The sequence below is a fragment of the Butyrivibrio fibrisolvens genome, assembly GCF_023206215.1.
In the GTDB taxonomy this organism is placed as follows: Bacteria; Bacillota; Clostridia; order Lachnospirales; family Lachnospiraceae; genus Butyrivibrio; species Butyrivibrio fibrisolvens_C.
Genome location: NZ_CP065800.1, coordinates 1,153,429 through 1,384,114, shown reverse-complemented (window position 1 = coordinate 1,384,114; position 230,686 = coordinate 1,153,429). Strand labels below are relative to the sequence as shown.

The 230,686-nt window shown below is 37.8% G+C and carries 178 protein-coding genes and 2 pseudogenes (2 of these 180 running past the window's edge); 35 read left to right on the top strand and 145 right to left on the bottom strand.

Going from position 1 to position 230,686, the window contains the following annotated elements; genetic code table 11:
- Window positions 1-1,609, bottom strand: the 5' portion of a protein-coding gene (locus tag I7804_RS05610) for a hypothetical protein (protein ID WP_248405385.1). Its footprint begins 455 nt before the window's first position; 1,609 of the gene's 2,064 nt are visible here — the first part of the coding sequence; its start codon is at window positions 1,607-1,609; its stop codon lies beyond the left edge, outside the window.
- 492 nt (window positions 1,610-2,101) lie between these two features.
- Here I7804_RS05610 and I7804_RS05605 point away from each other — a divergent pair, with 492 nt between their 5' ends.
- The 5 genes from I7804_RS05605 (at window position 2,102) to I7804_RS05585 (ending at window position 8,314) form a co-directional block, all read left to right on the top strand.
- On the top strand, window positions 2,102-3,142 hold the full coding sequence (locus I7804_RS05605) for an MBOAT family O-acyltransferase (protein ID WP_248405383.1): 1,041 nt from the start codon (window positions 2,102-2,104) through the stop codon (window positions 3,140-3,142).
- Between the two features lie 36 nt (window positions 3,143-3,178).
- A complete protein-coding gene (locus I7804_RS05600; RefSeq protein WP_248405381.1) occupies window positions 3,179-3,544 on the top strand; it encodes a hypothetical protein in 366 nt (121 codons plus the stop codon).
- 134 nt (window positions 3,545-3,678) lie between these two features.
- Entirely contained in the window at window positions 3,679-4,857 is a 1,179-nt protein-coding gene (locus I7804_RS05595) for a hypothetical protein (RefSeq protein WP_248405380.1), read from the top strand.
- Between the two features lie 83 nt (window positions 4,858-4,940).
- A complete protein-coding gene (locus I7804_RS05590) occupies window positions 4,941-7,109 on the top strand; it encodes an ArnT family glycosyltransferase (protein WP_248405378.1) in 2,169 nt (722 codons plus the stop codon).
- 323 nt (window positions 7,110-7,432) lie between these two features.
- Window positions 7,433-8,314: a DUF3431 domain-containing protein gene (locus I7804_RS05585; protein ID WP_248405376.1), complete on the top strand. Its 882-nt coding sequence runs from the start codon at window positions 7,433-7,435 to the stop codon at window positions 8,312-8,314.
- Window positions 8,315-8,415: 101 nt separating this feature from the next.
- Here the strand turns inward: I7804_RS05585 and I7804_RS05580 are convergent, their stop codons facing one another.
- The 4 genes from I7804_RS05580 to I7804_RS05565 all read right to left on the bottom strand — a co-directional run bounded on the left by I7804_RS05580 (window position 8,416) and on the right by I7804_RS05565 (window position 12,455).
- Window positions 8,416-9,504, bottom strand: coding sequence for a glycosyltransferase family 4 protein (locus tag I7804_RS05580; RefSeq protein ID WP_248405374.1), 1,089 nt, complete (start codon window positions 9,502-9,504; stop codon window positions 8,416-8,418).
- A gap of 17 nt (window positions 9,505-9,521) precedes the next feature.
- The gene (locus I7804_RS05575) at window positions 9,522-10,529 is read right to left on the bottom strand and encodes an ATP-grasp domain-containing protein (protein ID WP_248405373.1); all 1,008 of its coding nucleotides are present in this window, start codon (window positions 10,527-10,529) and stop codon (window positions 9,522-9,524) included.
- Window positions 10,530-10,639: 110 nt separating this feature from the next.
- The gene (locus I7804_RS05570; RefSeq protein ID WP_282570491.1) at window positions 10,640-11,269 is read right to left on the bottom strand and encodes a sugar transferase; all 630 of its coding nucleotides are present in this window, start codon (window positions 11,267-11,269) and stop codon (window positions 10,640-10,642) included.
- Between the two features lie 169 nt (window positions 11,270-11,438).
- Entirely contained in the window at window positions 11,439-12,455 is a 1,017-nt protein-coding gene (locus I7804_RS05565) for a hypothetical protein (RefSeq protein WP_248405371.1), read from the bottom strand.
- Between the two features lie 167 nt (window positions 12,456-12,622).
- Between I7804_RS05565 and I7804_RS19375 the strand changes: the two genes are divergently transcribed.
- Complete coding sequence (locus I7804_RS19375; RefSeq protein WP_420314861.1) at window positions 12,623-12,763, top strand: InlB B-repeat-containing protein; 141 nt, start codon at window positions 12,623-12,625, stop codon at window positions 12,761-12,763.
- A 260-nt stretch (window positions 12,764-13,023) separates the two neighbouring features.
- Window positions 13,024-14,364: a zinc ribbon domain-containing protein gene (locus I7804_RS05560; RefSeq protein WP_248405369.1), complete on the top strand. Its 1,341-nt coding sequence runs from the start codon at window positions 13,024-13,026 to the stop codon at window positions 14,362-14,364.
- A gap of 110 nt (window positions 14,365-14,474) precedes the next feature.
- On the opposite strand, the gene I7804_RS05555 is transcribed toward I7804_RS05560, so the two are convergent.
- The 8 genes from I7804_RS05555 to I7804_RS05520 all read right to left on the bottom strand — a co-directional run bounded on the left by I7804_RS05555 (window position 14,475) and on the right by I7804_RS05520 (window position 24,928).
- Entirely contained in the window at window positions 14,475-16,058 is a 1,584-nt protein-coding gene (locus tag I7804_RS05555) for an AAA family ATPase (protein ID WP_248405368.1), read from the bottom strand.
- Window positions 16,059-16,292: 234 nt separating this feature from the next.
- A complete protein-coding gene (locus I7804_RS05550; RefSeq protein ID WP_248405367.1) occupies window positions 16,293-18,722 on the bottom strand; it encodes a YfhO family protein in 2,430 nt (809 codons plus the stop codon).
- A 118-nt stretch (window positions 18,723-18,840) separates the two neighbouring features.
- The gene (locus I7804_RS05545; RefSeq protein ID WP_248405366.1) at window positions 18,841-20,433 is read right to left on the bottom strand and encodes an AAA family ATPase; all 1,593 of its coding nucleotides are present in this window, start codon (window positions 20,431-20,433) and stop codon (window positions 18,841-18,843) included.
- 216 nt (window positions 20,434-20,649) lie between these two features.
- On the bottom strand, window positions 20,650-21,318 hold the full coding sequence (locus tag I7804_RS05540; RefSeq protein ID WP_248405941.1) for a flavin reductase: 669 nt from the start codon (window positions 21,316-21,318) through the stop codon (window positions 20,650-20,652).
- 228 nt (window positions 21,319-21,546) lie between these two features.
- The gene (locus I7804_RS05535; protein WP_248405365.1) at window positions 21,547-23,142 is read right to left on the bottom strand and encodes an AAA family ATPase; all 1,596 of its coding nucleotides are present in this window, start codon (window positions 23,140-23,142) and stop codon (window positions 21,547-21,549) included.
- Window positions 23,143-23,486: 344 nt separating this feature from the next.
- A complete protein-coding gene (locus I7804_RS05530; protein ID WP_248405364.1) occupies window positions 23,487-23,894 on the bottom strand; it encodes an ImmA/IrrE family metallo-endopeptidase in 408 nt (135 codons plus the stop codon).
- A gap of 85 nt (window positions 23,895-23,979) precedes the next feature.
- Entirely contained in the window at window positions 23,980-24,564 is a 585-nt protein-coding gene (locus tag I7804_RS05525; protein ID WP_248405363.1) for a HigA family addiction module antitoxin, read from the bottom strand.
- Window positions 24,557-24,928, bottom strand: coding sequence for a hypothetical protein (locus I7804_RS05520; RefSeq protein ID WP_248405362.1), 372 nt, complete (start codon window positions 24,926-24,928; stop codon window positions 24,557-24,559). Before I7804_RS05520 ends, I7804_RS05525 begins: the two co-directional genes overlap by 8 nt.
- 75 nt (window positions 24,929-25,003) lie before the next feature.
- Here I7804_RS05520 and I7804_RS05515 point away from each other — a divergent pair, with 75 nt between their 5' ends.
- Together I7804_RS05515 and I7804_RS19250 are read left to right on the top strand one after the other, a co-directional pair.
- On the top strand, window positions 25,004-25,240 hold the full coding sequence (locus tag I7804_RS05515) for a transposase (RefSeq protein ID WP_248405361.1): 237 nt from the start codon (window positions 25,004-25,006) through the stop codon (window positions 25,238-25,240).
- Window positions 25,241-25,315: 75 nt separating this feature from the next.
- Window positions 25,316-25,450, top strand: a complete 135-nt coding sequence (locus tag I7804_RS19250; protein WP_334303703.1) for a mobility-associated LCxxNW protein — start codon at window positions 25,316-25,318, stop codon at window positions 25,448-25,450.
- A gap of 397 nt (window positions 25,451-25,847) precedes the next feature.
- Here I7804_RS19250 and I7804_RS05505 read toward each other — a convergent pair whose 3' ends face one another.
- Window positions 25,848-27,677, bottom strand: coding sequence for an ATP-dependent nuclease (locus I7804_RS05505; RefSeq protein ID WP_248405360.1), 1,830 nt, complete (start codon window positions 27,675-27,677; stop codon window positions 25,848-25,850).
- 402 nt (window positions 27,678-28,079) lie between these two features.
- On the opposite strand from I7804_RS05505, the gene I7804_RS05500 reads away from it, so the two are divergent.
- Window positions 28,080-29,372 (top strand): IS110 family transposase, encoded by a 1,293-nt coding sequence (locus I7804_RS05500; RefSeq protein ID WP_248404858.1) that lies wholly within the window; start codon window positions 28,080-28,082, stop codon window positions 29,370-29,372.
- Between the two features lie 387 nt (window positions 29,373-29,759).
- Here I7804_RS05500 and I7804_RS05495 read toward each other — a convergent pair whose 3' ends face one another.
- From I7804_RS05495 to I7804_RS05420, 16 genes and pseudogenes are all read right to left on the bottom strand, one after another.
- Window positions 29,760-30,242: an RloB family protein gene (locus I7804_RS05495; RefSeq protein ID WP_248405359.1), complete on the bottom strand. Its 483-nt coding sequence runs from the start codon at window positions 30,240-30,242 to the stop codon at window positions 29,760-29,762.
- Complete coding sequence (locus I7804_RS05490; RefSeq protein WP_248405358.1) at window positions 30,242-31,480, bottom strand: ATP-binding protein; 1,239 nt, start codon at window positions 31,478-31,480, stop codon at window positions 30,242-30,244. The genes I7804_RS05495 and I7804_RS05490 overlap by 1 nt, the downstream gene beginning before the upstream one ends.
- Window positions 31,481-32,125: 645 nt before the next feature.
- Window positions 32,126-33,004, bottom strand: coding sequence for a glycosyltransferase family 2 protein (locus tag I7804_RS05485; RefSeq protein WP_248405357.1), 879 nt, complete (start codon window positions 33,002-33,004; stop codon window positions 32,126-32,128).
- A 1,052-nt stretch (window positions 33,005-34,056) separates the two neighbouring features.
- Window positions 34,057-34,752, bottom strand: coding sequence for a glycosyltransferase family 2 protein (locus tag I7804_RS05480; protein ID WP_248405355.1), 696 nt, complete (start codon window positions 34,750-34,752; stop codon window positions 34,057-34,059).
- 604 nt (window positions 34,753-35,356) lie between these two features.
- A complete protein-coding gene (locus I7804_RS05475) occupies window positions 35,357-36,304 on the bottom strand; it encodes a glycosyltransferase family 2 protein (RefSeq protein ID WP_248405353.1) in 948 nt (315 codons plus the stop codon).
- Window positions 36,304-38,238, bottom strand: coding sequence for a sugar phosphate nucleotidyltransferase (locus I7804_RS05470; protein ID WP_248405351.1), 1,935 nt, complete (start codon window positions 38,236-38,238; stop codon window positions 36,304-36,306). Before I7804_RS05470 ends, I7804_RS05475 begins: the two co-directional genes overlap by 1 nt.
- Before the next feature lie 135 nt (window positions 38,239-38,373).
- A pseudogene (locus tag I7804_RS05465) lies at window positions 38,374-39,288 on the bottom strand (UDP-glucuronic acid decarboxylase family protein); the annotation flags it as partial.
- A gap of 1,594 nt (window positions 39,289-40,882) precedes the next feature.
- Window positions 40,883-41,710 (bottom strand): glycosyltransferase family 8 protein, encoded by an 828-nt coding sequence (locus I7804_RS05460; RefSeq protein WP_248405350.1) that lies wholly within the window; start codon window positions 41,708-41,710, stop codon window positions 40,883-40,885.
- Window positions 41,711-41,769: 59 nt separating this feature from the next.
- Window positions 41,770-43,311: a lipopolysaccharide biosynthesis protein gene (locus I7804_RS05455; protein ID WP_248405349.1), complete on the bottom strand. Its 1,542-nt coding sequence runs from the start codon at window positions 43,309-43,311 to the stop codon at window positions 41,770-41,772.
- Between the two features lie 66 nt (window positions 43,312-43,377).
- Entirely contained in the window at window positions 43,378-44,163 is a 786-nt protein-coding gene (locus I7804_RS05450) for a hypothetical protein (RefSeq protein ID WP_248405348.1), read from the bottom strand.
- A gap of 20 nt (window positions 44,164-44,183) precedes the next feature.
- Window positions 44,184-45,242: a glycosyltransferase gene (locus tag I7804_RS05445; protein WP_248405347.1), complete on the bottom strand. Its 1,059-nt coding sequence runs from the start codon at window positions 45,240-45,242 to the stop codon at window positions 44,184-44,186.
- Window positions 45,235-45,426 (bottom strand): hypothetical protein, encoded by a 192-nt coding sequence (locus I7804_RS05440; RefSeq protein ID WP_248405346.1) that lies wholly within the window; start codon window positions 45,424-45,426, stop codon window positions 45,235-45,237. The genes I7804_RS05445 and I7804_RS05440 overlap by 8 nt, the downstream gene beginning before the upstream one ends.
- A gap of 52 nt (window positions 45,427-45,478) precedes the next feature.
- Window positions 45,479-45,916, bottom strand: a complete 438-nt coding sequence (locus I7804_RS05435) for a glycosyltransferase family 4 protein (protein ID WP_248405345.1) — start codon at window positions 45,914-45,916, stop codon at window positions 45,479-45,481.
- Between the two features lie 15 nt (window positions 45,917-45,931).
- A pseudogene (locus I7804_RS05430) lies at window positions 45,932-46,249 on the bottom strand (FkbM family methyltransferase); the annotation flags it as partial.
- Window positions 46,250-46,508: 259 nt separating this feature from the next.
- Entirely contained in the window at window positions 46,509-47,429 is a 921-nt protein-coding gene (locus I7804_RS05425) for an acyltransferase family protein (protein ID WP_248405343.1), read from the bottom strand.
- Window positions 47,430-47,441: 12 nt separating this feature from the next.
- Window positions 47,442-48,584 carry a glycosyltransferase family 4 protein gene (locus I7804_RS05420; protein ID WP_282570489.1) on the bottom strand — a complete coding sequence of 381 codons (1,143 nt, stop codon included), beginning with the start codon at window positions 48,582-48,584 and terminating at the stop codon, window positions 47,442-47,444.
- Between the two features lie 1,898 nt (window positions 48,585-50,482).
- Here I7804_RS05420 and I7804_RS18940 point away from each other — a divergent pair.
- The 4 genes from I7804_RS18940 (at window position 50,483) to I7804_RS05405 (ending at window position 52,114) form a co-directional block, all read left to right on the top strand.
- A complete protein-coding gene (locus I7804_RS18940) occupies window positions 50,483-50,617 on the top strand; it encodes a hypothetical protein (protein WP_282570488.1) in 135 nt (44 codons plus the stop codon).
- A gap of 30 nt (window positions 50,618-50,647) precedes the next feature.
- Window positions 50,648-50,971: a helix-turn-helix domain-containing protein gene (locus I7804_RS19370; protein WP_420314860.1), complete on the top strand. Its 324-nt coding sequence runs from the start codon at window positions 50,648-50,650 to the stop codon at window positions 50,969-50,971.
- Window positions 50,869-51,525 carry a DDE-type integrase/transposase/recombinase gene (locus I7804_RS05410; protein ID WP_331477883.1) on the top strand — a complete coding sequence of 219 codons (657 nt, stop codon included), beginning with the start codon at window positions 50,869-50,871 and terminating at the stop codon, window positions 51,523-51,525. The genes I7804_RS19370 and I7804_RS05410 overlap by 103 nt, the downstream gene beginning before the upstream one ends.
- A gap of 220 nt (window positions 51,526-51,745) precedes the next feature.
- Window positions 51,746-52,114, top strand: coding sequence for a hypothetical protein (locus tag I7804_RS05405; protein WP_248405339.1), 369 nt, complete (start codon window positions 51,746-51,748; stop codon window positions 52,112-52,114).
- Between the two features lie 291 nt (window positions 52,115-52,405).
- Here the strand turns inward: I7804_RS05405 and I7804_RS05400 are convergent, their stop codons facing one another.
- The 9 genes from I7804_RS05400 to I7804_RS05365 form a co-directional block, all read right to left on the bottom strand.
- Window positions 52,406-53,995, bottom strand: a complete 1,590-nt coding sequence (locus I7804_RS05400; RefSeq protein ID WP_248405337.1) for a hypothetical protein — start codon at window positions 53,993-53,995, stop codon at window positions 52,406-52,408.
- A 58-nt stretch (window positions 53,996-54,053) separates the two neighbouring features.
- Window positions 54,054-54,290 carry a hypothetical protein gene (locus I7804_RS05395; RefSeq protein WP_248405336.1) on the bottom strand — a complete coding sequence of 79 codons (237 nt, stop codon included), beginning with the start codon at window positions 54,288-54,290 and terminating at the stop codon, window positions 54,054-54,056.
- Window positions 54,291-54,323: 33 nt separating this feature from the next.
- Entirely contained in the window at window positions 54,324-54,608 is a 285-nt protein-coding gene (locus I7804_RS18935) for a glycosyltransferase (protein ID WP_282570487.1), read from the bottom strand.
- Window positions 54,595-55,092: a glycosyltransferase family 8 protein gene (locus I7804_RS18930; protein ID WP_282570486.1), complete on the bottom strand. Its 498-nt coding sequence runs from the start codon at window positions 55,090-55,092 to the stop codon at window positions 54,595-54,597. Before I7804_RS18930 ends, I7804_RS18935 begins: the two co-directional genes overlap by 14 nt.
- A gap of 60 nt (window positions 55,093-55,152) precedes the next feature.
- On the bottom strand, window positions 55,153-55,869 hold the full coding sequence (locus I7804_RS05385) for a hypothetical protein (RefSeq protein ID WP_248405334.1): 717 nt from the start codon (window positions 55,867-55,869) through the stop codon (window positions 55,153-55,155).
- Window positions 55,870-56,180: 311 nt separating this feature from the next.
- Window positions 56,181-57,116 (bottom strand): hypothetical protein, encoded by a 936-nt coding sequence (locus I7804_RS05380; protein ID WP_248405332.1) that lies wholly within the window; start codon window positions 57,114-57,116, stop codon window positions 56,181-56,183.
- Between the two features lie 33 nt (window positions 57,117-57,149).
- Window positions 57,150-57,785 (bottom strand): glucosyltransferase domain-containing protein, encoded by a 636-nt coding sequence (locus I7804_RS05375; protein WP_248405331.1) that lies wholly within the window; start codon window positions 57,783-57,785, stop codon window positions 57,150-57,152.
- A 290-nt stretch (window positions 57,786-58,075) separates the two neighbouring features.
- Window positions 58,076-58,468, bottom strand: a complete 393-nt coding sequence (locus I7804_RS05370; protein WP_248405329.1) for a hypothetical protein — start codon at window positions 58,466-58,468, stop codon at window positions 58,076-58,078.
- A gap of 15 nt (window positions 58,469-58,483) precedes the next feature.
- Window positions 58,484-59,635 (bottom strand): hypothetical protein, encoded by a 1,152-nt coding sequence (locus I7804_RS05365; protein ID WP_248405328.1) that lies wholly within the window; start codon window positions 59,633-59,635, stop codon window positions 58,484-58,486.
- 69 nt (window positions 59,636-59,704) lie between these two features.
- Between I7804_RS05365 and I7804_RS05360 the strand changes: the two genes are divergently transcribed.
- On the top strand, window positions 59,705-61,126 hold the full coding sequence (locus I7804_RS05360) for a transposase (protein WP_334303702.1): 1,422 nt from the start codon (window positions 59,705-59,707) through the stop codon (window positions 61,124-61,126).
- 544 nt (window positions 61,127-61,670) lie between these two features.
- Here I7804_RS05360 and I7804_RS05355 read toward each other — a convergent pair.
- The 8 genes from I7804_RS05355 to I7804_RS05320 form a co-directional block, all read right to left on the bottom strand.
- The gene (locus tag I7804_RS05355) at window positions 61,671-62,678 is read right to left on the bottom strand and encodes an MBOAT family O-acyltransferase (RefSeq protein ID WP_248405327.1); all 1,008 of its coding nucleotides are present in this window, start codon (window positions 62,676-62,678) and stop codon (window positions 61,671-61,673) included.
- A gap of 509 nt (window positions 62,679-63,187) precedes the next feature.
- Window positions 63,188-63,982 carry a glycosyltransferase family 2 protein gene (locus I7804_RS05350; RefSeq protein ID WP_248405326.1) on the bottom strand — a complete coding sequence of 265 codons (795 nt, stop codon included), beginning with the start codon at window positions 63,980-63,982 and terminating at the stop codon, window positions 63,188-63,190.
- Window positions 63,983-64,029: 47 nt separating this feature from the next.
- The gene (locus I7804_RS05345) at window positions 64,030-65,028 is read right to left on the bottom strand and encodes a hypothetical protein (protein ID WP_248405324.1); all 999 of its coding nucleotides are present in this window, start codon (window positions 65,026-65,028) and stop codon (window positions 64,030-64,032) included.
- A 29-nt stretch (window positions 65,029-65,057) separates the two neighbouring features.
- Window positions 65,058-66,287, bottom strand: coding sequence for a glycosyltransferase (locus I7804_RS05340; protein WP_248405323.1), 1,230 nt, complete (start codon window positions 66,285-66,287; stop codon window positions 65,058-65,060).
- Between the two features lies 1 nt (window position 66,288).
- Complete coding sequence (locus I7804_RS05335; protein ID WP_248405322.1) at window positions 66,289-68,001, bottom strand: glycosyltransferase family 39 protein; 1,713 nt, start codon at window positions 67,999-68,001, stop codon at window positions 66,289-66,291.
- A 6-nt stretch (window positions 68,002-68,007) separates the two neighbouring features.
- Complete coding sequence (locus tag I7804_RS05330; protein ID WP_248405321.1) at window positions 68,008-69,615, bottom strand: glucosyltransferase domain-containing protein; 1,608 nt, start codon at window positions 69,613-69,615, stop codon at window positions 68,008-68,010.
- Between the two features lie 52 nt (window positions 69,616-69,667).
- Window positions 69,668-71,461 carry a hypothetical protein gene (locus I7804_RS05325; RefSeq protein ID WP_248405320.1) on the bottom strand — a complete coding sequence of 598 codons (1,794 nt, stop codon included), beginning with the start codon at window positions 71,459-71,461 and terminating at the stop codon, window positions 69,668-69,670.
- A gap of 53 nt (window positions 71,462-71,514) precedes the next feature.
- Window positions 71,515-72,222: a glycosyltransferase family 2 protein gene (locus I7804_RS05320; RefSeq protein WP_248405319.1), complete on the bottom strand. Its 708-nt coding sequence runs from the start codon at window positions 72,220-72,222 to the stop codon at window positions 71,515-71,517.
- Window positions 72,223-72,297: 75 nt separating this feature from the next.
- Here I7804_RS05320 and I7804_RS05315 point away from each other — a divergent pair, with 75 nt between their 5' ends.
- From I7804_RS05315 to I7804_RS18925, 3 genes are read left to right on the top strand one after another with little or no spacing between them, the layout of a single operon-like run.
- Window positions 72,298-73,515, top strand: coding sequence for a glycosyltransferase (locus I7804_RS05315; protein WP_248405318.1), 1,218 nt, complete (start codon window positions 72,298-72,300; stop codon window positions 73,513-73,515).
- An 8-nt stretch (window positions 73,516-73,523) separates the two neighbouring features.
- Window positions 73,524-74,567: a glycosyltransferase family 2 protein gene (locus I7804_RS05310; RefSeq protein ID WP_248405317.1), complete on the top strand. Its 1,044-nt coding sequence runs from the start codon at window positions 73,524-73,526 to the stop codon at window positions 74,565-74,567.
- A gap of 21 nt (window positions 74,568-74,588) precedes the next feature.
- Window positions 74,589-75,116: a DapH/DapD/GlmU-related protein gene (locus I7804_RS18925; RefSeq protein WP_282570485.1), complete on the top strand. Its 528-nt coding sequence runs from the start codon at window positions 74,589-74,591 to the stop codon at window positions 75,114-75,116.
- Between the two features lie 61 nt (window positions 75,117-75,177).
- Here the strand turns inward: I7804_RS18925 and I7804_RS05300 are convergent, their stop codons facing one another.
- The 21 genes from I7804_RS05300 to I7804_RS05205 all read right to left on the bottom strand — a co-directional run bounded on the left by I7804_RS05300 (window position 75,178) and on the right by I7804_RS05205 (window position 100,616).
- The gene (locus I7804_RS05300) at window positions 75,178-76,446 is read right to left on the bottom strand and encodes an oligosaccharide flippase family protein (RefSeq protein ID WP_248405316.1); all 1,269 of its coding nucleotides are present in this window, start codon (window positions 76,444-76,446) and stop codon (window positions 75,178-75,180) included.
- Between the two features lie 17 nt (window positions 76,447-76,463).
- The gene (locus tag I7804_RS05295) at window positions 76,464-76,835 is read right to left on the bottom strand and encodes a DUF2304 domain-containing protein (RefSeq protein WP_248405315.1); all 372 of its coding nucleotides are present in this window, start codon (window positions 76,833-76,835) and stop codon (window positions 76,464-76,466) included.
- Between the two features lie 10 nt (window positions 76,836-76,845).
- Window positions 76,846-78,645, bottom strand: coding sequence for an ArnT family glycosyltransferase (locus I7804_RS05290; protein ID WP_248405314.1), 1,800 nt, complete (start codon window positions 78,643-78,645; stop codon window positions 76,846-76,848).
- 217 nt (window positions 78,646-78,862) lie between these two features.
- Entirely contained in the window at window positions 78,863-80,806 is a 1,944-nt protein-coding gene (locus I7804_RS05285) for a hypothetical protein (RefSeq protein WP_248405313.1), read from the bottom strand.
- A 22-nt stretch (window positions 80,807-80,828) separates the two neighbouring features.
- Entirely contained in the window at window positions 80,829-82,448 is a 1,620-nt protein-coding gene (locus I7804_RS05280; protein WP_248405311.1) for a hypothetical protein, read from the bottom strand.
- A 7-nt stretch (window positions 82,449-82,455) separates the two neighbouring features.
- Window positions 82,456-83,610 carry a DUF2142 domain-containing protein gene (locus tag I7804_RS05275; protein ID WP_248405310.1) on the bottom strand — a complete coding sequence of 385 codons (1,155 nt, stop codon included), beginning with the start codon at window positions 83,608-83,610 and terminating at the stop codon, window positions 82,456-82,458.
- The gene (locus I7804_RS05270; protein WP_248405308.1) at window positions 83,526-84,032 is read right to left on the bottom strand and encodes a hypothetical protein; all 507 of its coding nucleotides are present in this window, start codon (window positions 84,030-84,032) and stop codon (window positions 83,526-83,528) included. Before I7804_RS05270 ends, I7804_RS05275 begins: the two co-directional genes overlap by 85 nt.
- The gene (locus I7804_RS05265; protein WP_248405307.1) at window positions 84,005-85,537 is read right to left on the bottom strand and encodes a hypothetical protein; all 1,533 of its coding nucleotides are present in this window, start codon (window positions 85,535-85,537) and stop codon (window positions 84,005-84,007) included. Before I7804_RS05265 ends, I7804_RS05270 begins: the two co-directional genes overlap by 28 nt.
- Window positions 85,503-86,468 (bottom strand): glycosyltransferase, encoded by a 966-nt coding sequence (locus I7804_RS05260; RefSeq protein ID WP_248405305.1) that lies wholly within the window; start codon window positions 86,466-86,468, stop codon window positions 85,503-85,505. Before I7804_RS05260 ends, I7804_RS05265 begins: the two co-directional genes overlap by 35 nt.
- 24 nt (window positions 86,469-86,492) lie before the next feature.
- Entirely contained in the window at window positions 86,493-87,464 is a 972-nt protein-coding gene (locus I7804_RS05255) for a hypothetical protein (RefSeq protein ID WP_248405304.1), read from the bottom strand.
- On the bottom strand, window positions 87,464-88,420 hold the full coding sequence (locus I7804_RS05250) for a glycosyltransferase (RefSeq protein ID WP_248405302.1): 957 nt from the start codon (window positions 88,418-88,420) through the stop codon (window positions 87,464-87,466). Before I7804_RS05250 ends, I7804_RS05255 begins: the two co-directional genes overlap by 1 nt.
- A 25-nt stretch (window positions 88,421-88,445) precedes the next feature.
- The gene (locus I7804_RS05245; RefSeq protein WP_248405300.1) at window positions 88,446-90,197 is read right to left on the bottom strand and encodes an ABC transporter ATP-binding protein; all 1,752 of its coding nucleotides are present in this window, start codon (window positions 90,195-90,197) and stop codon (window positions 88,446-88,448) included.
- Window positions 90,198-90,220: 23 nt separating this feature from the next.
- Window positions 90,221-90,940: a glycosyltransferase family 32 protein gene (locus I7804_RS05240; protein WP_248405299.1), complete on the bottom strand. Its 720-nt coding sequence runs from the start codon at window positions 90,938-90,940 to the stop codon at window positions 90,221-90,223.
- A gap of 20 nt (window positions 90,941-90,960) precedes the next feature.
- On the bottom strand, window positions 90,961-92,079 hold the full coding sequence (locus I7804_RS05235) for a glycosyltransferase family 4 protein (RefSeq protein ID WP_248405297.1): 1,119 nt from the start codon (window positions 92,077-92,079) through the stop codon (window positions 90,961-90,963).
- A gap of 10 nt (window positions 92,080-92,089) precedes the next feature.
- On the bottom strand, window positions 92,090-93,565 hold the full coding sequence (locus tag I7804_RS05230; protein WP_248405296.1) for a hypothetical protein: 1,476 nt from the start codon (window positions 93,563-93,565) through the stop codon (window positions 92,090-92,092).
- A gap of 52 nt (window positions 93,566-93,617) precedes the next feature.
- Entirely contained in the window at window positions 93,618-93,878 is a 261-nt protein-coding gene (locus tag I7804_RS19365; protein WP_420314859.1) for an alpha-1,2-fucosyltransferase, read from the bottom strand.
- Window positions 93,788-94,678, bottom strand: coding sequence for a hypothetical protein (locus I7804_RS05225; protein WP_248405294.1), 891 nt, complete (start codon window positions 94,676-94,678; stop codon window positions 93,788-93,790). The genes I7804_RS19365 and I7804_RS05225 overlap by 91 nt, the downstream gene beginning before the upstream one ends.
- Before the next feature lie 23 nt (window positions 94,679-94,701).
- A complete protein-coding gene (locus tag I7804_RS05220; protein ID WP_248405293.1) occupies window positions 94,702-96,306 on the bottom strand; it encodes a hypothetical protein in 1,605 nt (534 codons plus the stop codon).
- Between the two features lie 3 nt (window positions 96,307-96,309).
- The gene (locus I7804_RS05215; RefSeq protein WP_248405938.1) at window positions 96,310-97,425 is read right to left on the bottom strand and encodes a glycosyltransferase family 4 protein; all 1,116 of its coding nucleotides are present in this window, start codon (window positions 97,423-97,425) and stop codon (window positions 96,310-96,312) included.
- A 191-nt stretch (window positions 97,426-97,616) separates the two neighbouring features.
- Window positions 97,617-98,867, bottom strand: coding sequence for a glycosyltransferase (locus tag I7804_RS05210; RefSeq protein WP_248405291.1), 1,251 nt, complete (start codon window positions 98,865-98,867; stop codon window positions 97,617-97,619).
- Between the two features lie 129 nt (window positions 98,868-98,996).
- Window positions 98,997-100,616 (bottom strand): WecB/TagA/CpsF family glycosyltransferase, encoded by a 1,620-nt coding sequence (locus tag I7804_RS05205; protein WP_248405289.1) that lies wholly within the window; start codon window positions 100,614-100,616, stop codon window positions 98,997-98,999.
- Between the two features lie 144 nt (window positions 100,617-100,760).
- Here I7804_RS05205 and I7804_RS05200 point away from each other — a divergent pair, with 144 nt between their 5' ends.
- The 6 genes from I7804_RS05200 to I7804_RS05175 all read left to right on the top strand — a co-directional run bounded on the left by I7804_RS05200 (window position 100,761) and on the right by I7804_RS05175 (window position 109,292).
- A complete protein-coding gene (locus I7804_RS05200) occupies window positions 100,761-102,143 on the top strand; it encodes a UDP-glucose dehydrogenase family protein (protein WP_248405288.1) in 1,383 nt (460 codons plus the stop codon).
- Between the two features lie 104 nt (window positions 102,144-102,247).
- Window positions 102,248-104,596 carry an alginate lyase family protein gene (locus I7804_RS05195; RefSeq protein ID WP_248405287.1) on the top strand — a complete coding sequence of 783 codons (2,349 nt, stop codon included), beginning with the start codon at window positions 102,248-102,250 and terminating at the stop codon, window positions 104,594-104,596.
- A 180-nt stretch (window positions 104,597-104,776) separates the two neighbouring features.
- On the top strand, window positions 104,777-105,622 hold the full coding sequence (locus tag I7804_RS05190) for a translation initiation factor 2 (RefSeq protein ID WP_331477856.1): 846 nt from the start codon (window positions 104,777-104,779) through the stop codon (window positions 105,620-105,622).
- Between the two features lie 33 nt (window positions 105,623-105,655).
- Window positions 105,656-106,096, top strand: coding sequence for a DUF4869 domain-containing protein (locus tag I7804_RS05185; protein ID WP_027206089.1), 441 nt, complete (start codon window positions 105,656-105,658; stop codon window positions 106,094-106,096).
- A gap of 23 nt (window positions 106,097-106,119) precedes the next feature.
- Complete coding sequence (asnB, locus tag I7804_RS05180) at window positions 106,120-108,096, top strand: asparagine synthase (glutamine-hydrolyzing) (RefSeq protein ID WP_248405285.1); 1,977 nt, start codon at window positions 106,120-106,122, stop codon at window positions 108,094-108,096.
- Entirely contained in the window at window positions 108,096-109,292 is a 1,197-nt protein-coding gene (locus I7804_RS05175) for a glycosyltransferase family 4 protein (RefSeq protein ID WP_248405284.1), read from the top strand. The genes asnB (I7804_RS05180) and I7804_RS05175 overlap by 1 nt, the downstream gene beginning before the upstream one ends.
- Before the next feature lie 97 nt (window positions 109,293-109,389).
- Here I7804_RS05175 and I7804_RS05170 read toward each other — a convergent pair whose 3' ends face one another.
- The 6 genes from I7804_RS05170 to I7804_RS05145 form a co-directional block, all read right to left on the bottom strand.
- Complete coding sequence (locus I7804_RS05170) at window positions 109,390-109,929, bottom strand: nucleotidyltransferase domain-containing protein (RefSeq protein WP_248405283.1); 540 nt, start codon at window positions 109,927-109,929, stop codon at window positions 109,390-109,392.
- A gap of 195 nt (window positions 109,930-110,124) precedes the next feature.
- Window positions 110,125-111,675, bottom strand: coding sequence for a lipopolysaccharide biosynthesis protein (locus I7804_RS05165; protein ID WP_248405282.1), 1,551 nt, complete (start codon window positions 111,673-111,675; stop codon window positions 110,125-110,127).
- A 125-nt stretch (window positions 111,676-111,800) separates the two neighbouring features.
- Window positions 111,801-113,339, bottom strand: coding sequence for a hypothetical protein (locus I7804_RS05160; protein ID WP_248405281.1), 1,539 nt, complete (start codon window positions 113,337-113,339; stop codon window positions 111,801-111,803).
- A 140-nt stretch (window positions 113,340-113,479) separates the two neighbouring features.
- Window positions 113,480-114,943 carry an MBOAT family O-acyltransferase gene (locus I7804_RS05155; RefSeq protein ID WP_248405280.1) on the bottom strand — a complete coding sequence of 488 codons (1,464 nt, stop codon included), beginning with the start codon at window positions 114,941-114,943 and terminating at the stop codon, window positions 113,480-113,482.
- 175 nt (window positions 114,944-115,118) lie between these two features.
- Window positions 115,119-116,033, bottom strand: a complete 915-nt coding sequence (locus tag I7804_RS05150) for an alpha-1,2-fucosyltransferase (protein ID WP_248405279.1) — start codon at window positions 116,031-116,033, stop codon at window positions 115,119-115,121.
- A 109-nt stretch (window positions 116,034-116,142) separates the two neighbouring features.
- Window positions 116,143-117,864 carry a hypothetical protein gene (locus tag I7804_RS05145; RefSeq protein ID WP_248405278.1) on the bottom strand — a complete coding sequence of 574 codons (1,722 nt, stop codon included), beginning with the start codon at window positions 117,862-117,864 and terminating at the stop codon, window positions 116,143-116,145.
- A gap of 265 nt (window positions 117,865-118,129) precedes the next feature.
- Here I7804_RS05145 and I7804_RS05140 point away from each other — a divergent pair, with 265 nt between their 5' ends.
- From I7804_RS05140 to I7804_RS05130, 3 genes are all read left to right on the top strand, one after another.
- The gene (locus tag I7804_RS05140) at window positions 118,130-119,188 is read left to right on the top strand and encodes a glycosyltransferase family 4 protein (protein WP_248405276.1); all 1,059 of its coding nucleotides are present in this window, start codon (window positions 118,130-118,132) and stop codon (window positions 119,186-119,188) included.
- A 91-nt stretch (window positions 119,189-119,279) separates the two neighbouring features.
- Complete coding sequence (locus tag I7804_RS05135) at window positions 119,280-120,308, top strand: glycosyltransferase (protein ID WP_248405274.1); 1,029 nt, start codon at window positions 119,280-119,282, stop codon at window positions 120,306-120,308.
- 172 nt (window positions 120,309-120,480) lie between these two features.
- Window positions 120,481-121,812, top strand: a complete 1,332-nt coding sequence (locus I7804_RS05130; protein ID WP_248405273.1) for a DUF6056 family protein — start codon at window positions 120,481-120,483, stop codon at window positions 121,810-121,812.
- Window positions 121,813-122,000: 188 nt separating this feature from the next.
- Here I7804_RS05130 and I7804_RS05125 read toward each other — a convergent pair whose 3' ends face one another.
- The 22 genes from I7804_RS05125 to I7804_RS05020 all read right to left on the bottom strand — a co-directional run bounded on the left by I7804_RS05125 (window position 122,001) and on the right by I7804_RS05020 (window position 150,112).
- Window positions 122,001-123,260, bottom strand: a complete 1,260-nt coding sequence (locus I7804_RS05125; protein ID WP_248405271.1) for a glycosyltransferase family 2 protein — start codon at window positions 123,258-123,260, stop codon at window positions 122,001-122,003.
- Between the two features lie 31 nt (window positions 123,261-123,291).
- Complete coding sequence (locus tag I7804_RS05120) at window positions 123,292-123,870, bottom strand: hypothetical protein (RefSeq protein WP_248405269.1); 579 nt, start codon at window positions 123,868-123,870, stop codon at window positions 123,292-123,294.
- A gap of 9 nt (window positions 123,871-123,879) precedes the next feature.
- The gene (locus I7804_RS05115) at window positions 123,880-125,289 is read right to left on the bottom strand and encodes a sugar transferase (protein ID WP_248405267.1); all 1,410 of its coding nucleotides are present in this window, start codon (window positions 125,287-125,289) and stop codon (window positions 123,880-123,882) included.
- Window positions 125,286-126,464 (bottom strand): hypothetical protein, encoded by a 1,179-nt coding sequence (locus I7804_RS05110; RefSeq protein WP_248405265.1) that lies wholly within the window; start codon window positions 126,462-126,464, stop codon window positions 125,286-125,288. The genes I7804_RS05115 and I7804_RS05110 overlap by 4 nt, the downstream gene beginning before the upstream one ends.
- Complete coding sequence (locus tag I7804_RS05105; protein WP_248405264.1) at window positions 126,464-127,924, bottom strand: DUF3329 domain-containing protein; 1,461 nt, start codon at window positions 127,922-127,924, stop codon at window positions 126,464-126,466. Before I7804_RS05105 ends, I7804_RS05110 begins: the two co-directional genes overlap by 1 nt.
- A 42-nt stretch (window positions 127,925-127,966) precedes the next feature.
- Window positions 127,967-128,761: a glycosyltransferase family 2 protein gene (locus I7804_RS05100; RefSeq protein WP_248405262.1), complete on the bottom strand. Its 795-nt coding sequence runs from the start codon at window positions 128,759-128,761 to the stop codon at window positions 127,967-127,969.
- 3 nt (window positions 128,762-128,764) lie between these two features.
- Window positions 128,765-129,526, bottom strand: coding sequence for a DUF5672 family protein (locus tag I7804_RS05095; RefSeq protein WP_248405260.1), 762 nt, complete (start codon window positions 129,524-129,526; stop codon window positions 128,765-128,767).
- A gap of 43 nt (window positions 129,527-129,569) precedes the next feature.
- Window positions 129,570-130,514, bottom strand: a complete 945-nt coding sequence (locus I7804_RS05090; protein ID WP_248405258.1) for a glycosyl transferase GT17 family protein — start codon at window positions 130,512-130,514, stop codon at window positions 129,570-129,572.
- 70 nt (window positions 130,515-130,584) lie between these two features.
- A complete protein-coding gene (locus tag I7804_RS05085) occupies window positions 130,585-131,613 on the bottom strand; it encodes a glycosyl transferase (protein WP_248405256.1) in 1,029 nt (342 codons plus the stop codon).
- Between the two features lies 1 nt (window position 131,614).
- Window positions 131,615-133,453 (bottom strand): ABC transporter ATP-binding protein, encoded by a 1,839-nt coding sequence (locus tag I7804_RS05080; RefSeq protein ID WP_248405255.1) that lies wholly within the window; start codon window positions 133,451-133,453, stop codon window positions 131,615-131,617.
- Between the two features lie 91 nt (window positions 133,454-133,544).
- Window positions 133,545-134,795, bottom strand: coding sequence for a glycosyltransferase (locus I7804_RS05075; RefSeq protein WP_248405254.1), 1,251 nt, complete (start codon window positions 134,793-134,795; stop codon window positions 133,545-133,547).
- Between the two features lie 108 nt (window positions 134,796-134,903).
- Complete coding sequence (locus I7804_RS05070; RefSeq protein ID WP_248405253.1) at window positions 134,904-135,833, bottom strand: alpha-1,2-fucosyltransferase; 930 nt, start codon at window positions 135,831-135,833, stop codon at window positions 134,904-134,906.
- A gap of 88 nt (window positions 135,834-135,921) precedes the next feature.
- Entirely contained in the window at window positions 135,922-137,013 is a 1,092-nt protein-coding gene (locus I7804_RS05065; RefSeq protein ID WP_248405252.1) for a hypothetical protein, read from the bottom strand.
- Between the two features lie 62 nt (window positions 137,014-137,075).
- Window positions 137,076-138,518: an MBOAT family O-acyltransferase gene (locus I7804_RS05060; protein WP_248405251.1), complete on the bottom strand. Its 1,443-nt coding sequence runs from the start codon at window positions 138,516-138,518 to the stop codon at window positions 137,076-137,078.
- On the bottom strand, window positions 138,515-140,566 hold the full coding sequence (locus I7804_RS05055; RefSeq protein ID WP_248405250.1) for an asparagine synthetase B family protein: 2,052 nt from the start codon (window positions 140,564-140,566) through the stop codon (window positions 138,515-138,517). The genes I7804_RS05060 and I7804_RS05055 overlap by 4 nt, the downstream gene beginning before the upstream one ends.
- Before the next feature lie 51 nt (window positions 140,567-140,617).
- A complete protein-coding gene (locus I7804_RS05050) occupies window positions 140,618-141,928 on the bottom strand; it encodes a glycosyltransferase (RefSeq protein WP_248405249.1) in 1,311 nt (436 codons plus the stop codon).
- An 86-nt stretch (window positions 141,929-142,014) separates the two neighbouring features.
- Window positions 142,015-143,985, bottom strand: a complete 1,971-nt coding sequence (gene asnB / locus I7804_RS05045; protein ID WP_248405248.1) for an asparagine synthase (glutamine-hydrolyzing) — start codon at window positions 143,983-143,985, stop codon at window positions 142,015-142,017.
- 3 nt (window positions 143,986-143,988) lie between these two features.
- A complete protein-coding gene (locus I7804_RS05040) occupies window positions 143,989-145,101 on the bottom strand; it encodes a glycosyltransferase (RefSeq protein ID WP_248405247.1) in 1,113 nt (370 codons plus the stop codon).
- 78 nt (window positions 145,102-145,179) lie between these two features.
- A complete protein-coding gene (locus I7804_RS05035; protein ID WP_248405246.1) occupies window positions 145,180-146,574 on the bottom strand; it encodes a glycosyltransferase in 1,395 nt (464 codons plus the stop codon).
- A gap of 30 nt (window positions 146,575-146,604) precedes the next feature.
- Complete coding sequence (locus I7804_RS05030) at window positions 146,605-148,050, bottom strand: glycosyltransferase family 1 protein (protein ID WP_248405245.1); 1,446 nt, start codon at window positions 148,048-148,050, stop codon at window positions 146,605-146,607.
- Window positions 148,051-148,225: 175 nt separating this feature from the next.
- Window positions 148,226-148,999: a DUF2334 domain-containing protein gene (locus I7804_RS05025; RefSeq protein ID WP_248405244.1), complete on the bottom strand. Its 774-nt coding sequence runs from the start codon at window positions 148,997-148,999 to the stop codon at window positions 148,226-148,228.
- 138 nt (window positions 149,000-149,137) lie between these two features.
- Complete coding sequence (locus I7804_RS05020) at window positions 149,138-150,112, bottom strand: SDR family oxidoreductase (protein WP_022752707.1); 975 nt, start codon at window positions 150,110-150,112, stop codon at window positions 149,138-149,140.
- Between the two features lie 174 nt (window positions 150,113-150,286).
- Between I7804_RS05020 and I7804_RS05015 the strand changes: the two genes are divergently transcribed.
- Window positions 150,287-151,015 carry a hypothetical protein gene (locus I7804_RS05015; RefSeq protein ID WP_248405243.1) on the top strand — a complete coding sequence of 243 codons (729 nt, stop codon included), beginning with the start codon at window positions 150,287-150,289 and terminating at the stop codon, window positions 151,013-151,015.
- Between the two features lie 17 nt (window positions 151,016-151,032).
- Here I7804_RS05015 and I7804_RS05010 read toward each other — a convergent pair whose 3' ends face one another.
- From I7804_RS05010 to I7804_RS04995, 4 genes are all read right to left on the bottom strand, one after another.
- Window positions 151,033-152,913: a DUF6020 family protein gene (locus I7804_RS05010; protein WP_248405242.1), complete on the bottom strand. Its 1,881-nt coding sequence runs from the start codon at window positions 152,911-152,913 to the stop codon at window positions 151,033-151,035.
- Window positions 152,914-153,137: 224 nt separating this feature from the next.
- The gene (locus I7804_RS05005) at window positions 153,138-154,109 is read right to left on the bottom strand and encodes a glycosyltransferase (protein WP_248405241.1); all 972 of its coding nucleotides are present in this window, start codon (window positions 154,107-154,109) and stop codon (window positions 153,138-153,140) included.
- Window positions 154,110-154,161: 52 nt separating this feature from the next.
- Window positions 154,162-155,631 (bottom strand): hypothetical protein, encoded by a 1,470-nt coding sequence (locus tag I7804_RS05000; RefSeq protein ID WP_248405240.1) that lies wholly within the window; start codon window positions 155,629-155,631, stop codon window positions 154,162-154,164.
- A gap of 89 nt (window positions 155,632-155,720) precedes the next feature.
- A complete protein-coding gene (locus I7804_RS04995; protein ID WP_248405239.1) occupies window positions 155,721-157,037 on the bottom strand; it encodes a nucleotide sugar dehydrogenase in 1,317 nt (438 codons plus the stop codon).
- 321 nt (window positions 157,038-157,358) lie between these two features.
- On the opposite strand from I7804_RS04995, the gene I7804_RS04990 reads away from it, so the two are divergent.
- Window positions 157,359-160,283, top strand: a complete 2,925-nt coding sequence (locus I7804_RS04990) for a YfhO family protein (RefSeq protein ID WP_248405238.1) — start codon at window positions 157,359-157,361, stop codon at window positions 160,281-160,283.
- A gap of 112 nt (window positions 160,284-160,395) precedes the next feature.
- On the opposite strand, the gene I7804_RS04985 is transcribed toward I7804_RS04990, so the two are convergent.
- The 37 genes from I7804_RS04985 to I7804_RS04805 form a co-directional block, all read right to left on the bottom strand.
- Window positions 160,396-161,571: a radical SAM protein gene (locus I7804_RS04985; protein ID WP_022756344.1), complete on the bottom strand. Its 1,176-nt coding sequence runs from the start codon at window positions 161,569-161,571 to the stop codon at window positions 160,396-160,398.
- Window positions 161,572-161,604: 33 nt separating this feature from the next.
- Window positions 161,605-162,891: a DegT/DnrJ/EryC1/StrS family aminotransferase gene (locus I7804_RS04980; RefSeq protein ID WP_248405237.1), complete on the bottom strand. Its 1,287-nt coding sequence runs from the start codon at window positions 162,889-162,891 to the stop codon at window positions 161,605-161,607.
- A 110-nt stretch (window positions 162,892-163,001) separates the two neighbouring features.
- On the bottom strand, window positions 163,002-164,951 hold the full coding sequence (locus I7804_RS04975; protein ID WP_248405236.1) for a polysaccharide biosynthesis protein: 1,950 nt from the start codon (window positions 164,949-164,951) through the stop codon (window positions 163,002-163,004).
- 71 nt (window positions 164,952-165,022) lie between these two features.
- Window positions 165,023-167,794 carry an O-antigen ligase family protein gene (locus I7804_RS04970; protein ID WP_248405234.1) on the bottom strand — a complete coding sequence of 924 codons (2,772 nt, stop codon included), beginning with the start codon at window positions 167,792-167,794 and terminating at the stop codon, window positions 165,023-165,025.
- Window positions 167,795-167,902: 108 nt separating this feature from the next.
- A complete protein-coding gene (locus I7804_RS04965; protein ID WP_248405233.1) occupies window positions 167,903-169,678 on the bottom strand; it encodes a DUF6020 family protein in 1,776 nt (591 codons plus the stop codon).
- Window positions 169,678-170,643: a glycosyltransferase family 2 protein gene (locus tag I7804_RS04960; RefSeq protein WP_248405231.1), complete on the bottom strand. Its 966-nt coding sequence runs from the start codon at window positions 170,641-170,643 to the stop codon at window positions 169,678-169,680. Before I7804_RS04960 ends, I7804_RS04965 begins: the two co-directional genes overlap by 1 nt.
- Before the next feature lie 70 nt (window positions 170,644-170,713).
- A complete protein-coding gene (locus I7804_RS04955) occupies window positions 170,714-172,453 on the bottom strand; it encodes a hypothetical protein (protein ID WP_248405229.1) in 1,740 nt (579 codons plus the stop codon).
- A 152-nt stretch (window positions 172,454-172,605) separates the two neighbouring features.
- Window positions 172,606-173,751 (bottom strand): dTDP-4-amino-4,6-dideoxygalactose transaminase, encoded by a 1,146-nt coding sequence (rffA, locus tag I7804_RS04950; RefSeq protein ID WP_248405228.1) that lies wholly within the window; start codon window positions 173,749-173,751, stop codon window positions 172,606-172,608.
- A gap of 176 nt (window positions 173,752-173,927) precedes the next feature.
- The gene (locus tag I7804_RS04945) at window positions 173,928-174,398 is read right to left on the bottom strand and encodes a GtrA family protein (protein ID WP_248405226.1); all 471 of its coding nucleotides are present in this window, start codon (window positions 174,396-174,398) and stop codon (window positions 173,928-173,930) included.
- A gap of 49 nt (window positions 174,399-174,447) precedes the next feature.
- Complete coding sequence (locus I7804_RS04940; protein ID WP_248405224.1) at window positions 174,448-176,307, bottom strand: hypothetical protein; 1,860 nt, start codon at window positions 176,305-176,307, stop codon at window positions 174,448-174,450.
- 23 nt (window positions 176,308-176,330) lie between these two features.
- Window positions 176,331-179,276, bottom strand: coding sequence for a YfhO family protein (locus tag I7804_RS04935; protein WP_282570518.1), 2,946 nt, complete (start codon window positions 179,274-179,276; stop codon window positions 176,331-176,333).
- A 180-nt stretch (window positions 179,277-179,456) separates the two neighbouring features.
- Complete coding sequence (locus tag I7804_RS04930; protein WP_248405222.1) at window positions 179,457-180,593, bottom strand: acyltransferase; 1,137 nt, start codon at window positions 180,591-180,593, stop codon at window positions 179,457-179,459.
- 29 nt (window positions 180,594-180,622) lie between these two features.
- Window positions 180,623-182,374, bottom strand: coding sequence for an ABC transporter ATP-binding protein (locus I7804_RS04925; protein ID WP_248405221.1), 1,752 nt, complete (start codon window positions 182,372-182,374; stop codon window positions 180,623-180,625).
- The gene (locus I7804_RS04920) at window positions 182,367-183,476 is read right to left on the bottom strand and encodes a glycosyltransferase family 2 protein (protein WP_248405220.1); all 1,110 of its coding nucleotides are present in this window, start codon (window positions 183,474-183,476) and stop codon (window positions 182,367-182,369) included. Before I7804_RS04920 ends, I7804_RS04925 begins: the two co-directional genes overlap by 8 nt.
- A gap of 44 nt (window positions 183,477-183,520) precedes the next feature.
- A complete protein-coding gene (locus tag I7804_RS04915; protein ID WP_248405219.1) occupies window positions 183,521-185,293 on the bottom strand; it encodes an MBOAT family O-acyltransferase in 1,773 nt (590 codons plus the stop codon).
- Window positions 185,293-186,231, bottom strand: coding sequence for a UDP-glucuronic acid decarboxylase family protein (locus I7804_RS04910; protein WP_022752683.1), 939 nt, complete (start codon window positions 186,229-186,231; stop codon window positions 185,293-185,295). Before I7804_RS04910 ends, I7804_RS04915 begins: the two co-directional genes overlap by 1 nt.
- Before the next feature lie 337 nt (window positions 186,232-186,568).
- Complete coding sequence (locus I7804_RS04905; RefSeq protein ID WP_248405218.1) at window positions 186,569-187,792, bottom strand: hypothetical protein; 1,224 nt, start codon at window positions 187,790-187,792, stop codon at window positions 186,569-186,571.
- A gap of 93 nt (window positions 187,793-187,885) precedes the next feature.
- Window positions 187,886-188,581 (bottom strand): glycosyltransferase family 2 protein, encoded by a 696-nt coding sequence (locus I7804_RS04900; RefSeq protein WP_034484053.1) that lies wholly within the window; start codon window positions 188,579-188,581, stop codon window positions 187,886-187,888.
- A gap of 64 nt (window positions 188,582-188,645) precedes the next feature.
- Complete coding sequence (locus tag I7804_RS04895; RefSeq protein WP_022752680.1) at window positions 188,646-189,767, bottom strand: glycosyltransferase family 52; 1,122 nt, start codon at window positions 189,765-189,767, stop codon at window positions 188,646-188,648.
- Between the two features lie 7 nt (window positions 189,768-189,774).
- Entirely contained in the window at window positions 189,775-191,145 is a 1,371-nt protein-coding gene (locus I7804_RS04890; protein ID WP_248405217.1) for a hypothetical protein, read from the bottom strand.
- A 44-nt stretch (window positions 191,146-191,189) separates the two neighbouring features.
- On the bottom strand, window positions 191,190-192,416 hold the full coding sequence (locus I7804_RS04885; RefSeq protein WP_248405216.1) for an ATP-grasp domain-containing protein: 1,227 nt from the start codon (window positions 192,414-192,416) through the stop codon (window positions 191,190-191,192).
- A gap of 11 nt (window positions 192,417-192,427) precedes the next feature.
- Window positions 192,428-193,480 carry a UDP-2,4-diacetamido-2,4,6-trideoxy-beta-L-altropyranose hydrolase gene (gene pseG, locus I7804_RS04880; RefSeq protein WP_248405215.1) on the bottom strand — a complete coding sequence of 351 codons (1,053 nt, stop codon included), beginning with the start codon at window positions 193,478-193,480 and terminating at the stop codon, window positions 192,428-192,430.
- A 78-nt stretch (window positions 193,481-193,558) separates the two neighbouring features.
- Window positions 193,559-194,596, bottom strand: coding sequence for a pseudaminic acid synthase (gene pseI / locus I7804_RS04875; protein ID WP_022752676.1), 1,038 nt, complete (start codon window positions 194,594-194,596; stop codon window positions 193,559-193,561).
- 48 nt (window positions 194,597-194,644) lie between these two features.
- Window positions 194,645-195,346, bottom strand: coding sequence for a pseudaminic acid cytidylyltransferase (pseF, locus tag I7804_RS04870; protein ID WP_248405214.1), 702 nt, complete (start codon window positions 195,344-195,346; stop codon window positions 194,645-194,647).
- Between the two features lie 120 nt (window positions 195,347-195,466).
- Window positions 195,467-197,152: a hypothetical protein gene (locus I7804_RS04865; protein WP_248405213.1), complete on the bottom strand. Its 1,686-nt coding sequence runs from the start codon at window positions 197,150-197,152 to the stop codon at window positions 195,467-195,469.
- 91 nt (window positions 197,153-197,243) lie between these two features.
- Window positions 197,244-198,446, bottom strand: a complete 1,203-nt coding sequence (locus I7804_RS04860; protein ID WP_248405212.1) for a glycosyltransferase family 2 protein — start codon at window positions 198,444-198,446, stop codon at window positions 197,244-197,246.
- A 34-nt stretch (window positions 198,447-198,480) separates the two neighbouring features.
- The gene (locus I7804_RS04855) at window positions 198,481-199,902 is read right to left on the bottom strand and encodes a hypothetical protein (RefSeq protein ID WP_248405211.1); all 1,422 of its coding nucleotides are present in this window, start codon (window positions 199,900-199,902) and stop codon (window positions 198,481-198,483) included.
- Window positions 199,903-199,910: 8 nt separating this feature from the next.
- Window positions 199,911-201,242, bottom strand: a complete 1,332-nt coding sequence (locus tag I7804_RS04850) for a glycosyltransferase family 4 protein (RefSeq protein WP_248405210.1) — start codon at window positions 201,240-201,242, stop codon at window positions 199,911-199,913.
- A gap of 29 nt (window positions 201,243-201,271) precedes the next feature.
- On the bottom strand, window positions 201,272-202,222 hold the full coding sequence (locus I7804_RS04845) for a glycosyltransferase (RefSeq protein ID WP_248405209.1): 951 nt from the start codon (window positions 202,220-202,222) through the stop codon (window positions 201,272-201,274).
- A gap of 11 nt (window positions 202,223-202,233) precedes the next feature.
- Window positions 202,234-203,379 (bottom strand): EpsG family protein, encoded by a 1,146-nt coding sequence (locus I7804_RS04840; RefSeq protein ID WP_248405208.1) that lies wholly within the window; start codon window positions 203,377-203,379, stop codon window positions 202,234-202,236.
- A 90-nt stretch (window positions 203,380-203,469) separates the two neighbouring features.
- On the bottom strand, window positions 203,470-204,267 hold the full coding sequence (locus I7804_RS04835; protein WP_027203292.1) for a glycosyltransferase family A protein: 798 nt from the start codon (window positions 204,265-204,267) through the stop codon (window positions 203,470-203,472).
- Window positions 204,268-204,275: 8 nt separating this feature from the next.
- Window positions 204,276-205,412 (bottom strand): hypothetical protein, encoded by a 1,137-nt coding sequence (locus I7804_RS04830; protein ID WP_027206149.1) that lies wholly within the window; start codon window positions 205,410-205,412, stop codon window positions 204,276-204,278.
- A complete protein-coding gene (locus tag I7804_RS04825) occupies window positions 205,412-206,851 on the bottom strand; it encodes a sugar transferase (protein ID WP_027203290.1) in 1,440 nt (479 codons plus the stop codon). The genes I7804_RS04830 and I7804_RS04825 overlap by 1 nt, the downstream gene beginning before the upstream one ends.
- Before the next feature lie 75 nt (window positions 206,852-206,926).
- On the bottom strand, window positions 206,927-207,859 hold the full coding sequence (locus I7804_RS04820; RefSeq protein WP_092043174.1) for a glycosyltransferase family 2 protein: 933 nt from the start codon (window positions 207,857-207,859) through the stop codon (window positions 206,927-206,929).
- A gap of 277 nt (window positions 207,860-208,136) precedes the next feature.
- Entirely contained in the window at window positions 208,137-208,445 is a 309-nt protein-coding gene (gene spoVG / locus I7804_RS04815) for a septation regulator SpoVG (RefSeq protein WP_022756378.1), read from the bottom strand.
- Window positions 208,446-208,516: 71 nt separating this feature from the next.
- Window positions 208,517-209,635 (bottom strand): glucose-1-phosphate adenylyltransferase subunit GlgD, encoded by a 1,119-nt coding sequence (gene glgD / locus I7804_RS04810; RefSeq protein ID WP_022756379.1) that lies wholly within the window; start codon window positions 209,633-209,635, stop codon window positions 208,517-208,519.
- Window positions 209,632-210,906: a glucose-1-phosphate adenylyltransferase gene (locus I7804_RS04805; protein WP_248405206.1), complete on the bottom strand. Its 1,275-nt coding sequence runs from the start codon at window positions 210,904-210,906 to the stop codon at window positions 209,632-209,634. Before I7804_RS04805 ends, glgD begins: the two co-directional genes overlap by 4 nt.
- A gap of 765 nt (window positions 210,907-211,671) precedes the next feature.
- Here I7804_RS04805 and I7804_RS04800 point away from each other — a divergent pair.
- The 3 genes from I7804_RS04800 to I7804_RS04790 are packed head-to-tail and all read left to right on the top strand — an operon-like array spanning window position 211,672 to window position 214,923.
- Window positions 211,672-212,682 carry a DnaD domain protein gene (locus I7804_RS04800; protein WP_248405205.1) on the top strand — a complete coding sequence of 337 codons (1,011 nt, stop codon included), beginning with the start codon at window positions 211,672-211,674 and terminating at the stop codon, window positions 212,680-212,682.
- 27 nt (window positions 212,683-212,709) lie between these two features.
- A complete protein-coding gene (locus tag I7804_RS04795) occupies window positions 212,710-213,669 on the top strand; it encodes an ATP-binding protein (RefSeq protein WP_248405204.1) in 960 nt (319 codons plus the stop codon).
- A 45-nt stretch (window positions 213,670-213,714) separates the two neighbouring features.
- The gene (locus I7804_RS04790; protein WP_022754823.1) at window positions 213,715-214,923 is read left to right on the top strand and encodes a ribose-phosphate pyrophosphokinase; all 1,209 of its coding nucleotides are present in this window, start codon (window positions 213,715-213,717) and stop codon (window positions 214,921-214,923) included.
- Between the two features lie 147 nt (window positions 214,924-215,070).
- Here the strand turns inward: I7804_RS04790 and I7804_RS04785 are convergent, their stop codons facing one another.
- Complete coding sequence (locus I7804_RS04785; RefSeq protein WP_248405203.1) at window positions 215,071-217,587, bottom strand: hypothetical protein; 2,517 nt, start codon at window positions 217,585-217,587, stop codon at window positions 215,071-215,073.
- A gap of 186 nt (window positions 217,588-217,773) precedes the next feature.
- Between I7804_RS04785 and I7804_RS04780 the strand changes: the two genes are divergently transcribed.
- Complete coding sequence (locus I7804_RS04780) at window positions 217,774-218,298, top strand: DUF402 domain-containing protein (RefSeq protein ID WP_248405202.1); 525 nt, start codon at window positions 217,774-217,776, stop codon at window positions 218,296-218,298.
- Window positions 218,299-218,541: 243 nt separating this feature from the next.
- On the opposite strand, the gene I7804_RS04775 is transcribed toward I7804_RS04780, so the two are convergent.
- The 5 genes from I7804_RS04775 to I7804_RS04755 all read right to left on the bottom strand — a co-directional run bounded on the left by I7804_RS04775 (window position 218,542) and on the right by I7804_RS04755 (window position 223,368).
- Window positions 218,542-219,024, bottom strand: coding sequence for a deoxycytidylate deaminase (locus tag I7804_RS04775; RefSeq protein WP_022754820.1), 483 nt, complete (start codon window positions 219,022-219,024; stop codon window positions 218,542-218,544).
- Window positions 219,025-219,065: 41 nt separating this feature from the next.
- Complete coding sequence (upp, locus tag I7804_RS04770) at window positions 219,066-219,695, bottom strand: uracil phosphoribosyltransferase (protein WP_022754819.1); 630 nt, start codon at window positions 219,693-219,695, stop codon at window positions 219,066-219,068.
- 189 nt (window positions 219,696-219,884) lie between these two features.
- Window positions 219,885-220,322, bottom strand: a complete 438-nt coding sequence (gene rpiB / locus I7804_RS04765) for a ribose 5-phosphate isomerase B (RefSeq protein WP_022754818.1) — start codon at window positions 220,320-220,322, stop codon at window positions 219,885-219,887.
- 226 nt (window positions 220,323-220,548) lie between these two features.
- Window positions 220,549-221,607 (bottom strand): L-threonylcarbamoyladenylate synthase, encoded by a 1,059-nt coding sequence (locus I7804_RS04760; protein ID WP_248405201.1) that lies wholly within the window; start codon window positions 221,605-221,607, stop codon window positions 220,549-220,551.
- A 12-nt stretch (window positions 221,608-221,619) separates the two neighbouring features.
- Window positions 221,620-223,368 carry a glycosyl hydrolase family 18 protein gene (locus tag I7804_RS04755; RefSeq protein WP_248405200.1) on the bottom strand — a complete coding sequence of 583 codons (1,749 nt, stop codon included), beginning with the start codon at window positions 223,366-223,368 and terminating at the stop codon, window positions 221,620-221,622.
- Between the two features lie 1,019 nt (window positions 223,369-224,387).
- Here I7804_RS04755 and I7804_RS04750 point away from each other — a divergent pair.
- Window positions 224,388-225,179 carry an adaptor protein MecA gene (locus I7804_RS04750; protein WP_022754814.1) on the top strand — a complete coding sequence of 264 codons (792 nt, stop codon included), beginning with the start codon at window positions 224,388-224,390 and terminating at the stop codon, window positions 225,177-225,179.
- Window positions 225,180-225,381: 202 nt separating this feature from the next.
- Here I7804_RS04750 and nifJ read toward each other — a convergent pair whose 3' ends face one another.
- Entirely contained in the window at window positions 225,382-228,918 is a 3,537-nt protein-coding gene (gene nifJ, locus I7804_RS04745; RefSeq protein ID WP_022754813.1) for a pyruvate:ferredoxin (flavodoxin) oxidoreductase, read from the bottom strand.
- A 440-nt stretch (window positions 228,919-229,358) separates the two neighbouring features.
- Between nifJ and I7804_RS04740 the strand changes: the two genes are divergently transcribed.
- Entirely contained in the window at window positions 229,359-229,529 is a 171-nt protein-coding gene (locus I7804_RS04740) for a DUF362 domain-containing protein (RefSeq protein WP_022759320.1), read from the top strand.
- A 304-nt stretch (window positions 229,530-229,833) separates the two neighbouring features.
- Here the strand turns inward: I7804_RS04740 and dnaB are convergent, their stop codons facing one another.
- Window positions 229,834-230,686, bottom strand: the 3' portion of a protein-coding gene (gene dnaB / locus I7804_RS04735; RefSeq protein ID WP_022754811.1) for a replicative DNA helicase. Its footprint extends 491 nt past the window's final position; the window shows 853 of its 1,344 coding nt (coding positions 492-1,344); its start codon lies beyond the right edge, outside the window; the stop codon is at window positions 229,834-229,836.

The following is a 230,686-nucleotide window of genomic DNA, read 5'->3' as shown; positions in this document are numbered from 1 at the left end:
ACTCTGTATAGATATCATCGCGAGTCAGCATATTGATCACGAACTGTGACATATCATTAATACCCACAGCCTGAAGATCTGAGTTTCTGCCTTCGTTATATCCTGCAAGTGTAGTGAATTTATTATCAAGATATCCCGGCGTGCCAACATACCAGATATTATGAGAAGCGTAGTCATAATCTTCTGTAAAATAGATTATATCTGAGTTACTATCCATATAATCAAGAAGGCCTGCTTTAGCCTCATCCGTAACTTCAGATTGCGGCATAGCAAAACTCTTGGTAATAGAAATATGAATACCAACACATACTATGCACAAACATGTGATCACAATCCCTGCCATGTTCATGACATTTAAAGTCTTAATGGCAGCTATATCATCTGTATGTTTACTGATTGTATTGGATCTATTAACCAGCTCAGATAGCATCATAAGTCCCATAACTACGCATGCTACTGTAACTCCTCCCGATACTCTCCATGCATATCTTCCGACATGAACGAAGTATAATCCGCTTACGATAAACACTACTATAGCTGATAACAAAGGAAGAATACTATTTCTAACAGAAGTCATAATACCTGCAAGGATGATCACCAAAACTCCAAATATAAGAGCTCCTTTATAGTTCATCATCTCAGACATATAACCGCCAAAAGTCTTGGTAGATGCTCCCTTAAACTGTACAGGAACAGACATTGTCTCTACGTTAAAATAATTGGTATCAGCAATATAATAGTTTGTGAGCATTGCATACCATGAACTTTTAAGGCCTGCTGCCTCATATACATCCTTGACTTCATCATATTCAGGATACATATCAAGATAGTCATATACTTCTCTTGTCAGGTCGAAAGTATCTTCAAAGAAGGCAATATTGGGATTCATCTGCCTGTAAACCTGATGAACTCCATAAGACAGAACCACTGTGCATAAGATGACAATTACAGGAGTTATTACTAAAGAAAACAAAGCTCTCACAAAATCGCTTCTCTTATCATTCTTGTCAGTCTTATCATCCACACCATAACCAGTTTTATTCATTAAAAGCAGCAATAATCTGATCGCAATTATAACAATAGCAAACGGAATACACATGATCATGGCATCAAAACGAAGTGATCCTGCAATCAGAATGTATATTAATCCAATAATTCCATATAGTATCCTGCCTCGCAGATTTCTCTTACGGCTTACCATAAGAGCAGCGCTTGTTCCCGTGATGCCTGATAGAATCGCAGTCTGCGTGAAGTTAATATCTATGCTATATGCCGCTTCCCACAGGAACAAAGCGAACACGACAGCTATAAGGCTTCCTTTGATCCCATCAAACAGTTCCTGTATGAACAGTGTCAGGAAAAAGAGACTGCTGAACATCATGAATATTGAGAACATAGTCCACCAGTTAACAGAAGGAAACAGCTTTACAAAGCTCTTGAGAAAAGCTCCTATCCCCCATGATACGGAATTAAAACCAGGTTCAGCATTCGAAGCTAGATATTTGGCTATACTTCCATCTCCGGCAAAAGAATATACAGGTCCTGTAAAGACAAACACTATCAAAAGTAATAATGTTATCATCCCTGATACAATAATTTTTTTCTTCATTGTGATCCCCTTTAACGTGCATTTATTTAATAATATATCTATGGAAAACATTATAAAAATCAGTACTATACTACGTTATAAAAACATATGGCACAATACTCTTAATATATTATATGAGGGAGACCTATGAATAGCAAAATATTAATTAACTATCGTTAAATTGACAATTATGACGCGTTTTGTTACAATTATTTCATAAATTGAACAACCTATAAAAGGGAGTAGCTACAGGGATTTATCTCTGTGTTCAGGTACGACTAAGGTAGAATTTGTACCCGGCCTGATCGAAGCCTAGGATGACAGCGAGACTTTTATAAAATCAGGTATCTGGTTTTATAAAAGTCTTTTTTAATAAAAGTCCGGCTAATGCTTTAAGTATAATAGGCAGTTCAAAAGCTAAAAGCTATCTTAATAACTGTATTAGTTAAATCTTTAGTAATAATCCAATAGTAGTTTCGACTTATAATTCATTACTTGTTATTGGGGGATAATATGCTATTTGAAATAACTACTATACTGTTTATCACAATAGTCCTTCTCATATATTATCTATGTCCTGCCAGACTCCGCAGGCTGGTTTTGATCCTATCAAGTATATATTATATAGGTTCATTAAGCATTTCTTCTCTGGTTCATATTCTTATCATAACCATGATCTGCTTTTTGGCCGGACAATTCATCGAGATCTTTTCAGATATTAAAGACCCTGATCCTAAAAAAGCTAAAATAGTCTTCATTACAAGCCTTTCTTTTCTGATCGCAAATCTCTTTGCATGGAAGTACATGCCTTGGATTCATACTTTTGGTATATGGGTTCCAAATATATATATAGAAAAGGTAATACCCGTAGGACTCTCATTCTATACATTCCAGGCTATAAGCTATCTTGCTGATGTCAAAACCAAAAAGATAAGAGCATGCAAGAATCTTATGACCTTCTTGACCTATATGATATGGTTCCCAAAACTCACAAGCGGACCTATAGAGCGCTATCCTGATTTTAAGAGAAGGCTCTATGACAGTAAGCTTATGGATCTTTTTAAAGTAGACTGCATCAGAAAAGGCTTTTCATTCATAATGCCCGGAATCTTCATGAAGCTGGTTATAGCTGACAGGCTAGGGCTTGTAGTTGATATGGTATATGAAACTCCTGCAAACTACGGACGTCTTGCCATCATACTAACAGTGATACTGTACAGTCTTCAGATCTACTGCGATTTTGCCGGGTATACTTATATCATATGCGGTATATCTGAGCTATTCGGTATAAGTCTTACTTCGAATTTCAAAACGCCATATCTTGCAACTAACATCAAGGAATTCTGGAGGTGCTGGCATATATCCCTTAGCTCTTTCTACAAAGACTATGTTTACATCCCGCTAGGCGGCAGCAAAAAAGGGAATTCCATCAGAATCCGAAATGTGATGATCGTTTTCATCCTGTGCGGAATGTGGCATGGGGCAGGACCCGCATTTTTAATATGGGGAGCTCTGCATGGCATCTATAACCTTCTAAATGATGTATTCAAATAGTATAGACTTGATATTCTTATCTCCGGACCTGTTGGCATGATCTTAACTTTTCTAGCAGTGACCTTCGCCTGGATATTTTTCAGGGCTGGAACCATGGGAAGTGCTATGAATATCATAAAAGGGATGATAAGTGGTTCCTGGACACTTGGATTTTCTATTGTAAATGACTCTTTTATGGGCAAGGCAATGTATGAATGGTGGATCATTATAGCTTCACTTATAGCCCTTACTATATTCGATGTCACTGCCAAGGTCTTAAAGAAAGAGCCCTGGGAACTATTGTATAACTTACATGAGATTCCAAGAGGAGTTGTATTCCTAGGCCTTGCGCTTGTGAGCGTAACCTACGGGATCTACGGACAGGGCAATGAGATCAGATCATTTATCTACATGAACTTTTAAATGATCTATCCTATGTACAATCAATGATCATCTATATATTTTTGAATCACAGATTCAAAAATATAGTAATAGAGCCAATTAACTTGTACTTACTTGTATGTAGTTCTTCACAATAACAAAAGGGGAGGCTATCAATGAGGGAGAATGTAGTTAGAAAACGTGCTTCAGGATATGATCATAATCTGTCAACTTCTAATGTACGCATCATCAAAGATTCAAGGAAGTATGCACCGCGCAGAACCAGACATCATCACAGAAGATCTATATTTATTGCAAATCCTATATTATCAGACAGCCGTATCAGGAATCTATTCATAAGACTAGGATTTATCTTGATCTTTGCACTAATACTTGGGAATCTTGATACTCTTTTGTCTATAAAAACGTATCACGGCATAATGCAGTCAAGGGCTATGTATGCCCAAACTGATGATACTGTTGATGTCGTATTCATGGTTAGCAGCCATATACACTGCGATGTCAATACAGCCCTATTGTGGGATGATTATGGAATTGCAGGATATGACTACAGTGCTGCAGAACAGCCTATATGGATAACCTACTACTATCTCAAAGAATTCTGTAAGTCTCAGGATCCCGAACTTGTAGTCATAGACCTATATAGCATCGCAAGATTTGGTGATGACTTTAATGAGTTCTGGATGCCTGATAATATCTATGGTATGGACTTTTCTCTTAATAAAGTCCAGCTTATGATGAGCTCTTGCAATAAAGAACAGCTCAATAAGTATTTCCCTTCATTTGCAGGATACCATAGCAGGTATTCTGAACTGGAAGAAAAGGATTATGAGCTACTGGATATCGCAGAAGATGATCTTGCGGAGTTTAAAGGATACAATCCATATTTTGACCTTCATACTGTCGCAGCTCCTGCAACAGATGTAACCGACAAGACTCCTATCCCTCCCAAGTCCAAAAAATATCTTCAAAAGATCATCGACTATACAAGTGACCATGATATAGAACTAATGCTGGTGGTCAATCCCTATCCTTCTACCACAGAAGACGAAAAGGTATACAATAGCTTAGAAGAAATGGCTATCTCTAATAACATAGCTTATGTTAATATGAATAAGTCTATAGACGCTATAGGACTAAAAGCAGACGAACACTATAATGATGACTCTCATCTCAATTATCAGGGAAGCTGCGTGTTCTCATCATATCTTGGAAGCTACATCAAGGACAATTATGTGATCGAAGATCACAGAGGCGATGCAGAATATGAAACCTGGGATGCTTTTTCCGACAGGGTTGAAAAAGCTAATGTCGATGTCCTAAGCGGAGAATAAACAGCAAAGGATCCTTCTATGAAAAAAATATAATATCCAAAATATTGTTACTGCCAATACTATCTGTAGTGGTACTGATCATCATGTCTGCAGTACTGCTATCAAAACCTCTTGTAACTTATGAAGGGGCTGCCGATAGCCTTACTTCAGAACTTGGAATACTGCTTCCGGAATTCCCCGACCACCCGCAAGAGGGAATATATGCCGATAACAGCCTTAGTGATAGCAGCATCGGTATAACGACAGATTCTCATACTCTACCTGCCGGTTCATACAATATAACAGTCTACTACATAGCTGAGAGTAACATGAATACCCTCACCCTGCGAACATCAGATACTTATCATCCTGTAGTATCAGGATATGACCATATATCTATACCGAAAAGTGACGGATCCGGATATTCTTTTGCCATTAATTCTCTCACAAGTCTTAAAGATCTTACTGTTACACTTGACTTTGAAGGAGATGGGTACATATATGTTACAGGATACAAGATCGAGGGGACCCGTCATCTAAGTAGTCACATAATAGAGGCTGCATTCCTTATACTAGTAATGATCAATATAGTGGTCATATTCCTCTGCAAGCATAGCAGCAAAGATCATATACCTCCAAAAGACATTTCTAAAGACAATTCAGTCTCATTTTTTAATAACACTAGATCATATGATATAGCAGCTCTTATCATCATAATAATAGGAGCGCTGGTCCGTATGATACAGCTTGGATATATCCCGGGATGGGGCGGCGTAGCTCAGGACGAAGCCTTCGCAGGATATGAAGCATATTCACTTCTTCATTATGGTATAGATTCACACGGATACCATATGCCGGTCTACCTGGAAGCCTGGGGAAGCGGGATGAACGCACTTGCAACATATCTTGAGATCCCATTTATAAAACTTCTGGGACTTAACAGCCTGTCCATACGAATTCCTCATATGATAATAGGGATCCTGATACTCCCTGCATTCTATGGATGCTGCAAGGCTGCGCGAAATGAAAGTTTTGGACTTATAGGACTATTCATACTGGCTATAAGTCCATGGAATATCATCGCATCAAGATGGGGGCTTGAAGCCAATCTCCTACCTGCATTCCTCGTATTTGGAATGTATTATATGCTCAAAGCTGCCAAGAACAGATATATGATATATCCCTCCATGATATGTTATGGTCTGTCTCTATACTGCTACGCAGCAGCATGGCCTGTCATACCTCTTATCATAGGATGCAGCCTTATATACCTTATCATCAAGAGATACATATATCCTGATAAGCATCTATTTATAGCTATATTGATCCTAGGAATAATAGCATCACCACTACTACTGTTCGTACTGATCAATACAGATCACCTTGTTGAAATCGTGACTCCTCTTATATCAATACCAAGACTTACGGTATTTAGAAGTAGTGAAGTTGCTCTGACACCTTCAGTTATGATGCAGCGATTATGTGAGATGTTCAATATGCTATTCATAACTCAGGATGACGGACTTGGAGTCAACGCTGTCCCGGGATATGGTCTGTACTACATTATAGGACCTATATTTATAGTCATTGGATTAATTGCATCAGTATACAAAATATTCAAGTCTACAGTCACCAAAAATGATATCGTATCTCTGAATACGCTCTTCATCATATGGTTTATATGGTGCCTGCTCCATGGATGCCTTGTTGAGTCTGACCTTACACGTATAAATGTAATATATGTACCGCTTACCTATCTCATAGCAGAAGGAATATATACTGTAATCGCATTGACAGGCACATTGATCAGACCCGGTACAAATATCAGGCTCCCTATGATAACTGCCTCGGCAATAATAACTGTGTTATTTGCTATATGTTTTGTTAAGTTCGAGATCACATATATGTCAGATGACTATAACACAGATAATGTAATGCGATATGATCATGGCCTTGCCAAGTGCCTTGAAGAGGCTCATGAACTAGGAAGTGAAGATATCAACATCAACATCCTGTATCCACTGATACTATTTGAAGATAAAATACCGGCTCCTTATTATATCGATTCCGTCATATACAAAGATGTACATGCTGCATTCCTCGAACCGGAAAGCTTTGGAGATTATAATGTAGGAAGCTTTACAGATACACCGCCACAAGTCGACTCAGTTTATATATGTAAAGCAAATGATACTGAATCTATCGCCTACTTCACAGACAATAATATGCAGCAGACACAGTACGGAACATATATTATAGCTTTGATAGAATAGAAAACTGAAAATAAATAATCTACTCTATATAGCATAAAAACATTAAATATATAAAAACATTAAATACATAAAAAATGTCAAAATGGCAATGCATTCAAGCTATGCATTGCCATTTTGACGTATATTAATTCATTTTCTCGTTATATTTTGTGCATTAATATCTGTTTTATTGTTTACTATTTTGATAAAATAAAGTGAATATTCTCACAGAAGAAAGTAAACTCTGTTTAGCTAGGCTTTTATATATAGTTGCATCATGAATCTTTTTAGGAAACTATTGCGATTCATTTTATTTCAAGTGACACTTGAAGAGGAGGTAGACCATGAACAAAACAGATACATTTTTTCTAATTCATAATTACAACTCAGATCCCAAAGAGCTTCTTGAATATTGCAAAGATTATCTTATCATAGACTGTTCTGACGATAGCAAGACACCTGATATCTTGAAGAGCTCAGGCTATAATTATATAACTCTTCCAAACACCGGTCAAAACATCACCAGCTATTTCCACTTTTTTATAGATAATTATGACAGCCTCCCTGATCATATCGCACTTTTAAAGGGGCATATCATCGGAAGACATGTTTCAAAAGACTATTTCGACAGAGTCTATGACAATAAATGGTTCACATATCTCTATCAGGAAAAAAACATGTGGAATAGGTATGGGAAAAGCGGTGATGAAAACTCGATAGCTTCACTCTTGTCCGAAGATGGATATCTGGAACTAAACAATTCCTGGTACATGAATCAGAGCCATGAATACAGATATTTCTATAACATGGATGATTTCTACAGATTCGTATACAAAGACCCTATAATCCCCAGATACTGTACTTTCAGCCCCGGTGGCTGCTATATAGTCTATAAAGAACAGATTCTCAAGAATTCCAAGACCTTCTATAAAAACTTAAATAAGCTGATGGAATACAGGAAAGAAATTAACTTCCCTGCAGAAGCCTTCCTTGTAGAAAGACTAATGCCCTGGATCTTTACTTCAAGACTTGAAGTAAACCCTTGGATGGACGATGAAGAAAAGTTCGACTATATGCTTACAAAATGCGAAGAAAGCGTCAACCTGTACAGAGAATGGAACAGCCTTCATCTTAAAAGATTCAGGATCATGCTAGGAGCCAAAGAACCGATATTCCTGCAACCGGATGATCAAACATCTAAAAATAGCTGCCACCTATGTAAATAATAGCTTATTAAAAGATGCTGAAGATAGCAGTTTGATAGATATCATCTTCAAACTCATATCTCCAGCATCTTTTATGTTATCAATCTTTTATGCTTATGCTATCAATCCTTAATCCGGTTCAATAGATCTTTGTACTTGCCTATGATAATATTCCTGTCAAAACTTCGTTCAATAAATCTCCTGCCTAAAGCTCCCATCTCTCTTCGAGAAGACTCATCAAGTGATAGTATCTTCTCCACAGAAGCTGTAAGCAATGATACATCTTCAGGTTCGAACAAGAACCCGCTCACGCCTTCGTCAACCGCTTCCTTACAACCATTTATGTTACTGCACAGGATCGGTCTTCCACAAGCTCCTGCTTCTAAGAGAACATTGGACATGCCTTCATGATAAGATGGATGTACTACAACATGAGATCTTGTCATGACCTCTTCAACATTATCTATATGACCGTAATACTTCAGAATTCCTCTTGCAACAAGGTCATTAATACGAGGTTCGTACAATGCTCTTTCATCCTCCTCGTATTCTCCAACAAGCTCAAAATGTGCTTCAGGATGCCTATTAGAGATATCCTCCGCCATATCAAGATATTCTCTTATGCCCTTGTCTTTCATGATACGTACCACTGCAAGGAATCTTATCCCATCAGTTTCCGGCGGATACTCTCTAAAGGGATGCTCAGTCAGATTGACTCCGGATCCAGGTAAGAGGTCAGAATTATTAAGGGCTATGCCCCTATCCTGCATGACCTTCCTGTTCTTTTCATTCTGGAAGAATACTCTTACTGCCTTCTTAGTAGATATCTTGTACAGCTTTATAAGAACTTTGCTAAGTAAGCCGCCACCCTCGATAGCTTTGCCAAGTCCGGTGATATTGCAGATATAAGGAATCTTCTTAAGCCTTGCTGCAAATCCTCCGTAAATGTTGGGCTTGATCGTATATGTTAGGACTACGTCAGGCTTTAGCTCTTTCATCATCTTAAGATATGATCTAAAAAGTGCCTGATCTTTAAGGGGATTGACTCCATGCCTGTCAAGATTCGTCTTTATAAGCTTAATTCCTAGTCTTTCAAGCTTTATACAATTGTCGTCAAAGGGAACAGATACATATACTTCATGTCCGTCCGCAATAAAGGACTCTACAAGTTCTTTTCTAAACAAATAGAGTCCGTTTGCATAGTTTGCCAAAATCAAAATCCGCATTATCAGATTTCCTTCATTCTACCGGTGAGATTGTTAAGGGTATCGATAACGACACTGTCATACATCATCATAACAACGTCTTCATCATACTGACCTATTACAGGTTCATTGGCTTTCCCATCTATAACATTCTTGTATATAAAGCTAGGGAAGTCTACACCTGCTCCATATGCATGGAGATACGCACCGCCAAACCTAGGATTGATCTCAGAGAGGTAATACTCGCCGTCCTGGAACCACAGATCCATATCAAGAGGTCCATTAAACTCAAATACTGTAAGAGCCTTTTTAACAAAATCAAAAAGAGCATCATCCTTGAAGCTGATAGTCTTGTTGGCACCGCCTATTGTAGTAGATATCTTCTTCTTGGAAAAAATAGCTACAGGCTCATGGCTTATGGTATCAACATATATATCAGCATCCATGTCCTTGCCAGTCATAAGTTCCTGAATTATAAGAGAAGGATCCCTGCTCATGAGCTCTTCCAGAAGTTCCATGCTGGCAACCTTTCTGGCACCAACACTACCGCTTCCGGTCCTTGGCTTAACAAAGACTGGGAATGCAATCTTGCCACTGTTATAATCCGGCATAAACTCTTCTAATGAGCCATAAGTCATTACCGTTCTAATGCCTTTTTCTTTGAGATATTTGAACATCTCGTATTTGTCAAAGCAAAGCTTTGCAGTCTCCTTATAGGGAGCTAGAACTTCAACGCCAAGAGTCTTAAACTCTTCTCTATGATCTGCGAGAATAGAGATCTCAGGATCTATAAGAGTTGTAACTGCATCAATCTTCTCTTTCCTGCATATATCAAGGATCATAGGGATATAGTTCTCATCTGTGATAAGCGGAACCTTATAACTGGAATCAGCAAAGGCAAGAGCCGGTGCATAAGGGCTATTGTCTGTTACTACTATACGAAGATCCTCTCCAAGTGTATTTCTAAAATCCTTAAGTAATTCGCAGCGTCTTCCTACACTGCAAAATAAAATGTTCATCTTTAACCTCATGTCGCGAGTGAAACGAGTGACTAATGGTTCAAATTGGTGGAGCTCGCGACACCAATTTGGGTTTGAAAGTGGAACACTTTCAAACTTAACCTCATGTCATTTCTTATTTATTACTCTTTTGACTTAGTGCCGGTAAATGCTTCCATAGTTGCATCAGTCTCACTACTTATACCGCTATGGTTAAATACTACGGCAACAGTCTTGAATACTATTTTCAGATCTAACAGGAAAGATATGTTGTCTACATAATAGACATCCTTAGCAAACTTATCTTCCCAGCTTAAGAGATTGCGCCCATTGACCTGAGCCCATCCGGTAAGACCTGGTCTGACTTCATGTCTTCTGTGCTGCTCTTCATTATAAAGAGGCAAGTACTTAACAAGAAGCGGCCTTGGGCCAACGAAGCTCATATCCCCCTTAAGTATTGTAAACATCTCAGGAAGTTCGTCAAGACTTGTCTTTCTTAAAAAGCTTCCGAAAGGAGTCATCCTCTCTGCATCCGGAAGAAGATTACCTTCAGCATCCCTACCATCAGTCATTGTGCGGAACTTGTACATATCAAATATCTTCTCATCCTTGCCGGGACGGGGCTGCTTGAATAGAACCGGGCTTCCCAGCTTAACTCTTACAAGTATTGCCACTATAAGATATAGCCAGCAAAAAAGGATGATGAACAATAGTGATAAAACTATGTCAAATAAGCGTTTGATGAATCTGTTATATATTCCGTTTTTTCTCATTACCTAAATTCTCTTTATCTTTTATTTCTTTACTCAAGCTTCCCACTTGAGAATCCTGGTCCGTCCAAGTGGAAAGTTTGAATTTTTTATCTAATAATTCTTTATCTAATTATTCTCTATCTATATTATCTTAAGCTTTTTTATATTATACTCTTCAAATCCTTTTATATTAGTACGCAATGTTCATAGCATGCCATGCAGCATCAGAGCCGTGTCCGCAGGTAACTGTAACTGTCTCTCCTACTATAAGCGGTTTATTTGAAAGTGTTGTCGATGTATCGAGCTTGATCTGCATAGTACCACCATCTGTTACAAGATAGAGTGTATTAAGAGTAGTACTTGATGAGACCTTACCTTTGAAGGTAGATGTTGTGCTATAGCTTCCTGCAGTATTATATCCTGCCATCTCATTATTAACAATCCTTGCAGCATGCATGTAGGCATCGCTTCCGCAATAACATGCCACTGTAATAGACTGACCGGGGATAAGTGTAAGACAACCCGAATAGTCTGTATTACCATCGTACTTGATCAGCATCGTACCACCTGATGTGGCGAAATATAGGAGTGATGCAGTAGTTCCCTCTGCAACAGTACCTGTCAGATTAGGCATCGTAACGCCGTTGATAGTAGCTGTATCTGAAGCCCCAGCAGCTGCATTACCATCTCTTATAGCCACTGCATGCATATAGGCATCGCTTCCTCTTGCAGTTGTGATATAAAGAGTCTGTCCCACTGTGATAACATGACAGCCTGTCATATCTGTAGTATTATCAACCTTGATCTGCATGGTGCCATTTGATGTAGACAGGAATATAACATCCTCCGTTGTCTTGGAAGTAACCGTCCCCTTAACTGTCGTAGAATTAGAAGAATCAACTACAGCTGCTGCCACATAGATCCTAGATGCATGAAGATATGAATCAGAGCCATGATGGCAGTCTACAGTAACCTCCTTGTCAGGAAGAAGCATCCTGCAGCTGCTAAGATCTGTATCAGCGTCAATTGCTATAGTCATCTGGCCTTGCGGCGTATTAAGGAACAGATAACTACTATTAGTCGCACTATCTACTGTGCCTGTTACAGTATAGGTATCTGCTGCGTCTGATCTGAAATACATCATTGAGAAAATAGTAAATACACATAATAGAAAAACTGATAATCTAGATCTAACCCTCTTGATCATAGGTCCCCCTTCCTGAATCCCATCGATGTTTCTAAGTCAACCTCGTAAATCACTTCATAGTTTGCTAATCATATATAATAATACATCAAAAAGGCAGGTTTAGTCGATATTTAGTATATGACCTATAACCTGCATCAGATCTTCCAGGAGATGAATATGGAGATGATATCCCTGCAACACTGTATTCCAATGCGTTCACTAATAAAGGATATACCTTTATAGGCTGGAGCCTTGTAGTAGAAAGAGAAGGATGTACCTTTGGCGGATGGTATACCGATAATGGAATCTTTAAGAAAATACAATGGTAAAAGAAATGTTCTGTTTTTATTATCGATATATAGTTTGTATATTGACAGCATACCAGCGAGGTGATAGCATAAATCACAGTCAATTACAAAAATAATCTATATTATGATTGTTTGTATGATAAAAAATGGATGCGGTATATACGCTTAGTATATAAGGCAGTAGCTTGAAAATGTTACATTTTCAAATCTGAATTGGTGCCGCGAGCTACGCCAGTTCAAACCATAAACCGCTCGTTTCACTCGCGACATGAGGGTATAATATGAAATGTCCTAATTGCGGAACAGAATTAAAAGATGGAAGCCTTTTTTGTCCTAATTGCGGAGCAAAACTTTCAAACATGGCGAATCCTGCTAATATAGGCACAGCTCCTTCCGGCGATCCGGCCAAGAAGAAGTCAGGCAGTAAGACTATCATTGGCTTTCTCAGTTTCGTAGCTATACTTGCAATAGCTGTAGCTGTTGTTGTTGTCTATATCAAGATGCGTCCGGTTACTATCGATCTTGGTCAGTATGTCAGTGTGGAGTACTCAGGATACGATTCTTATGGCAGCGCAGTCGTAAGTATTGACTTCAAGCAGCTCAAGAAAGATTATAAAGACGAGCTTAAATTCAAGGGGGATTCCAAGGACCTTAAGAAAGAATATGGTAAGCCCATAGATTATCTTCAGGCACAGCTTACCGGAGAGCTTGATACTGATGAGATGCTCTCTAATGGCGATACTGTTACATTCGTCTGGGATATTGATACTAAAGAAGTATCTGATAATCTAAATGTCAAACTGATCACTACTGATAAGACTTTTACAGTAGAAGACCTTGAAGAGGTTGAATCTTTTGATCCATTTGAGGGATTAGTGATCAATTACGAGGGTACTGCTCCCAATGGAACAGCTTCAATTGACAGAGGCAGTGTCTCCAACAAGTATTATACTGAAAGCGATTATTATTTTACCTTAAGTAAAACAAGTGACCTTAGTAATGGAGATGTTATAACTGTTACTATAACTTCAGACGATGAGGATGCTTATAAGCTTGAATTCATTGAGGCTTATGGTGTTATGCCTGAGTCTGTAAGTAAAGATTATACAGTAGAGGGTCTTGATAGCTGGATTACAAGTCTTGACCAGATTCCTGAGGAAGGACTTGCCAAGATGCAGCAGCAGGCCATCGATGTTTTTACCACTCAGGAAGCAGATTTTTCAGAAGAGTGGACTATGCAGGATCCTGAATATGTAGGTTCATATCTGCTTGTGACCAAGAATGAATATACATCATACAATCACAACTATCTGTATCTTATATACCATATAACTGTGGATTATGAAGCAGGTAGCAACACCGGATCTTATGACTATTATTATGGTTTTTCTTTTAGCGACTTAAAGCTCAATGGTGATGGATCATTTGATGTAGATGTAACACACTACCAGAAACTTCAAAGATCGATTTCAAAAGAGATGGTCAACGAGAATGGCTGGAATGGTAAAAAAACTTACTATTTCTACGGGTACGAAACAATGGATGATCTTGTAAAGGACTATGTTACCAAGAAGGCTGATACTTATACCAGCGAGACTGATATAGAACAGGCTGCGGAATAAGGCTTGGTATTCAGGTGATGAGATATTTTAAGACCACGGCGATGCCGTGGTCTTATTGTTTTTGGAAGTTATCCTGATAATGGATTTATGTATTTATAACTTTGTGATCATTAGATCCTTTGTATCCTGCACTGATGTTTTTTGCTTGTTTTGTCATAGTTTATCCCGACAAGGATTATCTCGCCTACAAAGTCTTTTAACGCACCTTCATATTCTTTTTCTTTTATTTGGTTAATAGCTGTATCTACAGTTTTATCCCATTTTAGTTCTACAATGATACCTGGTAAATGGCTTCTACTACTTTTCTTCGGAATAAATGCCAGATCAGCAAAACCTTTACCTGTAGGCAATTCTCTGATAATCGTATAATCCTGCCTTGCAGCATAATATGCTAATGCTATTGTATAGGATAAAGCATTTTCATCATTGTATTGCAAATGAGATGTTTCCAAATGAGCTTTTTCAATATAACTTGCAACTTTTTCTTCATCTCCATCAAGGGTTGCTGCCATAAGTTCTTTGGAATTCTTTACAGATCTGATCACCTCATCCCACGCATTAGGCCCTGCGGTGGTTGAAGTAACAAATTCCTGCATTATCTCTTTATTGGGGATAAAGACAGTCTTGCTCTGACTGTTATATCCAAGATATCCCAAATGTATCAACAGCGTAAGAACATCATCCGCGTTGGAAAATGTTGTCATATCATTTTGGAAGCTGCCAACATTAACCTGCCTCTCTTCATACGACATCATTGCAAGTATAGATTCTTTGACCCCATCATAATCCATATCAATATATTCTCTGAGCGCTTCATAATTCTCTGTCTGATTCCAATAATCATGGAATTCACCACTTCTGATCATTGATATTACAGACTTGGGATTATATATCGATCTGCACTTAGGGAAGCTATATCCGTCATACCACACTTTGCACTCTTCAAAATCAATCGAGTTATCGATACACAACTTTTGAACTTCATCCTCTGTAAAACCGACATATTCTGCCAAAACCCCCGGATTCTCCATAGAGAACTCGTCAAACATGTTCAGAGCAGATTGCGTTCCATATTTTTTGATTGGCAGAATTCCTGTCATATATGCTAATGCTACATATACTTTGTCCTTGAGCCACTCTCTTAAAAAATCCAAATACATCATCTGAGCATCCGGTTCATTTTTTCTCTCTCTAAAAACACAATCCCACTCATCTATAATGATCACAAACTTTCTTCCGGTCTGGGCATAGATATCCTGCATAACTCTTACAAGGCTTTCAGAGTTGTAAAAATCCACATCCTCATACACTCTTGTCAATTCCCAAGTTAACGCCTTGTTTAAATTAATGATCAACCTATCCACATTCTTAGCTTCAGATAAAAAATCCTGTATATTGATAAGAATTACATCATATTTATTGATATACTTCTCATTATCATATTTCGAATCAGAAGTATATATCTTGTATCTCTCAAATTCAGCTCTAGAATCTACTGTTCTGTCATAATATGCACATAGCATTGACGCGGTTATGGATTTACCAAACCTTCGCGGCCTTGATACGCATATATACTTTTGCTGTGTGCCTATAACTGAATTGGTATACTTTATAAGCTCTGTCTTATCAACATATATATCTGATGAAATAGCTTCTATAAAGCTGCCTTTACCAGGATTTATATAAATTCCCATAGTTATCTCCGTTTTGGTTACTGTCTGAAAATCCGTATTGTTTAACTATAGTAGTTTGCATTAACTTATTAGATTTGGATAATCCACTTATAATAGTATCACATACATTCTGTCATATGTCACAATATCCATCCTGTTGATTCTAAGTAGGTCTACATTATATCTGACATACATTACTTCGCAAGGTAAGATATGACAAAAATCTTTAATGCTAGTGTTATCATGTCTTTGGTGTCATCTGATCATCTCTGTTGCCACTACTATGTCAGCAGGCACAGGGCTTCCATCAGTTATGATCTGTAGGGATACTTCTTCGCCCTGCTCATAGTAGCCAAGGTCTATCACTTTCTGGCAGGAGGCGTTGCCATACATGGAGATGAACTCGCCGTTTACATATATCTGCAGAGATCTTTCTTCCATGTTGACACGGTTCATGTAGAAATAGAGTTCGCCACTTGCAGTGGCAGTGATCAGGTATTCTGCAGAATCCGAGGATGCGCTTAGGGGATTAACACCCGCGTAGGAGAATACTGTAGTGTAATCAGCATCATTTTGAGGATAGGGATTTTTTAAATCATTATCACCACATAGATAGTTTAGTAACTTCTCCTGAACTTCAAAGGGATTGTCATTATCATCTATTATTGCCAGAAGTGCTTCCACATCGCTTGACGTTATCATTTTATCTTGCAATACATATTCATTCTCTATGATATTGTCTGTAAAGGCTCTCTGGCCAGGTCCTGGCTTAAGGCTTCCATCTGTTATGATGTACTTGATGCCAAGAAGAGCATCGGCGCATCTGGTATTACCTGCTTCGTAGGGAGCATACAGACCGTTATCATTGAAGCCCATCCTGTATAGAAGGAGTCTGTTCTCTATCTGTAGCAGGCTGTTGTAGGATGTAACTCCCTTGTAATCAAAATGAAGGCTTTCATTTGGTGTCATGGGATCAAGCGATACTATGCGGTATGAATCATCGCCATTGTCTCGTATATATTTAAGGTCAGCTTCTATGACTGCTGCCTTAGAACTATATTCAGAGGCGCTTCTGGCCATCATGGATGAGGATGCATATACTTTGATGAAATTGAAGGATAAGTCGGCTATAAGTATAAGTCCCAGTAAGATCAAGGCGTATTTGCGGAGCTTTATATTCTTAGTTCTTCTAGTAATGAGCCACATTATAGCTGTTGCTGCAAGGACTATGGCTATGTTAATCACTACAATCTTGGATGTCATGAACCTGCTGCCGGATTTCCATGCGATCAGCAGCGATATCAAGGTAAGAAGTAATGACACAAGCAGGCTTACATTATGTTCCCGGAGATTCATCAGCTCTTCATAAGCTAAAATGATGCATGCAAATGAAAACAGGAATGAATATCTGTACAGATACCCATAAGGCTGCGTACCTCCATGAGCTAGGATGTTCAGATGCTTGTCGCAGAAAAAGAGGACAAGTGTAAATAAACTAACTCCTGCAATAATTCTCTTCTTGAGTGCTATCCTTGAATTAAAGAAAAACATGATCACGATGATGAGTAAGGCAGTGCCAAAATATATGTTGGGAAGCCCTTCCATGATCTCGATACTGTCATAGCTGCCGCTAAAAAGCTTAGAGATTAGCTTGATCGGAGATAACGATATCTCCTGCGCGCTGGACAGAGGGAGGAAGTGTGCGAATGCATCAGCGCTTTTACCGGAGTGATCCTTGTTGCTGCCGGCAAGGGACATGAAAGCAGGAATCAGGAACCACAGGTCACATACTATTCCTAGTACTACGCCTTCTAATAGGCGCAGAGCTTCTTTGATATGTATTTCTTTTGATACAAATAGTATACCTGTGAAGATTCCTGCGAATAGTAGGATCATTGCGGCGATGTAGTAGTTGGCGTAGAGAATGGCCATTACTGATAATAGCAAGTAGATTATAGGTCTTTGGTTATAAGCATTATCCTTTTCACCATAATACCTAAGGACTTTGACATAGGCTGCAGCAAATAAGGGCATGACGATAACAGCATCAAGCCACATGGAGTTGGTCATATTGGCAACTACCCAGCCGCTGAATGCGAAGGCTGTAGAACAGATGAGGACTATAATGTCTTGTGTGCTTAGGACTGCATTTTGATCACTATGGCAGCTGATAGCACTACCATTAATATCTTCTAAATGAATAGATCTTAGAAATACCCATGTTGTAAGTCCTATGGCTGCGATCTTCAGCATAGTCATAAATGTAACTGACGCTGGGAATAAACGTTCAGGGGCCAGAGCGAAAATGATAAGGAATGGGCTTGTCAGATAATAGGTCCAGGTTCCAAGCATGTTGGAGCCAAGGCCTGAATGAGCAGAGTATAAGAATCCGTCTTTTCCATGGAGTACTGCTTTATAGTAAGCATAAAAGTCCATGTACTGCTGCTTCATATCCTCGTATAGGAATGTTCTGTCGCCAAAAGGCGTGATACGACGTACTGCGCATAGCATGAGAAATAATACGGCAGGTATACAAAATGCAAGGGTTCCTGCGATTATCGTGTTATGATATGCAATCTGCGTATGCTTTGGAAACCGATCTTGAACAGATAACATATCCTGTTCATAAATCCTGTTAAGTTCGGAATCTTCAATTTGATTCAAAGTATTATACTGCGTTTTCATATTTTTTGCCTGAGAATAGTCTAGCCTTTATGATTATGACAACACATCTTATTGCTTTATCATAATACGACTTTCAGTTTTATTCTTTCTTACAAAAATCTAATATCTTCTCATAAGATTACTTCCGAGATAATCTCTCTATCACACAGCTATGCTCTTTGGTAATCTCATCATAATTCACTCCAACCAGCAAGATATCCCCATAATAATCCTTCAATATAGCTGGGTAATTCTTTTCTTTTATCTGCTGTAACGCTGCCGACTCAGTCTTGTTCCATTTAAGCTCAACGATCATCGCCGGCAGATTCGAATCGTTCTTAGGAAGATATACTACGTCGGCCACTCCTTTACCAGATGGTAATTCTTCGACCTTCTGATAGGAATCAATGCAACAAATATATGCAAACTTAATTACATACCTAAGTGCTTGCTCATTATTATAAAAAGTGGGAGCATATTCTGAGCATCTTATATTATCAATAACTTTTGCTACAGCATTACCATTTTCTTCAAGTGTTTCCTTGAAAAGATTTTCAGATTTTTTTACCAAATCAGCAAGTTTAGATCTGCTCTCATTTTTTAACAGAGACTCAAACTCTGTTCTAACCTCTTTATTTGGAATTCTGACCATCTGTGTGTTGTAATCATACGCAAGATATCCCAAATGGATAAGCAGTGTCAGGACATCATCTTTGCTGTTAAAATTCTCAACATCATTATTGAAACTGTTAATATCAACGTGAATATATTCCCCGGCAATCAGTCTGGCTATATCTTCCTGCAAGCCTTTAAAATCCATATTGATGTAAGTAAACAATGTCTCTGCAGCTGTAGTCTTACGCCAATACGATTCCAGTCTCCCCATTTCAATTGCCTGCATCACCGAATAGGGATTGTATATTGGATTTACTCCATCAAAAGAATAACCATCATACCATTCTCTCAGTTCGTCTTCCGATATATTTGTTTTTGATTTCTGACACACTTTCTCTATATCATCTTCGTTAAAACCTGTATACTCAGCGAAACGTCCCGGATTGATAATAGTAAACTCATCGAAATCTGAAACTGCAGATTCTGTTCCATCCTTTTTGATAGGGAGTATTCCTGTCATATATGCTGCAGCTACCGCTCTCGAGGTGAAGTTTCCATTTTTGAACAAACTCCTAAGCAGGTTTAAATATGCGGTCTGGATCTCACTATTATCTTTGGCTTCTCTAATAATAGCGTCCCACTCATCGATAATGAATATAAGTTTCTTGCCGGATTGTCCTACATATTTCAGAAGTATACCTGTAAATGAATCCTCATAATCTACATCTGTAACTGCAGCAATATCCTTTATCACAGCATCCTGTATATCATTGACTATAGAATTGATACTACTACTTTTACTATTGAGATTGGATATAAAGCTTGTGATATCGAGATAGATTACATTAAATGCATTGAGATACTCAGGCTTATCATCTAGTTGTGAGATCTGGTAATTCGAGAACAATTCTCTAGAGTCACAAGTGCAGTCGTAATATGCACACAGCATCTGAGCAGCATATGACTTTCCAAATCTTCTGGGTCGACTGACACACACAAGATTATTGGTTGTGCCAATTTTGGAATTGATGATATCTATCAATCCTGTTTTGTCTATGTAATTTGATCTTATTATTCTTTTAAAGTCTTCATTTCCAGGATTTAAATATATACCCATTTGTTTTACTCCATCTCCAGAAGTCCAAGCGCTGTCTCTTTACTCTTAACTCTCATTAAATTGTCTTGGGGATTTGCTCGGGATAATCGGTTTATACTTCCATACCATACAATCTCACTATCTATAATATATGACTTTAGAAACTGCCTTGTGCCAGTTATCTAATGCTAGCATATAGAGCATCTGATAACTGGCAAAGTGCATTTCTTTAGTCGTTTACTTTACTATCTTCTCAAAATCTGCCTTGCCGTGCTTACAAATAGGACAGATGAAATCATCCGGAAGTTCCTCACCGACATATTCATAACCGCAGATCCTGCATCTCCAGATAGTCTCGCCCTTTGGTGTGGTGCCTACTGCCTGGGGCTTTGGCTTAATGTCGCTCTGATAATATTCATATGTACATGAAGGTACATCAGACAGAACTGTCATAAATGTCGGCTCACAGATGAAAAGTGTATGTGAACCAAGGTCAACTTCCTGCTCTACCTTAAGGGAGAAGTATGCATTGGTACCGGAAGTGATATATGGGATGCCGTTATCAGCAATCTCATATACCTTAGATTGGGCGCCTTCGTTCAATGCTTTTGATAAGGCATCGATAGCATCCGGTGCGAACTTATCAACGTCTCTTCCGGATTGGAAACCGAAGTGTTTGAAAAGGTTGAAGCTTGCCTCTTTGCTGATGACAGATATGTTGCAGGCTCCTGACTCTTTGATCATGTCGTGAGTAAAGTTAGCCTTATTGATAGCAATAGATATTCTATTAGGTTCTGACGCAACCTGAACTGCAGTGTTGGTGATACATCCGTTCATCTTGTCGCCTCTGACTGCGGTGCAAACGAATAGACCGTAGGATAACTTGTACATTGCTTTGGTGTTCATTTCAGCCATAACCTTTCCTCCTTTTGAGACTGTGAGTGTTATACTATTACAGTTTACTATTTGGTTTCTATTGAATTTGCTTTATCATCACAACGCCATTTTTACCTTACACCTCTTTTTGTAACAAGCCACACCATATTTTATTAGTGTATCCATTCCATCATCTATCAGAGACCTTGAATAATTCTTTTCTTCAATTTGTCTCAAAGTCTAGTAATTCTTTACAACTCACTTCGAATCCAACGGAAAGATCATCTTTTCAATTTTACATTCATGCTTTTTTGTCTTCGAATCGTAATTAATGCCACATAGGATAACTTCACCACTAATGTTTTCAAAAATCTTAGGATAATTTCTTTCTGCAATCTGTTTAATCGCGCCGTCAGCACTACTATTCATCTTCAATTCAATAAGAAGTACCGGCAATCTCTCGCCAGGATTAGGAATATACACTACATCTGCATATCCGCGCCCTGAAGGAAGCTCTTCAACTTTAATATAGTTATTAGCACAGCTGATGTATGCAAACTTAACGACAGAACGTAGCGCCTGCTCATCGTTATAGAACAACGGAGATATTCCAAATGTTCCTGCGCTATGAGCTTCTTCCACCGCCTTTGCAACCGCCTCTTCATTTCCATCTATAGTGTCTGCTATAAGCTGATCAGAATTCCTGATGATTCTGGTCGTAGCATCATGACTTCCAATACGAACTGTACTGATGAACTCCCTTCTGATTTCTTCATTTGGAATTCTTGCTTTTCCTGTATTAGCATCATAAGCTAGATATCCCAAATGAATAAGGAGTGACAGCACATCATCTCTACTCTGAACAGATGTCATATCATTTTGGAATGTAGCGGTATCTACAGGCATCTCATTCCCACCAATCATCTGAATAATATCTGCCTGTAATCCATCCTTATCCAAATTGATATACTCAAGCAAAGCCTCATATGTCTCTGTCTTGGACCAATATGAATCATATACACCGGTTCTTACTGCCTGACACACAGAGTTTGGATTATAAACATCTCCAACTTGGGCAAAAGAATATCCGTCGTACCATTTCTTAAGCTTTGCTTTATTAACTGTATAGCTAGATGCAAGATTATCAATGTCATCTTTGGTAAAACCCACATATTCAGCAAATATTGAGGGCTGTATCATTGTATATTCTCTGAAATCAGAAATCGCAGATTGATGCCCATATTTCTTGATCGGAAGGATTCCGGTCATAAAAGCTCCTGCAATAGCTCTATCAGTCACATTGCCATTCTTAAATACTTCTCTGAGGAAATCTATATATTCTTCCTGAAGCTTAGTCTTCTCCTTATATTCTCTAAAAAGTGCATCCCACTCATCTATTACAAAAAAGAATTTATCAGAAGAATGTTCTGCCACATTAACAAGCAATTCGCCAAGAGAATTACCCTGCATATCAGGATACTCTTCTTTTATTTCATCTATTATTGATGCTCTGATTTTTTTAACGATACCATCTATGTTGTTAGAGCTAGAAATAAAGCCTGTAATATCAAGATAGATCACCTGATATTTATTTAAATGCTTTCTATATGAATCAAACTTTGAGATCACTTTATCATCAAAAAGAGATGATGAATCGCATGTTTTTCCATAATATGCGCACAACATCTTAGCCGTATATGATTTACCAAAACGGCGTGGTCTGCTGATACACGTGAGTTTGTCAGTGGTATTTATTGTCTTGTTAATAGACTCGATAATGCCGGTTTTATCAACATATATTCCATTTAATATGGATTTGAAATTCTCGTTTCCCGGATTAAGAAATAATCCCATAGGTCCTCCAACAGACTGTTTTGCTAGTCTTAATCTGAATCACCAGCTCCTACATACCATTATCTTTCTTTTCTATATTAAACATAAATCAGCCTTCTTTTCTGTGTATTAACTTAGCAAAATATCACCACTATTCCTATTATACACTGATTATAACAGCTTCGTGTGCTACTATTTTTATACGTTATTCTGCACTTATCTATAAATAAGAATAGTAAAAAGAAATAACAAACTAGCAGCGAACGTAAAAGTGAACGCTATTTTTTGCGTTCACTTTTACGTTCGCTTTTATGTTTTCAGTAATTTTATAAAAAATCTCCATTTCAACTATATGACACCAGCTCTTATACCTGTCCCACGACAACCTTATACCTACGTCTAAGCATATTTAATGTTCTATCTGTGTACCCAACTTTTTTGTCATTCTGAAGCCTTCCTAAAACAATACCTGGATCTCTACCTATTTTCTCTGCAAATCTTTTTATAGAGGAAGTATCGAATCTGTTCTCTCTCAAAAATTCTTTATAATCAGTTGGATTAATAAGCATGTTCTGAGCATATATATCAGCTCTTTCCTCTATTTCTCCTTTCTCCTTATCAAAGGATATTCCAAAATCCCCATTCATGATATGCCCTATTTCATGAAACAATGTGAACCAAAAGGTATCGGCATATAGTCTTCTGTCATTAACCATAAGCATAATATTATTACCAATCTTCTTTGTGGCACCATTGGTATTTGATCCTGTCATATTGGGCAATACCACAAATATAACTCCCGCATTATAGAAAGCTTTTTTATTCTTTTAAGAAATTCCTTGTGGTTAGTTGTCTGAGTCAACGCATAACGAACCGCTTCTTCAAATTTCTTTTATCAAACCTAGGGGCTTCTACTTCCAAAGCTTTATTTGTTGCTATCTGAACCATAGCATTTGCTTTAACAACACTGGACTCACTCATTTCGAGTTTACTTCTAAAGTTCGCAGCCATATCTTCTTTTTTTAGGACTGTTAATGATGAAACCTTAAGGAATCCTCTCGTCTCTGCAATTTGCGCTTCCTTTTTCCTAGGATGATCTTGAAGTCCATAATTAGTTCTGAAATACTTATAATCCAGGTATTCGAATACCTTCTTTTCATTTTCCAATTCTTTGTCTGATTCAAACTCTGCTACTAAAGTGTCATATCCTTTTTGAAGATTAAGCCAATATCCAATAGTCGTTCCCGTAAGTCTTGATAACTTCATTGCAATGTCATTTGATAATCTCTGTTCTCCGCGAATAAGAATACTCAAATTCTTTGGTGTAGTATCAAGCCTCTTCGCAAAGTCTTCCTGTGTAAGTCCACTTGTTTCAACCAATTCCTTTATGTAGTATCCTGGATGAAATGCGACTTTATCTTTATATTCAATATAATTACTCATAATGGTTACTCACTTCCTTAATCTCAACAATTTCAACAATTTCAGCAATTTCATCTATATTACAGGGATCAAATGGTTTTTTATTATCATCAAGCGGCCTTAGTATTATTCTCCAAGGTTCCTTCTTGGTTTTTACATCAATTGCGAAATACCCTTTATACTTATTCTTGCCCTTGTCATGCAATTCGTGAAATCTAAATTGTGGTTGTACAATAATATCTTTTATTATCTCTGCACTACTAAGTGCAGCAATCCTTGCGTGTAAACTTAGAGCCAAAGCCTTGTTACCGCCAAATAATTTCTGCGCATTCTTTATGCTCGTACATTGGTTTTCGACTTTTGAGTCGCTATATATTATTTCCACATAATGCCCTCCTTTTAGATTACCTATCGGGTAATTTTATTATACCACTTGTTTAGTTTTATTCAATATCATTCCATGAATAAAGGCAACAACCACGACAATATCGCGATTGTTGCCTATAGCAGCAGGCTTTCCAACGGTCCAATCGAATCAATAAACAGGAAGATAAAGGATCTGAAGCGCATGGGCAAAGGCTTCAAGACCTTTGAGCACTTCCGCAACCGTTTCTTGTATTCAACCAGATCTGTACCTGTACTTAACGGTATATCTGACTATAACCCTGTTGTTTATTTAGAAGATGATGATTTTTAGGAGGATTTGAAAATGCTTGATTATTGTGCTTTCAGTAAAGACCACAAATGTATCAAATGAATTGATTATCAAATATTGTTACAAGAAATAGAGGAAGCTGAAACTCTCTGTCAAGGTAACTGGATTGAGATAGAAAAACAGTACAACTATATCCTGGAACTACAGGCGATCCTTAATGAACACGGAATAGATTATCCTATCTTATTGTAACTATATCAGAGGGTCTGGCATAACAATTCCAGCCCCTCAAGTTTGCCCCTCACGAACAACCCTCACAATCACCCCTCACGAACAATATCAAAAAAAGAGTCACCCCTCATAAACTTTGACAAACCCTCACAAAGTTTGATTACCCCCTTTATGCCCACAAAAAAGTGCTGCATAAAGGCCATACAATCCTGCTCCTATTATTATTCTGTCAAATTTATTAATTTCATTCATATTTATCCATCAGACTAATATCAGATTTAAAACAATTAAAAAAGATACAAAATCTTGATTGATCACATATAATCTATATATATGCGAATCTCAAAATAGTCAATCAGATTATACTCTTGTTGACCTAAATATGCCTTAAAAATCTCATCCTTATTATCAATAACAACTATAGGTAACTTGTAATACTAAATTCCCCCCTCGAATCAGCAAACACTCTCTCCATCAATTCTACTGTCGGTCTAAGTCCCGCTAAATATTCAATCTGTTTTTCTTCTTTAGCAGCCTTTAGTAAATTATATATTTTATCCTTCTTATCCCTCATTGGCTCCAATAGAACTATTGTTTTCAGCAATTTTTCATCTTTTATTATATTTGTAATACAATCTAAAGCAGTTTTATCAATAGCATAATTATCACCTAACATATTCATTATTTCATATGCACTTCGTTTAGCAGTGAATCCCTTCTTGTCAATAATTTTCCAAAAGTCATAAGATAATAAATGTTCTATTTCATACGGTATATCTATTTTTCTTCTATATATACTTTTTATTTCATCTGAAGGCTCTACATATTTAACAGTTACCTGCGCACTAGATCTCTTATTTTTATAAATATCACTATTCGTCAACGTTGTTTTAGCATTAATACCTGCTTTGTCTTTATCAAATAAAACAAGAAGTTTACTCTTATTTCCACTATAGATCCAAGCATATGCTAAATCTACTAATTTCGAGCATCCTCCTTCTCCATCTTTTGTATACAATCTCAACTTTTTCTTCTTAATCATATCATGCAATACTGGTGAAAAATATTTAATCGCTAATTCAAGATATTGTTTATCCGTTTTTCCTTCAACAAATATTGTCGAAACATCAGTAAAACCATTTTGATCAGCTCTAATCTTCGCCTCTTCGATTTGCCGTTCTTTTTCAGCAATATATGGCGCTACTAAAGGCATTAACCCCATTTTTTCACCAATTAACGTCTTATTATCTCCAGGAATCAATCTTGTTCCAAAGTTTTGTTCCCCACAAGAAACAAAAATCACTTGTGACGATTCAGTATTATCAATAGTATAAAACGCTGGGGAATGCGTTGTAATAAACATTTGAATATCACTCGAATAATCCATAAAATCTTTTGTCATTAAAAATGCTCTTGATAATTCTACGCCATTTTCTGGTTCTTCAAATCCCCAAATTGTGGCAACTTTCATAGACCCCTGATTTCTCGTCTTCTGGTCTTCATCAGCAATATATTTCAAAATAATAGGAATGTGCCTTGCTTGTATACCATCACCACGCATGTCTAATGGAATAACATAATCGCTTTCCTCTCCTTTTGTTTGAAAAACAAGCGTTCTAAATAGTTCGCTCAAATTATCTGGTATTGATAGTTTACTATTGAGTCCAACTCTAAAATTCACCTCATTGCTTATTTGAACTGTATATGTTCGAAGAACATCTGAAAAGCTTTTAACTGAGCTTTCAAGTGGACTATCTAATACTGCCGAAACTGTATAATATAAATCAGACAATAGCGATTTATAATACTCTTTGCTTTTCACAGCAGGAACATATCTATATTTAATCCTCTTTAACGTACCTGGAACTCTTGACCGATCAGAAGGGTTTTCTCCTTCAGCATTTGTAATATTTTCAGATGTATAGTCGTTTGTTCTCCATACTTTACGCCAGGTAAATTCTCCTTTTTCCTTATATGAATCAGGTATAGTAAATTTTATTTCTATAACAATTTCTTTGGTTCCATGACTTTTTTGCGGAAAAAGGTATGAAAAATCTTTTTGAAAATTAAAAGGCTGCCCATAATCAGTTTGCCCATTAAAAAACAGATTAAGTGCTTTCAATACATTTGATTTTCCAACATCGTTTAGTCCAACAAAAACATTTAGATTTTTAGCTTCAATTAATTCATTTCTTATACTTCTGAAATTCTTTATCCTTATTGACTTTATCACTATTCTATTATTCATTGCTTATCCATCCTAATTAGTGTATGCTCAGTCCGCCAAATTGATAGAATCCGTTGGTCAAGTTCACTTTGAGTCACATCGTATTGCCAAGCTATAATATCACAACGCTCATCCTGTAATAATTCGAATAAGATTCGCCACATCTGTCCTTGGATTACAATCTTTTGATGGCCAATTTACTCCTTCGTACCTCTGTGTAAGCTTATTAACATTCTCCAATGCTACCGATAACTTATCTTTGCATAATTCATAACTATCGAAATTCTTTTCATAATTAGCTTCCTGTATAATTCAAAGTGTAGATGAAACAAGTAGTTCTGGATATTAAGAGATACCTCAGTTAAACTGTTTATTGCTGACCCGTCGAAGTTGGCAAAAACAGAAAAAGAGAGGTATCTACAAATGAATTCTACACAAAACAAAAAGATTAGACAAGTGACAGAAAAGACAATGATTGTCGGTATTGATGTTGGAAGCGTTAAGCACTATTTCAGGGCTTTTGATTGGAGAGGAATCGAACTCACCAGAAGACCTATCCCATTCACCAATTCAATGGAGGGATTCAACGCTTTCCATGATGTAGTAAATGACCTGATGGACAAGAACAACCTTGAGATTACCCTTGTAGGTCTGGAACCCACGGGGCACTACTGGTTTAACCTTGGGCAGTATATGAATGGCAAAAATATAAAGTTTGTCATGGTTAATCCTCATCATGTACATAAGTCCAAAGAGCTTGACGATAACAGTCCGTCAAAGAATGACTGTAAAGATCCTAAGGTCATTGCTAATCTCGTAAGAGATGGCCGCTACTTCTACACATATATGCCATCAGGAATATATGCGGAACTCAGAAATGCTTCAAACCGTAGATTTACATTGGTAGAGGAGCAGATACGTTGTAAGAACAGGATTCATAAATGGATCAGCGTATATTTCCCTGAATACAAAGGAATTTATACACATATAGATGCCAAGGGAGGCATACTCCTTTTAAAGAATGCACCTACTCCGGAAGATATAATAGAGATTGGTGTTGAAGGTATCATTAAGATATGGAAGGACGCAAAACTGCGTGGAAATGGTCATAAGAAGGCCATAACCATATTTAATAGGGCTTTGAACAGTATAGGCTTTAAGGAAGGTCTTACTGAGGCCAGAATCGAAATAAAGGATCTCATAGAGGATTATGAGACACAGACAAAACGGCTTGAACAGATCAATGATCTGATCAAGAACCTCACCCTTCAGATAAAGCATGTGGATAAGTTGCTTGAGATAAAGGGTGTAGGGATAATAACAGTAGCAGGTTTTATAGCGGAAGTTGGAGATATCACGCGCTTTGATAATTCCAAAGAACTTCAGAAACTTGCTGGATTGGAACTGGTAGAAGACAGTTCTGGAAAGCATAATGGCAAGACCAAGATAAGTAAAAGAGGGCGAAAGCGCTTGAGATATCTGCTCATTCAGGCAGCCATATCGGTTATCGGAAAGAATGCAGAATTCAAGCAGATCCATAATTATTACACTACCAGAAATGACAATCCGTTAAAGAAGATGCAGTCGGTAACAGCAGTAGCCTGTAAGCTGATAAGAGTATTCCATGTAGTCCTTGTAAAAGGAGTCAGCTACGATGCATCAAAGATGCTTGAGGACATCAAGTATCCGGGAGGAGCAAAGCTTATAGCTGCATAATCCCACAACTCACAGCTATTACAGGAAGCGTCCACCGCAAGGTGCTGTAATGCAAAGTGTTTTGGATCAGTAACAAACAAAGAGTGAGCTGGTAGCCAGCAGGAATTTTTTCCGGAGGGCTTTGACCCTGTTGATTAGCTGAGCTGGCACCCTGGTTATGGATAGGCAGAACGAAGGAAGTGAGGACTCCCCTTGCTGGGATGATCCTGTTGGACATGAGAGGTGAGCTGCCATATAGGGATGGGTATACATCGAGGCCATTTAAATCGTAATCATAAGACGTTTTATTTGGAGTACCCATTTATACCTATATATCTGTCATTTATAGACAAGGATTACTCCATAACCTAAGTTCTACTCATACTGAGGATAGAAAAAAACTTGAAATTACTGAAGAAAACACTTGATTATATGGAGAGGTATATATTTTTTTAAGTCTTTTATAACCGCATCACCATCTGCATAGAACTTTGTTGTAAACCTATAATGAAGAAGAAACCATATCTCAAATACTGGGTTGGATACAATGAATGAAATAGCTTCATTCTTGTTCTCTTTGATTAACGAAATGACCTTTTCAGCTTTGTTGGAATCATTATCTATATCAAGCACAACGAAACCCTTATCGCCACTTGCAGCAGACAATCCCAGCTCTTTCCATTTTGCAGTCAGCGTTTTATATAGAGATTCTGCATCTGTCTTATTACCTGCTTTTACAAAACGTATATAATAATCTTTTCCCTGCTCCTGAAAATGGGATAGATACATCGTTTCAGTCTTATTTCTTCCCTCGGCCACGATCAAGTATGTGACTCTTTCTTTTTTTGCCTTAGTTCCTCTCTTCTTAAGGGATATATCTCTTTTGGTCATTATAGTTCCTCCCCTCGAATATAAGGGATTGCACCATAACGCCCAAGAAGGTAACCCTTTTCGATGTTATCTGTCTTTCTAACAGGAAATTCATCTAAAGAATAGAGATCCGATACTCCGGTTTTATTATTCTTTTCTGTAAAATATACCTGATCTCTTCTAAATGTAGACAATGACATCAGTGAAGTATCATGCGTTGTAAAAATCAACTGTGCACCAGCTTTATTAATCTCCTTGTCTCTGAACATATTTATAATATGCCTTACAATAAATGTATGAAGGCTCTTATCAATCTCATCTATGACTACCGTCACACCCTTTTCAAAGGCATCTTTCAAAAAAGGTCCTAAAATAAAAAGCTGATTCGTACCTAATGACTCTTCTCCTATACCCAATGGGTAATTTTTTACATTGCCTTCTTCACCTATCAAATGTTCTGTTAATACATTTATACGTTCCAATTCCTGTGTCATCATTGTTTGTACAGGTTGCCCATTGATCATAGCCTGTGTTACTGGAACAGTTATTGGAGTATCTACCCTGGTTTTCTTAACTTCAATATTTATTTTTGAAATATTGATATCTGCAACCTGAAGTAAATGCTCTGTAAAATCAATATACTCGTCTTTATCAACACCTTTGTACAGATCCATAGAAATATTGGCTATGTTCTGCGCATCTGTAAAGGTTGTCATTTTCTCTGTAAGCCACTTATATGGAATCATTGTACACTCTGTATTCCAGTTAGTTGCTGTAGCAAGAAAAAGCTTATTTAGTGTATTGAACCTTACAAGTGGCTCTAGAACAGGCTTTTGCGATGTAAACTCGTAGTTTTCACCTTTACGCTCAAAAATCAATGTAGGTCTTTGGCTAGAATACTTATATAAGTACTCCTCATGAACTTGCATTGCATCAGCAACAAAACCATATACATATCTATTGCCATCTCCAGCGACGAAGATAAACTCAAACTCAGAGGGTTCCTTAACCGTCATCTCATCAAATTTGAAAGGGACTATTGCTGTCATTGGCTGATTAATCTGGATAAGATTTGAGCTCTTAATATAATTAAGCGCAACTGTCATCGCTTTAAATAGGCTTGTCTTTCCAGACGCATTGGCTCCATAAATTGCTGCAAGATTGGATGACTTATAGCCATTTATCTCATTTATATTTTCCGGATGCGCTGTATCTACTGATGGATTTAATGCAAGAACAGCCTTTTCCTTAAATGACATAAAATTTTTTACAGAAAACTGAATAAGCATATACTCAAACCATCCTTTCTAGTTTGAGTATATGCTTATAATTTGGAAAAGTCAATTTATAAAAACATTTTTTGTTGTTTTTTTGCAAATTTCACTTTTATATTCTAGATTTTAAGAAATAAGCTTTTAAGAAATAGCCTCTAATTTACAGCTATCAAAAGATCAGTTCTATTACTGGAAGCGTAAGCTTAGGGATAAGTTTGTTGAATCCCAGCTTCCAGATATTATCCCCATCTCTTCTCAAATTTCGGAACCGTGTTGCACAAGTTGTACAACTGATGCAACAGTTCCAACTCCTTCTTCGGTAATCATATCAATCAACGGCATTTCCATTGAGATCACCGAGAATACCTCTGAGCTTTTGCTTGCAAAGGTTATAAAGGTGGTGCGCAATGCTTGAAGATGCTGATTTTAATTACTTCCCCGCTGTCTATGTCGTTTGTGGCCGAACGGATATGCGCTATGGAATAGATTCTCTTGCTGCCCTTATTAAAAAAGATTCAAAGTGGATCTCTTTGTTCCGAACACACTGTTTCTTTTCTGCGGAACATCTGCTTCCAAGATTAAAGGACTTTTATAGGAAGGAGAAGGATGAGAAAAAAGCCATCCCTTCCACTACTTATCCAACTTCTTCTCCTTAGCAATATAAATCGGCCTATTCTTAACCTCCATATAAATCCTAGCCAGATACTCCCCAATAACCCCAAGAAGCAATATGATCACGCCGCCAAGAAATAGTAGCAGCAATATAATAGTAGTCGTATCCTGCCATGGACGGGCACCTGTAACAGACATTACATACAACCTGATTGCATATACAAATGATATACCTATTACCAGAAATCCCAAATATATAACTGCTCTTAGCGGCGTAGTTGCAAACGCAATGATACCTGTCTTAGCATAATTCCACAGGCCTCGATAATTCCACTTACTGTCTCCATCGGCACGCTCAACATTCTCATATTCTATCCACTTGGACTTAAATCCAATCCAGGAGTATATACCCTTGATGAAGCGTTCATGCTCTCTCATAGATACAATAGCATCAGCAACCTGCTTCTTCATAAGTCTATAATCTGTCATGCCCGGAGCCAGCTTCATACCGGTAGCCCAGTTGATAGTATGATAAAAAGCATTAGAGAAGAAATTCCTGATCTTGGACTCCTTCTCTCTATTCACTCTCCTAGCTGTTGCGCAGTCATAGCCTTCTACTTCTATCGCATGCAGCATCTCCACAAGAAGATGCGGCGGGTGCTGGAGATCGGCGTCCATAAGGGCCACATAATCACCATCTGCATTCTCAAGACCTGCATATATGGCAGATTCCTTACCAAAATTCCTGGCAAAAGAGATATATCGCACGTTACTGCCAGCCGTACCAGCAAGCTTCACTATGCGCTCTAAGGTATCGTCCTGACTTCCATCATCTATATACAATACACTCCACTCATAAGTCTTAAGCTCTGTACTGAACAGGTCTTTCTGAAGCATTATATATAAGCTCTACACATCTAGTTTCATTGAAACATGGTATTACAATATCAATCTTGTTCATGTCATTGTCCTTGAAATACTAATTAAATTATTGTAAGAAAAAAGATGTCTGGAGAATTCCAAACATCTTAATTATAGCATAAGATAAAGCTCAAAATCGGTATTCCTTTACATTCTTCATTCAATACACAAGAACTCTTCAAAGGTAGCGTTACTCAAAATACATCATTTATTTTGATGAACATCATGTATATGTATCTAAAGATAATGATGGAAGTATCATAGCAGCTTCAGAAAAATGTGCGTGGTAAGATAAATTTACCATTTCAATTTTGCAAATTATACATTGTAAAACTCACCCCTATCAAGCCAACGAGCATAGTGTTCACATTTTGTTAACAGAACACGGTATCAATGTTTATATCCTGGAAGTTTTGATGTGATTATTTGAAATTTTCTTTTAAACCTTTTCATTATATTGTGCTCCTCATTAAAAGACTAAACCAACAACAGACGTTATACATGACATCCTCATACGGTAATTTAAGCATCATTTCTTTACCCGGATGCTTAGGTAGATTAGGTATATTTAATGGGTTCCTCCTTCTTGTTACGCATTTGTTGTACTCATTGATAGACAGATAAGCCAGCTCCCATACATATCTGTCATTGTAGTAATAATCCATGTAATCATCCACATAGTAATTTACCTGATCAAAATTGATACACTCAGCTATTGCATATACTCAACTATACGTACCTGTTAATGCAACCATATCCTTGAGATAATTTCTCAAATATATATAGGGCGTTATTCCATTCTGCTACTCTTTCCAATGCTTCCAACCGGAATTTGTTAGTCTGCCAAACTGTGCTTCGTGATTAGTACTGTTTCACTTACAAAGTAAATATATATGTATCCAAATTCCTGCAAAAAACGAGTATTTTTGATATCAAGTACTCATAGATGAGGACTTTCGTCATTTCAACACCAATACAAACTATTGATATTAGTTATTATCAATTAACAAATTCCGATAAACTACACATCATCCTTTTCTGTATTTCCATATACAATAAATAGCCCTAAATCCATCCTTAATTCCTATCTTCTTCCCCTCTTCATTTGTTCTAGGATAATATGAAATAGGAACTTCTTTTATCTTAATACCCATATTAGAAACTTTTGCAGTAATCTCTGGTTCAAATCCAAAACGATTTTCTTTAATATCAACTTTTTGTATTATTTCCCTCTTAAAACACTTATAACACGTTTCCATATCTGTAAGTTTCTGGCTAGTAAATAAATTGGAAATTTTAGTAAGAACTTTGTTAGCTATCCGATTAGAAAAATAGCCCTTCGCTTGCTGACCTAAAAATCTTGAGCCATAACACACATCACATTCACCTTTAATTATAGGCTCTACTACCTTCTGGTATTCATTAGGGTCATATTCTAGATCAGCATCTTGTATTATTACAACATCCCCTGTAGCATGTGCAAATCCTGTACGCAGTGCACCTCCCTTACCTGAATTTTCTTCATGATATACAATTTTACTCACCAACGGCTTAATATCTCGTTCAAGAACCTCTCTAGTTCCATCATTGCTAAGATCATCAACGACTATAATCTCCTTATTATCGATAGGAGCCATCAATACCTTATCTATTATTTTTGTAATACTATCTTTTTCATTATAACAAGGTATAACTACTGAAAGCTTGTAATTCTTCATATCCATTTTAATGTCTCTCCATGTTTAACCTAATTATTTCGAATAAAAGCCTTTCCCTATATCATTTGAATCAAAAAGAAAGACATTTTCATCATACGTCATAGTACAAGGTAAAGGCGCATCACCCAATCTATAGTCTCCAGCCGGAACAAACACTCCGATCGGTTCATCTCCGTTAATATACTTTATTTCTACTGGATTAGATTTTATCGGAACCGTCTTTAGCGGGTTTTTAGATGTAATGATACATATTGTTATATGTATGATATATTACAATAACAAAAATAATCCAACCCTTCATACCATTTATAGTACCAATTCTATTATTTGTTTTCATCATTATGCAATCTTCCACCAATCAGTCTAACTAGTCTTATTGTTTGACACAAATTAAGGAATAATCTAACATTCAAACATTAATTCCATTATTATATACATATGAATTATTTAATACCAGCAGAGCCAACGTTAGTAACAAAGTTCTTTCAAATATCCAATACTATCTACTGTCAATTCCAGAATGTTTATGTAGCAGTTTCTTGAACTTCATTTTTTTGTGTTGAACATTCGCATAACAAAAACTTAAACGAGAAAATAATGTTAAACATGACTACTTATCCAACTTTTTCTCCTTAGCAATATAAATCGGTCTATTCTTGACCTCCATATAAATCCTAGCCAGATACTCCCCAATAACCCCAAGAAGCAAGATAATCACGCCTCCAAGAAATAGCAACAGTAATATAATAGTAGTCGTATCCTGCCATGGGCGAGTACCTGTAACAGACATGATATACAATCTAATTGCATATACAAATGATATACCTATTACAAGAAATCCCAAATATATAACAGCTCTTAGAGGTGTGGTTGCAAATGCAATAATACCGGTCTTAGCATAATTCCACAATCCTCTATAATTCCACTTACTATCGCCCTCTACGCGTTCTACGTTCTCGTACTCAATCCACTTAGATCTAAAGCCTATCCAAGAATAGATACCCTTGATAAAACGCTCGTGCTCTCTCATAGATACAATAGCTTCAGCGACCTGCTTTTTCATAAGTCTGTAATCAGTCATGCCAGGAGCCAGCTTCATGCCTGTAGCCCAATTAATCACTTTATAGAAAGCGTTAGACATAAAATTACGAACTTTAGATTCCTTCTCCCTCTTAACTCTCCTAGCTGTAGCACAGTCATAACCTTCATCTTCAATTGCATGTAGCATCTCCACCAGCAGATGCGGTGGATGCTGAAGATCGGCATCCATAAGAGCCACATAGTCACCATCTACATTCTCAAGACCTGCATATATAGCAGACTCCTTACCAAAATTTCTGGCAAAAGAGATATACCTTACATGACTATTATCGCTATTAGAAAGCCCTACTATATGCTCTAAAGTATCGTCCTGACTTCCATCATCTATATAAAGAATGCTCCAATCAAAACCACTTAGTTCGCTTTCAAAAAGCTTCTTTAGAGCCTTATATATAAGGTCAACACATTTTGATTCATTAAAACAAGGAATAACTATATCTATCTTCTTCCTGTCCATCATCTCTCTCCATACTCACTTACCGTCTTGACATAAGCCTGTGGAAGTCCCACATCATAAGATTTACCGTCTATTACAAGTCCCATCATACCACTTGATGATCTTGTCTGTTCAAGTGCTGTTGTAAGCTGTATCTCATTATTCTCTAATAAATTATTCTTTATATTCTTCTCAAGATTCTCAAAGACTTCCGGTGTAAGAATATACTGTCCGAAGACCGCATAATAGTTCTCTTCGGATTCTCTTGTTGCCACGTTAAGATATTCCCTAGCATAGTCAACAGTAGGCTTTTCCTTGATCTCATCAAGTTTCAGAAACCTTTGATCGCTATTTTCCCACTGGCCATGCATGATACCATAGTGAACTACTTCTTCAGGATCAACTGTATGCATGCTTATCATAGGCATTCCGCAGTTCTCATAAGCATCAATCATCTGCTGCATGCAGTTCTGTGAAGTATTAGATCTATAAATCATATCCCCAAGAAGAAGCAGAACCGGTTCTCCATTAGTAAACTCTCTGCACTGATATACTGCATGACCAAAACCTTTTCTCTCCTTTTGGTATACATAGGTTATTCTACGTGCAAGACTCATCAGTAGATTCTGATAATACTTCTTATCATCAGATAGCTTGTCATAATTTTCTGATGATAGTCTAGCAAAAAACATATCGTATAGCGGACGCTCTTCCTCACCTATTACTAAGCAAATATCCTCGATATCAGCTTCTACAAGCTGTTCAAGCAGTATCAATAGTACAGGTTTTAATATTCCATCTGTATCAAGAATTGGGAAGAAATCCTTCTTAATAGCTTTAGTAGCAGGGAATAATCTTGTGCCAAATCCTGCAACAGGTATAATAGCCTTTCTTACAGCCTTCTTAGGCTTTAATGTAAGAGGAAAGCCTTCCATATTCTTTTCATTCTTAAGATATTCTATTATCTTCTTCTGACTCTCTTCATCCTTTGCAAGGAACTGAACTGTTCCATCACCCTGCGAGCCAACACCTTTTGCACCATAAGATAAACTTCTAATTGCTTCATCTTCTAATATCTCATGAAGAACAGGTGCTGTAAGCTGTTCTGGACAAGCTGGTGCGACTTTCTTGTCAAAATTATGCTGGAAATCAATCATTACCTGACCAAGAGCTTTGACATCACCTTTTTCAATAGCCTGACAAGCCCTGTCTATAAAAACAACATTGTCTCTGCCTAGCGCTTCCTGAACACTATTCTCAGTGTCATTCTGAGCAAACGGGAAGCACTTATTAAGATCTGCAAGTATCTTAACAGTGTCTTTGCCTGCATTAAGATTAGCTACTACAAAATATAACGGTGACTTAACAGTAAGAGTCTTGACACTTACTTCTGTTCCGTCAAAAAACATCCTAACGGGATTAACACCATATGCACAGGCCTGATCTAATCTACCGCATCTCGAAGGGGTTCTCTGCTCTCCATTATAGGCAATTCGCATTTCTCCCATAGTATTAAGATGAAGATTGTACATCCTGTTAAACGCCCTGGCTACAAGAACACAAATAGCAGCGCTACTTGAAAGACCGCTCTTGATCGGAAGATCCATCTTGGTGATTGTGATCTTAAGCCCTTCTACGTGATAGTTCTCATTCACATAAGATGCTACTCCAGCAACATAGGAGAAGAAGCCACCATTATAGGCAACTTCCAGTAGTTTATCGGTATCCATATCACAAGATAGGGACTCCCCATGATACATAGGAAGAGGGCTTTCAACTATAAATTTATCTGACTTCTCTACAGTTGCATATATTCCCTGCTCAATACCTGTAACAATTGCCTGACCAGGTACTATATCAGCATTAGTCATTCTATGAATGCCTGCCCAGTCGCTATGTTCACCGATAATACATAAACGTCCAGGAACAAAAAGATTAATTTTATTTTTATTCATAATAATTCCTTTCGAAAAAAATAGATGTTCAGATATAATTACTGAACATCTAGATTATAGCATACATTTAGTATTCGTTGACGTAAGCTTCAAATCCTCAGAGTAGAAAAAAGGATTTCTTCTTTGTTAATGGGATCATTCGACTACACCTTTAAAGTACTCTATTGTTTTAATAAGACCTTCTCGAAGCGGGATCGTAGGCTCCCATGTAAGTTCCTTCTGCGCCAATGAAATATCAGGTTTTCTCTGAGTCGGATCATCCATAGGCAGATCCATATAAATTAGTTTAGACTTAGAACCGGTAAGATCTATAACCATCTCTGCAAGCTGCTTAATAGTAAATTCTCCCGGATTACCGATATTAACAGGACCTGTAAATCCTTCTCTACTATTCATCAATCTGACCATTCCTTCAATCAGATCATCTACATAGCAGAAACTTCTAGTCTGACTTCCATCACCATAGATAGTTATATCTTCTCCCTTAAGAGCCTGCACGATAAAGTTAGATACAACTCTACCATCGCCTATATCCATCCTAGGACCATATGTATTGAATATTCTCATAACTTTAATATCAACACCATGCTGTCTATGATAATCAAAGAATAAAGTTTCTGCTACTCTCTTTCCTTCATCATAACAAGAACGAGGTCCTATAGTATTAACGCATCCTCTGTAACTTTCGGGCTGTGGATTACACTCTGGATCTCCATACACTTCCGATGTAGAAGACTGAAGTATCCTTGCGCCTGTACGCTTAGCAAGACCTAATGCATTAAAAGCTCCATAAATTGATGTTTTTGTAGTATATATCGGGTCTCTCTGATACTGAATAGGACTTGCCGGACATGCAAGATTGTATATCTGGTCACATTCTACAAATACCGGCTGTATCACGTCATGTCGTATAAATTCAAAGTACGGATTATCCAGCAGATGTCTGATGTTATCTTTACTTCCGGTAAATAAGTTATCAACGCAGATAACGTCATTACCATCTTTTAATAATCTGTCACATAGGTGCGATCCTAGAAATCCTGCTCCACCTGTTACTAATACTCTTTTTTTCGCATATCAATCCTCTGTTTATAATTTATTCAAAACATATAATGAAACAAATAGCAAATAACTTGTATATTATAACACAACAATCATACAACTTCACCCATTTTCAATTATTGCTATTTTTCTCTATAGCTATATTAAGATTACGAGTAAAGTAACAATTATCATTCTACTAAAAATCAAGCAAAACCAATATAATATCAAGCTTTTTTCAATTTTTTCTCTCATTTTGACTGCCAAGAGTTGTAATTATCGCGGAAGTTCACATTATTCCAGTTCTAAGATAAGATACATTACAAACACTCATTTGACGAGTTGATAAAATCGTTAGATACCAAAGCTACAAAAGATTACATTGCTGCTGAAGCATACTCGATGATAACTAAGATAATGCATCTAGATAACGGCTTTGACGACCTGTCAAACACAGACTGTAAAAAGCATTGTCAGCTTGTTCTTAAGGACAAAATCGATGCCTATTTTTAGTGGGTAAAACTCAAGTACAGTCAAGTCACCCATAATAGCACCATCGATAAAGCTCTGGCTTACAGCATAAATCAGGAAAAATTTCATCGCAGGTTTTTGACTATAAATATCAAGCAAATTTTTATATCGTGGTAATGTCTTTTTACATTCTGGCCGATGGAAGAATCCCTATGGACAATAAACCAGCAAACAGGCTATACGCGCCTTCACCATCGTCAGAAAGAATTTCGTACTAATAAAGTCTGATAACGTAGCAAAAGCAAGTGCCATGATATTCAGCATTGCTGAACAACTAAAGCTAATGCCATAAACACCTACGAATACTTCAACCTCTTACTATCAGAGATTCCAAAACATTAGGATGATAAAGATACTAAGTACCTAGATGTCCTTCTTCCCTGGTCAAAAAATGTCCAAGACAAATGCCCAAGCAGATTTAAAAAGTCTTAAATTTTCAATGTGCATATATATGTATCCAAATTCCTGCAGCAATGCGGGGATTTTTGATATCAGGTACTCATGGATGAGGACTTACGGTATAATTACGCGCGAACGCAGAATGAAGCTAATAACGCTATTACTTAAAGGGCTATACTTAAGGCGTAACTCCATCTCTGTGATGATTATCTTATGTTATCTAACGTTAGTTCTCATCATGATACTAAACACTACATAGGAAAAAAGAATCTACACGTATTATCGACTTCAAAAAAGACTAAATATATCCGTCTTGGAGCATAGCAATTCACTGTAGCTTATGAAGAAAGTTCTTCAAACTCTAAAAATTCATAGCTTCATTTTTTATTACGTTAATATCTTTCTCTATAACAGTAATAATCACATGAACTTGTATTATTTATCATAATCTGCTCTTTTATGCAAAGCGAACATTGCCATTTAATAACGATAAGTTCCTACTTTTGTTTTAGCCAAATATATCGAACAACCTTTATAAATAATGTTCTTGGCAATAAGTTGAAAATACTCATAATTCTATATATTACGATAGTTTTAAAATTGACATGTGAATAAATTTCAATCCCCGTTTCTTTCCATTTACTCTTATCAATATAATATTTCCATTTTTCTTTTATCCATCCTCTGCTTTCGTACAGCCAGGGAGAAAGAATAAAAGTTCCTGAAATGAGATGAATAATTGTGGGATTGATCTAGCAACTTCATATATATTCCTATTATAATAATCCCCATCTTTCAAATCACGATAGTAACAGAACTCATTATAGCTAAATGGGAGTTGGTTCATAATAAAATTATATTTTAAATCGAGCTTTTTAATGTATTTTTTTTCATATAAAGCTTCGGCAAATACTAGTTGGTCTCCTGTATACCATTCCCTATCATCGATTCTGTTTACTGCTTCGCGAAATAGCCATTCAATGTTATATCGTTTATATTTTTCGAGGTCAAATAAAAGTACTCCCGTATTATACTCTACAACACCATCTGCATGATGATTTTTTTCTGTTGGAAATTCCTTCACTGCCCCCACAGGGCAGCCATCTAAATCAGTATAATATAATTCCTTTAGTGAATCTAAAACCAAAGTATCTGCATCTATAACCAAAATCCTATCTAAATATTCTCCATCAAGCAATTCATCTATTCCGAACAGTTTGTAATAGCACATGTATGACCCCTTAAACGTTTTCATGTGCCAATCTTTCAATTTGCTTTCTAATTCATCTGTGAATACGACATTTAGTTGCTTACTGTCCATACCATATTCCGATATGATAGTATAAAATCTATTAATCGTATCATCTGAAAAATCATTCGTTCTAATAAATATATGAATTTCTTTTAGTATATCCTGGTTAGAATCCAGTAATGATAAAAGCGAACAAACCAGTTTCGGTGAATATGCCTCATTAGAACAATACAATATATTATACTTCATTAGTTTCTTGTTTGATATTAATAAAAAATATCATACTTCCCTTTCATTTTTCTGTATTTTTATTTATTCTTTTTCATTTCTACTATTATTTTCTTCCATACATGAAATACTTCTGTCCTGGAAAAGAATAATAAATAACCAACTAGAGTGCAAGAAATACTAATTATCCCACTTAAAACAAACGATTCAACACTTGATCCTTCTACAACAAAACCCACAATCATCTTTGAGATAACTGCTAAAAACAAATTAATGCAACTGTACAAAATCATTTCCATTATATATTTCCATCCATTCAAATGAAAATAATTATGAAAAATAATATATGTCTCCCAAGGAATTTCTATTATAACTATAGTTATAATAGAAGCAAAAACAACACCGCTTATTCCAATTTTTGCAACAAGAGCAATATCTAATGCAAAATTTACAATCATAGCAATATATGGTTTGAGCTTATCATCTTCCCACATCCCCCCAGCATTCTTAAATAAAGTTGTTGTTTTTCTAAGCTGTGAAATATAAAAATAAATACATATAATTATATAAAGATTGCTAGAATCAATCAGTTGTGGCATCCATAGCCTCATGAATATCTGATATGTAGACAGCATGACTATGCTAATAATTCCACCAAGACAACTGCTCATCCAAAACATACATCTAAATCTACTATAATTATCACTACTTTTCTCTATAGCTATAGCATTACCGATACTAGCCTGAACTGCTTGATATATAACATCAGCAATCATCATAGCTGCCGCAAACACATAAAAATAGTTCCCATATATTGCCACTGCAGTTAGTCCACACTGTGCTGATATTACAATACTATCAACACCATTAATTAGCTGCACATCTATTGTATGACCAATCATAGCTTTTGTACGGTTATAAATATCTTTTTTTTCTTTCAAAGATAGATGTTTTGCTACTTTCTCAAGCTTCAGAGCCTTGTTTCCTATTCGGATTCTTAATATTCCGCACAAAAACGCCTGTAAAGCAACAGACAATACATAAATATAATAGCTTCTAAATAATAAAATTCCTATAATCTGTATAATATAAGTACAGCCCCATGATATAATAGTAATTGAATAATTCAAATCATTTCTCTGGTACGCTGTAAAATAAATCCCTATCTCCGGAAACATAAAGTAAGCAACAGCCGATCCCATAGTAAATAGTATAAATAATAAATGTATATTTACATCACTTGGCGCCTCTGTTCCGACTATTCTATTTAAAAAAGGAAGAACCAGCATTCCACATATAATTATACCCAACCCTATGCATTGATATATTCGCTTAAGAAATATCATATATGAAGCAACAAGTTCTTCATCTCCATAAGCTGCAGGCTTATACAAAAAAAAGACTATCACTGATCCAAATCCAAGTTCTGCTAGATTCAGAACCTGCATAATTGACATATATACACTATTTAAACCAAGATATTCTGCCCCTAATATATTTGCCATTATCGTTCTAACCACAAAAGGAATAATAGTGACAAGAATAGATTGGATGAAACCAATTATTGTATTTCTTGCTGCATTTAATGCTCTATTATCTTTTAAATCACTATTAATATGCATGAAAATGTAAATCTCCAATCCTAGCTATCTGTTAACACATATCTCTGAGATAGCAAATTAATTATATTATTTCCTTAACTGGATAAGAAAATTTTGCATTTTCTGAATAAAATCAGGATTAATACTTAATATACCGCCTTTAAAGTACATCCATGCCATTTCAAAATCCGTCATTACTGGACGTTTTTCTAAGTCTAAATGGATCCCTAATCGTCTACATAATTCATACCCCTGTTTCATCCATTTTCCTTTTCTTACTCCCTCAATATAAGGAAACGCATATTCTTTTGTTCCAAGTAATGGCTGTAAGTTATCTCTCACATCAACTGATCCCTTTCTTTCAAAATCCCATGGGGTCCATTCAGATTTAATATATTTTTTTAAAAAGCTAACATCCCAGATTCCTGCCTGTGTTGAAAAGGAATATGCTGACCCTGGTTTATAAAAATCGAAACTGTGATTCTTCGTAAATGTCTTAGGCTTTAACATTTCTGACCAATGAAATCTGATATTAGCAGCTTTATAAAGCTTAACAAACTTTATATACTTCTCCACATCTTCATTCCTAACATAATCACATAGCAAATAATCATCCATAAATAACATCACATACGGAGTATCTGCCTTTTGTACGCCTGCCATCAACATTTCATACCATGTTGAATCTAATACTACAACTTCGTCAAATAATGCCACTTCTGTATTAGATTCATACTTGTCAGTTAAAAGAATCAACTTATAATTACAATCATTCCAATACCTCTGAAATAATGCAGAGAATATATCCCACATATCACTATTTCTATAACATGAATAAATCAATATACTTAAATCTTTACTTTTTCCATTCACGAGTTTTTACCTTTGCGTTTTTATTTTTTTATCTTATCTTTGCTACCATATGCAACAAATGCAGGTGTAATATGACACAGTTTTAATATATAATTGTAAATAATCTCAATAGCACAATAAAAAGCTAAAACGCAATGCCAAAGATACGCACTATTTCTTCTAGAAATAGCATATGGAACACTATGAATAAAAGGAATTACAAAAGAAAGTGCATATGGAATAAATATATATTTTTTAAATTTACCCTGTTTTTGAAAATTCTGACGTCCGCTGAATACTTCCTTACCCTTCTCTGTATAATGAATATTATTACATATTCTCCATTTTAACTTATTAAAATATCTGCTTATTTTATCCGCAGAATAATGTGCCAAAGGAGTGTTCTTAACAAAAATAGTTTTATGTTCTCCTTTGCCACACATAATATAAAATGAATGATAGAGTATAGCTATATTATTTCTACAATCTGGAATCACGTTATCGAAATATTCCGATCTCATCATTATTCCACCACATCCACCCTCAATCAATGGAAAATGGTTATTGATATCGCAATCAAATACTAGGTATTTATCATTATCGCAAACAACACTATAGTATTTACGTATAATACTTTCATAAAATCTATAATCTTTAGGAAAGTTATATAAAAAGAATGAAAACGGATCACCACAATCAGAAATATATCCACTAATGGCTGGATAATCCTCCGGTCTTTTATACCCACTACAAACTGCAACTTTACAATCTGGCTGTTCTTCAAAAGCAATAACCGTATTCATTATTGCTTCAGGATTTTCAACAACCTCATCACTATCAACAAATAAAATAAAGTCTCCCTTGGCATGTTGCATTCCCAGTATCTTTGCATTTCCCTGTTCTATTTTTGGGTTGTCAATAATTATACAATCATATTTTTTTGCTATATCTCTGGTTGAATCATTGGACATTCCATCCATAATCAATATCTCAATTTTATCTTGAGGGTAAGTCTGCTTTCTTAATGCCTGTAAAGTCTTTCCCAAAACCTTCTCAGAGTTATATGTTGCAATAATAACTGAAACCTTTTTTTCAATCATCTTTTTTAACCTTCCTACAATTTAAACATTTCAATAGCCATTTTTCGTTTGAACCAAATTTGAATAATAATATTCCATCGCTCCAAAATGTACAATTTTTTTCAGAAAAAGTACCTGTCTGGTTATATGCATCACAAAATTCATCTTCACTTATATCATGACCATTATCTCTAAAATACCCCATAGTATTTGGGCGAATAGTAATAATTGAAAAGGATGCTACAAATATCTTATTCTCAGTCAGAACTCAATCTACATATCATTTGTACTATCTCATCTCGATTGTGATTCCAGCTAAATCTTTTTACATATGCTAATGCTTTATGCTGTATATCAGTATATCTATTTGCATTCTCAATAGTATCAAGCATAAGCTTAGCTAGATCAGAAGGGTTATTACTATCACACATATATCCCGCATTGCCAAAGTCCACCGCATCTCTAGCTCCGGGGCTGTTATATACAATACTCGGAGTCCCTCTGGCAGCTGCCTCTGACACTATGATTCCCCATCCTTCTCTTATTGAAGGAAATAGAAGTGCCTTAGACTTTTCTATAAGCCTAAGCTTCTCTTCTTCTGATACGAAGCCACATATTATGATATCACAATTATCGTTATTTCCAATTGTCAGATTATACTTTTGTGATATTTTAAAATCTCTATGATAACCCATATGCAAAGTCTCATGCTATATCATTGCGTACAGTATCGTCTCAGCTATTCCCATTATATGCGCCCTCACATATAATCGATAATCAGGAACAATACTATGAATATATTCTATGAGTCTTATCATATCTTCATTACTATAATAAATACTAATAGCAAGCTTAGGTTTATTTTTTATTATTGTTTCTTTAGCCCCGTGAAGAGCATCCCATTCTGCTCCTTCAATATCCATTTTTATAAAGTCGCACCTTCCACCAGCAATAACAGAATCTATCTTTCTTGATGGTACTTCTACTACTCCAATACCTTCATTCTCTGCCACATGACTACCTCCAGAATTGCTCTGCTCTTTTTAAAAAAGAGTACCATCTTTATCCGAACATGCAGCTTTCACAATATGTAAATCATGTTGCTATAACTATAGAAAAAAGGTCTCATAATAAAAAAGAAATGCTCCCACAAACATATTTATTATCGTCTATTGTATTCCAAAAAAGTATATACCCCTACTATTAGTATCTTCACATAACAAGATTATCAACTATCACTTACAAGGATTTTACTTCACTTTTATCATAATGATTTTCTTATTACTCTTATAATATGCTGAATAATTTATTCAAATACTTGTTATTCTCAAAAGCGACTCCAATTGCCATTGTAAAAACAAACACAACTAATACAGATATTATATATACAAACCAGTCATCATTATTCATATTTTTATATATAGCAATTATGAAAAAATGAAGTACATATATATAAATTGTACTTGCACCTACTTTGGTAAGTAATTTTAATTCTTTCTTTTCCTCAATATAACTAAAACATATTGGTAAAAAACACGCGCCCATAATTTTAAGGATAAAAATTGATAATGTTTTGATACCAGTACCTAAAGCATCAAGCATAGATAAATATCCTGTAGCCACTAAACACATATATCCCGAAATAAACATAGCAATTAAAATATACTTATTTCTTGATGCTATTATTCTATCCAAATAAATAAAACCCACAAGGAAAATTCCGTAATGAATACAAAACTTAGCCAACGTACTATTTAAAAAAGGACTTGCTACACAGCACAAAGATAATAAAAGCATTATCATTTTGCTAATGAAATTTGGCAACTTAAATAAAAAGCTTGTGCAAATAATACACGCCCAAAGAAATGCTAAATACCATAATGCATTTGAAGAATAACAAAAACTATCTCCTAAAGACATACCATTAATAATCACGGTATATAAAGTCAATAGCAAAGTCCATATTAAATACGGAAATAATAATCGAATACTTTTAGTAATAATAACCTCTTTTAGAGTATGTTTCATATAACTTTTTGAAAACAGATATCCACTAATAATCAAGAAAGTTGGCACATGTAGTAGATAACATAAAGTGTCAATTATCCACTTCCCATCCCCAACATTTGTCATCTCAATCATATGCCCCATGATTACAAAGAATATTGCCAAGGCTTTTGAGTAATCTGCATATTTAACTTTAGTCATAGCATCCTTTTCTCAGTCAGAATTTATTCTGCAGAACATTCTTTCTATCTCATCTCGATTGTGGTTCCAGCTAAATCTTTTTACATATGCTAATGCTTTATGTTGTATATCAGCATATCTGTTTGAACTTTCCAAAGTATCCAGCATCAGCTCAGCTAAATTCGAAGGGTTATTACTATCGCACATATACCCAGCATTACCAAAGTCCACCGCATCTCTGGCTCCAGGGCTGTTATATACAATACTCGGAGTCCCTCTGGCAGCCGCCTCTGACACTATGATTCCCCATCCTTCTCTTATTGAAGGAAATAGAAGTGCCTTAGACTTTTCCATAAGCCTAAGCTTCTCTTCTTCTGATACGAAGCCACATATTATGATATCACAATTATCGTTATTTCCAATTGTCAGATTATACTTTTGTGATATAGGAGCTATTATTTCGTCTATAAATGCCTGATCTTTCTTGCCAACTATTCTAAGTTTTGCATCAGGATATTTCTTATGTACCATACCAAGAGCTTCTATAGCTGCATCTATGCCTTTATACTTAGAATATCTCCCAACATAGATGAAATCTCTATTTGATACCTTATTATCATCAACTTCATCTTTTATTATCTTAGGGTCAACTGCATTGTATGCCAGATATATTTTATTAGGATCAAAGCCTAGTTCTACCAATTCCTGCTTAGTTGATTCGGATACTGTTATAGTATAGTCATGTCGATTAAGTCTTAATGAGAAGATCTCAAGCGTTTTCCCTATTATATTCAAAGGGAATCCTGCGTTGATATCCCATATCTCTCTTGTTAACTGGTGGATATAGAATATCCTCTTTCTCTTAGGAACCCAGAGCCGTGTGAAGAAGTTATGGGTATTACACTGATTAATAACATAATCAATTGTCTTTCGATTCTTCCTATAGTAACAAAAAGCATGGAATATTACCGTGATGATATTGCCTTTTCTGATATATGTAATATTCTCATCAACTTCATTATCAGGAACCCCATCATAATGAGGAGCAAAACTAATAAATTTATAGTTCTGCTCCTTAAGACATTTCATTAGATTGTATGTATGAACTTCCGCTCCGCCGCTTTTGGGTGAACGTATATCTCGCCATGATAGGGCTAATATTGTCTTAGTTTTCATACTTTATCGCTTTCTTTCGCATGTTGAGATCTAAATCTACCTTCTCATTTATCTATAAACATTATTAAGCAATGATATAATAACATCATATTTTATAAATTCATAAGCTTATTCAATAATATTGCTACTTTACTGATATTCATTTTTTTATATAGAATATTAAAAAGAAGTTTGTCATAAGTATAGAATCCTATCGTTCCTGTTGCGATAATTATAAAAGTAATAACTATCATTGCAATTGGTAACAAACCTGTTTTATACCAATAACTAATGTGAAATATATTTTCCCATAATCTATAATCAGGATAGCGATAAAATACCGGTACACTATGAATAATATAAATAACTCCTGTAGATTTAGCTATATATGAAAAAACTTTGAAGTATCACACTTCTTCCCTTTAAAATAGAAAAACAACGAAAACGAGCATAAAAATGCCAGCAAAGCTTCATAATGACTACTGTAATAATTACCTAAATACTTTATTATTATCCCACAATTATTGCCTATTCCGACCAAATAATCTCCTGTAAATATAAGTATTATTATAAAAGCATAAGATAATACTGCAATTAATAACCAAACCTTATTATTTATCGAAAACTCTTCATATGCCTTTATATGCCCCATAATAATCAAAATGATACACATTATACGCAAGAAATCTAAACCATTATTCCTACTGTTTATACACGTTTTCTTCATACTAATCACCACAATTCATGAGATTATTATACTCAAGTATTACTGCTTCTATTATTTTTTGCATACTGCAGATTCATTCTTATGAAAACTACGCCCCCTATATTTAGCAAAGCTATCACCAATGTCATTACCACATATACTATAAAGCGTTCAACGCTTTGTTCTATGTTGACCGTTTTGATTACGCCCCCCCACAACCCAATGCCAAGTATAAATTGGTATGCTTAACTTGCCTAAAAAAGCTGCGATATTAGCCAAAGCCTTATTATTTAATAATGGGTAATCAAATACAATCATCATCATAAATAAAATCAATATGACCCGCGGCATACTAAATCCAATCCCTACAACAATTATAGGAATTATCATACATGTAAATTAAACGATTCTCTTAATCTTACTATCAATTATAGAATCAATCATATATCTGATATTATATAGAAAAGCACCAATAATCAGACCAACCATAACTCGAGACAGATCACCAAAATCCGATCTGTACGTCACCTCAAGATAGCCATACCTTAGGCAGGCACTGATAAAAGCTATAATAATAAGTGTATATCTATCAAGCAGCTGTAATATTAACAAAAACAATGGAAAGCAAATAAGCATAGCTGACAACTGCCATAGTGGTGCATTATCATTAATTCCATATGCCGCTCCCAATAGAAGTAATTCAGTAGGCAAATTTGTCATACACGCTAAAAATGTTTTTATTCCATCAGAGTATATTATCGTATAGTTATGAACTAAATAAGATACGACTGTCACAGGTATAGTATATGAAAGTAGTTTCGAAAATTTTTTCAAAGTATATATAATAGAGTTTTTTGAGCATTCGGGCATATTCCTATTAATAGCATCACTATAACAATGCTTAGCAGAATAAAAACCCGTCACAAACAAGAAAAATTCTACAAATATATCACCTTCAGTGTTGAGCGACAGATTCATCTCCTTTAAGATGACAAATCCGCGACAACCTCCATTCTATCTTTTAACTTTATAAATATTCCTGTGCGTCGTATTTTACGACGCTCTTTTATTGCATTCATACTTAAAGTCTATTACTCTCATCTCTGTAACTAAAAACAAAAAGAGAAAGAGCACCACCGACCAAAGTTTTGCTCTTCCTTTCGTTTCCCGAGTACCGAAGTACCCTTCTGTATTCATGTACAAATACATTATTATGATACGAGTTGACGCAATACTTTGCAAGCTTAATTCTTGTAAATTATCCGATATCGATCTTTTCAGAACCATCTGTGACAGCTATCTCACAGCAGGCATCAAGTGCCCTCACTGTGGCAATACATCAAAGTAAAAACGACACTCAGCATACGAAAGAGCTCTTATCTCCATTTCTGAAGGCAGACGCAAGGAGCACATTGTCTCTGTAACAAGAGTCAAATGTCACTGTGGCAAGACCAGTGCCCTTATCCCAGACCTTCTGATCCCATACGGTTCCTATTTCATTCGTTTTGTTCTTTATGTCCTTTGGAAATATCTTACTCGTATTAAGACTGTAGAAGCCCTCTGTGACGAGTTCCACATTTCCAGGTCAACTCTCTATCACTGGATACATACTTTTATCAGCCAGTACAATCTCTGGTTCGGATCTATAAAAGAAATAGATGCTCTTTCCAGTTCAAGCCTTCAGCTCTTTTCTTCTATCTAAAAACTCCCCAAGCTGTTCTTCAAAAGATTCCGTTTTTCTCTGCTCCAGATGTCAGTGTCAGAGCTGTTCAACGCTTCATAAAGGAAAACGATCTTAAATCCGCAAGAAACATAAATATCAAAGACCGTAAAGCTTTTGAAGCCTCTGATTTCGGTTGTCTTTGGCAGGCTGATACCTGTTATCTTCCCTACATCAGCGAAGATGGAAAGGAACGCAGGACTTATCTGATCATGATAATCGATGACCATTCAAGGATGATCGTAGGTGGTGAGATCTTCTATAACGATAATGCCTACAACTTCCAGAAGGTCCTGAAAAGAGCTGTTGAGACCTATGAAATTCCTGACAAGCTCTACCTCGACAATGGTTCTCCATACTCCAATGACCAGCTGACACTTATCTGTGATTCCATAGCAACCTTATGCTTGCATACTCCGGTACGAGATGGAGCCAGTAAAGGAAAAGTGGAACGCAATTTACTGCTTCTCCCGGAATGGGCAAATCCTACTATCTCAGATGCTTTGAGCATTCACTTAATCAGAACCAGTATCTGATGAAATATATATATGTCTCTCCACAGTATCAGTTGCCGATTTCTACAAAGAATTCTGTGACCAGTTAAGCCTGGATTCCAAAAGCGGCAAAACCGTAATGTTCAAAAACATTCAGGACAGGCTCTACTATCTTTTCAAAGAAAAGAAGCAGCCGTTGATCCTGGCCATAGATGAAGCTCAGTACCTAAGCAACGGAATCTTGTAGGATTTAAAGATGCTTATGAACTTTCGCTTTGACTTTTTGAACTGTTTTACTCTGATCCTAAGTGGTGAACCTGTATTAAATCACACACTGGAACGTCCGATTCACGAGGCACTGCGTCAGAGAATCTCTGTACACTACAACTTTCAGGGATTATCAGCAGATGAGACAACCGAATACATAAAGCATAAGATCCGTATCGTTGGTGGCGCCGAATCCATCATCAGCGATGATGCATTAAATACAGTCGCCAATTTCTGCAAAGGTAATCCAAGAATCGTTGATAATGTAATGTCTACAGCACTAAAAGCTGGCGCTCAGATGGAGAAAACAACCATCGATGCTGAAGTAATCCTTACAGCAGTAAATGAGCAGGCTCTCGGATAATCATTATTTAGTTTTCAAGCTTCAGGCCATGAATTTCATGGCCTTTACTTTAGGATAGGTATACCAATCCTAAAGTAAAAGCTACGAATTCGTCGCATCTACAGGTGACAGGATGTCGGCAGTATTATAAAGCGTCGCATGGGCTGAGCCTGCACTCGAAAATAATTCGTCGCCAGCACAGCCCAGAGCGTGTCGCTCAACAATTCCCCATATCACTTGAATCAAAGAGGCAGACAATTTCATCATATGTCATAATACAAGGTATAGCAACAGAATCAATCTCACCAAGAGTCAATTACGAAAGAAGTTAAATATAATCCTTTTAATTTCATCAACTTTTTCTGGATAAAGAATCGCAAAATTTGCATCAAATGGTCTAAAAAATAATAAAATAGAAAATAATATAGAACAGATACATACTATTTCTACAATCTGCGCTGTTTTGCAACAGTAATCAGTTGTCTTAAGCTTATATCCAATACACATAAACGCTATAATAGATACTATATAATATCCATCCAACCTATATCTCTCTATCATAAAAGGAGCCCACTGTATTGATGCAAAAGTCGTCAAAGCAACTGTTAATATAGAAAAAAACATCCATAATCCCAGTTCATCTTTTTTTAATGCTTTCCTCACCTCGAATTGGGAAAAGAAAGGTATCAATAGCCACATAAGCGGATACGTCACCAAATATCCTCCATAGTTTAGATATGGAAATCTCTTCGTAACCTCTCCCAATTCAAAGAACTGCTTAAAACCAAGATTTATTTGTTTTATAAGATCAAATTGCGCCCAAAAATCGGCATACATTGATTGGTTTGCACATGTTAGCTGATATGTCTGCCCAAACTCAAACGGATTTTGAAATCGAGCATAATTATAAAGCATGAGGAGTGCACCAATACTCATATAAGGAAGTGATATTATGATATAGTTCCTCACAAGATGCTTTCCTTTATAATTTTTTGCATACGTAATTGCAAGCGGAATGGCACAAATATTAGCTATTGCTATTGGCGGTCTACACCCAAATGCCAGCGCTCCCAAAAACGCTCCTAGCGCTGCAAAGAGCACTTGCCTTGATTCTTTATATTCATAATACACAGCTTTAAAAAAACATATAAAACTCCAAAGCATCATACAAAATCCACTAGAAATAGCAGTGCAATACAATGCAGGAGCCTGTGTGCAATATCCAAATGAAATACAAGCGGAAGCACTTGTAGTGAATAAATAAGTCCCTAATGAAATACCAGAAAAAAACTTTTTTGCGAGCAAATAAAACAGCAAAAAAATTGCAACAATGGAAAAAAAGACAAAAATCTGTGTAGCATGAAATGTAATTAATGACGTCCCAAATAATACTTTGTATGGTATAAACAAAAGAAAAACCGGAACAACACCAAAATACATGTAGTAATGACCTTTGTAGAATGCATGATCCCAATGGTATTGAATGTTCTGTTCCCTGCGGGCATCTGGGTCATAGGGATCCTCCATCTGTTCCAAACGGACATCATAATCGTCATATCTTATATCTATGTGACCTTCTAGTATAGCATCCGCTAATAATTCATACTGATTTCTATGATCCGGAATTTCTCCGTTCCATAAGGGAGAAAGATCCATAGGAGCAATACAAAGAATAGAAACAAGAATAATATTCACAAGAATAATAAACTTATCTCTCATCTCAATTCTCTCGATACATACATTCTGAATAATACTGTGTTTTGAGCAAAGAACGCCTGTCCAAACAAGAGTTCCCCAAAACAAAGCAGTAATCAGAATTTTTTTCTGAAAAATAATTATAGATATAAACAAAATAATCCAAATTAAGAAAGACAAAAAAACAGACTTGTATGTCCTGTGCATAACTGAAACCTCACAATCAAACTCTATCCGAATCAATCACTAATCTTCACTTCATGAGTTACACTTGGCGACCAGCAATCATATCGCCTATTCTTAAATAAACCCATGCAACATTTCCACTCCAGTGGCGTGCCAAAACATATAATGTTGCAGCTAATTGGCATGGTAATACCTTAAACAGATTTCTAAAAAATCTTTCTGGTACTCCAAGATCAGGCTGTCCCTCTAATGGTTTCATGCCCTTCCATGGAGACTGGTCACAATAATCCCACCACATATCATATAATTTATCCAAGCTATCAGCTTCGCATGGTCTATACAAAAAAGTTCATGCCAAATGAATAATCTCCGGATTAGAATAAGCATCATCTATCTCATTTTTAGATATAACAGGAGCATTATTAAATAATCTTCGATTGAACTTATTAAAGTAGTATGTCATGCCATAAATATTGTATTTTAGTGGAAGCTGAGCATACTCATCTATAAACACCGTACATAATAATATACCCTGATCCTTGCTTCCATATATATCGCCATATTTCTTCACATGCTGGACTATGCGCTGCTCACAATCATGTTTTCTCCACTCAGGCAGATTAAAATAAACCATTTCCCATTTCTGCCACACAATTATGAGCTTTTCTTGGATAGTGTCCATAGCGATGATTTTCGCTCCAATTCATTGCAAAAGGCATACCTTCAAAATCAACGAGCCCTTCCAATGAACCTGTTACCAATGTATCTGCCCCAATATGGATGATCTTATCTACACCGCTATCTTCCGGAAACAGTCTTGCAACAAAAAGCTTGTAATACGTAACCCAAGAACCTCTATGTGAAGGAACTCCCCAAGATTCAACCTCTTTTTGACACTCAGCGACAGATAAGAACTCCAATATTATATTTTTGTCCGGATACTGACTCACTATCTGATAATACTTTTTTCTATTCTCCTCAGACATGTCAGGGGTAAGGACATACACATAATAATCAATATTGCACGAAGCATTAATTACTAATGATGCAAATGATACGCCTGTCATGAAAGTAAAATTATTATCGCATTGATATAAAATGTTTACTCTTTTTCTCATATATTTACAGCATCTATCTGATCCGATGCAACCTTTCTCTATATTGTAAGATTATTTATTCTATTTTAAAGGATTGATCAATACTCTGTTTGCAATTTTGCATTTATCCATAAAAAGAGAACTCAAAAAAGCAATACCAAAACACATCACCGTATATAATAACGCATGTCCTATTAAAAATCCAAATAAGCCTACCGAACGAAGAGATTCCACTATAGCAATAACTAAAAACTGTGAAAAATAGAAAATCTGACTATTGCGCGATATATATTTAAGGCATTTATCTATATAAATATTCCCTGATAAATTGCTAAAGTCTTTCTCATTTTCATGACAAACTCTTTTATGTAATTGAATAGACACACTTTGATTAACAAGAAGCAAATACATAATGGATGGTATCAAACCTGCGCCAAGAAAGGTAATAACCATACGAATTATCAATTCAATTCCGCTACTACCCTCGCTCTTCATACCGACAAAGTGTCCATAAAACACAACAAAAAACAGTATTAATGCGTCTATTACTATATTTAATATTGCCTTTCGTTTGTTTATTGTCCATCTTGTTCCCGCTAAAAAAATCAATACATAAACCAACATCTTACCAATCGATGGATTTTTGAATAACAAAAATAAAGCGATCATCGCTGTAGAAAATTCAAAAATGCCTCCCATCCTGGCAGGTATTTTTTGTAGCATCTCATAAAGCATAATAGATATACTTAGTACCGGAAAATACCACATATTATGAACTGATAAAAAAACCTCATCCATAAACGTCCTATCAATTACTTAATACATACGAAGTAAGTTTCTTAAAAACGCAATGATAATAACATATTCAATGGAGCATATAATCAAGTTCAACAATCTGCGTAATTGATAAGAAAAATCATGAGTAATTGTATGTTTCGAATACAGATAACCACTCATCAAAATAAAAGTCGGAACATGCGTTATATAAAAAAGCACAAACAAATCATCAAGTTAATGATACACGGTACCAATGTGTTTCCATACGGTTACCTATAATCCAAGATATACTTATATAAATTATCAAGTTTAACTATACAGCAACATCCATTTTAACTAAACTCCCAGGATGGTGATGCTGTATGATGTACTAATATAACAAATGTATCTGTATCAAATTGGACAATTTCAAATTCACCTTCATCAAGCTTTTCACTTAATAGTACCAATTCCGAATTGTTTATTTTATCAATCGTTTCTTGAGAAGGATCTTTTAATACTACACCTTCAAAATTTTTTATATGTGCCTTATATGAAGTATTACCGCCGGTTAGATTCGTAGTAGAATTTGTAATGTTCATATACAAATTCCAATCATAAGCCAAAATTGTATTACTATTCTCATAATCCAAGTCATATGTATCTAAAAAATATACTGATTTATCATAATCAAATTCTTCCATGCTATCCAGCCTACATAATATTCTTGTACAAAAAGTTTTATCCTTTTCCCATACATACGACATATTGTAGTACTCAACTTGATCATAAAGGAAAAAGCCATACACCTGAAGGGAGAGATTTATAACAATTATCATTCTTATAAAAGCTCCCCTACTACACATATGTATTAATTGCGAACCAAAAACAATAGTTCCTGTCAGTAATATCACCCACCCCATACAATGCTGTGCACGGCATTTAAAGGACCATGAAATAAGCGGCATCGGACTTAAGGCAAATGGTATACATATAATACAAACCAATATGATTATTGTAATTTGTATCCTTTTATGGATTCTATTTTTTATCCAAAGATATACAACTGAAAACCCTATAACGATATAAGACACGATCAATGTAATCTTTAACTGTGGTAACATATACATCCACTCATAACTATGTTTCCAAGTCTTAAATAATGAATACAAAGCTCCAATCAATATATTATCTACAAATTTACCAGTAATAGCATCTGATGCACCTTGATAATCACTTAATTCAATATGCCAAACACTAATTATTACTATATTAGCTAAATAATACAATAGACCTGAAATCAGGATTACTACTATGCTTTTTTAATAAAAAAAGGCAATCATACCACTTTCTTTTTGTTCAATAAGAATTTGGTATAATACATAATAAATCAAAGTCATCAATACAGCTGAAATATTAGGTAACCATAAAGACAATCCCAAAAACAAAACACCTATAGCACATATTATTGTTTTCATTTTTGAAGACTTTACAAGCAAATACATTGCAAGATTGCATGCTAAAAAAGAAACACCATATGAAAATGTATCAGGTGCAAGAGTAATAAATACACAAACAGCAGGAAAAACTTCAAATACAATTGCCACAAGACTTCTTTTCAGATCATCTTTGATACCGAATATTTCAGAATAAAAAATAGCAGAAAACGCCATAATTATAATTGTCAAAAAGCCAGTAACAACTGGACTCTTATACCACCCAAGTCCCAATTCTACTATTGAAGCCAACCATCTTCCTGAATTAGCTCTCTGTAAAGCTTGTTCAATTGTAGGTTTACCAGTGTAATAATTTAAAATCCGATCGTCCCCACCAAGCATATTGGTAATACCATAAATATGACAAACAAATCCTGCAATAAGCGCTATTAACAATACATTTTTATTATCTTTTATCCATTTTGCCAAAACATTTTTCAAATTAATCCATGCTCTATCCATTTTTGATTTGAATGATGCATTCTAATCCGAATACACCACTTTTCCTTTCCTTTTCTTGATATTGTGGACTTTTGATTTTTCTCTCTAGCTTTGACCTATTGCATATCTAAGACATATGAACGCCTGGCACACGTACCGTAGTGTTAGATCCACTCTAAATTTCCTCCATCAAAAAAGCATAAAGAATCTGCACATGTATTTCTAGACACAAGAAAATCCAAGTATCTGGCGCCTGCATTTCAAAAACAAATCGTCGCTGGCCAAGCCCATAGCTGTCACTCAATACCCCCTTATTGATAAATACATATTTTCTCAAGTTGTATACCCAATTCTCGTAAATCTCTACCTTCTCCGATATCAAAAGGAGAAATAGCATCATCTAAAAGAATTGAAATAGTTATCATATTAGTATCTGGGAAATCAAAAACAGCTTCAATATGCTCACCTTCTGAAACAGACTCAGCCTGATATATTTCCTGACCATTAACAAGCAGTTTAATACTTTGCTTATTATAAACATCTGCTATATCCAATACAATTTTTGCTTCAGCATTTATATCAAAGCCATTAGCATAAACAAACAAAGACGCTTCATTACCCTCTGTCCAAGTAGGTTCATCTTCTCTGTACGAAAAGCCATTTATAGTGTATTGTTCTGAATTCCTATTCTCAGAACGAAACAAGATATCTTGACCATTTTACAGCACATGGCTTGTTATATCATTTGCAATTCCAACTGCTTCAGAAAATCTATAATTGCATCTTTCAGCATTCTCAAAAACCACGATATCTGGCTTATATGTATCTATAATTTTAATCAGATGATCATTTGTCGCTGCTGAACCATTAAACATTATCGTAGTGTGAAAACTTTCAGCCAAACAATAAATTACGCCATAGTCGTGGAAGTAACTATCTCCCAAAACAAGTATCGTATCTTCGTTATCAACTGAATTATTCACAAAATATTTTGCATGTCCCCCCCAGCTCTCATCTGGCATATATTGAATAGGTCTTAATACTGCATGAGGGTCACGCAAAGTTAATACTTCCTCCTCATCAGTTTGATGAATATAGCCATAATAAGTAAGCCCAACATCTTTAATATCTATATTCATATCATTTTCGCACAACGCATAATACTTGTTATTATTTTCATTGTTAATCTCTGTTATTAGTTCAGTATATCCAACAAAAGCGCCGCGCCAAAGCCAATGCCATGGTTCAGTCCAGGGGCCAAAGATATTATACTTATCTTTTAATCTAATTAAAGTTTCTTTTATTGGAACCACATCTATATCAGTATTATCTAGTAAAGCTCTCTCTACCTGGTCTGTCATAGAATAATCATTTAAAACCTGTATTGTATTACGATATTGCTCAGGATAAATAGTCTGCTTGTCCCAGCACTGGATATAGTAAACCTGAATTCCAAGGCTATCCAAATAATCATAAATTGTCTGATAAGAATCAGTAACCTCATCTAACCCATCTTCATCTAACAGGTTTGTATGCTGATAATCTGCCAAGCTATAAAAAGGAGTCAATTCTCCATTTACACCAAGTCTCATACCATTCAATCTGTCAAACGCATAGTATTTTATAAGTGCATCCGCTTCTACAAGATAATCTCTAAAGCCCAAGTTGTCGTTAAACCACACTTCAACATCTTGAAGATAATCCAGATTAAATGTCCCGTCAGCATTATAAAACTTGGGAAAAGGAGCTAAAGATCTATTCTCGGAAGCAGAAATAACCCCCTCTTTTTTATTAAAAATAGGCGTTTGCGAAACGCCAAAAGCCGCATAAATACGGCACTTTTGCTCTATAAAAAATGAATAACCCCTCACCGGATATGGTACAATAGAATTGACGAGAAACCACTGACCAATACCAAGAAAGGAGTTATTCTGATATATATGATACCATATAAACAGCTTTCTTTGGCTGATATCTATGCAGATTGCCAAGATAAATTTGAAAATGACAAGCCTGCGTTTTTGTCTCTATTAGAAAACCATATCGACCTTGATGAAATTATTCCGCTTTCTTTTATAAAGCATTTCTATGCATCAACGGGAAGATCCCGTAAATACCCATTAAAAGCTATGCTCTGGGCTTTAATTATCCAACGCATTTTTACTATCCCCACAGATCAGCTTCTACTGGTCTTTCTTGCATACTCGAAGCCACTTCGTGAATTCTGTGGTTTTACCAAAGTTCCTGATGCTTCTAAAATAACCCGCTTTAAGCAAGATTTTCTGGATGACTTACAGCTTGTTTTTGATAAGCTCGTCGATATTACCGAGCCTATCTGTCAGGCTATTGATTCTGCAAAAGCCAACATGACCATCTTTGATTCTTCTGGGATTGAAGCCTTTGTCACTGAAAACAATCCCAAGTATGCTAACAGGATCATCAAACAGCTTAAGGCATATGCCAAAGCAATGGGTTTTTATAAATCCTATGATCCCTATAAGGCAGCTTATGGATTGATGCCTTCTCATGCTTCTGCCAATCCTGAAATCAAACAGTTATATATCAACGGCCATTTCTGCTACGTTTTCAAGTTTGGCATTGTGACAAACGGCCTGGGAATTGTCCGACATATTTCTTTTTACAACAAAGACTTTTTGGCATCTCACCCGGATATCATTGTTGAAAAGAAATCTGATTCACCTGACGAAGATAAATGTGTTCATGACGCAAAACTTCTCATTCCCACACTTCAGGACTTCTTTTCAAAACATCCGCTCATCAATCCCAAAACATTTTTGGGCGATGCTGCTTTTGATTCAACTCTTCTGTATAAACAACTGCTTACAGGTGATACTTTTGGAACAGATAAACATTTTTCAAAAGCATATATACCTTTAAACAGTAGAGCAGGAATCAAATATCCTGATTGCAAAGTAAATGCTGACGGTATACCCTGTTGTCCTAATGATGACTCACTTCCGATGAAATCCGATGGTAAATCTTCAAGTAAGAATGGTTTAGTAAGGTTCAAATTTGTCTGTCCAAAAATCAAATATGTTTACGATAAATCTACCGGCAAGCAACATCGAGAGTGCCAATGCGATAACCCTTGTACCGATTCTTCCTGCGGTCGTATGATACATATTTATCCCGAAAAGAATCTACGAGCCTATCCAGGAGTACTTCGCGGTACCGAAGAATGGAACAATACTTATAAAATCAGGACTGCTGTCGAAAGAGATATCAATCATATGAAAGACTATCTTTGTTTAGCAGGGCGTCGCACACAAAATGAAAAAAACCTTGCATGCCGACCTTATCCTTGCAGGTATCACTCAGCTCATCACCGTCGTTCTCGCTGACAAAATCAAACACCATGAATATATACGTAGTGCAAAACCTCTAATCGCGTAGGACTTACCAACTTCATGAAGCCATATGCTTATTAAAGTGCGCCTAAAACTGACGGTTCACATTTTGTATCAGAGAATTCATGCTCTGCATGAATTCTTCCTTGTTTAAATTCAAGATTGCGAACGCGCACGGCGAGTTTCGCAATTACCTATTATTAAAAAACAAGGCAGGCAAAAGCAATATCATAAAAAATAAAACTATGAATATTTTTCTTTCAATTCTTTCAAACAATTAGCCTTCCTCCCAATAATCAAAAATGAAAATATATGAAAGACTGATATGTACTAGTAACTACTTCCATAATCGATAATAGTAGCAAAAGCAGCAAACATATGTCTCTGGCAACAGATAATACATTCTTATTTAAGTATCCTTTTATTATCCGAATCAATCTCTTCGGTAAAGAAGTACTAAAAACGACCGCTACTACTATAATAAAAATATTCCATTTATCTAAGTATTCATAAACAGATATTCCACATGACGATGAACTCATTTTTCCAAACATGGATTTAAAAAAATAAATGCCTGTTTAATATCCGGAGCCCTGAACAGTACCCAAGCAAAATTGGCAACTAAGATCAAATATACATGGGCTATGAAATCTTTAATCCTTCTTGAAATCGATATTTGTATTACTTTTTCATGTAAACCTTTCTCTAAAATTCGTAATATTCCATTAAGAAGCCCCCAGATAATGAAAGTCCATGCCGCACCGTGCCATATACCGGTTAGCAAAAAGACAACTAAAAGATTAATATATCCGCCTATCTTACTTTTTCTATTTCCACCTAATGGAATATAAACATACTTTTTAAACCACTCACCCAATGACATATGCCATCTACGCCAGAACTCAGTTATGCTCTTCGACATATATGGCAGATTGAAGTTCTCCGAAAATTCATATCCCAGCATTTTGCCGATACCTATTGCCATATTACTATATCCTGCAAAATCAAAATATATTTGCAAAGAATAAGAAATGCTACAAAGCCATGCAAGCTGCCATGATATAGATCCAGCTCCTTTGGACCATATATCATCAACTATTATTCCTAACGTGTTAGCAATTATCACTTTCTGTGATAATCCTAATACCATACGCTTTGCACCCTCGTAAAGCCAATCTAACGTAACAAGGTCTTCTTTAAGCGAATCACTATACCTTCCATAGGAATCAATAGGACCAGACATGATCTGTGGGAACATGATAATATACGCCGAAAATCTGTTAATGTTTCTTTCTGCTTCAACCTGTTTCCTATACACGTCTGAAAGATATGATATCCCTTTAAATGTATAAAACGAAATCCCCATCGGCAATATAATACTCAAAAGCTGAATATCACTCCTAAAAAGGTCATTGATCATACCTATAACAAAATTTGAATATTTAAAATACATCAATACAGAAATATTTAGAACAACAGAAGTTGTAAGAATAATTTTGGGAAAAATGTCTTTGGCAATAAGAAGTGCACACGCATAATCTATCACTATAATGGCAAATATTAGTAGCAGAAATTTAGGTTGTGACCATGCGTAAAAAAACACACTGCTCAAAACCAGCCAAGCACTTCTGAACTCCCTTTTGATGACCAAATTCACCAATACAACGATTGGTAAAAATATAAACAAAAAAATCGCTGAACTGAACCCCATCTCTTCTTCTAATCCTATCCTTCTATGTTTTTAACCTACTCACTACTGAACGAGAAAATTCTTTTTATATGCTCGGTATGTTTAAAAAATAGCGATTACATCCCTCAATCTGCCGCCTCACACTCCTGTCAATTATTTAGAAAGACTAGACATTTTTGTTATCTTCTTTGATATGAATAAGGGGACAGCTAGTCCTTGCTCTACACTTTACAACATCCTCTCCTACATACATCAGATGTCTTAATCCCTTAACTACAGAATCATATTCTGATTTTGAAATAGCTTCATAAGTAAATTCCGAAAGAATTTCTACACATTTGTAATTAATTCATTAAGCTTTCTAATTAATTATTTTTCCTTAGTTGCATTCTCAACGCAATCACATACTGCCACAAAGTTCGAATTATTCTACATATAATAATCAACGCCGGAAAAGCCACTTTATTACCTACTAGAGCTTGGTACGCCTCTTTTGTATTCCTTCCATATCCTTTTATTCCTGCACTAGAGGTTCCACCATAGAACATCTTCATGAGAACTTCCGGAATATACCCAAGTTTTAGAGTACCATCTCTCAATATTCTTATCATAAATTCATAATCAGAAGAACTGTGATATTCCGTTTTATATAAGCCATATCTATCGTATATCTCTCGCCTTATATATAGCGTTGGATGAGCCGGCATCCAGCCAAGATGAATGCTGCCATTTGGCATATGCCAATATCTTTTCAGAGTATCACCATCAGCATATACAAGGTCTGAATGAACAGCATCATAATCTCCCTCATTCAAAGTCCGTATATATTTAGAAACGGCATCTGTACATGTAAACTCATCATTAAAAACAGCTATCACATCTCCCGACGCCATACGGATACCCTTGTTCATTCCATCGTAAATGCCATCATCTTTTTCACTGATCCAGACAATAGTAAAATTCTTATAGGCATCGCCACTATTTTCAATTAATGAAGCATATTTTTTTATTATTTCAACTGTTCCATCGGTTGAACCACCGTCAACAATCACCAGCTCGATTGACGGATAATCCTGAGTAAGCACACTCTCTATAGATTTTGTAAAATTTTCATGACTATTATACGTTGTCATGATCAGCGAAACTTTTGGTATATTCATATAGTACTATCTTTTGTCCTCATTCGTGCGATCACCATACTTATTATTCATTTCCAATAACATCCATTTTCAACATCAGTTGAATTATGTGGTGTCTCATTTTCTTTTGGATAAATCCATTTTTCATTAATTGGAATTTTCTTATCAAGAGGGCTATTAACCCATCTACTGCCCTTAATTCCAAATAAACACTGAGTGACTCCTCCAATATGTATAGTCTTCTTACCTGCCTTCTTAAGCATGGCAGCAAGTGGCATACCATAAGCCCCACATCCAATTATTGCCACATCAAAGTCCCTTTTCAACGCTTCATCATACATGTATTCAAGAGCATCAAACCAGGTATTAAACCTGTCGTCTTTATTATCTCCCAATGTTTGAACAGCTTTTAGTACATCAAGTTCACACTCAGGTAATAATTCATTTTCAGGGAAAATAACTTTTCTTTTCTGATACTGCTCTTTAATAGAATCTTCAAATGGATGTATTACAAGTACTTTCTTCCCCTTAAGTGCCCATGTCCATGGAGTATCACTATACCAGGGTTCAAGCCATCTAAGCGCTGTTATTTCAACATCTGGCATAGCAGTTCTAATGTAATAGTCTTCCATACGTCTGTTCCACACACCTAGAACATCTACTTCTTTAGCGCTAGAATATAATACTTTTGCAAACTTTTCATGTAAAGATTCATCTTTTGGGAAGAAACCCGCCTGGATGGATAAGTTATCCCACCACTTTTTATCGAAGTCCTTATATTCTTCTGATAATCCACATATTGTTTTTCGCATATATGAATCTAGGTTATTTATTTCTGTATTACCAAACCTCGATACCATAAACGGCTTTTCACCATTTATCAGTTCCGCGATCTTCTTATTGGCATATTCGGGGCCATGAAGAATCTTTCCTCCATAGACAAATGTACGAAGTTCGTGTCCAAACACCGGAATAATAATATGTCTTCTGATTATATCAGTTATTCTGTTATTCCTAAGTTCAAACCTTTTTTCATAAAATAGCCACTTAAGTTTATCTCTATTCATCCCTTGAATAATAACCCTCAACGTGATCTTTATGTTGTTATATTCTTATATAACTCAACAATCTTATCCGTCTGATCTTTTACACCATACTTTAAGGCATTCAAAACTACGGTATCAGCAGTAATCTCATCTGCCTGCATTCTGCAATCTATCTCATTTATAGCATCCATGTACAGATTAGCTGGTACTGGAATATCAGTCTCTTTGTGAAGTACCACGCCGCACTTCTCATTGACTAGTTCACATACCGCGCTTGTATCCAGAACTATAACAGGAGTACCACAAGCCATAGATTCAACAGTAACCATTGAAAATGTCTCTTCTACAGAAGGATTAACAAAAATATGTGCTTCTGTATATAATGCTGCAAGTTCCCTTTGATTGTCTGTCCTATCTATCCCTATGATATTATCTGGAAGATCTTTCCTCTGTCTAGCACTTACTCCGACTAAAACAATAACATATACCTCTGGTAGAATTTTTGCAAGTTTTATAAAGTCATCCATGCCTTTTCTCTTATTCCAATATAATGCAACTCCCAGCAGAATCTTTTTATTATCTGGAATATTAAATTTTTTTCTTATATCCACTTGCTGTACAGGATGAAAAATCTCAAAATCTATTCCATTTGAGACTACTTTAACAGGATAGTCTTTCAAAAAAGATCTTTTCACCTGTACTTCCAGCCATTTTGAAGGAACGATTAGTGTCAGATTATTAAGTCCTGTAAATGAATTCCTCTTAGCTTTGTAATTATACTTAGATTCATCAAGCATCAGGCTTATAGGGTACTCTCCCTTTTCAGGGCAGCTATAGCATCCATCTATCCATCTGTTGCATCCAGCTCCTGTATAATATGCGCAGTGACCTGTATATGCCCAGCAATCATGAAGTGTCCAAACAATCTGTCCCTGATAGTAATTTTTAAGATAATCAAACAGTAATCTGTAATTCAGATAGTACCCATGAATATTATGAAGGTGTATGATATCAGGCTTCTCATATTTTAAAACTCTTATTATCTTCTTAGTAACATAATATGATCCAAGTCCATGCAGATCCGTTACTGATGTCAGGATTACATGCGCCCAGAATGAAAAGCCATTACCAACTTTAAGGCACGGAATATCCTTATACCCTTTTCTGCGGCCATAAATTGACAATGTTTCAAAGCCAGCTTCAATAGCTGCCTTCTGGATATTACCCATAATATGTCCAACACTTGTATTACACACAGTATTTATCTGTATTAGCTTCATATCACAGGCCATTCTTTCTATAAAGCATTATCCAATAGTCATTAGTAGAATATAACTCTTCTTCAAATTCTAAAGCATATTTCTTCGCCGAATTCTTATCTACAATAATTACAGATTCATCTTCTATTTCTTTATTATCACATTCAGAAATGTACTCTTCATATGTATAGATACTATAATCATCTCTTATATAGCCCCAAAGGCTATTCTCAGGCTCATGTCCTGAGCATACATATATAACTGTATCGTGTTCATTGCTATTAAGCCACCTGGCAATCTCAATAAACTGTTTTTCGTTTAGATTGCCATTACATATTACGTTACTATAATATGGCAGTTGAACGAAATTTATTATATCAAACACTATAAAGTATATCGCATATAATGATATGACCATTTTAAAGTTGAATCTGTAATCCTCTGCATTAGTCTTTCTGCAAAGATACAGCATAGCCACCGATAAGAGCAATAAGATCGCAGCAAATGCTATTCCCGAATATCTCCATACATGGTTAACAGCATTGGTTAATGTTGTAAATAATAGACCATCTACAATTCCGCTTGCTATATCCGTTCCGGCTACAAGGTAATAAATCAGTAATACTATAGATGAAAATAGAATAATTCTTACAATTATAACCAGTCCGATTTTTGAACTGAAATTATTTACCGGAAGATCAAGTCCTTCTATCATCAATATAAACAAAGGTGCAAAAACAGGAAAAACATATCTGTATAAATACTTCGCCGGATATAGGAAATCTCTATGCTCTGTATATACGACAAGTACTATTATCTCTACAATGCTTGCAATAAGAAAGCAAATCAATAATAGGCAAAACTCTTTGTCGCTTTCCTTATACTCTCTAATCTTTCTGACAGGAACAGCAATAGCAAATACCCCCATAGAGATGAAGGTGCACGCTGCATAAAAAAGCACTCCCACTACCAGGCACCTGACTGTAACAAATGTAATGGGAAAAAGGTTAGTAACCTGTGACGAATAATGATTAGACCCTGATCCGCCATTTATTAAATTAATCAGACCTGATTCTGCCAGATACATCACCGCACAGATCATCGTATTGATCAGGATTTTTAAATAGTCCTTTTTACTTAATAAACTCTTTATAAGCAAGTACCCTGCATATAATAGTGGAAATATAAATCCAACCGTTTTGGTAAAAAAGGCTAACATATAAAGAACAGGGGTAAATACTGTATAAAGAGACACACCTTCTGTCCTTATATCCATATACATAAGATAAAAAGCCCATAATAGCAGGGGATAGTATAATATCTCCTGCATTATATATCCCGTCATAGCCATCTCCGGTACTATCGAAATCAGGAGAGTAGCCATTATGGCCTTATTTCTATCAGTGATAACTTTATCTGCCAACTTATACGCTGGAAATATAGCGCTACCCATTATCACCACATTTATTATTCTTACGTAGAATAATATATATTCAGGATCATAAAAGTAATACGCTACAGAAATAACACACGAGTACAATACCGCCTTGTAATTAAGTATATCGCCATATTGCATGAATCCGTGACCGTAGTGGAAGGACTTAGCCATTGCCAAATACAGTTCCTCATCTACATGAGAATGAACGGGTATCGTGAATCTTGAGACGTAGAAAATTCCAATAACAATTTCGATAAGGTATAAAATTACAATATAAGCTTTGGTCTTTTTCTCCATCTCCTTTTACTGCTCCAATTCTTCGATTCCTCGGTTAAGCATTACAACTATCCTGTTTCCAACTTTTCGAACGCAGCTATTATTCGGAAACATCTCCATATCACTAATCTGGCTTTCCTCCAGATCAGATAAGTCGCAGTCTTCATAAAAGCTGTCAAGAGACGTATATTGTTTTACATCAACTGGAACCCCCATAATATTTCTGATAAAAAGAGGAACATTAAAGTCATTAAGTCCATTTACTCTTGAATCAGAAACATTCCAAAGATCATCTAAAATTGGAATCGATGTAAGTCCTGTAGAATCTATATAGCTATCTCCTTCAGACGGACAATAGATCACGCATACCTGCTCTTCTCCAGTGAATCCTTCAGTACATTCAATTCTGTCAACAACCCTGATGCATAAAGCATACGTAGATTGCATATAGCTGCTCGCTCTAATTGCAACAGTATTAGCAAGCACTATTCCAAAATAAATATAAGCTACAAGCAGGCATGAAATGACTATCTCCAGACTCTTGATAAACTTTACGTTAGAATCATCTGATCTATAAGTCTTATACAAAAGCTCACATACCACTACAACAGTAAGATAGGGCATAGAATACCCAAAATACATAAGTTCATGGATCTGTGTTGTAAATAGCCCAAGAAATCCCATCGCAACCGGCATCAATAATATGATCACTACGGCAAGTGCTACATTTTTGGCACTATCCCGAATCACTAATACCTTACGCTTCAAAAGAACGATTATGGCAACTGCAAATAATATAAAAATAATAACCGTCAAAAGATGCGGAGTGAAAGATCTGTAAATGTAGTAGTACAAGCAGGCACCATAAACATCAGCGATACGCTTAAATGATAAAAATGAAATAATGCTTCCCAGTGACGATATATTATTCTCTCCACCGTACGCCTGTAACTGTTGTCCAGAAACTGCTAGTAAAATTCTAAGAATCAAATAGAAAATCGCAACTGCTATAACAGGGATTCCTATAAAAGCAGTACACGTTCTTGAAACCTCTTTAAATGTCTTACCATAAAAGATGTCCATCAGGATTTTCAAAAACAAAACTGTAAATGTTGTCGTCAAAAAAGCCCCATAATAGCCTGCAGAAACTGCTATACATATGATAGCAAGCATTATCTGCTTAATTGACAGCTTATTTGAAGATACCAGCAAATAAGCTCCTAAAACAGAAAAAAGCAAAGCAAGATAAAATGCCAAAGAATAACCATAAGTATTCACCATTATTATCGTAGGTGAAACCTGACAAATAGCAGCTGTAGCGATTATTCCGGCTAACGTTTCAACATCAAATGTCAATATGAGTATATAAACCGTCACTGACATAAGGAGCGTTCCAATAACTCCGTCAAGCCACGGTATAGATTGTAACATCGTTAATAATGGAGTTGACCATCCGAGCCATTTTGCTCCGCCAAAGCTCGGATACACTTTGTTTAAAGAAATCGCCACATTATCCCAGCCATACGCTGCATTTGTGAATTTGAATGTATATGCAATTATCGCAACTACTATAGTAGCTATAAATGATAATCGCAATTTCCTGTTGTCTAATATGTTACTAATATAATCCGTCATGTGCTATCTCCATCCAAAAACATAATCATATAATCAACTCATTGGTAATCGATCATTCTTTAATTTCAGCTGTGCTATACACCAAAGTCCCCCTGGAATCGTAGCTGTTTATTTTATCTTCAGCAACAATATCATAATTCCTGTTAAGATCATCAATTGTCTCATCCAGGTCATAATAGACCGATAGCAAGAATACATTATATCCATCAGACAGGTATTCATCTATTAATGAGACTTTATCTGTATCAAAACCACCATCAATGCCATATAACAGCTCAACCTTGATATTATTATCTGTCAGGTATACAAAAGAAGGAAGTACTCCGGGATTAACCAGAAAATAAACATCTTTCTCTTTTAAAGATCTGCCATACGCCTCTTCAAATAATAAATTAAGTTCCTCAGAATAGGCCCCAACTCCTCGTGTCATATTAAGTTCATGATAGAACGAATATGTATCTATCAGGTTCATTATCACAAAGACCGAAGATAAAATGCCGACAGCAAAATATCTCACATCTTTAAGTTCCCTTGCCAAATAACATACACTGATAACAATATAAGGAAACATCAGAAACAAAAGCGGAACCATATGTTGTTCCTGCATTCCGGAAATCAGTGGAATGGAACAGATATAAAATGAAAGGTAAAAACTCATCATCCATAGTATAAATTCTCTGTCTTTATTCCTCTCTCTTTTAATGATCATCATTATTACAAGTACGATCGTAATAACAAGAAAAATCCAAAAGTATAACCTTCCAAATACTGACGTACATACACCATTAATCTGCAATTCAGCTGCCTGTCCACTGACTAGCGAATAAAAAAGAAAGAAAAAGTGCGTAATAAAAGCTGTTTTTGAACCAGTTTTCCTGGATTCTACACCGCCAAGGCTAAAGCTACTGATCTTACTTATCAATATTTGTGAACATACAACAGCTATACCTATAGCAGCAACAAAAACCAATCCCAGCAAAATCACATAAATCTTCCAGATTAAATAAGGGATAGCCTTCTTTCTCAGAAAAAAACATGCCGGAACTGCTAAAGCAGCGAAAAATAAAGTGCAAAACATCATAAGTACTATGAAGGCAAGTCTGGTATTTCCAAGAGCATTAGTAATAAGTGAGTCTGCAAATCCGCAAAAATATAAACTACAGCCACACAAAAATCCCCAAATTGAAGATATAATCATATACACGAGATGATGCCCATTATGTTTTATCGCCAAAAACACAATTACAGGCACAAAAAATAAAAAGCAAAAATAATCGTAAAAAGAAACTCCAAGAAATAATCCCATCAAATAAAACAATTTAGCAAGCGCCAGATGGTTATCGTTCTTTGATGTTATTATCTTTTCTAAGAATAAAATAGCGAGCAAAAAGAAACATACTCCAGGCAACATAATGTCATACTGCGTTCTTGTTAATGTCAAAATAGAAATACTCGTTCCACATAATACCAGTCCGCAAATGCCAATCCAATATTTTCCTACTGCCCGATATATTATTAAAAATATAAGATCAACACATATAATAACATATAATAAATAAACTATTCTAATGGTAAATACTGTTCCGCGAAAAAATAGCAAAACCGCGATCTGCGCAAACATGCTCAGTGTTCCATAATATATATTACCAATGAGTGGGATTCCCACATGTGACATCATCATTCCTGTCTGATTATCAATCTGTGGATTAACAATTGTACTTGCAATAAAATCTGTGATTGCAGAATCAAAATATACACCAGGAAGATTAATATATATCGAACCCAAGAGTATGATCAACGCATCTATTATAAATATCAGAACTAATCTGCTTTTTTTACAATTCATTCTATATCTCCCATAATCCCTTAAAATTACTGCTCTCTAATTTTCCACAGTTTTTAATTTTTAATATTTTTTCGAATCGAAAGCTTACGTATTACGATAGCCAAAGTAACCTTAATCATATAATATACGGATTTACGCATGTTAATAGAGCTCTCTCCATTTTCTCTTTCACGCATAACTACCGGTAACTCCTTAATCCTTCCACCATTAAGCGCTGCCATAACAATGGCTTCCGGTTCCGGGTAGTCATCAGGATATTCTTTGGCATAATATTCTATAAAGCGGCGATTGACAGCCCTGAATCCACTTGTTGCATCTGTAACTACAGCTCTGGAAGTTACTTTTATAAGCCAGTCCAGGAATCTGATTCCTGTTCTTCTAAGCTTAGATGACTGAAATCCGTTCTTTTCAAGAAACCTTGAACCTATCACTATATCACATTTATCGCTTTCAAGAATGTCTATCATTTCCTTAATATAGGATACGTCATGCTGGCCATCACCATCTACCTGTATGGCAACATCATATTCATTTTCAGATGCATAGCGGTATCCCGACTGGACAGCACCGCCTATTCCAAGGTTTACCGGAGCTGATATATAAGATGCGCCTATAGAATCCAAAATGTCTCTCGTATCATCTGTAGAGCAGTCATTAACTACTATATAGTCTGCAAATGGGCATTTGATTTTTATATTATCTATTACAGCTTTTATATTGCCGCTTTCATTATATGCGGGAACGATTATAAGACTTTTCATACATATATCTCTTAGGTCTTCAACATAAATATTGGTTTTTGTGCCATGAACTATTATAATAGAAAAGCAGATAAAATGACAGTTATTATTAATATTGGAGCAAGAACTATCCCTATGGCTAATATTGGAATAATTATAAACTCGCTAAGAACCTGTGGCGGAGAAGAGCGTGTTGTATCCTTAATGGCAAACGAGTGGGTCAAGGATCATAACGTAACAATTTATTCTTTTGAAACAAGGAATCCTAAACCCGAAGAACAGAACGACTATCCTATATCTCCAAAGATCAGGATAGAGCGTGTTTATATGCCAAATGATGGATTCTGTGCCAGATATCTTAAGGTATTATATTTTTATACAGGCTTTATTAATACATCACTGTGTCGCAAATTCCTCAAAAAACTGTATTACCCTAAATCATTTATCAAGGAATGGATAGATAGAATAAATGCTTCTGATCTTGATATTGTAATCGCCATATCTGGGAATAATACGATGTTACTCGGCCAAATCAAGGATCACATATCCTGCAAAACCATTGGTTGGGAACATAGCTCTTTCGAGGGTTATTTTGACAGAAAAACAGGTGCTTTCAAAAACAGAATTGAGACATATGTTGAAAATGCGACCAAGTTAGATAAGATCGTTCTACTAAATCAGGACATTGAACGCAAGTTCAAAGCTATAGGGCTTAACAATACTACGATCATTCCTAACCCCAAAAGCTTCTCGATGTCACAGAAAGCTTCAATGAGTAACCATTCTATAGTTACCTGCGGCCGAATAGAAGCAGAAAAAGGATATTTTGATCTGGTTAAGGCATTTGCAAACTTCCATAAAGATTACCCTGAATGGAGTCTTACGATCGTTGGCGGCGGTAGCCTTAAACCCAAATTAGATAATTTGATCGATTCTCTTAGACTTTCAAAGAGTATCACTGTTACCGGATACGTTAAAGATGTCCAAAAGTATTTACTCAATGCATCTATTTATGTCATGACATCCAGATGGGAAGGTTTTCCTATGTCTGTAACTGAGGCTTTGGAAGCCGGGCTCCCGGTTGTAGCCTTTGATATACCTGCAATGGAGCCTTTAGTATCTGACAATATCGAAGGCTTAATAGTGCCTTCTTTTGATAACGTCAAATTCGCAGATGCGCTTAAGAAACTTGCTTCTAATGAGGAAAAACGAGTTCGAATGTCTTGTAGTGCTATCCAAAAGGCTTTAAGCCTTGACCCTCAGAATGTCGCTTTGATATGGGATTCAGTATTTAAGGAGTTAACAGGCCATTGAATGACAAAATGCCAAAAATCAGTATTATCATACCAATTTATAATACTCCCCAAAGCAGCCTTGTGAAGTGTCTTGATTCAATCAAAAATCAGCCATATTCAAACTATGAGCTAATTCTTATCGATGATGGCAGTAGGTCTGATCTTTCTCAGATTTATTCCAATCTTTCACAAAAGTATAGCGCTACATATCTATATCAGCCCAATAAAGGTGTTTCATCTGCGAGGAATCATGGTATCAACGAAGCATCCGGAGATTATATAGCATTCATAGACTCTGATGATACAATTATGCCTGACTTTCTACCTGACGCTGCAGAATATGCAGCTAGCGGTGATTATGATATAGTAATCGGCTCTATTCAGGATGTATCTAAAGAATATAGCCAAGCCTTTGTTGATTCTGCAGTTTCCCTGGATGGCAGTAACATATATGAACTTGAAAATGCCCTTCTTGGCGGAATCGGCCCTTACTATAAATTTAATCCAAGAAGCTATTTTCTTCTTGGAAGTTCATGCGGAAGAATATATAAGACATCCGTTATCAAAGGCTCTTATTATCAAGATGGATTAAAATACTCAGAGGATCAACTTTTTAACAGAATCGTATTCAAAAAAGTAACCAGCGCTATTATTGTACCCGATATTTGGTACAACTATTTACAAAACGATTTTTCTGCAATGCATGGTAATTATGAAAACTACCGTGCTCAAATATGTGTCTTTTGGAAACTATGGAATGATATAACAATAACAGAATCAAATTTGAACATTGCAAATTCAGCCAATATCTTATCTCTAAGATGGTTTAACGGATTTACTACAGAGTGGATAATCCCACTTAATGGATCATTGCATCGCAAGATCACAGAAATGAAAAAAATTTCAGAGGAAGAAATCTTCATTTATGCGATTAACAACCTTCCTTTTAAGATGGCTAACAGTTTGAAAGATCGCATTACCTATTTGATGTTAAAATTCCACTGGTTTGTAGGGATTTACTTTATCAATTCATTAAACCACTTTTTAATGACTACAAAAAACAAATCTTAAGCAGAAAGGAATTCCTGTTATATGCTCAAGCATCTTGTAAAAAATCTTTTCGCCAAAATATATGGAGAAAGTTACGATATCTATCTGCTCAGAAAAAGTGGTGTGCAGATAGGTAAAAACTTTTACTATGACTCCAGTTATATCGATGGCAGTTTCAGATACCTGGTTGAGATTGGTGATAATGTTACATTTACGCACGCATCCATACTTTCTCACGATGCCAGCACTAAAATTCCTCTAGGCAAAACGAAAATTGCTAAAGTCAAAATAGGTAATAACGTATTTATTGGTTACGGTGTTATAATCCTTCCAGGTGTTACAATTGGAACTAATGTAGTAATAGGTGCCGGAAGTGTAGTTAACAGGGATATCCCGGACAATAGTGTTGCAGCAGGTAATCCATGTAAAGTCATCGGTTCCTACGAAGATTTTGTCAATAAGAATGCAAAAAAGATGGAATCACAACCAGTGTTTAATCTTACAAATGATCCGGAGAAGCAAAAAAATATAGCCGATAAACTCGGAAGTTCTTTCGGTTTTATCGACTAATGTTTCTTGAAATCTTCAGAGTAGCAAAGAAATGTCTTTTTCTTGTTTGTTACTCTGATTTTTATTTATTCTTTTTCACTAAAACTGCAACAAAATATGATACGTTTAATATGCTCGTAATTATCACTACAGAAATAGTTGCCATAGCAGCACCATTAATCTCAAAAAGGACTACAAGTACATAATCTGCTGCTATGTTCAAAATACCTGAAAGTACTGCAACAAAAGTATTAAAATATAACTTCCTCTGTGTAACAAGTAAGCTTCCTGTAAGAACACTGAATGTTCCAGAGAAGAAATAGCTTGCAGACAGTATTCGGAATGGTACTAGTGCATCCATATACTGTTCTCCAAAAATTGTTCTTATCAACCACGGCGCTAGGATTATTAGTGATGCCGATATTACAAAGTTCAAAGATCCTACAGCTAATAAAGTCAATCTATACTTTCTGATACACCACTTTCTATCTTCTCTATGTGCTGCAAAATATGGATAAATATACGTAACTATTGCAACTGGAATAAATGATAATGCTGTAGGAATCTGAGTTGCTACTTTATATGTCGCTACCTGAATCTCATCTGTCATTACAATTCCGATAACAAATACATCTATAAGGTATAGCAGCTGCGATAACCCGTTATTAAGCATGCTTATTCCGGATATCTTGATCAGATCCTTAAACACTGCTTTCTCTAGCCCTTTTTCTCTCAATTTAATAAATGGAACCCTAAATATACTTATACCTATCACAACACTTGAAATATAGGCAATATACCTTCCGATAACCATACCTTCAGCCGCCCAAAACAAAGCTCCTACTATCGTAAGAGCAGCTACAAGTGCTGTATTTATAAGTGATGTTCTGGAATACTTTACATTTTCCATAGATGATCTGAGATATATTTGCTGCATAGTATACCAATAAATAAATTCTGGTAATATTACCATCATAACAAGAAGCCTGCCTGATTCCATAATCGGAAGAGGGATAAACACCCCCATAATAAGCATCACAAATGAAAGAATCAAATTAAAGATACTTCCAAATCTAAGTGCAGCACTAAAGATTCTTTTAAACTTCTGCTTATCATTCAATGATTCGCTTAACAGCTGCAGTGCCCCTGCATCTGTTCCAAAACCGGACGCAAGCAAAACTATGGAAAAAATATTCCAAGCATAAGCAAATACTCCATAATCCGCCTTAGACACCACACGAACAAGGATTATGGAGCTGATAAATGCTATAACATTATTGAATACTGATGCACCAAATATATGGAACAGCCCTGTATTAAAGAGCTTATGTATTTTTTCTTTCAATACCACTTTCCTAATATACCCTCCTACCTACTTTCAGATGCGCCCTGTTCAAGATCTCTTATTCTCTTTTCAAGCAGCGCATTTTGTTGGATCAGAGTCTTAATACGTTGTTTCTGTTTGGATACTATTGATGTTATAGCCATAAGTATCATTGTCAGAAAAGCCATACCCAGCATAATAACACCATACATATATGTACGGATACCAAGAAGAGACATAACCACTTCAAAAAGTTGTGGAAAGGCATCTATTATCAGTATTATAATCCCAGATGCAAACCACAATAGAGTATACTTAAGATCCAGTGAATTTTTTTGAATCAATTTAATGATTATTCCAAAAAATATAATAACTCCTATTAAGATTACTATTCTTGATGTAATTGTGAAGTACATATGTTCCCCCTTATCTTACGAAGACCCGGCATCTTCCGGATAATTGTTCATCCTGAACATAGCTTAATCCGTTATAATTATAGTCTTTATCGTACATATTTCCCATATCAGAATAAGTAATTACTATTATACAGTCCGGTTGATACTCATCATCTGAATACTTTGATGATGAATTTGGCACATCTATATAATATACAGTGTCTGAATACTCTTCAAGAAGTCGTAATACTGGGTACACGTACGTATTAGAATCCATTTTTATACCTATGCTATGATATTCCTGAGCATTCTCTTCAAGATATCTGCTTAATGGTTCATAAACCGATCCATACTCTCCACCATTTACTTCATAATAAGCCTCTGCTCTATCATCTCCGGAATACTTATGTTCTAAATGGACTATTATCATATTAAACAACTGTGCACATATAAGAAGTCCTGAAGCGCCATATATCAATCCCTCAAACAACCTGTTCTTATACTTCCCAAGCTTTTGAATTTGCAAACAGATTGCTGGTGCTAGAAGTCCAAATGACGCTATCATATATCTGCATACAAATACTTCGGATTTTACAAATGCACAGGTTATTATAAAAGCGAGAAAAGCAGCCGAGCTGTATCCGAATGATATCGGACAACTTAATTCTTTCTTATCACTTCTCACAATCTTTCTAACACTGTAGATGATGCATCTTATAACAGTAATAAGCAATATTCCAAGGAATAATATAGTTATTACTGAATTGGTTGCCGTATCGTATTCGTAGTTCTCAACCTTACCTAGCAGATTATCCTGATAATTCCCACCTTCACTGATCAAACTTGAATCAATATCAATATGCAATATATACCCAAGGTAATAAACCAGATGTTGCCATATATTATTGAATGATGGCCATAATACACCAGGAAGAAAAAATCCTATATTCTTAAAGAAATTGATAAACTGATATCTTAAATCTATAGTTAGTACCAGCTGCCCAGGCCCTTGCCACGGATCTGTCATAGCTCCATAGGTCACAATATTTCTTATAGCTTCAGGCAAGATAATTACTACCATTATAACTGTAACAAGAGCAATCCAGGTGAAAATAAGTCGTATATTATCCTTACGCTTTAAGCACATGTAAAGCAACCATACAAATAATGCAGCTACGCAAAACAAGCCGCTTGGCTTTGTGAGAATACTAAGCGCAAGTGACATTGCAAGTACCAACAGTCTGCCAATTCCTTTTTTATCCAAACATAATCCATCATCGCTATAAGCTATTTCCAACACCACTCTTGAAAAAGCAAGAATCCATAATGCTGCAAATTCATCTGTCTGTGTGGACAAGCTTTCTGCAAAAACTATCGGAGACGCTGCAAACAGCAGTACTGCATATATTCTTCCAAAATTATCAACACCAATCCTTCTGGCAATACTATATACAAATATTATATTCAGTATGTAAGAAAAAGACTGTGTTAAATTTAATACCGCATCATTACTCTGTACATATAGCAGATACAGGTGCAAATCAATGAATTCCGTAAATCCGGGAGTTCCGAGCATTCTTGTATCCATGGTAGCAAAGTGGGTGACGCTTTCATTCTGTGCCCAAAACCAGATCCTACTCAAATGATATGATAAAGAATCCCAGTTATATGGAACTATCCTTACTGCTAAGCTGAAAATGAACAGTGCATATAGTCCAAGTACGACGGCACCCATCAGTTCACTTTTTGAAGCTTTACATAATCCGCCTATGACACTCATGGTAAGTCGTATATGCTTTCGAATCAGAATCCAGGTTACTAAAGCAGCCATAAAGCAATCATATAAAATCCATGTTCCTATGCAAAAGGATCTATTCATAACATTAAACATGGATAAGACTTCTGTCACTAAATATACCCAGATTCCAATGAGCGTAATCCCATACGCTATTGCCACACTGCCTTTTCTATCCTCTAACAATATATATGCACATATAATACTAAGAAAAAGTCCTGCAATAATAAGCATCCTCGGATCCCCAATACTTTTATAGCTCTACTTGTGTAAATGTTATCATATCATCATTATAATTGATCTTATATAAGCTACCATTATCTACATTTGTAAGGCCCATCTGCGGAGCAAAATCTGCAACAAATGTATCATTCACATTATATAGATACAGATAATCGAACCCTTTAATATAAGCATTTATAAGAGACTGGCTATCCAGCACTTCTCCTGAATATTGCTGATCTTCTGACGATCTCACAGACTTCCAGTCTGTTGTGTTTGGAAGCAGATAATAGTTAAGTCTCCCATAGTAATATCCATCATCTTCCTGGGATATTATGTATATTGAGGCCTGTCCGCCAACTACCTGTTCTATCTGCTCAGCCTGATATCTTATAGATCTTAATAGGTCATCTTCCTGTGCGGGTGCAAACTTTACATCCGGTTGAGCTTTGATCTGAAACACCAGAAGTACTATCGCAGCAAAGACTACTGCTTCACTAATAGCAATACGCTTCCAGTAATCAGATCCGCCTTTTACCAAATTAAAGACTGAATACATCAATATTCCCAAAAGTACAATGAAAGCTGCAACAATATATGTGCATAGATATCTTGATATTGACGCAAGGCCATATACTTCACCAACAGTGAATCCGCCTGCTATATATAAAGCAAGCATAACTAATGCAAATAGAAAGAAACCAAATCCGCAGATAGTTAATACACTCATAGCACTAACTACAGTCCTACGCTCAGCACCACTCTTAGCTAATATCTTTACAGCTGCGAATCCACCAATTACAAATACTCCAAACCAACCTATGTATGGAATTCCAATCCACGTAACAGGTTCTGCAATTACATAATGGGTCATAGCTCCTACAACCCAGGTCTGATGTTCTTGAACGTTCCTTCCAAGTATAAAATTGATCAGATTTACAGATAATGAGTTTGTAGCAAACTGTACATGCGCAAGATTCAAAGATGATGTGTATATGTGATATATCTCATATACAATAATCGGAATTACATATATTACGCCAAGACTGATAGCCTTTTTCTTTATCGGTAACTCTGCAGAGTACACAAATAATGTAACTCCAGCTATAAAGCTAAGGATAAAAAAGGTAAGTCCCATCTGCTTACTCATGAGAAGAAAAGAAATATATACCGCCAATGACGCTGTAGATGTTTTACTAAAGTCATATTTCCAGAACATCCACATAATCACAGCGCCTTCTATTCCCAATAATGCATCAGTATATACGCAATTAAATATATCTGGCATTATCGATATAAAAATACTGAGAAATACAATTAGTGCAATTATCAATGCAATGTTATTATCTAGTATTCTTCGTGTTTTTATCGTTGATGCTTTTAACTCTTCAGAGGACTTAAATTCAAATATAGTGCATAATTCTTCAATTATTGGTAGGAGCAGAGAAAATGACAGTAAATGAAGTGCTCTGTATACATATGCTTCATAATATCCACCAACTAATCTACATATCAGTAATTCAAATAGCGAAACAACCGGAGGATAATCATGATGTGCAAATTGTGCTTCCGATAAGCAGTATAGCTTATCGCTATCCCACATCACTTTAACCATAGGCCCCCAATGACTGTATTCATCCCATACAGAATACATAGCTCCGCTATCAAATACTGCTATTACCAAAATAAATATGATCGTTGCAAATAAGGCTGGAGTGACTACTATGCTCCTTACTTCTTTCCATTCTTTATTTTTTAATATCCTATAGCAGGCAAGTATCGGAAAGACAAAAGCCCAGAGTGCTATTATTATATAAGACGGTGAGATTCTTCCAAACAAAAGAGCTACAAGTTCCATTATTAATGCCATTGACATAAATGTGAGCGGAAGCGAATAGCCAAATTTTTTTTGGGTAACTAAAGATGTTGTTCCCCCACATAATATGCACATACACAACATCTTAATAACTCCCATAATAGTAACCTCTCTCTCTTTCTTAGTCGAATGTAGCATATAATTCGTCGGCAGAATCATATTCATATATCAAAAAGCCAGTACTGTCATAAACAAGATGATCGGCTAGTGCATATGGCGGATTCAGGGCATTTTCTTCTGTGTCCAGAAGAACGTATATCTGTCCCTCAGGCATGTTCATTGAATGCCTTTTGTCCTGTGAAAATTCAAGAATCTGAAGGCCATCTTCCTCCTGCTCTTCCACATAATTCATAACCCATACTTCCAGCTGGCCATTACTAAGTTCTACTTGCGTAGCCCCATTAAACAGAGATGCATATCCTTTAGTATAACCATTTTCAAGCAGGAAGCTTACTGCCTCTCTCAGGTTTTTAGTGTTTTGTGATTTATAAAAAACCATATTAGGTTTAATGCAATATAGCCCTACTATCATGATAAGAACTACACTACATATAGATTTTATCCTTTGCTTTCTTAAGGAAACGATATAATCTTCATCCTCTCTACAAGCAACAATTTTAGTCACAAATATGCCAATTGCCATAAAAGACAGCATAAGCCCCGGGATTGCATATCTTGGATCGCTCCAATCTGTAAGTGATATAGATACAACACCTATAAGCAGTGATAATCCAGAATATGATACCAGAAGAAATTCGCTATCGTTATATTTGCTCATATTAACAAGAAAATAGATGAATGAAATGCAAAGGATCAGGAACATTATAAGTGCTAATCCGGACTGCATCCCTACCATCGAAAAAGCCTCTCCCGGTCTATATCCAAGAACGCCACACAGCTCTCCAAATCTGCTAAGAATATGTGACAAGTCAAAATCAGAAAGCCATGTTCCTGATATATTCTGGAAAGTATAGTAATTTGAAAGAACTTTAACATTGAAGATGTAGCCTATAAATGAAATGATCAGCATCAGCAAAGCCAAAACAACTCTCTTTATGCTTCTACCTACAATAGAAATTCTTTCTCCTCGCATATATTGTCTGATAAGCAAAAACATATACGCAAGAAATACCGGGGCAGAACAGATCATGAGATGTCTGATACCAGCCATGCCACCAGTAACAGAAAGAATCAGCAATATCAAAAACAGGCAAGTATCTTTGGACTTCAATCTGAGCTTATCTCTTTCAGAGATATCCTCTATCAGTGCTGGAACAAAGAATGCTATTGCAACAGGTATCGTGTAACAGCAGCCTATGGTTATAATCCAGTTATATTCACCTCCAAATGGACAGAGGCATAATACTGCGGTTACAGCACCCGCATCTTTAATCTCGGCTTTACGAGCAAGATAATAAATGCTTCCAACCAGTGTAAGATGCATAGCAACAACTGAACACATTCTGACTATTCTCCAGTGTGTTGGGAATAACAGCAGAAAAACTCTATAATACAACTGCATATTAAGAACACGAAGTTCTGTTGTATAAAACCAGTTTTTGGCTAAAACCAATTCCTTGTCCCTGTTTAAAATACTGGCAAGTACCATCTCACCCGAAAGATCAGAATCCAACAGATTTTTACCATCTGCGAATATATATAATGCCAGATAAAAAATCTCAAGCAGAGCAATTATCCATAATATATTTATTTTTTTGATCTTACTATTTATTATTTTCATCTTCATCTCAGCTAATAAGCGCTCCCGAGTATTTAAATAATGTTATAACGATATTTACGATCAATAATCCAAATAAATAATTCTTTTTTTGATGCTCTTCTAATTTAAATTTCTTTATGGACAGCATCAACGGAAGTATTAAGAATAGAGGAAGAAAATACCTTCCCTGGACTCCATCTACTATTCCTATCATTCCATTCTCCGATGGAATTACAGAATATAAAAACAGGAAAGATGTAAATATCACAATGGACATTACAGTAAACGTCATCCATGCCACAACTCTGTCTCTCTTACTAACTTCATTAAAACCATGAGCACCAATTAATATACGAACAACGATTATTGCAAGTATTATGACAAGCGTATGAGGAACAAAGTTAGTATAATTTTCTCCACTTAAACTTCTCAGAAAATAAAACTCACTTTTCTCAATTATAGTCTTAAAAAATACCAGTATTATAGTAAACGGATGTCTTATCACATAGGCCAGCGTATATGTGGTATCGCTTGTACCAGCAAATCGTCCATCAGCTCCACTACCAAGTAAATATAATATCTCGCTTCCTCTTAACTTAGCCAATATCAATATCATTATTAACAGCGCCACTCCACCTATTAGCGCTATCCGTTTTTTGTTTTTAATCTGAATGTGTGATAATGGAATCACAAAAACAAACAAAGCCATAACTATGTAAATATATTTAATTGGCGCAAATACAATCATGATAGCCATGATTATTATCAAATCTTTTATAGTGACCTTTTGCTTATCACGACATCTTATGCAGTAACATATAAAAAGATTAGCCATCGCCAGATTCAAGCTATCATATGAAAAAGATGTTTCCATCCAAACAACAGCCGGAACAAAAGAAAAAGTCAAGATGGTTGTCTTAATTCCAGGACAGATTTTTATGCACAATAGAGTTATTAAGGAAAACAGCAATAAATTGATCATTCTCCCAATCACTACAAAAACCTGATAAGGTGCTCCTATCAACTTAAGTAGCGCAATTGCAATTCCTGAAATTGAATATGGATACAACGGCATCTGTTCACTCTTCCAAATACCTGTTAATCCAAGCGGGTTATCATCATACTTAATCCCATTCCAAAAGTCATAAATATAGCTTCCATCGCCAAAACACTTAAGCGACATTTCTCTTTGTGAAGGTGTTCCATCTCCCCCAAAAAAGTAATAATCTTATTAGATACAACCAGAGCATTATTATAATGCGTTGGTTCATCCGGTACACTCAAAGGAACCATAACCATTGTATAAAGCATGCCCAATACAAGCATTATGATTACATATGTCATCCCTTGGGATAATATATACTTACCACGGCAAATGGCATTATATCCTATTACTCCTGCCATGCATGCCAAAACAGCCACAATAAATGTATAAAAAATATACCATCTACTATGACTTATCAAAAATGGATCAATAATAAAGCTTGCCTGATACAGGGCATAGGCAAACGATATCCCAAAACATACTACTAATCCGGCTATTATAAATATTATATTTCTAACTATTCTATTCTTAATCATAACCTCATCAAATGATGCATCCATATTGTTATTGCTAATACGGAGCAACTTGTCAAAATGTAGTAATTACATTTGCTGTCACCATCAGCATTTGGTTTTCTAGTTGCCACAATTATTCCGTATATGATCAAAAGCAAAAACAAGTATACAGGAATAATAAAATATTCATTATAGAATACATAATTGATCACAGATGAATAAACAAGATCATCAAATCTGCCAATAACTGATAATACAGCTGATGAGCCCTTATCAATCATCAGACTATGATCCATATTAATTGCAGTAGCTAAAACACCGAATGCAATTGCACCTACAGCACTAATACACTTTGTATTTACTTTTTCATTGTTTTTTGTCCAATTTGTTATTACGGATATCAGAAGCATGCAAAGAGCTAATACTATTCCCTTGCGAGAATATGAATAAAAATTGGACATAGTTGATGGCAGCAATAATACTATAGAAAATAATGTTCTAATGCTATCGTCCTTAACCATTTTTAAAGCTACAAAAGCTATCAATGCAGCAATAAAAGCATTGATGATCCAGCCAGAAAGCAATATAAGACGATAAGATACTCTCATCATTCTTGCTACACTTACAATGATAACTGCAGGTACTTGAAGTATATAAAATGTATTTTGGTGATTTTCAAAGAGATTACTGGTCTTATTATCTGAAACTCTATTACCATATTTTGTATCCATCCAGAATCTATATACTGGAACTGAATATGATACAAATCCCATGTTTCTGATTCCAAATTCTTTGATGTATGTATTATTTTCAGAATCTGACGTTTCAAACCCAAGCAATTCATTAGACTGTTTATAACAATCAGCAAAAAACGCTTTTTCATTCAAATCACAGGATAATGTAACGGGCATAAAGAAAAGGCTGATCAACATCAACAAAGTCCAGATCATTGCAAAGACTTTATAAGAAAGATTTACATTCCATATAAGATACACCAAAGAAAGTGTTACTACCAATACCAGCAACGCACTTAAACGGTTTGAAGATTTTTTTTCTCCATACAACAAAAAAGATAATTCTTCCGAGATTATAGTACCTTCAGCGTCTGTTGCAGTATATTCAAAACAATAATTCTGGCCTACTCCCAATGCTATAGGTAAACCTTCAAAAAAGGTACTCTCTGTACTAGTAAATCCATTTATATGTATAGACTGATCATATGCATGTAATTCATATAAAAGATTTGCACGAGCTTCATCATAAATTCTGATCTCAATATTTATATGTTTAATATCTGTTTCATCAGTTTTGTTATTCTCTGCACATATAACTATATAATCAATCTGATCAAAATCCGGTATAAAAACACTCTCAAGATTTCCAGCCTCAATTAGTAATTCATTGTAGCCTGTATGCAGATTCTTAAATTCTGTACGCCAAATAAATCCCATGATCACAATCAGAGATATCGTTAATATAATTCTTATATAATGAGTTTTTAATGCACGCTTCATGCTACTTTTCATTATCGCTATTGTCTTCTTTATCATCAAAGTTTATTTTTCGATCAACAACAACTCTTGGTTTCTTCATGGTACGTACATTAACGCTAAGCATATACTCTCCTAAGATTCCAATAAAGAAAAGCTGAGCTGAACCGATCAGATATACGCCAATCATGATAGATGCTGTTCCCTCAGGGAACATTTCAGGTGATACTATTTTCATTATAAAAACATAAATAGAATATATAACACTAAACACTCCCAGACCAGCCCCCAAGAATGTCGCTATTCTTAGAAGTTTTTTAGTGGATGATGTTATTCCCTCCATCGCAAAATCATAATTACGATAGAAATTGAAATTGGATTTACCTCTTACTGATCTCTGATGAGTGTAATATACGACACCATAATCAGAAGCATATTCAGATACAACAGTCTTTAAATAAGGCTGAACATCATCAATGTCCCTCATAATATCTATAAACTTTTTATCATACAAGCCATATCCATTAAATTCTTCAATCTGCGGTTTATCCGAGAGTTTTCTAATTAGCCCGTAATATCTCTTTCTCATAAATGTCATTATTGCATTTTCCTTACTTGCAATTTTCTGACCTATTACGACTTTTTTACCCTCTTCCCACTTTTTTACAAATTCCGGCAGAAGCTGAGGCGGATCCTGCATATCTCCAAACACAAGAAAAGCGGCATCTCCTGTCATTTCCTGAAGTGCTGAGAACACATTTCGTGAAAAGCCAAAATTTGCCATATTAAATACCGCTTTAACATGCTTGTCTTCACTACAGATCCTTGCAATGATCTCTCTGGTTCTGTCTTTAGAAAAATCATCTGCAAGTATCAATTCATAATCGTATGCTTTAAGTTCCTTTTTAAACATTTCTGATATTACAGTATAGAGTCGTTCTATACTGTTTTCCTCATTATAACAAGGAACCACTACACTAATTTTTTTCATCTGTTGCCTTCCAAATATACTTTTTTAGGTATAATTACCTAGATCAAAGATATCCTGATACTCATAGCCATCAGACAATAATACAGCACCTATAGTACCGCTAGTCGCTCCAGCAACAAGGCATGTACATTTAGATAATACTATTAACGATACTAAATACTGCCTGTTACGCTCGTAAATCGCTTTTTGAATCTCATTCTGATCTATTCCGTGTTCCATAAGACTCTTATTTAGCTGATCAGATAAATACTCTTCTCCCGTAATATGGTACCTGTTTTTCTGGTAACTAAAAACCTTTTCAGGAAAAGCTTCGTTTATAGCTCTATATGCCTCCTCATCTTCAGTGGCAAGATAAATATATTCACATCCTCTTTCTTGTAAAACCTGCTTACATCTGGCTATTACCACTTCTATAGCAGGTTGTACAGGATGGCCTGAAGGTCTTTTATTCTTATAGTCTGTCCCTCTAATTAGTACACCTAAAACTCTTCTATCCTTAAATTTTTCTTCATAATAAGCTTCAGCACTTGAAACATGTTCAGGAAGAATAGTCATGAATTCTTTTGAATAATGTCTCCACCGTTCTAATTCTTCTTTGATTTTAAAGATGTTATAGTCTGGATATTCATTCGGTGCATTAATCGAACCTAATCTTACATTTTTTGCATGCGCAATATCTGCCATAGAATAATCACATGGCTGAAAGAAATAATCATCCCATGCATTATGTTTTCCTACCATACTCTCAGGAATCAATGAATTTGGATAATTCATCATATCAATAACAGGGATATATCCTTCATCCATTGCTTTAACGATACTTCCTAGATTAGTAATAAAAAACGAGAAAAGTCCAGCTTCCCTGCTATGCCTTCTGATAACATAAAATTTCAGACCAGGATAATCGTTTCCTCTTGATATGTTACGTTCTCTCCACTTGATCTTTATATATAAGTCGTTTATTAGTTTGTTTCTTTTCAGAATATATTTAATCATTACTCACGTCCGACTTTCCAGTCAATTATTGCCGCAGGTATACCCATATAATAATTTTTATATTTCTTATATAGTTTTAATTCATCTGTAATAGTGGGTTTTCTTCTTTCCAGCAGCTCAATTCTCTTACTTATAACTTCAACTCCAGCCTTCATTATATTGTTTGCCGCTTTATTCTTACCCTTTTCACCAGTACCTATAATAGACTCTAAGTTATGTATGCAATGTTTGTAAAAGTCTAACATTGTTTCAAGTTCGGCAATACGAGATTCTCTAGTCATTCTCTTGGTGCTTGTAGAATTACTACCATATCGCCAAAAATCCATAAGTGGCTCATTATAAATATACAGGCTATTCCTTATACACGAATATCTCCATAATTGGCCATCGTGAGAAAGTTCCTTTTTCCATAATTTTAATGTATTACTAAACAAGTCCGACCTAAAACAGTACGTGCATCCCGGCCTACTTGTGTAGTACCATTTTTCATCAAAGCATATCTGCTTAAGGCTTCTATCATTGGACATATGCAGCTGATTCCACAAATATGCCAAATTCTCAGTAGGGGAGGTACCTTTATAGCAAATTTTATAATTGGATACTAAAAGCTCAATATTAGGACTTTCATCCATTATCTCAGTCATTATCTGAATTTTTTTGTCATACCAAAAATCATCCTGATCACATGGAAAAATCAGGTCTCCTGTCGCTTTACTAAAGCCCAATTTAAAATTTTCTTTCCATCCAACATTATGATCATTTTGAATGATCATCCAATTATCCAGGCAATTGTCTTCTTTAAATTGTCTGACTATATCTACCGTATCGTCATTAGATGCATCATCAATAATGATCACTTCATCAGGTTTTCTTGTTTGCATCATTATGGAACTGATCTGGCGAAGTATTGTTGCTGATCCATTATATGCCGCCAGCACTACTGATATTTTACTCATATTCTATGATAATAGCTCCCTATGATCATTTCTTCTGAAGAACTGCTTTGCCATCTTCAATCCTGTATATATAATCGCATCCCTGTATTGTTGACAGCCTGTGAGCAATAATTATAAGTGTGATCTCGCCATGTAATTTTTCAATTGAATCCATAACAGCTTTTTCTGTTTCGTTATCAAGTGCAGATGTAGCTTCATCTAACACAAGAACCTGCGGATTATTATATAAAGCTCTTGCTATTCCTATTCTCTGACGCTGGCCTCCAGAAAAACGCACTCCACCTTCTCCAATTACTGTATCTAGACCTTCATCAAGTTCCTCTATAACCTCAGAAAGTTGTGCTCTTTTTACAGCATCATTAAGACGTTCTTCATCTATTTCAGCATCAGAAAGGCCAAATGCTATGTTAGCTCTTATAGTATCATCCAATATGTATATATTCTGAGGAATATAAGCTATAGTCTTATGCCACCTAGAAAGATTATCTCTGATATCATTATCATCAACCTTGATACTTCCGTTTGTTGGTGGCAAAAGCCCCAATATAATATCTGCCAACGTTGTCTTGCCAGCTCCTGAGGCTCCAATAAATGCTACAGATGTATTCTTTTTTATGTCGAATGAAACATCATTAAATATGCTTTTATTATCATCTTCATATCCAAATCCAAGATTTTGAATATGGATAGCATCATTAAGTGGTAATGGCTGTTCTAGCTTTGAATCTGTTACTGACTTATATTCACCATTGTTATTAACTGTACTATCTATTTCTTTAAGATCCTTATAGATAGCATCTACAGCGGGTTTCTGATATGCTATTGTCCCCAGATATTCAGTAATTCTATTAAAAGACGGGAGCAGACGATATGCTGCAACGACAAATGCTGATAATGTCGGAACAAAATATGCCGGAGCTGTACCCAGAATTATCTTAAGTCCTGCAGCAGCCAAAAGCGCCGAAATAGTAGCTGCTTCTATAAGCGGTTTAGGAATGGATATAAATGTATGATAGCTATATTCACTATGTACTCTTCCTGCATAGGCATTATCATACTGCTCATAAAAAAAGTTTTCTTTATTCATTACCTTAACTTCTTTGATTCCGCCAAATGCCTGCTGTACCCACTTATTAACTTTAGCTTCACATTCTCTGTTTCGCTGTCCAAGAACAAGCAAAAACTTTTTATAGAACTTATATAAGAAAAACACAACTACAGCTAACATGAGCCCTATTGCTATAGTAACAGACTTATCCATGATCAAAAGATAGACTATTAATGCGCATACAACCATTCCTTCTGTCAACAAGAAAACGAGCGCCTGTATAACGCCAAAAAAGTCAGCTGTATCCTGATTTATATTTCTAAGGAGCTCAGCTGTACTTTTTTTCTTGTGGTAGGAATATGACCTTGCAAGATAACTTTTCATCATCTTTGTAGATAGTTCTCGCATATTGGAATATATATACTTATATTGAGCTCTATACATAAATACCAGATAAATATTCTTAGTAAGATATATTATTACTATACCTATAAGGAGCCATAAAATCTGAACTCTGTCACTACTAATGCCAAAATATGTAAATATAACATTCAAAAGCCTATATTTCATTATCTTCTCAGGGCTTATTATGCAGTTAATGACAGGCTGCAGCATTGAAACACCAAGAAGTTCCAACACAGTACCTATTGTTATGAGAACAAAGATCACACAACTTTCTATTTTTTGCTTATGACTGAATATATATCTGAATTTCTTTAAAATATCCATTTAAACCTCTTATCTGAAAAGTCTTAGTCTTTTTTCGGATGATAAAATTTATGTTTAAGTTTTAAGTATGTTGATGGTCCTAATAATTCTGCAAGAAGCCATATCATTTTAAAATGCGCTTTCCTCTTCCAGTTGGACCATGATGCTGTATAGTGATGGATTGAAACTGTATTATCAGTAATAGTAAAGTGCTGCGTTTCGTGATCAAAAGCACAGAAATACTCATTTGGATACACATCTACACCATTGATCTTTTGAAAAGAATCATTTATCACTAAGCCATTCTGCTTAAGAATAGCTGTTGTAATATCTCCAACTGTATTATTCGTTGAAAATGATCTTCCCTTATATTCCTCGATTACCTGTTCCAATATTCTTTGATGCGGTTCTGACGCATATATAAGTCCCGGCGCAACACCTCTACTACATTCAAATGCACAAAATGCCTCAGATTCAAGCATATTATCAGGAAGTGGTTTCAAAAATTCTACATCTGTATCCAATATTATTCCGCCATACTGATTAAGTATGTCAAATTTAGCATAATCAGCAACAAATGCCCATTTTTTTTGTTTATATGCCTCAGAAACATATGGAATGCTATTAACATTATAATTATCCTCATTCCATTCTATTATCTTATAATCTGGATTGTATTTGCTCCATGAAGCAATACACTTCCTTATAAGCTCTGACTTTGGATTTCTTCCAAACCAGGCGTAATGAATTATTTTGGGTATCAAAGCAACCAGCCCTCAACCTTTCACTTTAAATATTCCGATTCAAATTCAGCAGCTATCTTATCCCATGTATAATGTTCTCTTATTTTTCTAGATGCTTTATCTTTCATTGCTGTCATTTTATCATGATCAGCAATTATATTATGGACATGACTGATCCACTCTTTTTTATCAAAGCCATTACATATTACTCCGTCATCTCCACTACTTATAAGCGTACCAGATCCGCCATTATTACTACTTATAACTATGCAACCAAAATACATAGCTTCCAAAAGGACCATACCAAATATATCATAGTTTGATGGAAATAGCATTATATCTGATGCCTGATACACTTTAGATAATTCCTGCTGAGATGCTTTTTCAAAATACTGCAGGCATCCTCTTTTTTCTAATTCCATTATCTGTGGCATCATTTTGGATACATATTCTTTCTCTCCGTTTCCAATGATTGTAAAATAAAAGCGGTCATCTAAAGATAATTCCTCGTATAGACTCAAAAGAAAATCTATATTACGTCTTTCTTCTATTTTGCCTACATACAATATATTTATTTTTTTTTTTTCTGGTAATCTGATTCTTTGATCTATAATCTCGACATTTTCAAAGGGTTTTGGATCAATTCCAACTCCAACCGATCTTACATTGGTAAAGCCTTTACTTTTCAGAAAATCTGCGGCCTGTGGGCTTTTAGTCATGCACACAACACCAGCAAGTTTTCTGGAACTACGACTAAGAAACAAAATATCAAACAGCTTACATCTAAGGTTATATCCCTTATTAAATTCGTCATAATAAGGGCCATGGTATACGACTATCTTCTTGCCATTACCTGTTTTTCTATACAACATCCAGCTTTGAATCTGGTCATACTCATTAGTCTGAATAATGTCATACTTTTTTGCTATTTTAGACAGACCAATAAATATACCATTCTTTAATATATTAAATCCTCGAAGATGATATACAACTATACCCTCTTCAAGAAGCTCGGAATAGCTTTTCCCTTTTTTTCTATACAAAACTATCCCGCACGTATGACCACGTCTTACCAGCGCTCTTGCAAGCCCTGTTTCCTGAACATTATAACCTTTCAGATTCAGTTCATACGGCCAAGGACGTACAATAAGTATTTTCATCTCTTATCCTTTATCTAAGTGAATAATAGAATGCAGCCAGTTCAAACAATATCCATATCCACAAAAGAAGTATTCTAAGTCTTATGTTCCATATGACAGGATAATCTGTTGCACCCTCTACTACTTTAGGATCAATTTCTATGTGATCAATTAGATAGTTTTCTTTTAAATCCTTATATGTACATATCACCATAATCATAAGGCAGCCAACAAATACTGCCAAAACAGCAGGTACAAGAGTTCCACCTGATAATATCCATCTGAACAAACCTGCTACAGTAGTTCTTTGAACACCTTCTTCAACCCATTTACAAAATGGTTTGAGAATCAAATACGAGAAAGTATGATCTCCTCCATAAACCCAGGTAAAATGAAGGGCAAGGATAATGGTTAATGTTACATTCATAGCCGCGTCGATAAGAAGAAATCTATCCGCATTATTGCTGTTCATAAAGGATACCAGTACAGCGAAAGGTGCTATGTATATGGTCCAATAACATGTAGGTGATCCAAAAGCAACAAAAACAGCCCAAACAGCAAAAACATAAAAAATAATCAGTCTTGAGTTCAATACGATATTATCACCATTTTTAATACCATAATCTTTGCTTAGATACGCAATCACATATACAAAAACAAGTCCAAGTACCAGAATTGAAAGCTCGCTATCCAGGCCAAAGTTTAAAGAAACATTGAACAGATTAGGCATATTCTTTTGAAGAAATCCACTACAACTTATGCGATAAGCCTCATTCAAAGAATAAATAAGTTTGCATAAGATCATAAGGGATGATCCCTTTACAACATTTATAATGATCTTAATTATATTTTTATCGCGAAGTATTACAATAACGAACAGCGCCAGGATTGTAATCGGCTTTACGGTCATAGATATAGCAAAGAAAATATAAAACTTATTTTCATTGCTATCCAAAAGTTCTCTTATAGCCCTTACCATAAAGTACAGGGAAATAACATCATACTGAGCAACAACAAATACAGGTAATACTACAGTAGATGAAAGAAGAAAAATTGTGCCTACAGCTCCTATATAGTTGTCTTTAACACCAGTTTTTTTGCTCAGTAGCATCACTTCATGCGCTGACAATAATGCAAATATTACAGGGAGAAGTTTTAGCCACATAAGACTTCCTACAGCAAGAGGGCTAATTCCAAAGAGTTTGTTCAAAAGCCAAACAGGAAACTGCCAGATACCGAAAAATACATAGGTTCCGATATCATAAACTGCCCCTTCCGGTGCTACACCGTTACTGAGTGCATTTTCATAAAAGCTTAGAAATCTAAAATCAAACAAAGAATCCCAAAAGGTCAGTCCATATTGTCCTGTAACTGTGATATCCGCATAGTACATTGTTACAAAACAAAAAATCAGGCCAGCCAACATCAAGATTCTATCAAACAGCTTCATAGAATCATTCAATTCTTTTATGTCTTTTCTAAGACTATTTGTGATTGTTTTAATCATTGTATCTAGTATATCCTTATATGTATTTTAGTAATTCAAAAATGGTGCTATTTTAAAACCAATTAGTCGCATTGATCGTCGGATCCGGAGCTATTGTAATCTTGTTTGGATTTTTATTAAGCCATGCTCCCCAAAAACCAAACGAGCTTTCTGTAAATACACAATGCTTACATTCCGATATCAGTTGAAGGTCTCTAAAACTATTCTCGCCACTATTCCATGTCACGAAATTAATCTTATCTTTAGAGAAATCCAAGGCAAAAATATCTCCATTTTCTTTACACCAATCCATGCTTCCAGGATCAGTAAATATATAAAAAACAGGATTTTCGACTTTCTTTTTAATATACTTAACAGCCTTTTGAAATAACCATATTTATAGCAATAGGCATTTTGTGATAACATATCTCCACGTCTTGCATGGATTGCCACACTGTTGCAAGACCTTATATCATCTATCCCTTTTTGGTTCAGCTCGTCTGTTATCTCCGGAAAAACAAACGCTTCTCTGATTTCCTTTTCAATTCTTTCAATGCCTGTATTCTTATATTTAAGTTCCAAAGAATGGCCTGTATATACATCATCCTCGTATTGCTGAAACACATCATATTTGTCAGCTTCAGCCTTAACGACTTTATCTTCCATAATGCGCTTCAAGATCTGCTTTACATGATATCCAGGCTCTGATTGAAAGAAAGCTCTAAGTAATTGTCTTCCTTTAGTTTGCTTATATTTATGTTCAGCAATTATGTTTTCACGGGCATTTTTTTGAAGGTTAGAAAGGTTATATCCTTCATCATTTATAGCATCTACCAGAACTTGTGAATATGCCCAATTATTATCCCAAAAATGACTATTGGCAAGCTTATCTGTAATTCTGTTCCAAGAAGATTCACCTACTTTATCCTTTAGTAACGGAGCTTTGATTCCAAAGATTCTGTCAAGTTCAAATCCGTTCCATTGAGATATCATACCTTTTTCTTTGTCAGATAACTCGTATATAGCAGTTTCTATATATATTTCTTTATCCGGATTACCTTTTCTTATTGCCAGAAATTCAGCATAATCCAGCATCTGATTTCCAAGCCCAGAATCCATATGTGCTACGATCATAGATCTATTACCTCTTGTCTAAATCACTTTTTAATTAATCTAATAACCAATATTACACTCAACATAGCTGCAACACTCCAGACATATATGCTGATAACTCTTCTAGAATATTCTATAGTTCCTGTGATCCCAAAATATCCATACAAAGGGTCAGTGGCTGATGTATATCCTATTATTTCATATCCTTCATTAACATATTCTGTAGCTTCTGCACTAGTCATGTATTCAACTGGCGCATCGCTCGTCGTCTGATTGACTTCTTCACTTACAAAAACACCTTTCAGATTTGATGTAAAACTCAAATATAAAAGCGCTAATAGTCCTCCTATAATAAAGGCAACTATTACCGTCCTTATTATGCCTGTTTCTTTTTTGTTGTTCTTGCACAGATTCCAAACTGAAAATATCCTTGTCCTATCGAGTGCATTGCTGGTCAGCTGTCCTAATTTTTTACTAATTAAGCCTATCTTTTCTTGAGGCAGAATCTGTATTTCTTTGATCAAAAAACTGAAGTTTGATAGCTTACTTGTCAATTCATAAAGTACAACTCCCATAAACATAATGGTGATGTTCTTAAAAGACGAGTTAAACAAGAAAGGCTCCGCAATACCAGCTATGCAAAATGCCAGTGTTATTGCTAGCTCTAATCGATTGTTATTACTAATCAGCTTATGAATAAGTACAATATATCCAATAACACCTATAACAAAAGCTACAATTCCCATTTGCATAAATAGATAAACATAAGAGCAATCAATATTGTATGTATAGTTAGGGACTTCGAAACGAGTACCAAATAATGACATCGGCTGTTCGGTCAAAAAATATCTGGATAGATTATACCTTGTAGATAACAGCTTATTTATTATCTCAAAAGCCCTGCCCGTTATGGTTACAGGTCCAACCAAAGAAAAGATAATACAAATTGGAAATATCATTTCGGCTATTATATATTCAGCTTTACTAATGTCTTTTCTTGACTGAAAATAAGCATTTAAGAGAATTAACAGCATGGTAGATCCAAAGCCGGTATAACTGAAAGAATAAAGGAATACATATATATTAGCCGCAATGAGAAGGATGGTTTCCAATAACAGCTTTCTTCCTTTGCAAATGCCTATTTTATATATAATAAGAGCCGTTATAAGCAAGAACATACTATGAAATGAATTAGGATGAGGATAAATCATTCCATAACAGATTATATATCCAATACCATTTTTGGGATGCAGCATACATTCAGGAGTCAATACTCCTGTAAGACATAATAAAAAACCCACCACGAATGTTGATAACAATATCCAAAGAACAATATTAAGTACTTTTTTTATGTCAATATCCTTTACACCCAAAAGCATTGTCATATTTAGGAGAAACCACTTTTCTCCCGTTTTGTAATATATAATTCCTCCAAGTAGCATAAGAAGAGCAATTATTATATATTCTGAAACAGTATGCTTTGTCAGCATAACTTTTACGCCAAACAATAACAAAGCCAGTACTAGTGTAGCATTAAATAGAGGCTGACCTTCGTAGCCTCCAATACCTCTTACAAAATATACGGCTGAAATATATACGATATATATTATTTCAATAAACGATAGGTTATCCGTAACTTGTTCATTCATAAATCATCTCTTATAAATCGCAATCGTCTCATCAACCACCAGTTCCCAGTTATATTTACTGCAGATGTAATCAGACGATTCTTTTTTATATTTCTCAACTTCCTTTGGATTATCTAACAAATATCTCAAAACATTTTCAAGATTATCTTCATCCGACTTCTTGAATGTAGGCGCCTTATCCTCTACAACCTCTACATTTTCTTCAATATCACTTACAAGACAACAGTTCCCATAACTCATCATCTCAAGAAGACTTATTGACATTCCTTCAACATCACTAGGAAGACAATAGATATAGGCGTTAGAACATATTTCCTGAAGAGTTCTATCATGGATAAAATCTGTCATTATAACTCTAGTATCTTTGGCAGCAAGTGCTTTGATCTCTTCCATATATTCGGCTGCATTACTCGCGCCGCCTGCAATAACAAGCTTTTTATCGGTATCGATATTTCTAAATGCATGAAGAAGATAGTGAATACCTTTTTCAGGAACTATACGACTAAGAGTCAGAATATAATCATCGCCTTTAAGTCCATATTTTTCTGTTATTTCCTTTGGTCCTACCTTCTGAGGAGCAGAAATACCATTTGGTATAAAATGTGTATCTCTTCCATACTTTTCTTTAAAATAGTCCTGAACATTTTTAGATAAAACTATCACTTCATCTGCGTACAGAGCGGCATTCTTCTCACCTTTTTTTAGCATCCTAGATGCAAAATTGCCCCATTTGGCTCTCTGCCAGTCAAGCCCGTGGATTGTTGCTATACATCTTTTTCCCAAAAATTTAGCTATCGGAATCATAAGACATGGACCCTCGGCATGAAAATGAATCACATCATAACCTCCGAATAAAGCCCTTATTGTTGCCAAAAACGAGTAGATAACAGCATTTAGTTTCCCATTTTTTAGCGTAGGTACTGTGATTATCCTAATTCCGTCTTTGTACCAACCACGTTTACCAGGGATTTTCTCATATTCTTCTGCTAATTTGACGCTCTTATTATAGCGATTGTAACAGTCCACTTCATATCCTAAATCTCTTAAACGTGTTGCCAGTTCCCATACAACAATCTCCACGCCCCCATCTCTCGATGGAACACGCTTTTGACCTATCATAGCTATCTTCAACTTTTTATTTTGCTTCAAATTTTAGTACTCCCAAGACTTTTTTGCGTTAATCAAATTATTGTATTATATCATATTCTTCAGAAGTTATTAATTATTCAAAAATAAACTTCCGATTTTGATTATTAGGCTACATCACAGTATAGTTCCCACTCCACCAATAAAACGAATTATTACTAAGCTTATTCTTTTGATTCGTCATAAATCTTCAACAATTTCTCACAATAACCCTCAAGTGTATCAAATCTATCACTTGTAGCTACCTGCAGGCAATTGTCATGCATTTTTTGAATCTGTTCGTTATCATTCCAGAGTTTAAAAATCTTATCTGTAAGATCTGATACATTCTCCGCTTCAAATAGCATTCCCGTTTTACCATCATCTATAAGTTCAGGAACTCCACCAATATCAGAACCAACTACAGGAGTTCCATTGACTATAGATTCTATAACTGAGAATGGGCAATTTTCATTACAGATTGAAGGAAACACACTAAATCTTGCATCTTTTATCAGTTTAGCAATTCCTTCTTTATCCTGGAAACCTACGTTTTGGATGTTAGGAAGTTCTTCTAGCTCTTTCTCGAAGTTACCCTTGCCTGCAAAGACGAAATCTACTTCAGGAAGATTTTTGGCTGCTGCCAATATAATACGAATCCCTTTTTCAACATCGTAGCGCCCGAAATAGAGAACGTAATCTCTCTTTTCATTATTGCTTAATGTTACCTGATTGCATTTATTCAAAGCGGCATATTTGGTTGCCTCCGGAACCTCTACAAAATTGTGAAGTGTCACTATCCTGCCCTTTAGATCCTCATTGTGCGACAATACGTCCGCAAGAAACTGGCTGGGGCTTATTATGGTATCTACCTGTTTGTAGGTATGTCTTTTCTTATAAATCTGTGCTTCTATCTGTCCCAGAAGGCTTCTAAGCTTAGAATCATGTATACACCTATGCTTAGTGCAGTTACCATAGGCTCCGTCTATGCATCTAAGGCATCTCTCTCCGGTAGATGGTATGCGCATCAGGTGATTAGGGCATACCCACTGGGCATCATGAGCTGTATAGACTATTTTGATATTCTTATCAAAACTTTTGACCTCGTCTATTACAGAAGGGGTCAATTGGAAATTGATGTTATTAAGATGTACTACGTCAGGCCTAAAGTCTTCAAGGACTGGTCTGAGTGCTTTTCTTGCTTCTTTAGAATACAGTATCTTGAAGGGATAGGTAATCTTAGACAGTCCACCGCCATGGAAGTTCATATCCTGAGTATAGCTCTCTACGCGATTACCTACGATTCTTCCTTCATGCTCCATGCCAAAATACTGGACCTCATGGCCCATCTTCTGAAGCTGCTTTCCTATCTCAAATATATATGTTTCTGAGCCTCCGTTTGGGTGGAGGAATTTATTGACTATAAGTATTTTCATATAACTTCTTTCTGTACTGATTTATTTGATCACTGATGATATGCATGATGATCTCTCGTGATCACATATCCTATGCTGGCTTTTCGCATATCAATAACATAAATAAGTATAAAAGCTCTGCCGTTAATGCTAACGCTTTATCTTGTTGTCTACCATTAGTAACCACAGGAATCTTATATTAGTCACAAAGTATCTCTTAAATAGTCTCGCCGGATCCTGAAGCAGTCTATAAAACCACTCAAGTGACAGCATCTGCATCCACTTAGGTGCCCTCTTGATAGTCCCTGCATGGAAATCAAATGCTGCGCCAACGCCTACCATTACGCCTCTGAACTTATCCTTATGCGCCAGCATCCACTTCTCCTGTCTTGGAGCTCCAAGTCCTATCCAGATGACATCTGCATCTGCAGCATTTATCATATCTATGATCTGCTCATCTTCTTCATCTGACAGCTGTCTAAATGGCGGTGAATAGTACCCTTTAACTACAACACCGGGGTAGGTCTTCTCGATATTGTCTTTAAGTGCCTTAAGCGTCTTCTCGGAAGAGCCGTAGAAATAGTGGCTAGTCTTGCCATCCATGGAGGATATGAGCATCTCTTTCATGAAGTCAGGACCTGCCATACGGATAGCATCGCTCTCTTCCTGATGTCTTAGTGCTCTTGCTACCGGTGCTCCGTCTGTGAATGTGAAGGCTGAACTGTTCTCAGCTTCCAGTACGTCTCTTCTATCATGTGCCATAACAGTAGTATGAACGTTAGAGAAGCATATATACTGGCCCTTAAGCTTATCAAGGTGATGTCTAACATAGAATACAGCCTCGGATATAGTTGATATGGTATAGTTAACTCCTAGTACGCTTCCCTTCTTCTGCATAGCAGTATAATTAAGAGTTCTAAAGCCATTGTCATCCGAGAAGTTTCTAAGTTCAGGCCTGTCACCAAGCGCCGATAGGATGATATCTGATGGTATGTCCTTATCTTCAAGCTGTCTTACTATATCGAAGATCTGATTCTGTGTACTACTCGGAAGATATATGTAGGCTTTAATGTAGGAGCCTTTCTGGATATCTGAGATAAGCTCATAATTCGAAGCTGTGTCATGTATAAGCTCAGAATTCGGAGTAATATCCTGTCCGTCTTTAGTACTGCTTATATCAATAGCTCCGGAAGCTCTTCTATCTCTTGCCTCCATATCATCAATAATCACTACATCCATCACGATCCCAGGATGTGATAATTCGAACTGCTTGGGAGCAAAGCTGCTACTAGCTTTATCCGTCACCATGAGATAGTGTCTGTCCTTGACGTCACCGGATATTTTATCAAGAATTCTCTTTCTATACCATAGCCTTGCAAAGCTATCCAGAACTGTATTGAATATGAAGACAAGCCCAAGGACTGTCCTTGATACATATCCGCTCCAACCTGCTGCAAAGAGGTATATCACTATGCCAAACAGCATGACAACCTGGATCCTGATAACGTCAAATACAACCTCTGCCTTACTCTCCTGCGGCACTACCTTGAATCTGTCATTGCCAACATAGGTTATGAAGGTCAGAAGTGCTATGAGCACCAGCACCATGGTTATATATATTGCTGATATGGTGAGTGATTTCTGATATAGTCTTGAGAACACTATATATCTAAATGCCAGTGCCAGTGTATACGACACTATCACGCATACGTAGTCCAGAAGCAGTGTATGCTTTCTGTATATTCGTTTTAAATAAGATTCTATCTGCATTTATACTTCCTATTTCTCACGTAACTTTACAAAATCCTCATTAAATTATACAATCTATCGGGGTGAACGTCCAAAATTTTTCACCCTTTTATATAAACAAATGTAAAGCAATTCGAATCTTACTCGCAATTATTAGTATTTAGAATGGAGAATACCATGAATATAAGCTTCTTCGGACTTGGTTATGTCGGATGTGTAGGTGCTGCCTGCTGTGCAAGCCTTGGTCACCACATCATCGGCAATGACGTGTCCGCCAATAAAGTAAATCTTATAAATGAAGGAAGACCCACTATCATCGAAGCCGGCATCGCAGATCTTATCAAGGATGCGCACGATAAGGGCAGACTCGAAGCTACTTCTGATTATAAGTACACTGTTATGAATTCCGATATATCTTTCATCGTAGTCGGAACTCCAAGTACTCCTGAAGGGCACCTGAACCTCAACTACATCTTCAATGTAGCTAAGGAGATCGGAACTGCCCTTAAAGACAAGGATTCATTCCATGTAGTAGCTATAAGAAGTACCGTCCTCCCCGGAACCTGCGAGAAGGTTGCAGGTATCATCGAAGAGACTTCCGGCAAAAAATGTAACGTGGACTTCGCAGTTGTATCAAACCCTGAATTTCTGCGTGAAGGAAGCGCTGTTGATGACTACCTCAATCCTCCGCTCACACTTGTAGGAACAGATAACGATAAGGCCCTTTCTATGATGAAAGAGCTATATAAAGATATCCCCGGCGAATTCATCAGCACAGATATAAGAGTCGCTGAGATCATGAAGTATGTTGATAACACTTATCATGCACTTAAGATCGTATTTGCCAACGAAGTTGGTAACATCTGTAAGGGTCTTGATATAGACTCTCACAAGGTTATGGAGATATTCTGCAAGGACAGACAGCTCAATATCTCTCCCACATACTTTAAGCCAGGATTTGCTTACGGCGGCTCCTGCCTTCCCAAGGACTCCAAGGCCCTTCGTACACTGGCTCATGACCTGTATGTAGACGTACCTGTTATCAACGCAATTGATGCAAGTAATGAGAATCAGAAAAAGCGCGCTGTCCAGATCATTGAGAAAAAAGGTCTTCGCAAGGTTGGAATCCTGGGTCTGTCTTTCAAGTCAGGTACAGACGATCTTCGCTGCAGTCCTATCGTAGACGTAGCTGAGATGCTCCTAGGTAAGGGTTATGAGATCCATATCTATGACAAGAACGTTAAGATATCACAGCTTACAGGAACTAATGCAGACTTCATCGCTGCTAAGCTCCCTCACCTTCACAACATCATCTCTGATGATCTTGATGCTGTCGCAAATGCCAGTGATGTCCTGGTCATCACTAACAAGGAGCCGGAGTTTGCTGATATCCCTGATAAGTACCCTCACAAAGAGATCGTGGATCTGGTTCGTCAGTTCCAGGAACTTAACTACGAAGGCGGATATGAAGGAATCAGCTGGGCTGATATCAATGTAAGTAAGAACACAGATACAGCTACACCTGATATGCCACATACAGAGTTTTGAGCAAAAGCGCCGTGAAAGGATATCTAATATCACTTTCACTGGATCTTCGTAATACTTTAGAGTAATATATCGTCAAATATAGTTTTCATGAAAGCAGGTAATACATGGCATCGAATCTTAACTGGTTTATTAAACGACTTTCAGCGATGGACGCCAAAGAGATTCCTTGGAGAGTATCCCAGACATTCCGATATAAAGTTGAATCTGTCAGATTCAAGAAACAGTGTAAGGTTACAGATAAGCTATTCAATAGAAAATATTCACGTCTTCAGGCTGAGCCCAAACGGCTCGGCCTGAATCTGCGTAATGAGTTCTATACTCTTGGAACTTCTATACCGCTTCTGGGAGACTTCAAATACGAAGACTACAAGTCGGACTGGTTCCAGGGTTTTGGAGGCGAGGGAACATCTCCCTGGCCTATGATCCCATCTTCAAAGCTCAATTACAGAGAGCGTAATGACATCGGTGATGCCCGCATGAACTGGGAGCTTAATAAGCATTTCCAGTTTGCTATGCTTGCCAAGGACTACTACGCATCTCTTGACCCTACCTACCTCAATGAGCTTGTAGAACTCTTTAATGATTGGAATGATAAGAATCCATTCCTGTGGGGAATTTCATGGGTTTCTGCTATTGAGATTGCTGAGAGGTGCATGAACTGGTGCTATATGTATGCATTCCTTGAATCCGCTCTTCACAAGGAATTTCGTAAGGATTCTGCACACCACAAGAAAGATAAGCATAAAAACAAAAAGTCCGGGAAGAATTCTGACTCTACTGACGGTTCAGCTGTATTAGAAGCTAATGCAGATATAAATAATGCTCTATCCGAAGGTACATCTTCGATACCATCAGATGATGCAGTCAAGATTCAGACTCTGCTTAATTCCATCCGTTTTGGTGTCCTCAACATGGCTGACTATATCTCTCACCATTATTCGCAGTTCTCTTCTGCCAATAATCACCTGATAGTTGAGATATCAGCTATACTGCATGCAGGTATTCTTTTTGATTATATGCCATGGATCAAACTTGCAGAATCTATCCTCACCAGAGAGATATTCCTTCAGAACTATTCTGATGGTATCAACAAGGAAGAGTCTCAGTATTACCAGACCTTCGAAATGGAAGTTCTGGCACTCGACCTTCGCCTTTTTAAAATAAATGGTATAGAGCCTTCAAAGTCTTGGGACAAACTCCTTAGGTCCATGTCTAGATATATAAGCAACAATATCGGAGATCATGATGAGATTCTATCCTTCGGCGATGATGACGACGGACGTATCATTGACTTCCACGGGGGATGCAATCACTTCAAGTATACACTGGAGCTAATGAGCCTGTTGCTTGATGAAAAGTATACAGAGTTAAAACTTCCTACAAATAGTGATAATCCTGATGTTATATCTGTGATTAATAGTAATAGCAAAAGCAATAAAAAATCAAAGCACAAGCATGCTAAGCCTGAAAAGGAAATACCGGATACTAAAACTTTAGATGTAATAACATCAGATTCCCAAGACTCTGGACCGGAGAACATCAATATTTTCTCTTCTCCCATTTCAGAGACTGTACTCTGGCTCTTCTCTAAAGAAGATATTATCAGATCACAAGAAAAGAACTATTACCGCAGGAGTAGAAGTATAACTCGTCCCGAAGGTGGAATGACTGTATTCATGTCCGGTGGATATGAGAATATCCCAGATATCCTCATAGGAATCGATCACGCACCTCTAGGATATGGCTCTATTGCAGCTCACGGACATTCTGACGCCCTCAGCTTCCAGATGTTCGCTGACGGAACCAGAATCTTCGCCGATCCCGGTACGTATATATACCACTGCGATACAGAGTCTCGCAATGACTTCAGACGTACCTGCAGGCACAATACTGTCTGCATAAATAGTGCAGATCAGTCTGAGATGATGGGACCATTCCTTTGGGGACGCAAAGCCACCTGCACTCTTGACGGATTCACCAATACTGAAGATATAGACGAAGTAATGGCAACACATGATGGATACAGCCCCATCAAGCACACCCGTAAGTTTACTTTCAAAAAGAAGGAAGGTATACTTCTAATTGAGGATTGGCTTACTAAGGACAATGAGCCATTTGTTCCGGACGAGAGCCATGCGGCTGTTTTCAATCTCTTGTTGGGTGAGAAGGCAAGTGTTTCACTTGCAGAAGAAAACACATCCTCTGAAAAGGATGATTTTAATAATAACAATTCAATACCCAAAGCACTGACTAGTAAGTTTTCAACATATAACTTTAACTCCGTCACAGGTATTGTCACCGCTACAATTGAGTTTATATCTGGTTTTGGAAAAATCTCGTTTACTCAAAAAGATCTTTCCACAGAGTATGGTATTAAGAATCCTGCTCCTGCTATAGAAGCTTCGATTATTTCAGATCATACCATTACAAAGATCTGCATTACTCGAAAATAATATACCGATAATCACCTATATACTAGATCAAAGATATTTATACTATACTGGAGAATTCCGATGAAGGGTACACATAAAATAGTTGTATCAAACACAGCAGTCAAATATGAATTTGAAGTCAGGCGCAATATTACCATAATCAAAGGAGATAGTGCAACCGGCAAGACCACTCTTGTTGAGATGATATCAGAATTCTATGAATCAGGAGAAAATAGTGGTATTTCTATCAGCTGTGACAAGGAATGCAGATCTGTCGCAGGAAGAGACTGGAAACTTCTCATAAATAATATAAAAGACAGTATTATATTTATTGATGAAGATAATGAATTTCTTCCAACAATTGAATTTGCTGATACTGTAAAAAATTCTGACAACTACTATGTTATTGTTTCCAGAGAAGGTCTTCAAAATCTTCCATATAGTGTAGAAGAAATATATGGCATAAAATCATCCGGTAAATATTCAGGACTAAAGCAAGAATATCATGAACTATATCATATATATGGATCTTTTGATCCTAAAAATGATATCAAACCAGAAGTTGTAATTGTTGAGGATTCCAATTCAGGTTTTGATTTTTTCAAAAATGTGTCAGAAGGAAAAGATTTTATAGTTGTAAGTGCCAGCGGCAAATCTAATATTTTCAAGGAAATCACCAAATACAAAGATAAAAAACTTTTGATAATTGCTGATGGAGCAGCATTCGGATCTGAAATTGACAGAATAATGAAGCTAATAAAAAAAGACGATAATATCGCTCTTTTTCTTCCGGAATCATTTGAATGGCTGATTCTATCGTCCGGCATTATCAAAAACAACATAAATTTGGATGTACTTGATACCCCTTCAAACTATATAGAAAGCTCTGACTTTTTTAGCTGGGAGAGATTTTTTACTCATTATCTCATAGAGATAACCAAAGGAACTTATCTAAAGTATAACAAGAAACAAATAAATCCCGTTTATCTTCATGATAATAATAAAAAATCAGTTTTAAATATAATGAAAAAGATCAAGATGGAATGATACACCATCATGATCAGATAAGGAGATAATCCTATGGTTTCGATATATTACGGTGATATGCCGGAAGCCATCTATAACCCTGCCAGATTCTTTAAAAACACATATACAGATGAATGGATAATGGATGATTTCTGTAAGGAAATGATCAAAGATGTAGATAAATCCATAGTGATCGCTCCAAGGATCATCGACAGTCCTGTTCTTGGCGGAATCACTCCTAGAGAATTATCCGGTGGTGTAAAAACTCTGATGTGTATGTATGAGTGCCCTGACAGAATTTTTAACGCTTCTGCTTGCGGCGATAACTGCGCAAAATGGATTTTAAAGATTGGCGAGAAAAAAGATATCACCATCAATCTCAGACACATCATGGATTTTGGTGATGGTGAATTTGATGTTCATATTCTAAATACAGGAGAGAACATCCACAACATGGACGACCTGGTACTTGTTGCAGGCGAATATGTTAGATAAAACAAAGAATTAAGGAATATATTATGTGCGGTATTTGCGGAATAATAGATCATAAGAAAGTTCTCAAAGCTTCAGAAAGAGAAAATCTTGTGACTCTCATGAATAAAACTCAGGCTCATAGAGGTCCTGATGATAATGGTATATATTCAGATGGCGATATTACTCTTGGACACGTCCGTCTGTCTATTATCGACCTCTCATCTGCAGGTCATCAGCCGATGTCTTACATGGACAGATACGAGATCGTATTTAATGGCGAGATCTATAACTATATAGAGCTTCGTAGTGAACTTGAAGCTGCAGGATACACTTTTAAAACCCATACTGACACAGAAGTTATCATGGCTTCTATCGATCATTTTGGCAAAAAAGAGTGTCTGTCTCATTTTAATGGTTTCTGGGCATTCGCTGTATATGACAAGGCTGATAATTCAGTATTCATGTCACGTGACCGATATGGAGTAAAGCCCTTATACTATACAACGCAGCCGGGATACCTTATCTTCTCATCTGAGATCAAATCTATGCTCGAAGATAAGAATATCAAGAGAGTTGCCAATGATCAGGCGATCCTTGACTATCTTGTTAACAGCTTTGTAGACTGTGAGGACTATACCTTTTTTAACGATATATACAGACTTCCTGCTGGAAGCTTCATGCATGTTGATAGGGATGGCAACATGTCCATAGACAAGTTCTATACCCTTGAATATAAAGAGACTGTATCCGGTAAGACTACTCCTTCTATGGTCAAAAAATTCAGACACCTCTTCCAGGACTCTATCAAGCTCCGTATGCGTGCGGATGTGCCTGTTGGAAGTTGTCTGTCAGGAGGGCTTGATTCATCAGCTATTGTGTGTGAGACTGCAAGGCAAATTGATATACTCAGAAACTCAAAGGCTGATTCTAAGTCACATACTGATAATGAATGCAAGATACCTGGTACTAAATCTGAGCTAAGATCATCTGAAAACAGTAACGATTACGATAAAACATCACTCGAAGGTACAACTACCGGTAAGGCTATATACACCCCCAGCACCTACTCATCCTGCTACAAGAACTCACCCAATGATGAGAGTAAATACATCAAAATGGTCATAGATAAGACTGGTGTTAATGGTTACTATACGTATCCAACAGGTGAATCTCTTAGAGATGATCTTGATAACCTGATCTACACTCAGGACGAGCCATTCCTGTCCACAAGTATGTACGCTTCCTATTCAGTTATGAAGCTTGCTGCAAGTAAGGGAGCCAAGGTCCTCCTTGATGGTCAGGGCGCAGATGAGATACTATGCGGATATCGCAAAGCAAGGGTTTATTACATCAAGAGACTATTTAAGAGTCATAAGTTCCTATCAGCTATATGGGAATCTCTTTTGTACCTACCTTACGCCAGGAAGAAAGGCTCATCTCTTGCTGCAGATCTGTCTATGCTCAGACAGTTCTTCGGAGGCAAAGCTGATAACAATGATATAAGACGTGAATATCTAGACAGCTCTTTTGCCAAGATGCATGTTAAGAACAGTTACAAGGACAATGAAAGATATCTTGTCAACGACTTCGAAAAGATATCTCTCCCTGCCCTGTTACGATATGTCGATAGAAATTCTATGGCATTTTCCATAGAAGAAAGACTACCTTTCCTTGATTTTCGGCTTGTTGAATATTGCATGAAACTACCTCTTGGGGTTAAAATAGAACGCGGCTTCTCTAAATACATAATGAGAAGAGCTCTCGATATGCCTGAAGGCATACGTACAAGGCGCGACAAGATAGGTTTCTACACGCCTGAACTTGACTGGATCAGAAAATATTCTGATGAGTATCGCAAAGTTTTTGAAAATGAGAATTTCAGGGCATCCCGCTATATCGACAGAGACAAGATCCTGCGCGACTGGGACAAGCTTCTTGAAGGCAAGGACAGCATCGGCCTTTTCAGATACATATGCCTTGAAAAATGGATGGAAATATTTAATGTAGGAGCTGCAGTATAATGCAAAATTCCGGAAAAATACTGATAATAGTTGAAAATCTTCCTGTACCTTTTGATACACGTGTGTGGCAGGAAGCTACTACTCTTGCGGCCAACGGATATACAGTATCTGTTATAAGTCCTAAGGGTAAGTCATATACCAAGGACAGAGAGGTCCTTCAGGGAGTTAACATCTTCCGTCATGATGCACCGCCGGAAGGCAACAATGCAATCGGATATTTCAGAGAGTACTCCTGGACTTTAAAAGAAGAACTGAGACTTGCAAAGCTTATCTATAAAGAAATTGGTTTTGACGTAATTCAGGGTTGTAACCCGCCTGACGATATCTATATGGTTGCCAAGCATTTCAAGAAATACGGTGTTAAGTATGTCTTCGATCACCACGACATCTGCCCTGAACTCTATGAAGCCAAGTTTGGCAAAACAGGTGGAATCTTCTATAAAGGCCTGTGCTATCTTGAAAGAAAGACTTACAAGAACTGTACCTTTGCTTTTGTTACCAATGAAAGTTATAAAAAGATCGCAATTGAGCGTGGTCACATGGATCCTAAAAAGGTCATAATCCTTAGAAGTGGTCCGCGTCTTGAGAGAATGAAGATACAGCCTGCTTGTGAAGAAATAAAGCGCGGCTTCAAATACATGGTAGGTTACGTCGGCGTTATAGGTCAGCAGGAAGGCATAGAATATATGCTAGAAGCTGCCAAGTATATCAAAGAGCGTGACAACAATGTATTCTGGGGTATCGTAGGCGGTGGTCCTCACCTTGATGCACTTAGAGCTAAGGCTCATGACATGGGTCTTGATACCTGCGTCGAATTCACAGGAAGAGTCTCTGATGAAGATATGCTAAAGTATCTCAACACTGCTGATGTATGTGTCAACAGTGACGAGTACAACAGTATGAACGACAAGAGTACTATGAATAAGATCATGGAATATATGTCTCTTGCCAAGCCTATCGTTCAGTTTGACTTAACAGAAGGACGCTACTCCGCACAGGAAGCTTCAGTATACGCTAAGCCTAATGATTCTGAGGATATGGCCAAGAAAATCATTGGACTCCTTGAAGATCCTGAGAAACGCAAGAAAATGGGTGAGTTCGGACATAACAGAGTTGTCAATGAACTTGCATGGGATCATACAAGCAAGGCGCTCCTTGAGGGATATAGAAGATTTTTTGCAGGGGAATTTAATTGATTGGCCTTTGGCCGGCACTCTGGAACTATAAAATTAATGGCAGATATTCGGTTATATCTAATATCGAATATCTGCCTTTTGGTTTTCACCTAAAGCTTCACGCTGCTTTCCAAATTAGTATACCTTCTTTATCGACATTTTTATAAAATGGTAATGTATTCCTCCATTGAACATATTGCTCTACTTCAATTGGCACTACCGAAAGGGTCAATGCAAGTTCCAATTCATGATCAACAACGATATCCACCATATGATCATGCATTTCCTCCGTATACCCATTCTTCAGAAAAACAGCAATATCAACATCAGAATCTTCTGTCTGCTCTCCTCTCGCATAAGATCCATACAGTACAACTTTTTCCATTAAGTCTCCGTAAATATCATAAAGTTGCTCACATATTTCATATAAATTCTTCATTAGTCTAGGATTACTTTTATTTATGGCATTCTTTTTCCTCCACGCCAAATACTTCCCAGACTTCACTCTTCTGTCGGGGTACTCAGTTCCTTTGGGGATTATCCATTGATTACCCAGTTTTTCTCCTTGAATATCACCTTTGATCAACAAACGTCTTATATTTCCTACGTCTTTTCCCGTGATGCTGGAATATTCAGATACTGTATAAAAATCTATCATTTCACATACTCCTTTATTTTGACATTAACACGGTATCGTGTAATTGTCAATTCTACGCCTATTTTCAATTATAAATCAATCGTAAAAATTTATGATTGGTTTGATACTTTCCATCATGGCGTATAAAAAACTCCTTACTGCTTTGAAAACAGTAAGGAGGGCTACATTGTAGCATATTCTTTTTTACATCCTTTATCACGTTTGTGCCTTACGCTTAATTCTGGATAGAATAATCCCTTCCAGATACTTAAATTCCTCTCCCCTACCAAAGAACGCTAGGAATATCACATTATAAACAACCGTTATCATAAGTCCGGTAAGTATGAAATTTATCCAGCTGATCTTAGGAAGTGTGAATGTTGCAAGCCATATACATAGCAGCGTAGTTCCCAGCATAACTATATGATACTTGAAAGAATCTATGTAGTACTTCTTAACTTCCTGGTTAAAACAATCTCTGTAGATGATATAAGGTCTTACAAAGTTAGCAATTAGGCCTGATACCACTGTTCCCACATATACGCCGATAAGACCTATCTTGATAGCAAGTACTATTGATATCACAAGGTTAACTGCGCCCTGAGTAGTTGCAAGATACTTGTCCTGCTCGAACTTGCCTGCTGCCGTCTTGAAGTTATTAACTACTGTTCTTTCGCCCTTTAGATAATATTCGATGATGATAAGGAGTATGATGCCCTGTCCCAGCGCCCACTTCTGACCATAAAGTAGGACGATAAGAGGAGAAAGGAGTATATAGAATCCTACTGCTGAAAAGCCATACAGCCATTGAGCAGCAAATCTGTATACCTTGAACATATCATACTGCTTCTGCCTTGACTCCGTTGCTATAAGGTTGCCAAAACCGGGAAGCGCCGCATTGAATATGGTATTAACAAAACTTGATACAGTATTAATGACCATGTTGAAGTTATCGACAACACCCGTATATATAACATTGATAAAAGCTGATATTACGATAGCATCTGTCTGAGTTCTGGCGGTATCGCCTATCTTAAGCCACATAAGAGATACAGTCTTGTCCTTAACTTCGCTTACCTGCTCAGTCGTAAGAGGTCTTACCTCTTTGTCCTCAAGATATGGATATCTCTTACTAAGGTACCTGCTTACGAATATCTTCTGGAAGAGTTGTACGAAGAGATCAGTAAGTAGATATGCATAGAAGCTTGATGTTAGAAGGAGTACTACTATCTGTGATGTCACAGATACCATCTTGGTTATAGTGATGATATTGGTCTGTATATAAGTCTTCTGCTCCGCATTAACAAGACTATATTTGTACGATACAAGATAAGATGTTGCTGAGTTGAAGAGGAAGATCAGATAGTATAAAGTCAGATCTCTGGTCGATATGTCTGATGCTCCCTTGCTTGTAAGTATCGGCAAGAAGGGTATAAGTGCTATCCCGATTATAGCTACAACAGCTGCTATGATCCTGTATGCCTTCTTATATAGGCGCATATAGGACTTGATGGTCTCTGTATCTCCCTCTGCTACAGGCTTATATAAACTAAAGTTAAGAGCTGTACCTACTCCAAGTTCTGTAAGTGACAGAGCAGACAGAATCCCTGTATATAAACTGTTGACGCCCAGCATAGACTCTGCAAGGCGCATGATGAAGATCTTCCTGGCTATAAAGCCAAGAAGAGCTGTTATAAGTGTACTTGTATATCCAAAAAATATGTTGCGGACCGTGTTTTTAATACGGCCATCCTGTTTATTTGACATATGATTTCTCTTTTTTAACCCTTTATTTGAAAGAAGTACCTACTTTGATATCTATATTTTTATAATGATTCATTCTGAAAATATAAAACTCAGATATTCATCTTTAACCTCATGTTGTTAGCAAATCATAAGCTAAAGCACAGATGACTATATATCTCTCCCGTCTCCTTGTTGATAAGCAGTATCTGCACATCATCATTATAATGCTCATTCATATCAAGAAGGTTATTGTCTGTATCATCATTAACATATATCGCCGCAAAGTCGTGAAGCCCCAGATAAGTTACGAACCCAAGCTTTGAGCTAAATGGCGCCGGTTGCTGATCTCCTGATATCTCAAGATTCTCAATCCCATCAGCCACTCCGTGCATAAATAGATAAGGTCCACCCACAGCTGCTGCCGTCTCAACTTCTGTAGTTCCGGACAACTCTTCTATTAGCTGAAGAAATGCCACATTAGTATATGCCGAAGAGTTACCCTTAACATATACTACATAATCAAAAGTCGTCTCGTCGTACAAGGATAGCAGCGCGCTATATGCATTATCTGCTGCCTCTACATAAGATGACTCTGCCTCGTGGCTTTGAACCACTCTATCTGTCCATCTGCTGTAAGCGCTATCGCCTCTGTGATCTGTAAGGATACCGCCGGCATTATCACTAAGCCACTGTCCCAGATATCTTGATACTCTGTTCATACCACCTGCATTAAGGTGATTAGAATCATTAAGATCTGTATAGAGATTAACTATACTTGTATCCTGAATCATATTAAGACATGGTATACCATACTCAGCTGATATCTGCTCCATAGAAGCAGCTGCTGCCATATCCTGTGACTGAAGCTGCGCCAGTGGAAGCATCATAGTTACTACGACTATGCCTCTTGACTGACACTCTTCTATGATCTTCCTAAGGTACTGCATACCGACAGTCTCTTCTGATAATCCCTCTGTCCTGTCTTCAAGAGTATACGTTCCGTGAACCTGAAATCTCTTCTCTGCGCCCATAAGAAGGTTCCTGTCACTTGTATCATTAAGACGCAGGAAGTCGTTCTTATCAAGCTCTGACCACCTCTCGTGATAGAGTTCAAAGTCAAAGAGGAAATCCTGGTGAAGTTCCTTATCATAGATAAGATCTTCTATAGCAGCTTTCTTGACATCAGAATAGGGCCAGCAGTCCATATTCAGGTGCAGCTGCTCTACAGATGTATTAAGGTCAGCAGCTGTAGCATTCTCATCCATGACATCTATATACTGGTAATTTTTCTCAAGCATATATGAATCCACAAACACAACCTTGGGATTACAATATTCAAGAGCAAGTCTAAGCTCCCAGTATGAAGCCGGCAGTGTGCTTCCATGTCCTCCCATGTTGTATCCGGTATATCCATACTGCTCGAATATCTGAACAGGATTAACTCCGTTAATTACGTGGGATGATCCAAGATAGAGAACATCTATCTGATCTGCTACGTCAAAAAAGTCTGCATACTTTTCATAACTTTCTTTTCTCTGTACAACCTTGAACACAGCCTGCATTACTACTGCTGCTATAGCAAGGAGAGCTACAGCCTTTACTATAAATATCCATATATTATTATGGCTTTTCCCGGCATTATTGCCGCTATTATTATTTTTGTTATCAACTACGTTTTTAGTCATGTGTAACCTCATGAACTGGCTATAATATGAAAGCAATCTGTTTGTTTTCAAAAAGCTATTGCCATTTTATTCTTATAATCCAATATTTATCTGTATAATCAATAGACGTGTGAATCAGTAATCTATAAATAATCTATGTCCTAGAACTGAACATATATAAAGCTTGTCGCATCATATCCGTGTCCCCATACGCCGCATACTGATATAAGTACAAGAGCACCTATATATATGCACCATCTGATCCACAGACTCTGTCTTGATATAACTTCCGAAATATTCACACCCTTATACTTAGCTATATCCGCAATGACCATAAGCATAAGACCTAAGAGCATCAGATTAAAAGCAGGCCTGTCAAGGCCAAGTGTATATAAACTTCCGTCTGTCAGTACCCATGGCGTAAACTGCCACATATTTTTTATTATAAGGATTGCCTGTGCAAAGGTATCCTTGCCAAAAAAGATAAAAGCAAATGAGAACAAGAAGAAAGTAAAAAAAGTCTTCAAAAGTCTATGTGAGAAAGCTTCCCTGTCTATGTGAAAAACTTCCACAGCCTTATTTCTAACAGGCATAAGAATCATTCCTAGTACCTGAAATATACCATTTATAAGTCCCCATACTGCATAGGTCCATACAGCGCCGTGCCACAAACCGCTTACAAAGAATGTAATAAGAAGATTAAGATACTTCCTGACCGTTCCCTTTCTATTACCTCCAAGAGGAATATAGATATAGTCTCTTAACCATGTAGAAAGCGATATGTGCCATTTACGCCAGAGCTCTGCTACGCTTGTAGAAAGGAATGGCGAATTGAAGTTGTCCATGACTTTTATGCCAAGTATTCTCGCACTTCCGATTGCGATACTTGAATATCCTCCAAAGTCTGTATATATCTGAAGCGCATACATAAGTACTGCTATAAATACTACAGTTCCCTTATACGCAGCAGGATCAGCATTAACAGTGCTGACTATTACTCCCAATCTGTCTGCAACTATCATCTTAAGGAAAAATCCCCATATTATCTGAAGTATACCTTTTCGTATGTTGTCTTCATCAAATCCCGGAAGCTTCTCGTACTGAGGGATCATATTGCCGGCACGCTCTATAGGACCTGATACAACTGTCGGGAAAAAGGATACAAACAATGCATAGTTGACAATGCTGCAGTTAGCATCAGCTTTGCCCTTATATACATCTACCACATATCCGATCATCTGAAGCAGAAAATATGATATGCCGAGTGGTATCAGTATACTTTCAAGCCTAAAATCAGAACTTCCTCTTACAAGTTCCTGTATATTCCTGATTGTTGCACCCAGAAGCACAGTATACTTAAAATAACAAAGGCTTCCTACAAGGACTAATATTGTACCTGCAAGGATCATCTTCTTATTGTCAGGACTTCTCTGTATTAGCCTTCCTGCAGTATATGATATTATGATTCCGGCTATTATCACTAAGAGACCTGCTACCTTGTAGCTTGCATAAAAAGCCATATTGGCAACAAGAAGCCAATATGGACGTATTTTCTGTGGCAATACATAGTTAACAACTGCTACAATTGCAAGGAATATCAAAAAGTATAATGATAAGATCTGCATATATCATCTCCACCTAAGAGCTTTTTTATTTTCATAATCTATTTTTCAGCGTTCTTAATGAACAGTATTAACGTACATTCTTAATGAACAATCTTAATGAATAGATTTAACGTAAGATCTTAATGTACGATCTCAATATATAGTTTTACTATATATTCATTCATATTCACTAATATCAGAAGATCCTGTTTCCTTTTTCATCTATAAGGATCCAGTCTTTCCAGTAATCAGTCATCTCTCTGGCATTGACTTCCTGATTGTTCCTCATCTTAAATGTTCTGATCATCTCTTTGTCAGAACGCTTATTGAGCCTTGCTCCCCAGAATGAGAAAGTTGAGTTAGCGCAGATATTGTATCTGCAGTGGCTCATAAGCTCCATATCAAGAAGGCTGTTGTCGCCATCATTGCCAGTTACGATAGTATATCTGGATGTATCGCTGTAATGCTCTTTTGCATATTCCGGCTCATTGGAGAATATATAGAAATGAGTCTGATAATCCTTGTCAAGTACATATCTTATAGCTGCATCGTAGTAGGCATCTGTAGCTATGCCGCCAAACAAAGCCTCATTCTCCGGCTGTGAAACATAATCGCCACGCCTTAAGTGAATACTGGCTGTATGCCAACCATCCATTTTCTCCATCAGTTCTTCATTCCTCTTCTGAATCTCGGGATCAGAGTGCCTTGGGAATACTATCTCATTAGCAAGAAACGGAAGTATATCATCATAATACTTATTGCAAAGGAAATACCCTTCAAGATACTTGTCCTTAAATGAATAGATCTCAGGATGATACATCTTGGTCTCTTCAAATATCTTCTTGGTAGAAGGAATCGCTTTATTAATTAACTTGGTGACAAATCCTCTATTAATAAAAAAAGATCTCTCCTTATCACTACATTCTTCAAAGTCAATTCCTTCAAACAACTTAAGTTCGCACTTTCTGGGGGCAAGAAATCCCTTCTGATTCTCTTCATTAAACCAGGACAGGTCAAGCTTCACGTCCTTGCCAAGGCTTTTTAGTTTTCTATACATGGCGTACTGCTGCATCTGATTGCCAAGTCCGCCTGCAACTCTGATAATAAGCATTAAATCTATATCTCCTATAAAACTACTATCACTGTGTATTTCCAATGATTCTCTGATACTTTATCTATAGTAAACGTCCGTCGTTTACTATCGTTATCATACCAGAGGCTTACCTTACCCGCTTATAAAGATAATAAGTAAGTTCATATCCGCTTTGTTCCCAGTCTTCCTGGGCTATGAGCTCATAATGATCATCTATATGTTCAGGAATATTGCCTCTAGCCATGACAAAGTCTGTTCTTCCGTTTCTGATAAAGTCTCCCTGAACTTCTCCGACATCACTTAATTTAATAGTCTGCGTCTGGAAGAACCTGCATGTAGGAACTATTCCGCAAGTTGTATATAATCCTGCATCAAAGCACCCCATATTTATAAGGGTCGGATTCTCAATACCTGAACTTTCAATTATATCTGTAAAGTGATATATCCACAGATCGTCTCTTTTATACTTCATAAATAAGGTGTTCATAGAGGTGGTATAGGAAATGATACCGGCTATAATAACAGCACATATCCCTGTGATCATTCTTATTGCATGTCTTTTACTTTTTGCTGACTCACTACTATAATCAAGAATACTTTTGCAATCTTTATTAAAAGAAATCTCGTTATCAGATTTGATATTTTTTATATCTATACCATCTTTTGAATCATTAATTATTGTGTCGTCATCGTTCTTGTTTGTGGCAAGAATATCTTCGACATCTTTTATATTTCTTCTACTACTCTTTTTATAGATAGAATTATTGATCAGATATTCTGCAATTCGCCCTATTTCAATACCACCAAGTACTGCAAATGTCCAAAGCGGAAGTGAATAGTACTGAAGTTCAACTCCTCCGATGAATATAAGAAGCGCTGTAAATCCTGCCAGCATGATAACATTGAGCTTCTCTATCCATCTGCTCTTCATGACTATAAAGCTTACACCGCCTAGAAACGCCATAAAACCGCAGTATGGATTCGACAGTATATGGTTATATATGATCTTGCACATATTGTATATACGCTGCAACATCGGAAGCTTCTCACTATATACGAACACATTCAGATATATGTATACATGAAACCAGTCATACAGTGCCCCATTTAGCGCAAAGTAGATAATCCACGGGATAGTTGCTATCAGCATTCCAAGAAGGAATATGCATCCGTGTATCACGCACCTTTTAAGCTTGTGCGATATCTTAAGATCCCTAGCCGTAAGATCTGCTATCAGGATCATGACCATCCAGGCAAAGAAAAATCCCAGCGAATTAAACTTGATATTGAGAACACAACCTGCAAGTACGCCTCCTATTAACAACGTCTTATAAGAGATCTTACTTGGATATTCTTCTTTGAAATATCTCATGCTAAGATACAGCCCCCACATAAACAGAGGCATCATCATCTCTTCTGCGCTACCTCCCCACCAAAAGGACCTGGTAGAGTAGATGAATGCAGCTGTTATACTCATAAGTACAAGACTGATCTCCTGCCTCATATAAAGGCTATAGATCTTGAACATAGCTATGCAGACAAGCATAGCTGCAATAGTTTCGATTATGAATACTCCAAAGAAAGTCTTGTATGATATCAGCGAAGCTATGCCATATATGGTATATAACATCATACCCTTTTGATCGAAGAGATCCCTATATGGGACAAGTCCCTTGAATATAGACTTACCAACAGTAAAATAGCTATTGGAATCATCCCAGTTATTAAAGGCATATAGTGGTGATGACCTAGTACATAACAGCATTATGATCAAAGCTGTAAGAAAGCAATAAAGGCAATGACCGGCTCTTTGGAATGATGCATTATAATAATTAGATCTTTTATCCATTTATCAGTTAATTAATATCTAACCCTTTCCTCGTATTAGTCTAACATCTGCGATTTATGAAATATAGAGATTTAGATCAAAAGTAACATTTGACCTTCACGCCATAGCAGCATGTGATCACATGACTATCCCAATTCTTTACAATATCGCTTCTAAATTATACAATCTATTAGAATGATGGTCAAAGTGCGTATTTCTAAATTGTTGACAAATATACGACCAAAGAGATGACCATACAAAAGTCTGTTTTTTCCAAAGGAGCTTTATGCCAAAGATCAAAGTATTAATGCTAGGTCCTGCCAGAAGTGTAAAAGGCGGCGTCTCTAGTGTTGTAAATAACCTTTACAGCGCAGGTATAGATAAAGAAGTTGATATCAAATATATAGGAACTATGGTTGACGGTTCCAAGGTGCGCAAACTGTTACAGGCTGCAAAAGCCTATTTTCAGGCACTTACCTGTATTAACAGATACGATATAGTACATATACATGTTTCTGCAGATGCCAGTTATTACCGCAAGTCATTTTTCATAAAAATGGCTCTTAGACATCACAAGAAGCTGGTTCTACATCAGCACGGCGGTGATATTAACCGCTTCTATGGGCAAGATCTTAAGGGCAAGGCCCATGATAAGATGGTATCCCTTTTCAACCAAAGTGATGCATTCATAGTCCTTGCACCTAATTTCAAAGAGTTCTTCAGACACATAATCGTTGGTGATGATAAGATCAAGGTTATAGGCAATGGTATCACAATCCCTGATATTGATCCTGGTCACAAAGATTATGACAAGCGCAATATCCTATTCCTTGGAAGAATCTGCAAGGATAAGGGCATAAGCGAACTTCTTGATGCTATAGAAAGACTATCCAAAGACTATCCTGATGTTCATCTCTATATAGGAGGTTTCTATGAAGATGAAAGCTTTAGGAGCCGCATTGAGAGCCTCTCTGATAACGTAACAGCCTGCGGCTGGATTGATTCTAAAGCCAAAGAAGATCTATTTGAAAAGTGTCCTATCTTCGTACTTCCTTCTTACTATGAAGGAATGCCTCTGTCAGTTGCTGAAGGTATGGCACATGGCTGTGCAACTATAGCTTCTAATGTAGGCAGCCTTGATCAGATGATAGATGATGGCAAAACTGGACTACTTATTGAGCCCAAGGATTCAGATAAGCTATACACTGCACTAAAAAAGGTAATTGGTAATATAGATTATCAAAAGGCATTGGGACAAGCGGCATACTCTTTTGCCAAAGATAATTATGATATTACTAAAATGAAAGATAATATCATTAAAATATATAATGACATCATTAGATGAAATGTTGTCATTATCAAACTTAACTGACGTTACATCCATCAAAATAGTTAGTCGTTTACTATAGAATAAATAATCATTATAAGAGGTTTACATGGACAACACGCCCGATATAGCCGTTATAATTCCGGTATACAACACAGCAGAATATCTTCCAAAGTGCATGGACAATGTGCTTGCTTCTAAGTTTAGATCTATGGAGATAATCCTCGTAGATGACGGGTCTACTGATGGTAAGAGTCCTTCACTATGCGATGATTATGCAAGTGCAGATCCCAGAGTTCGCGTGATTCACAAAGAAAACGGCGGTCTTCAAAGTGCCTGGATAGAAGGGGTAAGAGCATCAACTGCCAGCTACCTTTCTTTTATAGACAGTGATGACTGGATTGATAGTGAGTTCTTCGAAGAGCTCTATGCTCATACAAGCCAGGCTTTTAAAAGCTGTGAGATCATAAGCTCTGATTATATGATTGAGAAACAGAATGAGCGCAAGGAAGTCCATCACATGGTATCATGCGGTCAGCATTTCGGGGAAGATCTTGATAACATCAAATCAAGACTACTTGGTCAGGAGCAAAGAACCGTGATTCTCTCACGCTGTATGAAGCTGATATCAAGAAAGCTCATAACAGACAATCTCAAGTATTGTGATAGTGCAATAAGACTTGGAGAAGACGTCAATATTACTATCCCTGCTCTGTGTGACTGTAAGAGACTCTACGTAACAGATAAGTGCTACTACCATTACAGAACAGTAACAACTTCCATATCACACTCTCATAACACCGAGATACTTGATAATATAAAACTCTTGTGTGATACCTGTTCTGATGTCATGAGTGAAAAGGGAATCAAAAATGCCAGGACTCAGGCCGATAGGGAATATTTACGGCTTATGTTTGTATATGTCAAGAACGAACTTCGAGCTCAATATCCGGGAGTTTTATCTGCAGTCAGAGCTACCCTTATGGAAAAAGGTCTTCGTGACAAAATATTAAAGACAAAACTTGAAGTTAGTAATAAAGCTAATAAGCTTATCTATTTTGGAATGAAGCATCCATTAAGAATTGTTCTTAAACTGATCCAGACCATTCTTTTAACATATGACAGAAAGACCAACTGATATACACAACAATACATTTTATGAGGGGAAATGAAATGGATATTATATTATCAGTTAAGCAGTTATTCCAAAAGACAAACTGCTTACTAAGAAAAGCTTTTTTATCTTACTACTACTTATTGACCTTTATATAACTCTTCATACAGTTCTAAAGGCGTCATCTTTCAGCTTCATGATCACAGATGACTTCTATGACGCCGTGCTTGTAAGGGATATGTTTGAAGGGGGACTACTTCTTCGTACTCTTAAAGTTGTTTATCACAGATATATGACTCATGCAGGAGCATTTAGCTGTTTTTTTACCACCTATTTTGAGCTTGGCTTGATAGCGAAAAATGAAGCTTTATTAGCTATATTCATAGAAATAGATATACTTCTTGTTATCATTGGTCTTTTTGCATTTATCAATTATCTTTGCAACTACATTGGCTCACGTGACTTCACTTTGAAGATATGTCTTTTCTCAGGCATAATAATACCGTGGTTTTCCTACTACTCTTACAAGCAGATTTTCTTTTGGTTCTCTGCTTGTAACCAGTATTGCCTTGGACTTGGAATACTGCTTTTTACTCTGGCTGCATTTTTTAGACTTACTTACAAGAATAATCTAATTTCGATTATACTCACTTCTATACTGGCTTTGATATGTGGAGGCATCTATATCATATATATTCCTGTTATGGTTCTTGTTGTCGTACTCCTTAATATAACAGAGCTTGTAAGACAAAAAAGGATAAACAATAGCCTTTTCATCGTATCTTTATTCCTTGCTATATCAACTTTGATCAATGTTATTGCTCCAGGATATCGTCTTAGAAAAGAAGATGAAGTACAAATAAGCATTCATGACGCTTTCAAATTATCTTTCGAAGGAATCTTTCATAATGAGATTCCTAATATTCTTAAGAATCCTGGCTTTATCATCTTCTGTATTGTAGCTATATACTGTGGTATACGTTTTAAGAGCAAACTAAAAATAAATGGACTACGATTATTATTATCCTGTTTTCTGACCATTATTATGATGGTACTGTCATGTTTCCCTGTATATTTAGGATATGCATATGATTCTTTTGACAAAATTCAGAATAGATGTATCTTTACCATTGACTTTGTTTCTTATACTTCTATACTTTTATTGGCATTTTCTCTTGGTATATATATCCGTCAATGGAGTGGTATTGTTGCAACCAGAAAACTTAATGCTTCAGTTTTGCTAATTCTGACTTTTTTGACAGTCACTCATTATACAGATATATTCACTACAAATGCCAGATACGATCTGATAGATCAGACCAATCATAATAATATTAATTATTACAGAGGCAGAGTATATGAGATTATGGATATGATCAAGAACTCACCGGAATCCGATGTAGTCGTTCCATTCCCTCCTGAAACTCCTCCAGCAATTCTTAGTTTTGAAATTGCAAACGATCCTACTGTATGGATTAATGAAGCTATGGCCGCATATTACCACAAGAATTCAGTAACAGCCCAATAATAACAAGCTATAATAAAGACTTCTAAGAATGAGAATCCCAAGCAATCTTTGCTTTAAATAATTCTCATTCATAGAAGTCTTTTTAATAACTTTTATGGTCTTATTCTTTAATCTTTTTAGTCTTATATTCTTAGTAGTCCGTTATCTATAGTTCCGTATAATAAACGAATATATTCAAGTTATAATGCTTAATTCTTCCACTTTCCATACATATTCAGATATAGCTTTGGAGAGAATCTGAATATACAGGTTTTGATCTTATATCCGACTGATAATGCCGCAAATGCACCATTTCTTTTAAGTGCATGCCTTAGTGCTGTCTTTATCCTAATTATCGCATCACTATAATCCTCATTTTTAGAAGATACTGCAATCTTGCCTGCTACAAGAAGAGCAGCCATAATCTGAATCTCTGCCAGCCTTACATACACATAATCACTGATATGTCCCTTGCAGGGTTCCAGAACTTCTTCTGCCCTATCCCAGCATGTTATCTGATCCATATATGACGGCTTATAGGCCCTTAACATTGCTCCCTGCTCATTCTCTGTATATACATAACTTCCTGCAGGTATAGATCTAAATACTTTCTTATTCTCCATCTTAGCTGCCATCTCAAGGAGCATGAGCATATCCTCTCCTATGGACAAGTCTACAGGGAACCAGGCTGATCCAAGGCAGGCATCGACCTCTTTCTTGTTATAAAGCTTGCCCCATACGTGAGAGTCTTCATTAAGGACTCCATGCTCTATATAATAGTATCCGCTCATATCAGTATCAGGAGCTATCCTGTCTGTCATAGTCACCATCATAAGATGATAAGCCTTATGATCAGTGATTGCAGGGTCTTTAGAGCTTACAGGAGTTTTAAAAGCGTTAACAGCGCTTACAAGCCTTTCTATATAGTCGTCCTTTACAATATCATCTGCATCTACGAAAGTGATCCAATCGCCTTCTGCAACCTTTAGGCCGGCATTCCTAGCAGCTGATACACCGTTATTATCCGTATGGATCACTATGATTGATATTCTGTTATTTTCTCTTTGGTCATTTTCAAACACAACTTCAGAAATCGATGAGTGATCATCACCAACTCGTCCATTTAACTGATAGTCTTCACATTGCCTATATGACCAATTATCTCCAGATTGTCCATTTGACTTATGATCAGCATATCGTCCATTAAGGTTTCCAGCCAATTCGTCGCATATTCTGCTGCTTCCATCTGTCGAACCATCATCCACAAGTATTAACTGAACATTATTATAGGTCTGATTAGTCACTGACTCTACGCAGGCTCTTATTGCATCCCCGGCATTAAATACCGGTATAATAACAGAAACAAGCCCTGTGAAAGGCTTGTTTCCACTGTTTACATTATTTTCATCACTAATAGCATTTTCTATATTAAGAGTGGCACTATTGTCTACTTTACTAGCATTTATCATATGCTATACCTCTTTATATGATCTAATGATTTTACTTAAAAAGCTCTGTCCACCATCTTCCGCAAACCATAGGATCAGTCTTGACATTAGCCAGATCCGGCATGACAGATATCTTGGACTCCACGCCTGAAGCCTTGCTCAGCAGCATATTCTCAAGAGAGCTTTCCGTAACTACTATATGCTCAGCTTTCCTTGCTGAGGATATATACTTTCTGACAGTATCCGGTGACAGGGGCTGAAGCTGACCATTGCGCCTCGTGCTATACAGAAGTGCCATCTTATCGCCTCTGTAGTGAAGAGGGAGCTTGCCACATGGGAAGAAGACTCTGTCACATCCAAGTTTTGGTGCTATAGATGCCACTACAAAGTTCTCCCACTTGAAGGTATAGAGCTTGTCCTTAGGATCCCCATCCATTAGAAGAAAGCTCGTTCCATCTGCATCAAAATCGTTCTGGTTATAGGTATTGCCCATTACCATGATATGATGCTCGCAGTCCCTTCTAAGGTTCTCTGCTCCAAGATAGGCTATCAGCTTCTTCATAAGCTCATATATTCCATTTTCTGACTGATCCTCTTTGATCAGTGTAAAACAGTCAATTGCCAGATTCATAATCTAAGTTTACGATGCTCCGCTTCCTCTAAATACGACGCTTACGGTCTTGAAGAGTATACGGATATCAAGTCCAAGTGACCAGTTGTCTATATACTGCAAGTCAAGTTTTACGATCTCGTCGAAATCTTCTATATCGCTTCTGCCGCTAACCTGCCACATTCCGGTAAGTCCGGGTGTCATAGAGATACGGCGTCTGTAATATTCATTATATTGCTCGAATTCTTTTTCTGTTGGTGGTCTTGTACCAACAAGGCTCATATCGCCCTTTAATATATTGAAAAACTGCGGGAACTCATCAAGACTTGTCTTACGGATAAAGGCTCCAACCTTAGTGATTCTGGGATCGTCCTTGATCTTGAACATAAGTCCTGTCATCTCGTTCTGAGATTCAAGTTCCTTCTTTCTCTCTTCAGCATCGATATACATCGATCTGAATTTATAAATCTTAAATCGTCTACCGTTCCTTCCTATCCTCACTTGTGAGAAAAAGATAGGTCCTGGAGAATCGATCTTAATAGCTATTCCAATGAACACAGTCAGTATGATGGTAAATATGGATCCTACAAGGCCGCCAAGTATATCTACCATTCTCTTAATGATAAGGGCTCTGTATCTGCCTGTTCCCTTAGCATAGGTTACTACCGAGTATCCGCCCAGCATTCCGATTGAAGTCCTGCCTCGCATACCTGGGAGCATTACGCAGTAGTGAACTGTAACGCCCATATCAGAGAAGGCATTGATAACGTCTGCAAGAGCATCCTGTGAACTTCCGGGAGTATATATGAACACTTCATCAAGAGGCATTGTAGTAACTGTCTTGACAAGGTCTTTCCTGTCAGATATGACATTTACTCCTCTTATAACTTCGCCCTTCATATCTGCATCAAGGCACACAGCTCCTACGATTGCATAGTTGATATCTATGTGATGCTGAAGATGTCTTATAGTCCTCTCAAGGTGTTCCTTCTCAGCAAGTACCAATATCTTAACAGCTGTATCAGCATTCTTCCAATAAGCAGCAAGGCACTTCCTAATGAGCTGGCGTACCAGTACTGTCAGAAGATAGTCTAGAACTATAAAATAGAACATTACAAGACGTGAGAATGTTCCGCCTATATTCAGTAAATAGTTAATAACTGTTGTAGTAAGGACTATTACAAGCTCATACTTCATCACAGCGTAGGATTCCTGAGGGAATCTGCGTTTCATAAAATCCCTGTTGGCATCAACTCCAAAGGTGTATATACCCGACACCATTACAAGGATAAGACATACCAGAAAGTGAGTCTTCTGTGAATCCATATCCACGAAGTTCTGCCATCTGATGTATGTTGCTGCCACAAACGAAAGAACTATAATGGCTGCATCCAAAAGCCAGACCAGATACCTGATCGCATACCTGTTGTTACCATTCATCTTACTTTTTCCCCATCCCTTTTATCAAAAATGTTATATATACATGCTCCCAAAAACAGTAGTATATAATTCCTGCCGATATATACAGATACTATATGAGCCTCAACAATAGTATAAATGCTAAGGCATGTAAGTATGACAAGAAGATACCCGTCTCTTTTGTTCATACAATCTATATATAATATCAGCAAGAGTACTATAACACACAGCGCAGGTATTATTCCATACCAATATGCAAGTCTGCACCATCCCATGTCAAAATAATAATCTGTATCACTGCCTGCAAACAGCTTCCAGCTTTCAATCGCGCCAGGATGCGCATCCCAGTTCCAATACAGGTTCATGATCCTTCCGGTTAACAGTTTATCAATAAACTGAACCTTTTTAAACCATGGCATCCAGGTATATTTACTGACAATTGCAGCCCATACAGAGAATCCTATAGCAAAAAGGAATGTTGCTATTCCTGCAATATAGATCCAACCTGCTTCTCCTAACTTCCTTCCTTTGATAGCCACGCCTTTGACCATGTAGAAGCATATAAGTCCCAATGCCACTAGTGCAAATGCAGTCTCACAGGAAGTCAGTTTATAAACAATTATATTTAATATAAACAGAGCCAAATAATGATACCACTTTAGCCTCTCAGAATAAATATATATTCCAAGAAAAAGTATCATCATAAACATACAATGAAATCCATTGGCATTACCAAAGCCAAATACATACAGCATCTGACCATCTGCATGCTGAACCATGACTTTTCCAAATATGCCAGTCACAGACAATATTATAAGAATAGCTGAGCCAATAAGATTCTCGTAGAAAAACAGTTTCAGCTTACTTCTAATATCAAGCCCTTTACACGCAGCGATAAATGTAAGACATCTTATCATGTCATTCCTGCCACTGCTTCTATACGTTATAAGCGCAATAACCATCAAAACAAGAGTTATGACGTATTCCCTGATATCATATTTTGTAATTCCCAGCAGGATGATAAGGCATGATATAAGGAATGTCACACGAAATACATAGCTCTCATAAGCAAAGTGAAAATCACTCTTATCAAGAAAGACTACTATCAGCTCAATTGTCAGCATGATATCAAAAAGAATGCTTCTGACTTTATTAAGTTCTTGTGAATCTCTTAATCTTTCGATAATATTAGGCATCAGTATTCTGTCCAGTTTGCTCTTTCTACGCCGCTTATGGATTCTATTCCATAATAAGCTTCGACTTCAGTATTAGTCCAGTATCCGGGATCTTCTGTTATATCAAGTACATATGCAAAAGTATACTTGTTATCAAAATCAGGTCTTAACATCGGAGCTTCGATACTGGTAGCTCCCTCTGCTGCCTTCTGTGCAAGATATGCATTCCTCTCAGACTCTTCACGATATATTCGTCCAAGATCAACTCCGCTGTCAATATACTCAAAGAACATATGAACGAACATCAAAGATACAAGACAAGTTCCTGCTATATAAAAGGCTTTATTAAGCTCTTTGGGACCCTCATCCAGCTTGATATCAGAAAATCCCTGACATATTGCTATGGTAAGATAGATACCTGCGCCAAAGAAGGCTCTGCCCTGAGGCTCAGCTGTCATTATAAGGCTATAAGCTGTTGCAAGGAACAAAAAGCCGTATAAGAGCATGTTGTGAAGCTCTTTCCAGGTCTTACCCATAACCCTTAGTATTATAAGGATGACTATAAACATGCATATAAGGATCAGAAAATTGTCCCTTATAAGGAGAGTCGTCTTCTGAATCCTTGCTATCATTCCAACCAAGCCGGTATGTTCTTCTTCTACAAATGATGCTCTAATATAGTTGCCGGGAGCAGATATCATAAAGGCAAATCCGATGATCATACCGATAAATCCTGTGATCATCCACGGCATGATCTTATTACCGTACATAGCTACAGATAAGGTATCACTTTGCTTAGAAGCACTTTCTACTGCTGGAGCTTTTCGGCCGGTATCTACACTATCATGCTTACGATTATATAAGATAACTGCAAAATATATTAGCTGCAACAGAATTGCTCCGCCTGATGTATTCTCACTACACCATCCTGCCACAATTCCAAATAAAAACATCCCTATGCATCTTAGAATACTGCCCTTAGATCCTTGGATGAGCCAATGTCTGTAAAGAGTCAGGAATCCGATTATTATACCCGTGGTTATAAGATAGTTACAGGATGCATATTTTAAAAGTATAGTCTCTGCAAAAGAAACTCCAAATATCCAGAGCATGAGGACTATGAGTAAGTAGAGCCTGTAATCGTACCTACGTCTTCTGTCTATATGAAAATAAATGCACAAAGTCAAAAGAACAAATACGCCTGCGGAAAGGAAATTAAAGAGCATCACAGCATCAAAATAAAATACCATTCTAAGGATGATATGTGCAACAGATCTACCTGTCCAGTGCATATACTGATCATATTCCTGTGCAAAAAGCTGCCAGAAACTCCCTGCTTTATTGACCGTCGCATAGTAGTTAAAGTCATCTCCAAGCATTGGAGTTAGTATCATAAACGCAAGAACCGTAATATAACATGCTATAACTTCTACTATGAACAGGTTCTTTCTCCATTTGTCATTCAAATTAAGTACATGCATTAGCATTCCTCTCATTAATGTGTTCTTTCACTAAATGTGTATTTAGTGAGGTTTCTTGAGCTGAGATACTAGATACTTCCTGTACTCAGTATTCCCAAGTAATCCGTATTTTCTGCCAACATACAGATATTCGCGCCTTACAATTCCGGGATGTTGTCTGCAGTAGTTAGTAAGCTGACTATCACTTATCCCTATACTCACAAGAGGCTCATCTGTATTTATGATCGTATCCTTCTCATCTATCATGGCTGCAAGATAATAATCCATATCTATCAGCCAGCGAAGCCTGTTATCAAAACGTATTCCCTTGTTCCTGAAAATAGTAGCACTTGGTGCTCCTATCACATTACCTACATACAGATTTCGTATATCCTTTTTTATAAGCTCAAGATTATAAGTATTGATATGCCTTGCATATCTCCAATCATCTGATACCTGCATGCTTCCTGAAAAAGCGCACTGCGCCTTGGAATTATCAATTAGTTCTACAAATCTTCCAAGTGACAATCTATCAGTAAACCAGTCATCATGGAACATCATCTTGATATACTCACCACTTGCATCACTGATCGAAGAGTTCCAGTTATCTCCCGGCTTTCCAGTAGACTCATGCCTTATGTATCTGATAGTCATATGTTCTGAATAGTTAAGGGTGATCTCTTTACACAATTCAGCATGACCAGCATCAGAATCATCACTTACAATTACTTCATAGTCCTTATAGTCCTGAATCCTTATGCTATCAAGAAGCTTTTTAAGTCCATTCGGATTATTATAAACCGGAATGCAGATCGAAACTTTATAATCTGTATGCAATCTACCATTCTTATCTTTCATCCGTCAGTTCCCTCGGCGTAGCAGTACATGGCCTATATGCCTTATACCCTTATACATCTTCTGAAATACTGTTGGATTATCAAATCTTGGATACTTGCTATTCTCATCATCCCATTTATGGAAAGAAAAAGGTTCTATCCCCTTAGTTTCTTCAAAGGTCTGCTCTCTGCCAAAGTATCTTGCAACTTCTATAGGAGCAAATCTGCAGCCTGCTGCTTCAAGCTCCTTATGATGATGACAGCATATAAAACCGTCCTCATTGTACCAGCCATAGAAGCTCTCCCACGGGATTCCAAGCTTTTCTGGCAGTTCCAGGAGCTTTTTACTCCTTATTCCAACACTGTTACCAACTCTTATGATCACACCATCAGGATCTCTATAAGTTATATTGTCACCTTCAGGTGGAAGCGGCCATGGAGATCCGATATAATCGTAATCAAGGAATTCGTCCCGCCACTTATCAGGATTAACAATAAATCCGTCGTAGTGGACCAGCATGATATAATCTGTATTTATATGTTTATGAATCTCATATACGCATGCATAGTTGAACTTATCTATATTGTCTATTTTATCAATATGAGAATATCTTATACCCTTTGGAAGTCCGAAGGGCTTTCTATCTGTAATAAGGACTGCATCTCCAAAGTCAATGCCTCGCATGGAATATTCCATAGCTTTGACAGTAGCCTTAACCTTAACACTTGTCATAGCTACTAATGTGACATTAGGGAGCTGTAGTCTTCCGTTTATGTACTCAGCCATTTTAAACCTCGAATATTAAGCGCCACTTCCATCACCACTTAAGTCATCTAAACTTTCTCATCACATGGTGATAAGCCTTACGGCAAAAACGTCCTACCGTAAGATCAAGTCTTGCCATAAGCTTTTTAAATCCGCTTATCCTGGGCATAACAAGGTAACTATACTCATCAAGATGCTCTAATAAATACTTAGGATACCTGTCATCCATCTCAACTCTTGCAAACTCTGCATCTCTTCCTAGAAGGTCTCTTCCAAGTATGAGCTGGTCCATAGTCTCAGCCAGTATCTCTCTATCATTGTACTCCTGATGGGCTGCTGCCTTGACCTTAACACCTATACGCTTGGCTGCATCTGTCTCATGGTGTCCACCCATGTATCCAAAATGCCAGCCGCCTTCAGGAACTCTTACAGACCTGGGATCTGTAGTAGCTATCTGATCTCGAAGTCGAACTATGCCATCCTTAGGGATCTGACTAAGACTTGTTATCTTAGTACCAAGCCACTTGCGCTGCCTATCAGGAATCTCAGGGAACTCACCCTCTGTCTCCAAGAGATTACCTGATATCTCCATCATATTAAAAAAAGCATAGAAGTTATCCTGTGCAAGATGATATACCTTAGACGGATCAAAGTTATCAAATACCCATTTAAGTGCCTTCGGAGAAGGAATCTCATCGCAGTCGCTTAGCATTATGATATCCTTGTCTGTAGCATCCTTAAGACCTTCTATGAGGTGATTTTTCTGAAATACGTCACGTTCAAAAGCATTCACATCTGTAGGATTCTCATCAACTACTATATAAGTTATCTTATGAAGGAATTCTTTGAACATGTCCTTATTTTTTTCAAAGCAAAGCTCCTTGGGCTGGCCGGAAAAAGTTGTAGTCGCTTCCTCTATTACGAAACGGTCTACATAAGGGTCCAGTATATTGAGCCTAAGCTTTAATATATCAAGCTCGTTAAAAAACGGAAAACAATCGTAGATCATGGATCATCCTCTATTATCATTTGTTTTGTCCAAACTTCACACTTGGTCTGGAAGAATTAAGCTTTACTAATTAAGCTTTACTAATCATTCTTTGAATTTTTCTAAATGCTCTCCCGGCCATCCAGGTTTTATAGATAAGCTGACTTCTTAATGTCTGCATCTCTCTCATAAAGCCGGTAGCCTTCTTGGATTTCTTTGTATATATGCCGGAAGTGGCTTTAAACTTTTCAAGTTCTGCCCTGCATTCATCAGCTGTGAACATCTTCCCTTTTCTATCCATATAGTGGAAAAAACTATATATGTTCTGCTCTGAAGCCCAGTAACCATTAGATACATTATGTCTTGCCCAGTATTTTGGGGCTATCGCATACACAAGTTCCTCGCTTGTAAGTGCTGCAAGTACTGCAAAAGATGAGTTAGACGCAACAAGATACCTTGCGTTCTTAACTGTCACATAGTCCTTGCCCATATCAAAATGGTGTGCTTCAACTTCAGGAAGGATCTTCCTTGCAGACTCCACGTCTTCAGTCACTATCATGAACTCCATGTCAGGACGGATCTTTTTCATCTGCTTCATGGCTTTTAGCCAGTAGTTTCTTCCAAGGAATAGCTCCGGACTTGATGAATACTCACCGCCTCGCATATTCAGAATACACAGGTTATCCCTTGTATACTCTTTGGAATCATACTCAGGTTTTACTTTAAGCCAGTCCTTGATCTTATCTTTAAATTTGATAAAATAGGACTCCGCCTGAAGATTGCCATATATAAGGGTGTTATCTTCTATATCATGGATACTGTCATCAGGTCCGCTTACATAGATTCCATTCTCCATATCTGACTTTGAAGTACCAAGATATATCCTGGTATCATCGTCATTCCAGATATGCATCTTGTCTTTGTCATTGGGAGATATGACCTTACCACAGTCAATATCCATGAAATACATGCCATTTGATGAATGTATATTATTGCCAAACTGCTCGGGATTTAGAATTCCAAATTCGCACCCCTTCTCAGTGGCAATGGCTCTTGCCGTTACATAGACAAAGAGTTGGTTGCCCAACCCCTGTCCTTTGATCATCTCTGTACCAATCATATCAGTGAATTATATGACGTCCTTCCAATGTGGTCTGTACTATCTTTTCGTTACGAACCTCATAAATTATATCACACTTCTCTATAGTATTAAGTCTGTGTGCTATTATGACCATGGTCTTCTTGCCATGGAAGCTGTTAACGGCTTCCATAACTGCTGCCTCAGTCTCATTATCAAGAGCAGATGTAGCTTCATCGAATACCAGAATCTCAGGATTGTGATACAGCGCTCTTGCAATACCTATACGCTGTCTCTGTCCACCTGAAAGTCTTACACCTCTATCACCTATCTTGGTATCCAGTCCTTCCGGAAGTGATCTTATAAACTCATCAAGCTGAGCTTCCTTAAGGACTTCCCAGATCCTGTCTTCATCGATCTTGGATGCATCTATACCAAATGCAATATTCTCTCTGATACTCTCATCTATAAGATAGATAGACTGAGGTATATATCCTATCTGAGAAAGCCATGACTCATAGTTACTGAATATATTCTTGCCATCACATAGTATCTCACCTGTCTGAGCATGAAGCAGTCCCAGAAGTATATCTACTATAGTAGACTTACCGGCGCCTGATGCTCCCATGATTCCGACAGATTTACCCTTCGGAACCAGCATATCTGCGTCTGAGAAGATATTACTGTCAGTATCAGGATAATGGAATGTAATATGCTTAAGGCTAATCTCATTCTCAAGCTTAAGCGCAGGTCCTGAATACTTCTCAGTTATAGCTCTCATCTGACTGTCAGCTTTCATGGACTCTGTCAGGTTATCATATACAAAGTTAAGGCTTGGCTGTTCGTAGGCAATCTCTGTAATGTAAGTATTGATACGGTTGGCACTAGGCATGATTCTCATAGCAGCAACTGCAAATGCTGTCAGCTGCGGGATAAGATCTCCAACATTACCATCCAAAAGGACATAGATAGCAATATAGCCAAGTACAGCAACCATGAATACTGATTCTATTAAAAATCTTGGAAGGGAGTTGAAGATAGCATAATCTTTTGAAAGTCTTGCTCCATCAAGTCCGCTCTCATAATAATTTCTGATAAAAAAGTCTTCTCTGTGAAGGACTTTAACATCCTTAAGACCATATATAGCCTGAAGGCGCCATTTTGCTATCCTGGACTGAACCTTCTGATTTTCTGCTCCGTATTTTTCCATACGGGGTTTTAATACCTTGGTATTAACAATTGTAATAACAAGAAATACTGCTACGATGAACAAAGTCATCTGCCAGTTAACAACTATTAGTACAATAGCAAGACATGTTGATACTACAAGCTCTGTTGCAAGCGAAAGGATCGCCATGATCATATGAAAGAGATTAGGTATATCTGAGTCTGTAATTCTGAATACTGTTGGTATATCTGCGCCAAGGTAATATTCGTAGGGTCTGTTCAAGAACTCTCTCATTACACGGCTTATCATCTCATTTCTCCCGTATGTAACAAAGGTGTTCTGCCTTGCTGAAAGAAAGAGAAGATATATATTCTTGATAACAAATATGACCATCAGTGATATAAGCAAAAACAGCATAAGCTTTTTATCAGAATCAAGTCCAAATACCCTGAGGATACCATCAATAAATGGAACCTTTTCTGCAGCCTTTTCAAGATATCTGTGGAGTGTGTCCGGAGTAATTATTGCAGCAGCAACAGGTACTACCATTGATACTCCAAGAGTCTCAAAAAGGCCTCCCAAGAGGATCATGATGCCAAGAACAACAAACTGCTTTTTCTGGCGTCTGTCAAATATATATCTTATCTTGTGAAATAAACTAAGTTCCTGTGTAGAGACGTTCTTTTCGTTTTTTTCTGTGTTAGTAGATCCCATCTTTAACCTTCCTTATATGTTAAAACTCTTAAGCTGATTTCTATGTTTTTGAAATCTCCATTCTTAAGAGTAAAAACTTTTTAATATCTTTTTATAACTTATTACTTACCCATATCTTTACAGGTATTATAAATGTATCATTTACTGCCATAAAAGAATTATACAGCATAGTATTTTTAAGGAACAATTTCATCCTCAGTTCCTGATGAGGATCTGCGATCCTGCAGCTATACACCTTGGCATAATTATTCTTTACTCCCCTTATCACTTCTGCAAGAGCATCCATCTTAGCTTTCTTCTCAGGATCTTTGGACCTTCTGACCTGAGTGTATAAAAGCAATAGTTTCTTATATACCATATATTGATGTATGTATGCAAGTTCAGGGTATCCTGCATCTACAAGTACCTTGTTACGCGCCTTGTAAGCAGGAATCTGCTGGGTCAGTATATCCCATTTGACACCCTGATTCATGATGCTTCCGCTTCTATCAATTATATAGTTGTATAGCTTATCGCAGATAACTACGCCGCTTTTAACTTTATTAAGAAGCTTTGTTGTATATACTATATCTTCATAGTGACCTTCAGGGAATCTAAGCTTATCGCCCTCTTCTACAAGGCTTCTTTTGTAGAGTTTATTCCATGCGCAGTTCTGAACTACGTATTTCTCATCTTCTTCTACAAGCGCCCTTAGAAGATTTTCTGAATTCATCAAGGCAAGATCTGAGAGATAGCAGACTTCATCTTTTGAAGCTGTCACGTTTTGCAGATCTTCTCCGTTAGCGCTACTTTCTTTAGCTAATTCTTTAGTAGATTCTTTAGTGGATTCTTTAATTGGTTCTTTTGTTGATTCCTTCGTGCCTGTAAGGTTTATGCTCTTTGCTTTGGTATTCTTGGATTCATATACATTCTCATATCCGGCTACTACTATGTCTGTATCAAAAGCCTTCATCGCAGCCATCATCTCTTCATACATCCTAGGCTCTATATGATCATCACCGTCCACAAAAGTTATATATGTACCGGATGCTCTGTCCATGGCATAGTCTCGTGCAAGGCCAAGGCCATGATTATCTGTATGAAATACTTTGATCCTTGAATCCTTACTTGCAAGCTCATCGCAGATAGAACCGGAGCAATCTGTTGATCCATCGTCTGTTATAAGGATTTCAAGATTCTTATAAGTCTGCGCTGTGATAGAATCAACACATCTTCTTATATATGTCTCGATATTGTAGCAGGCAACAATCACAGTTATAAGATCTGTCTGATCTGCTTCAGCTATTCTATTTAGTTTATAACTTGGATATTCCTGCATTATATCTCCTGACAATTTTTTCATATGCATTACTAAGTCATGTAATACATTGTAAATAGGTATCTGGGTTACGAATATTTAATGTCGGCAAACTTATGCCTATTGTTCATGCTGATCTCATGCCATATTTATTCATATGAGCAGCATATCTTTAGTATATATATCAGTCATATTCTTGTTATTAAGCCACTTAGAAGGTGCGATAGTCATACCTTCATGATCTGACAGCCATGCTCCCCACCAGGAGAAGCTTGAGTTAGCAAGTATATGATGCTTGCAGGCTGACATCAGGTATAGCTCTGCCAAGTCTCTATATTCGCTGATACTATTATTACTTTTTTTAATCTCTTTATTCTCTTCTGAAGATTTGCTAATACCTATCGTATCTACGAATGTAGTATTCTTATCACTAGCGAATTTCTCTTTGCACCATTCAATATCATTTGAGAAAATAAAAAGTCTTGCTAGAGAGAACTTTTCTCTTATCATCGCTATTGCTTTGTTATAGTACTCATCTGTACAGATGCCGCCATATGTTTCGATTATACCTGGTGTAAGATAGTCACCTCTTCTTATGTGAAGACTTACTGATTCGCTGTTTTTTATATCATGATAGATCTTTGTTATAAGATCAGTGGATGTAAGGATATCTTCTTTACCCTTAGTAAGTTCATCCTTTAAAGCTTTAACAGATTTCTCATCTCCGAAGTACTTCTCTGACTGAAAATAGCCATTTAAATACGCCTTGGTCATCTCCAGAACCTTGGGATCATAGTTCCCATCCTCAGGTTCATAATAATCAAAGGTCTTCCTTCCTGTTATCTTCCTTCTGATACGGCTGAAAATATCCATATATGAATCTCTGATATCCGTAACTTCATCCCTTGTAGCTATAGCATATTCAAGGTTCATACAATCAAGGCAAGGCTTTCTTAGTTCATCGCCTTCAAAGCCGCTTTCGATATCCATTTTAACATCTCTTTTTAGATGCTTAAAATTCTTATAAAGTCCATACAAAAAGAGCTGATTGCCAAGCCCTCCCTGGAGTTTAATTATGATCATTTTGCCTCTTCCGGCTCTTACTATGCCCACAAATTTTCAATTAACATTTACTTTATTATGCTACCCATTTTATCTGGTACTACGCCAATCATTTTGGTATCAGTTCATTAAAATCATAGTTTTTATAAAACTGTTCAACTTCATCATAGTACTCATTGTAAGTATCAAGTGTGAGTCTGTTCTCATCTGCTGCCATCATCTCAAGGATCATATCACTTACATCACCGCTATAGTGCGATACATCCCTGTAATTATCAAGGTTGCATGTCATATCAGTCATATCATCAAATGCAAAAAGATGTATGTTCTCATATGGTAGTATGAGGCTGGCAGCTAGCCTATAGCATTCCATCTCTTTTAACATAGTCCCCTTTTCCCAAGAACCGCCCCAATATGCAGCACTATACGGCGGAAAAAAATAATAAAACTGTGTATCAGGGTGAGCTTGTGCTGTATCTGTTATATTCTGCTTAACAGTATCTGTAAGGGTTTGAATCTCTTCATCTGTAAGAGAAGTGATCAGATCATCAGGAGCTTCAAAAGAGGTCTTATCTCCAAGGACCGATGCTGCTCCAAGCGTTGCCTGCCCCATCCAGTTACTGTATTCATCAAAAGATGTGATGCCGCCAGTATTTCCCAACCCTAACTTAAATAGCATTGGAAGACAGTATCCGCCTATGACAGTGCTATTTAAAAGGTAGTTAACATCATTAAATACATTGCTGTCATAAAGATATTCCGGGTAGGTTCCAAGGTCGTCTCTTTCGGCATCTTTATCTACAAGCAGGTAACTTCCATCAAGACTTCGCACGACAACATCTACATCATGAGTTTCAAGAGCCAGTTCTATATTGTCATTGATCTCTTTGAACATACCACCTGCATAGCAGACTTTGATAAAATCTCTATTCCAGAGTTCCTGTGCCTGCGAGGCCTTAAAATTCTGGGTCATCGAAGTTCCCGTTATGAGGGCATTATAATCAAAGTATCTTGTAATTCCGTCATTTTGATATCTCTCGTTATCAAGAGTGTAATAGAATGCTCCCAGCGGTTTATGGTAATGGAAAAAAGGATCTATCACCGCCACCATAGCCGCCATCAAAACTACAAGGCATACAAAGATCGATATGAAAATTTTAACCCACGACTTTGTGGTGAGCATTCTTTTTTTATCCTGCATATAATTCCATTCTTAGACTATGAATCTGATCAGTCTTATCCATCCTGATTCTGATAAGTTTGTCAAAAATTAAAATACAAAAACGATGTCACGTTAGACAGTGACAAGAGGCATACCATAAATAAAACCATAGTCACCGCAAGTGTCCATAAATTAGTCTTGTGCTGCCTTTCAAGGTTATTCCTTGGTACAAGGCATATGAACATACATAATATGAGCATCAGTACCATACCAAAAACATACACGCCAATATCCGAATATGATATCCCGATAGCACTCAGCACAGATCTAAGTCTTGGTATCTTGAATACCGATACCAGCTCTTCATGCATGGTCCTGTACTTGATACCAAAGGCCTTGCCGACCATGTACCACCACTGAGCTACAGAATCTGCCCTGAACAACAGCCATGCAATATTCACAAACAAAAATGTGATAAACCATCTGACAGGTGCAAATATCTTGTCAAAAGGTTTTCTAAATATCCTGTGAAGTACCTGACATGCTCCGTGAAGTGCTCCCCACAGTATGAAGGTCCAGTTAGCACCATGCCAGATTCCGCTTATTATAAATACAATCATCATATTTATATAGGTTCTGACTGTGCCTTTCCTACTGCCTCCAAGCGGGAAATACACATATTTTCTTAGGAAAGATGTAAGTGATATGTGCCATCTCTTCCAAAAATCTGTGATAGAAAGCGCCTTGTAAGGAGAATTAAAGTTGACAGGAAGTTCTATGTTAAACAAAAGTGATACACCTGCTGCCATATCGCAATATCCGCTAAAGTCAAAATATATCTGCAGTGTATAGCACAGCATCACGATCCATATATCCATAGAATACAGATCAGGAACATTATTAAATCCCCAGTCAACAGCCTTGCCAAGAATATCCGCTATCATGAGCTTTTTAAATAATCCAAGTACGAATATCATGATGCCGCGGGATATATTGTCATAATCCACAGTCTTTTTGGCAGGATTTCTAAACTGAGGCAGTATGTCCCCATGAAGTGCTATAGGGCCTTCTGCCATCTTTGGGAAATAGCTTATAAATAGTACATACTCAAAGAGACTGTAATCCCTTGTCTCGCCTCTATAAGTATCAACCAGCCATGATATCTGCGTGAAGGTAAAAAAGCTGATCCCCAGAGGAAGTGCTATATTCTTAAAAATAAAGTCTGTACTAAATAAGGCATTAATATTCTGAACTAAAAATTCTGAATATTTGAAGTATATTAGTAAGATCACATTCAGAATAATGCCTAAAGCAAGTATAAGCTTAGAATTACTCCGCTTTATAAAAAGCGTAAATATGTAATTAAGGATCAGACTTGCGCTAAAGAGTAAAAGTATGGATATTCCTGCCCATGCATAAAAGACAAGTGATGAAGCAGCCATCCATAAAAGGCCATATTCCTGTTTTTTGCGGCTGAGCGCAAAATATCCTATAAAGCTTATCGGAAGAAGGCACAATATAAAAATATAGGAATTAAAACTCATAGGTTATTGTCCTCAAGCCACTGCTGGAACATAAGGATGTACCAGATCTGAGGCTTCCATTCACCGCCTTTTATAAAGTCGTCCCATATCTTGTGAACAGCATCTGCATTAAGATATCCCTGTCTTTTGATCTTGGTCCTTCTTATAAGACTCTCTGCCCAGGATCTAAGTTCAGACTCTCTAAGCCACTGGTCTATCGGAATAGAGAATCCTTTCTTGGGTCTGTCCATAAGTTCTTTTGGCACATATTTATAAAGGACATTACGAAGGACTTTTTTGCCAACCTTGTTATCACGAAGGTACGAAGTTGGAAGCGTCCATGCAAACTCTATGATATCCCTGTCAAGGAGAGGCACTCTTGTTTCAAGTGATACTGCCATGGCTGTTCTGTCAACCTTGGTGAGGATATCGTCAGGATGGTACATGGTCATATCCATGAGCATTGTCTCATGATTGGTCTCTGCAAGGAAATGATTAAGTGTATTGCCTGCATAGAGCAACTTATTGTTCCATCTTCCATCCGGCGGGTTCTTGTCTATATCTGTTATCTTCCTGCCATATCTCCAGGGGTCTGACTCTATCATGTGTAGATCTGCTATATTACGAGCTCCAAGAAGACCTGCCTTGATCTTGGCAACATCACTGAATCCTGCAAACGGAGTAGTTACAGCTGATGCTACTCTCCTTACAGGATAAGGTATCCTGCCCATCTTGCCCCAAATCCTCTCAATAGATCTGTATGATGTATATCCGCAAAAGAGCTCATCTCCCGCATCTCCTGACAGAGATACTGTTACATGCTCACGTGTCATCTTACTTACAAGATAAGTTGGTATCTGGCTGCTGTCTGCAAAGGGCTCACCAAACATATTTGGAATATCCGGGATAACTCTCTTGGCATCTGCATCATCTATATACATCTCTGTATGCTCTGTGCCAAGGATTCCCGCTATCTCTTTAGCAATCTCAGCTTCGTTATAGCCTTTTTCTTTCATACCGATGGTGAAAGTCTTGACTCTTCCGGGAGCTACCTGCTGCATTAAAGATACTATAGTACTTGAATCTATACCGGCTGAAAGGAAGGCTCCAAGCGGAACATCTGCTACCATCTGACCCTTAACAGAGTCTTTTATAAGTCTTTCAAGTTCCTCTGCTGCTTCTGCTTCAGAGCCCTGGAATATATTGTTCTGACCATAAAGAGCAGCTTCCTTCATGGACCAGAATATAGTATAGGCATGACCTGTATCCTGACAGAGTTCGTCTATATTGTCATAGACTTCCTTGTAGGTATGACCTTCATAATAGTTAGTTGCATTAAAGCTTCTACCTGCTTTGGATGATCTGTAATATTCCTTGAGATCGCCATCTTCTACAGGGTTAAAATATCCATAGGGATCATCTATTGTAAGGATTGTTCCGGGTTCAAGCTTATAGATATCTTCATATATGCTGTAAGGAGCAGGAATATATCCATGACTAAAATATAGTGGTAGAACGCTTCTGTTGATCTTTTTCTCAAATTCCGGAAGCTCTGTGAAGCATCCGATATCTGACGCAAAGCCAAATACTTCATGGTTTATAAAGCCATAGTAAAGAGGCTTCTCACCTACACGGTCTCTTGCAAGCTGAAGTCTTCCTGTCTTCACATCGTAAAGTCCTATTGCGAACATTCCCTTACTCATACGAAGGGCATCATATAGACCATAGTTTTCTGCATATTCAAGAAGTATCTCTGTATCAGAGGTTCCTCTAAAGTCGCTTTCCTTGCAGACTTCATCGCTTATGAGCTTTTCTTTTAACGCACCTGCATTATATATCTCACCATTGTAGACCATGATATATCTGCCTGAATGAGACTTCATAGGCTGAGATCCGTTGGCTGATAAGTCTCTGATGGCAAGTCTCCTGTGGCCAAAAGCCACCGGGCTCTCAGGACTTATCCAGATACCGTCTGCATCAGGGCCTCTATCTTTCATATGTAAATTCATAGCTGCAATTGCAGCTCTTGCATTTCCTTTATAATTAAGTAATCCGCAAATTCCGCACATGTTAGTATTCCTCTTGGTATACAAGTTAAGTTTATAATTATTATGCCTATTTCACTTCATAATACCCACAAAATAATCTTCCCATTTTCTATTGATCACATCAGGAGCTACTTCATTCTGAATCTCTGAAGCCTTATTTCCAAGTCTTCTTGCATATTCATTATCGTCTATCATTTTCTTCATAGCTCTAGTCATAGAAGCTATATCACCCTTTGGTACTACTATACCATTTATATCATCCTGTATCAGTTCTGATGTATCATACATACAATCAGTAGTGATGCAGGGAAGTCCCAGGCTCATGGCTTCTATAAGGGCATTGGGCATGCCTTCCATGTCTGATGAGAGTACGAACATCCCGGCTCTTTCGATTCTGTCAGCTACGTCCGGTACGCTTCCTTCGAATATGATCTTATCAGAAAAGCCTTTATCCGATACATAACTAGTGAGCTTTACTCTATCAGGTCCATCGCCATATATAAGGAGCTTATAGTCAGGATATTCATCCTTGATAGAGGCAAAAGAATCTATGATAAGCTTATGATTCTTGTTCTCATCTATCCTTCCTACGGTAACTATGGTCTTATCTCTATCACCTTGATAGGGCTTTCTAATAAATACAGGGTTTATGGAATTGGGAAGGACTGTTACTTTCTTCTTAAGCCTGTCAGGGAGCTGCAAAGCTGCGCCCTTACTTTGAAGGACTATTCCTGCTGCCTTAGGGAAAGAATACTTCATAGCCATCATCATTGACTTTGATGGATACTCCATTTCGAACTTAGCTCTTACTGACACCACAACTGGTATATGTAGGCTCTTTGCTGTCATTATAGCCATGATGTTGTTCTTACCTATAAATGAGAGGATAAGGTCAGGTCCTATCTGCTTCCAGGCATTCTGTAACGTTTTAAAGCGAAGTGCAAAAGCCTTGGCTCTTCCAAGGCCTGTATCATCAATAGCTGTAAAGACTCTGTCTATACCGCCTTCTAATCCGCCGCATAGGTCAACTTTTTGAAACTGACCAGGCTTATCAACGATTACTGCATTTTCTATATTCTTATTAACAATATCTTTATCAACAATTTTTTTATCAATTATTTCTTTATTACCGATACTATTACTGTTTCCAGTATTGAAGCTCTCAGAGCCCTGTTCATCATCAGATAATCCGTAGGTCACTTTCCAAGCTGCATGAGGTACTTCATATTCTGTAGATGCAATATAAGTTGTAACCAGAGTCACATGGTATCCCCTTGACCAGAAATACTCTGCAAGGTTTACCATAACGCGCTCTGCTCCGCCTTTTTGAAGGGAACCTATATACATTGCTATATGCTTTTTATTTATTTTGCTATAGTTCATATACAGAATGATTTCCCTTCTTTTCTTATTTCAAATTTCTCTTCATGTAATGCTATTTTTATAGTAGTTCTAAAGGCAGTAAATAATCACATTCCTTTTACAATAAACTGGTCGTACCACTGCTGAAATACCAAGAAGCTCCATGACATCTTGGAATAGTTGGCGCCTGAAGCAGGTCCGCCATCTCCAACTGTCAGATAATTATTTATAAACTTGGAAACATAATCTGCGTCAAATATTCCCTGTTTCTTTAGATACTCGGGACTACTGTATGTCTTTAGCTGCTCAAGTAGTGGTCCTCTCATCCATTTATCAAGAGGTACGCCAAAGCCAACTTTAGGCCTATCAAGGAGCTCTTTGGGGATATAATCATATGCTATATCTTTAAGTATATGCTTCTTGTCACCATTATGATACTTGAACTCATGAGCTATACGATATGAATACTCCATAACAGATGTATCCATGATAGGACAGCGGTTTTCAAGTGAATATTTCATTGAAGCTCTGTCCATCTTGCACAGGATATCTCCCGGAAGATATGTATCCATATCAAGGAGCATACGGCGTACCTGCCAGTTATCCTGAGGATATCCGCTCTCTATAGGATATTTGCATGGAAGCTGTATAGTCTTATCGCCGCTTCCTAACATCTCATCCATGTAGATCTTATTGTACTCATTAAAAGTCATAAGTGCATCAAAGCTCTCAATGCCATCAACAAAAGCATGGGCAGATAATATATAATAGTCAGATGCGAACTGAACCTTGGTTTCCTTATCCCTATTTCTTGCAATGGCACGTACACTCATTGGCATCTTATCAATAAGTCTTCTATCACCAAAAGGTAACTGACCTATTGTGTGAACGATTGCACCAAGCTTGTCCAGTTTCTGTGCCTGTAAGATTTTAGAGTAAATATTATATCCACAGAAGAATTCATCGCCACCATCTCCAGACAAAGCTACTGTCACTTTCTCTCTAGCCAGCTTAGACACAAGCATCGAAGGAATCTGTGAACTGTCCGCAAATGGTTCGTCATAGTACTTGGCAATACTGGAGACTTGACCTAGCATTTCTTTTTCATCAATATAAAGTTCTGTATGCTCTGTACCAAGATGGGTTGCTACTTTCTTAGCAAACTTTGCTTCATTATATCTTGGCTCATTAAATCCTATGGTAAAAGTCTTAACAGGCTTATCTGATATATCCTGAGCTATAGCTGTTATAAGGCTTGAATCATATCCTCCTGAAAGGAATGCTCCAAGATGAACATCTGCTATCATACGCTTTGCTACAGAGTCTTTTAGAAGCCTCTTAAGCTCGCTCTTGGCTTCATTATAATTAGTTACAGGATCTGAAGTCCCCTTTTCATAAGCTTTTCTTACATCCCAGTATTTACGTATGCTTATATCTCCAAGGTGGAATTTAAGGACTGCACCAGGTTCAAGCTTATAGACATCTTCAAATATACTATCAGGAGCATTAATATACTGCTGATAGAGGTATCTTGCTATGACACTTTTCTTGATAACGCCTTTAAATCCCGGGCATTTCATAATAGGCTTCAGCTCAGATGCAAAAACAAGGTTATCGCCATCTTTCCAGTAATAGAGAGGCTTTTTGCCAATTCTGTCTCTAACAAGATATACATTGTCAGTCTCTCTATCAAAAAGTGCTATTGCAAACATACCATGGATATGGTCTACGAAGTTCTCGCCCCACTTAAGGTATGATGCGATGATAACTTCAGTATCACAAGTAGACTTAAAAGGATAATCCGACAGCTCTTCTTTTAACTCCAGAAAATTATAAATCTCACCATTAAAGACTACGCTTATGCGCTTATCTATAGAGTGCATAGGCTGGTGTCCCAGTGGTGAGAGATCCAGAATCGAAAGACGTCTTTGGGCAAATCCTATATTATAGCCATCTTTAAAGGGGTATATCTCAACCCCGCTGTCATTTGGTCCTCTATGGATCATGGTGTCATTCATGATCCTAAGTTCTTCTTCTGTTATTCTGTTTCTTGATATATATCCGCTTATTCCGCACATATGTTATTGTCTTTTCCCGCTTTTTATAACCTTATCAAGATAAATTCTCCACTGCTCATATACTGCATCAAGACTTGCTTTTTCAGATATCTTCCTAGCTTCCTGCCCCATCCTCTGAGCATCCTGCGGATGTTCTATCATCCAGCATATTTTATCTGAAAGCGCCTTTTTGTCTCTGACTGGTATCAGCAGACCATTGATACCGTCTTGTATCAGTTCTCTTGGGCCTCCACAAGGACAGTCGGTTGCTACGCAAGGAAGTCCAAGTGCCATAGCTTCCATCAGTGAATTGGGCATTCCTTCATAGTTAGACGGATATGCAAATACACTTGCACATCTAAGATCTTCTTCAAGGCTGTCACTTTGGCCCATAAGCTCTACTGCATCATCAAGGTGAGTCTCCCTTATTGCCTCTTCAAGTCTCTGCCAAGTACCATCTCCGGAGTCGGCTCCATATATTTTAAGCTTATAATCTGGATGCCTGTCATAAACATCTGCAAAAGCATATATGAGCATTTCCTGATTCTTAAATCCAACTACTCTAGCAGCATTGACAATCAGCTTATCTCTGTAACCAGTATCAGGTGCCTTTATATATTTAGGGGTTATAGGATTTAAAATAACTTTAGAGATATTCTGCAAAGCTTTCGGAAAAAAGTTTCTTGCTTCTTCTGTCTGGAATACCGCTCCGGCAGCCCTCCCTATATATCTCTTTATAAGAAAAGCATTTCTTGGTCCAATATAATATGTTCTCGGGTCATTTCGAACCGAAATAACCACTGGTACATTTGTTCCTTTACAAGACATTAAAGCCCTAAACAACGCAAGTTTAGCAAATGCTATAAGTACATCTGGTTTTTCATTTATCATAAACTCATGAAGATATCTAATACGCCTTATATACTTATATATTCGTCCCTTCTTCTCATCATCCGTAGTGAGGCCTATATTAACACGCCTAACTTTAGGATTTAGTTCATACTCGTTATCATCTATCCATTCGGTTGCTACAACTACTTCGTAGCCTGCATCTGCAAAGCGACCTGCTAGATTGGTTACCACTCTCTCTGCACCGCCATGTGTCAGACAGTTTAAATGAAATGCTATTTTAGGCATACTTCTCCTTATGACCTTTCAGGGTCAATAACTATCTTATATTTATTTATCATCTTTGTGTTTCTCTATCTAATACCATTAGAGCTTCTCTAAAATAGAATTAAGCTCTGCACTATACTTCTCAGGCTGATAGCAGTCAGCACGTTCTCTTGCTTTTATCCCAAATCTTTCAAGCTTATCATCATCAGATATCATCTTGTTGATCTCACGGGCAAGTGCTTTCTCACCAACAGTGATAACTTTGGAATCAAAGTCCTCATTTTCATTCATATCAGGTACCAGTATTCCGTACTCACCTTCGATAGCCTTGTCTGTAGAGCTTCCATCCGGTCTTATCTTAAGAAGATCATTGTACTCATCTTCTGATAATACGATCTCTCTAGGTCCTGTCTTACAGTCAGCTGCTACGCAGGGCTTACCAAGTGCCATGGCTTCAAGAAGAGCGTTAGGGAAGCCTTCATGGTTTGATGAGAGTACGTAGAGGTCTGATGCTGCAACATATGGGAAAGGATTCTTCTTGATTCCCATAAATGCAACTTTATCCTTAATACCAAGATCCTCTGTCAGCTTATAATAAGGTGTCCAGTCGCCGGTTCCAAGGATCATGAGACGCGCATTGTCATTGTCTTTAGCTACTATAGAAAAAGCTTTAACAAGATGCCAGAATCCCTTGATATAATCCTGTCTTCCTACGGATACGATAAGTCTGATCCTCTTGTCTTCTTCCTCTTCCTGCTTATTATCTTTATTTACATCTCTCTTTATCTTTAAAGGAGCATCAGATGATACATCCCACTCTATATGGTGGCTTCCGTTATTATTATCCTTTTCATAGGGATTATCAGAGTCAGCCTTCTTAGCAGATGCCTTATCTGCTTTAGCCTTTGCTCTCTTCTTGCTCTCTATGATATCTTCTCTATTCTGTGTAAGTCCGAAGGGAAGATCATCAATCTTCTCCTTGGCCTGGATATTAATGGCAGCAACATCAAGAGGGTTATAGATATAGCTACTCTTGTCATAGTTATACTCTGTGCTGAGCTGTCTCATTATCTCTCTGGAACAGGACAGAACCTGATCAGCCTTACTGCAAAAGAGCTTGACCTGCTTGGGAGATTCCATATCTGTAGAGCAGCGAAGTCCTGTAAACACCTTCTCTTTGCCCTTGGAAAGGGAATTAACATAGTTGGCTGAAGAGCCAAAACTATAACAGATATCTATACCAAGTTCTTTTTTGAGCTGTCTTACCTTGATAACTCTCTTTATAAGGTTTATAGCCTTGGCATACTTTCCTTTTCTTGCAGGAAGATTGATATTTACTATATTAAGACCTGTGACATCATAATTGATATCCTTATCTGAGAAGATAAGAACTGTAACATCATAATATTTCTGCATAAGTCTTGCGGTTGTCACGCATACGCGTTCAAATCCGCCTTGGTGAAGCATAGGGGTGATCAACATTAGTTTCTTCATTTTAAAACGCTCTTCTTTCTATACTTGTGCTTACGGTACTTCTCTTAAGTTTCTAGTGGCATCATCCCTAAATGAACCATGTCTGTAGAAGTAAGTCATCATCACTGCCTGAGTCTTTGCATCAAATCCGGCTTTAATAATAGCATCTGCCAGATAGCCGGAAGTATGAGCCCTGTCATAAGGGTGATCCTCAGGAAGGTCTACAAGCACTTTCCCCATTCCATCAGAGATTCTTCCAAATCCCTGATCTTTATCATATATTCTGTCAAAGGCATTATCAAATCGCTCATCCGGAACTTCGTGAGCATATACATCCATCCTTGGAACGAGGTCGTCTAAGACTTTCATCGCCCACTGCCTTGGATCAAGCTCTATGGACATACGACTTACAAGCCTTGTAATATCAACTTCAGTAGTTATGGAATCCGATACAAGGCACTGAAGGCCTGCTGCCTGCGCTTCCACAACAGTACCCGGAAGTCCTTCATAGCGTGAAGGGAAGCAGAAGTAATCCATAGCCTGATAGTAGTCACTTACATTGGATTTATTCCCTAGAAAAAGAACTCTGTTGTCCATTCCAAGTTCATGAACAAGCTTTCGGGTATCCTCCATGAGTGGCCCTTCTCCAAGGAGCATAAGGCGAAGTGGTAGTCCATAAATGAGTGTATATCTGCCCTTGTCATCCTCTCTTATAAGCTGAACCATCTGGGCAAAGACTCTAATAAGAAATTCATGATTCTTGGCATAATGAAATCTTCCCACATGGCCTATGACTATGGCATTGGATATCCCTAGTTCATTTCTTATTTTGTTCCTTATATCTTCACTATACGCAAACTTATCAACATTTATTGCATTAGGTATGATTCTGACTTTGCCTGCATCTACCAGCTCATCGCCATAGACATGCCTTGCTGCAGCCTCTGTACATGAGAGGTAATAGTCGCAGACTCCTTCTTTCTTAAAAGGGCGCCTTAAAAACTCAGTAAGCTTTCCTTTAAGTCCCGGGTCTGTTCCGCCGCTTCTAACGTGAGAAGCTGTGATACCTGCGCCGTACTTCTTGGCTATAGGAAGGTATATGGCGGCAGTACTTGTCATATGTCCCTGTACTACAGCCCACTTGCCTTTATTGGCTTTAAAAAAGCTTTCTATATAACCCTTATATAAGAGCATGTTCTTGGAGTTAAGTCTTGGTACCACGTAGATATTGCCTCCAAGCCTTTTTATCTCTTCATCAAAGTACTCCGGCTTTCTGACCTTCATAAGTTCTGTTGATGAATACTTAACTCCTTTTGGAAGCTGTGCATCTGAGTGTACCAAAAAGTCAAACTGAACCTGACTTTTATCAATGTTCCTGTAAAGATCCATAATGCGGCTTTCTGCACCGCCGAGGCCCAGACGCCCGAACACATGCAGGACCCTGATAGGCTTTTCTTTTCTTTCCGGTATGCTGTTTATATCAAAATCCTGCGGCATGTATGCCTCCTGTTAATGGGTGTTATGTACTACGTTGTGCCGCACAGAAGTCACTGATATAATCCTCGGGCTACCTTGCCACTCGTCGTAGGGGCTGCGCCCCTGGGCACTCCTCGTACGGATTACGCCTGAGGATTATATCAGTAACTTCTGTGCTCAAAAGTTCTAGTACTTTTTAGTCACGCTTTTTTATATATCGTTTTATATTACTACTTAATCTTAAAGTTTCCCTTAAATGAAACTTAGCAGTTGCCATGAGTTTTTCTTTGAAGCGGTCTGTTTCTGTTGCCTTTACCGGCTTTAGCTTAAGCATCTCTGAATAGGATACTATCTCTCTGGTTGCAAGGAGCTTCTCATATGCTTCAAAGTCTCTATCTGTCATGGTGTTGGTGTGAACTACGAAGGTTACGCAGCCGTCTTCTTTGGACTTAAGTGTCTGACTCTTTTTGAAAGATATTGGATAGAAGACCATATCCTCCCACATATATGGAGCATTACCAAATCCGTCTGTGATACCTGTAAAGCCGTTCTTCTTAAGGGCTTTGATAGTATTCATATCATAAGAATGTGACGGTGCCATGAAGATATCAGTGGTGATCCCGTTCTTTTCAAGAAGGATCTTGCCACTTCTTATCATTCTGTCCTGCTTGTCAAAAGGAAGTCCTGCAAACTCAGAATTCCTGTTAAGAGGAAGAAGGCCTCCATCATGAGTTGTATATTCATGATGGTAGCCGTGCATAGCAAGTGTCCAGCCATCTTTTTCTAAGTCTTTGATATACTCCCAGAAGTCTCTCTTTGGAAGATTGATCATAAGCTTAGGGTCTCGGTTCTCCGGAACTATGCCAAGAAGAGCTTTAATATTATATTTATCAAGAAGGCTTTTAAAGCGTTCAAAATTGCTCCAGTTCATGTCCGGAGTTATGTCATCAAGCCTGATGGCGATCTTCATTAGTAACCTCTGATCTCTACTACGAGTATGATCATTTATCACATTTAATCTAAATCGTGTATATCACTCGTAGTTATATAAATTCTTTATCAAAACAGTTATAGATGTAAATCTATAATTATCTTTGTACAGACTATCTTATAGATTCTCTTTATACCATTCGATAGCAAGCTTGATACCCTTAGCAAAATCATAAGAAGGATCATAGCCAAGCTTCTCTCTAGCCTTGGAAATATCTGCATTGGAGTCGCGGATATCACCTGCACGTGCAGGCCCAAATATAGGTTCTACTTTCATTCCAAGAGCATCGCAGATGTCATTGTATACGTCAATAAGGTACTCTCTTCCACCTGCGCCTATATTGTACATCTCGCCGGCTGCATCTTCCGGAGCAAGGCATGCTCTGAGGTTACCCTCGATTACGTTGTCAATATATGTAAAGTCACGGCTCTGTCTACCGTCTCCGTTGATGGTAGGACGCTCGCCATTAAGGAGCTGCTTGATGAACTTAGGGATAACAGCTGCATAAGCGCCGTTAGGATCCTGGTGACGACCAAATACGTTAAAATATGAAAGGCCGTATGTGTTAAGTCCGTAAAGCTTCTTATAAAGCATTCCATACTTCTCATTGGTCTGCTTGGTAAGAGCATATGGAGAAAGAGGATTGCCTTCCTGATCTTCTCTCTTGGGAAGCTTAGTAGAATCGCCATATACAGAAGATGAGCATGCATATGCAAATCTCTTAACGCCGTTCTGACGGGATGCTTCCATCATGTTAAGAGTTCCTCTGATATTAATGTCTTCATAGAGAAGCGGCATCTCGATAGAACGAGGAACTGATCCCCATGCAGCTTCGTGACATACGAAGTCTACTCCATCTGTAGCTCTCATACATGCATCAAGGTCTCTGATATCATCCTGGATGAATGTAAAGTTCGGGTTATCCATAAATGGATTGATATTCTCTATATGTCCTGTCGAAAGGTTATCAAGTACACGTACCTTGCATCCCTTCTTAAGAAGAGCTTCTGTGATATTGCATCCGATAAAGCCCGCACCACCGGTAACAAGAAATGTACTTCCCTCTGGGAAGACTAGCTGTTCGTAACTCATAAAACATTGCTCCTTATATCTAAATCATAATATAGCCATAATATTATACCATACAAGTCAACACGATGTTTCCATGCGCTAGCATTACATTGTAAATATTATTTAAACATCACCCGATAAATGTATCGATGACTATTTAGTTATTATTATTGTAAGTTTAGGAGGTTTTGAAACATGAAAAATAGTCTTTTTAAATGTATCATTACAATTACTGCTATTTTTCTTTTGGCGACATCTATAACTTTTACTTCAAGAGCAGAATTAGCACAGCATTATGATAATACTGAAGATTTCTATCTTACATCCTACAATATGTATATCGAACAAGGTGGTTATGACAGTGTTGGCGTACATGCAACAAATACTGTAAGCTACTATATTATAGGAGCACACAGTTCTAATACTTATGTCATATTAAAAGAATCCGGTGCTGGTTTTGATCTTGAGGTTCATGTGGGTAAGGACGAAACAGCTCATGAGTTTACTGTATATATTTACCTAGATGGAACTACAGACTATCATAAAGACTTATATGTTGGTGTAAAAGACGTTTTTATCTACAATCCTGATTCAGAATTAGATACAGCCTCTCTTATAGATTCAATCCCCGTCGCATATCTGAACAGTAATGTTGGTAATCTTATACTCGTTAATGATTACAAAACCGGATTTTTCTACACTGCAGATGGTCTTCCCATCGCACAGTTTTCTGTATATTCAGATAATGGACAGATAAGAGTTCTTCAGCTTGGTCAATCTTTCAATACAGAAAACGGTCTCTATATCGAAGTTAATACAACCACTAATGGAACCATCCGTATTTCAGAAAGTGACAAGATCGCACTACAATTATTTGGAGTAAATGGTCTTATCCTTAACGGAACTATAACTCCATGGCCATAGTTTTTTCAAGAAATGATTTATAGCTTTCTGGAACTGATTATATCAACTGCCGGTAAAGTGATAATAAAAGGTATCATCATTGTCATAAAATATGTATATCTAAAATCCGCAGCAACAGGTGTTGCTATAAGCACGGTACATACACCCAAAAAAACTAGGAGAAGGGGCATAACTATGCCTCTTTTCTCTTTTGATAAAATAATACCGATTGCAATACATAAAATAAAAAATGTAGATCCCATGCAATAAAGCATTCCATATCCCGGTATCATATCTGCAAGTTTAATGCCTATCTCTCTTGTCTTAAGCCACAGATTAGCAGGAAGTCCGTAAATGAGCCACCTACGCTGTATACCAAGTGCGTTATCGCATACTCCGTCATTTTCTGCTACTACGTAATAATTTTCTCCTTTAGGATTATCCGGATACCAATAGCCATAGGTCATATTTTTATATTCATCTATATAAAGGCTTGGATATTTAAGGCCTGTCCTGATCCAAAGCCCGGCGTATTCCCATATATGCTCCTGAAGGTAATCAGGATGTCCTGCCTTAAAGAGTTCCTTCATGTTGTCTGCAAAATCATATGCATAGAGCTCATGTATGTAGGTGGTATCTATTATCTTATCAACCATCTGCGTATCTTCTGCTCCAAGATCCTTATCTTCTACAAGCACCCGGCAAAAGAGCTGTATCGGTATAGACAGAGATTCGACAAAATCAGGCTGCACAACTGAGCATAAGCTCATTACTGGATATCTTATGACAATGATAGTTATAAGAGCCAGCCCCCAGGTAATAAGCATGTTTTTTCTCTTTCTCAAAGCTTTAAGTCCCCAGATGCACATAAAAGGAATCATCAAAAAGAAAGCATATAAACCATTATTTCTGTATAGAGCAGTTCCTACACATGCAATGAAATGGATGATAAGATCACATCGCGGAGCGCTACTACCCACAAGCCTTATAAAACTTGCGGCAAAGAGCATTACAAATCCTGCAAACAGAACATCTTTCCACATAGTGACCATGTATACCCACTGAAAAGGGATTATTGTATAGAACAAAAGAGCAAGATATACCCATCTAAGTCTTAATCCTGTAAGCCTTAAGGTATTGATACTATATGCCACAATAAGTGCCATAAGTATCATCTGAACAAGTGTATAGAAGCCTATTGCAGTATTGATATTGCCTGTAACAGCATACACCGGCCTAAGGCATAGACCTATAAGAAGCGTATGCGCGATGGGATGATGATTGGACAGCGGCACTAGGCCTAGTGTCTGCTCTATCTGATTGATACTGTCAGGAGTTATAATACCCGGGTATTCATAGAGATATCCGGGAAGCCAGAAGATAAGGCATATGATGAATGAGCACAGAAAAACTCTTTTTGTAAAAATATGTTTTAACACCAAAATGATACTTTTATAGCCCTTTTGCTCAGACATAGCCTCATCTGAAGTATTGGAACATTCCTTGCATTTAAATACTACTTCATGGGCTCTACCTAAGAGATACCACGTAAATACTGCATTCACTGCATGATAAAAAAGAAATAATAATCCTGTAAATACGACAAGCAGTACGATAACCTGAAATAGCCTGTTATCGTACTGGGATCTAAGTTCATTACAGTTATAGAAAGTGTATAAAAAGCTAAAGAATGCTGATATAACAAAAGACATTTTCCTGTTATAGCCTTTCGAAATATCATTCTCCTTTTTATATAGCAGATATAGAGCTGCAACAAGTACCAGCCCTACTATATTCTGGGCACCTACATTTACAAGACTTTCAATAGCCCATATTGAAATAAATGCTTGTAATAAGAATATAACCATTAAATTATTACTCGTTTTGGATGTATTACTCATCTTTAACTCATCACTCATACAAAACCTCATGTTGCTGCATAACCATATGACCGTATCCATTGTCAGCCAGCTTACTCATATATTATGATGTAGATATCAAAAGTTCCTTTTGGCACCTTATGACTACCGAATTGTTCTATAAGTCTTTTTACCAATTATAAACTATGCGATCTATTAATATACAGTTCTGTATATAGATAAAGGTTTGAAAATATACCATTTTCAAACCTTTATCATCGCAGTTATTCATCATCTTCTCGAGATATAGTGATTTCTTTATTCTTTGTTATAACTTCGCGTACTACAAACTGAGGATTTTTATTGCCAAGCATATAGATACGTCCAATATATTCTCCCATTATTCCTATAGCCAGAAGTATTATGCCTCCAAATATGAGCATGACAGACATAAGGCTACTCCAGCCAAGCGGAACTGTAGGATCAAAGAAATACATTATAATTGTGTATATCAAAAATATAAATCCAAAGAAGGTTAATACTACGCCTATCCATCTGGATATCTGAATCGGGATTATTGAAAAAGCAAACAGATTATCCGCCCACAGTTTGATCATCCTGCTCATAGAATAATTACTATGACCAACTTCTCTTTTTCTATGCTCAACATCAATATTGGCCATGCGGCGAGTCACTGTACTAACCTGTCCTAAAACATAAGGCGCAGGATTTCTTGTCTTTCTGACTTCCTCTATGACATATCGTCTTGCCGCAAAATAGGAATTGATATATATATCTTTGGGTGTGCCTGTAAGATGTATACTACACCAGCGGTTAAATGCACTTCCGGCATTTTTGATCCAGTTGAATTTACGTTTTCTGTATTTGGCGAATACAAGATCATAACCTTCATCTATCTTGTTGATAAAATCAGGAATATAATCCGCAGGGTTCTGTCCATCATCATCAAGACATATTATAAGATCTCCTGAAACAAGATGAAATCCTGCCATAAGAGCGCCATCCTGACCAAAGTTTCTGGCAAGCTCACAAAAGACAATATGTTCATCATGGCTACTAAGTTCTTCAAGAACTCCGCCTGTGTTATCAGGAGAGCCATCATTAACACATATTATCTCATATGAATATTTACTGAGTCCTTTCATAACAGACTCTATCTCATCAATGACACCGCCGATTGTTTTTTCTGATCTATAACATGGAATCACAAATGATATTTTTGATATTGACTTCATCAAGCAATCTCCCACACACAACTAAACACTTAACTTTATATCTGCTATAACATCATTCATTATTAGAAAGATTAAGTGTTATAGATTTCACTTTGTAAAACGAAGAAGCAGAAGCAGCTTCCCACTCACCTTTTGTAGTATCAAGCTTAGTAAGTGCAATTATAGTATCTCCATAATCCACTCCGCTAAGTACTACATCTGATCCTTCTTCGGCATCTTCTAATATTTCAAGAAAGCCTTTATACTGCTTATAATTAGCTCGCATCTTGCCACTGGCAAGTTCTGACATAGCCTGGTATGTCATATCGCCGCTAAGTTCTGTCATTTTCTGCAGATATCCGCCATTTATTGCTACCATCATGAGGCATATACATACAATAGCAAGTTCTCTGGCCTTAAAATGAATTCTAAACCTGCAGGCTACCCAGTATACAAGAGAAGACACGCTCAGGAATATAGCCAAAGTAACGCCTGTCTCACTGACATTCAAAGCTCTAAGACAGCTATCAAGATCAGATATACTATATCCTGTAAGAACAGGGAATACGCTTATTACGTTAAGCAAAAATGCATATATTGCAAAGAGAACAATTCGGCGCAGGGTATGTTTCTTGGCTGATATCGTGCTAATTCCCACCGTCCATATGACCACTATACATAAAACTACTAACACTCCTAATATATGTATAGTAAGTAATCTTTTATAATAATTGTCTATAAGTGCGAATGAATCTATTAAAGAGCTGATAGGATTAATACTTGTATCTTCCATGAAGCTATGTCTTCTAAAATTACCCGGCGCTGCAGCATTGCACAAGCCTCCAGTAAGTGCAAATGCAAATGGTATCCAGTACTTATCAACAAGCTTACCTGTATCAAGCAAGTATACAAAGCATATTCCAAAATAGAATCCGCAGTTAAATACTACAATATCAAGTGATCCGCCTGATGCGATAAATCCAAGAATGCTTGAAAAAACAAGATATGAAGTCTTTTTGGAACCATTCCATATCATAAGCAGATATGTGCCAAATAATGTACAGATAAAAGGAACTGTGTAGAATACCGCTCCATCCAGCCAGTAGATAAGCTCTCTTAAATTGCTCATATTAAGTACTGATACTTCTGTAAAAAGGCTCACCATAAAGAGAATACTCTCTTTATCTATTCCAAAAACAAATTCAAGAAGCTTTTTGACAAACAGGATTATTCCAGCCAGAAATAAAACATAGTTAACAGCAAGTACTATGTGAAGGCCTGTAAGATTTAATGTTATCCCATATGCAATTGTATCAGCAAGGAAAGTCCCGGTATATGTACCTTCCCAGCCCATATAATTCTTATAGGAATTTACCAAAACCGCCTGAAAATAATTCATATTTTCCATAAGATTTCTAAGCGTAACAGGAAAACTGAAGTCATCAGCATTTGGAAGAGTATAGAATATAGAGACAAATACCGGTAATGCCACAATAATGTAACAGGCAATCATTAGGATTTTTTTCTTAGTAAATGTTTTCATGTATTATTCCTTTCAAACCTGAAATATTATTTCAGCTTACCGGTATTGTTTAATTTATATTTTAACCTGATCTATTACCAATATATTGATCACAGTCTCCAGTAATCAAACTCAGGCTTAGTAAAATCATTCTTGTTATAGATACCCTTAATATCAAGGAATACCTTTGTGCTGTGCTTAGGATCAAAGAATCCTGCAATATCCTTAGCTGTGAAAGATGTGAAGTCTTCATGTGCTACAGCTACGATAACTGCATCCATATCCTTAATAGCATCCATAGAATCAAAATCTATACCATAGAGACGCTTAGCTTCATCTGCATCAGCCTGAGGATCAACTACTACAGGAGTGATTCCGTACTCGCCAAGCTCTTTATAGATATCGATAACCTTGGTATTACGTGTATCAGGGCAGTTCTCTTTAAAAGTGAATCCTAGGATAGCAACCTTAGCACTCTTTACTGCTATATCATTGGCAATAAGCTTCTTAACACAGTTCTCTGCAATATATTTGCCCATGTCATCATTGATACGACGACCTGAGAGGATGATCTGTGAGTGATATCCAAGCTCCTCAGCCTTGTATGTAAGATAATATGGGTCTACGCCGATGCAGTGACCGCCTACAAGACCCGGCTTGAAGTTAAGGAAGTTCCACTTAGTTCCTGCTGCCTTAAGTACAGCCTGAGTGTCAATTCCCATACGATTAAAGATCATGGACAGCTCGTTCATGAATGCAATGTTTATATCACGCTGGCTGTTCTCAATAACCTTAGCAGCTTCTGCTGTCTTGATGTTCTCTGCTTTATATACGCCGGCAAGAGCAACAAGGCTGTAAACTTTAGCAACTACTTCAAGAGTCTCTTCATCCATACCTGATACGATCTTAGTGATGGTCTCAAGTCTGTGAACCTTATCACCGGGATTGATACGCTCCGGTGAATAACCAACCTTAAAGTCAACTCCGCACTTAAGTCCGGACTCCTGCTCGAGGATCGGTACGCATATATCTTCTGTAACTCCCGGATATACTGTTGACTCGTATACTACAATAGAACCCTTTGTAAGGTACTTACCAAGTGTGTGGCTGGCACTCTCTACAGGTGTAAGATCAGGAGTATGATCATCGTTAACAGGTGTTGGAACTGCTACGATATGGAACTTACACTCTTTTAACTTCTCAGGATCAGCTGTGAATTCTACAGTTGTCTCCTTGATCGCATCATTACCAACTTCTCTGGTTGGATCAATTCCTTTTTTATAAAGATCAACCTTAGCAGCGTTGAAGTCATATCCAACAACCTTGATCTTCTTAGCATATGCTACTGCTATAGGCATACCAACATATCCAAGTCCTACAAGAGAGAGCTTCTCTTCTCCTGAAAGGAGTTTTTCATATAAACCCATGATTTAAACCTCCGAGATTTAATATATAGTGTATATTATCATCAAAACTTATTTTCACCTGTCATCCTATCATTAGCTGATAAGTAAATTTTCATATGACCGTGAACATTATAACTCATATAAGCAAATTCTCCAACTTTTCAATGTATAAATCCAAATGTAAAATTTGCTTTTTACAGCATCAATCATTATAACTCAATTATTTAAAAACACCAACTTTTTATCCCTATTATATGATACTCTTATTAGGTGGGGGTTCACATACCGCTGATCGCATGATGGTATGTAAACAGAAATCCGCCATAAAAAAAGGAGCTTACATTGAAAAAGAAATCATCAGTTATTTACACCTTTTTAATCTATACAGTTCTATACATAGTTATCATTGCTTTTCTGATGCACTTTTTTAAAGATCAGGGCAAAAGTCTTGTTTATAACGGAGATGGCTGGCGTCAGCATATCAGAGCCATGGAATACTATTCCAGATGGCTTCACGATCTTGTTGCAGGTATATTTACAAATGCTGATATGCCGGGTGCATTCGCATTCGGTATAGGCTATGGAAGTGATATTGTATCTACACTTGCATATTATGGAATTGGAGATCCTCTTGTTCTTCCCGCTGCCTTTATCGACTCATCTAAGGTTATATATCTTTACAGCGCACTTATTATGATAAGACCTTATCTTGCCGGTCTTTCATTTGTTATATATTGCTTTACTAGAATTCATTATAACAAGGAGACTGTCAAAGGTTATGCCATCCCACAGCTATCTGTGATCATCGCAGCTACAATATCCTATGCTTTCAGCGGTATGGTCATATATATCGGAATGCTGCATCCATTCTTTGTAATTCCTCTTGTAGTATTCCCTCTTATACTTACTGGCATAGAAAGATACTTATACGACAACAAGCCATCATTTCTCATATTCACCATCTTTCTTGCAGGAATAAGTAACTACTACTTTTTCTATACAGAAGCAATACTTGCAACTGCCTATTTTATTTTCAGACTTTCATATTTTATACAGAACTATTCTAAAGATGAAATATTAGTATCTTCTCATAAGATATTGTTTGGAGAAGGCTCTCCTTTTACTTTTGGAATATCTGTTTTTATTAAAGCTATTGCCTATGTTATTTGCGGAATAGGTATGGCATTTACCATACTTCTTCCTGTTGCAATGGCTTTTACAGGGAATTCCAGAAATGGTATAAGTTATGCTAAGAGCCTTTTCTATAGTGGCGACTATTACAAAATGCTCTTTGGCGACCTTGCTGCTTTTTATAACAATCCCATGAATGACACAGCGCTTGGACTATCTGTAGCTCTCATTGTCGGAATTATATTTATGATAGCAGTAAAAGGACACCTGCGTCTTAAGATCACATGGCTTCTTACTATAGTACTGCTTATATTCCCGGTATTTGGCAAGATATTCAACGGCTTTTCTTATTCCAATAACCGCTGGAGCTATGCTATAGCAATGCTTGCAGGATGGACACTTGTAAGCGTATTTGAAGATATATTACAGTCTTCCAAAAAACAGTTTATTATCATAGCTACAGTTACTGCTCTTCTTATAGTTGCAGAATACAAGCTTGGATATCTTGTAACAAACGACACTCCAAACAAAAGAAATGTCGTATATTCTATGGTCCTTTTGTGTATATGCCTTGCAATGATACTTGTTATAAGGTCAAAATGCAAAATAGCCGGATGTTTTACTATGGCAATAGCCATCATATCAGTAATAATAAATATAAACTTTGGATACTCTGTAACACAGGGCTCTTTTCCGCAGGAATTCTGGGACAAGATGACCCCTGAAGAATATGTTGCTGCATCAAAAAATACCGAAGTATCCTACGTTGATAACGCTATGATCTCTGATAATAGCCAAAACGTCTCAGACAACAGCATCAGAAGATATAGTGGTATAGGTAAGACTCTGTCACTAAACTACAATGCTTCAATGCCATATGGATATTCATCAACACAATTTGCTTTCTCTCTTGCTAACGGTTATGTATCCTCATACCTTAACAAGCTTGGAATATTCGAAGATCAAAGCTTTGCATACTTTGGGCTGGATGACAGATTCATCCCGCTTGCACTTGCCAATGTAAGATACGACTGTGCCAACGGATATGATGATGGCCAATATATGTATGTACCTTATGGCTTTGCAGAGATGACAGAGCTCTCGCAAGATGCATATCCACCTGCTATCAAAATATTTAAGAACGTGCTTCCAATGTCAGCCGGAATCACATATTCCGGATATATAACAGAATCACAGTTTGAAGAAATGAACCTCGCCCAGCGCCAGGAAGCTCTGACACAAGCTATAGTTCTTCCTGATGCAGAGGCAGAATCTATAATAAATGATTCTATAACGAATACAGACATTACTTACTCCTATCAGGATCTTCCTTACAGCATCTCCGTATCAGATGGCATATCGCTTACTGATGCAGATGGCAATGATATGTCTATGTCAGCAGATGTTACAAGTCTTACAGATCTTAAGATAAAAGCACAGAGCGGATCATCAATAACACTTACATTTGACGGACTTAACGGCTGTGAAACATATCTTTCGATCAATGGCTTCTATGGAAATCACAATGCAGACATAGTAATGCCCATACTGTTCGAATCCTTCAATGGAGAAAGTCCTGTTACTTCAAAGCAGTTATACTACTACACAGAATATTTCTCTTTCAGAAGCGATTGGCATGACTATCTTGTTAACTTCGGATATGCATCATCTGTGACTTCCATAAAGATAACATTCCAGAATGAAGGATCGTACTCACTTGATGAGCTGAAAGTTGTATGTCAGCCGGCTGATACAGCTGTAGCTAATCTCTCATCACACTTCCAGTATCAAATGACAGATGTAGATATGAACCTCAGCACTTACTCCTACGCTACTGATACTATTACCGGCAATATAACTTCAGATACTGACAAATTGATGCTCCTTAGTATTCCATATAGTAGCGGCTGGAGCCTCTTACTTGACGAAGAACCTGCCAAGCTGTATCAGGCAGATATAATGTATATGGCAGCATACATTCCTGCCGGGGAGCATACGATAACTCTTAAGTATGAGACTCCGGGATTAAAGGCCGGCATGATCATATCAATATTATGTATGCTGCTATGGCTCACAATAACTATCGTTCCTATAGCCACAGGCAGACATCCGTCTAAGAAAACAAACTTGCGCTGAAAAGAAAAACCTTGGACTACCTCTCACAATAACAGGTAGTCCAAGGTTTTATTACTAGATTATTTATTCTTATACTATTGGTTTCTACATCATCGCACTTTTGGCAAGAATCTCAATTATTCTTCGAGGTCTGTCTTGCAATATCTTCTGCAACGATCTGTTCTCCGGTCTTATCCCTAAGCTGTTCCTGTGAAGCTGCTGATAATCCGTTGTTTACAACTGCATTGAAATCGCATGTGCTACATCTATCAAGCTGCTCTTTGGTTACTTTACCATCTCTATAGTCTCTTACTACTTTAAGTTCATACATACTGTACTTTTTCTTTTTCCAGAATCTAAGGAACTTATGATGGATTACCCAAAGTGCAGGCTGCCATATATATTTATGCATAGCAGGTGACACAGATCCTATCATCCAGCAGTTTCTGTCACAATGCCTTACCTTGGCACGCACTTTCTCTGCGTCTTCGCTATTCCAAAGTTCATCCCAGGTCTGAGTATTAAGATTGCCCATTACTTCCTTGTCTTTGGTTCCATTACATGGCATTACATCACCGTAAGGATCTATGAAGAAGGTATCAAAACTCATATCGCAGGGAAGGAGCCTTTTCTGTCCATATATATAATTAATAAGACCATGGTTAAAATAAGCTCTGAACCATTTCTTAGGACTATTGGAATTAAGAAGCTCATTGATAAGATTCTCAAAATTCTGTCCAACCATAGGTCTGTCTTTGATGATATTCTTGGCTTCTACGAAATAGAAACTGTTATGAAGTGATGCAGTAGCAAACTCCATATCAAGCTCGTTAGAAAGCTGGTACAAAGGTACAAGGTCTGCAGCATTTCTATCCTGAACTGTCATACCAAATCCAACATCCTTAAGTCCCATCTCGCGGAGCTTTTTGAGCGTAGTATAACCTCTGTTGAATCCATCAGGAAGGCCTCTTATTTCATTATTGGTCTGCTCTAAACCTTCAATCGAAATACGTATACCTATATCAGGGAATTCTTTGCAAAGAGCAATGATACGATCTGTAAAAAATCCATTAGTAGAGATAACGATTCTGTCACTTTTCTTACGAAGCTCAGCAACAATCTCTCTGATATCCTCTCTTATAAAAGGCTCTCCTCCTGTAATATTTGTAAAATACATCGGTGGGAGCTTTTTGATTGTCTCAATCGATATCTCTTCATCAGGACGAGAGGGTGCTTTATACCTGTTGCACATATTGCAACGGGCATTACATCTATATGTAACAATTACTGTTCCGTTTAATTTCTTCATACTGGTTCTAGATCTCCATATCCATTAAAAGTTCTATTCAAAACACCTTCTTATAATCTCAATGATCACATCCTGCTCATCAGGTGTCATCTTGTTATCTGAAGGAAGGCACAGGCCACGCTCAAAGATATCATTGCCAACATCAAGAGCTTCTCCTTCATCGATATAAGCATTGGTTACGGCTCTTCCATTGCCCTTTGCTGTAATAAAAGGATTGTTCCTATAAATAGGCTGCATATGCATAGGCTTCCAGATAGGACGACCTTCTGCGTTGAACTTCTGGATTGCTTCAAGGATCTCTGTAGGGCAGGACTTACCTTCTTCGCTTATATAAAGAGCTTCTTTCTCGCCTCTTACCTGTTTACACATTGCATCCTTGTCTATAAGCATGCAGCTAAGCCAGAAGTTAGGGGTAGAGCATGTCTCATCATAAGGATTAACCGATACAGGAAGATCCTTAAAGCCTTCTTTATAGCGTTCATATATAGCCTTCTTCTGAGCTATGTGCTCATCAAGATGATTGATCTGACCTCTTACAATACCTGCTATGATATTACTCATACGGTAGTTGTATCCAACTTCTTCATGCTGATACCATGGTGCATCCTCACGGCTCTGGGTTGACCATTTGCGGACTTTGTCACAGTCGTCCTTACTATCTGTAAGGAACATACCGCCTGATGAACCTGTGATTATCTTATTACCGTTAAAAGAGATTGCATTATAATTTCCAAAAGTTCCTGTCTGTACTCCCTTATAAGTAGCACCAAGGGACTCCGCTGCATCCTCTACTATAAGAGCTCCGTGCTCTTTGCAGATAGCTCTTATCTCATCGATCTTGCCGGGTGTTCCATACAAATGAGCGATAACAACTAGCTTAACATCAGGATATATCTCAAATGCCTTCTTAAGTGCAACCGGGTCCATATTCCAGGTATCGCGCTCAGTATCTATAAATACTGCTTCGCCATCTTCATAGGCAACAGGATTAACTGTAGCATCGAAGGTCATATCTGAACAAAAGACCTTGTGACCTTTTAATGTACCTTCATTAGGCTTGGCCATGCCGTAGAGCTTCTCTCCGGCAAGCTTCACACATAGGTGTAGTGCTGCCGTTCCTGCGCTGAGCGCTACAGCGTATTTACAGCCTACGTATTCTGCTACCATACGCTCACACTCATTTATATTCTTACCAACTGTAGACAGCCAGTTGGTATCAAAAGCTTCTTTGACATATTCAAGCTCTTCTCCATGCATTGTAGGAGATGAAAGCCAGATCTTCTTTTCAAAAGGTTTTATGCCTTCAAAATTCTTAGACATATATGTATCCTCTTTTCATAATTTATTAGTTACAACCCAAGAGTTATAGTTATTCTTTTAATCAGATTCGTTACAAATCCATAAAATATCAAAATACTAAATACAGATTCTTAATCAGTCGCATTGATCTTGGCAGCTACGCGCTGGAGCTCTCTTACATGCTCTGCGGAGTGCTGCTCGGCGTCATTAATATTAGGATGATAGGTTGTGACTATCTCCTGTACGATATTCCTTATATTGGCAGATTCTGCCTTGGATGCATGATTGAGTTTCTCAAGATCTTCAAAGAACCTGCTCTCATCTACGTCAATAGGCTTACCGATATGGATCATCTTGTTGGCTGTATCCTGAAGTCCCTCTTCATCCATAAGCATCTCTTCGTAGAGCTTCTCGCCCGGGCGAAGGCCAGTGAACTCGATCTTGATATCTTCTCCTACCTTAAATCCGGAGAGCTTTATAAGGTTCTCCGCAAGATCCAGTATCCTTACAGGTTCTCCCATATCAAGGACGAATATCTCACCGCCCTTGGCATAAGCTCCTGCCTGAAGGACAAGTGATACAGCTTCAGGTATTGTCATAAAGTATCTGATGATGTTAGGGTCAGTAACTGTTACAGGTCCTCCTGCTGCTATCTGCTTCTTAAAAAGAGGTATAACACTACCATTAGATCCAAGTACATTACCAAATCTTACTGCAACAAATTCTGTATCATAATGCCTGTTGAAGGTCTGTATGATCATCTCGCAGATACGCTTACTTGCACCCATTATGTTAGTAGGATTAACAGCCTTATCTGTGGATATCATTACGAACTTCTCACAGCCATTCTGGGCTGCTGCCATAGCAGTCTTGAAAGTACCAAATACATTGTTCTTGATAGCTTCGTTAGGGCTATCCTCCATAAGCGGCACATGCTTGTGAGCTGCCGCATGGTATACGATCTGAGGTCTGTAATGTTCGAATATCCAGTTGACTCTGTTGGTATTACGAACAGATGCTATAAGTACCTGAAGATCAAGCTGCGGGTATTTTTTCTTAAGTTCCTGCTGGATGTCATAAGCGTTGTTCTCATATATATCAATTATGATAAGCTGTTTGGGGTCATGCCCTGCGATCTGCCTGCAAAGCTCACTTCCTATAGATCCACCGCCGCCGGTTACGCATACTACCTTGCCCTTCACGTATCCAAGGATAGAGTCTATGTCAACTGTAACAGGATCTCTTCCAAGGAGGTCTTCGATCTCAACATTGTGAAGTCTTGATACATTAACATCACCATTAACAAGCTGGTATACACCGGGAAGGGTTTTGAGTTCGCAGTTAGTCTCTTTACATATATCAAGAATCTTACTGATCTCTTTCCTGGGAGCTGAAGGAATTGCAAGTATGATCTGATCTATCTCAAAAAGGTCTGCACATTCCTTGATCTTATCTCTTCCGCCAACAACGCGGACTCCCTGAATGTATCTGCCCCATTTATTGGGATCATCATCTATGATGCACTTAACCTGCATTGTAAGATATAAGCTGTTTACAATCTCTTTGATGATAACATTAGCAGCTTCTCCTGCGCCTATAACCATAACAGAGGCTGCATCATGGCTCTTCTCGCGCTTATGTTTCTGGGTTCTGATGAATCTGTACGAGAACCTACTTACAAAGATAAATGTAATCAGAAGGATGGTATACAAAAAGTAATAACTCTGCGGAACAGGCTGTTTCTCAATTTTGAAGAACTGTAGTCCTATAGCGTCAACAACGCCTGAGCAAACACAGGCTACCACAAGGTTCTGAAGCTCAGTCTCACCTGCAAAGGCCCATAAGCTGTCATACAGCCTGAATACAGCAAAAATGATTATAGTGATGATAACATTGATGGCAAGAAACTCATTAATAGGCGTCATGAAATGATCAGGTACGTTCGTTATATGGAAATCGTACCTGACTAGAACTGCCAGATAACTGGCAACTATGATACTTATGATATCGTATATTATAAGGACCAGTCGTCTATAAAATTTAGCAGCATTAAATCCGGTCTGTTTCTTATTATCACCCATGAGTCTTAACCTCAATATAATTTAGTAGTTGCTTAATGTTTGTAATGATCTGTGATCACTATCACTAATGATCAATCAGTTTTTCTTTCCTTAAACATTATAACAGGAAGTAGCAGCATAAGAGCTACAGTCATAGGATTACAGAGCTGGAAGTTCCATTCTGTAAGTCCTGCAATTGCAAATCCTGTGATCACAGCAAAAGGCACTGCCGAAGCAAATGACCTTTGGTTTCTGAAATAGTATACACCACTAAAGGCTATACCTGCCACTATTACAAATACAAACAGGATGCCTACAGGTATTCCGTGATCATACGCAACCTGTATATAAACGTTATGGGCATGAGCCAAAAGCTCACCATCTTCTGCAACAGCGCCCATCTCATCATGGCCTGTAAGATTCAGTTCTTTAATATAAGCCTTCCAGATATCGATTCGGCCATTACTGTAATCATCTACTGATCCATCTTCAGAAGTCTGCTCTTCCTCTCCTTCTGATGCCACTTCCTCTTCACCTTCTGTAGATGACTCATCATAATATGTATCGCTTCCTTCATTATCAGAATCTTCCAATACTTCTGTATCAGCGGCTTCTGCAATATACAATCCATCAATACCAGATGCAACAAGTCTGTCAGATCTGTCTGCATCTTCTAATATATCCCGGCAATAGTCTGCCGCACCTTCCTGACATCCAACTTCAGCACCATTTAAAAGATTGCCATCCTCATCATACAGATAATTACCATTATCATCATAGTTATAAGGATCATCTACGAAGTTATACTCTGTAGCACTAACTCCAAGGATCTTCTGTCTGAACAAAGAATAGAAACGTTCTATGGACATATACTTATAATCATTAAGGTCACTACCTCCCCTTGCACTGGGAGCCGCATCTTCCACCTCGAAGAAATAAGGATGACCTACCATAACAGGGATGATCCTCTGAAAAGTAAATGTCATAGGAAAAGCTATGATTACAGCTACTATACATGCAGCAATTCCTCTTACCAGCGTCTTAACAGCATCCTTGCCTGCTCTTATAGTAACCATAACAATAAGGACCATTATCGTAACGATAGCTGCAAGATACCCCGTTCTTGAAAGGGTAAATATCATATATGCAGATATCACTCCGAATAAAAGCATCTCTTTGAATACATATGAAACAAAATCTTTAAATCTACTGATCTTAGATCCCGAAGACACCTTGGCCAGAAGAAGCGCAGCTGCCATAACCTGCATTATAGTCAGATACTCTGCTGTTACAGTAACAGTGTGGAACTGCATAGAATATCTTCCCATAACAAAACCTGTGAAATATCTAAACAGCAGGCAATAACCTATAGTATAGATTATATTCAGGATAAGTCCACCTGTTGCTATTGTATTCCAATGAGCACTCCTGTCAGCGATATTCATGCGGATATACATCACAGCAAATACAAGTGCCAGAACTACTCCCCACCATCTTGTATTTCTAAGGACTATAAGACATACAAAAAATACTATTACAAACACTCCATACAGCGTGATTGAAGCAGATGATCTAGAAGCCTTCTTAGTAACAACTTTAAGCAAGTATCTGACATAATCCGCTATTAAGATAACACTTACGATCACTATAGCTATACTAAGCTTAAGAATCAGGTTATGAAGATCATACTCTTTCTCAGTAACAGGGAGCTGATTTTTATGATAATAATAAAATCCGGCAGCTACTCCGGCTACAGATAGAACTATATTCTGGATACTTATAAGCTCTTTTCTTGACTGAAACAATACCGTGATCAATAACAGACATAAAACCAGCTGACGTTCTGATATGCTGTGATATATATCATAGAGGTCATTCATATACTGAGACGCATATACAAAAGTCAGAGCAATCAGAATCATCTGTCCAAAAGACATGATCTTGTCAAATAATGACATCTCCCCAAAAAGGCTTCTTCCATTAGTCTTTGATCCGGCAACACCTTTTGTAGAGTATTTTCCCAAAGCTACTGATATACTGTCATTTCTTTTGTGATTAATAGCATAAAGTGCTGTTATAAATGCCAATAAAAGTCCAAGTTCATAGAAAAAGATATCACTTGCTCTGTTATCAAAAAGTCTAAGCGGAAATACCATAGTCGCAAGAGATATATAAGCTATGACAGCAACCGGGTTAAGTACATACTGACATACCCTACCCACAGTTATATACTTATTGGCAGCATCCCTGCACAGAGTTCTGGTAACACATACAAGAGCACATCCTATCATAAATACCATGACCATAAGTGTAAGGCTCATGACCTTGGACATCGGAACACTGTAATTATATCTGGCAAGAAGATGACTTCCCTCTACTACAGAGTCCTGATAATAGAATGAACCTATAGCAGGATTGGTGCTTCCTTCAATACTCTCAGTACCCAGCACATATGTAGCATGCCATACTGTGAACATAACCCTATAATTGCCGCCAACTTCCAGATCCAGTCCAAGAGGAATATCAACATATCCCGGAAGCTGCTCTTCTCCAAGATCTATTGTCTCTTCATACATGACTCTCCATTTGTCAACATCCCAAAATGAAATGTGCATGTAGCGACCTTTGGTAAGTTCGTTTACATAAACTGATATAGAATCAATCCTGTCATACTGAGCTATAAAATCCTGAATAGCATCATGAGTAGAGTCAACTCCCTGTGTATAGCCATTTTCAAAGCCACCGCCTACTTCTGTACGGACATCATTCCATATCCTTAATGGGAAAATGGATATAATAACTGCGAAAGTAACCAGCGCAATAACAAATGCAAATGCATGAAATTTCTTGACTTCTCTATTCATTACAGTCCTCTTTTGTAAAGTTAATAATACCCCTATATCAAATGCCTTAATTGAACTAAATACCTATTATGGCGCAGGTATGATAATACCTTTTCGCCTGTATCCATATTAGCATTTACTTTCAGCAATAGATGAATATATATGTCCGAAAAATACCGGAAGTAGCGGGGTTATATACCACAATATGAGCATATATCTTATTAGTGCCACAGGTCCCAGCATAAGAGTAAGCCATGTAAGGAATACCGGCATAAGCGGAAGACATACCATTAGCTTTCTCTTAGTAATCGTATAGAAGGCAAAATACATCCAAACCCAGAAATAAAAGCCCATAGAAAAAAGAAGTGATACTATAGGAGTCTTCTGCTGGAATGGTGTAAGTGACATTTTGTAATAAAGCTTGTCAATAAAACCAAAGGCAATTGTATGCCTCTCTCCCGGCGGCTCAACCTCATATTCGAAGTAGCTACTGTCTTCATATGTAAAATGAGGCATCTGATGTCCCCTGTATGGATTGATCACTGCAAATGGATACCAGTAAGGGTAGCAGGTAAGAAACCATGCATTAATATAGGTCATAGGGTGGCTTACCATCATCTTGGCCCACAGTTTCCAGTATGCGCCTGAATTCTCATCATACTCTGCATTGTCAAAAAAAGACTTCATATAATCCGCAGCACGGATTTCATAAGTTCCAAGTGCTCTCTCACTTAGAAATGATAAGAGTACCTCTTTGTCCTCTTCTGAGAAATCTTCAGGCGTATAGCGCCATGTCCTTGCAAGCTGCATGATCGAAACTGTGATCATCTCCTGATGCTCACTTGAATCAGCATTAAGAGCTGCAGTAAGCCCGTTTTCTATAACAACCGATAATATCACTGGGATGATAAAAAGTATCAGAACTTTCTTGTAATACTTCCTTAAAGCAAATACTCCAAAAGGAATAAAAACTATATATGCATAAAAACCATTATGACGAAGAAGACTCATCATCATAGCTGATAATATCAAAAGAAATATATGCCTTTTTAACTTAAAGAAATTCTCAGTATCACTAAGGAGCTTCATAAGCTCTATTACCAGTAAAAGAAGGAATGTAGAAAAAAGTCCATCCTTGGTAGAGCACAGCGTATACATAACAATCGTAGGAAAAAGCCCAAAGAAAAGAACTGCAATAGTTCTATATACCTTCTTACCTCTATAATTGATATTGCCTGAAGCCTTATCCACACTTTTAATGGCAATGTTCTTCCTAAGAAAAGTAAGTGCATATGCAAATACACCTGTCATGAAGAGCATCTGCATAGTCAGATGAAAGCATATGCCAATGTTCCACGATCCTGTTAATTTATGTCCAAGAGCTATATTGCCGCCAAGAATAAGGACATGTACCAAAGGATGATGGGTAGAAAAAGTCCTTGTAAGAACCTGATTGAGCTCATCCTGAGCATCATAACAAAAAAATCCCGGGAACTCCGCGAGCATAACAGGAATCTGGAGTACTATAAGAATCCCCCATATTGTAAGCCAGTATTTCTTGTCAGATGCCATATCAAAATATGAAAAGAAAGCAGAAATCTTTGACTTAGATCCTGCTCTTTGAGACTCTTTGTCTGGCATATTATCTGACAAGATATCTGTTATACTGCCATTATCTATTTTCTGTTTGCTTGTTATGCCTCTTCTCTTATCATAGATACGATCCAGATACTTCCAGCCAAAAGGAGCCAGTGTACCTACTATAAGAGACAATCCTATAAAAACAAGGATTCCAGATATAGAAGAAAGAGTCAGATGATCATAAGTTTCAAGCTGATAACCTGTGACCATTGCAGCGCTAAATAATATACCAAAAATATATCCATAGATTTTGTTTCTAATCATTAATTATCCTTTTCACCCTTAGTTTCTTCGCCTATTACATCTCTAACAACATACTGAGGATCGTCATTAAGAGATATATAAGATCTGCCTATATACTCACCTGCAAGTCCGACCATGAGCATTAGCATACCGCCCATAAATACCATTACAGACATAAGAGCACTAAAACCAAGAGGGAGTATATCAAGTTGATCTCCAAGAACTAACTTCTTAATAATAGTAAAAATGCCATATAAAAAGCCCACACAAGCGAATATACTTCCGGAAAGTGTCGCCACTCTAAGAGGAACTATAGAAAATGCAGTAAAACCATTCATCCAAAGCTTTATAAGTTTACTAAATGTATATCCGCTACTTCCAATTTCTCTTGCTCTATGATTGACATCAACATTGACTATATTCCTGGTAGTACGAAGAACCAGTCCGATAACATAAGGATATGATCCCTTATATCTGCACATCTCATCTACAACAAATCTTCTTGCTGCAAAATAGCTTGATACATACAGTTCCTTAGGCTTACCTATCATCACATGAGCCATCCACTCATTCATAGCGCTGCCAAAGTTTCTGAATATGGAATGCTTCTTGTGTTCATATCGTGCATATACTGCATCAGCTCCAGCCTCTATGGCATCAATAAGTTTGTATGCTTCATTGGCCGGAGTCTGTCCATCATCATCAAGGCATATCACTATGTCACCTTTAGATCTGCGAAGTCCTGCCATAAGAGCCGCATGCTGTCCGAAGTTTTTAGCAAAGTTAATACCTATAAGCTTTTTATGTACAGTACTAAGTTTCTTAATTGTCTGCCATGTATTATCAGGAGATCCATCATTAATGCATATGATCTCATAATCATATCCGGAGATCTTATTCATAGATTCTTCAATCTCAGATATAACATTCCCCAGTGTATTTTCTGATCTATAACATGGAATTATATAACTAATCACTTTATCCATAATTATTGTCTCTTTTCTAAAATAGTGAGGCATGCGTCAAAAGCCCCTTTGACACATGATTACTACAGGATTATTCTGTTTCTTCCGAAATCTTCATTATTTTAAATCCCCCAACAACATCCACTTCATTGGGTACGATCTTAATGCCCTTATCATTATAATATGCTACCAACCAGTCCGTCGAATACTCGCTACTTATCACGAGATAGGAATTATCAGTCAGAAGTGAAGACTGAATATCCTTATATCCGAATGCATCAAGCTTCTCTACCTGCAAAGGGCTCTTACAAGCCCAGCCACCTAGTATATCATAATTATCAATCCCATTATCAACATATGTAAACATCTTCTCAGAATATGAAACAGATGAATATACATCTATCCAATAAAAGTTTTGCGAATGCTCATCCATATAATCATATAGTGCTTCATAAGATGAGTTAACTATACTCCTTTGCCTGGCTTCCTCTTTAGATACGTTCACTGTGTTTGGAATATAAACAAGTGTCAGCACTATAAGTAGTAATAATCCACCTCTTGTATATAACTTCCTATCTTCAAGAGACATTGTCCTTACTACGATTCCCAGAAGCAGCATTATTTCAGCGAACATAAGTCCATGAGTAACTCTGATAGGATCTCTTTCACCAACTAGTATATACATCCATAATAATGATCTTAATATAAATAATACTGCTAGATATAATACCGTAATAATCCCTGATTTTTTCTTTGAAACAGCTGCAAAGATAATGATCATATACAATATGAGTATTATGAAGTTCCAAGGAGCATCAGTCTGGGGATATTCAAAGCCTTCCTGAAATCCCAAATGATGAAGTCTGTATATATACTTAGAAAGGGCTGTCCTAATCCGCTGCGTCATCGGAGTTTCTTCTTTTATAGATCTTGCGTAAGCCGCTATCTCTCCCATAACCCTGGAATCAATCTCTTCATCAAGTCCAAAATTATAGTTAAATAAGAGTTCAACCTCTGCTTCATCAAGGCCTATAGAATCATAAAACTCTTCATTGCCCTCATACTCAGGGATTGTCTGATAATCATAAAGCTCTGTTCTTGCATCAAATAACCGTCTAAACTCAGGCCATCCCCCAAAACTATAGGCTGCAATATCTATTCCCTTACATACCACCAGCCCCAGAAAAAGTACAATAGCCCATTGTACATATATCGTTCTTGTCTTTTTCTTATCGCCATCTTCAAGATCACGGATAAATCTATCCCCCCAAGCCATACCGGCAATAGGAAGCATCAATAGAAGCATCTCCGATCGGACAAGAAATGATAGCCATATTATCAGGCATACAAGAATCCTATTCTTTAATCCTTTGCCTGTAATAACCAGAAAGGCTGCAATTCCTGCCATCATAGCTACTGTAAATGTATACTGCACATATACAAAGTGTCCCATGATACATCCAATAGATAGTACAACTTCGAAGACAATCGCCACCAGTCTGCACATTTTATTATCTATAACATCAAGCGTTCTACGAAATAACAGAAACATGCAGCCATATTGACACAGGCATAAAAAGATGCCGTATACATCAGCATGTCTGAAAAGTCTGTATAGCAAACTGATCAAAGCACTGATAGGATACAGCATCTGTATATTATGTGCGGAAGGAGTCCCTGTATAGCTTCCGCTAAGAAGGTCCTTCATCAGCACATCATCATTAAGATCAAAATAGTAATCAAATAACGCTGCAATCTGCAGCATTATTACCGCAGTGATTCCAGCTGCTATGCATATATTTAAAAGAGTCCTCTTTTTACTGCTTTGCAACCTTTATCCTCCACCTGATCACTGAGTCATAATTTAAACTCAAGTCCCTACCCACGGGACTATATAATACTATTTTCATTGTACATTTTTATAAGCCTTCTTTCATAAGATCACTTATTAAGACTGCTTATTTGTTAAGATCAATAAGATCATCAGCTGAACTTATAGTACTGCTTTACTCTGTTAACAACTTCATCGATTTCATCATTGCGAAGCTTATAATACATAGGAAGACGGAGAAGTCTTTCGCTTTCTTTTGTAGTATAAACGTCCTCACCATGGAATCTTGTATATTTAAGACCTGCCTTTGATGAGTGAAGTGGTACATAGTGAGAAGCAGGAAGTATGCAATTACTCTTAAGAAACTCGATAAGGCCCTGTCTTTCTTCAAGATCTTTACACTTGATATAGAACATATGAGCATTGTGTACGCAGCCTTCAGGAACTACGGGAAGCTCGATAAGACCTTTTTCGCCAAGTGGTCTTAATGCTTCATAATATCTGTTCCAGTGATCCATACGAGCATCATTGATCTCATCTGCCATCTGAAGCTGTGCATACAGATATGCAGCATTCATATCACTAGGAAGGAAGGATGATCCTGGCTCAATCCAGGAATACTTATCAACCTTGCCAAGCTTATAAAGTGTACGATTAGTACCCTTCTCACGGATGATGATAGCGTCATCTACATAAGTGTCATCACGAAGAAGAAGTGCTCCGCCTTCACCCATACTGTAGTTCTTGGTTTCATGGAATGAATAGTTACCAAAATCTCCGATAGAGCCAAGGGCTTTACCTTTGTAAGAAGACATAACGCCCTGAGCTGCATCTTCTATAACGATGAGGTTATGGCGCTTAGCTATATCCATGATAGTATCCATCTCACAAGATACACCTGCATAGTGTACAGGTACGATAGCTCTTGTCTTAGGAGTTATAGCAGCTTCAATCTTGGTCTCATCAATATTCATAGTATCAGGTCTGATATCTACAAATACAACAGTAGCTCCGCGAAGTACAAATGCGTTAGCTGTAGATACGAATGTATAAGACGGCATGATAACTTCATCGCCTTCTTTGATATTACAAAGGATTGCTGCCATCTCTGTAGCATGTGTGCAGGATGTTGTAAGAAGCGCTTTAGTAACTCCTGTCTTCTTCTCAATCCACTCATTATCTCTTGCTGTGAATTCACCATCGCCGCATATCTTCTGATTATCAACGCATACGCGGATATAATCCATTTCTTTACCTGTAAAAGGTGGAATGTTAAAAGGAATAAAATTATCGTTCATAAGCTTTTCTCCCTAAGAGGCTGGCAATCTTATTATATAGTCTCTTAATTTGCTGTCTACTGACATCCGTCAGTTATTTAGAATAGATCATTACTTTCTGTGTACTAGGACAATGCGCTTTTAGCTTTATACAGTAGTCTGTTCGTACAATATCTACTACCAAACATTAATGTATTTTATTTCTCTTTAAATACAAACAGCTTACTGATAACATAATTCAGCACAATTACTACAAATGTAGCCGCAAGCTTTACAGGCATCTGAGCAAAGCCAAGAAGTGTTATAAAGATAAACAAAAGCACATCTTCAACTACAAGAGTAAAAAGTCTTCCTAATGTGAAGGATGCTGCCTGCTTTACAAAATCTCTGGTATTATCAACCTTGCCATCAAATACCCAGGTTCTGTTGGTAAAAAACTGAAATGCAACGCATATGATCCAGTCAATAGTGTTGTTAACAAGCTCATTAAGATGCATAACACTATACATGAACCAATACAGGAAGATACTTAAAAAGAAAGCAAGTCCTCCAAAAAAGAGGTACAAAAGCCCTTCCTTATGCTTTTTATAAAACGGTTCAAATATATTCAGAACAGGAAGCGACATGATCCTGTCAAAAATATCCTTCTTTTCTTCTAAAGCCACCATAAATTCTCCTAACTATTATATTGCGATTCTTTGCAAAAAAGATGAAGACTCAATCACACGGCACATAGACAATATAATTTTCGTCCTCAAAGACTATATTATAATCGTTTGACGCAATATAGTCCAATAATATATCAATCTTACTTAAAACCGAAGGGCTGTCCTGATATTCTGTCATCATATCAGCATCTGTAATGATAACAGGTCTTGCTGAAATATTCATTAAAGCATCATCAAATATATCAACGGTATTACTTTCAAGAGTAGGCCATGTCGTATAAATAGCCGGCTTCATATCAAACGCATATGAAAGTCCGGGGGATTCTCCAAACTGCAGAAGTTCATGATCAAAAAGGTCATTGTCTTTAAAGACTTTATATAACTTTTCAATCTCAGCTGCATTATCGCTTGTAGTATATAGGCCTTCGAGCTTGTCTACAGATGTCACCTTGCTATCTCTTGGCCTGCCATCTGCTCCATCCACAAAAGAATATCCCGCCTTGAACAAGGTTCCTTGTATTATAACTACAAGTACTATCATAACGCACATATACTTCCATGGAAAATGCACTGCGCATTCAAGATCAAACTTATCTCTGGCTTCCTGTGTCCTTAGCCCCGTTCTAGGCATATGAACAGATGTAGCTCTTCTTGCAACGCGCCTTAACTGGGCAAGTGTAATAGGCGCTACAAGGAAGAGGTTGTTAACTATGGGGAATGTATAGTTATCGCTTCCAAAGGGGGTTATCACTATCACCATAAGAGATAGAAAGGCCATGATCCTCTCCCCCTGCGTCCCGGGCATTATTACAACCAGATCAGTTCTTTCTGCAAAAGCAGAAAGAATATCAAGTATATCAAGAACCAGACTTAATACTATAAACATCATAGCAGCCTGAAACATAGAATCATAATACCAGTAATTGGTCGTAAATACCCCGTTAGAGAAATAGAACTTCACAAGTACCAGTATCCCTGCAAGATAGATGATCTTAGCTATATTAAGGATCCTGATACCGGCCGTCCTCTTACTGATCAGATAAAAAAGTATAACCCCGACTACTACACATGGAATCATGACCGCCATCTTGGAAGCTGTGGTCCTGTAAGCGCTGAGAGTTAAAAGAGTTGTAGCTGCCATGCTGTGAGAATTACCGGAATCACCGGACACAGAAGAAAGCCACTTAAGCATTGATGCATAGGCTGAAGGTCCATACATGAAGATCGCGATCATAAGAGGGATCACAGCACCTGAAATATATCCCACTACGCACACAGCTGTTCTATGGATAAGGGTCTGGATCTTCTCTTTATTAACATAGACAGCAAAAAAGAGGATCAGGATAAAAGAAGCTTCCAGCACATTCGGAAGTCTGACAAGTACGTTGCATCCAAGGAAGACTCCTGCCAGAAACAGACGTATATCCTGCTTTCTGCCTTCAAAAGTCATGATGCCATCCAGAAGAAACAAAAGTCCTAAAGTCATAAAAAGGTATGTCATGTAATTATATAAGATCACATAAGGACACCAGCTAAGGCTTATAGCTATCCATTCACCGATAAAGACCATCCACCCCGGGATTATGGTCTTAATAGCATAGTATACGATAAGCGCCATCACAGATACAAAAAGCGTAGTATATATCTTCATCCCAAGCATTGTACCTGCGCCCGGGAGATATGTCATAAGGTGACCCACAAGACTTGGAATAAATATAGACAGCTTCCAGTTGGTATCCATAGCATCGAAGAACTGGTAGTTACCGAGGCTGTATGTCACATCGCTTAAATCTATCCCCTGATTCACTGCCACAAAAGGATACAGAAAAAGAAGCACCGGAAATATAACAAGTTCTGATATGGTCTGAAATTTTTTTAGTCTTTTTTTAAAAAAAGAAAATATACTCATCTATCAATCAGCTCCCATAATCCTTAAACATCTTCAGATATGCGCTTCCTGCCTTTATTCCTTACATATACCATGAATATTATCAAAACAAGTAGTGACACTATAGAGACAATGCAACCTGCCAAAAGCCCTGAAGTATGATATCTAAGCTCTATCGTATGATCACCGGCCGAAACAGGAACTGCCATATACATTACATCTGCCTGTACAAGATCTGTCTCTACTCCATCTACATAAGCCGTCCATCCCTTTGTATATGGAATACTAAGAAGGACAAGGCTATCTTCTGATAGAGATACATTACCAGTAACAGTATCTGTAGCATGAGCTTCCTGGCTTAGATGAAGGTCAAGATCTGTCATAGGCTCAGAAAGGTGCTCCATCATCTTCGCAGCAGCCATGTCCATAGGCTGACATACAATACTGATATTGTCGAAAGAGTATGTTGCATCTGCAGGAAGTGTAAGCCTTATAGAGTACGAAGCATCAGCCCTCATACCCATATTGATGATAAAATCATGCCAGTTACTATAGAACTGGCTAAGAGGGGTCTGATACATAAGTGTCTTGGTTATATAAGGCTCTCCCTGTGCATCAGAATCATAGAAGCCTTCAAATGTAAGAAGAAATCTTGCGTTCTCATCATCCTTGCATACAAGATCTTTGATGCAAAGATAGGTCTCACAGTTAGGCATTCCCTGGAAATTGAAGGTTACAGTACCTCCATCTACAGTACTTAAAAAAGCACTATCAGTCACTGTCACACCGTCACTTACACTTATAGTATAAGGAATATCTATCTGAGTATATTCCGGTTCACAGGCATCATACCCCATAGCTGCAAGCTTGTCAGCTGCCTCATCTGATACTACAACGCCCTGAGCTATCATCTCCTGGCGCTCAGCAAGGCTTGCATTCATAAAATCCGACTCATTAATGTAGCCTGTATAATTCATGCCTATAGATAATGGCATGACGTTTGAAAACACCTTGTAGTTAGTAACAGTGCTCCACGGGATCTCGCCTTCAGGAACATCATAGCGCTGTGTAAATCCAAAAGGTACGAACTGTGTCTGAGCTTCATCGTAAGCTGAAATCGTATAATATCTTACATTTGCAAGTGTATTAAGTATGAACCTCTCATCAAGCCCCTGATAACCAAATGTGAACTGTTCCTTGACTCCAAGAAGTGTCAGGAAATTGGAAATATTCCCATTAGCAAGGCTAAAGTAAAAATCCGTTGATGATACTCCGTCAAGGATTCCGCCATTCCATACAAGATCATATCCTGAATATCTGTACAGCGAATCCGAAACAGAATCAAGACTTGCAGCTTTCTCAACAGCAAGGACCTCATTGTTCATGATCTGAGTTTCATATTCCTGCGCATTCATCTTGTCCATAAAATCCTGCGAGAAATTGCCTTTTGATCCTTCATATCCGTAATAGATATTATAAACGACAGAAGTCACAGTAAGGGCCATTGCAACGATTCCTACTATAACCCTGAACACATTTTTTCTCTTAATATAGGCCTTTTTTGAATTACTCCTGACTATAGAATTAACAAGAACTACAAGAGCGAAAATAATAAGTATTTTTATAGAAACTCTTGCGTTATCTCTTGGATTTATGTCTTCACCGTTAAGAAGATGAAGTCCTTTTAAAAGGCAGGCATAGCCGAAACATAATAGCGCAAATACTAAGGATCTTATAGCAGAAAGAGACATGATCTCTTCAAATAAAGCTACAAGTATATAGCATCCCAGCATGACTACTGCGAAGGTCCATCTGTTGATCATATAAGAAAAGCCGTTGAGCCCCCATCCACATACAGGCAGTATAAGTCCCATAGCTGTAAGAACAGTTACAACTTTAAGTCTCTTATGACCCTTAACGCAGAATAAGAGAATGATAGCTGCTATAACAGGTGATGACAGACCCACCTGAGTATCATACATAGGATGATCAACAAATGTTATAAGATTTCTAAGAAGCCTTACATAATATCTTGGCTCATATAATGTATATACTGCAAAATCCAGTCCTGATCTTGGATTCTGGACAAAAGAAATGACGATAGGAAGGAACATTACTGCAGCAAGGCCTATTCCAAGAAGGGTATACGGCGCAAAGGGAAGTATACCAAATATATATGATTTTATACCTGATACTACTAAATTCTTATTTCCTTTAGACTCATAATCTTTAGAGTTATGTTTATTATCTTCAGATTTATACTTATCATCTTTAGATTTATGCTTATCATCTTCAGATTCTATACATGTATAGCGTGAATATTCCGAGATATTCCAGTTTTTAAAGCCTCTGACAATGATATACAGAGCAGTAAATATCATCATCATGTAGAAGAAATAGAAGTTACTGACACCTCCCAGAAAAACAGCTATTATATAAAGCAAGGGCCTTTTTTCACAAAAGATCTTCTCTACTCCAAGAAGGATAAGCGGGAATATAACAAGCGGGATAATGAAATAAGGATGCCAGCGACCAAGATATAAAGTCACTTCGCTAAAGTCATAAGCAATTGCAGCACCGATCATCACAGGCAGACTGATCCCGCCTCTTACCATACTAGTGTTTTGATCATATCTATCATGTGAAAGCTTGTAATAACAATACAGCGCAAAAAACAGTCCTCCAAGATAAGGTCTTAGAAGAAGCAGGAAGTGATAGAGGTATATTATATTGCCCCTTGAGAAAAAAACTGACAGGAGTGTAAGAGGATCACCTATACAATAGTAAGACAAAGTCGTTATAATATCAGCACCATAGCCGATTCCAAATGTCCACGTCTTAAGACCTTCTCCATGAAGAAGGCTTACTATACTATCTCTAAGCCACTGGGAATAATAGGTGAGAGCCTTGATATGCTGATACCAGCCATCATAATGATATACCATGCTCTTGTTCTGAGCGTTGAAATAGTAATATATAAGGGCTGTTATCGCCAGATATATAACTGTATAGATTATAAAAAAAGTCCAATATTTTTAAGCGAAGTCTTCTTTTTCATATACTGATCCTGTTAGTTTGATTTATAGTATTTTGGCTTTTCACTGATCTGACCGTATTATAAGGTGTATTGGGAGTTATTTTACTTACGTCGCATTTGCCATGACTAAGCCTTATTTTTCCTTATCAACAGCAAGCTCCGCATCAATTATCCCAAACCATTTAAACAGCCTGGTTCCTGATAATACTCTTCTTACAAATTCAAATATCTGGCTTCTTATAAAATCAACAAATATGCAGCATACAAAGAGTATCAGCACGCATCTTATCATATGAAATACCATTCCCAAAGCTGACGGAGAAGCCTCTCCCACGATTCCAAGGCCTGACAGCCATGTCACCCATCTATCCCTGATCTCAATATGCTCATGCAATAGATATACCCCAAAGCTAAACGGCGCAAGGACTCTGGCTGCCTTGGTAAAAGCATTCTCAGAAACTTTCATATATCTGAACATGGAAAAAAGTCCCAGCGCCCCAGTAAGGCACAGGATGAAATTATAATGAGCAGGAACTGTTGCAAAATAAGTGAATCTGCCAGATGTCAGGTTAATGCGGTGGAATACCATAGATATCGCAAAGTTGCCAAGACCTGATACTATGAACAAAAGCGCACTTGTTCCAAATCCTGTAAGGATCCTGACATTATATTTTCTGATATATGCAGCTATAAGATAGAGGCATATGTACCAGTCAAGGTTATAGCCAAACATATCCGTAGGGAATATCACAGGGACTATACTCTTGATAATGCAAAACCATACAAGAAGCCCTATTATCGTATACTTGATCTGCTTCCTTGTCATATAGAGTACGCCCTTATTAAGGACAGGTGCGATCACGTACAGTAGGATATATGCTGTTGCAAAAGAATAATGCTCAGATGATATAGGAAAAAGGTACTGGGTGGTCTTATAGATCCTGTCTGTTTCTGCTACGCTCGCAGTACCTGCTATCTGCATTACAATAGTTACAAGGATAGTATAAAAATAAACCTGAGCCAGCAGCTGCAAGATTCTTGTAAGCTTAAAAGCCGACTTTGAAAGAAAGTATCCGCTTATAAGTACCCACACATTAACTGCAACTATACAAAACGATTCGATAAACTGCCCTGTGATCTGTCTTGAAGACGGAGATACGCCAACTTCCAGAAGGTTACCGGTCTGACTTAGATAATGCAGTATCAGAACCATTATTATGGCTATAACTCTTAAGATTTCAAAATTAGCCTTCCTCTTTTTGTACTCCATAACTCTCTCCCTACAAGCTAATGATCCCATCAGCGCTCTCTACTTGCCTTGCCGTCTTCGATCCTATATACCATATCGCACTTTTCAATAGTCTGAAGTCTGTGCGCGATGATAATAAGTGTCTTCCTACCATGAAGCGAATTAATTGAATCCATGATAGCCTTCTCTGTCTCGCCATCAAGAGCTGAAGTTGCTTCATCAAGAACCAGAACTTCAGGATCTTCAAACAGAGCTCTTGCAATACCTATCCTCTGGCGCTGACCACCGGATAGCCTTATACCTCTTTCGCCGATCTGCGTATCAAGGCCTTCCGGAAGGCTTCTTACATACTCATCAAGGCTGGCCTCTTTAAGAGCCTGCCATACCTTGGCATCATCTATATCTTCGTCCTTAATACCGAATGCGACATTCTTCCTTATCGTAGAATCGATCATGAAGATAGTCTGAGGGATATAGCCTATATTCTTAAGCCATCCCTGATAGTTGTCACGAACATTGACACCATCTGCAAGTACGCTTCCACCTTCAATATTAAGAAGTCCCAGCATTACATCAACTATAGTTGTCTTGCCGGCTCCTGATGAACCAACGATACCTACTGACTTTCCAACAGGTATTGTCATATCTGCGCCGTTTAATACATAGCTTTCAGCATTCGGATAACGATACTTGATATCCTTGAGTTCGATCACGTTCTTAACCGGCATCTTGACTGCATCTCTTGCCCTTGTATAAGCAGTAGGATCGTACCTTACGCTCGTATCATGAATCTCAGTCTGGAGGTTATTGTATACATTATCTATAAAGGGTTCAAAATATGCGATCGAAGTCTGATAGTTATTAATGCGGTTAGCGCTTGGAAGGAGCCTGCTGCCTGCCATAGCAAGAACTGCAAGTGTACCTATAAGATCAGTACCTTCTACCCCTCTTTGCATCACAACGAGGATATATCCTATCATTCCACTTATGGCAACTGTCTCGATAAGGAGTCTTGGAGTTGCAGTAAAGAGGTTATATCTCTGTACAGCCTTGACATATCCGTTACCACAAGCTGAGTATTCATCGATAAAATAGCCTTCCTTGGATGCTATCTTGATCTCCTTTATTCCCATTACTGATTCTGATATCCATTTGAAAAGACCACTGTAGAAATTCTGGTTCTCTTCACCGGATTTTTTCATAACAGGTTTGATAAATACTTTGATGACAATAAGCGTAACTACAAGGATTGATGCTATGAAGATAGTCATAACAGCATCCTGTACAAAGAGCAGTACCACAAGGCAGACAAATACGATAGCTTCGCTTATAAGCTGCAGCACATTAAGGATAAGACCGTACATATTGATAACATCTGATGTGATCATACGCTGGATCACAGAAGTATCAGCATTGAGATAATATTCATAGGGACGATTTATAAAATTCACCATCATCCTTTGGGATGTTGCAAACTGGTTGGTGAATACGAACCTTAACTGAACCTTGTTCAGGAAAAAGAGGAATATGTTCTTAAAAACAAATACCAAAATAAGAAGCATCAGTATCGCCGAAGTAAACTGGATTGGATTTTCAAAACCAAGTCCATGATATACAAGGCTTAAATACTTCTTTTTCTCAATGGCAGTCTCATCCATAACTACAGTGATAACCGGCGCTATTAGCGATATGCCGACCGATTCCAATATACCGCCTATGAGCATCATAAGTACTATTCCTACCATCTGGCGCTTTTGCTTTGCAGACAAAATAGCCATCAGCTCTTTATAAATCTTACGCATTACTAAACCTCTTCCTTAAGTTTCTGTAAAACCACAATAATCTATAATATATGAAAAAACAAAAATGCGATCTCATCTGCATATGGATGAGCTTTTTCTCCTCAGCATTTATACGCTTTTCATAATACACATTCTTCTCAAAGCTTGGGAACGTGCGCTTCATCTCACTGCCAAGTTTCCTTGTAAAATTATAACATCCCTTAACATGCTGCTGCCTTGGCATAGCAGAAAAGAGCGTATTGATATAAAAAAGCACAGTGTACTGGAACTCAATCTCAGCACGATAATCTTCTATATAACCTTCCTTGATAGCCTCCATAAGGAGCATGCGTCCTGCAGTCATGCGGTCTTCAAGGTTCTTTTTGGAAATCGTATGAACTGTAGAATTGTCATGCTGATAATAATAATACAGCGGCTCTTCTATATATTCAAAATGAGTAGCACGAAGTATCCAGGAATTAGATACAGCATTGTCCTCATAGAAGATATCTTCCGGGAAAATATGCAGTCTGTAAGGTTCCTCAACTTCTCTTCCATCCCGCACCTTAACGGGAGGTTTTGAGGGCTTCATGCCTTTTGGTATTATTATATCTCTTTTATATATTTTAACTACAAGGCTTCCTGTATCAAGTATGAGCCTTTTATACCTGTCCCTGTCAAGGATGCCGGTCTGGTCCTTGGTATTATTATGAACTATCTGTCCTATCTTGAAACTGTGCTCATCTGTAAGATGATAATCACAGCCTACCATGTCAGCGCCTGTTTCCTTGGCTTTATTTAGAAGTCTTTCATAAAAATCCGGAGTAACCCAGTCGTCAGCATCTATAAATCCTATCCAGTCTCCCTTGGCTATAGCAAGACCTATGTTCTTGGCTCCGCCCTGGTGGTGATTGACGGGAGAATGGATGGCATGGAAATATGATGGGGCCTTTTGTTCATACTCCTGCATGATCTTGAAGGAATCGTCAGTTGATGAGTCATCGACTGCGATTATCTCATACTGATCCTTTGGCAGTGTCTGACTGACAAGGCTGTCCAGGCACCATTTCAGTTTATCGTCTGCGGCCTGATTATACACAGGCACGATTATGCTCAGTTTCAAGGGGTTCCTCCTAAAATGTTGTGGGCAAGTGTTGTATGTTTATATTAAAAGCCTAGGTAAATATAGGTGCTTACGTTGGCGAATTTGATCACGGACCATACAAATAGTATAGCAAGGAGTATTGCGCCTTTTGCGTTTACTTTATATCTGGACGTAAGCTGTGATGCATTATTGGATATGAATGCAAGGTATGCGCTTATCAGTATTATGATCCACATGCATACGGCGGGGCCCCAGGTCATGCTTGCTATTGGGGTTATTTTAAATATATACCACAGTTCATCTATCTGGAAGCACTTGATAAGGTCGGGGCTTATATGGAGCGGAGATGCGCCATTATAGCCTATTCCTATCATCTTGCTTATGAGGTTTAGTGCTTCTTGGATACTTTGAGCTCTGAAGAATACCCATGCTACTGTCACGAAGATGAAGGTCAGTATTACTGCGGCAATATGGCATAGTCTATATATTAGTGACTTATGCGCTAAAGTTTCAGATCTTGTAGCTGCCCCTGTTTCTCCATTCGCATTTCTACCAGTTTCAATAACTGTTTTTGTATTTGCGCTGGTATTCATATTTGCATTAATGTTTGTATTTACACTAGTATTTGTATATATATTTGAATTTACTATGGCTTTTGTATCTAAATCCGCATTTACTCTTGTGTTTGTCTTGCTCTTATTCCTGTTCTTAACTGCTCTTGTTATCACATATAGTATTCCGTGCATGGCTCCCCATACGATGAAGGTTAGTCCTGCGCCGTGCCAGAGGCCTGATAATGTGAATATTATCATGAAGTTAAGATAAGTTCTTAAAGCTCCTTTTCTGTTGCCTCCAAGTGGGATGTACACGTATCTGGTAAAAAAGGTTGTGAGGCTCATATGCCATCTTTTCCAGAAGTCGTCTATGTTCCTTGCTTTATAAGGACTTTCGAAGTTAACAGGAAGGTCCATTCCGACCATCTGGCAGATGCCTCGTCCCATGTCGCAGTAGCCGCTAAAGTCAAAATATATCTGGAATGAGTAGCACACCGCAGTGATCACCGCATCCACCGGTGTCAGCACCGCAAGGCTGTTATAACCGTAGTCTACTGCTACTGCCAGGGTATCTGCTATTATTACTTTTTTGGACAAGCCTAGAACAAAGAGCATCATAGCCTGCATGAACTTCTGAGCGCTCCATCTATGCAAAAGAGCCTTTTCCAGATAGCTCTTCATATCATTATATCTAACGATAGGACCCTGCAATATTTTAGGAAAAAAAGTTATATAGAATAGATAGTTAACAAGGCTGATCTTACCAGATTCTTTTTTATATACATCTACAAGGAGCGATATCTGCGAAAAAGTGTAGAAGCTGATAGCTATGGGAAGCAATATAGATACTGTTAACTCTTTTCCAGTAAATAAGTTCAGGATATCAGCCAGAAAACCTGCGTATTTAAAAAAGATAAGAAGTGCTATATTGCCGCAGATACCTGTTATCAGCAGCGCTTTATTATTATTTACATGAATGTTCTTATCAATAGCTACTAAAGTCTTGGTCTTATCATCAGTTCCAGAGCCGAGCAATCTTATAAAGATATAGTTCCATATAAGGCTTATAAGTAAAACGCCCAAAACTTTTACGCCGAAAAAGGCAAAAAATACAAATGACAAAATAACGCAGTAAAGCTCGACTACGCTTTTTGCGCAGGCGGGCTTTTTGCGTGTTATATTAAATAGATTTTTTTCATTAAAAAGGTATGTAATTCCATAATAGCCTGCTACAAATACCGGCAGGAATATGAATACAAACGCATACGAATTAAATAACATCAGATGACACCCTTAAAGTAATCAATAGTCTTCTGAAGTCCGTCGCGGAGTGCGACTGTAGGCTCCCAGTTAAGTTCTTTCTTGGCAAGTGTTATGTCAGGCTTACGCTGAGTAGGATCATCAACAGGGAGATCCTCATATATGATCTTGGAGCTGGTACCTGTAAGCTCTACTACCATCTCTGCAAGCTGCTTGATAGTGAACTCGCCGGGGTTACCGATATTGACAGGTCCTGTGAATCCTTCTCTACTGTTCATGAGTCTTATCATGCCTTCGATCAGGTCGTCAACGTAGCAGAAACTCCTGGTCTGGCTTCCATCGCCGTATATAGTGATATCCTGTCCGCGAAGAGCCTGAACGATGAAGTTGGATACAACTCTTCCATCACCTATATCCATACGAGGTCCATAGGTATTGAAGATACGCATGACCTTGATATCCACGCCGTGCTGTCTGTGATAATCGAAGAAAAGAGTCTCTGCAACACGCTTACCTTCATCATAGCAGGAGCGCGGTCCTATTGTATTAACTCGTCCTCTATAGCTCTCAGGCTGTGGATTGCACTCAGGATCTCCATATACTTCTGATGTTGATGACTGCAGGATCCTTGCGCCTGTTCTTTTTGCAAGGCCAAGAGCATTAAAAGATCCGTATATAGAGGTCTTGGTAGTATAGATAGGGTCTCTTTGGTACTGAATAGGACTTGCAGGGCATGCAAGGTTATAGATCTGATCACATTCTACATAAAGAGGCTGTGTCACATCATGTCTTATAAATTCAAAGTAAGGATTATCAAGTAGGTGGCGTATATTGTCTTTACTTCCTGTAAAAAGGTTATCTACGCATACTACGTCATTGCCAGCTTGTATAAGTCTGTCGCATAAATGTGATCCCAAAAATCCGGCACCGCCGGTAACAAGAACCCTGTTTTTTCGCATAAGCATCCTCCATTTTTTATTTACTCAGACTTCCTACTTGGACGGATCAGCTTCCCCAAAAACTTTACAGGGGGCAGGCAGTATATAAATCATTGCCACACTGTTAATCATTTTATGACTTCATGGCATGATATCTGCAAATTTTTATTCTGGGGTCCAAACTCGCTGCGCTCAGACATGTGGACCCCTGGCAGAATAAAAATCTCCATCTATCACGCTCATGAATTCTATAAAATGATTAAAAAGTGTGACAATGATTTATATACTGCCTGCCCCCTGTAAAGTTTTTGGGGAAGCCGATCCGTCCAAGTGGGAAGTTTTAGTTATTTATTCAAAATCACTCTACCTCGTACTTCTCAAATAGAGTTTCATAGTCATAGCTTTCAATTATGCTGCGAAGATGCTGCATATCTTTTTCTATATCGCCTTCAAAGATCTCTTCTGTGCCGTCATTAAAGCATTGGACCATCCAGGCGTTGTATTCGGGCTTATAGTGGATCTCGTCCGCATAGTTATTGATATCCGTTATGATCTCTTCATTGTCCATGAAGTCAAAGAGTCTTACGTTATCGTAGGATAGGAGCGTACCCGCTATATACTCAGTCTGGTATAAGGTCGCATCTAAGTGATTCTCCTGCACTACGTCATACCAGTACAATAAGCTGTATGGGGCAAAAAAGATATAGAAGGTTGTCTCTTCATGCTCCTGTATAAAGGGAAGTATATTCTTCTCAAGATTGGTGGCAGTGTCCTTTATATAAGCATTTACCGGAGTTTCTTCACTAACCTTATCTGCAGGAGTATAGTTTGGCATAACCCATAATTCATTATAATACTCAGGCGTCCACCAGCTGTAGTATACAGTGGAGAGATCTGTGCCGCGTCTTTGTATGACAGGCTTTAATATATACTGAAAGAGTACATCTTTATTAAAAATATAATTTACATCATTAAAGATATTGTCATCATACAGATATGTTGGAAGCTCATATTTAGTAGCATCTATATCCGCTGTCATGACATTGGGGTCTATTACCATGAAGATTGCCTTGACATCCCCATTTTGCCTTGAATAGGAATCCTCATCATATATAAAGGACAGGATATTATAGTCATCTCTTGGAAGGGCGCCGCTATAACTAAGCTTTATAGTATTAAGCCCCATCACGTTTGCAAAATCAGCTGTATTAAAATTAACTGTCATAGACGATCCCACAATCGCGCTGTCATAGATCATATTCTCAGCCATTCCAGGGTTTTGCGACAACTGATTGTCCACTATATATGGGAAACCTTCAATAGGCTTATGATAGTGAAAAAACGGATCGATGGTCACCACAAGTATAGCTATAACAAGAAGAAGTCCAACGCACGTTCCAAAAAAAGCAAAAAGCGCCCCACTTCCGCTACTTCTATTAACACTTCTGCCACCGTTTATAGTGGCACTACTATGAGCATTATCACATCCGTCGATCTTATCTGCTTTTCCCGTCGTCTGAGAATTCTCTATTATATTTCCATTTTTCTCACTAACTATTACATCTCTTTTTTTATCAGCCATAAAAAGATCATCTCTTAATAAGTAATTACATTCATAATCTCATCTTCCCATGTCAGGGATACTGCCATCCCCAAGCAGGAAATCTTTACGCTATTATTTCTTGTTTCTGTACTTCCAGATGCAGTAGATGGCTCTAAGACCGTCTTTAAAGCCTATTTTCTTGCCTTCTTCATTGGTTCTTGGATCGTAGGAGATTGCAACTTCTGCGATCTTAATGCCCCTGTTACTGATCTTCTCTGTGATCTCAGGTTCAAATCCAAATCTCTTTTCTTCAATATCAATGCTCTGGATGATCTGGCGCTTAAAGCACTTATAACAGGTCTCCATATCTGTGAGCTTTTGATGTGTGAAAATATTAGAAAGAGCTGTCAGGAACTTATTGGCCATCTGGTTAGCTCTGTACCCCTTAGATACACCTGCAAGGAATCTTGAACCATAGCTTACATCAGCATCTCCATTAAGGATAGGCTGAAGCACCTTGATATATTCCTGCGGATCGTACTCCTGATCAGCATCCTGGATTATTACATAATCACCTGTTGCATGAGCAAAACCTGTCTTTAAAGCCCCGCCTTTACCCTGATTGACTTCATGATAGATGATCTTATCTACAAGAGGCTTAACGCTCTTTTCAAGAATATCTCTGGTACCATCAGTACTTTTATCATCAACTATAATGATCTCTTTGTTCTCTACAGGTGCCTTGCGAACCCTCTCAACTATCTTAATAATGTTATCTTTCTCGTTATAGCATGGTATAACTACAGAAAGGACGTAACTTTGCGCCATCACTTAACTCCTTGATTTCCCTTATTATTATATTTTTTATGCCTGTATTATATCCGTCTTATATTCAGTCCTTGATCTGCTCGTTGATCCTGTGGATCTCAGGTGCTTCATACTTGTCCATGAAGTCATCTCCAAGGAATATCTTCTCATCAACGAACTTTATAGAATCAACTACTGTATATACAGATACCAGTCTGTCGAACTTGAGACCTTCTATAAAGTTGAGCATCTCCATAGGGAAGTTACCTGACAATATGATAAGATCAGGGAACAGCTCGTTATAGTCAAGGTAGTCGCGGGGGTGCTGTTTGATCATCACTATCGCATCCTTGCCGTCAACTTTACTGTACTCATTAACAAGATCAGTAAATATCTGCTTTCTTACAGGAAGTTCACACAAGGGTTCTGATAATATCAGGACTCTTGGCTTATCTTTGCCTTCATCAAGCTGATCTTTAAGTTCATCCATATTTTCTATAAAGAGTTTTAACATCAGCTCTTTATCAGCTTTTTGAAGCTCATCTGTAAGATCTTTTCTCGGAACTTCTATATACTTCTTACATGGATAATCCAGTATTGATATATCATTAACTTCCATATCAAGGCAGTACTTACCATATCCGTTCTGGATGAAGATAAGCCCTATAGCGCTCATAAATGCCTTGAACTTAAAGTGTCCGTTATTGTCATATCTAGCTGTATCACCGTATTTGATACAGTTAAGGCCATCTTCAAGAGCATGATAATATATATGCTTATAATTAAGATAATATCCGATAGGATCTGAATCACAGAATACGTATATATCCTTGTATTTCTTAAAATCAACCGGGATATACTTTTCCTGAAGCTGTCCAAACCTTTTACAGAACCTTATCCTGTTGATCATGTTCTTAACAAGGCTTCCTGTATTAGTTCTCAAGGGCTTTAGCTCTGGGAAAAAAGTATCTTCTTTTTCATCATACTCTATTACTTCTTCAAAGAGTCCGCACTCCCTTGCTCTTTGAACCATGGAGCCAAACTTGTTGGACATCTTGGACAATACAAGAGTTGCCCGTCCTATGCTATTACTACCGTTAGATGCCTTATCGCCGCCAAGCGCAGCTTCATGCATTATATGAAATTCCTTAAGACATGCCACATACACATGGTAGAAAGTGTGGCATACATATATTCTTTCGTGCATTATATCCTCATCTTAGAAGTTCATCTATTGTCTCTTCAAAACACTCTTTGGTCTGAACCATATCAAATCTGTCATACCTCTGGTCTATCCAAAAGCACAGGATGTGATCTGCTATATCCTTAGATACAGGGCATACCTTAGCCGCCTCATCTGATACAGGCCACAGGACAGGTGCATATATTCCCTTACCTGCAAGAAGCCTTTCGAAGCCGTCTCTATCAATCACATGATCTTTGTCGCAAGAGCTTTCTTGCCCAGCATTCCCGGATATGTGATCATCTTTTTTGTTATCATTTTTGGTATTATCAGCTATATCTTTATTAAGACGATCTGTATCTATCATTACAGGCAGCATAAAAGCTGGCATACCGGACTTTTTCTTTGGGAAAAGCTTAAAATATACATTATTATGTACAGATTTTTCCAAAAGCTCATATAGTGTATCATAATTATTGTTTCTTGTTGATACTATTTTTTCTACAGGGACGCTTTCAAGATAGCGTCTGCTCTCATCTGATATTTCATACATATCTTCGCCATCTGTAAGTGTATCCTCCGCATGTCCCAAAAGCTCTCTAAATCTTGTTTTAAGCTCCTTATCACCGTTTTGAAGATACTGCGTTTTCATTCTAAGTGCCTTGGATCTTTCTGCGGCAAAAGAGTTCTCGCCTTTTAAAGGCTCTATACTAAAACTATCTGTAACGATCCCGTCACTTATATGATCATCATCTGTATCTAATAAGTTTTGGCCTTTTATATGGTTATTTATAACTTTATTATTCCTGATAGCAACAGCGCCGTCAGGAACTCCCATCCATTTGCGGATACTTCCGATGATATAATCTGCATTATCTGTATCGAAAGTTGAAGGAGCCAGAACTCCTTGTGTTACATCCTCAATAACATAGATGCCATCATCAATGCTCCTTATGAAGCTGTTAAGACTACTTATATCCGTTATGCCATAATACACAGCTGTAAGTACCATGATTACAGGCTTGTCTTCACCTTGCGAACATATGCCATCTATGATCTTTTTAAGGCTGTCAGTATCTACGGATAGATCTTCATTAATTCCATAGAACATAACTTCTGCACCATGTACTTCAAAAGGTCTGTACATAGAATCACAGCAAAGCGCAGGAAGAAGAGCCACATATCTAAGCGCGCCTCTACAATTTGCACTAGTTTCTTCCTTGTGACTGTTCACAGCGTCAGCTTTTGCTAGTGCTATATTCTTAATATCCTCACATACATAACCAATGGCATCTCTGCCGCAGCGAAGAAGTCTTACATCTCCAGATCCTTCATACATAGCTGTAAGATCTCTTGCTTCTTCTTTTTCTATATAATTAAATTCACTACCAATTTCGTACATGGCTATCCTCATGTTGCAAACTAAGATCTATCTGCAACTGGATCTTAGTCTTTTATTGTAATAACGATCTTTGACAGAGCTTCTTCGCAGTTTCTTTCGGCTTCATCTGCATCTTTACCTGTTGCGATCACATGTCCGACTCTGTCTGAACTTGAGTGAAGAGGAGGTACTATGTCTCCTTCTTTTTTGTATAGGACAACTTCTTCTACGCCTGGCATAGACTTAGCTTCTTCTACTCCCTCGATGCTCCCTATAAGGCCTTCTGTGGCGGGTATGAATCTTATGGCAGATCCTCTTGTTATAGTTCTCTTCCAGGATGGTTCATCGCCAAGAACAGCGTCAAGTTCGCAGTCATTTAAGTTTACTCCGCTGGATAATGGAACAAGACGGGATGTGATGAAGTCTCCGCCGAGTCTTGCAGCTATCTCTACAAGTTTTGCTCCACTTGGAGTTACCTTGATTTCAGTATGAGAAGGTCCGTCAGTTATACCGACAGCTTCTATAGCTGCAAGTGCCACATTTCTAATGTCATCCTGCGCTTCATTAGAAAGTCTGCTGGGCTCTGTATGTCCTGTCTCTACAAAATAAGGCACATGTGTTACTTTCTTGTCTGTAATAGTTATGATATGAGTTATACCATTTACTGTAACTGACTCAACGCTTACTTCCGGGCCTTCCATGTACTCTTCTGCAAGTACTCTGCCGCCTCTTGAATACTGGCTTGTAAAGTCCCATAGATTTTTTAATGATTCTGCATCTTTGGATATATCAAGATCATCAGCACTAACAAGCTTAACACCTCTACTTGCAGCATTATCAGCCGGTTTTAATACGAACACAGGCTTTAAGGTATCAGGCAGGTTCTTTACAAGATTTTCAAAATCTTCAAAATTTTCTAATATATAAAAATCCGGTATCGGAACATTTTTTTCTTTCATCCTAAGACGCATCCTGGACTTGTCAGTTGCGCATATAGAGTTTTCATAGGATATTCCTGTTTTGTGACCAAGCTTCTCATTGACCCATGAAGCTGTCCTTACGGGCATGTCGCTTGTGGATGTCATGATGTAATCAGGCTTATATTCTGTAGCTGCCTGTAATACTGCATCCTTATCAATTGTACTTATAAGAAGGAACTTGTCTGCAACGTCCCTTGCTGCGCATTCAGGATCATAATCAAGGACGTATACATAGAGTCCTTTTTCTTTTGCTTTTAATATTGTGGGCATCTGAAGCATGCTTCCGCCCAGGATAAAAATAGATCTGCTCATATATTTCCTTATCAGTGGCTATTAGCACTTTTTATATAACTTGCTATCCTATAAGCTCCCTTACCATCGATCATGGCATGCATCTTATCGCCAAGATCTCTTCTACGGGCTTTTTCCATATTCATAAGATCAGCTACCTTATCACTCATAGAATCAAGAAATGCTTTCTCACCATTTCTAAAATCCCCGATATATGCTATAAGTCCTTTTTCATCAAAAAAGTGGGCATCAGATAACTGATTGTCTGTAAAAGTATAAGATATAGACGGAACCTTGCAGGCACTAAGTTCATACAGCGTAGTTCCTGCCGGAGTTATGCCTATATCGCAGGATCTCATGATGCTGGCAACATCCGTAACATTCTGATGGATCTCGAGGATAGAATCAGCTACAAGCTTTCTAAGATAATCTGTTATCTTAAAAGACCTCCCTGCAAGAAGGACTATCCTTATATCAGGAGATGATTCGCTATCCTGGGACGATCTTATATCACATAATCGCCTTATTATCTTCTCGCATATACCAAAAGTATCCATTCCGCCTGATGTTATAAATATCCTTATATCATCGCCTTCGTGGTCTGAATCTTCATATTCACTAAACTGAGGTCTAAGCGGCACATAGTCTGTTCCAAGTAGGAGCGAGACGCCATCAGATCCGTATTCGGTCTTATAGTCATATTCTGTATAACTTGGGCTATAGTTAACGATAGCATCTACCTTATAATGAAACTTATGTATATCATCTATATATATTACTTTTGGGCCCAGCTCATGCAGAGCTTCCATATATTTAGGTGTCACATAATAGGTATCAAGAAGTATCGCGTCGCACCCCTTCATCTGCTCAAGGCTATCAATCTCAGTATCAAGATCATCCCACTTACTTCCAAGTATTATATTGTCATATCCTCTTTCTGTGGCAAAAGAGGGAACGCCATCATCAGCGCTATAGAAGGTGACTGTAGCACCTTGTTTTATAAGTTCATCTGCGATTGTAGCACACCTCATAAAATGGCCTGTTGCCACCGTTTCATTGATGTCTGCTCTGATACCGATCTTCATACTCTAACCTCATCCGGCCCGGAAGCTTACCTACTGTCTCATTCATATGAACGAGCCTACACCCGCTTTATATAGTCATCACTCAATAAGCTCAAATGCCATTGGCGTACCACGCTTGATGTCAGCCTTAGCTTTTTTTCCTAAAATATCATCAAGGTACTTGGGCTTAAGTCCTGCATTGGGACGTATACTTCTGACATTTACTGTTGTAATCTCTTCCCCTTCCTTGATATCTTCTACTGCAAACAGAGATCTCCTGTCGCCATACTCTCCGGAAGAAAGTTCATTATCAGTTGGTCCGTAGTGAATGGTGCCAAGGGCTGTTGTCACTGCTCTGACATTCTCAACCATACTCTTATACTCTGAAGGCTCCATGGAAAAAGCGCTATCTGCTGTCTTATACTCTCTTGATATGCAGAAGTGCTTCTCGATGACTCTTGCTCCAAGTGCTGCAGCGCCTACTGCTGCCGCATATCCCATGGAGTGATCAGAAAGCCCTACAGGTACGTTAAATTTCTGTATCATATCAGGAATAGTCTTAAGATTAAGATCCGAAGATACTGTGGGATATACGTTGCAGCATTTTAGTATTGCAACCTGATCGTTACCCTGAGAGTGGATAGCATCAAGAGCTTCCCTTATCTCTTCTTCTGTTGCCATGCCTACAGACATGATAATAGGCTTATGTTTAGAGGCAATATATCTTACAAGAGGGATATCAACAGCTTCAAATGATGCGATCTTATAGGCTTCAATGCCGATATTCTCAAGATAATCTACAGCTGTAGGATCAAAAGGTGATGACAGAAAATCAACTCCGCACTCTTCACACTTTTTCTTGATAGGCTCCATCCATTCCCATGGGGTATATGCTTCTTTGTACAGGTCATGGAGGTTGTATCCGTCCCAGAGTCCGCCATGGATCTGGAAGGCCGGAGCATCACTGTCTATTGTGATAGTATCAGCTGTATAAGTCTGAACCTTAACACAGTCAGCACCTGCCTTAGCTGCAGCCTCTACTATCTCAAAAGCCTTCTCTATAGAGCCGCCGTGATTGGCACTCATCTCGGCTATCATATATACTTTTCCGTTATTTATATAATCCCAAAGCTTCATATTAACCTCATATTTCCTGTATAAATAATACTTTACCAACCTGAATCTTTATTTATTACGATGCTCTTCTAAGAACTTGTACTTAAGCTCAGCCAGTATCCAGTCACTTTCATTGTCTATGTCCTGAGACTCGACAGGATCGATGATGTAAGGGACAGAGTTCTCCATTGTTGTATCTTTAAATATCTTGAAGTCCTCAACCTTAAAGATATAGAACTGTCCGCACTCGTGGTAGAGTTTCTGAAGATCCTGGCTTCTTGTCTGGGCATATTCCGGATGGAGCATCTTCACATAACCATCTTCGTTTATAAAAAGTCCTCTCTGAGGCGGATATGAAAACTCTGACATAGGAACTATAGACTGTGCTCCTGATGTAGTCAAAAGATTCATTGCATCCTTGAGTTTATCTGCTGTAACAAATGGTGCTGTAGGATAGATGCAGCAAGCTATGTCGAACTTCCTTCCCATCTTCTCATAATTATCAAATACTTCCAGAAGGACATCTGCTGTTGTTGCAGTATCTGTAGAAGTTTCTGCAGAGCGCATGAACGGAACATTGGCTCCTGCACTTCTGGCAATATCTGCTATCTCTTCATCATCTGTTGATACCATGACTTCATCGAAGATGCCGCTTTTAAGTGCTGCTTCTATCGAATAGTTTATAATAGGTTTTCCGCAGAAATCCTTTATATTTTTGCGCGGGATTCTCTTACTTCCTCCACGTGCTGTAATTATTGCTATTGAACTCATGTTTATCCTCTTATTATTTGTTTAATTTAAGCCACCTAGAGAGCCTTACACATTATACCATGTCATGTTTGTTGATGTGACTATAAAAAGGTCCATTAATATGCAGTACACTAGCTTATGCTATGACTCACCTTTGCCTACAATCTCATACGTAGTCCAGTTCTCTTCATGGCCTACTTCTTCGTAGCTTCCAAGGCTGTCGCATGAATCTACTATCATATTAAGCATCTTTTCTTTATTATCATCATCTGCAGCATATACGATCAGCTTATTACTTGAGCAAATGGCTTCATCTGTGATAGCTTCGTCATTTTCCTGACTTACAAAATAGACTCTTGGGTATTCCATAAGTTCATTAGTGATCCACCAGACTTTATCAGGGGTGGCACTGTTGTACATTACAATTACACAAGCGTCCTTGTTATCCCTTGCATACTGCACTTTGGCTCCTTCTTCCTGATACAAAAAGAGGATATTAGAGCCTGATATGTCGCATCCAAGTCCCCACAGTATAAGAAATGCGCAGAAAACATAAAGGACGCCTCTACTTATCATATCCATCTTTTCCTTAATGCTTAGGGAAAAGAGCTTGCCGGTCTCAATTCTTGCTGCCAGTTCGCCCAAAAGAAGCTCAAGTGCTGTAATTATAACCAGGACAAAGAGCCAGTAAACAGGCATTTCATACCTGTTGGAGGTATCTCCCAGTAAAAGGCCTGTCTTGGCAACTACCATGAAGTAAGCTACGCCTGTTATTACCAGCATCATATATTCAGAGCTTACTCTTATCTTAAGAACTATAAATCCTACAAAAAGGAGTACTGCAACAATGACAAATAATCCCGCAAATACTCCTTTATTCATAAGTCCTGCATAAAATAAAAGTCTTGACGGAAAGTTAGCTATATCCTGAAACTCGCTTATAGCTTCCGTCCCTCTATACCCGGCAAAAATATGTGCTGCTGCCGATGGATATGTGACTACTGCAAGCCCTAGTGAGACAGCACAGCTGCATACATAGATTACCGCTTCAATAAGCCTTTTTGAAAATCTGTTGCCGCGTCCTGATCTTCTAAATAGGAGCCATATAGTAAAGCACATGCCCATAAATACGAAGAATATCAGATAATAGTAGTGTGTCAGAAATCCAAGATAAGAACATACCATCACAGGCAGCATATACCTAAGCCAGAACACCAGCATGGACTTACTGTCTGATAAGAGAATGGTATTCTCGACTGCCCTTGCTGCTCTAAGGAGTATTATGTGAAGTAGGGCGCAGCCTATTACAAAAACGTTCATCCACATGTACATCCTTGTGAACATAACGAATGATACTGTCATAGGATTAAAGCCCCAGATTGCCAGGACCAAAAGCTTTGTAATCTCACTGACTCTTAAGATATCCATAAGTTTTGATAACAAAAGCCATGCTATTACAAATGCGATCATATTGACCACAATTCCTATCCATTTTGAAAAAAGTCTTGGAACAATGGAACATGCTGTATGCAGGATGTCGTAGTAAAGGGGCGGATGTACATCCCAGGACTGAACAGTAGATACAAGGCCATAGTTAAACCCCTGTCCTGGGATAACTACGAATTCATCCTTTATGGTATCAGTATCCTGCCACTGCCTGTCTGTTACGAAAAGTCCCGCTGTCCTGTTGGATGAATAATAAGAATAGTATTCATCTTCGTGAAAGCCTTGTTTTCTGATTCCTACGACAATGCAGATAATAAGCTGCAGGATTAGAAGTATATATCCAATTGTCTTAAATAGTGTCTTTGAACTATCCTGACCCATGAGTTAATTGCCTTTCTTACCGATATTCTCTTAGCCTTCATTCTATTTATGAAGACAATTTTTGTACGGGATTGCCGCTCGTTGCCAACTATTATATGCGTCTTACAAAAGCGTGCACTTTTCTTATGGTTCTTGGGTTATGTGTAAAGAGACGCAAGTACAGGCGCTGCCTTCTGGACAGGTAGGGATTTTCCTTAATTTCAGCCTTATGCTCTTTTACAAATCTGCACACGCCTTGATAGAACCCGTTGTCATCCGTCATCTTTGATATCGGGATGTGAAGCAGGTAATCGAGTCTTTGTACCAGCGAGAATCTCATGGTATATTCCGCAAGATCAGGATATCTGTCTTTGGCAAAAGAGGTTACGTCATCAGCATTTACAACTATGTCTGTAAATACAGGAGGGAAATAGTCTTTGTCAGTAGCTTTCTTCCTTGAATTAGAACCGCTTCTGTAATAGACATGATAGCCTGTGTCTGTTGTAACTACCACTTCTCCTGCGTCAGGGAGCATATGATATAAAAGCCAAAAGTCCTCGTTAAGAACTCCTTCCGGGAAAAGTCGTACTTCCCTGTTCATGGTATCTTTATTCAAAATACCTTCATTCACAGTATCTTTATTCAAAGTGCCTTCATTCACATTACCTTCATTCACATTACCTTCATTCACATTATCTTCATTCACATTTTTGTTATCTACTGTATTTTCAGCAACATGAGAGAAGCTACTATCTTCAGAACTTCCACAAAATCTTCTCACCGCTTCATCTATATCAAAAAGTTTCCTCGATGTAAGCTTGGTACAAAAGGACGCATCGCCTCTATGCATAAGGAGTTCTTTCAAGAATCCCTTATCCGTGTAGATTGTCTCCCACTCAGGAACCTGCACTACATCAGGAAGCCTTGATCCGTCTTCTGCGATCTCGTCTCTTCCTGTCTGAGCCATAAGAGCATTATTCCTGATAAGAGCATCTACAAGTTTTTCATACATGAAGGGAGCGATATAGTCATCACTGTCAACAAAGCCTATATAGTCGCCTTCTGCCTTTGAAAGGGCATAGTTTCTGGCTCTTGAAGAACCTCCGTTTGGTTCATGAAGAGCAGTAACGTTTGAATATTTTTTTGCAAGTTCGTCAATGATCCTGCCTGTATCATCTGTAGACCCATCATCAACTACAAGGATCTGTATAAGTTCCTCGGGATAAGTCTGCTTTACAACTGACTCAACACATCTTGTTATTAGATTTTCAATATTGTAAGCCGGTATAATGACCGTTATCTTAGGTCTTTCCATTATTAGCTTTTCCCTTATTTTCAGTCATTTATTATTAAGACAGAAGTTTTTCTTCCGCCTTTTCTATTTTTAGTTCCTTCTTATGTACCTGTGAATAAAGGTCTTTTCCTAAAAGAAGGATAATGCCAAGGAGCATAAACGCAAACACTACAAGATTGGCAGTAGTAAGCGACGATGATGCTCCCCACAAGAATCTTGTATACGTCACAAGGGTTATAAACTGCAGCACTATCGCAAGGATAAGGCGCCTGAATCCGAACATTCCATAGATGAAAGCAAAAACTTCTGCAACATATCCGTATCTTTCATGCATGCATGGAAGGCAGTATACTACAAGCTGGCTTACAAATACAACCAGTGTCAGGTAGAAGAGCTTGTCATCCTTGAACTTCTTGTTGTACAGGTAATAGGCAAGTATTCCAAGGAGCATCACTGTAAATACTTCGCCGCAGGTTATGATCATCTGCCTAAGCGTTTTGTCAATATCAGAATAGATGATGGTATATATGTTTGGATAGTTCATTGTAAGTCGCGAAAACATCGATACTTGATGTCCGTATATACCAAGAAGTGATCCAAAGCTTCTTCCTACAGGCTCTAACACGAGGCTTTCGCCATTAACCGCAAAGTCGCTTATCCAGGATACATTGCCTGTATCAGCAAGAGATGCTATATCTACTGTAACTTTAGAAGGAACCAGCGCTCCAGCTATAGCTGCAGGTATTATGACAAGCACGTACATTACAGGTACGCAGAGTATATAACGGATCTTCGTCTTATTCCGCAGCCAGGCGATTATAAGAACAGGAGCCAAAAAGATTGCCTGCTGCTTCCAGCAAAAAGCTATGGCAAAATACAGCCAGGTCCTTAGATCTTTTTTCCTAAGAAGTGATAAAAAGCTCAGCATTAGAAATGATGTATAGATAGCATCATTCTGGGCCCACGCAGCAGAATTAAGGAGCACTGTTGGAACCACCATCATAACCCCCATTGCCATCATGGACTTATGAGAATCACTGGTCATCTCATATATGATCCTGAATGTCGTGACAGCCAGAACTACGTCAAATATGCAGTCAGACATTTTCACAAGGAACATATCATTGCCACCGCCGTTATTAAAAAGGTTCAAAAAGACGATCAGGTACTGATACAGGCAGTTATAATCAAAGGTTGAAAGGTGATCTGCTCCGCCAGGTTCAACGCCTATATAAGGAACCCCCGCTGCATGGCAGTTCCTTATCTCTTTCATCCAGTCAGCAAAGGCCAGTTCATAATCTCCGGACATCATTCCAAAGACAGCAAATCTTGCCACAAGTCCCAGCATTATGATAGCTACCGCAAAGAAGATATCGATGAACTCCAAAGTGATACCAAGAATATTTATTTTTTCATGTAAAAATCTGTCAATCGTCCTCATCTGATCCTCCATGCCGGCTTTTTGTTTTTTACCCAAAATTCAAATCATCTCTCAAGCGCATGATATATTTCAAGAAGTCTTGCGTAGTTAATATCTGCGTCGTGGGTCATAAGGGCATGTTTTCTTGCATTCTCACTATATACGCCTGTTATGACTCTCTCTTCCCATATCTGGAGTATAGCCTCTGTAAGCCCTGCCACATCTCCCGGTTCAAACAGTATTCCGTCTCTGCCATCGTCAAGCATACTGGGAATTCCGCCTGTCCTTGCTGCAACGATCGGAACTCCAAGGAGCATGGCTTCTCCTACGCTATTTGGCGAATTCTCTACGATAGACGGGCATACAAATACGCTCGCCTTAAGATACTGCTCTTTCATCTGGGCTGCAGATAGCTTTCCAAGTATAGTCACGTTATTCTTAAGACGTCCTTTTGCTATCAAGAATCTTAGATACTTGCCATAAGCTGATATTCTCATAAAAAGAGGATACCTGCTGCCCCTTATCTGTGCTCCGTTTTCATTAGGAATTGTTACAGTCTTTCTGTCAATTGCGCCTATGATACTGTTCCCTGCTACATATACGTGAGTATCCGGATACTTCTCCATAAGCTTTGGAAGCGCCTCTAATACGAAGTGGAATCCCTTAAGAGGATAATCTCCTTGTGACAGGAAGATGGAATGAGGCACTGCTTCTTGCTCTCTCCACTCTCCTTCGTAGAAATCCTCCCTCATAGTCTCGTTCATCGCATGATACTTGGCATCCGGATTGATAGTAAGAACTGCATTTCTGTCAAAAGAGGTACGGCCTGTAATATGACCAACCCTTTTTATCATCTCTCTTTCGTTTTCTGCACGAAGTCTGAACTTGGCCTGCTGTTCTAATAAAGAGTCATGCTTTAACTTATCTCTTATCGTAGCATCTTTCCTTACATGCTCGGGAAGTTCTGCCATATACTCATCTGCTATTGCGCAGCATAGTCCCTGAATTCCAAGAAGGGTCTGGGAAGGTTTGTCATAAGCCTTGATCATAGCAAGAGAATGCGGGAACTCTGTTCCGAAGATGTGGACAACATCAGGGTTATAATCTTCTATTATCTCCTTGAATCTTGTCTCAAGTTCAGGTTTATAGATTTCAGGCGTATTCAGGTTTTCATGGAAGCTATAGAAGACAATTCCGTCAATTTCTTTTTTGTCCCATTTATCGTGCTCTGGCACAGGGAAGCAGACAGCAAGGTCTATGTCACACTTTCCGTCTTTTCTCCTTGCGCGTATCTTGTCAAAAGAGCCTGAGAGCCAGCCCTCACGATTTGTATATTCAATTCCTTCATGCCTGGCAAATGCCGGAAGCATAATATTACAAAGCCATAAAACTTTCATACGATCACCGTTTCTTTTTATTTACTGACTTACTTACGATTATATATCAAGCTTTTTAGAGCATTATAGATGCCTGCTGTCTTAGGACTTCTGGCGATTTTGGTGCGGAGGGGGGCCAGGGTTATCAGCATTATGAGGTCGTATTTTAAGACTTTACCTTTGGTAAGGTAGCGGGATACGATCTGCTTTCGTTCACGTTCTGAGACGACCTTGGCATTGCCGCTTTCTGAGTAGCCGCCGCCTTCATAGTCTGCTACTGTCACGGGGACGTAGGTAGTAACTGCCTTATCTATGTATACGCAGCGAAGGAAGTGCTCGTAGTCAGCCCTTATGTGCCAGGTTGTATCGAAGTGCTCAGCCATCATAAGCCTGATATCATAGAAGCATGCCTGATGGCACGGTACGTTACGATAGCATGCAAAATCGTCCATCTTAGGATTAGAAGCAACTACCTGGCCGGTGATCCTTTCGTAGATATCACCGTAGAATATGTGCTTTTTGCTACTATCAGGAGTGCTATCTACTATCGCATCATGAACCCTTTTAAGAGTGTCCTTGTCCTTAAGATAATCGCCGCAGTTAAGAAAGTATACATATGAACCTTCGGCTTGAGCAGCACCATTATTGGTACCTTCTGTCTTATTTTCACCAGTACCTGTACTAACACCAGTCATAATATCAGGAGCTTTTTTCCTATCATCCATATCAAAAGACAGGATATTTAGCGCCGTATTCATTGCATCATAGATACCTGTATCTTTTTCAGATACGAACCTAAACTTCCCATCCTTGGACATCCCTGTATCAGCATCTATCATAAGTTCATCTCTAAGCTTATCAATAGACCCATCTGTCGATAATCCATCCTTAACGATCACTTTCCAAGAATCAAAAGTCTGCTCTTTTATACTATTTATAGTCTTTATTAGATTCTCACCAGCATTAAAGCTGACAACAATAATCTTAAAAAAAGCTCCCATATTGCAATCTCCTAATCAAGAATCTGATATTCCAGCGGTACCATGTCATGGAGAAGGAACGTTTCGTAAGGAAGGATCCTTACCCCGTCTGCAGGTGCCTGCTTCCACATGAATATCAGAAAATACAGAAGACATGCTATAAGTACCACCAACTTGTAAAGCTTTTTTCTGGTCTCATCTTCAATACTCTCAAGTAACGCAGGCACTAAAAGGATCTGCGTCACAGTAAGATAATAGCCGATCCTTGATATAACAGGAATGAAACTGCAGAAAACATATAATAGTAGAGCCAGCGTATTGCATTTAACATAGATGACATTCATCTTGTCATTTACTATCTTATCTTTATACATAAAGGCAAGTACAAGCACTGCTATACACCTTGCTATAGATATAATGCTGGTGCCGCCTTCCAATAGGTCTGTATCCTGATAAGAAGGATATACCACCAGAAGAAGCTTTAAATAATAGTCCTGAAGGAACAGAAAGCTAAGACATACTATACCGGCTGTAAGCCACATCCACCTCTTCCACTTGATACAGCAAAGAGGATACAGGATCAGTATCACCAGCACCGACTTATGGAAACAGGCTGCAAGAAGGATTATAAATACAAACCTTGGCCAGTCACCTCTTTTTATAAAAGACAGAGACAAAAGCGCTGCTCCAAGCGCCAAATAATATCTGACTGTTGACAGCGACTGGAAATAATATGTCAGAAGCATGAACATAAGAAATGTCCATCTGAAGGACTTACTTAAGTCCTTCATTGCATATAGAAACAGAAGTACTGTAACAAAAGAAAATACTGCAAATACAAGTATATAATTCTCGTATCCGCTCAGAAAGTACAAAACCCACACCAGTATGTTGAATCCAACCTCAGTTGGCACATATGCATGGGAATATATCAAATGCATAAAATTGGTATATTTGGCATAGTCATTGCCCACATTGAGCCTAAGGGCAGATACCGCAAAAAGCATGATGAAAATACTCATCATGCTAATGATATTCAGCACATGCTGCCTGCTATAACCACCATATTTAAAAACATAGCTACCGCTATTATCAGAAAGTGCCTTATCTAAGCTAATACTCCTTACATTAAAGGCAAGTCCTATAGTAACAACCGTTACAAGGAGATATATCAGCATTTATTATCTCCTCCTTACATATTTAACTTCATGTCGCGAGCAATGAAAGTGACTAATGGTTCAAATTGGCGGAGCCAGCGACAGCAGCTCTTATTTTTCTGCGTTCCTGACTCCTTTTGCAAAGATCTTAAAACACTGGGCAAATGTCTTGTCCTTGACCATCTGTCCCCTGTTCTTATAGATGAATCTGAATCCAAAAGCAAGAGCCATAAAACCGTACAGATAATGGTACAATACTCCTCTGTCATAGAAGAACTTGTCCGTATATCCCTCAAACCAGGTGGACTTACGCTGTATTTCTTTGCCTAGAGTTACATTGGTACGATAGATGCGGATCTTTTTATCAAGACACTGTTTTAGGAAAAGAGAATCTTCTCCGTTAGAATATCTTGCTCCTCCGCCAAAAAGCTGTGAAAAGGTCACACCACTTCTAAGGAGCTTGTCTCTTCTTACAGCTATACTGTATGCAGGATATCTTCCATAATTGTACCAGCGAACGCGTCCATAGTTCTTGTTGTAATAGGTCTCACGTCCCTCTGACTGCTTGATATTAAAAAGAATCATATCAGCCTCAGGATGCGCTGCAAATTCCTTAAGAACATCATCTTTATATCCTTCACGATATAAGATATCTTCATCAGAAAAAAGAATTATGTCAGCCTTGGCATGAGTTATCGTGATATTACGGGACTTACCTACACCTCTTTCATCACAGTGGAAACATCTTATAAGATGAGTCCTGTAGGTATACTCCGAATAAGCAAATTCATTGCACTGATTGACTATGATAGCATCGCATTGAAGATTCATGGCAGCTGCAAGAGTAGTAGTATTCTGATCTACCGCCGACACCATAACTTCAAGTTCAGGTACTTTATTATCATCCATATATTAGCCTACCTCAAATAATACCAGTTCAAAAATTTCATATCTGTATCTGTCATGATGATTCCAAGAACAGGGCAATCGTGCTTATGAAGCTGACTTATAATATGTTCTACAGATGTCCCTTTTCTGGCTCCCTGCGGGATAGCTATGACCACGCCTTCACACTCACTTATATCTCTGTAAGATTCAAGTGTCGTTCCGGGAAGTGGCAGAGCCTTGATCTGTGTTCTGTCAAAATTAAAGGTACTCTTGACTATGTTCTTAAAACTATCTACAACTTCAGCAGCAGTATCATTTTCATCAGTATCAGCCACAGATATCACTGCTATGCTTGTATGCGCTCCAAGGATCTTCTTACTGCAGGCTATCAGCTCATTCTTGAACCTGACCGGAAGTTCCTGGTCTTTTTTTGGCATCACGCCAAGTACAGGAAGATGATATCGTCTCTCGCCATCTTCAGGAACATAGATAGCATCATCCATAGCATCAAGGAGCATCATAGCGATAATCACAAGTATTATAAAAATCCCTGCTCCAAGCGCCGTCGCTACTCCTGTTCTGTCTGTTATGGTCTCAAGCTTTGCTACATCATCTTCTCTTTCAAGCTTTATGGAGATGAATTCATCTCTTTTATCTCCATAAGATATAAGTGACTTATCTGTAGCTATGAGTATCGCCTGTGCAAGGTCCTTATCTGTATTGCCTACCGTGATTACCAGATATCTAAGATCTGATGGTACAGATGCTGTGACACTTCCAAGTACTTCATCTCTTGTAACGCCGCCTTCTACAGATCCCGGGGTTTCGCTTCCTGATGCAAGCTCGGTGATCCCCATTTCTTTGAGATAATCCATAGTAGTATTGATGATCTCATCAGACGACATAAGTGTATTCCAGGTATATCCGTTATAGTAATCGTATACTTCTCCGGTATCATCCGGTGCAAATATCAGATACAGCATCGAAGATGTCTCATAGTTCCTGGCAGGTCCATATACTACATGCGCCGCAAAATATATTGCAAAGCCTGCCAAAGCTCCTATTACTCCGGCAAGAGGCAGTAGCCATATCTTTCTTAAAAGCCTTCCATAAAAGCTCTTGATATTCAGGTTTTCACTTCTGTGACCGGTATCTTCAAGTGCCATCAGTTTTCATTCTCCTGTGATTGTTTTTTCATGGCTGTGATCTGGTTCTCATCTATACCTTCTGTAGCATCAGGTGTGAAGAGGATCTTGGCTGTAAGGAGCATAAGCTTTATATCAAGCCATACAGAGTAGTTCTGTATATAGAAAAGATCCAGCTTTAACTTGTCATAAGGTGTTGTATTATACTTGCCATAAACCTGTGCGTATCCGGCAAGACCTGCCTTAACCTTCATTCTGTATGCAAATTCAGGCATCTCTTCCATATACTGCTCTATGATCTCAGGTCTTTCAGGACGAGGTCCGATAAAAGACATTTCGCCCTTAAGTATGTTAAAAAGCTGCGGAAGCTCATCTATTCTTACTGCACGGATGAAGTTACCAATAGGAGTTATCCTTGAATCATTCTTGGATGCAAGGCGGGCAACTCCGTCTTTTTCTGCATCCTGCCTCATACTCCTGAACTTGATGATCTTAAAAGGCTTCTGGCCTACTGTACATCTGACCTGCTTATAAAATACAGGACCTCTGTCATAGAGATGGACACATATAGCCGTTATCAGCATGACAGGGCTTGAAAGCACTATCAAAATAAGTGAACATACAATATCAATAAATCTCTTTATGATCCTCTGCTCAATCTTAATAGAATACTCTCTAAGAAGCAGGATCGGTGTATCAAACAGGTGAAGCTGATCCGATCCTCTGACTAATACGTCAGTTATCTTAGGCATGATATACATTCTGATCGAATGTGCATAGCAGAATTTGACAAGTTCATTTCTCTTCTGAGTCGGTATATCCCAGATGATAACTCCGCCGTAATCTTTGCTAAGGCACTCTTTTTTCAGAATATCCATATCAGAAGTGATATTGAGCCTCTTGGTGATATGGAATCTGTCAGGTCTTGAACCGAATTTGCGTTCTATATCATCTGTAGGATGATCTCCTGATATGAGAAGGAGCTCTCTTGGCATCTGTATAAATCTCTTGTACAGATAATCTACTACATATGTCCATATGAATGACAGAACAAGCTCATAGAAAAGGACTCTTACAATAGGTCCCACTGATACAAGCCAGTTCCTCATAAGAGAGAGCTGGAAATAAGATATAAGATTAACTATTAAAAGCGTGAATATCTGTGACAAGAATACGTCCAAAGGCTTGTCATAGCCTACTCTCAGACCTCCATATGTACGGGAAAAGAAAAAGAGTAGCATAAAATAGATGAGCAGGACTACAATATGTCCGTTCATCGTGTATTTGATACCATTACCAAGTACGTAGCCATCCTGGCTTATACGAACAGAAGACAGCTCAGGATAATATCTTTTAAACCAGAACCATCCGTATACAAAAGTTTCCAGGATCAGCTCGCACAAGCCTATTATAAGTGTGATGATTCTTTTTGATGATTCAGAATAACGTCTGCGTGCCATATAATGCCCCTATTAAATCTGGAGTAATTTATTAAAAAATCTCTTGGAGATAATTACCTTAGATAATTAACTCTCTTATATATCCTCTTTCACAAGATACAGAGGTCTCTTCTTAACTTCAAGGTATGTCTTGGACAAGTACTGTCCTACAACGCCAAGGCAGAAGAGCTGCACTCCGCTTACAAGCATTATGATACATACCATTGAAGGCCATCCGCTTGTAGGATCCTGCCAAAACAGGCTTCTTATAAGGATAAACAGTATGCCTATAAATGCGATCACACAAAACAGTGTTCCTATTATAGATGCGATTGCAAGCGGCACTGTTGAAAAGGCGATGATACCGTCTATAGCATATACAAAAAGTTTCCAGAAGGACCACTTAGTCTCTCCCTTCTTCCTTTCTATGTTCTCAAACTCGATCCACTTGGTGTTAAAGCCTACCCATCCGAATATGCCCTTGGAGAAGCGGTTATACTCTTCCATGGACAAGATAGCATCAACAAATCTCCTTGTCATAAGGCGGTAATCTCTTGCTCCGTCTACTATCTCAGTCTTGGACATCTTGTTGATAAGATGATAGAACCTTCTTGCAAAAAATGACCTTATCGGAGGTTCACCTTTTCTGTCAACTCGCCTTGTTGCTACAGAATCATATCCTTCATTAACTATATAAGAGTACATCTGTGGAAGAAGAGCCGGCGGATCCTGAAGATCTGCATCAAGCATTACCACATAATCTCCCTTGGCATGCTGAAGGCCTGCATAGATCGCAGCTTCCTTACCAAAATTTCTTGAAAAGCTTACAAAATGTACTCTTTTATCCTTATCTATAAGCTTGTGAACTTCTAATGCTGTATTATCTTTAGATCCGTCATCAATATATATGATCTCAAAATCAACTTCTTTACTTTTAAAGAATTCTTCAGTCTTCATAAGTTCATCATAGAAGTCTGAAACATTCTCTTCTTCGTTATAGCATGGGACAATCACACTAAGTATTTTCATCTTAACCTCATGTGTCTACTGCTTTATACAATAGTACTTTGTTATATTTATTATTTTAATATAGCTGTTATAATGGCTACTTGGTCAGGACCACTGACATCAAAAAGATCATGAAGACATAACCCTTTTTAAAAAGCCCCCTTCCAGCCTATCATATTATATCACACATATTCAAATCGCGCCCCATAACGCACAGAGGCAGGGCTAAATGTTGCCTAAGTGGCAAACTTTAGCCCCGCCCCTGCGTGAGAGTTATGTATCGTTCCTGAGTTTTTAGTTAAACAAAAGGAGTTTCCGGCATTTCTTCTGCCGGCTGTGCTGTATCATCTTCTACAGCTGCTTTCTCATATGCATCAAGGATCATCGTTTGAATCTGCTGGCGTGTGTCGGAATTAATCGGATGAGCTATGTCACGGTATTCACCATCCGCCGACTTCTTGGATGGCATAGCAATGAACAATCCTTTTTCGCCTTCGATTACCTTGATATCATGAACTACAAATTCATTATCAAAAGTAATTGAAACCACTGCTTTCATTTTGCCCTGTTTCAGAACCTTACGAACACGTACATCTGTAATCTTCATTTGTTTTGCCCCCTCGTAGGCACTTTTGGCAGGCATGCAATCAAATTGTCATGTGCCGGATGAATTTACACTCAGATGACATATCTCTCGTTATTCTCTACTACCACCTTGACTTTGTCCTCTCCCTTGCAATAGGAGTTGGCCTGTATCGTGCCGTGACTTTCCACGATGCAGTTCTCAATATGAGTATTATCGCCAATATAAACATCGTTCAAGATGATAGAGTTCTTAATATAACAGTTATTGCCGATGAAAGATTCTTTGAAGATAAGAGAATCTTCAACCGTTCCATTAATGATACATCCACTTGATATAAGGCTGTTCTTGACTCTTACTCCGACATTGTACTTAGCAGGAGGAAGGTCGATGACCTTGGTGTAGATACTTGGATATTCATTAAAGAAATAGTTCCTGACTTCCGGTTTAAGGAAATCCATATTGGTCTTGTAGTAGTCTTCTACTGTAGCGATATTGGACCAGTATTCTTTGATCTTATATCCGTAGATTCTCTTCATGTCCTTGTATCTTACAAGGATATCACGTACAAAATCGAATCTTTCTTCTGCTTCAGCCTTCTCGATAAGCTCGATGAGCTGTCTTCTTCTTATTACATAGATACCGCAGGATACTGTATTTGATTTTGCAACAACAGGCTTTTCCTCGAATTCATCGATACGGCTCTCTTCGTTCATTCTGATGGTTCCATATCTGTCTGTATTAACATCTGCTGGCATATCCTTGCATACTACTGTGATATCAGCCTGCTTGCTGATGTGATATTCAAGGAGCTTGTTGTAATCCATCTTGTAGACACAGTCACCTGATGTGATGATCACATAAGGTTCGTGACATTTTCTAAGGAAATCAAGGTTTTGACCGATGGCATCTGCTGTTCCTCTGTACCATCTTGAATTGCTGGCTGTCTGAGTAGGTGTGAATATGAACATTCCACCCTGCTTACGACCAAAATCCCACCATTTACTGGAAGAAAGATGCTCGTTAAGTGAGCCTGCATTATATTGTGTTATAACTCCAACTGTCTGAATATGAGAGTTGGACATATTTGAAAGTGCGAAGTCAATGCTGCGGTAATGTCCTGCGATAGGCATTGCGCATACAGCTCTTTTCTCAGAGAGCTCGCCCATCTTGTTGCTGTTACCACCTGCCAGTATAATTCCTATCGCTCTCATGTTTCGTCACCTGCCTTATCCAGAGTCTTGCCACTTGCAAGCTTACCATTCTTATAGTCGTGCGCATCAGTAACGCCGTTGATCATTACATTCTTGCCGATGGTTATCTTGTCCGGAATAACAGATCCTTCACCGAGAGTTACAAGTCCTTCTCTGTAGATATCAGGTCTTGTCTCGTTAGGAGCTTCCTCGCCATCACCAAGCTTAACGTTAGAACCAACACGGCACTGCTCAGCGATGATCGCTTTTTCTATATTACTGTTCTCTCCAATCTGAGTACCATTCATTATGATTGAATGGCTGACAACAGTTCCTTTTCCAATCTTGACACCGCTGCCTATTACGGAGTTGTAGACTTCACCTTCGATCTCAGATCCTTCGCCTATGATACTTCTTTCTATAGTACTGTCAGGTCCGAGGTACTGCGGAGGCTGAACGTCGTTCTTGGTATAGATTTTCCAGTATTCTTCATAGAGGTTGAACTCAGGAACTATATCTATAAGTTCCATATTAGCTTCCCAATATGAAGTAAGTGTTCCTACGTCCTTCCAGTAACTGTCAAACTCGTAAGCAAAGAGTCTTTCTCCTTTGCCATGGCAATACGGAATTACATGCTTACCAAAATCAAGTCCCGGCTGATCACGATTAACTGTGAGAGCCTCTTTAAGTGCTTCCCAGGAAAAGATATAAATACCCATTGAAGCCAGATTGGAACGAGGATGTTCAGGCTTTTCCTCAAAATCTACGATCTGATTCTGATCATCAGTTATCATGATTCCGAATCTGCTGGCTTCTTCCATCGGAACAGGCATAACTGCGATTGTTACATCTGCGTTATTGGCCTTATGGAAATCGAGCATTGTCTCATAATCCATCTTATATATATGGTCACCGGACAGTATCAGGACATAATCCGGATGATACGCTTCCATATATTCCATATTCTGATAGATTGCATTAGCTGTACCTGTGTACCACTCACTGTTTCCAACCTTCTCATAAGGAGGAAGAACAGTAACGCCACCAATATTACGGTCGAGGTCCCAGGATATTCCGATTCCGATATGTGAATTGAGCTTTAAAGGTCTGTACTGTGTCAGTACTCCTACTGTATCAATTCCAGAATTAATACAATTACTGAGTGGGAAATCTATAATCCTATACTTTCCCCCAAATGAAACTGCCGGTTTGGCCATCCTATCCGTCAGGACGCCAAGTCTGCTACCCTGCCCTCCAGCGAGCAGCATGGCTATCATTTCCTTTTTAATCATCTTGCCACCTCGCGAATGATGTCGTTTTTTGAACATTTCTGTTCATTGTAGATATTGTGCCGTAGCACGTGTAAAAAAATGCGGAACTTTGTTTGCAGCCTGATATTGCAGATAGCAGCTGCCTTTGTAGAACATTGGTAAAACGTAAAGAAACGGAGAAGCGAAATATCTCCGATTACAAGTATATCACACAATCCCGAGTTATGAAACGAAAAATCGCAATTATTCACACAAAAGAAAAAAGAAAGACGAAAGAAAATCTTCTGAAAAATTGCACTAAGGTTTTTTTGTTGATAACAAAAGGTGCCTTAGACTGTTATAAAATCGACAATCTTTTGCACTAATGATATTTTTTCCACAAAGTCCACATTTTAAACCGGATTTTCGCTTTCGAAAACCTTTAAGATAACAACCGTTACACACCTATCCCAAAAACCTTGTATATTCAGTGGTTTATTTTGTCCCCTTCCACATTATCCACTATCTCCACATAGATTTTATAAAATCAGTTAGCATGCTACAGATATATGGCAAATCGTCTTTTTGCCTATTTGCATCAAAAAATCCCTGTGCTATACTCGGAATTGTTCAAAAGAAAAACCCAAACAATTCTTTTACAAAATGATCTATCTTAATGTTTTTTTCGCAGTATGAGGCTCTTGTTTTGACACACAGATCGAAATGTCTGGCTTTATAGGGAGGAAGACATTTCGAAATACAATGTGACACCAAAGGGGACACTAGCTTATGATGGGGAAAGTGACGATGAGTCAAAGTGCGGCATCAAGCAAGACTTATATTACCAACAATTTTATCGACTATTATATGTCAGATGCCAATGATGCACAGATCAAAGTTTACCTTTATCTGCTTCGCATGATGCAGGCAGGACTATCAACCAGCGTATGTGATATCGCTGACAAATTCAATGATACAGAAAAAGATATAATGAGAGCCCTTACCTATTGGGAAAAGAAAGGACTCATAGGACTTGAATATGACGAGGCAGGTCACCTTCAAAGTATATCATTAGAAGATATACCTGAAGTCCCTGATTCATCCAAGGTTACAGTGATGCCCGGATCAAGGGCTTACAAAAGCACTGCAACGCCTGCTCCTATAGCTTCTCATCGCCCTAAAAAAGCAGATGAGAAAGAAAATCAGCAACTTGTATTTCTTGCTGAACAGTACTTTGGAAGGACTCTTAATCCTGCTGATATTCAGAAGATCTTCTATATACATAATGATCTTGAGTTTTCTATGGATCTTATGGATTATCTGATGCAGTACTGTGCAGAGCTTGGCAAAAAAGACTTCCGTTATATGGAAAAAGTTGCCCAGAGCTGGAATGAAGCAGGTATCAAGACCGCCCGTCAGGCCAAAGCAAGATCAAGAAAATATAATAAGAACGTTTACACTGTTATGAAGGAGCTTGGATATGATAACTCTCCTGCTCCTGCAGAAGCTGCATATATAGAACGCTGGTTTTCAGAATACGGATTTTCTCTTGATATAGTCGTAGAAGCCTGCTCCAGAACAGTTCTTTCTACCCAGAAGAACAGACTTCAGTATGCAGAAGGTATATTAAAAAGCTGGCATGACAGAAACGTATCTACTAAAGAAGATATTGTAAAGCTTGATAAGGATCATGCAGTAGAGTCCATTGACAATTCCAAGTCATCCAAGAAGTCTTCCGGCAAGAACAACTTATATCTTCAGTTCCAGCAGAACACCTATGACTTCGATGCTTTGGAAAAAGAACTTTTAAAAAATTAAAAATAATACATCTCAGGGAGCAGACCATTGGCACTTAATAACGCGCAATATAATGAAATAATGCACGAGTACGAAACAAAACAGCTCAAAAGCCGCGCAGAGGCAGATAAAAGACGCGACTATGTTTACGCTCATGTCCCGGGATTCAAGGAACTTGATCAGATGATTCCAAGTATCTCGGTTGATTTTGAGATAGGGAGGCTTTCAGGTGACAATCAGAGCATGGATGTTCTGAGGCAAAAGCTGGCTGCTGTCACCATGCGCAAGAAATCTCTTCTTAAGGAGGCCGGTCTTCCGGAAGACTACCTCGAACCCATTTTTGAGTGTCCTGATTGCAAGGATACCGGTTATATAGGGAATGAGAAATGTCATTGCTTCATGCAGCGCACGATAAAGCTTCTCTATGCTAGCTCCAATCTGGAACTGTTGACAAGTACCAACAACTTCGGCAGATTGTCGGAAAGCTATTATGGAGGTGATGATCTCACACATTTTCAGGCAGCGGAGAAGATCTCAAAAACCTTCGTCAAAAACTTTAGAACAGACTACCAAAATATTATTTTCTATGGTACAGTAGGTACCGGCAAGACCTTTTTGTCGATTTGTATCGCCAAGGAACTGCTTGACAGGGGCACTTCTGTGATCTATTTCAGTTCAAGTGATCTTTTCAGGCAACTTTCGGATTATTCTTTTGATTACAATTCCAAATCCGAACTTGAAAACCTTAGCGATTACCTTTACAATTGTGAATTGCTGATAATAGATGATTTAGGTACAGAACTTACAAACTCCTTTGTTATCGCACAGCTGTTTACCATCCTTAATGAAAGAGATTTACGACACAGATCTACTATCATTTCAACCAATCTCAATCCTCAGGAGATACATGGCAGATATCAGGACAGAGTATTTTCACGTATCATGAGTCATTTCCAGCTTCTTAAATTAACGGGTTCAGACATACGTCTGCAGAAAGCAAAAAGGTAAATTTTGGGAATACTGTTTTAAATTTGAAAGTGAGGATTTTTTTCGATGCCAAGAAGAGAAGAAAAACGTGATCTGGAAACCATTCCGGTAGGTTCCCTGGGAGTTATCCCGCTTAAAGGTGTCAGGAAACTGGCTGAACAGGTAGATTATTACCTTGTTAAGTGGAGAGCTGAACGTGAGAACGAGCACAAGGGGAGTCTCGCATTCTCCGGTTATGAACGCCCTTCATACCTTCTGGATTGTGACCTTCCAAGATTCGGAACCGGTGAAGCTAAAGGTGTAATCAAGACCTCTGTACGAGGTGATGACCTTTATATTCTGGTAGATGTTGTTAACCATAGTCTGACTTATAAACTTTTTGGCAGAGAAAATCATATGTCTCCTGATGATCATTATCAGGATTTAAAGAGAATCATTGCAGCTGTTGGCGGCAAAGCACGCAGAATCACTGTGATCATGCCATTCCTCTATGAGTCTCGTCAGCACAAGAGATCGGGACGTGAATCCCTCGACTGTGCTATCGCGCTTCAGGAACTGACATCAATGGGTGTAGATAACATCATCACCTTTGATGCACATGATCCTCGTGTTCAAAACGCTATTCCGCTCAATGGATTCGAAACTGTTCGTACAACTTATCAGTTTATAAAAGCACTCCTGCGCAATGTGAGCGGCCTCAAGATTGATTCGGATCATATGATGGTAATAAGCCCAGATGAGGGAGGCATGGGCCGTGCTATATATCTGGCCAGCGTACTTGGCCTTGATGTCGGCATGTTCTACAAGCGTCGTGACTACACTCAGGTAGTTGACGGACGTAACCCGATACTGTCCCACGAATTCCTTGGTTCTTCAGTAGAAGGTAAGACAGTTATCATCATAGACGATATGATCTCTTCCGGGGAAAGCATGCTTGATGTTGCCGCAGAGCTGAAAGAGCGCAAGGCCGCCAGGATCTACGTATTCTCGACCTTTGGACTCTTCACTTCAGGACTCGAGAAGTTTGATGAAGCTTATGAGAAGGGCATCATCGACAGAATCCTGACGACCAATCTGATCTATCAGACACCGGAACTTCTCTCACGTGAATGGTACATCAGTACTGATATGAGTAAGTACATTGCTTATATCATTGATACTCTTAACCATGATGCTTCTATCAGTGATCTTCTTAATCCTGTAGAACGTATCAATTCAATTATCACTCGTTACAATAACGGAGAGTTAGAAGAGTTTGCAACACTCAAAAATTAAAGTTACGAAATTGTAGGATGATTGCAAGATACTTGGGGTTCTTCAATTATCCAAAAACACCAAATACACCAAAAAACAGGTCTTCACTGGGGAGTGAGGGCCTGTTTTTTATTACATGTTATATCCAACTTGGATGGACCGACAAAGTCATTTATAAAGATAAGTCAGGAAGTGGTTACCGTTTTCTTCGAACAGGGAATAACTATCGTTCATCCCGTTCTTGTATACGTTGGTGGTCCCTTTTTTAGGATTAAAGAGTACTATGTTCTGAGTGTTAAAGCCTATAAGGAGCATGGAACTTCCATCAGAGAGTCTTACCATAACAGGTATATCCTGGTTTAGATAATAGAGCATGGCATTCATGTCGCATCCATCATATTCAAGGATTGTAGCTCCCGGAAGGCTTTGTTTTAATATCTCTTCTGCTGTATAGCCTTCTTCAAGCATCTTTCCAACGTCAACATTTATTCCTTCAAATTCAAGCATTGCTCTAAGACACACTTCTGTAGAGTTTTCGCTACTATAATCGTTTTTTTCTACATTATTGGTAATGCTCATTATCTGGTTACTTGTAAGAAGGTTGCCTGAATACCATACATAGTCATTAGAATCGTCCATGACAACGCCCTTACAGGTATATGCATCTGTTAGAGCATCTGCACTGTTTACAGTGATATTGATAACTTTATCTTTGTAATATACGAAGAATATATTATTGTCTGTTTCTTCGCTATTATCTACTGCTACTTCTCTGCTGCCTTCATACAAAGTAAGCGAAGGAGTCAGTACTTTAAGTGAAGATGCTGTGATAGAATTCTTAAGGCTTATCTGCGCTGTATATTTGTAAGCATCAGTATTTACATACGAAAGCGTATTAGATCCTTCTTCTACTTCAAGGGTGCTCATGATCTGATCCTGAGTAGTATCTTCATAAAAGCCGGTGCTTTCATTCCATTTAACCCTGGACAGTATTATCTGATTATCTTTGATCAAAGTCCCTACTGTATAATTACCATCAGACTTATAATTCTCAAGAATTCTTCCTTCTTTATCCTGTATTCTTATAGAGTACATTGCATATACAGGATTACCCATCTGATCATTATGTATATCTTCTTCTCTGACAAGGCCGTATACAAGATCCTCGTCCATATATCCAAGAAGTATAATATATTCGCCGCTTTCCGGCTCAACGCTTGTAACTGCCTGAGTTGCAAAATTCATGACACTTATCGACTTAAGGCCATCCCTGCTTGTAACATCCTGCCATGCTATCATCTCGCCTGATTCCGGCATTTCATATTTGCAGCCCAGCATGTTATCAATTATAGGTTCGTAGGTTCTTCCTTCAAGATCCACTGCAAGAAGGTCACTTCCAAGAATCACATAGAACTGACTGCTGTTACCAAGAGTTGCAATCTTAGAAGCATATGCCATTATTATCTCTTCAGACTGGCTACTTGGTATAAAGACCTGTTCCTCTACAGTATTGGTGGAAGCATTATAATAATATACCGCGATTCCGACTTTTCCTTCATGAATTCCTCTGTTCATATATCCTGCTACGCTGAAGTCCACATTGCCGGCTTCGTCTATGTTCAGGATTTTTATGGAATTGTCCGTATGAGTGCATCTTGGATCATCACTTGCTTCATCATAGAAACCAAATATATATGCAAGCTTATTATTGGTTACATTATATGAAAAAAGCCTTCCCTGACTTACAAATGCAAAGGCTGAACCGCCCTCATTTTCTGTGAATTCTATATTGTCCGTATCAGCAATCTTAAGATCTATAGCACCGCTATCAAACTCTGACTTATCTCCCATAAATATATTATTCATGGTACGTTCGTAGTTAAGAAGATAGATTCTGTCTTTGGTATAGCGGATTCTGAAATACTCCTCGACGTTGCAGGTAAAATCCTTGTCACCACCAACAGTCACCTGATACTTAAGCAAAAAGCTTCCTGTCTGCTCATGAAGATCCACCGTCAGTACTTCAGGTTCTGTGTGAGATTTGATCTCTAGATCTCCCCAGGTAACCTGATCAAAGCTGGAATTTATATTAACTTTGGCATAAGATGAGTTATCTCCGGATGAATTGGACTCTAGATAGGTTTTGATCTGCTGGGCAGCTTTTTCTTTATCAAAAGTTGTCTGAGAAAAACCTCTTACAAAGTCAAGCTTTTCATCAAAATAGTAACGCTCTTCATCTGCAGTCCACACTATTCTTGATATATATCTGACACTCCTGCCATCAACATCTGCGATTATGATAAGTGCATATTCTTTATTTGCATCTATAAGATCCTTGATCTGGAAATTAAGTGTAACTGTATCATCTGCGCTTTTGGCAGATACATCTGTGATCTGAGTGCTTTCAACAAGGCTGCTTCCATCAAGTGTTCTGACTTCAAACTTGAAATTATCTGCCTCCTGACCATACAGATTCATAATAGCAGATATCTCTCTTTCTGCTCCTGTAGGGAATACCGTTCCATGGATATGAGTTACATCCATCTCCTGTGTATAACCATAAAGAGTAGCAAGAGCCTTACCATCTTCAAGAAGTGACAGCGTTGGAAGTGTTGCCTCTGACATCTTGGCAGTCATATCACTACTTTGATGATTGTTGAACCTGCTTATAATAATTATGCTCAATATGAAAACTGCAATTATATATATGATCTTTATTATCGTTTTTTTCATGACGGATCACCGATTGTATTTATCATTTGACTTATCACCTGTCACAATGTAAGCTTAAGTAAACTACTTATAGCGAAAATATATTCTTGATGTTCTTGAATTTAATATTCAGGAACGAATCAGACCGTGAGGTGGAATATGGACAACCCAATTCTGTACCGTAAGCGGATAATACCAGATGAATGTATTAAATTAAAGGATGATGTCATTCTCTATCATGATTCGAACATGATCATGACATCATGGCGCGCTTTTCGCCCAAAAGATTATCTTTCTTACGGATATTCCTGTTATTTCCTTGACCATGGCTTTAAAATGAGTAAGTTCTACAGATATGACGATACCTTCTCAAGATGGTATTTTGATATAGTATCTTTTCAGGAAGGCCCCGAAAAAGGTTCTATCATGGTAGTTGATCTTCTTGCGGATGTAATCGTCTATCCTGATCACAGTTTCAAGGTCGTGGATCTTGATGAGCTTGCTGATGCTCTTAATAAAAATCTTATAACATCAGGTCAGATGCAGGAATGTCTTGAAAACCTCGATCGTCTTTTAAAAATCATCTATGAAGGTAAACTCTCTGACCTTATCATGCCTCTCGAACTTCAGATATCCAGATCCCAAAGCGCATCAAATGCTACTTCAAAACCTTTGTCACTATAAGTACTTATCACAATAATACAATTAATACTCTATAGCAAAAAGTCCGTGACACTACCCGTGGCTGATGCTTGTACGATCGGATAGTTGAACTATATAAATCGAAGTCATGACACATAGTGTCATGACTTACCATCTTCAAGCTCAATCATATAGCTTATCTTTAAATTAGAAGATAAATAAATATATATTCCCGATCATAAAAATTAAGAATCCATATATTTTATTTATCTTAAACAATACTTTTTAAATAGAAATATGAATGTTACGGCCTGTTCTCTGATACTGATAATATCTTACTCCTGCAGCATTGAACATCTTCTTGGATGCTCTGGTAGAAGCTGTATTTTCATATTTATCACTATCGTAGATAACAGTTCTGATACCTGCCTGAATTATAGCCTTGGCACATTCATTACAAGGAAATAGTGATACATAGATCTTGGCACCTTCTAATGAACCACCTCGATAATTCAAGATGGCATTAAGTTCAGAGTGAGTAACAAAGGGATATTTGGTCGCAAGTTCATCTTCGCCATCCCTCTCCCATGGGAACTCTTCATCAGAACACCCGGTAGGAAAACCATTATAACCCATGGATAATATCTTATTATCTTCACTTACTATGCATGATCCAACCTGAGTATTAGGATCCTTGGATCTCATTCCGGCAAGTTTTGCAACTCCCATAAAATACTCGTCCCAGGTTATATAATCTTCTCTTTTCATATTACTCCTTAATGCCACAATGAATTTTTGAACGGGTTCTATTATTTGGTTCCGAAGATTCTGTCGCCAGCATCACCAAGTCCCGGTACGATGTAACCGTTCTCGTTGAGCTTCTCATCAACAGTTCCAATGAAGATATCAATATCAGGATGAGCTTCCTGAACAGCCTTGATTCCTTCAGGAGCAGCGATAATGCACATGAAATGGATGTGCTTGCAGCCCTTATCCTTGAGCATCTGGATAGCTGCAGCAGAAGATCCACCTGTTGCAAGCATTGGATCTACTACGAAAATCTCTCTTTCTGTAACATCTGCTGGAAGTTTGCAATAATACTCTACAGGCTTAAGAGTTTCCGGGTCACGATAAAGACCTATGTGACCAACCTTAGCAGCCGGGATAAGCTCAAGCATACCATCAACCATACCAAGGCCAGCACGAAGGATCGGTACTACGCAGAGCTTTCTTCCCTTAAGTTCCTGAACTACTGTCTTAGTAATAGGTGTCTCGATCTCAACATCCTGAAGCTCAAGATCTCTTGTTGCTTCATAGCAGATAAGCTCTGCTATCTCACTGATGATTCTTCTGAACTCATTAGTACCTGTTGTTTTTCTTCTGATAAGACCAATCTTGTGTTTAATAAGTGGGTGATCCATTACTACTACTTTAGACATTTTAAATCTCCTTAAATATAAATCATTAAAATCTGTCAAAATATGATATAACCAGGCTTGGTACATCATCAATTTTGACATTTTATTGTTAACTGATTGCTACCAGTGTACTGGCTCATTCCTATTTGATCAAATATGAACAAGTCACCACTCCAGGCCTATATTGCAAACTTTGATTTTTATCTTTTATCAAGCTTCCATATCCATCATCTTCTTGATCCTGCGGCTGTGCTTCTCAAGACCGGAAAACTCTGTATCAAGGAAAGTATCTACAATCTCGCATCCAAGAACAGGGCCTACGAATCCGCCTCCCATAGCAAGTACATTGGCATCATTGTGCTCTCTTGTAAGTCTTGCTGAGGATACTTCTGAGCAAAGTGCGCAGCGAACACCCTTTACCTTATTAGCTACCATAGAGATTCCGATTCCTGTTGTGCAGATCACGATACCTTTCTCGCACTCTCCGCTTGCTACAGCCTTAGCTGCTGCCAGTCCGAAATCAGGATAATCGCAGGAATTCTTGTCATAAGTACCAAAATCCTTGTACTCGATTCCTCTTTCTTTGAGATGCTCCATTACTGCGACTTTAAGATCATAGCCGCCATGATCGCTACCAAGTGCTATCATTTACAATACTTCCTTCCAATTTATAAATTTAAATAATGATCATCACCTTAAGTTATGACCATATATTTACAGTTACCGTTTTTTAAGTCATGCAGACTTTTTAAGTCATGCAGACTTTAAATATATTCTGCGCACCATCCTACCGCAGCTGACTTAGCGTTTTTATACATGCGCTAAATGCTATCCTGAAGGAATTACGCGTCCTCTTTTAACTGTCATTCAACCGTTATACATGCTCTACATGCTGTCCTGCAGCCTTTAAGAGCCTGTTCATAATAGCCTGGCCTATACCATTTGTATCAAAGGATTCTGAATACATGACATCAACATCTTCGTCATCAAATTCACGAAGAATGCGGAAAAGCCCATGTGCAACGCTCCTCTCGTCTTCCCTTGACCCTACGCTTTTTACAACATCAGCTTTATAGAATGTAGCCGTTGCATCTGTTGCGATCACTCCGACTCTGTGACCTTGCTCCTGCATTTTGGCTGCATGCTCATTTATATATTTTAGCACATGTTCCTGTGAACCTTCCACTATTGTTAATTCGCCCTTAGGCGCATAATGGCGATATTTCATTCCCGGTGCCTTAGGCTTTAACTTTGAGTTTGAATCAATAATTGTCTTATCGATACTAACCTCAGGAAGTACCTCTTTTAACATCTCATAGGTTATATATCCGGGGCGCAGTATCATAGGAACATCAACTGTAAGATCTACTATTGTAGATTCAAGTCCTATTCCGACCTGACCTCCGTCTATTATCATCTCAACCTTGCCATCAAGGTCTTCAATGCAGTATTTGGCCATAGTAGGTGATGGTCTTCCTGATGTATTGGCACTTGGCGCTGCTATAAATCCGCCGCCTTCTTTGATCATAGCTGCAGCAATCTTATTGCTTGGCATACGTACAGCTACCGTTTCAAGTCCGCCTGTTGTCTCTAGCGGAATAAGATCTGACTTGTTAAGGATCATAGTAAGTGGTCCCGGCCAGAAAGCCTTTGCAAGCTTAATAGCAGCTTCAGGCACATCGGATGCAACCTTGTACAGATCCTCAACCTGCCAGATATGCACGATCAGTGGATTATCAGATGGTCTTCCTTTAGCAGCGTATATTTTCTTTGAAGATTCAGGATTTCTTCCATCTCCTCCAAGTCCGTATACAGTCTCTGTAGGAAAAGCAACAAGACCGCCGTCAAGAAGGATCTGCCCTGCTTTTTTCAAAGCTTCCTTTGCCTTTTCATCAATATTGTTTTCATCAATTACTACTACTTGTGTATCCACTTTTATTTCCTCTTATTTGTTAACATAAGCCTCTATTACAGGCCATATATCACTTGTCTCATATCCAAGCTGCCATGCGGCTACTCCGGCGCAGCCATTGACATCCATTACATTAAGCTTGGTCTGGATGGATTCTGCATCCTCTAGCCATATCTCAACTACTGTTCCGTCAGATTGAGTATATGTTCCATAATACTGACAGGTCTCCTGATCCCAGTTCATGTCGATGCCGTTGGAACTAATATAACTGTTAGCCCAGGACATACCGCCTGCCTGACTTTTTACAGTACCATCTGTAGACGTGAACCAGATTCTTGTATAGAACGGGATTCCATTTACAAGCTTATCTGCAGGAACATCCTCAAGAGTATTCTTTATACCGTTTTCAACATAAGATATAGATGCTACAGATCCCGCTTCTGCACTTCCTTCATAGTGCTCATCGTAGGCCATGATGATCACATAGTCACATACCACTCCAAGCTCTTTTCTATGGAAGAAGCTATTGCCCATAGGAACCGGGATATCAACTGAAAGGATAGTTCCTTCTGCCCTGCAGGCTATAGAAAGCTCTCTTATGAATTCTATATAATCTTCGCCGCCGTCAGCTGTTATATCTTCAAGACTTGATCCTGTGAACTCCAGATCCACATTGATACCATCTATTCCATAGGTTCTGACTTCGCTCATAAGACTGTCGATAAGTCTCTTTCTGGAAGTGCTGCTTGCAAGAACTTTGGCTGTACTTCCTTCGCCATTATGGAAGTTTGAATTGTTGAAGTTATCAAGAGCTGCCCACACCTGCATACCATTTGCATGCGCTGTATCTACATAACCCTGTGTGGCAAAAGACTCTATGCTTCCCTCATTGTCACTAAGAGAAAACCATGTTGGTGATATTACATTAAGTCCGGATGTATTTGAAATAGCAGATGAAAGCGTGTCATTACCTGCCTTACCGCCTATCGAATGCCATACCAGATTGACCTTGCCATCAAGATGAACAGATGTATATTCAGGTTCTGCATAATCAGATGGAGCCAGAAGATCAACTGTCTGGATATTTTCAAGGAACTTGTTCTCAACATAACCTATATAGCCATCAGAGCTGACAACCTTGGACCAATCCTCAAGTTTTTCAAGAAGTACGACTGTATCACCCTTTTCGAGTCCGACAAGGATCTCACTTTTTACACCACCTCTAAGTCTGAGCTTGGTATTTTTTTTGATGACAGCGCGGATCTCCTGATCGAACTGCGTATACATTGTGATATGGTTTGGATCCGTATAAGCTGTGTAGTTAAAATTGGTATATTTTTTTACATAATCTATAGCAACATAAAGGGTATCATTGTCATAAACTGCTGCCTTATATCCAAGATCTTCACAGGACCCGTCTGTAGATGATGTTGTGGTAGAGTCTACACCGACTGTTATTATGGCACTTGGAGTTGTATATACAAGGATTCCTTCCTCCTGGCCGTAATAGAAGCGGTCGTTTAGAATATTCTGTACATCAGAAAAAGTCATATAATAAACGCCGTCGATAAGTCTTGCATGAAGATCTGACTTTTCATTTTGGAGAATTATCGGAACATCATTTTCATCTTCTATTCCGAAATAGCTCTTAGTATCTGCCTGCTCATTACTGTAAGAATACTTGTCATACAAATACTTACCTGCATATCCTCCCCCGAGGACAAGTATCAGGACTACGATTACAACTACAGGTATTACCTTATGTTTCATAAATAACCTCATGTCGCGAGCAAATCTAGTGACTAATGGTCCAAATTGGCGGAGCTCGCGGCACCAATCCGGGTTTGAAAATGGAAGATTTTCAAACTTTTCAATTCCCTCAGATTCATATATTTTTGACCGGGTACTATTTTACCACAATACTTGGTGTAGTGCCATCTATAGCAGCACTCCGCTTTATCATTGCCATATCAGCGGCTATGCAATATAAAAACTGGCTCCTTGATCTGCGATCAAGGAACCAGGCATTTTGGCTTGGCGACAGCTATTCATATATGCAAGTGGCGGGATCCTCTTGTTAATTATGTTTATTTGTCGCGTTTTTTATTACAAGGTTATATCTGCGCCAAAAGGCATCCGTGATATAAATCGCAGATAAGTGGCAATGAGCGTCTCCTTGATATATCTTTCAAAAAGACGGTTGCTTCCCCTTGTTCTAAAAGCTGCCATATTCACTTATGAGATGCCATCCCGTATCCTTTAGTCAAAATAGCTTGAAATCCTGTAGCGAGATGCTACTACTGATTGCCGGTATCTGCATATACGATCAAGCAGCTGTCTTCTATATTGCAAAATGGGATGAAATCTTTATGCCATAATTTAAAGAAATGCAGCTCTTAACAACAGATACGACAAGTATGATCATTTCAGACTTAGTACGTTGTTTAAAAAAATGTTTTTTGTTATTACTTTTCAAAAATGGGTAATCCCTCAGACTAATATGTCTGTAAGGCGTTCTGACTGATGCAGAACTGATTACGATATTCTAGAAAACATGTCCCCTTCCCGGATAAATATTTGGGAAAGACATCTCACGAGTAAACATTATAATTCATAGGGATGCTTTTCGCAAGTCCCCTTTTAATAAAATCTTTTTTATTTTTTGGGAAATACTCTCTTAAATTTAGGGCTTTAGACCGATACATATATTGACATTGCGCAAAGTATACTTTAGTATCAGTGTAATCAATTTTTACAGCTAAGTATTCAAGGATGAAATAACAAAAGCAGGAGGTAAGTTTATGAAAATTGAGAAGGTGAATGATCACCAGATCCGTTGCACACTTACCAGAGAGGATCTAACAAAAAGACAGCTCAAAGTCAGCGAGCTTGCTTATGGTACAGATAAAGCACGTGAACTTTTTCAGGAAATGATGCATCAGGCCAACACTCGTTTTGGTTTTAATGCAGAAGATGTTCCGCTTATGATAGAAGCTATTCCTGTTAACTCAGAGTGTATTATTTTGGTTATCACTAAGTCAGAAGATCCCGAAGAACTAGATACACGTTTTTCAGAATTTGGTCCTTCTGTGCAGGATGATAATGCGTCCTATGAAAAAGGTAATATTGACTTCTCTGAGAATACAGAAGAAAGCGAAGACGAAGAGGTTATGGATCTGTTCCATCGTCTCCAGGACGGCGACTTCTCAGGTTTCCTTGACGGAGTAACCAATCACGAGTCCAAGAGACTTAAAACAGGACATAATGCCGCTATTAGAAGAGCTTCTAGAAGCAGCGAGAATTCTTTCTGCTGTTTTAAACTCGGATCCATGCATGATGTTTTGAAATTGCCAGCTCTTCTTCCTCCGGGATTCCAAAGCCGCAACACCTTATTCCGTAACGAAGACGAAGGCGGATACCTTCTGTGCATATATGGCAATCAGAATGATAAGAGATTCAACAACCTTTGCAACCTCTTTGGCGAATACGCCAAGATGGAAGATACCGGCACCTACAGCGCCGACTTCCTCGAAGAACATTATCCGGTCGTAATAGCTGACAGAGCCCTCCAGAAGCTCGCAGCAGCCAATTAAAGACCTTAAAAAATCAAGCTCATCGGTAGAATTTCTATCGATGAGCTTTTTTATAACCTTCCAACTATATCAGTGCAGTATCACCAAAAACTTTATAAGGACAGGTAGTATATAAAGTTTTTGGTGATACTGCACTAACCTATTAGCATCTTGTTCCATAAAAACAGCCCCTGCGCATAACGCAGGGGCCGTTGTCTTATTTTTATTCGTTAGTAGAATCGTACATTGAAACGAGTCTTTCAAGATATGCAAGGTGATCCTTAGCATTCTGAGCGTTCTCAGCGTACATTCTGTCAGCATTAGCAGGATTGCTCTTCTTCAGTGACATGTAACGAACCTCACCATCAAGGAATTCCTGATAGTTTTCAGGCTTTGTATTCTTGAAGTCGAGTGTGAACTTCTTGCCCTGTGCTGCAGGATTGTATCTGAAGAGGTTCCAGTAACCGCACTCTACGGCTCTCTTTTCCTCTGTCATACATCCTGTCATACCGCCGTTAACCTTGATACCATGGTTGATACAAGGAGCATACGCGATGATAAGTGAAGGACCCGGATAAGCCTCAGCCTCTCTTATAGCATCGATAGTCTGCTTCATGTTAGCACCCATAGCAATCTGTGCTACATATACGTAGCCATAGCTCATAGCGATAGATGCAAGGTCTTTCTGCTTGATAGCCTTACCACCTGCAGCGAACTGTGCAACAGCGCCGACAGGAGTAGCTTTAGAAGCCTGTCCACCTGTATTGGAGTAAACCTCAGTGTTGACAACAAGAACATTTACATCCTTACCGGAAGCAAGTACGTGGTCAAGACCACCAAATCCGATATCGAATGCCCATCCGTCACCACCGAAGATCCACTGTGACTTCTTAGCAGCAAAGTCTGCATTCTTCTTGATAAATGTAGCAGCTTCGGAATTATCACCGGCAAGTGCTGCGATCATCTCTTCTGTAGCAGCTGTGTTGGTAGCACCATCGTTGAATGTATCGAGATACTTCTTGACTGCTGCATTATCTGCAAGTTTCTCTGCCTGTTCCTTAACTTCATCACGAAGTGCATTCTGAGCAAGGAGCATACCGAAACCGAACTCAGCATTGTCTTCGAACAATGAGTTATCCCATGCAGGACCATGACCCTTCTCGTTTACTGTATAAGGTGTAGAAGGTGAAGAGTTACCCCAGATAGAGGTACATCCTGTAGCATTAGCTACATACATTCTGTCACCAAACAGCTGTGTTACGAGCTTGATATAAGGTGTCTCACCGCAACCTGCGCAAGCGCCTGAGAACTCAAGGAGAGGTTTCAGGAACTGTGATCCCTTAACAGTAGCTGAGTTGAACTTCTCAACAACTTCTGTCTTAGTAGGAAGTGTTACAGCATAGTTGAAGCCTTCCTGCTGCCACTCGTTCTTAGCAAGCGCACCCATAACAAGAGTAACTTTCTCCTGCATATTGCCAGGACATACATTTGCACAAGAACCACAACCTGTACAGTCAAGAGCTGATACTGTGATACCGAACTTGTATCCGTCCATACCCTTGAGATCTACAAGCTTCATATCCTTAGGAGCATTAGCAGCTTCATCAGCAGTCATAGCTACAGGACGGATTGCTGCATGAGGACATACGAGTGAACAGAATGTACACTGTATACACTTCTCAGGATTCCATTCAGGAACATTTACAGCAATACCACGCTTCTCATACGCAGATGATCCGGAAGGTGTAGAACCATCAGTATAAGGAGCTACATCTGAAACCTTAAGGCTGTTACCTTCCTGAGCATTAACCTTAGCCTGGATATTATTAACAAAGTCGATAACATCCTTACGATCACCCTTAGCTACTGTGAAATCAAGACCTTCATCCTGTGCATCCTTCCATGACTCAGGAATCTCAACCTTGATAAGGTTCTTAGGATCTGCACCGGCATCAATAGCCTTCCAGTTCTTCTCAACGACATCCTGACCTTTACGTCCATATGTCTTCTGAGCAGCGTCCTTCATGAATTTAAGAGCGTCTTCCTTAGGAATGATCTCTGTAATTGTGAAGAATGCAGACTGAAGGATTGTATTGATCCTTGTAGGTCCCATTCCAACTTCAACACCGATCTTTGAACCATTCATGATGTAGAAGTTGATCTTGTGATCATACATATATTTCTTAACCTGACCAGGAATCTCTTTTTCCAGATCTTCTACAGACCATGGGCAGTTAAGAAGGAATGAACCGCCATCAACGATTTCCTGTACCATGTTGAACTTACGGATATAGGAAGGATTGTGACAAGCTACGAAGTTTGCTGTCTTGATCAGGTATGTTGACTTGATAGGCTTCTTACCAAATCTAAGGTGAGACATGGTAACACCACCGGACTTCTTGGAGTCATAGTCAAAATATGCCTGAGCATACATGTCTGTGTTATCACCGATGATCTTGATGGAGTTCTTGTTGGCACCTACAGTACCATCAGCTCCAAGACCCCAGAACTTACAGTTGGTTGTTCCTTCAGGTGTTGTAACCAGAGGAGCACCGGCATCAAGTGAGAGGTTAGTAACATCATCTGTGATACCGATTGTGAATTCAGGCTTAGAATCATTGTGGAATACAGCAACGATCTGGTTAGGTGTTGTATCCTTTGATCCAAGACCATAACGACCACAGAATACAGGAACTGTTTCAAACTTAGTTCCTTTAAGAGCTGCGATTACATCAAGAGCAAGAGGCTCATGAAGTGATCCTGGCTCTTTAGTTCTATCGAGAACTTCGATCTTCTTAACAGATGCAGGAAGCGCATCAACAAGTGCCTTAGCAGCAAAAGGACGATACAGTCTTACTTTAACTACGCCGACCTTTTCTCCCTTAGCTTCAAGATAATCGATTGTCTCTTCGATTGTATCGTTAACTGAACCCATCGCTACGATTACAGTTTCAGCATCTGCTGCACCGTAATAGTTGAAGAGCTTGTAGTCAGTACCGATCTTAGCATTAACCTTATCCATGTACTTCTGAACGATCTCAGGAATAGCTAAATAAGCGTTATTGCATGATTCTCTTGTCTGGAAGAAGATATCAGGGTTCTGAGCTGAGCCCATCTGACGAGGGTGATTAGGATTGAGTGCATTCTTCTTGAAATCGTCGATTGCATCGAAAGGAGCAAGATCTTTAAGATCCTCATCACTCCAAACCTCGATCTTCTGGATTTCATGGGATGTACGGAAACCATCAAAGAAGTTAATGAAAGGAAGTTTTCCTTCAAGTGCTGCACAATAAGCAACAGGAGTAAGATCCATAACTTCCTGAACTGATGATTCACAAAGCATTGCAGCACCGGTCTGACGGCATGCATATACGTCGGAGTGATCACCAAAAATGTTCAGTGCGTGTGAAGCTACGCAACGAGCTGATACGTTGAAAACACCGGGGAGACGCTCACCAGCAACCTTATAAAGATCAGGGATCATCAACAAAAGACCCTGAGATGCTGTATAAGTCGATGTGAGGGCACCGGCTACAAGTGATCCGTGAACAGCGCCGGCTGCGCCGCTCTCTGCCTGCATTTCTGTAATCTGTACTGTACGTCCGAAGATGTTCTTCTTTCCTGCAGTTGCCCATTCATCTACATGCTCAGGCATAACAGATGATGGTGTGATCGGGTACATGGCAGCAACTTCTGTATAAGCATATGATGCATATGCAGCAGCTTCATTGCCGTCCATGGTTTTCATGTTTCTTGCCATTATTATTCCTCCTACCTTATTTTTACAATACAGATCCGGTATGTTGATCTGTATCTACAGTTTCCGGAAATGAGAAAATTTTATAGTAAAAAATTCCACATTTCTATGCAAATTAACTGATACAACGATTTGTGCAAAAATCATTTTGCCTGAAATGAGCACAAAAATAGACGTTAATATCATATATTACTGCAAATATCATAGTAGCATTTGACCCAGCCAATGTCAACGTGGGTGATTATTAACAATTCTTAAACTTTTACAATGTATCTATATGTGCAATATCTATAAGGATTATTTGCAGCATCATTAGCCAGTGCTAACAAACTTGCTAAATTCATAATTTTGATATACTATTATGATTGCAACAAAGTAAATAATGAGAAGGCAAACTCATTAGTAATTATTACTTATTCATTCGTAAGGAAGGAGATTTTACTATGGCATACGTTATTAGTGATTCTTGCATCAGCTGCGGTTCATGTGCTGCTCAGTGCCCTGTTTCAGCTATTTCTCAGGGAGCTTCTCAGTACGAGATCGATCCTAACACATGTATCGACTGCGGTTCTTGCGCAGCTCAGTGCCCTGTTTCAGCTATTTCTCAGGGATAATTCAATTTAATTTTATCTTTGATAAAATCCGGATTGAATTATGATCAAAACTGATCGATAATAATTTGAACTAAACAGGTAAGCATTTTGCTTACCTGTTTTTTTATCGGTCTTTTTTACAAAATCGAAACATTATTTTCAGATAAAAAAGCGGATTGTAAACTCACTACAATCCGCTAAAAAACTGATGTATGTTAACATATTGTTTTAATCCATCAATTCTTTATTCTTTTATATCTTTGTCTGAATCCTTACGGGTAATAATCGTTCTCTTTTATTAAGACTTATAAATCTTATCTGCCTTTTAATGCCTCTCCAGATTTGCAAACTTTGTAAACTGAGGCATCCAGAGAAGTTCAACCGTTCCGATAGGGCCATTTCTCTGTTTAGCTATGATGATCTCTGCGATACCTTTTTTCTCAGTATCATGATTATAGTAATCATCACGATAGATGAACATAACCATATCCGCATCCTGCTCGATAGCTCCGGATTCTCGAAGGTCAGATAGCATGGGTCTGTGATCAGGTCTCTGCTCTACAGCTCGTGACAGCTGTGACAGTGCAACAACAGGAACATTGATCTCTCTGGCAAGAGCTTTAAGTGATCTTGATATATCTGAAATCTCCTGCTGTCTTGATTCCGATCCTCTTGTTCCACCTCCTGACATAAGCTGTAAGTAGTCAATGAATATAATTCCAAGATTATGCTCCATCTTGTACTTACGACACTTGGATCTCATCTCCTGTACAGATATACCAGGAGTATCATCTATTATGAGGTTAGAACCGCCTATAAGATCAGCACTGTCAATCAGAGCTTCCCAGTCACCGTCAGACATCTTACCTGTTCTTAGATTCTGAGCTTCGACATGGGATTCCATGGCAAAAAGTCTGTTTACAAGCTGTTCTTTACTCATTTCCAGCGAGAATATAGCTGCAGTAACATTATTTCTAAAAGCCATATATTCTGCAATATTAAGTGCAAAAGCTGTCTTACCCATTGAAGGCCTTGCCGCTATAAGGATAAGATCCGATGGTTGAAATCCCGAAGTATCATAGTCAAGATCTGTAAATCCTGTTGCGATACCTGTAACTGTTCCAGTATTACGGCTTGCAGTTGCTATCTTATTAAGGGCATTGACAACAATCTGCCTG

What these genes read in the sequence shown, in the direction of transcription:
- I7804_RS05585 (WP_248405376.1), top strand. Translation starts at nt 7,433, where the DNA reads ATGAACAAAACAGATACATTTTTTCTAATTCATAATTACAACTCAGAT.
- I7804_RS04985 (WP_022756344.1), bottom strand. Translation starts at nt 161,571, where the DNA reads ATGAAGAAATTAAACGGAACAGTAATTGTTACATATAGATGTAATGCC.
- I7804_RS05335 (WP_248405322.1), bottom strand. Translation starts at nt 68,001, where the DNA reads ATGGAGAAAAAGACCAAAGCTTATATTGTAATTTTATACCTTATCGAA.
- I7804_RS05435 (WP_248405345.1), bottom strand. Translation starts at nt 45,916, where the DNA reads ATGGGTTATCATAGAGATTTTAAAATATCACAAAAGTATAATCTGACA.
- I7804_RS05440 (WP_248405346.1), bottom strand. Translation starts at nt 45,426, where the DNA reads ATGGGGTATTTTAGAGATAATGGTCATGATATAAGTGAAGATGAATTT.
- I7804_RS05050 (WP_248405249.1), bottom strand. Translation starts at nt 141,928, where the DNA reads ATGAACTATAGCAAAATAAATAAAAAGCATATAGCAATGTATATAGGT.
- I7804_RS05360 (WP_334303702.1), top strand. Translation starts at nt 59,705, where the DNA reads ATGATACCATATAAACAGCTTTCTTTGGCTGATATCTATGCAGATTGC.
- I7804_RS05105 (WP_248405264.1), bottom strand. Translation starts at nt 127,924, where the DNA reads ATGCATGTACTTAATTTGAATGACAAATGGAGAAAGAACCTGTTCATA.
- I7804_RS05255 (WP_248405304.1), bottom strand. Translation starts at nt 87,464, where the DNA reads ATGATTAAATATATTCTGAAAAGAAACAAACTAATAAACGACTTATAT.
- I7804_RS05495 (WP_248405359.1), bottom strand. Translation starts at nt 30,242, where the DNA reads ATGACCAAAAGAGATATATCCCTTAAGAAGAGAGGAACTAAGGCAAAA.
- I7804_RS05210 (WP_248405291.1), bottom strand. Translation starts at nt 98,867, where the DNA reads ATGAAAATACTTATAGTCAATAAATTCCTCCACCCAAACGGAGGCTCA.
- I7804_RS05200 (WP_248405288.1), top strand. Translation starts at nt 100,761, where the DNA reads ATGGAGAATACCATGAATATAAGCTTCTTCGGACTTGGTTATGTCGGA.
- I7804_RS05140 (WP_248405276.1), top strand. Translation starts at nt 118,130, where the DNA reads ATGCCAAAGATCAAAGTATTAATGCTAGGTCCTGCCAGAAGTGTAAAA.
- I7804_RS05570 (WP_282570491.1), bottom strand. Translation starts at nt 11,269, where the DNA reads ATGAGAAAAAACGGAATATATAACAGATTCATCAAACGCTTATTTGAC.
- I7804_RS05345 (WP_248405324.1), bottom strand. Translation starts at nt 65,028, where the DNA reads ATGAATAGAGATAAACTTAAGTGGCTATTTTATGAAAAAAGGTTTGAA.
- I7804_RS05265 (WP_248405307.1), bottom strand. Translation starts at nt 85,537, where the DNA reads ATGATAAAGAAGACAATAGCGATAATGAAAAGTAGCATGAAGCGTGCA.
- I7804_RS04775 (WP_022754820.1), bottom strand. Translation starts at nt 219,024, where the DNA reads ATGAAAAGAGAAGATTATATAACCTGGGACGAGTATTTTATGGGAGTT.
- I7804_RS05595 (WP_248405380.1), top strand. Translation starts at nt 3,679, where the DNA reads ATGAGGGAGAATGTAGTTAGAAAACGTGCTTCAGGATATGATCATAAT.
- I7804_RS05475 (WP_248405353.1), bottom strand. Translation starts at nt 36,304, where the DNA reads ATGGACAGGAAGAAGATAGATATAGTTATTCCTTGTTTTAATGAATCA.
- I7804_RS04865 (WP_248405213.1), bottom strand. Translation starts at nt 197,152, where the DNA reads ATGGGTCAGGATAGTTCAAAGACACTATTTAAGACAATTGGATATATA.
- I7804_RS05340 (WP_248405323.1), bottom strand. Translation starts at nt 66,287, where the DNA reads ATGAAGCTAATACAGATAAATACTGTGTGTAATACAAGTGTTGGACAT.
- I7804_RS05175 (WP_248405284.1), top strand. Translation starts at nt 108,096, where the DNA reads ATGCAAAATTCCGGAAAAATACTGATAATAGTTGAAAATCTTCCTGTA.
- I7804_RS18925 (WP_282570485.1), top strand. Translation starts at nt 74,589, where the DNA reads ATGCTCAAGCATCTTGTAAAAAATCTTTTCGCCAAAATATATGGAGAA.
- I7804_RS04820 (WP_092043174.1), bottom strand. Translation starts at nt 207,859, where the DNA reads ATGAAAATACTTAGTGTGATTGTCCCATGCTATAACGAAGAAGAGAAT.
- I7804_RS05025 (WP_248405244.1), bottom strand. Translation starts at nt 148,999, where the DNA reads ATGAAGATCGCCATCAGGCTTGATGACATAACTCCGGACATGAACTGG.
- rpiB (WP_022754818.1), bottom strand. Translation starts at nt 220,322, where the DNA reads ATGATAGCACTTGGTAGCGATCATGGCGGCTATGATCTTAAAGTCGCA.
- I7804_RS05170 (WP_248405283.1), bottom strand. Translation starts at nt 109,929, where the DNA reads ATGATAGATTTTTATACAGTATCTGAATATTCCAGCATCACGGGAAAA.
- I7804_RS18935 (WP_282570487.1), bottom strand. Translation starts at nt 54,608, where the DNA reads ATGGTTTATTTTAATCTGCCTGAGTGGAGAAAACATGATTGTGAGCAG.
- I7804_RS05560 (WP_248405369.1), top strand. Translation starts at nt 13,024, where the DNA reads ATGAAATGTCCTAATTGCGGAACAGAATTAAAAGATGGAAGCCTTTTT.
- pseI (WP_022752676.1), bottom strand. Translation starts at nt 194,596, where the DNA reads ATGAAGCTTTGGGATTATATAAATAACGGAAAAGTATATATGATAGCC.
- I7804_RS05090 (WP_248405258.1), bottom strand. Translation starts at nt 130,514, where the DNA reads ATGATCTACGATTGTTTTCCGTTTTTTAACGAGCTTGATATATTAAAG.
- I7804_RS05545 (WP_248405366.1), bottom strand. Translation starts at nt 20,433, where the DNA reads ATGGGTATATATTTAAATCCTGGAAATGAAGACTTTAAAAGAATAATA.
- I7804_RS04940 (WP_248405224.1), bottom strand. Translation starts at nt 176,307, where the DNA reads ATGAGTATATTTTCTTTTTTTAAAAAAAGACTAAAAAAATTTCAGACC.
- I7804_RS04905 (WP_248405218.1), bottom strand. Translation starts at nt 187,792, where the DNA reads ATGGCTGATAAAAAAAGAGATGTAATAGTTAGTGAGAAAAATGGAAAT.
- rffA (WP_248405228.1), bottom strand. Translation starts at nt 173,751, where the DNA reads ATGAACGATAATTTTATTCCTTTTAACATTCCACCTTTTACAGGTAAA.
- I7804_RS05245 (WP_248405300.1), bottom strand. Translation starts at nt 90,197, where the DNA reads ATGGATATTTTAAAGAAATTCAGATATATATTCAGTCATAAGCAAAAA.
- I7804_RS05530 (WP_248405364.1), bottom strand. Translation starts at nt 23,894, where the DNA reads ATGACAGGATCAAATACCAATGGTGCCACAAAGAAGATTGGTAATAAT.
- I7804_RS04890 (WP_248405217.1), bottom strand. Translation starts at nt 191,145, where the DNA reads ATGTACGAAATTGGTAGTGAATTTAATTATATAGAAAAAGAAGAAGCA.
- I7804_RS05420 (WP_282570489.1), bottom strand. Translation starts at nt 48,584, where the DNA reads ATGAAAACTAAGACAATATTAGCCCTATCATGGCGAGATATACGTTCA.
- I7804_RS05425 (WP_248405343.1), bottom strand. Translation starts at nt 47,429, where the DNA reads ATGACTAAAGTTAAATATGCAGATTACTCAAAAGCCTTGGCAATATTC.
- pseF (WP_248405214.1), bottom strand. Translation starts at nt 195,346, where the DNA reads ATGAGTTCAATAGCAATAATTACAGCACGTGGAGGAAGTAAGAGAATC.
- asnB (WP_248405285.1), top strand. Translation starts at nt 106,120, where the DNA reads ATGTGCGGTATTTGCGGAATAATAGATCATAAGAAAGTTCTCAAAGCT.
- I7804_RS05040 (WP_248405247.1), bottom strand. Translation starts at nt 145,101, where the DNA reads ATGCCTAAAATAGCATTTCATTTAAACTGTCTGACACATGGCGGTGCA.
- I7804_RS05150 (WP_248405279.1), bottom strand. Translation starts at nt 116,033, where the DNA reads ATGCTTATTATCAGAGTTGCAGGCGGACTTGGCAATCAGATGCAGCAG.
- I7804_RS05295 (WP_248405315.1), bottom strand. Translation starts at nt 76,835, where the DNA reads ATGTACTTCACAATTACATCAAGAATAGTAATCTTAATAGGAGTTATT.
- I7804_RS05015 (WP_248405243.1), top strand. Translation starts at nt 150,287, where the DNA reads ATGAAAAATAGTCTTTTTAAATGTATCATTACAATTACTGCTATTTTT.
- I7804_RS05515 (WP_248405361.1), top strand. Translation starts at nt 25,004, where the DNA reads ATGAATAAAGGCAACAACCACGACAATATCGCGATTGTTGCCTATAGC.
- upp (WP_022754819.1), bottom strand. Translation starts at nt 219,695, where the DNA reads ATGTCTAAAGTAGTAGTAATGGATCACCCACTTATTAAACACAAGATT.
- I7804_RS05120 (WP_248405269.1), bottom strand. Translation starts at nt 123,870, where the DNA reads ATGAATCTGGCAATTGACTGTTTTACACTGATCAAAGAGGATCAGTCA.
- pseG (WP_248405215.1), bottom strand. Translation starts at nt 193,480, where the DNA reads ATGAAGATCGGTATCAGAGCAGACATCAATGAAACGGTGGCAACAGGC.
- I7804_RS05055 (WP_248405250.1), bottom strand. Translation starts at nt 140,566, where the DNA reads ATGTGCGGAATTTGCGGATTACTTAATTATAAAGGAAATGCAAGAGCT.
- I7804_RS18940 (WP_282570488.1), top strand. Translation starts at nt 50,483, where the DNA reads ATGATACGAGTTGACGCAATACTTTGCAAGCTTAATTCTTGTAAATTA.
- I7804_RS05135 (WP_248405274.1), top strand. Translation starts at nt 119,280, where the DNA reads ATGGACAACACGCCCGATATAGCCGTTATAATTCCGGTATACAACACA.
- I7804_RS05590 (WP_248405378.1), top strand. Translation starts at nt 4,941, where the DNA reads ATGTCTGCAGTACTGCTATCAAAACCTCTTGTAACTTATGAAGGGGCT.
- I7804_RS05010 (WP_248405242.1), bottom strand. Translation starts at nt 152,913, where the DNA reads ATGAGTGATGAGTTAAAGATGAGTAATACATCCAAAACGAGTAATAAT.
- I7804_RS05315 (WP_248405318.1), top strand. Translation starts at nt 72,298, where the DNA reads ATGACAGTTATTATTAATATTGGAGCAAGAACTATCCCTATGGCTAAT.
- I7804_RS05500 (WP_248404858.1), top strand. Translation starts at nt 28,080, where the DNA reads ATGAATTCTACACAAAACAAAAAGATTAGACAAGTGACAGAAAAGACA.
- I7804_RS05125 (WP_248405271.1), bottom strand. Translation starts at nt 123,260, where the DNA reads ATGATAAATGCTAGTAAAGTAGACAATAGTGCCACTCTTAATATAGAA.
- I7804_RS05350 (WP_248405326.1), bottom strand. Translation starts at nt 63,982, where the DNA reads ATGAATATACCAAAAGTTTCGCTGATCATGACAACGTATAATAGTCAT.
- I7804_RS04970 (WP_248405234.1), bottom strand. Translation starts at nt 167,794, where the DNA reads ATGAATAGAGAAGTCAAGAAATTTCATGCATTTGCATTTGTTATTGCG.
- I7804_RS05600 (WP_248405381.1), top strand. Translation starts at nt 3,179, where the DNA reads ATGATCTTAACTTTTCTAGCAGTGACCTTCGCCTGGATATTTTTCAGG.
- I7804_RS04800 (WP_248405205.1), top strand. Translation starts at nt 211,672, where the DNA reads ATGAGTCAAAGTGCGGCATCAAGCAAGACTTATATTACCAACAATTTT.
- I7804_RS04915 (WP_248405219.1), bottom strand. Translation starts at nt 185,293, where the DNA reads ATGTTATTTAATTCGTATGCGTTTGTATTCATATTCCTGCCGGTATTT.
- glgD (WP_022756379.1), bottom strand. Translation starts at nt 209,635, where the DNA reads ATGAGAGCGATAGGAATTATACTGGCAGGTGGTAACAGCAACAAGATG.
- I7804_RS05290 (WP_248405314.1), bottom strand. Translation starts at nt 78,645, where the DNA reads ATGGCTGCTTTAGTAACCTGGATTCTGATTCGAAAGCATATACGACTT.
- I7804_RS05230 (WP_248405296.1), bottom strand. Translation starts at nt 93,565, where the DNA reads ATGATTAAAACAATCACAAATAGTCTTAGAAAAGACATAAAAGAATTG.
- I7804_RS05060 (WP_248405251.1), bottom strand. Translation starts at nt 138,518, where the DNA reads ATGAGTTTTAATTCCTATATTTTTATATTGTGCCTTCTTCCGATAAGC.
- I7804_RS05550 (WP_248405367.1), bottom strand. Translation starts at nt 18,722, where the DNA reads ATGAAAACGCAGTATAATACTTTGAATCAAATTGAAGATTCCGAACTT.
- I7804_RS05330 (WP_248405321.1), bottom strand. Translation starts at nt 69,615, where the DNA reads ATGACGGATTATATTAGTAACATATTAGACAACAGGAAATTGCGATTA.
- I7804_RS05285 (WP_248405313.1), bottom strand. Translation starts at nt 80,806, where the DNA reads ATGGGAGTTATTAAGATGTTGTGTATGTGCATATTATGTGGGGGAACA.
- I7804_RS05205 (WP_248405289.1), bottom strand. Translation starts at nt 100,616, where the DNA reads ATGCAGATAGAATCTTATTTAAAACGAATATACAGAAAGCATACACTG.
- I7804_RS05460 (WP_248405350.1), bottom strand. Translation starts at nt 41,710, where the DNA reads ATGAAGTATAATATATTGTATTGTTCTAATGAGGCATATTCACCGAAA.
- I7804_RS04885 (WP_248405216.1), bottom strand. Translation starts at nt 192,416, where the DNA reads ATGAGCAGATCTATTTTTATCCTGGGCGGAAGCATGCTTCAGATGCCC.
- I7804_RS04910 (WP_022752683.1), bottom strand. Translation starts at nt 186,231, where the DNA reads ATGCGAAAAAACAGGGTTCTTGTTACCGGCGGTGCCGGATTTTTGGGA.
- I7804_RS04805 (WP_248405206.1), bottom strand. Translation starts at nt 210,906, where the DNA reads ATGATTAAAAAGGAAATGATAGCCATGCTGCTCGCTGGAGGGCAGGGT.
- I7804_RS04925 (WP_248405221.1), bottom strand. Translation starts at nt 182,374, where the DNA reads ATGCGTAAGATTTATAAAGAGCTGATGGCTATTTTGTCTGCAAAGCAA.
- I7804_RS05320 (WP_248405319.1), bottom strand. Translation starts at nt 72,222, where the DNA reads ATGAAAAGTCTTATAATCGTTCCCGCATATAATGAAAGCGGCAATATA.
- I7804_RS05555 (WP_248405368.1), bottom strand. Translation starts at nt 16,058, where the DNA reads ATGGGAATTTATATAAATCCTGGTAAAGGCAGCTTTATAGAAGCTATT.
- I7804_RS05375 (WP_248405331.1), bottom strand. Translation starts at nt 57,785, where the DNA reads ATGGATAGAGCATGGATTAATTTGAAAAATGTTTTGGCAAAATGGATA.
- I7804_RS05260 (WP_248405305.1), bottom strand. Translation starts at nt 86,468, where the DNA reads ATGAAAAAAATTAGTGTAGTGGTTCCTTGTTATAATGAGGAAAACAGT.
- I7804_RS04825 (WP_027203290.1), bottom strand. Translation starts at nt 206,851, where the DNA reads ATGGCACGCAGACGTTATTCTGAATCATCAAAAAGAATCATCACACTT.
- I7804_RS05070 (WP_248405253.1), bottom strand. Translation starts at nt 135,833, where the DNA reads ATGATCATAATTAAACTCCAGGGAGGGCTTGGCAATCAGCTCTTTTTG.
- I7804_RS05235 (WP_248405297.1), bottom strand. Translation starts at nt 92,079, where the DNA reads ATGAAAATACTTATTGTACGTCCTTGGCCGTATGAACTGAATCTGAAA.
- I7804_RS04755 (WP_248405200.1), bottom strand. Translation starts at nt 223,368, where the DNA reads ATGAGGTTATTTATGAAACATAAGGTAATACCTGTAGTTGTAATCGTA.
- I7804_RS04840 (WP_248405208.1), bottom strand. Translation starts at nt 203,379, where the DNA reads ATGCTGATATATCTCCTTGTAACGGTTGTTACTATAGGACTTGCCTTT.
- I7804_RS04895 (WP_022752680.1), bottom strand. Translation starts at nt 189,767, where the DNA reads ATGCACGAAAGAATATATGTATGCCACACTTTCTACCATGTGTATGTG.
- I7804_RS05455 (WP_248405349.1), bottom strand. Translation starts at nt 43,311, where the DNA reads ATGCATATTAATAGTGATTTAAAAGATAATAGAGCATTAAATGCAGCA.
- I7804_RS05160 (WP_248405281.1), bottom strand. Translation starts at nt 113,339, where the DNA reads ATGACTAAAAACGTAGTTGATAACAAAAATAATAATAGCGGCAATAAT.
- I7804_RS05065 (WP_248405252.1), bottom strand. Translation starts at nt 137,013, where the DNA reads ATGCAGGATAAAAAAAGAATGCTCACCACAAAGTCGTGGGTTAAAATT.
- I7804_RS04860 (WP_248405212.1), bottom strand. Translation starts at nt 198,446, where the DNA reads ATGGAAAGACCTAAGATAACGGTCATTATACCGGCTTACAATATTGAA.
- I7804_RS05400 (WP_248405337.1), bottom strand. Translation starts at nt 53,995, where the DNA reads ATGCACAGGACATACAAGTCTGTTTTTTTGTCTTTCTTAATTTGGATT.
- I7804_RS05095 (WP_248405260.1), bottom strand. Translation starts at nt 129,526, where the DNA reads ATGGCTGAGTACATAAACGGAAGACTACAGCTCCCTAATGTCACATTA.
- I7804_RS05480 (WP_248405355.1), bottom strand. Translation starts at nt 34,752, where the DNA reads ATGGATATGAAGAATTACAAGCTTTCAGTAGTTATACCTTGTTATAAT.
- I7804_RS04845 (WP_248405209.1), bottom strand. Translation starts at nt 202,222, where the DNA reads ATGGGAGCTTTTTTTAAGATTATTGTTGTCAGCTTTAATGCTGGTGAG.
- I7804_RS05225 (WP_248405294.1), bottom strand. Translation starts at nt 94,678, where the DNA reads ATGATCGTAGCACATATGGATTCTGGGCTTGGAAATCAGATGCTGGAT.
- I7804_RS05275 (WP_248405310.1), bottom strand. Translation starts at nt 83,610, where the DNA reads ATGTCGCTTAAGTGTTTTGGCGATGGAAGCTATATTTATGACTTTTGG.
- I7804_RS05485 (WP_248405357.1), bottom strand. Translation starts at nt 33,004, where the DNA reads ATGCTTCAGAAAGACCTGTTCAGTACAGAGCTTAAGACTTATGAGTGG.
- nifJ (WP_022754813.1), bottom strand. Translation starts at nt 228,918, where the DNA reads ATGGCAAGAAACATGAAAACCATGGACGGCAATGAAGCTGCTGCATAT.
- I7804_RS05075 (WP_248405254.1), bottom strand. Translation starts at nt 134,795, where the DNA reads ATGAAAAAATTGTCAGGAGATATAATGCAGGAATATCCAAGTTATAAA.
- I7804_RS05535 (WP_248405365.1), bottom strand. Translation starts at nt 23,142, where the DNA reads ATGGGATTATTTCTTAATCCGGGAAACGAGAATTTCAAATCCATATTA.
- I7804_RS04780 (WP_248405202.1), top strand. Translation starts at nt 217,774, where the DNA reads ATGGACAACCCAATTCTGTACCGTAAGCGGATAATACCAGATGAATGT.
- I7804_RS05165 (WP_248405282.1), bottom strand. Translation starts at nt 111,675, where the DNA reads ATGTCAAATAAACAGGATGGCCGTATTAAAAACACGGTCCGCAACATA.
- I7804_RS04790 (WP_022754823.1), top strand. Translation starts at nt 213,715, where the DNA reads ATGCCAAGAAGAGAAGAAAAACGTGATCTGGAAACCATTCCGGTAGGT.
- I7804_RS05385 (WP_248405334.1), bottom strand. Translation starts at nt 55,869, where the DNA reads ATGGATGAGGTTTTTTTATCAGTTCATAATATGTGGTATTTTCCGGTA.
- I7804_RS05030 (WP_248405245.1), bottom strand. Translation starts at nt 148,050, where the DNA reads ATGCCGCAGGATTTTGATATAAACAGCATACCGGAAAGAAAAGAAAAG.
- I7804_RS05280 (WP_248405311.1), bottom strand. Translation starts at nt 82,448, where the DNA reads ATGAAAATAATAAATAGTAAGATCAAAAAAATAAATATATTATGGATA.
- I7804_RS05110 (WP_248405265.1), bottom strand. Translation starts at nt 126,464, where the DNA reads ATGCCTAATATTATCGAAAGATTAAGAGATTCACAAGAACTTAATAAA.
- I7804_RS04900 (WP_034484053.1), bottom strand. Translation starts at nt 188,581, where the DNA reads ATGGCGCAAAGTTACGTCCTTTCTGTAGTTATACCATGCTATAACGAG.
- I7804_RS05005 (WP_248405241.1), bottom strand. Translation starts at nt 154,109, where the DNA reads ATGAAGTCAATATCAAAAATATCATTTGTGATTCCATGTTATAGATCA.
- I7804_RS05445 (WP_248405347.1), bottom strand. Translation starts at nt 45,242, where the DNA reads ATGATTGAAAAAAAGGTTTCAGTTATTATTGCAACATATAACTCTGAG.
- I7804_RS05575 (WP_248405373.1), bottom strand. Translation starts at nt 10,529, where the DNA reads ATGAGGTTAAAGATGAACATTTTATTTTGCAGTGTAGGAAGACGCTGC.
- I7804_RS05490 (WP_248405358.1), bottom strand. Translation starts at nt 31,480, where the DNA reads ATGTCATTTAAGGAAAAGGCTGTTCTTGCATTAAATCCATCAGTAGAT.
- spoVG (WP_022756378.1), bottom strand. Translation starts at nt 208,445, where the DNA reads ATGAAGATTACAGATGTACGTGTTCGTAAGGTTCTGAAACAGGGCAAA.
- I7804_RS04740 (WP_022759320.1), top strand. Translation starts at nt 229,359, where the DNA reads ATGGCATACGTTATTAGTGATTCTTGCATCAGCTGCGGTTCATGTGCT.
- I7804_RS05195 (WP_248405287.1), top strand. Translation starts at nt 102,248, where the DNA reads ATGGCATCGAATCTTAACTGGTTTATTAAACGACTTTCAGCGATGGAC.
- I7804_RS05310 (WP_248405317.1), top strand. Translation starts at nt 73,524, where the DNA reads ATGCCAAAAATCAGTATTATCATACCAATTTATAATACTCCCCAAAGC.
- I7804_RS05035 (WP_248405246.1), bottom strand. Translation starts at nt 146,574, where the DNA reads ATGAAGAAACTAATGTTGATCACCCCTATGCTTCACCAAGGCGGATTT.
- I7804_RS05325 (WP_248405320.1), bottom strand. Translation starts at nt 71,461, where the DNA reads ATGAATTGTAAAAAAAGCAGATTAGTTCTGATATTTATAATAGATGCG.
- I7804_RS05080 (WP_248405255.1), bottom strand. Translation starts at nt 133,453, where the DNA reads ATGGGATCTACTAACACAGAAAAAAACGAAAAGAACGTCTCTACACAG.
- I7804_RS04975 (WP_248405236.1), bottom strand. Translation starts at nt 164,951, where the DNA reads ATGGGTGATAATAAGAAACAGACCGGATTTAATGCTGCTAAATTTTAT.
- I7804_RS04850 (WP_248405210.1), bottom strand. Translation starts at nt 201,242, where the DNA reads ATGAAAGTTTTATGGCTTTGTAATATTATGCTTCCGGCATTTGCCAGG.
- I7804_RS05220 (WP_248405293.1), bottom strand. Translation starts at nt 96,306, where the DNA reads ATGAATGAACAAGTTACGGATAACCTATCGTTTATTGAAATAATATAT.
- I7804_RS05115 (WP_248405267.1), bottom strand. Translation starts at nt 125,289, where the DNA reads ATGAATGGTAACAACAGGTATGCGATCAGGTATCTGGTCTGGCTTTTG.
- I7804_RS05185 (WP_027206089.1), top strand. Translation starts at nt 105,656, where the DNA reads ATGGTTTCGATATATTACGGTGATATGCCGGAAGCCATCTATAACCCT.
- I7804_RS05190 (WP_331477856.1), top strand. Translation starts at nt 104,777, where the DNA reads ATGATATCAGAATTCTATGAATCAGGAGAAAATAGTGGTATTTCTATC.
- I7804_RS05605 (WP_248405383.1), top strand. Translation starts at nt 2,102, where the DNA reads ATGCTATTTGAAATAACTACTATACTGTTTATCACAATAGTCCTTCTC.
- I7804_RS04945 (WP_248405226.1), bottom strand. Translation starts at nt 174,398, where the DNA reads ATGGTGGCTTTAGAAGAAAAGAAGGATATTTTTGACAGGATCATGTCG.
- I7804_RS05100 (WP_248405262.1), bottom strand. Translation starts at nt 128,761, where the DNA reads ATGAAAGATAAGAATGGTAGATTGCATACAGATTATAAAGTTTCGATC.
- I7804_RS05155 (WP_248405280.1), bottom strand. Translation starts at nt 114,943, where the DNA reads ATGCAGATCTTATCATTATACTTTTTGATATTCCTTGCAATTGTAGCA.
- I7804_RS05540 (WP_248405941.1), bottom strand. Translation starts at nt 21,318, where the DNA reads ATGAACACCAAAGCAATGTACAAGTTATCCTACGGTCTATTCGTTTGC.
- I7804_RS05000 (WP_248405240.1), bottom strand. Translation starts at nt 155,631, where the DNA reads ATGAAAACATTTACTAAGAAAAAAATCCTAATGATTGCCTGTTACATT.
- I7804_RS04965 (WP_248405233.1), bottom strand. Translation starts at nt 169,678, where the DNA reads ATGATTAGAAACAAAATCTATGGATATATTTTTGGTATATTATTTAGC.
- I7804_RS04835 (WP_027203292.1), bottom strand. Translation starts at nt 204,267, where the DNA reads ATGGATGATAATAAAGTACCTGAACTTGAAGTTATGGTGTCGGCGGTA.
- I7804_RS04750 (WP_022754814.1), top strand. Translation starts at nt 224,388, where the DNA reads ATGAAAATTGAGAAGGTGAATGATCACCAGATCCGTTGCACACTTACC.
- I7804_RS04960 (WP_248405231.1), bottom strand. Translation starts at nt 170,643, where the DNA reads ATGGATAAAGTGATTAGTTATATAATTCCATGTTATAGATCAGAAAAT.
- I7804_RS04930 (WP_248405222.1), bottom strand. Translation starts at nt 180,593, where the DNA reads ATGGAGTACAAAAAGAGGAAGGCTAATTTTGAAATCTTAAGAGTTATA.
- I7804_RS05250 (WP_248405302.1), bottom strand. Translation starts at nt 88,420, where the DNA reads ATGAGTAAAATATCAGTAGTGCTGGCGGCATATAATGGATCAGCAACA.
- I7804_RS05470 (WP_248405351.1), bottom strand. Translation starts at nt 38,238, where the DNA reads ATGAATAAAAATAAAATTAATCTTTTTGTTCCTGGACGTTTATGTATT.
- I7804_RS05215 (WP_248405938.1), bottom strand. Translation starts at nt 97,425, where the DNA reads ATGATAGGTCAAAAGCGTGTTCCATCGAGAGATGGGGGCGTGGAGATT.
- I7804_RS05270 (WP_248405308.1), bottom strand. Translation starts at nt 84,032, where the DNA reads ATGGATGCATCATTTGATGAGGTTATGATTAAGAATAGAATAGTTAGA.
- I7804_RS05145 (WP_248405278.1), bottom strand. Translation starts at nt 117,864, where the DNA reads ATGGATAAAAGATCTAATTATTATAATGCATCATTCCAAAGAGCCGGT.
- I7804_RS05565 (WP_248405371.1), bottom strand. Translation starts at nt 12,455, where the DNA reads ATGATCAAGAGGGTTAGATCTAGATTATCAGTTTTTCTATTATGTGTA.
- I7804_RS05085 (WP_248405256.1), bottom strand. Translation starts at nt 131,613, where the DNA reads ATGATTGGTACAGAGATGATCAAAGGACAGGGGTTGGGCAACCAACTC.
- I7804_RS18930 (WP_282570486.1), bottom strand. Translation starts at nt 55,092, where the DNA reads ATGAGAAAAAGAGTAAACATTTTATATCAATGCGATAATAATTTTACT.
- I7804_RS05405 (WP_248405339.1), top strand. Translation starts at nt 51,746, where the DNA reads ATGAACTTTCGCTTTGACTTTTTGAACTGTTTTACTCTGATCCTAAGT.
- I7804_RS04995 (WP_248405239.1), bottom strand. Translation starts at nt 157,037, where the DNA reads ATGGGTTTATATGAAAAACTCCTTTCAGGAGAAGAGAAGCTCTCTCTT.
- I7804_RS05505 (WP_248405360.1), bottom strand. Translation starts at nt 27,677, where the DNA reads ATGAATAATAGAATAGTGATAAAGTCAATAAGGATAAAGAATTTCAGA.
- asnB (WP_248405248.1), bottom strand. Translation starts at nt 143,985, where the DNA reads ATGTGCGGAATAAGCGGATATATATCAAGAAACAGAATAACAGAAGAA.
- I7804_RS05020 (WP_022752707.1), bottom strand. Translation starts at nt 150,112, where the DNA reads ATGAGTTACGAACAGCTAGTCTTCCCAGAGGGAAGTACATTTCTTGTT.
- I7804_RS04980 (WP_248405237.1), bottom strand. Translation starts at nt 162,891, where the DNA reads ATGTCTAAGAATTTTGAAGGCATAAAACCTTTTGAAAAGAAGATCTGG.
- I7804_RS04830 (WP_027206149.1), bottom strand. Translation starts at nt 205,412, where the DNA reads ATGGCACTTGAAGATACCGGTCACAGAAGTGAAAACCTGAATATCAAG.
- I7804_RS05525 (WP_248405363.1), bottom strand. Translation starts at nt 24,564, where the DNA reads ATGAGTAATTATATTGAATATAAAGATAAAGTCGCATTTCATCCAGGA.
- I7804_RS05130 (WP_248405273.1), top strand. Translation starts at nt 120,481, where the DNA reads ATGATCACAGATGACTTCTATGACGCCGTGCTTGTAAGGGATATGTTT.